At 59.4% G+C, this 180,424-nt stretch carries 185 protein-coding genes, 4 tRNA genes and 1 pseudogene; 126 read left to right on the top strand and 64 right to left on the bottom strand.

Annotation, left to right across the window (positions count from 1 at the left end):
• Nucleotides 1-181: 181 nt before the first annotated feature.
• The 49 genes from birA to bfr all read left to right on the top strand — a co-directional run bounded on the left by birA (nt 182) and on the right by bfr (nt 35,602).
• A complete protein-coding gene (birA, locus tag ACEN2T_RS19205) occupies nt 182-1,141 on the top strand; it encodes a bifunctional biotin--[acetyl-CoA-carboxylase] ligase/biotin operon repressor BirA (RefSeq protein WP_095186172.1) in 960 nt (319 codons plus the stop codon).
• Complete coding sequence (locus ACEN2T_RS19200) at nt 1,131-1,880, top strand: pantothenate kinase (protein WP_442117315.1); 750 nt, start codon at nt 1,131-1,133, stop codon at nt 1,878-1,880. The genes birA and ACEN2T_RS19200 overlap by 11 nt, the downstream gene beginning before the upstream one ends.
• Nucleotides 1,881-1,887: 7 nt before the next feature.
• Nucleotides 1,888-2,334, top strand: coding sequence for a hypothetical protein (locus ACEN2T_RS19195; RefSeq protein ID WP_095186174.1), 447 nt, complete (start codon nt 1,888-1,890; stop codon nt 2,332-2,334).
• A 142-nt stretch (nt 2,335-2,476) separates the two neighbouring features.
• Nucleotides 2,477-2,561 (top strand) — tRNA-Tyr (locus ACEN2T_RS19190).
• A gap of 24 nt (nt 2,562-2,585) precedes the next feature.
• Nucleotides 2,586-2,659 (top strand) — tRNA-Gly (locus ACEN2T_RS19185).
• Between the two features lie 25 nt (nt 2,660-2,684).
• A tRNA-Thr gene (locus ACEN2T_RS19180) sits at nt 2,685-2,760 on the top strand.
• Between the two features lie 161 nt (nt 2,761-2,921).
• Nucleotides 2,922-2,997, top strand: a tRNA-Trp gene (locus ACEN2T_RS19175).
• Between the two features lie 45 nt (nt 2,998-3,042).
• A complete protein-coding gene (gene secE, locus ACEN2T_RS19170) occupies nt 3,043-3,411 on the top strand; it encodes a preprotein translocase subunit SecE (RefSeq protein ID WP_032884531.1) in 369 nt (122 codons plus the stop codon).
• A gap of 9 nt (nt 3,412-3,420) precedes the next feature.
• Nucleotides 3,421-3,954 (top strand): transcription termination/antitermination protein NusG, encoded by a 534-nt coding sequence (nusG, locus tag ACEN2T_RS19165; protein ID WP_003176436.1) that lies wholly within the window; start codon nt 3,421-3,423, stop codon nt 3,952-3,954.
• A 117-nt stretch (nt 3,955-4,071) separates the two neighbouring features.
• Entirely contained in the window at nt 4,072-4,503 is a 432-nt protein-coding gene (gene rplK, locus ACEN2T_RS19160) for a 50S ribosomal protein L11 (protein WP_003176435.1), read from the top strand.
• The gene (gene rplA / locus ACEN2T_RS19155; protein WP_032884532.1) at nt 4,503-5,198 is read left to right on the top strand and encodes a 50S ribosomal protein L1; all 696 of its coding nucleotides are present in this window, start codon (nt 4,503-4,505) and stop codon (nt 5,196-5,198) included. The genes rplK and rplA overlap by 1 nt, the downstream gene beginning before the upstream one ends.
• A gap of 199 nt (nt 5,199-5,397) precedes the next feature.
• Nucleotides 5,398-5,898: a 50S ribosomal protein L10 gene (rplJ, locus tag ACEN2T_RS19150; RefSeq protein WP_003232405.1), complete on the top strand. Its 501-nt coding sequence runs from the start codon at nt 5,398-5,400 to the stop codon at nt 5,896-5,898.
• 78 nt (nt 5,899-5,976) lie between these two features.
• Entirely contained in the window at nt 5,977-6,342 is a 366-nt protein-coding gene (gene rplL / locus ACEN2T_RS19145) for a 50S ribosomal protein L7/L12 (protein WP_003176432.1), read from the top strand.
• A gap of 219 nt (nt 6,343-6,561) precedes the next feature.
• Nucleotides 6,562-10,635 (top strand): DNA-directed RNA polymerase subunit beta, encoded by a 4,074-nt coding sequence (gene rpoB, locus ACEN2T_RS19140; RefSeq protein ID WP_032884533.1) that lies wholly within the window; start codon nt 6,562-6,564, stop codon nt 10,633-10,635.
• 64 nt (nt 10,636-10,699) lie between these two features.
• Complete coding sequence (gene rpoC, locus ACEN2T_RS19135) at nt 10,700-14,899, top strand: DNA-directed RNA polymerase subunit beta' (protein WP_032884534.1); 4,200 nt, start codon at nt 10,700-10,702, stop codon at nt 14,897-14,899.
• A gap of 217 nt (nt 14,900-15,116) precedes the next feature.
• Nucleotides 15,117-15,488, top strand: coding sequence for a 30S ribosomal protein S12 (gene rpsL, locus ACEN2T_RS19130; protein ID WP_002555494.1), 372 nt, complete (start codon nt 15,117-15,119; stop codon nt 15,486-15,488).
• Nucleotides 15,489-15,606: 118 nt separating this feature from the next.
• The gene (gene rpsG, locus ACEN2T_RS19125; RefSeq protein ID WP_002555493.1) at nt 15,607-16,077 is read left to right on the top strand and encodes a 30S ribosomal protein S7; all 471 of its coding nucleotides are present in this window, start codon (nt 15,607-15,609) and stop codon (nt 16,075-16,077) included.
• Between the two features lie 30 nt (nt 16,078-16,107).
• Entirely contained in the window at nt 16,108-18,213 is a 2,106-nt protein-coding gene (fusA, locus tag ACEN2T_RS19120) for an elongation factor G (RefSeq protein ID WP_010206921.1), read from the top strand.
• Between the two features lie 30 nt (nt 18,214-18,243).
• Nucleotides 18,244-19,437 carry an elongation factor Tu gene (gene tuf, locus ACEN2T_RS19115; RefSeq protein ID WP_003176426.1) on the top strand — a complete coding sequence of 398 codons (1,194 nt, stop codon included), beginning with the start codon at nt 18,244-18,246 and terminating at the stop codon, nt 19,435-19,437.
• Nucleotides 19,438-19,596: 159 nt separating this feature from the next.
• A complete protein-coding gene (gene rpsJ / locus ACEN2T_RS19110) occupies nt 19,597-19,908 on the top strand; it encodes a 30S ribosomal protein S10 (protein ID WP_003186070.1) in 312 nt (103 codons plus the stop codon).
• An 81-nt stretch (nt 19,909-19,989) separates the two neighbouring features.
• Entirely contained in the window at nt 19,990-20,625 is a 636-nt protein-coding gene (gene rplC / locus ACEN2T_RS19105) for a 50S ribosomal protein L3 (protein WP_003194649.1), read from the top strand.
• A gap of 12 nt (nt 20,626-20,637) precedes the next feature.
• Nucleotides 20,638-21,240 (top strand): 50S ribosomal protein L4, encoded by a 603-nt coding sequence (rplD, locus tag ACEN2T_RS19100; protein WP_017135963.1) that lies wholly within the window; start codon nt 20,638-20,640, stop codon nt 21,238-21,240.
• Nucleotides 21,237-21,536 (top strand): 50S ribosomal protein L23, encoded by a 300-nt coding sequence (rplW, locus tag ACEN2T_RS19095; RefSeq protein WP_002555488.1) that lies wholly within the window; start codon nt 21,237-21,239, stop codon nt 21,534-21,536. Before rplD ends, rplW begins: the two co-directional genes overlap by 4 nt.
• Before the next feature lie 14 nt (nt 21,537-21,550).
• Complete coding sequence (rplB, locus tag ACEN2T_RS19090) at nt 21,551-22,375, top strand: 50S ribosomal protein L2 (RefSeq protein ID WP_442117314.1); 825 nt, start codon at nt 21,551-21,553, stop codon at nt 22,373-22,375.
• Nucleotides 22,376-22,391: 16 nt separating this feature from the next.
• Nucleotides 22,392-22,667: a 30S ribosomal protein S19 gene (rpsS, locus tag ACEN2T_RS19085; protein WP_003232420.1), complete on the top strand. Its 276-nt coding sequence runs from the start codon at nt 22,392-22,394 to the stop codon at nt 22,665-22,667.
• Between the two features lie 11 nt (nt 22,668-22,678).
• Nucleotides 22,679-23,011: a 50S ribosomal protein L22 gene (gene rplV, locus ACEN2T_RS19080; protein WP_003103908.1), complete on the top strand. Its 333-nt coding sequence runs from the start codon at nt 22,679-22,681 to the stop codon at nt 23,009-23,011.
• A 13-nt stretch (nt 23,012-23,024) separates the two neighbouring features.
• Nucleotides 23,025-23,711: a 30S ribosomal protein S3 gene (gene rpsC, locus ACEN2T_RS19075; protein WP_003176422.1), complete on the top strand. Its 687-nt coding sequence runs from the start codon at nt 23,025-23,027 to the stop codon at nt 23,709-23,711.
• Nucleotides 23,712-23,723: 12 nt separating this feature from the next.
• A complete protein-coding gene (gene rplP, locus ACEN2T_RS19070) occupies nt 23,724-24,137 on the top strand; it encodes a 50S ribosomal protein L16 (protein WP_003232424.1) in 414 nt (137 codons plus the stop codon).
• The gene (gene rpmC / locus ACEN2T_RS19065) at nt 24,137-24,328 is read left to right on the top strand and encodes a 50S ribosomal protein L29 (protein WP_002555481.1); all 192 of its coding nucleotides are present in this window, start codon (nt 24,137-24,139) and stop codon (nt 24,326-24,328) included. The genes rplP and rpmC overlap by 1 nt, the downstream gene beginning before the upstream one ends.
• Before the next feature lie 2 nt (nt 24,329-24,330).
• A complete protein-coding gene (gene rpsQ, locus ACEN2T_RS19060) occupies nt 24,331-24,597 on the top strand; it encodes a 30S ribosomal protein S17 (RefSeq protein ID WP_003176419.1) in 267 nt (88 codons plus the stop codon).
• A 23-nt stretch (nt 24,598-24,620) separates the two neighbouring features.
• Nucleotides 24,621-24,989: a 50S ribosomal protein L14 gene (gene rplN, locus ACEN2T_RS19055; RefSeq protein ID WP_002555479.1), complete on the top strand. Its 369-nt coding sequence runs from the start codon at nt 24,621-24,623 to the stop codon at nt 24,987-24,989.
• Between the two features lie 11 nt (nt 24,990-25,000).
• Nucleotides 25,001-25,315, top strand: a complete 315-nt coding sequence (gene rplX, locus ACEN2T_RS19050; protein ID WP_003176416.1) for a 50S ribosomal protein L24 — start codon at nt 25,001-25,003, stop codon at nt 25,313-25,315.
• A 20-nt stretch (nt 25,316-25,335) separates the two neighbouring features.
• The gene (gene rplE / locus ACEN2T_RS19045) at nt 25,336-25,875 is read left to right on the top strand and encodes a 50S ribosomal protein L5 (RefSeq protein ID WP_003176415.1); all 540 of its coding nucleotides are present in this window, start codon (nt 25,336-25,338) and stop codon (nt 25,873-25,875) included.
• A 13-nt stretch (nt 25,876-25,888) separates the two neighbouring features.
• The gene (gene rpsN, locus ACEN2T_RS19040) at nt 25,889-26,194 is read left to right on the top strand and encodes a 30S ribosomal protein S14 (RefSeq protein WP_003176414.1); all 306 of its coding nucleotides are present in this window, start codon (nt 25,889-25,891) and stop codon (nt 26,192-26,194) included.
• A gap of 208 nt (nt 26,195-26,402) precedes the next feature.
• On the top strand, nt 26,403-26,795 hold the full coding sequence (rpsH, locus tag ACEN2T_RS19035) for a 30S ribosomal protein S8 (protein ID WP_010566853.1): 393 nt from the start codon (nt 26,403-26,405) through the stop codon (nt 26,793-26,795).
• A gap of 12 nt (nt 26,796-26,807) precedes the next feature.
• The gene (gene rplF / locus ACEN2T_RS19030) at nt 26,808-27,341 is read left to right on the top strand and encodes a 50S ribosomal protein L6 (RefSeq protein WP_003176412.1); all 534 of its coding nucleotides are present in this window, start codon (nt 26,808-26,810) and stop codon (nt 27,339-27,341) included.
• Nucleotides 27,342-27,351: 10 nt separating this feature from the next.
• Nucleotides 27,352-27,702, top strand: a complete 351-nt coding sequence (rplR, locus tag ACEN2T_RS19025; protein WP_003176410.1) for a 50S ribosomal protein L18 — start codon at nt 27,352-27,354, stop codon at nt 27,700-27,702.
• Between the two features lie 3 nt (nt 27,703-27,705).
• Nucleotides 27,706-28,206 (top strand): 30S ribosomal protein S5, encoded by a 501-nt coding sequence (rpsE, locus tag ACEN2T_RS19020; RefSeq protein ID WP_003176409.1) that lies wholly within the window; start codon nt 27,706-27,708, stop codon nt 28,204-28,206.
• Nucleotides 28,207-28,208: 2 nt separating this feature from the next.
• Nucleotides 28,209-28,385, top strand: coding sequence for a 50S ribosomal protein L30 (rpmD, locus tag ACEN2T_RS19015; protein ID WP_003176408.1), 177 nt, complete (start codon nt 28,209-28,211; stop codon nt 28,383-28,385).
• A 3-nt stretch (nt 28,386-28,388) separates the two neighbouring features.
• A complete protein-coding gene (rplO, locus tag ACEN2T_RS19010) occupies nt 28,389-28,826 on the top strand; it encodes a 50S ribosomal protein L15 (RefSeq protein ID WP_003176407.1) in 438 nt (145 codons plus the stop codon).
• Complete coding sequence (gene secY / locus ACEN2T_RS19005) at nt 28,827-30,155, top strand: preprotein translocase subunit SecY (RefSeq protein ID WP_017736663.1); 1,329 nt, start codon at nt 28,827-28,829, stop codon at nt 30,153-30,155.
• A gap of 27 nt (nt 30,156-30,182) precedes the next feature.
• Nucleotides 30,183-30,299 carry a 50S ribosomal protein L36 gene (gene rpmJ, locus ACEN2T_RS19000; protein WP_002555468.1) on the top strand — a complete coding sequence of 39 codons (117 nt, stop codon included), beginning with the start codon at nt 30,183-30,185 and terminating at the stop codon, nt 30,297-30,299.
• 129 nt (nt 30,300-30,428) lie between these two features.
• Nucleotides 30,429-30,785, top strand: coding sequence for a 30S ribosomal protein S13 (rpsM, locus tag ACEN2T_RS18995; RefSeq protein ID WP_003210063.1), 357 nt, complete (start codon nt 30,429-30,431; stop codon nt 30,783-30,785).
• 30 nt (nt 30,786-30,815) lie between these two features.
• Nucleotides 30,816-31,205, top strand: coding sequence for a 30S ribosomal protein S11 (rpsK, locus tag ACEN2T_RS18990; RefSeq protein ID WP_002555466.1), 390 nt, complete (start codon nt 30,816-30,818; stop codon nt 31,203-31,205).
• 18 nt (nt 31,206-31,223) lie between these two features.
• Nucleotides 31,224-31,844 (top strand): 30S ribosomal protein S4, encoded by a 621-nt coding sequence (rpsD, locus tag ACEN2T_RS18985; protein ID WP_003176404.1) that lies wholly within the window; start codon nt 31,224-31,226, stop codon nt 31,842-31,844.
• A gap of 22 nt (nt 31,845-31,866) precedes the next feature.
• Nucleotides 31,867-32,868 carry a DNA-directed RNA polymerase subunit alpha gene (locus ACEN2T_RS18980; RefSeq protein ID WP_003176403.1) on the top strand — a complete coding sequence of 334 codons (1,002 nt, stop codon included), beginning with the start codon at nt 31,867-31,869 and terminating at the stop codon, nt 32,866-32,868.
• A gap of 41 nt (nt 32,869-32,909) precedes the next feature.
• Nucleotides 32,910-33,296 carry a 50S ribosomal protein L17 gene (gene rplQ / locus ACEN2T_RS18975; RefSeq protein ID WP_003176402.1) on the top strand — a complete coding sequence of 129 codons (387 nt, stop codon included), beginning with the start codon at nt 32,910-32,912 and terminating at the stop codon, nt 33,294-33,296.
• A 237-nt stretch (nt 33,297-33,533) separates the two neighbouring features.
• Nucleotides 33,534-34,982 (top strand): catalase, encoded by a 1,449-nt coding sequence (locus ACEN2T_RS18970; protein WP_442117313.1) that lies wholly within the window; start codon nt 33,534-33,536, stop codon nt 34,980-34,982.
• Between the two features lie 155 nt (nt 34,983-35,137).
• Nucleotides 35,138-35,602, top strand: coding sequence for a bacterioferritin (gene bfr, locus ACEN2T_RS18965; protein ID WP_032884537.1), 465 nt, complete (start codon nt 35,138-35,140; stop codon nt 35,600-35,602).
• A gap of 63 nt (nt 35,603-35,665) precedes the next feature.
• Here the strand turns inward: bfr and uvrA are convergent, their stop codons facing one another.
• Nucleotides 35,666-38,500, bottom strand: a complete 2,835-nt coding sequence (gene uvrA / locus ACEN2T_RS18960; RefSeq protein WP_032884538.1) for an excinuclease ABC subunit UvrA — start codon at nt 38,498-38,500, stop codon at nt 35,666-35,668.
• 178 nt (nt 38,501-38,678) lie between these two features.
• Between uvrA and ACEN2T_RS18955 the strand changes: the two genes are divergently transcribed.
• The 4 genes from ACEN2T_RS18955 to tam all read left to right on the top strand — a co-directional run bounded on the left by ACEN2T_RS18955 (nt 38,679) and on the right by tam (nt 42,378).
• A complete protein-coding gene (locus tag ACEN2T_RS18955; RefSeq protein WP_095186176.1) occupies nt 38,679-40,073 on the top strand; it encodes an MFS transporter in 1,395 nt (464 codons plus the stop codon).
• A gap of 9 nt (nt 40,074-40,082) precedes the next feature.
• On the top strand, nt 40,083-40,598 hold the full coding sequence (locus tag ACEN2T_RS18950) for a single-stranded DNA-binding protein (protein WP_003232445.1): 516 nt from the start codon (nt 40,083-40,085) through the stop codon (nt 40,596-40,598).
• A 122-nt stretch (nt 40,599-40,720) separates the two neighbouring features.
• Complete coding sequence (locus ACEN2T_RS18945; RefSeq protein WP_179179819.1) at nt 40,721-41,527, top strand: hypothetical protein; 807 nt, start codon at nt 40,721-40,723, stop codon at nt 41,525-41,527.
• A gap of 89 nt (nt 41,528-41,616) precedes the next feature.
• Entirely contained in the window at nt 41,617-42,378 is a 762-nt protein-coding gene (tam, locus tag ACEN2T_RS18940) for a trans-aconitate 2-methyltransferase (protein ID WP_442117312.1), read from the top strand.
• 20 nt (nt 42,379-42,398) lie between these two features.
• Here the strand turns inward: tam and ACEN2T_RS18935 are convergent, their stop codons facing one another.
• Nucleotides 42,399-42,962 carry a cysteine hydrolase family protein gene (locus ACEN2T_RS18935; RefSeq protein WP_032884542.1) on the bottom strand — a complete coding sequence of 188 codons (564 nt, stop codon included), beginning with the start codon at nt 42,960-42,962 and terminating at the stop codon, nt 42,399-42,401.
• A 96-nt stretch (nt 42,963-43,058) separates the two neighbouring features.
• On the opposite strand from ACEN2T_RS18935, the gene ACEN2T_RS18930 reads away from it, so the two are divergent.
• The 3 genes from ACEN2T_RS18930 (at nt 43,059) to ACEN2T_RS18920 (ending at nt 46,044) form a co-directional block, all read left to right on the top strand.
• Nucleotides 43,059-44,018: a GlxA family transcriptional regulator gene (locus ACEN2T_RS18930; protein ID WP_442117311.1), complete on the top strand. Its 960-nt coding sequence runs from the start codon at nt 43,059-43,061 to the stop codon at nt 44,016-44,018.
• 171 nt (nt 44,019-44,189) lie between these two features.
• Complete coding sequence (locus ACEN2T_RS18925; protein WP_442117310.1) at nt 44,190-45,299, top strand: DUF3182 family protein; 1,110 nt, start codon at nt 44,190-44,192, stop codon at nt 45,297-45,299.
• Complete coding sequence (locus ACEN2T_RS18920) at nt 45,289-46,044, top strand: alpha/beta hydrolase family protein (RefSeq protein WP_032884545.1); 756 nt, start codon at nt 45,289-45,291, stop codon at nt 46,042-46,044. Before ACEN2T_RS18925 ends, ACEN2T_RS18920 begins: the two co-directional genes overlap by 11 nt.
• Before the next feature lie 5 nt (nt 46,045-46,049).
• Here ACEN2T_RS18920 and ACEN2T_RS18915 read toward each other — a convergent pair whose 3' ends face one another.
• Genes ACEN2T_RS18915 through ACEN2T_RS18905 form a run of 3 tightly spaced genes read right to left on the bottom strand, consistent with a single transcriptional unit; the run spans nt 46,050 to nt 49,028 of the window.
• The gene (locus tag ACEN2T_RS18915) at nt 46,050-46,994 is read right to left on the bottom strand and encodes a lysylphosphatidylglycerol synthase domain-containing protein (RefSeq protein ID WP_442117309.1); all 945 of its coding nucleotides are present in this window, start codon (nt 46,992-46,994) and stop codon (nt 46,050-46,052) included.
• A complete protein-coding gene (gene clsB, locus ACEN2T_RS18910; protein ID WP_032884547.1) occupies nt 46,984-48,252 on the bottom strand; it encodes a cardiolipin synthase ClsB in 1,269 nt (422 codons plus the stop codon). Before clsB ends, ACEN2T_RS18915 begins: the two co-directional genes overlap by 11 nt.
• The gene (locus ACEN2T_RS18905) at nt 48,249-49,028 is read right to left on the bottom strand and encodes an endonuclease/exonuclease/phosphatase family protein (protein WP_339483886.1); all 780 of its coding nucleotides are present in this window, start codon (nt 49,026-49,028) and stop codon (nt 48,249-48,251) included. Before ACEN2T_RS18905 ends, clsB begins: the two co-directional genes overlap by 4 nt.
• A gap of 266 nt (nt 49,029-49,294) precedes the next feature.
• Here ACEN2T_RS18905 and ACEN2T_RS18900 point away from each other — a divergent pair, with 266 nt between their 5' ends.
• The 5 genes from ACEN2T_RS18900 to ACEN2T_RS18880 all read left to right on the top strand — a co-directional run bounded on the left by ACEN2T_RS18900 (nt 49,295) and on the right by ACEN2T_RS18880 (nt 56,295).
• Nucleotides 49,295-50,737 (top strand): OmpA family protein, encoded by a 1,443-nt coding sequence (locus ACEN2T_RS18900; RefSeq protein WP_032884764.1) that lies wholly within the window; start codon nt 49,295-49,297, stop codon nt 50,735-50,737.
• An 18-nt stretch (nt 50,738-50,755) separates the two neighbouring features.
• On the top strand, nt 50,756-52,324 hold the full coding sequence (locus tag ACEN2T_RS18895) for a hypothetical protein (protein ID WP_442117308.1): 1,569 nt from the start codon (nt 50,756-50,758) through the stop codon (nt 52,322-52,324).
• Nucleotides 52,325-53,155 (top strand): hypothetical protein, encoded by an 831-nt coding sequence (locus ACEN2T_RS18890; protein ID WP_442117307.1) that lies wholly within the window; start codon nt 52,325-52,327, stop codon nt 53,153-53,155.
• A gap of 58 nt (nt 53,156-53,213) precedes the next feature.
• On the top strand, nt 53,214-55,298 hold the full coding sequence (locus tag ACEN2T_RS18885) for a mechanosensitive ion channel family protein (RefSeq protein ID WP_122756015.1): 2,085 nt from the start codon (nt 53,214-53,216) through the stop codon (nt 55,296-55,298).
• 112 nt (nt 55,299-55,410) lie between these two features.
• A complete protein-coding gene (locus ACEN2T_RS18880; RefSeq protein WP_032884551.1) occupies nt 55,411-56,295 on the top strand; it encodes a sugar nucleotide-binding protein in 885 nt (294 codons plus the stop codon).
• A 126-nt stretch (nt 56,296-56,421) separates the two neighbouring features.
• Here ACEN2T_RS18880 and ACEN2T_RS18875 read toward each other — a convergent pair whose 3' ends face one another.
• From ACEN2T_RS18875 to ACEN2T_RS18855, 5 genes are all read right to left on the bottom strand, one after another.
• Nucleotides 56,422-57,120 carry an OmpW/AlkL family protein gene (locus ACEN2T_RS18875; RefSeq protein ID WP_095186186.1) on the bottom strand — a complete coding sequence of 233 codons (699 nt, stop codon included), beginning with the start codon at nt 57,118-57,120 and terminating at the stop codon, nt 56,422-56,424.
• Nucleotides 57,121-57,214: 94 nt separating this feature from the next.
• Nucleotides 57,215-57,736, bottom strand: coding sequence for a DUF3299 domain-containing protein (locus tag ACEN2T_RS18870; RefSeq protein WP_032884553.1), 522 nt, complete (start codon nt 57,734-57,736; stop codon nt 57,215-57,217).
• 11 nt (nt 57,737-57,747) lie between these two features.
• Complete coding sequence (locus tag ACEN2T_RS18865; RefSeq protein ID WP_027605183.1) at nt 57,748-59,013, bottom strand: ABC transporter permease; 1,266 nt, start codon at nt 59,011-59,013, stop codon at nt 57,748-57,750.
• Nucleotide 59,014: 1 nt separating this feature from the next.
• Nucleotides 59,015-59,725, bottom strand: coding sequence for an ABC transporter ATP-binding protein (locus ACEN2T_RS18860; RefSeq protein ID WP_442117306.1), 711 nt, complete (start codon nt 59,723-59,725; stop codon nt 59,015-59,017).
• 6 nt (nt 59,726-59,731) lie between these two features.
• On the bottom strand, nt 59,732-60,334 hold the full coding sequence (locus ACEN2T_RS18855; protein WP_442117305.1) for a DUF2796 domain-containing protein: 603 nt from the start codon (nt 60,332-60,334) through the stop codon (nt 59,732-59,734).
• A gap of 132 nt (nt 60,335-60,466) precedes the next feature.
• Here ACEN2T_RS18855 and ACEN2T_RS18850 point away from each other — a divergent pair, with 132 nt between their 5' ends.
• Nucleotides 60,467-60,820 (top strand): hypothetical protein, encoded by a 354-nt coding sequence (locus tag ACEN2T_RS18850; protein WP_442117304.1) that lies wholly within the window; start codon nt 60,467-60,469, stop codon nt 60,818-60,820.
• Here the strand turns inward: ACEN2T_RS18850 and trxA are convergent.
• The 3 genes from trxA to ACEN2T_RS18835 are packed head-to-tail and all read right to left on the bottom strand — an operon-like array spanning nt 60,817 to nt 62,836.
• Nucleotides 60,817-61,689 carry a thioredoxin gene (gene trxA, locus ACEN2T_RS18845; protein ID WP_442117303.1) on the bottom strand — a complete coding sequence of 291 codons (873 nt, stop codon included), beginning with the start codon at nt 61,687-61,689 and terminating at the stop codon, nt 60,817-60,819. The two genes, ACEN2T_RS18850 and trxA, sit on opposite strands and share 4 nt — an antisense overlap.
• 32 nt (nt 61,690-61,721) lie before the next feature.
• Nucleotides 61,722-62,384 carry a class I SAM-dependent methyltransferase gene (locus ACEN2T_RS18840; protein ID WP_181643750.1) on the bottom strand — a complete coding sequence of 221 codons (663 nt, stop codon included), beginning with the start codon at nt 62,382-62,384 and terminating at the stop codon, nt 61,722-61,724.
• A complete protein-coding gene (locus ACEN2T_RS18835) occupies nt 62,381-62,836 on the bottom strand; it encodes a YbaY family lipoprotein (RefSeq protein ID WP_032884559.1) in 456 nt (151 codons plus the stop codon). The genes ACEN2T_RS18840 and ACEN2T_RS18835 overlap by 4 nt, the downstream gene beginning before the upstream one ends.
• A 139-nt stretch (nt 62,837-62,975) precedes the next feature.
• Here ACEN2T_RS18835 and nrdR point away from each other — a divergent pair, with 139 nt between their 5' ends.
• From nrdR to ACEN2T_RS18780, 11 genes are all read left to right on the top strand, one after another.
• Nucleotides 62,976-63,446, top strand: coding sequence for a transcriptional regulator NrdR (nrdR, locus tag ACEN2T_RS18830; RefSeq protein ID WP_163033267.1), 471 nt, complete (start codon nt 62,976-62,978; stop codon nt 63,444-63,446).
• Nucleotides 63,443-64,579 (top strand): bifunctional diaminohydroxyphosphoribosylaminopyrimidine deaminase/5-amino-6-(5-phosphoribosylamino)uracil reductase RibD, encoded by a 1,137-nt coding sequence (gene ribD, locus ACEN2T_RS18825; RefSeq protein WP_032884561.1) that lies wholly within the window; start codon nt 63,443-63,445, stop codon nt 64,577-64,579. The genes nrdR and ribD overlap by 4 nt, the downstream gene beginning before the upstream one ends.
• A gap of 47 nt (nt 64,580-64,626) precedes the next feature.
• Entirely contained in the window at nt 64,627-65,289 is a 663-nt protein-coding gene (locus ACEN2T_RS18820) for a riboflavin synthase (RefSeq protein ID WP_442117302.1), read from the top strand.
• A gap of 15 nt (nt 65,290-65,304) precedes the next feature.
• On the top strand, nt 65,305-66,396 hold the full coding sequence (gene ribBA, locus ACEN2T_RS18815) for a bifunctional 3,4-dihydroxy-2-butanone-4-phosphate synthase/GTP cyclohydrolase II (protein WP_032884563.1): 1,092 nt from the start codon (nt 65,305-65,307) through the stop codon (nt 66,394-66,396).
• Nucleotides 66,397-66,484: 88 nt separating this feature from the next.
• The gene (gene ribH / locus ACEN2T_RS18810) at nt 66,485-66,961 is read left to right on the top strand and encodes a 6,7-dimethyl-8-ribityllumazine synthase (RefSeq protein WP_003176356.1); all 477 of its coding nucleotides are present in this window, start codon (nt 66,485-66,487) and stop codon (nt 66,959-66,961) included.
• Nucleotides 66,958-67,458 (top strand): transcription antitermination factor NusB, encoded by a 501-nt coding sequence (gene nusB, locus ACEN2T_RS18805; protein WP_032884564.1) that lies wholly within the window; start codon nt 66,958-66,960, stop codon nt 67,456-67,458. Before ribH ends, nusB begins: the two co-directional genes overlap by 4 nt.
• Nucleotides 67,459-67,476: 18 nt before the next feature.
• The gene (gene thiL / locus ACEN2T_RS18800; RefSeq protein ID WP_032884565.1) at nt 67,477-68,442 is read left to right on the top strand and encodes a thiamine-phosphate kinase; all 966 of its coding nucleotides are present in this window, start codon (nt 67,477-67,479) and stop codon (nt 68,440-68,442) included.
• A 66-nt stretch (nt 68,443-68,508) separates the two neighbouring features.
• Nucleotides 68,509-69,237, top strand: a complete 729-nt coding sequence (locus tag ACEN2T_RS18795; protein ID WP_181643749.1) for a substrate-binding periplasmic protein — start codon at nt 68,509-68,511, stop codon at nt 69,235-69,237.
• Between the two features lie 128 nt (nt 69,238-69,365).
• Entirely contained in the window at nt 69,366-69,983 is a 618-nt protein-coding gene (gene ribA, locus ACEN2T_RS18790) for a GTP cyclohydrolase II (RefSeq protein ID WP_032884567.1), read from the top strand.
• Nucleotides 69,980-70,396: a nuclear FMR1 interacting 1 family protein gene (locus ACEN2T_RS18785; RefSeq protein ID WP_095186193.1), complete on the top strand. Its 417-nt coding sequence runs from the start codon at nt 69,980-69,982 to the stop codon at nt 70,394-70,396. The genes ribA and ACEN2T_RS18785 overlap by 4 nt, the downstream gene beginning before the upstream one ends.
• Nucleotides 70,393-71,181: a cobalamin-binding protein gene (locus ACEN2T_RS18780; protein WP_442117301.1), complete on the top strand. Its 789-nt coding sequence runs from the start codon at nt 70,393-70,395 to the stop codon at nt 71,179-71,181. Before ACEN2T_RS18785 ends, ACEN2T_RS18780 begins: the two co-directional genes overlap by 4 nt.
• 19 nt (nt 71,182-71,200) lie before the next feature.
• Here ACEN2T_RS18780 and ACEN2T_RS18775 read toward each other — a convergent pair whose 3' ends face one another.
• The 14 genes from ACEN2T_RS18775 to exaC form a co-directional block, all read right to left on the bottom strand.
• A complete protein-coding gene (locus ACEN2T_RS18775) occupies nt 71,201-73,090 on the bottom strand; it encodes a TonB-dependent receptor domain-containing protein (protein ID WP_442117300.1) in 1,890 nt (629 codons plus the stop codon).
• 140 nt (nt 73,091-73,230) lie between these two features.
• Nucleotides 73,231-75,129 (bottom strand): 1-deoxy-D-xylulose-5-phosphate synthase, encoded by a 1,899-nt coding sequence (dxs, locus tag ACEN2T_RS18770; protein ID WP_095186196.1) that lies wholly within the window; start codon nt 75,127-75,129, stop codon nt 73,231-73,233.
• 111 nt (nt 75,130-75,240) lie between these two features.
• Nucleotides 75,241-76,128 carry a (2E,6E)-farnesyl diphosphate synthase gene (gene ispA / locus ACEN2T_RS18765; protein WP_032884572.1) on the bottom strand — a complete coding sequence of 296 codons (888 nt, stop codon included), beginning with the start codon at nt 76,126-76,128 and terminating at the stop codon, nt 75,241-75,243.
• Nucleotides 76,125-76,367: an exodeoxyribonuclease VII small subunit gene (locus ACEN2T_RS18760; RefSeq protein WP_003176346.1), complete on the bottom strand. Its 243-nt coding sequence runs from the start codon at nt 76,365-76,367 to the stop codon at nt 76,125-76,127. The genes ispA and ACEN2T_RS18760 overlap by 4 nt, the downstream gene beginning before the upstream one ends.
• A gap of 265 nt (nt 76,368-76,632) precedes the next feature.
• On the bottom strand, nt 76,633-77,265 hold the full coding sequence (gene ycaC, locus ACEN2T_RS18755; RefSeq protein ID WP_027605204.1) for an isochorismate family cysteine hydrolase YcaC: 633 nt from the start codon (nt 77,263-77,265) through the stop codon (nt 76,633-76,635).
• Nucleotides 77,266-77,687: 422 nt separating this feature from the next.
• Entirely contained in the window at nt 77,688-78,464 is a 777-nt protein-coding gene (locus ACEN2T_RS18750) for a LexA family transcriptional regulator (RefSeq protein WP_095186197.1), read from the bottom strand.
• Nucleotides 78,465-78,675: 211 nt separating this feature from the next.
• Nucleotides 78,676-79,203 carry an inorganic diphosphatase gene (ppa, locus tag ACEN2T_RS18745; RefSeq protein WP_003176323.1) on the bottom strand — a complete coding sequence of 176 codons (528 nt, stop codon included), beginning with the start codon at nt 79,201-79,203 and terminating at the stop codon, nt 78,676-78,678.
• A gap of 108 nt (nt 79,204-79,311) precedes the next feature.
• Nucleotides 79,312-80,127: a zinc-dependent peptidase gene (locus ACEN2T_RS18740; RefSeq protein ID WP_442117299.1), complete on the bottom strand. Its 816-nt coding sequence runs from the start codon at nt 80,125-80,127 to the stop codon at nt 79,312-79,314.
• Between the two features lie 6 nt (nt 80,128-80,133).
• On the bottom strand, nt 80,134-80,790 hold the full coding sequence (locus ACEN2T_RS18735) for a DedA family protein (RefSeq protein WP_032884575.1): 657 nt from the start codon (nt 80,788-80,790) through the stop codon (nt 80,134-80,136).
• A gap of 301 nt (nt 80,791-81,091) precedes the next feature.
• Nucleotides 81,092-81,550 carry a GNAT family N-acetyltransferase gene (locus ACEN2T_RS18730; protein WP_032884576.1) on the bottom strand — a complete coding sequence of 153 codons (459 nt, stop codon included), beginning with the start codon at nt 81,548-81,550 and terminating at the stop codon, nt 81,092-81,094.
• Between the two features lie 91 nt (nt 81,551-81,641).
• Nucleotides 81,642-82,475 (bottom strand): ethanolamine ammonia-lyase subunit EutC, encoded by an 834-nt coding sequence (eutC, locus tag ACEN2T_RS18725; RefSeq protein WP_032884577.1) that lies wholly within the window; start codon nt 82,473-82,475, stop codon nt 81,642-81,644.
• The gene (locus ACEN2T_RS18720) at nt 82,472-83,866 is read right to left on the bottom strand and encodes an ethanolamine ammonia-lyase subunit EutB (RefSeq protein ID WP_099603283.1); all 1,395 of its coding nucleotides are present in this window, start codon (nt 83,864-83,866) and stop codon (nt 82,472-82,474) included. The genes eutC and ACEN2T_RS18720 overlap by 4 nt, the downstream gene beginning before the upstream one ends.
• Nucleotides 83,867-83,918: 52 nt before the next feature.
• Nucleotides 83,919-85,352: an ethanolamine permease gene (gene eat / locus ACEN2T_RS18715; protein WP_181640283.1), complete on the bottom strand. Its 1,434-nt coding sequence runs from the start codon at nt 85,350-85,352 to the stop codon at nt 83,919-83,921.
• A gap of 145 nt (nt 85,353-85,497) precedes the next feature.
• Nucleotides 85,498-87,018: an acetaldehyde dehydrogenase ExaC gene (gene exaC, locus ACEN2T_RS18710; RefSeq protein WP_032884580.1), complete on the bottom strand. Its 1,521-nt coding sequence runs from the start codon at nt 87,016-87,018 to the stop codon at nt 85,498-85,500.
• Between the two features lie 272 nt (nt 87,019-87,290).
• Between exaC and ACEN2T_RS18705 the strand changes: the two genes are divergently transcribed.
• From ACEN2T_RS18705 to ACEN2T_RS18690, 4 genes are all read left to right on the top strand, one after another.
• Nucleotides 87,291-89,192: a sigma-54-dependent Fis family transcriptional regulator gene (locus ACEN2T_RS18705; protein WP_442117298.1), complete on the top strand. Its 1,902-nt coding sequence runs from the start codon at nt 87,291-87,293 to the stop codon at nt 89,190-89,192.
• 79 nt (nt 89,193-89,271) lie between these two features.
• Nucleotides 89,272-90,621 carry a UDP-N-acetylmuramate:L-alanyl-gamma-D-glutamyl-meso-diaminopimelate ligase gene (gene mpl, locus ACEN2T_RS18700; protein WP_442117297.1) on the top strand — a complete coding sequence of 450 codons (1,350 nt, stop codon included), beginning with the start codon at nt 89,272-89,274 and terminating at the stop codon, nt 90,619-90,621.
• Nucleotides 90,618-91,247, top strand: a complete 630-nt coding sequence (gene ubiX / locus ACEN2T_RS18695) for a flavin prenyltransferase UbiX (protein WP_032884583.1) — start codon at nt 90,618-90,620, stop codon at nt 91,245-91,247. The genes mpl and ubiX overlap by 4 nt, the downstream gene beginning before the upstream one ends.
• Nucleotides 91,240-91,524 (top strand): YceK/YidQ family lipoprotein, encoded by a 285-nt coding sequence (locus ACEN2T_RS18690; protein WP_032884584.1) that lies wholly within the window; start codon nt 91,240-91,242, stop codon nt 91,522-91,524. The genes ubiX and ACEN2T_RS18690 overlap by 8 nt, the downstream gene beginning before the upstream one ends.
• Before the next feature lie 137 nt (nt 91,525-91,661).
• On the opposite strand, the gene ACEN2T_RS18685 is transcribed toward ACEN2T_RS18690, so the two are convergent.
• From ACEN2T_RS18685 to ACEN2T_RS18675, 3 genes are all read right to left on the bottom strand, one after another.
• Nucleotides 91,662-92,303, bottom strand: coding sequence for an oxidoreductase (locus ACEN2T_RS18685; RefSeq protein WP_122681778.1), 642 nt, complete (start codon nt 92,301-92,303; stop codon nt 91,662-91,664).
• 29 nt (nt 92,304-92,332) lie between these two features.
• Nucleotides 92,333-94,051 (bottom strand): C13 family peptidase, encoded by a 1,719-nt coding sequence (locus ACEN2T_RS18680; RefSeq protein WP_442117296.1) that lies wholly within the window; start codon nt 94,049-94,051, stop codon nt 92,333-92,335.
• Between the two features lie 105 nt (nt 94,052-94,156).
• On the bottom strand, nt 94,157-94,612 hold the full coding sequence (locus ACEN2T_RS18675) for a MaoC family dehydratase (RefSeq protein WP_032884587.1): 456 nt from the start codon (nt 94,610-94,612) through the stop codon (nt 94,157-94,159).
• Between the two features lie 166 nt (nt 94,613-94,778).
• Between ACEN2T_RS18675 and ACEN2T_RS18670 the strand changes: the two genes are divergently transcribed.
• The 3 genes from ACEN2T_RS18670 to ACEN2T_RS18660 are packed head-to-tail and all read left to right on the top strand — an operon-like array spanning nt 94,779 to nt 96,460.
• Nucleotides 94,779-95,132: a CidA/LrgA family protein gene (locus ACEN2T_RS18670; RefSeq protein WP_032884588.1), complete on the top strand. Its 354-nt coding sequence runs from the start codon at nt 94,779-94,781 to the stop codon at nt 95,130-95,132.
• On the top strand, nt 95,129-95,845 hold the full coding sequence (locus ACEN2T_RS18665) for an LrgB family protein (protein WP_032884589.1): 717 nt from the start codon (nt 95,129-95,131) through the stop codon (nt 95,843-95,845). Before ACEN2T_RS18670 ends, ACEN2T_RS18665 begins: the two co-directional genes overlap by 4 nt.
• 21 nt (nt 95,846-95,866) lie before the next feature.
• Nucleotides 95,867-96,460 (top strand): LON peptidase substrate-binding domain-containing protein, encoded by a 594-nt coding sequence (locus tag ACEN2T_RS18660; protein WP_099603279.1) that lies wholly within the window; start codon nt 95,867-95,869, stop codon nt 96,458-96,460.
• Here ACEN2T_RS18660 and ACEN2T_RS18655 read toward each other — a convergent pair.
• Both ACEN2T_RS18655 and ACEN2T_RS18650 read right to left on the bottom strand, forming a co-directional pair.
• The gene (locus ACEN2T_RS18655; RefSeq protein WP_032884591.1) at nt 96,454-97,770 is read right to left on the bottom strand and encodes a bifunctional DedA family/phosphatase PAP2 family protein; all 1,317 of its coding nucleotides are present in this window, start codon (nt 97,768-97,770) and stop codon (nt 96,454-96,456) included. The two genes, ACEN2T_RS18660 and ACEN2T_RS18655, sit on opposite strands and share 7 nt — an antisense overlap.
• Nucleotides 97,771-97,795: 25 nt before the next feature.
• On the bottom strand, nt 97,796-98,479 hold the full coding sequence (locus ACEN2T_RS18650; protein ID WP_032884768.1) for a DNA-3-methyladenine glycosylase: 684 nt from the start codon (nt 98,477-98,479) through the stop codon (nt 97,796-97,798).
• 174 nt (nt 98,480-98,653) lie between these two features.
• On the opposite strand from ACEN2T_RS18650, the gene ACEN2T_RS18645 reads away from it, so the two are divergent.
• From ACEN2T_RS18645 to ACEN2T_RS18585, 13 genes are all read left to right on the top strand, one after another.
• Nucleotides 98,654-99,919: a glutamate-5-semialdehyde dehydrogenase gene (locus ACEN2T_RS18645; RefSeq protein WP_032884592.1), complete on the top strand. Its 1,266-nt coding sequence runs from the start codon at nt 98,654-98,656 to the stop codon at nt 99,917-99,919.
• Nucleotides 99,919-100,563, top strand: a complete 645-nt coding sequence (gene nadD, locus ACEN2T_RS18640; RefSeq protein WP_442117295.1) for a nicotinate-nucleotide adenylyltransferase — start codon at nt 99,919-99,921, stop codon at nt 100,561-100,563. The genes ACEN2T_RS18645 and nadD overlap by 1 nt, the downstream gene beginning before the upstream one ends.
• Nucleotides 100,564-100,632: 69 nt before the next feature.
• A complete protein-coding gene (rsfS, locus tag ACEN2T_RS18635) occupies nt 100,633-101,127 on the top strand; it encodes a ribosome silencing factor (RefSeq protein WP_003176298.1) in 495 nt (164 codons plus the stop codon).
• 9 nt (nt 101,128-101,136) lie between these two features.
• Nucleotides 101,137-101,604, top strand: a complete 468-nt coding sequence (rlmH, locus tag ACEN2T_RS18630) for a 23S rRNA (pseudouridine(1915)-N(3))-methyltransferase RlmH (protein WP_003176297.1) — start codon at nt 101,137-101,139, stop codon at nt 101,602-101,604.
• Nucleotides 101,605-101,619: 15 nt separating this feature from the next.
• The gene (mrdA, locus tag ACEN2T_RS18625; RefSeq protein WP_032884594.1) at nt 101,620-103,518 is read left to right on the top strand and encodes a penicillin-binding protein 2; all 1,899 of its coding nucleotides are present in this window, start codon (nt 101,620-101,622) and stop codon (nt 103,516-103,518) included.
• 31 nt (nt 103,519-103,549) lie between these two features.
• On the top strand, nt 103,550-104,653 hold the full coding sequence (gene rodA / locus ACEN2T_RS18620) for a rod shape-determining protein RodA (protein ID WP_050442794.1): 1,104 nt from the start codon (nt 103,550-103,552) through the stop codon (nt 104,651-104,653).
• A gap of 17 nt (nt 104,654-104,670) precedes the next feature.
• The gene (gene mltB, locus ACEN2T_RS18615) at nt 104,671-105,681 is read left to right on the top strand and encodes a lytic murein transglycosylase B (RefSeq protein ID WP_032884595.1); all 1,011 of its coding nucleotides are present in this window, start codon (nt 104,671-104,673) and stop codon (nt 105,679-105,681) included.
• A complete protein-coding gene (locus ACEN2T_RS18610; protein ID WP_032884596.1) occupies nt 105,681-106,682 on the top strand; it encodes a septal ring lytic transglycosylase RlpA family protein in 1,002 nt (333 codons plus the stop codon). Before mltB ends, ACEN2T_RS18610 begins: the two co-directional genes overlap by 1 nt.
• A 180-nt stretch (nt 106,683-106,862) precedes the next feature.
• Nucleotides 106,863-108,020, top strand: a complete 1,158-nt coding sequence (locus ACEN2T_RS18605; RefSeq protein WP_032884597.1) for a D-alanyl-D-alanine carboxypeptidase family protein — start codon at nt 106,863-106,865, stop codon at nt 108,018-108,020.
• Between the two features lie 84 nt (nt 108,021-108,104).
• The gene (locus ACEN2T_RS18600) at nt 108,105-108,380 is read left to right on the top strand and encodes a DUF493 domain-containing protein (protein ID WP_032884598.1); all 276 of its coding nucleotides are present in this window, start codon (nt 108,105-108,107) and stop codon (nt 108,378-108,380) included.
• A complete protein-coding gene (lipB, locus tag ACEN2T_RS18595; RefSeq protein ID WP_032884599.1) occupies nt 108,380-109,027 on the top strand; it encodes a lipoyl(octanoyl) transferase LipB in 648 nt (215 codons plus the stop codon). The genes ACEN2T_RS18600 and lipB overlap by 1 nt, the downstream gene beginning before the upstream one ends.
• 26 nt (nt 109,028-109,053) lie before the next feature.
• On the top strand, nt 109,054-110,055 hold the full coding sequence (gene lipA / locus ACEN2T_RS18590; RefSeq protein ID WP_162163623.1) for a lipoyl synthase: 1,002 nt from the start codon (nt 109,054-109,056) through the stop codon (nt 110,053-110,055).
• 139 nt (nt 110,056-110,194) lie between these two features.
• On the top strand, nt 110,195-111,115 hold the full coding sequence (locus ACEN2T_RS18585; protein ID WP_442117294.1) for a S66 peptidase family protein: 921 nt from the start codon (nt 110,195-110,197) through the stop codon (nt 111,113-111,115).
• Nucleotides 111,116-111,235: 120 nt separating this feature from the next.
• Here the strand turns inward: ACEN2T_RS18585 and ACEN2T_RS18580 are convergent, their stop codons facing one another.
• From ACEN2T_RS18580 to leuS, 5 genes are all read right to left on the bottom strand, one after another.
• Nucleotides 111,236-112,561: a lytic murein transglycosylase gene (locus tag ACEN2T_RS18580; protein ID WP_095186207.1), complete on the bottom strand. Its 1,326-nt coding sequence runs from the start codon at nt 112,559-112,561 to the stop codon at nt 111,236-111,238.
• Nucleotides 112,562-112,622: 61 nt separating this feature from the next.
• On the bottom strand, nt 112,623-112,787 hold the full coding sequence (gene arfA, locus ACEN2T_RS18575; RefSeq protein ID WP_065908951.1) for an alternative ribosome rescue factor ArfA: 165 nt from the start codon (nt 112,785-112,787) through the stop codon (nt 112,623-112,625).
• Nucleotides 112,788-113,015: 228 nt separating this feature from the next.
• Entirely contained in the window at nt 113,016-114,053 is a 1,038-nt protein-coding gene (gene holA, locus ACEN2T_RS18570; RefSeq protein ID WP_005791737.1) for a DNA polymerase III subunit delta, read from the bottom strand.
• A 39-nt stretch (nt 114,054-114,092) separates the two neighbouring features.
• Nucleotides 114,093-114,698: an LPS-assembly lipoprotein LptE gene (locus tag ACEN2T_RS18565; protein WP_032884603.1), complete on the bottom strand. Its 606-nt coding sequence runs from the start codon at nt 114,696-114,698 to the stop codon at nt 114,093-114,095.
• Nucleotides 114,699-114,786: 88 nt separating this feature from the next.
• Nucleotides 114,787-117,393: a leucine--tRNA ligase gene (leuS, locus tag ACEN2T_RS18560; protein WP_122752989.1), complete on the bottom strand. Its 2,607-nt coding sequence runs from the start codon at nt 117,391-117,393 to the stop codon at nt 114,787-114,789.
• A gap of 261 nt (nt 117,394-117,654) precedes the next feature.
• Here leuS and ACEN2T_RS18555 point away from each other — a divergent pair, with 261 nt between their 5' ends.
• Both ACEN2T_RS18555 and ACEN2T_RS18550 read left to right on the top strand, forming a co-directional pair.
• On the top strand, nt 117,655-117,972 hold the full coding sequence (locus tag ACEN2T_RS18555) for a hypothetical protein (protein ID WP_095186209.1): 318 nt from the start codon (nt 117,655-117,657) through the stop codon (nt 117,970-117,972).
• Between the two features lie 98 nt (nt 117,973-118,070).
• Nucleotides 118,071-118,832, top strand: a complete 762-nt coding sequence (locus tag ACEN2T_RS18550; RefSeq protein ID WP_442117293.1) for a YdcF family protein — start codon at nt 118,071-118,073, stop codon at nt 118,830-118,832.
• A gap of 74 nt (nt 118,833-118,906) precedes the next feature.
• On the opposite strand, the gene lnt is transcribed toward ACEN2T_RS18550, so the two are convergent.
• The 5 genes from lnt to miaB all read right to left on the bottom strand — a co-directional run bounded on the left by lnt (nt 118,907) and on the right by miaB (nt 124,287).
• Nucleotides 118,907-120,430: an apolipoprotein N-acyltransferase gene (gene lnt / locus ACEN2T_RS18545; protein ID WP_122756002.1), complete on the bottom strand. Its 1,524-nt coding sequence runs from the start codon at nt 120,428-120,430 to the stop codon at nt 118,907-118,909.
• 8 nt (nt 120,431-120,438) lie between these two features.
• Nucleotides 120,439-121,278, bottom strand: a complete 840-nt coding sequence (locus ACEN2T_RS18540) for an HlyC/CorC family transporter (RefSeq protein ID WP_005791724.1) — start codon at nt 121,276-121,278, stop codon at nt 120,439-120,441.
• Between the two features lie 31 nt (nt 121,279-121,309).
• Nucleotides 121,310-121,768 (bottom strand): rRNA maturation RNase YbeY, encoded by a 459-nt coding sequence (ybeY, locus tag ACEN2T_RS18535; protein ID WP_032884608.1) that lies wholly within the window; start codon nt 121,766-121,768, stop codon nt 121,310-121,312.
• Nucleotides 121,761-122,765, bottom strand: coding sequence for a PhoH family protein (locus tag ACEN2T_RS18530; RefSeq protein ID WP_032884609.1), 1,005 nt, complete (start codon nt 122,763-122,765; stop codon nt 121,761-121,763). Before ACEN2T_RS18530 ends, ybeY begins: the two co-directional genes overlap by 8 nt.
• Before the next feature lie 193 nt (nt 122,766-122,958).
• On the bottom strand, nt 122,959-124,287 hold the full coding sequence (gene miaB, locus ACEN2T_RS18525; RefSeq protein WP_032884610.1) for a tRNA (N6-isopentenyl adenosine(37)-C2)-methylthiotransferase MiaB: 1,329 nt from the start codon (nt 124,285-124,287) through the stop codon (nt 122,959-122,961).
• A gap of 131 nt (nt 124,288-124,418) precedes the next feature.
• Here miaB and ACEN2T_RS18520 point away from each other — a divergent pair, with 131 nt between their 5' ends.
• A complete protein-coding gene (locus tag ACEN2T_RS18520; protein WP_003236992.1) occupies nt 124,419-124,745 on the top strand; it encodes a DUF1820 family protein in 327 nt (108 codons plus the stop codon).
• 8 nt (nt 124,746-124,753) lie between these two features.
• On the opposite strand, the gene ACEN2T_RS18515 is transcribed toward ACEN2T_RS18520, so the two are convergent.
• From ACEN2T_RS18515 to ACEN2T_RS18500, 4 genes are all read right to left on the bottom strand, one after another.
• On the bottom strand, nt 124,754-125,308 hold the full coding sequence (locus ACEN2T_RS18515) for a tetratricopeptide repeat protein (protein ID WP_032884611.1): 555 nt from the start codon (nt 125,306-125,308) through the stop codon (nt 124,754-124,756).
• Between the two features lie 225 nt (nt 125,309-125,533).
• Complete coding sequence (hemL, locus tag ACEN2T_RS18510) at nt 125,534-126,817, bottom strand: glutamate-1-semialdehyde 2,1-aminomutase (protein WP_442117292.1); 1,284 nt, start codon at nt 126,815-126,817, stop codon at nt 125,534-125,536.
• 17 nt (nt 126,818-126,834) lie between these two features.
• Nucleotides 126,835-127,458, bottom strand: a complete 624-nt coding sequence (thiE, locus tag ACEN2T_RS18505; RefSeq protein WP_032884613.1) for a thiamine phosphate synthase — start codon at nt 127,456-127,458, stop codon at nt 126,835-126,837.
• Between the two features lie 31 nt (nt 127,459-127,489).
• Nucleotides 127,490-128,287, bottom strand: a complete 798-nt coding sequence (locus tag ACEN2T_RS18500; protein WP_032884614.1) for a hydroxymethylpyrimidine/phosphomethylpyrimidine kinase — start codon at nt 128,285-128,287, stop codon at nt 127,490-127,492.
• Between the two features lie 275 nt (nt 128,288-128,562).
• Between ACEN2T_RS18500 and ACEN2T_RS18495 the strand changes: the two genes are divergently transcribed.
• The 4 genes from ACEN2T_RS18495 to ACEN2T_RS18480 all read left to right on the top strand — a co-directional run bounded on the left by ACEN2T_RS18495 (nt 128,563) and on the right by ACEN2T_RS18480 (nt 135,053).
• Nucleotides 128,563-130,953 (top strand): hybrid sensor histidine kinase/response regulator, encoded by a 2,391-nt coding sequence (locus ACEN2T_RS18495; protein ID WP_442117291.1) that lies wholly within the window; start codon nt 128,563-128,565, stop codon nt 130,951-130,953.
• A gap of 68 nt (nt 130,954-131,021) precedes the next feature.
• Nucleotides 131,022-132,677, top strand: coding sequence for an acyl-CoA dehydrogenase family protein (locus ACEN2T_RS18490; protein ID WP_442117290.1), 1,656 nt, complete (start codon nt 131,022-131,024; stop codon nt 132,675-132,677).
• Nucleotides 132,678-132,872: 195 nt separating this feature from the next.
• Nucleotides 132,873-134,345, top strand: coding sequence for an AMP nucleosidase (amn, locus tag ACEN2T_RS18485; RefSeq protein ID WP_163033266.1), 1,473 nt, complete (start codon nt 132,873-132,875; stop codon nt 134,343-134,345).
• Nucleotides 134,346-134,417: 72 nt separating this feature from the next.
• Nucleotides 134,418-135,053 (top strand): pseudouridine synthase, encoded by a 636-nt coding sequence (locus ACEN2T_RS18480; protein ID WP_095186216.1) that lies wholly within the window; start codon nt 134,418-134,420, stop codon nt 135,051-135,053.
• On the opposite strand, the gene ACEN2T_RS18475 is transcribed toward ACEN2T_RS18480, so the two are convergent.
• Entirely contained in the window at nt 135,048-135,257 is a 210-nt protein-coding gene (locus ACEN2T_RS18475; RefSeq protein WP_032884769.1) for a DUF2788 domain-containing protein, read from the bottom strand. The two genes, ACEN2T_RS18480 and ACEN2T_RS18475, sit on opposite strands and share 6 nt — an antisense overlap.
• Before the next feature lie 196 nt (nt 135,258-135,453).
• Entirely contained in the window at nt 135,454-135,933 is a 480-nt protein-coding gene (locus ACEN2T_RS18470) for an Lrp/AsnC family transcriptional regulator (RefSeq protein ID WP_003176264.1), read from the bottom strand.
• Nucleotides 135,934-136,349: 416 nt separating this feature from the next.
• On the opposite strand from ACEN2T_RS18470, the gene ACEN2T_RS18465 reads away from it, so the two are divergent.
• Nucleotides 136,350-137,423 (top strand): DUF6515 family protein, encoded by a 1,074-nt coding sequence (locus ACEN2T_RS18465; RefSeq protein ID WP_181640289.1) that lies wholly within the window; start codon nt 136,350-136,352, stop codon nt 137,421-137,423.
• On the opposite strand, the gene ACEN2T_RS18460 is transcribed toward ACEN2T_RS18465, so the two are convergent.
• Together ACEN2T_RS18460 and ACEN2T_RS18455 are read right to left on the bottom strand one after the other, a co-directional pair.
• The gene (locus tag ACEN2T_RS18460; RefSeq protein ID WP_032884620.1) at nt 137,420-138,313 is read right to left on the bottom strand and encodes a cation diffusion facilitator family transporter; all 894 of its coding nucleotides are present in this window, start codon (nt 138,311-138,313) and stop codon (nt 137,420-137,422) included. The two genes, ACEN2T_RS18465 and ACEN2T_RS18460, sit on opposite strands and share 4 nt — an antisense overlap.
• A gap of 9 nt (nt 138,314-138,322) precedes the next feature.
• Nucleotides 138,323-138,742, bottom strand: coding sequence for a hypothetical protein (locus ACEN2T_RS18455; protein ID WP_032884621.1), 420 nt, complete (start codon nt 138,740-138,742; stop codon nt 138,323-138,325).
• 110 nt (nt 138,743-138,852) lie between these two features.
• On the opposite strand from ACEN2T_RS18455, the gene hrpB reads away from it, so the two are divergent.
• Entirely contained in the window at nt 138,853-141,360 is a 2,508-nt protein-coding gene (hrpB, locus tag ACEN2T_RS18450) for an ATP-dependent helicase HrpB (RefSeq protein ID WP_442117289.1), read from the top strand.
• Nucleotides 141,361-141,484: 124 nt separating this feature from the next.
• On the opposite strand, the gene ACEN2T_RS18445 is transcribed toward hrpB, so the two are convergent.
• Nucleotides 141,485-142,573, bottom strand: coding sequence for an endonuclease/exonuclease/phosphatase family protein (locus ACEN2T_RS18445; protein WP_032884623.1), 1,089 nt, complete (start codon nt 142,571-142,573; stop codon nt 141,485-141,487).
• Nucleotides 142,574-142,613: 40 nt separating this feature from the next.
• On the bottom strand, nt 142,614-143,273 hold the full coding sequence (locus tag ACEN2T_RS18440; RefSeq protein ID WP_032884770.1) for a YciC family protein: 660 nt from the start codon (nt 143,271-143,273) through the stop codon (nt 142,614-142,616).
• Nucleotides 143,274-143,453: 180 nt separating this feature from the next.
• Here ACEN2T_RS18440 and ACEN2T_RS18435 point away from each other — a divergent pair, with 180 nt between their 5' ends.
• From ACEN2T_RS18435 to ACEN2T_RS18425, 3 genes are all read left to right on the top strand, one after another.
• Nucleotides 143,454-144,203 carry a DUF2076 domain-containing protein gene (locus ACEN2T_RS18435; RefSeq protein ID WP_122681744.1) on the top strand — a complete coding sequence of 250 codons (750 nt, stop codon included), beginning with the start codon at nt 143,454-143,456 and terminating at the stop codon, nt 144,201-144,203.
• 117 nt (nt 144,204-144,320) lie between these two features.
• Complete coding sequence (locus tag ACEN2T_RS18430) at nt 144,321-144,797, top strand: LabA-like NYN domain-containing protein (RefSeq protein ID WP_032884625.1); 477 nt, start codon at nt 144,321-144,323, stop codon at nt 144,795-144,797.
• 42 nt (nt 144,798-144,839) lie between these two features.
• Nucleotides 144,840-145,451: a 3'-5' exonuclease gene (locus tag ACEN2T_RS18425; protein ID WP_032884626.1), complete on the top strand. Its 612-nt coding sequence runs from the start codon at nt 144,840-144,842 to the stop codon at nt 145,449-145,451.
• Between the two features lie 154 nt (nt 145,452-145,605).
• On the opposite strand, the pseudogene ACEN2T_RS18420 reads toward ACEN2T_RS18425, so the two are convergent.
• Nucleotides 145,606-145,847 (bottom strand): annotated as a pseudogene (locus tag ACEN2T_RS18420) (DUF6124 family protein).
• Between the two features lie 102 nt (nt 145,848-145,949).
• Between ACEN2T_RS18420 and ACEN2T_RS18415 the strand changes: the two are divergent.
• Together ACEN2T_RS18415 and ACEN2T_RS18410 are read left to right on the top strand one after the other, a co-directional pair.
• Nucleotides 145,950-146,516, top strand: a complete 567-nt coding sequence (locus ACEN2T_RS18415) for a hypothetical protein (protein WP_099603262.1) — start codon at nt 145,950-145,952, stop codon at nt 146,514-146,516.
• Nucleotides 146,494-146,778: an acyl carrier protein gene (locus ACEN2T_RS18410; protein ID WP_181640293.1), complete on the top strand. Its 285-nt coding sequence runs from the start codon at nt 146,494-146,496 to the stop codon at nt 146,776-146,778. The genes ACEN2T_RS18415 and ACEN2T_RS18410 overlap by 23 nt, the downstream gene beginning before the upstream one ends.
• Nucleotides 146,779-146,864: 86 nt before the next feature.
• On the opposite strand, the gene ACEN2T_RS18405 is transcribed toward ACEN2T_RS18410, so the two are convergent.
• Nucleotides 146,865-147,326, bottom strand: coding sequence for an Lrp/AsnC family transcriptional regulator (locus ACEN2T_RS18405; protein WP_095186224.1), 462 nt, complete (start codon nt 147,324-147,326; stop codon nt 146,865-146,867).
• A gap of 161 nt (nt 147,327-147,487) precedes the next feature.
• On the opposite strand from ACEN2T_RS18405, the gene yedA reads away from it, so the two are divergent.
• On the top strand, nt 147,488-148,384 hold the full coding sequence (yedA, locus tag ACEN2T_RS18400) for a drug/metabolite exporter YedA (RefSeq protein ID WP_122681740.1): 897 nt from the start codon (nt 147,488-147,490) through the stop codon (nt 148,382-148,384).
• Nucleotides 148,385-148,432: 48 nt separating this feature from the next.
• Nucleotides 148,433-149,770, top strand: a complete 1,338-nt coding sequence (locus ACEN2T_RS18395) for a DEAD/DEAH box helicase (protein ID WP_442117288.1) — start codon at nt 148,433-148,435, stop codon at nt 149,768-149,770.
• A gap of 119 nt (nt 149,771-149,889) precedes the next feature.
• Here the strand turns inward: ACEN2T_RS18395 and ACEN2T_RS18390 are convergent, their stop codons facing one another.
• Nucleotides 149,890-151,116, bottom strand: coding sequence for a TIGR03862 family flavoprotein (locus ACEN2T_RS18390; protein WP_442117287.1), 1,227 nt, complete (start codon nt 151,114-151,116; stop codon nt 149,890-149,892).
• A gap of 170 nt (nt 151,117-151,286) precedes the next feature.
• On the bottom strand, nt 151,287-152,207 hold the full coding sequence (locus tag ACEN2T_RS18385; protein ID WP_032884633.1) for a histone deacetylase family protein: 921 nt from the start codon (nt 152,205-152,207) through the stop codon (nt 151,287-151,289).
• A 76-nt stretch (nt 152,208-152,283) separates the two neighbouring features.
• Here ACEN2T_RS18385 and ACEN2T_RS18380 point away from each other — a divergent pair, with 76 nt between their 5' ends.
• Genes ACEN2T_RS18380 through ACEN2T_RS18370 form a run of 3 tightly spaced genes read left to right on the top strand, consistent with a single transcriptional unit; the run spans nt 152,284 to nt 154,344 of the window.
• Nucleotides 152,284-152,853: a GNAT family N-acetyltransferase gene (locus tag ACEN2T_RS18380; RefSeq protein WP_032884634.1), complete on the top strand. Its 570-nt coding sequence runs from the start codon at nt 152,284-152,286 to the stop codon at nt 152,851-152,853.
• 37 nt (nt 152,854-152,890) lie between these two features.
• Entirely contained in the window at nt 152,891-153,760 is an 870-nt protein-coding gene (gene tesB / locus ACEN2T_RS18375; protein WP_032884635.1) for an acyl-CoA thioesterase II, read from the top strand.
• Complete coding sequence (locus ACEN2T_RS18370) at nt 153,757-154,344, top strand: HAD family hydrolase (protein ID WP_442117286.1); 588 nt, start codon at nt 153,757-153,759, stop codon at nt 154,342-154,344. The genes tesB and ACEN2T_RS18370 overlap by 4 nt, the downstream gene beginning before the upstream one ends.
• A 132-nt stretch (nt 154,345-154,476) precedes the next feature.
• Here ACEN2T_RS18370 and ACEN2T_RS18365 read toward each other — a convergent pair whose 3' ends face one another.
• The 3 genes from ACEN2T_RS18365 to ACEN2T_RS18355 are packed head-to-tail and all read right to left on the bottom strand — an operon-like array spanning nt 154,477 to nt 156,810.
• Nucleotides 154,477-155,451: an alpha/beta hydrolase gene (locus ACEN2T_RS18365; RefSeq protein ID WP_442117285.1), complete on the bottom strand. Its 975-nt coding sequence runs from the start codon at nt 155,449-155,451 to the stop codon at nt 154,477-154,479.
• Nucleotides 155,452-156,339 (bottom strand): KPN_02809 family neutral zinc metallopeptidase, encoded by an 888-nt coding sequence (gene ypfJ / locus ACEN2T_RS18360; RefSeq protein WP_032884638.1) that lies wholly within the window; start codon nt 156,337-156,339, stop codon nt 155,452-155,454.
• Nucleotides 156,340-156,396: 57 nt separating this feature from the next.
• Complete coding sequence (locus tag ACEN2T_RS18355; RefSeq protein ID WP_095186226.1) at nt 156,397-156,810, bottom strand: membrane lipoprotein lipid attachment site-containing protein; 414 nt, start codon at nt 156,808-156,810, stop codon at nt 156,397-156,399.
• Between the two features lie 198 nt (nt 156,811-157,008).
• On the opposite strand from ACEN2T_RS18355, the gene ACEN2T_RS18350 reads away from it, so the two are divergent.
• Nucleotides 157,009-157,887: a DMT family transporter gene (locus tag ACEN2T_RS18350; RefSeq protein WP_099603256.1), complete on the top strand. Its 879-nt coding sequence runs from the start codon at nt 157,009-157,011 to the stop codon at nt 157,885-157,887.
• 1 nt (nt 157,888) lies between these two features.
• Here the strand turns inward: ACEN2T_RS18350 and ACEN2T_RS18345 are convergent, their stop codons facing one another.
• On the bottom strand, nt 157,889-159,223 hold the full coding sequence (locus ACEN2T_RS18345; RefSeq protein WP_442117284.1) for an MFS transporter: 1,335 nt from the start codon (nt 159,221-159,223) through the stop codon (nt 157,889-157,891).
• A gap of 232 nt (nt 159,224-159,455) precedes the next feature.
• On the opposite strand from ACEN2T_RS18345, the gene quiC reads away from it, so the two are divergent.
• Nucleotides 159,456-161,357: a 3-dehydroshikimate dehydratase QuiC gene (quiC, locus tag ACEN2T_RS18340; RefSeq protein ID WP_099603255.1), complete on the top strand. Its 1,902-nt coding sequence runs from the start codon at nt 159,456-159,458 to the stop codon at nt 161,355-161,357.
• Nucleotides 161,358-161,437: 80 nt separating this feature from the next.
• The gene (locus ACEN2T_RS18335) at nt 161,438-162,103 is read left to right on the top strand and encodes a TetR/AcrR family transcriptional regulator (protein ID WP_032884643.1); all 666 of its coding nucleotides are present in this window, start codon (nt 161,438-161,440) and stop codon (nt 162,101-162,103) included.
• A 47-nt stretch (nt 162,104-162,150) separates the two neighbouring features.
• Here the strand turns inward: ACEN2T_RS18335 and ACEN2T_RS18330 are convergent, their stop codons facing one another.
• Nucleotides 162,151-162,999, bottom strand: a complete 849-nt coding sequence (locus ACEN2T_RS18330) for a shikimate dehydrogenase (protein ID WP_122681736.1) — start codon at nt 162,997-162,999, stop codon at nt 162,151-162,153.
• Complete coding sequence (aroQ, locus tag ACEN2T_RS18325; RefSeq protein ID WP_032884645.1) at nt 162,996-163,445, bottom strand: type II 3-dehydroquinate dehydratase; 450 nt, start codon at nt 163,443-163,445, stop codon at nt 162,996-162,998. The genes ACEN2T_RS18330 and aroQ overlap by 4 nt, the downstream gene beginning before the upstream one ends.
• Before the next feature lie 207 nt (nt 163,446-163,652).
• Here aroQ and ACEN2T_RS18320 point away from each other — a divergent pair, with 207 nt between their 5' ends.
• The 7 genes from ACEN2T_RS18320 to ACEN2T_RS18290 all read left to right on the top strand — a co-directional run bounded on the left by ACEN2T_RS18320 (nt 163,653) and on the right by ACEN2T_RS18290 (nt 173,414).
• Nucleotides 163,653-164,174 carry an RNA polymerase sigma factor gene (locus ACEN2T_RS18320; protein WP_095186230.1) on the top strand — a complete coding sequence of 174 codons (522 nt, stop codon included), beginning with the start codon at nt 163,653-163,655 and terminating at the stop codon, nt 164,172-164,174.
• Nucleotides 164,175-164,238: 64 nt separating this feature from the next.
• A complete protein-coding gene (locus tag ACEN2T_RS18315; RefSeq protein WP_122681735.1) occupies nt 164,239-165,237 on the top strand; it encodes a FecR family protein in 999 nt (332 codons plus the stop codon).
• A gap of 151 nt (nt 165,238-165,388) precedes the next feature.
• The gene (locus ACEN2T_RS18310) at nt 165,389-168,139 is read left to right on the top strand and encodes a TonB-dependent hemoglobin/transferrin/lactoferrin family receptor (RefSeq protein ID WP_442117283.1); all 2,751 of its coding nucleotides are present in this window, start codon (nt 165,389-165,391) and stop codon (nt 168,137-168,139) included.
• Nucleotides 168,140-168,242: 103 nt separating this feature from the next.
• A complete protein-coding gene (locus tag ACEN2T_RS18305; protein ID WP_442117282.1) occupies nt 168,243-168,866 on the top strand; it encodes a heme acquisition protein HasA in 624 nt (207 codons plus the stop codon).
• Between the two features lie 176 nt (nt 168,867-169,042).
• Nucleotides 169,043-170,779, top strand: a complete 1,737-nt coding sequence (locus ACEN2T_RS18300) for a type I secretion system permease/ATPase (protein ID WP_442117281.1) — start codon at nt 169,043-169,045, stop codon at nt 170,777-170,779.
• The gene (locus ACEN2T_RS18295) at nt 170,776-172,101 is read left to right on the top strand and encodes an HlyD family type I secretion periplasmic adaptor subunit (RefSeq protein ID WP_407692691.1); all 1,326 of its coding nucleotides are present in this window, start codon (nt 170,776-170,778) and stop codon (nt 172,099-172,101) included. The genes ACEN2T_RS18300 and ACEN2T_RS18295 overlap by 4 nt, the downstream gene beginning before the upstream one ends.
• Nucleotides 172,098-173,414, top strand: a complete 1,317-nt coding sequence (locus ACEN2T_RS18290; RefSeq protein ID WP_032884652.1) for a TolC family outer membrane protein — start codon at nt 172,098-172,100, stop codon at nt 173,412-173,414. Before ACEN2T_RS18295 ends, ACEN2T_RS18290 begins: the two co-directional genes overlap by 4 nt.
• A 143-nt stretch (nt 173,415-173,557) precedes the next feature.
• On the opposite strand, the gene trmA is transcribed toward ACEN2T_RS18290, so the two are convergent.
• Both trmA and ACEN2T_RS18280 read right to left on the bottom strand, forming a co-directional pair.
• Nucleotides 173,558-174,637, bottom strand: a complete 1,080-nt coding sequence (gene trmA / locus ACEN2T_RS18285; protein WP_095186234.1) for a tRNA (uridine(54)-C5)-methyltransferase TrmA — start codon at nt 174,635-174,637, stop codon at nt 173,558-173,560.
• A complete protein-coding gene (locus ACEN2T_RS18280) occupies nt 174,634-175,929 on the bottom strand; it encodes an NCS2 family permease (protein WP_032884654.1) in 1,296 nt (431 codons plus the stop codon). The genes trmA and ACEN2T_RS18280 overlap by 4 nt, the downstream gene beginning before the upstream one ends.
• A 188-nt stretch (nt 175,930-176,117) precedes the next feature.
• On the opposite strand from ACEN2T_RS18280, the gene ACEN2T_RS18275 reads away from it, so the two are divergent.
• The 4 genes from ACEN2T_RS18275 to ACEN2T_RS18260 all read left to right on the top strand — a co-directional run bounded on the left by ACEN2T_RS18275 (nt 176,118) and on the right by ACEN2T_RS18260 (nt 180,333).
• Nucleotides 176,118-176,564 (top strand): DUF4879 domain-containing protein, encoded by a 447-nt coding sequence (locus ACEN2T_RS18275; protein WP_122753017.1) that lies wholly within the window; start codon nt 176,118-176,120, stop codon nt 176,562-176,564.
• A 96-nt stretch (nt 176,565-176,660) separates the two neighbouring features.
• Nucleotides 176,661-177,167 (top strand): (2Fe-2S)-binding protein, encoded by a 507-nt coding sequence (locus ACEN2T_RS18270; RefSeq protein WP_095186235.1) that lies wholly within the window; start codon nt 176,661-176,663, stop codon nt 177,165-177,167.
• The gene (locus tag ACEN2T_RS18265; RefSeq protein ID WP_032884656.1) at nt 177,164-178,153 is read left to right on the top strand and encodes an FAD binding domain-containing protein; all 990 of its coding nucleotides are present in this window, start codon (nt 177,164-177,166) and stop codon (nt 178,151-178,153) included. Before ACEN2T_RS18270 ends, ACEN2T_RS18265 begins: the two co-directional genes overlap by 4 nt.
• Complete coding sequence (locus ACEN2T_RS18260; protein ID WP_095186236.1) at nt 178,150-180,333, top strand: xanthine dehydrogenase family protein molybdopterin-binding subunit; 2,184 nt, start codon at nt 178,150-178,152, stop codon at nt 180,331-180,333. Before ACEN2T_RS18265 ends, ACEN2T_RS18260 begins: the two co-directional genes overlap by 4 nt.
• The last annotated feature ends 91 nt before the right edge of the window (nt 180,334-180,424 follow it).

Genomic DNA, 180,424 nt, shown 5'->3' with positions numbered 1-180,424 from the left:
GGTCATCGTCAAGATTAAATTCCGAAACCCCATTTGCGAAAGCAGATGGGGTTTTGTTTTGGGCGGGCGGAAAGTGCCGGCAGGTTTTCTCATGGACGCCTTCAGGGCTAAACGCCTGCCTTTCTATGCAATGGTCTTTCGCATGGCTATCATGCGTTCCTCATTGTGAGGCGATACTTGCATGCTGACGTTGTTAGAACTTCTGAAAGATGGCCGATTTCATTCCGGGGAAGCACTTGGCGCCGCCCTGGGCGTCAGTCGCAGTGCTGTCTGGAAGCAACTCCAGCACCTTGAGGCCGAATTGAATCTGCCTGTTCATAAGGTTCGTGGAAAGGGGTATCAATTAGCATCCCCATTGGTTTTCTTGAGTGCTGCGGAAATTGAGCAGCATGCCCCTGATTTAGCATGGCCTATCCATATCTACGATTCCATTGACTCAACAAATGCCGAAGCTTTGCGTCTTGCTGGGGTTGAGTGCGCGACGCCCTTTCTGGTGCTTGCGGAGCAGCAAACGGCGGGAAGAGGCAGGCGTGGTCGAAAGTGGGTCAGTCCATTTGCCCAGAATGTCTATTACAGCCTTGTATTGCGTATTGAGGATGGTCTTCGGCAGTTGGAAGGCTTAAGTCTTGTGGTTGGATTGGCGGTCATGCAAGCCCTGCGTGAGTCTGGAGTTCAGACTGCGACTTTAAAATGGCCAAACGACGTTCTCGTAGGGCAAAAGAAAATTGCCGGGATTTTGCTGGAGCTCGTAGGGGATCCTGCTGATATCTGTCACGTTGTCCTTGGAATAGGCATCAACGTCAATATGCAGAAGGCTGACGAGGTTGATCAGCAATGGACATCAGTGCAGTTAGAGACGGGTTTTCCTGTTGATCGAAACGCCCTGATTGCCCGGCTGGGTTTGCAGTTGCAAGGCTACTTGGGTCGACACCGGGTGCTAGGTTTTGCCGAGCTTCAGAATGAGTGGGAGAAAAATCACGCTTGGCAGGGGAGGGCTGTGTCGCTTATAGCCGGTGTCAACCAGGTCGATGGAGTGGTGCTGGGTGTTGATCGTCAAGGTGCTTTGCGTTTGAGTGTTGATGGTGTTGAGAAAATATACAGTGGTGGTGAGCTAAGCCTGAGGTTGCGTGATGATTCTTGAGCTCGACTGTGGGAATAGCTTTATCAAATGGCGTGTGCTTGATTCGAGCGGGGTGAACGCCTCGGCTGAAGGTGTTGCAGGTTCGGATGCTGCCTTGATTGATAGCCTGCTGGCGCTGCCTGAGTTGTTGCTGACGCGTTGCAGGTTGGTGAGCGTCCGTGCGCAGGAAGAGACGGAAAAACTGGTTGAAGCGCTTGTGGAGACATTTGGTGTTGCTGTTACCAGTGCTGCTTCAGCTCGTGAAGTGGCTGGGGTACGTAACGGCTACGAAGATTTTGAGCGCCTTGGTCTGGATCGCTGGTTGGCAATGCTCGGTGGATTTAAATTGGCCTCGGGTGCCTGCTTGGTGCTCGATTTTGGCACTGCGGCGACTGCAGATTTTATAGCTGAGGATGGCGAGCACCTGGGAGGCTTTATTTGTCCGGGCATGTCTCTCATGAGGAATCAGCTGCGTACACATACACGAAAGATAAGGTATGGCGATGCCGCTGCTGAAAGGGCTTTGGAGTGCCTCTCACCAGGTCGTACAACAGTCGAGGCAGTAGAGCGAGGCTGTGCGTTGATGCTTCGAGGATTTGTTCTGACCCAGCTAGAGCTCGCGCGCAGCTACTGGGGCGATGACTTCAGTATATTCCTGACTGGCGGAGATGCTGATTTGGTATTGGGCTCTGTGCCGCAGGCTCGACTCGTTCCTGATTTGGTTTTCGTTGGTCTGGCGATGGCGTGCCCGTTATCTTGAGGTGTTTATGCGTTGGCTGTTTTTGCTTTTACTGATCCTCAACGCCTTTTACTACATATGGCACCAGCAAGAGGCCCCGCTGCGCGCTAAAGACGTTACTCCTCTGAGTCTCTATCGAGGTGCTCAGCAGGATATTCGTCTGCTGAGTGAATCTTCGGATGCGGTGATCCGCAGGGAGCGGGCAAAGGTATCTGATTCGCAAAATACCTGTTTGTACATTGGTGGATTTACAGACCAGCGCCAAGCGCAATCTGTCGAGCAGCGTCTCACTAGCTTGGATATAAAGGTCAAGGTTCAACTGCTGAGTACGCCAGATGCTCAAGGTTACTGGCTCCGGGTGGCCCCGGAAAGCCGGCGCCTGGCTGAAGATCTGCCCTTTGAAAACCTTGTTAAGGAATTCAATGAGTTAAAACATAAAATAATGCTGTGCGAAGGCATTGCAACTGTCGAATAGTTTGCATAGAATGGCGCCCGCTTCGCAGTGAAGACCTTTAGGGGGATTTAATGAGATGCGGCGTCAATGCACCTAACCTCATAATTTAAATGAGAAAATGCTTGACAGAAGGTCGGCGTAATGTAAAATGCCGGCTCGCTTAGGAGGGGTTCCCGAGCGGCCAAAGGGATCAGACTGTAAATCTGACGTCTACGACTTCGAAGGTTCGAATCCTTCCCCCTCCACCATTTTTAGCGTGAGCTGCAAGCTCCGCGGGTATAGTTTAGTGGTAGAACCTCAGCCTTCCAAGCTGATGATGCGGGTTCGATTCCCGCTACCCGCTCCAAGTTTGCAGGTTGTGCATGTGTTTTGCTCTTGTAGCTCAGTTGGTAGAGCACACCCTTGGTAAGGGTGAGGTCAGCGGTTCAAATCCGCTCAAGAGCTCCATATAACAAGGCAGATATGAAAATATCTGCCTTTGTTTTAACAGCTGCCTCGGCTTGAGTGTTTTGTATCTGGTGGTTTTGCCAGGTTGTCTCAAGTCTGTTGGGGTTGGTTGTTGTAAAGTCTTTTTCAGGCCTGCATAATGGTCGGCCTGATTTTGTTTTAGGTCAGTAGCTCAATTGGCAGAGCGACGGTCTCCAAAACCGTAGGTTGGGGGTTCGATTCCCTCCTGACCTGCCAGATTCGCGTGGTGTGTCTGGCTTTCTTTTCACAGGATCTTCATAGATGACTCCTAAGGCTGAAGCTCAAAGCTCTCGTTTCGATCTCGTCAAGTGGCTAGTTGTTGTAGCGTTGGTGGTCGTAGGCGTAGTTGGCAATCAGTACTATTCTGCTTCGCCGATCCTGTACCGTGTGCTCGCTTTGCTTGTTATTGCTGCTGTGGCTGCCTTTGTGGGCTTGCAGACTGCTAAAGGCAAGTCTTTTGCGGTACTGGTAAAGGAAGCTCGCACCGAAATCCGTAAAGTCGTTTGGCCGACTCGCCAAGAAACCACGCAGACCACGTTGATTGTTGTGGCTGTTGTTCTGGTTATGGCGTTGCTGTTGTGGGGGCTTGATTCCCTGCTCGGTTGGCTTGTTTCCTTGATTGTTGGCTAAGGGTGTCCCGTGGCTAAGCGTTGGTACGTTGTTCATGCTTACTCGGGTTACGAGAAGCATGTTATGCGCTCTTTGCTAGAGCGCGTGAAGCTGGCAGGCATGGAAGATGGCTTCGGCGAAATTCTGGTTCCCACTGAAGAAGTGGTTGAAATGCGGAATGGTCAGAAGCGTAAAAGTGAGCGTAAGTTCTTCCCTGGCTATGTTTTGGTTCAGATGGACATGAATGAAGGTACTTGGCATTTGGTCAAGGATACGCCTCGTGTCATGGGTTTCATTGGCGGTACCGCTGATAAGCCTGCTCCGATCACTGATAAAGAGGCAGAAGCAATTCTGCGTCGCGTTGCTGATGGTAGTGACAAGCCTAAGCCGAAGACTTTGTTCGAGCCGGGTGAGGTTGTTCGTGTTACAGATGGTCCGTTTGCTGATTTTAACGGCACTGTCGAAGAGGTTAACTACGAGAAGAGCCGGATCCAAGTGGCAGTGCTCATTTTCGGTCGCTCTACTCCTGTAGAGTTGGAGTTCAGCCAGGTCGAGAAGGTCTAGCTGGCTAAGCATCCCAACCCCGCAGCCTTAGGCTGTGGGGTTTTGTCGTCACTGGGATAAACGCGCAAGTAACCGGGGAGCCTTTCGAGGCGTTTGAACCCGTAATTGGAGTGCCTCATGGCCAAGAAAATTACCGCTTACATCAAGCTGCAAGTGAAGGCCGCTCAGGCCAACCCAAGCCCACCTGTTGGTCCAGCTCTGGGTCAGCATGGCGTGAACATCATGGAATTCTGCAAGGCCTTCAACGCCCGTACTCAGGGTCTTGAACCAGGTCTGCCGACTCCAGTGATCATCACTGTATACAGCGACCGTAGCTTCACTTTCGAAACTAAGTCGACCCCGGCTTCGGTTCTGCTGAAGAAGGCTGCTGGTCTGACTAGCGGTTCCGCTCGTCCTAACACCGTTAAAGTCGGCACTGTAACTCGTGCTCAGCTGGAAGAAATCGCGAAAACCAAAAACGCGGATCTGACTGCAGCTGATATGGATGCAGCCGTGCGTACCATCGCCGGTTCTGCTCGTAGCATGGGCCTTAACGTGGAGGGTGTGTAATGGCTAAGCTGACCAAGCGCCAAAAGGCTATCGCCGGCAAAATCGAAGCAGGCAAGGCCTACAGCTTTGTAGACGCTGCAGCCCTGTTGACCGAGTTGTCGACTGTCAAATTCAGCGAGTCCGTTGACGTTGCTGTAAACCTGGGTGTGGACCCGCGTAAGTCCGACCAAGTCGTTCGTAGCGCTACTGTGCTGCCACACGGTACTGGCAAGACTGTACGTGTAGCCGTCTTCACCCAAGGCCCGGCAGCTGAAGCTGCTCTGGCCGCTGGCGCTGATCGCGTTGGCATGGACGACCTGGCTGCCGAAATGAAAGGCGGCGACCTGAACTACGACGTAGTTATTGCCTCCCCGGATGCAATGCGTGTTGTAGGTCAGTTGGGTCAGATCCTTGGTCCACGTGGCCTGATGCCTAACCCTAAAGTCGGCACTGTAACGCCAGACGTAGCTACCGCGGTTAAAAACGCCAAGGCTGGTCAGGTTCGTTATCGCACCGACAAAAACGGCATCATTCACACCTCCGTTGGCAAGGTCGGTTTCGACGCCGTCAAGCTGAAGGAAAACGTTGAAGCCCTGATCGCTGATCTTAAGCGTATCAAGCCAGCTTCTTCTAAAGGTATCTACGTCAAGCGCGTTACCCTGAGCACCACTATGGGCCCAGGTCTGGTCATCGACCAAGGCTCGCTGGACGTATAAGACACAGATTGACGCAAGCGATTGCGTCAATTGAAAAAATTGGGGTCCCTGCCTGGCGGGGGCTATCCAAGACCGTAGGCGACGCAAGTCTTAAACCAAAAGCCTACGCAGATGGTGCTCCCGGTTCCTTACCGAATCAGACACCAAAACGACATCCGGCCTAGGCCAGATGAAACGGTAACAAGCAGGAGTTAAACCCGTGGCAATTAATCTCGAAGACAAGAAGGCCATCGTCGCTGAAGTCAACGAGGCTGCCAAAGCTGCCCTGTCCGCTGTCGTGGCTGATGCCCGTGGTGTGACAGTAGGCGCTATGACCGGACTCCGTAAAGAGGCTCGTGAAGCTGGCGTATACGTACGTGTTGTACGTAACACCCTGCTCAAGCGCGCTGTTGCTGACACTGAATACAGTGTTCTCAATGACGTGTTCACCGGCCCGACTCTGATCGCGTTCTCCAAAGATCATCCAGGCGCTGCTGCCCGTTTGTTCAAGGAATTTGCCAAGAGTCAGGATAAGTTCGAGATCAAGGCAGCTGCGTTCGAGGGCAAGTTCCTCGCAGCTAACCAAATCGACGTACTGGCAACATTGCCGACCCGCGACGAAGCCATTTCGCAGCTGATGAGCGTGATTCAAGGCGCTACCAGCAAGCTGGCTCGTACTCTGGCTGCAGTTCGCGAGCAAAAAGAAGCTGCCGCAGCCTAAGGCTGAGCGACTTCTCTCGCGTATTTTTGTTTATTTCGATGGCCGCGTAGGCCGTCCCCCAATTCAGGAAATACAGCAATGTCTATCTCCCAAGACGATATCCTCAACGCCGTAGCTGAAATGTCGGTTCTGCAGGTTGTTGAGCTGATCAAAGCTTTCGAAGAAAAATTCGGCGTTTCCGCTGCCGCTGCTTCCGCTGGCCCAGCAGTTGCTGCTGTTGCTGCTGAAGAGCAAACCGAATTCAACGTCATGCTGCTGGAAGCTGGCGAGAAGAAAGTAAACGTGATCAAGGCAGTGCGTGAACTGACCGGTCTGGGCCTGAAAGAAGCCAAGGCTGTAGTTGACGGCGCTCCTGCCCAGGTTCTGGAAGCAGTGTCGAAAGACGCAGCTGACAAAGCCAAAGCTACTCTGGAAGAAGCAGGCGCTAAAGTCGAGCTGAAGTAAGCATCGACTTTGCGTCTCCAGCCCAAGCGTTAAGCTGAAGGCTGATGGCTGGTGGCTCTTGCCACCGGCCTTTTTCCGTTATTGGCTGTCGACTCGGTCGCCGCCATTAACGCGCTGTAGCCACCCGAAGCGGTGGTGCAAACCATGGGGTTTGCAAGATTTTCTGGCTGCTCCCGTCGGAGGGGCCAAACAAGCAGGTGACCAAGCTGGGGAACGCTGATGGCTTACTCATATACTGAGAAAAAACGTATCCGCAAGGACTTTAGCAAGTTGCCGGACGTCATGGATGTCCCGTACCTTCTGGCTATCCAGCTGGATTCGTATCGTGAATTCTTGCAGGCGGGAGCGACCAAAGATCAGTTCCGCGACGTGGGCCTGCATGCGGCCTTCAAATCCGTTTTCCCGATCATCAGCTACTCCGGCAATGCTGCGCTGGAGTACGTCGGTTATCGCCTGGGCGAACCGGCATTTGATGTCAAAGAATGCGTGTTGCGCGGTGTTACGTACGCCGTACCTTTGCGGGTAAAAGTCCGTCTGATCATTTTCGACAAAGAGTCGTCGAATAAAGCGATCAAGGACATCAAAGAGCAAGAAGTCTACATGGGTGAAATCCCACTGATGACTGAAAACGGTACCTTCGTTATCAACGGTACCGAGCGTGTTATCGTTTCTCAGCTGCATCGTTCACCGGGTGTGTTCTTCGATCACGACCGCGGCAAGACGCACAGCTCCGGCAAACTCCTGTACTCCGCGCGGATCATTCCGTACCGCGGTTCTTGGTTGGACTTCGAGTTCGATCCTAAAGACTGCGTGTTCGTGCGTATCGACCGTCGCCGCAAGCTGCCAGCTTCTGTGCTGCTGCGCGCGCTCGGCTATACCACCGAGCAGGTGCTGGACGCTTTCTACACCACCAACGTATTCAGCCTGAAGGATGAAACCCTCAGCCTGGAGCTCATCGCATCGCGTCTGCGTGGTGAAATTGCTGTCCTGGATATCCAGGATGAGAATGGCAAGGTAATCGTTGAGGCTGGCCGTCGTATTACTGCGCGCCACATCAACCAGATCGAAAAGGCCGGTATCAAGTCGCTGGAAGTGCCTCTGGACTACGTCCTGGGCCGCACTACCGCCAAGGTCATCGTTCACCCGGCTACAGGCGAAATCCTGGCTGAGTGCAATACCGAGCTGAACACTGAGATCCTGGCCAAAATCGCCAAGGCTCAGGTTGTTCGCATCGAGACCCTGTATACCAACGATATCGACTGCGGTCCGTTCGTCTCTGACACGTTGAAGATTGACTCCACCAGCAACCAACTGGAAGCGCTAGTCGAGATCTATCGCATGATGCGTCCTGGCGAGCCACCAACCAAAGACGCTGCTGAGACCCTGTTCAACAACCTGTTCTTCAGCCCTGAGCGTTACGACCTGTCTGCGGTCGGTCGGATGAAGTTCAACCGTCGTATCGGTCGTACCGAGATCGAAGGTTCGGGCGTGTTGTGCAAAGAAGACATCGTTGCGGTACTGAAGACTCTAGTCGACATCCGTAACGGTAAAGGCATCGTCGATGACATCGACCACCTGGGTAACCGTCGTGTTCGCTGCGTAGGCGAAATGGCCGAGAACCAGTTCCGCGTTGGTCTGGTGCGTGTTGAGCGTGCGGTCAAAGAGCGTCTGTCGATGGCTGAAAGCGAAGGCCTGATGCCGCAAGACCTGATCAACGCCAAGCCAGTGGCTGCGGCGGTGAAAGAGTTCTTCGGTTCCAGCCAGCTCTCGCAGTTCATGGACCAGAACAACCCTCTCTCCGAGATCACCCACAAACGCCGTGTTTCCGCACTGGGCCCGGGCGGTCTGACCCGTGAACGTGCTGGCTTTGAAGTTCGTGACGTACACCCGACGCACTACGGTCGCGTTTGCCCGATCGAAACACCGGAAGGTCCGAACATCGGTCTGATCAACTCCTTGGCGGCCTACGCGCGCACTAACCAATACGGTTTCCTCGAGAGCCCGTACCGTGTGGTGAAAGACGCTCTGGTCACTGACGAGATCGTGTTCCTGTCCGCCATCGAAGAAGCTGATCACGTGATCGCTCAGGCTTCGGCCACGATGAACGATAAGAAAGTCCTGATTGACGAGCTGGTAGCTGTTCGTCACCTGAATGAGTTCACCGTCAAGGCGCCGGAAGACGTCACTTTGATGGACGTTTCGCCGAAGCAGGTAGTTTCGGTTGCAGCGTCGCTGATCCCGTTCCTGGAGCACGATGACGCCAACCGTGCGTTGATGGGTTCCAACATGCAGCGTCAAGCTGTACCGACCCTGCGCGCTGACAAGCCGCTGGTAGGTACCGGCATGGAGCGTAACGTAGCGCGTGACTCCGGCGTTTGCGTCGTGGCTCGTCGTGGCGGCGTGATCGACTCTGTTGATGCCAGCCGTATCGTGGTTCGTGTTGCTGATGATGAAGTTGAAACTGGCGAAGCCGGTGTCGACATCTACAACCTGACCAAATACACCCGCTCGAACCAGAACACCTGCATCAATCAGCGTCCGCTGGTGAGCAAGGGTGATCGCGTCCAGCGTAGCGACATCATGGCCGACGGCCCGTCCACCGACATGGGTGAACTGGCACTGGGTCAGAACATGCGCATCGCGTTCATGGCGTGGAACGGCTTCAACTTCGAAGACTCCATCTGCCTGTCCGAGCGTGTTGTTCAAGAAGACCGCTTCACCACGATCCACATTCAGGAACTGACCTGTGTGGCACGTGACACCAAGCTTGGGCCGGAGGAGATCACTGCGGACATCCCGAACGTGGGTGAAGCTGCACTGAACAAGCTGGACGAAGCCGGTATCGTTTATGTAGGTGCTGAAGTTGGCGCAGGCGACATCCTGGTGGGTAAGGTCACTCCGAAAGGCGAGACCCAACTGACTCCAGAAGAGAAGCTGTTGCGTGCCATCTTCGGTGAAAAAGCCAGCGACGTTAAAGACACCTCCCTGCGTGTACCTACTGGTACCAAGGGCACTGTCATCGACGTACAGGTCTTCACCCGTGATGGCGTTGAGCGTGATGCTCGTGCGCTGTCCATCGAGAAGACTCAGCTCGACGAGATCCGCAAGGACCTGAACGAAGAGTTCCGTATCGTTGAAGGCGCTACCTTCGAACGTCTGCGTTCCGCTTTGGTAGGCCACAAGGCTGAAGGCGGCGCAGGTCTTAAGAAAGGTCAGGACATCACCGACGAAATCCTCGACGGTCTTGAGCACGGCCAGTGGTTCAAACTGCGCATGGCTGAAGATGCTCTGAACGAGCAGCTCGAGAAGGCCCAGGCGTACATCGTTGATCGCCGCCGTCTGCTGGACGACAAGTTCGAAGATAAGAAGCGCAAACTGCAGCAGGGCGATGACCTGGCTCCAGGCGTGCTGAAAATCGTCAAGGTTTACCTGGCAATCCGTCGTCGCATCCAGCCGGGCGACAAGATGGCCGGTCGTCACGGTAACAAAGGTGTGGTCTCCGTGATCATGCCCGTTGAAGACATGCCGCACGATGCCAATGGCACTCCGGTCGACGTGGTCCTCAACCCGCTGGGCGTACCTTCGCGTATGAACGTTGGTCAGATCCTTGAAACCCACCTGGGCCTCGCGGCCAAAGGTCTGGGCGAGAAGATCAACCGTATGATCGAAGAGCAGCGCAAGGTCGCAGACCTGCGTAAGTTCCTGCACGAGATCTACAACGAGATCGGCGGTCGCAACGAAGAGTTGGACACCTTCTCCGACCAGGAAATCCTGGATCTGGCGAAGAACCTGCGCGGTGGCGTTCCGATGGCTACCCCGGTGTTCGACGGTGCCAAGGAAAGCGAAATCAAGGCCATGCTGAAACTGGCAGACCTGCCAGAAAGCGGCCAGATGCAGCTGTTCGACGGCCGTACCGGCAACAAGTTTGAGCGCCCGGTTACTGTTGGCTACATGTACATGCTGAAGCTGAACCACTTGGTAGACGATAAGATGCACGCTCGTTCTACCGGTTCGTACAGCCTGGTTACCCAGCAGCCGCTGGGTGGTAAGGCTCAGTTCGGTGGTCAGCGTTTCGGGGAGATGGAGGTCTGGGCACTGGAAGCATACGGTGCTGCTTACACTCTGCAAGAAATGCTCACAGTGAAGTCGGACGATGTGAACGGTCGGACCAAGATGTACAAAAACATCGTGGACGGCGATCACCGTATGGAGCCGGGCATGCCCGAGTCTTTCAACGTGTTGATCAAAGAAATTCGTTCCCTCGGCATCGATATCGATCTGGAAACCGAATAACACGTGACGCGAATCGAGAGCGGGGCTGTTTAGCCCGCTCTCTGCTCCGCCAGGAGGAAAGGCCTTGAAAGACCTACTGAATTTGCTGAAAAACCAGGGTCAAGTCGAAGAGTTCGACGCCATCCGTATTGGGTTGGCATCGCCTGAGATGATCCGTTCGTGGTCGTTCGGTGAAGTTAAAAAACCGGAAACCATCAACTACCGTACGTTCAAACCTGAACGTGACGGCCTGTTCTGCGCCAAGATCTTTGGCCCGGTAAAGGATTACGAGTGCCTGTGCGGTAAGTACAAGCGCTTGAAACACCGTGGTGTGATCTGCGAGAAGTGTGGCGTTGAAGTTGCACTGGCCAAGGTTCGTCGTGAGCGCATGGCGCACATCGAACTGGCTTCGCCGGTTGCTCACATCTGGTTCCTGAAATCGCTGCCGTCCCGTATCGGTTTGCTGATGGACATGACCCTGCGTGATATCGAGCGCGTTCTCTACTTCGAGAGCTATGTCGTTATCGACCCAGGCATGACCACCCTTGAAAAGGGTCAGTTGCTGAACGACGAGCAGTACTTCGAAGCGCTGGAAGAGTTCGGCGACGATTTCGATGCCCGCATGGGTGCCGAAGCGGTCCGCGAACTGTTGCACGCTATCGACCTGGAACACGAGATTGGCCGTCTGCGTGAAGAAATTCCGCAAACCAACTCCGAAACCAAGATCAAGAAGCTGTCCAAGCGTCTGAAGTTGATGGAAGCCTTCCAGGGTTCCGGCAACTTGCCAGAGTGGATGGTGCTGACCGTTCTGCCGGTTCTGCCGCCAGACCTGCGTCCGCTGGTACCGTTGGACGGCGGTCGTTTTGCGACCTCCGACCTCAACGACCTATACCGTCGCGTGATCAACCGTAACAACCGCTTGAAGCGCCTGCTTGATCTGTCCGCTCCGGACATCATCGTGCGCAACGAAAAGCGTATGTTGCAAGAAGCGGTTGATGCCCTGCTTGACAACGGTCGTCGTGGTCGCGCTATCACGGGTTCCAACAAGCGTCCTCTGAAATCCCTGGCCGACATGATCAAGGGTAAGCAAGGTCGTTTCCGTCAGAACTTGCTCGGTAAGCGTGTTGACTACTCCGGTCGTTCGGTAATTACCGTAGGCCCGACCCTGCGCCTGCACCAGTGCGGTCTGCCTAAGAAGATGGCTCTCGAGCTGTTCAAGCCGTTCATCTTCGGCAAGCTGGAAATGCGCGGTCTCGCGACCACCATCAAAGCGGCCAAGAAAATGGTCGAGCGCGAACTGCCAGAGGTTTGGGACGTTCTTGCTGAAGTGATTCGCGAACACCCGGTCCTCCTCAACCGTGCACCGACCCTTCACCGTCTGGGTATCCAGGCGTTTGAACCGGTACTGATCGAAGGTAAGGCTATTCAGCTGCACCCTCTGGTCTGTGCTGCGTACAACGCCGACTTCGACGGCGACCAAATGGCCGTGCACGTACCGCTGACGCTGGAAGCCCAGCTGGAAGCGCGTGCGTTGATGATGTCGACCAACAACATCCTATCGCCAGCCAACGGTGAGCCAATCATCGTTCCGTCGCAGGACGTTGTATTGGGTCTGTACTACATGACGCGTGAAGCGATCAACGCCAAAGGCGAAGGTCGTGTATTTGCGGACTTGCAGGAAGTTGACCGTGTGTTCCGTGCCGGCGAAGCCGCATTGCACGCCAAGGTCAAGGTGCGGATCCACGAAACCGTCAACGATCGTGATGGCGGAAGCGTGAGCAACGTTCGTATCGTCGACACTACTGTTGGCCGTGCACTGTTGTATCAAGTTGTGCCAAAAGGTCTGTCGTACGATGTCGTCAACCTGCCGATGAAGAAAAAGGCGATCTCCAAATTGATCAACCAGTGCTACCGCGTGGTTGGTTTGAAAGAGACTGTTATCTTCGCTGACCAGTTGATGTACACCGGTTTTGCTTATTCGACCATTTCCGGCGTTTCCATCGGTGTTAACGACTTTGTTATCCCGGATGAAAAAGCCCGCATCATCAGTGCTGCTACTGACGAAGTGAAAGAGATCGAAAGCCAGTACGCCTCGGGCCTGGTAACACAGGGCGAGAAGTACAACAAAGTGATCGACCTTTGGTCCAAGGCGAACGATGAAGTTTCCAAGGCGATGATGGCCAACCTCTCGAAAGAGAAAGTCATCGACCGTCATGGCGTCGAAGTCGACCAGGAGTCCTTCAACTCGATGTACATGATGGCCGACTCGGGCGCACGGGGTTCTGCTGCGCAGATCCGTCAGCTCGCCGGTATGCGTGGCCTGATGGCCAAGCCGGACGGTTCCATCATCGAAACGCCGATTACTGCGAACTTCCGTGAAGGTTTGAGCGTACTTCAGTACTTCATCTCCACTCACGGCGCTCGTAAAGGTCTGGCGGATACCGCGTTGAAAACCGCTAACTCCGGTTACCTGACACGTCGTCTGGTAGACGTTGCACAAGATCTGGTTGTAACCGAGATCGATTGCGGCACCGAGCACGGCCTGCTCATGACTCCGCACATTGAAGGCGGTGACGTTGTAGAGCCGCTGGGTGAGCGCGTATTGGGTCGTGTTATTGCGCGTGACGTGTTCAAGCCAGGTACTGAGGAAATCATCGTTCCTGCCGGCACTCTGGTTGATGAGAAGTGGGTCGAGTTCATCGAACTCAACAGCATCGACGAAGTGATTGTTCGCTCGCCGATTAGCTGCGAAACCCGCTACGGTATTTGCGCCAAGTGCTATGGCCGTGACTTGGCTCGTGGTCACCAGGTGAATATCGGTGAAGCGGTCGGCGTTATCGCTGCCCAATCCATCGGTGAGCCGGGTACCCAGCTGACCATGCGTACGTTCCACATCGGTGGTGCGGCAAGCCGGACCTCCGCAGCTGACAGCGTTCAGGTGAAGAATGGCGGTACTGTCCGTCTGCACAACCTGAAGCACGTTGAGCGAGTGGATGGCTGTCTGGTTGCGGTATCCCGTTCCGGTGAGCTGGCAATCGCTGACGACTACGGTCGTGAGCGTGAGCGTTACAAGCTGCCGTATGGTGCTGTGATTTCGGTTAAAGAAGGTGACAAGGTCGACGCTGGCGCAATCGTGGCCAAGTGGGATCCGCACACTCACCCAATCGTTACCGAAATGAAAGGTACCGTGACCTACGTGGGCATGGAAGAAGGCATCACGATCAAGCGTCAGACTGACGAATTGACCGGTATGACCAACATTGAAGTACTCGACGCGAAAGATCGCCCAGCTGCCGGTAAAGACATCCGTCCTGCCGTTAAGATGGTCGATGACAACGGCAAGGACTTGTTGCTGCCAGGCACTGACGTAATCGCTCAGTACTTCCTGCCAGCTAACGCCCTGGTCGGTGTAGCGGATGGTGCGAAGATTGCGATCGGTGATGTTATCGCTCGTATCCCGCAAGAAACTTCGAAGACCCGTGACATCACCGGTGGTCTGCCGCGTGTTGCCGACTTGTTCGAAGCTCGTCGTCCGAAAGAAGCATCGATTCTGGCTGAAGTCAGCGGCACCATCGCGTTCGGTAAAGAGACCAAAGGCAAGCGCCGTCTGGTTATTACCCCGAACGACGGTAGCGATCCGTACGAAGAGCTGATTCCGAAGTGGCGTCACCTGAACGTCTTCGAAGGCGAACAGGTAAACCGCGGCGAAGTTATCTCCGACGGCCCGAGCGATCCACACGACATCCTGCGTCTGCTGGGTGTGAGTGCGCTGGCCAAGTACATCGTTAACGAGATCCAGGATGTTTATCGTCTGCAAGGCGTGAAGATCAACGATAAGCACATTGAGACCATCCTGCGTCAGATGCTGCGTAAAGTTGAAATCGCTGAATCCGGCGATTCCAGTTTCATCAAGGGCGACCAGATGGAACTGACTCACGTACTGGTAGAGAACGAGCGTCTGGCTGGCGACGAGAAATTCGTATCCAAGTTCACTCGTGTTCTGCTGGGTATCACCAAGGCGTCGTTGTCCACTGAGTCGTTCATCTCGGCGGCCTCCTTCCAGGAGACCACTCGCGTACTGACCGAAGCAGCGGTAACCGGCAAGCGCGATTACCTGCGCGGCCTGAAAGAAAACGTGGTCGTGGGTCGTCTGATCCCGGCTGGTACCGGTTTGGCTTACCACAGCGAGCGTAAGCGCCGCCGTGATGCTGACAAGCCGCTGCGCGTAAGCGCCAGTGAAGTGGAAGCTGCACTGACCGAAGCGCTGAACTCAAGCGGTAACTGAGTTCTGCAATAAATAAGTCTGGGCCCTGGCAGTCCCATTCGTCGGATCGAGGCAATTTTGCCCCGGTTCGACGAGAGGGGAGGTCGGGGCCTTGCCTTGACTGGGGGCAAGATCCTCTTTAGACTCTTGTACCCCTAAATTTGGCGGGAATTCGTTCCTGCCATTTTTGCTTTTCTTGCAAGACAATAGCGTCGCAAGACAACAGTGGAGCTAGTAGATGGCAACTATCAACCAGCTGGTACGTCAGCCGCGTAAGCGTATCGTCGAGAAATCCGACGTGCCTGCGCTGCAGAACTGCCCGCAACGTCGTGGCGTATGCACTCGCGTGTATACCACTACGCCGAAAAAACCTAACTCGGCACTGCGTAAAGTGTGCCGTGTGCGTCTGACCAACGGTTTCGAGGTTTCCTCGTACATCGGCGGTGAAGGCCACAACCTGCAAGAGCACAGTGTGGTGCTGATTCGTGGCGGTCGTGTAAAAGACTTGCCAGGTGTTCGTTATCACACCGTACGCGGCTCCTTGGATACTTCCGGCGTTAAAGGTCGTAACCAGGGTCGTTCGAAGTACGGTACCAAGAAGCCTAAGTAGTAGCGGCTTTTTGTAAAACTGAACCATCTTATTTTCTGAGTCGATAAGAGTAAGGTCGGAGGCGTCCCGAAAGGGCACTGATTCCGAGCGAACCTGAAGACCGTTTGAGGGCTTATCCATGCCAAGAAGACGCGTAGCAGCCAAGCGCGAAGTGCTTGACGATCCAAAATACGGAAGCCAAATTCTGGCCAAGTTCATGAACCACGTGATGGAAAGCGGCAAGAAAGCCGTTGCCGAGCGTATCGTTTATGGCGCGCTGGAAAAGGTTAAAGAACGCAAGAACAGCGACCCCCTGGAAATCTTCGAGAAAGCTCTCGACGCCATCGCTCCGCTGGTCGAAGTGAAGTCGCGCCGTGTAGGCGGCGCTACTTATCAGGTTCCGGTTGAAGTTCGTCCGTCCCGTCGTAACGCCCTGGCAATGCGCTGGTTGGTAGACTTCGCCCGTAAGCGTGGCGAGAAGTCTATGGCTCTGCGTTTGGCTGGCGAACTGTTGGACGCTGCTGAAGGTAAAGGTGCTGCTGTTAAGAAGCGTGAAGACGTGCACCGTATGGCTGAAGCTAACAAAGCTTTCTCGCACTACCGCTTCTAATCTTAGCTTCACTAATTTTGCGAGGGCTTTATGGCTCGTACTACTCCGATTAGCCGCTACCGTAACATCGGTATCGTTGCTCACGTGGATGCTGGTAAAACCACCACCACCGAGCGCGTACTGTTTTACACCGGCAAAAGTCACAAAATGGGCGAGGTGCATGATGGCGCCGCGACCACAGACTGGATGGTTCAGGAGCAGGAGCGTGGTATTACCATTACTTCTGCTGCTATTACCGCCTTCTGGAAAGGTTCTGAGAAGCAGTACAAAGACGAGCATCGCTTCAACGTAATCGATACCCCGGGCCACGTAGACTTCACCATTGAAGTTGAACGTTCCCTGCGCGTACTCGATGGCGCTGTCGTTGTGTTCTGTGGTACTTCGGGTGTTGAGCCTCAGTCGGAAACCGTATGGCGTCAAGCCAACAAATACGGCGTTCCACGTCTTGTTTACGTAAACAAGATGGACCGTGCTGGTGCCAACTTCCTGCGCGTGATCGGTCAGATCAAGCAGCGTCTGGGTCACACTCCGGTGCCAATCCAACTGGCTATCGGTTCCGAGGACAACTTCCAGGGTCAGATCGATCTGATCAACATGGAAGCGGTCTACTGGAATGATTCCGACAAAGGTATGGTTCCTGTTCGTAAGCCTATCCCTGCTGAACTGCAGGAACTGGCTGACGAGTGGCGCAACAACATGGTTGAGGCTGCTGCCGAAGCCAGCGAAGAGCTGATGAACAAGTACCTCGAAGGTGAAGAACTCACCAACGTGGAAATCAAGGCCGCTCTGCGTCAGCGTACTATCGCTGGTGAGATCGTCTTGGCTGTTTGCGGTTCCTCGTTCAAGAACAAGGGTGTTCCCCTGGTTCTCGATGCTGTGATCGACTACCTGCCTGCTCCAACCGACATTCCTGCTATCAAGGGTACCAACCCTGATAACGAGGAAGAGGAAATGGAGCGTCATGCAGACGACAGCGAGCCGTTCTCGGCCCTGGCGTTCAAGATCGCTACCGACCCATTCGTGGGTACCTTGACTTTCGTCCGCGTTTACTCGGGCGTGTTGGCGTCCGGCGACGGTGTGATCAACTCGGTTAAAGGTAAGAAAGAGCGCGTGGGTCGTATGGTGCAAATGCACGCAAACGCCCGTGAAGAGATCAAGGAAGTGCGCGCTGGTGACATCGCGGCCCTGATCGGCATGAAGGATGTCACCACTGGTGAGACTTTGTGCGACGCTGCTAAGCCAATCATCCTGGTTCGCATGGACTTCCCGGAGCCGGTTATTTCGGTTGCCGTAGAGCCTAAGACCAAGGATGACCAGGAAAAAATGGGTATCGCTTTGGGCAAGCTTGCTCAGGAAGATCCATCTTTCCGCGTTAAGACTGATGAAGAGACTGGTCAAACGATCATCTCTGGCATGGGCGAGCTGCACCTGGACATCCTGGTTGACCGGATGCGCCGTGAGTTTAACGTCGAAGCCAACATCGGTAAGCCTCAGGTTTCCTATCGTGAGCGCATCACGAAAAACTGTGAAATCGAAGGCAAGTTCGTTCGTCAGTCCGGCGGTCGTGGTCAGTTCGGTCACTGCTGGATCCGTTTTGCTCCTGCTGACGAAGGTCAGGAAGGTCTGCAATTCGTGAACGAAGTAGTGGGTGGTGTTGTTCCTAAGGAATACATCCCTGCTATCCAGAAGGGTATCGAAGAGCAGATGAAGAACGGTGTTGTTGCCGGCTATCCGCTGATCGGCCTGAAAGCAACCGTTTTTGACGGTTCTTACCACGACGTCGACTCCAACGAGATGGCGTTTAAGGTGGCTGCTTCCATGGCAACCAAGCAACTGGCCCAAAAGGGCGGTGGTGAGTTGCTTGAGCCAATCATGGCGGTAGAAGTTGTTACACCTGAAGACTATATGGGTGATGTCATGGGCGACCTTAACCGTCGTCGCGGCATGATCTTGGGTATGGAAGACACGGTTTCCGGCAAAGTGATTCGCGCCGAGGTTCCGTTGGGTGAGATGTTCGGTTATGCGACCGACGTTCGCTCCATGTCCCAGGGTCGCGCAAGCTACTCTATGGAATTCAAAAAATACAACACAGCTCCGGCGCACATCGCTGAAACTGTATCCAAAAAACAAGGCTGATTCAGTCCTTTAGGCAAGGAGTTAATTGTCGTGGCTAAAGAAAAATTTGATCGTTCCCTACCGCACGTCAACGTTGGCACCATCGGTCACGTTGACCATGGTAAAACCACTCTGACTGCTGCTCTGACTCGCGTTTGCTCCGAAGTGTTCGGTTCCGCAATCGTTGATTTCGATAAAATCGACAGCGCGCCAGAAGAAAAAGCTCGTGGTATCACCATCAACACTGCGCACGTTGAATACAACTCGCTGATCCGTCACTACGCTCACGTTGACTGCCCAGGTCACGCCGACTATGTGAAGAACATGATCACCGGTGCTGCTCAGATGGACGGCGCGATCCTGGTTTGCTCGGCCGCTGATGGTCCGATGCCACAAACCCGTGAGCACATCCTGCTGTCCCGCCAGGTTGGCGTTCCGTACATCGTGGTTTACCTGAACAAGGCTGACCTGGTAGACGACGCTGAGCTGCTGGAACTGGTTGAGATGGAAGTGCGCGATCTGCTGAGCACTTACGACTTCCCAGGTGACGACACTCCGATCATCATCGGTTCTGCTCGTATGGCTCTGGAAGGCAAAGACGACAACGAAATGGGCACCACGTCCGTTCGTAAACTGGTTGAGACTCTGGACAGCTACATCCCAGATCCAGTTCGTGTTATCGACAAGCCGTTCCTGATGCCAATCGAAGACGTATTCTCGATCTCCGGTCGTGGTACTGTTGTGACTGGTCGTATCGAGCGCGGTATCGTTAAGGTTCAAGATCCACTGGAAATCGTTGGTCTGCGTGACACTACCGTCACCACCTGCACCGGTGTTGAAATGTTCCGTAAGCTGCTCGACGAAGGTCGTGCGGGCGAGAACTGCGGCGTTCTGCTGCGTGGTACCAAGCGTGACGACGTTGAGCGTGGCCAGGTTCTGGTTAAGCCGGGTTCGGTTAAGCCGCACACCAAGTTCGAAGCTGAAGTGTACGTGCTGAGCAAAGAAGAAGGCGGTCGTCACACTCCGTTCTTCAAAGGCTACCGTCCACAGTTCTACTTCCGTACTACCGACGTTACTGGTAACTGCGAACTGCCGGAAGGCGTAGAAATGGTAATGCCAGGCGACAACATCAAAATGGTTGTCACCCTGATCAAAACCATCGCTATGGAAGACGGTCTGCGCTTCGCAATCCGTGAAGGCGGCCGTACCGTTGGTGCTGGCGTTGTAGCTAAAATCATCGAGTAATTATCTCTTCTGAGATAGCTCTGATGTTTTGAGGAGGCCCCCGCTTAGCGGGGGCCTTTTTTATTGGGTTGACACCCATCTGGGCCGTCTATAGAATTGCGCCTCCTTTTAACGGGCGTATTGCGCTCGGTGGGAATAGCAGCCGGAGTCTGAAATCCAATGCAAAATCAGCAAATCCGTATCAGGTTGAAGGCTTTTGACCATCGCCTGATCGACCAATCCACCCAGGAAATCGTGGAAACCGCGAAACGTACTGGTGCTCAAGTGCGTGGTCCAATTCCACTGCCTACCCGTAAAGAGCGGTTCACTGTTCTGGTCTCCCCGCACGTCAACAAAGACGCGCGTGACCAGTACGAGATCCGTACTCATAAGCGCGTACTGGACATCGTCCAGCCAACGGATAAAACCGTTGATGCACTTATGAAGCTTGATCTGGCGGCCGGTGTGGAAGTTCAGATCAGCCTCGGCTAAGACTTGGGTCTTAGTCGTGTAACGCTCTGAAATGGGCGGCCATAGCGGGTGAAAGCCCCGTACACTCATGAGGTTTACAACATGACTATTGGTGTAGTCGGTCGTAAATGCGGTATGACCCGTATTTTCACCGAAGAAGGTGTCTCCATTCCGGTTACGGTCATTGAGATCGAACCGAATCGCGTCACCCAGTTCAAAACTGAAGAGACCGATGGCTATCGTGCAGTGCAAGTCACTGTCGGCGAGCGTCGTGCTTCGCGCGTGACTGCTGCTCAAGCAGGTCACTTCGCTAAAGCAAACGTTGCAGCTGGTCGCACTGTTATGGAGTTCCGTCTTGAAGATGGCGACTACCAGGCTGGCGATCTGATCAACGCTGAAATCTTTGCCGCTGGTCAACTGGTTGATGTAACCGGTCAGTCCAAAGGTAAAGGCTTCCAGGGTACGATCAAGCGTTGGAATTTCCGTGGTCAAGATAACACTCACGGTAACTCCGTCTCCCACCGCGTCCCGGGCTCTATTGGCCAGTGCCAGACTCCTGGTCGTGTATTCAAGGGCAAAAAAATGTCCGGTCATATGGGCGCTGAGCGCGTGACCGTGCAGTCCCTCGAAGTAGTGCGCGTCGACGCTGAACGCAATCTGTTGTTGGTCAAGGGTGCTGTTCCTGGCGCTACTGGCGGCAACCTGGTTGTACGTCCAGCGGCCAAGGCTCGCGGTTAAGGGGAAGCTGACATGCAATTAAATGTAAATGACGCTCAAGCGATCGAAGTTTCCGAACTGACATTTGGCGGCGAATTCAACGAGACGCTCGTTCACCAAGCAGTCGTGGCCTACATGGCCGGCGGCCGTCAAGGTAGCAAGCAGCAAAAGACCCGTTCCGACGTTCGTGGTGGCGGTAAGCGCCCATGGCGTCAGAAAGGCACTGGCCGTGCTCGTGCCGGTACTATCCGTAGCCCAATCTGGCGTGGCGGCGGTACCACTTTCGCAGCTCGTCCACAGGATCACACTCAGAAGCTCAACAAGAAGATGTACCGCGCAGCTCTGCGCTCCATCCTTGCTGAACTCGTGCGTACTGATCGTCTGGTCGTGGTTCAGGACTTCGCTGTTGAAAGTCCAAAAACCAAAGATCTGCTGGGCAAACTGAACAACATGAGCCTGACCGATGTTTTGATCGTGTCTGAAGCTGTTGATCAGAACCTGTACCTGGCTGCTCGCAACCTGCCACACGTTGATGTACGTGACGTGCAAGGTTCCGATCCAGTTAGTCTGATCGCATACGACAAGGTGTTGATCACCGTGTCGGCCGTGAAGAAATTCGAGGAGCTGCTGGGATGAACCAGGAACGCGTATTTAAAGTTCTGCTTGGCCCGCACGTTTCCGAAAAGGCTACGGTTCTGGCTGACAAGAAAGGCCAGTTCGTTTTCAAGGTTGCAACTGACGCAACCAAGCTGGAAATCAAGAAGGCCGTCGAAAGCCTGTTCAGCGTGAAAGTAGAGCGTGTTACTACCCTGAATGTTCTGGGTAAGAGCAAGCGCACTGCTCGCGGTCTGGGCAAGCGTAATGACTGGAAGAAGGCAGTTATCTCCCTTCAGCCAGGCCAAGATCTCGATTTCAGCAGCAGTGCTGAGTAAGGAAGGGGTGCATCATGGCAATCGTTAAATGCAAACCGACTTCCCCTGGCCGCCGTTTTGTGGTCAAGGTGGTCAACCAGGAGCTGCATAAAGGCGCTCCTCACGCACCGCTGCTCGAGAAAAAATCGAAGACTGGTGGTCGTAACAACAATGGTCGTATTACCACTCGTCACATCGGTGGTGGCCATAAGCAGCATTATCGTTTGGTCGACTTCCGTCGCAACGACAAAGATGGCATCACTGCCACTGTTGAGCGTATCGAATACGATCCAAACCGTACTGCTCACATCGCTCTGCTGCTGTACGCAGATGGCGAGCGTCGCTACATCATCGCACCTAAAGGTGTGAGGGCTGGCGACCAGCTGATCGCAGGTGCCTTGGCGCCGATCAAGCCGGGCAATGCTCTGCAGCTGCGTAACATTCCAGTTGGTAGCACCGTACACGGCATCGAATTGAAGCCAGGTAAAGGCGCGCAAATCGCTCGTTCCGCTGGTGCTTCGGCTCAGCTGATCGCTCGTGAAGGTGTCTACGTGACCCTGCGTCTGCGTTCTGGTGAGATGCGTAAAGTTCTGGCTGAATGCCGCGCGACCCTAGGTGAAGTCTCGAACTCCGAGCACAGCCTGCGTTCGCTGGGTAAAGCTGGTGCCAAGCGCTGGCGTGGCGTTCGCCCAACCGTTCGTGGTGTTGCCATGAACCCGGTTGACCACCCACACGGTGGTGGTGAAGGTCGTACCTCTGGTGGTCGTCATCCGGTATCGCCATGGGGCTTCCCGACTAAGGGCGCGAAGACTCGTGGTAATAAGCGTACCGACAAAATGATCGTCCGTCGTCGCAAGTAAATAGAGGGATACGACAGTGCCACGTTCTCTGAAAAAAGGTCCTTTTATTGATCTTCACCTACTGAAGAAGATCGAAGTGGCGGCGGAAAAGAACGATCGCAAGCCGGTGAAAACCTGGTCGCGTCGTTCGATGATCCTGCCACAAATGGTCGGTCTGACCATCGCTGTACACAACGGTCGCTTGCACGTCCCAGTTCTCGTGAACGAAGACATGGTCGGCCACAAACTAGGCGAGTTTGCCGGTACCCGCACTTATCGTGGGCACGTGGCAGACAAGAAAGCCAAGCGTTAAGGGGTTAGGAAATGGAAGTAGCCGCTAAGTTGTCGGGCGCTCGAATCTCCGCCCAGAAAGCCCGCTTGGTCGCCGACCAGATCCGCGGGAAGAAGGTGGGCGAAGCGCTCAACCTGTTGGCTTTCAGCAGTAAGAAAGCCGCCGAGATCATGAAGAAAGTGCTGGAGTCGGCCGTAGCCAACGCCGAGCATAACGAAGGCGCAGACGTTGATGACCTGAAGGTCAGCACCGTTTTCGTCAACGAAGGGCGTTCGCTGAAGCGCATCATGCCACGTGCCAAAGGCCGTGCTGATCGCATCGTCAAGCGGTCTTGCCATATCACTGTCAAGGTTGCTGACAAGTAACGGAGTCGAAGAGATGGGTCAGAAAGTACATCCCATTGGCATTCGCCTGGGAATCGTCAAGGAGCACACCTCCGTCTGGTACGCAGACGGTCGGACTTATGCGGACTATTTGTTCGCTGATCTGAAGGTGCGTGAGTATCTCCAAGACAAACTAAAAAGCGCGTCCGTAAGCCGTATCGATATCCATCGTCCGGCACAAACTGCACGTATCACCATCCACACCGCTCGTCCAGGTATCGTTATCGGGAAGAAAGGTGAGGATGTTGAGAAACTGCGTCAGGACCTGACCAAGCAAATGGGTGTGCCTGTGCACATCAATATCGAAGAGATCCGTAAGCCGGAGCTCGACGGTATGCTGGTTGCGCAGAGCGTAGCTCAGCAGCTGGAGCGTCGCGTAATGTTCCGTCGCGCTATGAAGCGCGCCGTACAGAACGCCATGCGCATTGGTGCCAAAGGCATCAAAATCCAAGTGAGCGGTCGTCTCGGCGGTGCTGAAATCGCACGTACTGAATGGTATCGCGAAGGTCGTGTGCCACTGCACACCCTGCGTGCCGACATCGACTATGCCAACTACGAAGCTCACACCACTTATGGTGTGATCGGTGTAAAGGTTTGGATCTTCAAAGGCGAAGTAATTGGTGGTCGCCAAGAAGAACTGAAACCACAAGCACCAGCGCCTCGTAAAAAAGCTGCTAAGTAAGGGGTACGCCAAATGTTGCAACCAAAGCGTACGAAGTTCCGCAAGCAGATGACAGGCCACAACCGTGGTCTGGCTCAGCGCGGTAGCAAAGTCAGCTTCGGCGAGTTCGCGCTGAAGTCTGTAGCTCGTGGTCGTCTCACCGCTCGTCAGATCGAGTCAGCGCGTCGTGCACTGACCCGTCACGTTAAACGTGGCGGCAAGATCTGGATCCGTGTATTCCCGGACAAGCCGATCTCCAAAAAGCCCCTCGAAGTTCGGATGGGTAAAGGTAAGGGTAACGTGGAATACTGGGTAGCCCAGATTCAGCCAGGCAAAGTCCTGTATGAAATCGAGGGTGTAACTGAAGAGCTGGCGCGTGAGGCTTTTGCCCTGGCTGCTGCAAAGCTGCCGCTCGCCACCGCCTTTGTTAAACGGACGGTGATGTGATGAAAGCGAATGAACTTCGTGAAAAATCCGCACAGCAGCTGAACGAGCAACTGCTCGGCCTGCTGCGCGACCAGTTCAATCTGCGTATGCAGAAAGCAACTGGCCAGTTGGGGCAGTCTCATCTGCTCTCGCAAGTTAAGCGTGACATTGCTCGCGTGAAGACTGTGCTCAACCAGCAGGCAGGTAAGTGATCATGGCTGAAGCCGAAAAGACTGTCCGTACGCTGACTGGCCGTGTTGTCAGCGACAAGATGGACAAAACCATCACCGTTTTGATCGAGCGTCGCGTTAAGCACCCGATCTACGGTAAATATGTTAAGCGTTCGACTAAGCTGCACGCGCACGACGAAACCAATCAGTGCCACATCGGCGACAAGGTCACTATTCGTGAAACTCGTCCGCTGGCCAAGACCAAGTCTTGGGCGCTGGTTGATGTTCTCGAACGCGCTGTGGAAGTCTAAGGACTAGGGGTCGGAGAAATTATATGATTCAGACTCAATCCATGCTCGATGTGGCCGATAACAGCGGCGCTCGCCGTGTTATGTGCATCAAGGTGCTGGGTGGCTCCCATCGTCGTTACGCTGGTATCGGTGACATCATCAAAGTTACCGTGAAGGAAGCAATTCCTCGCGGTAAGGTGAAAAAAGGCCAAGTGATGACTGCTGTTGTAGTCCGCACTCGTCACGGTGTACGCCGTGCAGACGGCTCTATTATCCGCTTTGATGGCAACGCTGCTGTTCTTCTGAACAACAAGCAAGAGCCGATCGGCACCCGTATCTTTGGGCCAGTGACGCGTGAACTTCGTACTGAGAAGTTCATGAAGATCGTCTCGCTCGCCCCAGAAGTGCTGTAAGGAGATCCGACATGCAAAAGATTCGTCGTGACGACGAGATCATCGTGATCGCCGGCAAAGACAAAGGTAAGCGCGGTAAGGTTCTTAAGGTTCTCGCTAATAACCGTCTGGTTATTGGTGGTCTGAACCTGGTTAAGCGCCATACCAAGCCTAACCCTATGTCGGGCGTGCAGGGCGGTATCGTCGAAAAAGAAGCTCCTCTGGACGCTTCTAACGTCGCCATTTTCAACGGCGAAACCAACAAGGCTGACCGCGTTGGTTTTAAAGTAGAAGATGGCAAGAAAATTCGTGTCTTCAAGTCGACCCAAAAAGCGGTTGATGCTTGAACACTGCTAGGTAGAAGACCATGGCACGACTAAAAGAGATTTACTGGAAAGAAATCGCACCGAAGCTTAAGGAAGAACTTAAGCTCTCGAACGTGATGGAAGTTCCACGCGTTACCAAAATCACCCTGAACATGGGTTTGGGCGAAGCGGTCGGTGACAAAAAAGTCATCGAGCACGCTGTTGCTGACCTGGAAAAGATCACCGGTCAAAAAGTCGTTGTGACTTACGCTCGGAAATCCATCGCTGGCTTTAAAGTCCGTGAAGGTTGGCCGATCGGCGTCAAAGTGACTCTGCGCCGTGAGCGTATGTACGAATTCCTGGATCGTCTGCTGTCGATCTCCCTGCCTCGGGTTCGCGACTTCCGCGGCCTGAATGCCAAGTCCTTCGATGGTCGTGGTAACTACAGCATGGGCGTGAAAGAGCAGATCATCTTCCCGGAAATCGACTATGACAAGATCGATGCTCTCCGCGGTCTGGACATCACCCTGACCACCACTGCCAAGAACGATGATGAAGGTCGCGCTCTGTTGCGTGCTTTCAAATTCCCGTTCCGCAACTGATTGGAGTAGGACCATGGCCAAGATGAGCATGAAAAACCGCGAGCTGAAGCGTCAGCTCACGGTTGCCAAGTACGCCAAGAAGCGTGCAGCACTGAAAGCAATCATCGTTGATCTGAACGCAAGTCCAGAAGCGCGTTGGGAAGCTACAGTTGCTTTGCAGAAGCAGCCACGTGACGCAAGCGCTTCGCGCATGCGTAACCGCTGCCGCCTGACCGGTCGTCCACACGGCGTTTACCGCAAGTTCGGCCTCGGCCGTAACAAACTGCGTGAAGCGGCAATGCGTGGTGACGTACCAGGTCTGGTTAAAGCTAGCTGGTAAGTACTTTCAGCGTCTAGGGGGTCTGCATCGCAAGATACTGACCGCCGGTGACCTTGAATCTGGAACAAGCCCCTTTTGGGGCTTGTTTCATTTTCGGAGTGTGTCTAAAATACGCGGCTCGCCTGAGCCCGTGTTTTTTACGCTCGGAGATTCTCGGCGACATATGTAGCCGCAAGGCTAATTTTTTTGTATTAGGAGCGTCTAGCCCATGAGTATGCAGGACCCGTTAGCGGACATGCTAACTCGTATCCGTAATGCCCAGATGGCTGAAAAGTCCGTCGTAAGCATGCCATCTTCCAAGTTGAAGGTAGCTGTTGCCAAAGTCCTGAAAGACGAAGGCTACATTGCGGGTTATCAGATCAGCAGCGAAACCAAGCCACTGCTGTCCATCGAGCTGAAGTACTTCGAGGGCCGTTCGGTCATCGAGGAAGTGAAGCGCGTTAGCCGTCCAGGCCTGCGTCAGTACAAGTCCGCTGAAGATCTGCCGAAAGTTCGTGGCGGTCTTGGCGTGTCTATCGTCTCCACCAACAAAGGTGTGATGACGGATCGTGCTGCGCGCGCTGCCGGTGTCGGCGGCGAAGTTCTTTGCACTGTGTTCTAAGGGGGGATAAGCATGTCTCGCGTCGCTAAGAACCCCGTTAAGCTGCCAGCCGGTGTCGAAGTCAAATTCGCAGGCCAACAGCTTTCGGTGAAGGGTGCCAAGGGCACTCTTGAACTGAACATCCATTCGTCCGTTGAGATCGTTGAAGAAGCTGGTGAGCTGCGTTTCGCTGCTCGCAATGGCGATCAACAAACTCGCGCAATGGCCGGTACCACGCGTGCGTTGGTAAACAACATGGTCCAAGGCGTAAGCCAAGGCTTCGAGCGCAAGCTCCAGCTGGTCGGTGTTGGTTACAAAGCGCAAGCAAAAGGCACGGTTTTGAACCTTGCCCTTGGCTTCTCGCACCCAGTGGATTACGAACTGCCGGAAGGCATCACCGCTGAGACCCCTAGCCAAACCGATATCCTGATCAAGGGTATTGATAAGCAGCTGGTAGGTCAGGTGGCCGCTGAGATCCGCGACTTCCGTCCACCAGAGCCTTACAAAGGCAAAGGTGTGCGCTACGCGGACGAAGTCGTCCGTCGTAAAGAAGCCAAGAAGAAGTAGGGCATAGCAAATGACCGACAAAAAAGTTACTCGACTGCGTCGCGCTCGCAAAGCACGCCTGAAAATGCACGAACTCGAAGTCGTGCGTCTCTGCGTGTACCGCTCGTCGCAGCACATCTACGCCCAGGTCATCTCGGCCGACGGCAACCAAGTCCTGGCAAGCGCCTCGACTTTGGATAAAGAACTGCGTGATGGTGCCACTGGCAACATCGACGCGGCCACTAAGGTTGGCCAGCTGGTCGCTACGCGTGCTAAGGCCGCGGGCGTCTCGCAAGTGGCTTTCGACCGCTCTGGCTTCAAGTACCACGGCCGCGTGAAAGCGCTGGCTGATGCTGCTCGTGAAGCTGGGCTGGAGTTCTAAGTTATGTCAAATAACGACCAAAAGCGCGACGAAGGCTACATTGAGAAGCTGGTTCAAGTTAACCGCGTAGCTAAAACCGTTAAAGGCGGCCGTATCTTCACTTTCACTGCGTTGACCGTGGTAGGTGATGGTAAAGGGCGCGTTGGCTTCGGCCGTGGCAAGTCACGTGAAGTGCCTGCTGCGATCCAGAAGGCAATGGAAGCTGCTCGTCGCAACATGATCCAAGTTGATTTGAACGGTACCACTCTGCAGTACGCAATGAAGTCCGCCCATGGCGCTTCAAAGGTGTACATGCAGCCTGCCTCTGAAGGTACCGGTATCATCGCTGGCGGCGCTATGCGTGCTGTCCTCGAAGTTGCTGGTGTTCAGAACGTTCTGGCCAAGTGCTACGGCTCGACTAACCCTGTAAACGTGGTTCACGCCACTTTTAAAGGTTTGAAAGCCATGCAATCTCCTGAGTCCATCGCTGCTAAGCGTGGTCTGACTGTCAAGGAGATCTTCTGATCATGGCTACCGTTAAAGTAACGCTGATCAAAAGCATGACCGGCCGCATTCCTAACCACAAACTGTGTGTTAAAGGTTTGGGTCTGCGTCGCATCGGTCACACTGTAGAAGTCCAGGATACTCCCGAGAATCGCGGGATGATCAATAAGGCTTACTACATGCTGCGTGTAGAGGGTTAATCGATGAAACTCAATGATCTGAGTCCAGCGCCGGGTTCCCGTCGCGAAAAGCATCGTCCGGGCCGTGGTATCGGTAGCGGTTTGGGTAAGACTGGTGGCCGTGGTCACAAAGGTCAAACCTCCCGCTCCGGTGGCACCATTGCTCCAGGCTTTGAAGGCGGTCAACAGCCGCTGCATCGTCGCCTGCCTAAGTTCGGTTTCGTATCCCTGAAAGCTATGGATCGCGCAGAAGTGCGTCTGTCCGAGCTGGCTAAAGTGGAAGGCGACATCGTTACTGTGCAGACCCTGAAAGATGCCAACGTGATCAACGTCAACGTACAGCGTGTGAAAATCATGCTGTCCGGTGAAGTGACTCGCGCTGTCACTATCGGCAAGGGAATCGGCGCCACCAAAGGTGCGCGTTCGGCTATCGAAGCAGCTGGCGGCAAGTTCGAGGAATAAATGGCTAAGCAAGGTGCTCTCTCAGCGCTCGGCAAAGGCGGTATGTCTGAACTTTGGGCTCGTCTGCGTTTTCTGTTCCTGGCGATTATCGTCTACCGAATAGGCGCACACATCCCGGTTCCAGGTATCAACCCGGACCGACTCGCAGACCTGTTTCGACAGAATGAGGGGACCATTCTTAGCTTGTTCAATATGTTTTCCGGCGGCGCGCTGGAACGGATGAGCATCTTTGCACTGGGGATCATGCCGTATATCTCGGCATCGATCATCATGCAGTTGATGACTGCCGTCAGCCCGCAGCTGGAGCAGTTGAAGAAGGAAGGTGAAGCTGGCCGTCGCAAGATTAGCCAGTACACCCGCTACGGCACTGTTGCCCTCGCTCTGGTTCAGGCTATCGGCATGTCCGTTGGCCTGGCTGGGCAGGGCGTTGCGTTCACTGGTGACTTTGGCTTCCATTTCGTCGCGGTATCCACTTTTGTGGCTGGTGCGATGTTCATGATGTGGCTGGGTGAGCAGATTACTGAGCGCGGTGTTGGTAACGGTATCTCGATGTTGATTTTCGCAGGTATCGTCGCCGGTCTTCCGAGAGCGATTGGGCAGTCTTTCGAGTCTGCACGTCAGGGTGATATCAATATCTTCGCCCTAGTTGCTATCGGTTTGCTGGCAGTAGCGATTATCGGTTTTGTGGTGTTCATAGAGCGTGGCCAGCGTCGTATTGCTGTTCACTACGCCAAGCGTCAGCAGGGCCGTAAGGTCTTTGCTGCGCAGACTAGCCACTTGCCGCTGAAAGTGAATATGGCCGGTGTTATTCCGGCAATTTTCGCGAGCAGCATTTTGCTGTTTCCGGCTTCGTTGGGTACCTGGTTTGGCCAGTCTGAAAATATGGGCTGGCTGCAGGACCTCTCTCAGTCGATCGCTCCTGGTCAGCCGTTGAATATTCTGCTGTTTAGTGCAGGGATTATTTTCTTCTGCTTCTTCTATACGGCGTTGATGTTCAATCCGAAAGACGTAGCGGAAAACCTGAAGAAGTCCGGTGCCTTTATTCCGGGTATCCGTCCAGGTGAGCAGTCTGCGCGCTACATTGATGGCGTTCTGACTCGTTTGACCCTGTTCGGTGCTCTATATATGACGGCCGTCTGCCTGTTGCCCCAGTTTCTTGTGGTTGCAGCAAACGTTCCGTTCTACCTTGGCGGGACCTCGTTGCTGATCGTGGTCGTGGTTGTGATGGACTTCATGTCCCAAGTACAATCGCACCTCGTTTCGCACCAGTACGAATCCCTGATGAAGAAAGCCAACCTGAAGGGTTACGGCAGCGGCATGTTGCGCTGAGTACCCATAAGGTTCGAGGAGTTGGTGATGAAAGTTCGTGCATCGGTGAAAAAGCTGTGCCGTAACTGCAAGATTATTCGCCGCGAAGGTGTTGTTCGAGTAATTTGCAGCGCGGAACCGCGTCACAAACAGCGCCAAGGCTGAGTGTGATCCGCTTGAAGCCCGGCAGCTAGTGCGCTGCCGGGTTGATTATTTGTTATTACAGCGATATTATCTCGCGCCCTATTTCTTGGCTTCCGGGGCGTAGGTAGCTGTCAATTGGAGTCCCACTGAATGGCCCGTATTGCAGGCGTTAACATTCCAGATAACAAGCACACTGTTATCTCGCTGACCTACATCTATGGTGTTGGTCGCACTACTGCGCAGAAAATTTGCGCAGACACTGGGGTAAACCCAGCCGCTAAGATCAAGGATCTGAGCGACGAGCAGATTGAGCTGTTGCGTGGCGAAGTGGCGAAGTTCACCACTGAAGGTGACCTGCGTCGCGAAATCAACATGAAAATCAAGCGTTTGATGGACCTCGGTTGCTACCGTGGTCTGCGTCATCGTCGTGGTCTTCCAGTACGCGGTCAGCGTACCAAGACTAACGCGCGTACCCGTAAAGGTCCGCGTAAGCCGATCCGCAAGTAATCGCCCACGCGAATCGACAGGAAATTAATCATGGCAAAACCTGCTGCTCGTCCTCGTAAAAAAGTTAAAAAGACAGTGGTTGATGGCATCGCCCACATCCATGCATCTTTTAACAACACAATCGTGACCATCACCGACCGTCAAGGTAACGCGCTTTCTTGGGCTACCTCCGGTGGTTCGGGTTTCCGCGGTTCCCGCAAGTCCACCCCGTTTGCTGCTCAAGTAGCTGCTGAACGTGCTGGTCAAGCTGCGCTGGAATATGGCCTGAAAAACCTCGACGTTAACGTCAAAGGTCCAGGTCCAGGTCGTGAGTCTGCTGTCCGTGCTTTGAACGGCTGTGGCTATAAGATCGCCAGCATCACCGACGTGACGCCAATCCCGCACAACGGGTGCCGTCCGCCGAAGAAGCGCCGCGTGTAATCCAGGAGATTGTAAAGAATGGCTCGTTACATTGGTCCAAAATGCAAACTCGCTCGTCGCGAAGGCACCGATCTCTTCCTGAAGAGCGGCGTGCGCGCGATCGAATCGAAGTGCAACATTGAAGCAGCACCTGGTATCCACGGCCAACGCCGCGGTCGCCAGTCCGATTACGGCACCCAACTGCGTGAAAAGCAGAAGGTTCGTCGTATCTACGGCGTTCTCGAGCGTCAGTTCAGCGGCTACTACAAAGAAGCTGCTGGCAAGAAAGGTGCAACTGGTGAAAACCTGCTGCAACTGCTCGAATGCCGTCTGGACAACGTTGTATACCGTATGGGCTTTGGTTCGACTCGTGCCGAATCCCGTCAGCTGGTATCGCACAAGTCGATCAGCGTTAACGGTCAGACCGTAAACGTTCCGTCTTATCAGGTTCGTGCTGGTGACGTGGTCGCAGTTCGCGAGAAAGCAAAAAACCAACTTCGCATTGTCCAAGCTCTCGATCTGTGTGCCCAACGTGGCCGCGTAGAATGGGTAGAAGTAGACACTGAGAAGAAGTCGGGCGTTTTCAAGAACGTTCCTGCTCGCAGTGATCTGTCCGCCGACATCAACGAAAGCCTGATTGTCGAGCTCTACTCCAAGTAAGGGCTAGAAAATAGGTGCATCCATGCAGATTTCGGTAAATGAGTTCCTGACACCCCGCCACATTGATGTGCAGGTTGTCAGTCCAACCCGCGCCAAGATCACACTCGAGCCTCTCGAGCGTGGTTTTGGCCACACCCTGGGCAACGCGCTGCGCCGCATCCTGTTGTCCTCAATGCCCGGCTGTGCAGTAGTCGAGGCCGAGATTGACGGTGTGCTCCACGAGTACAGCGCCATCGAAGGTGTACAGGAAGACGTAATTGAAATCCTGTTGAACCTTAAAGGTCTGGCTATCAAGCTGCACGGCCGTGACGAAGTTACGCTGACCTTGTCGAAGAAGGGTTCGGGGGTGGTTACCGCTGCCGATATTCAGCTGGATCATGATGTCGAGATCGTTAATCCCGATCACGTAATCGCTAACCTGGCGTCTAACGGCGCCCTGAACATGAAGCTCACTGTAGCTCGTGGTCGTGGTTATGAACCGGCCGACTCGCGTCAGAGCGATGAAGACGAAAGCCGCAGCATTGGTCGCTTGCAGCTCGACTCTTCGTTCAGCCCGGTTCGCCGTATCGCATACGTGGTGGAAAACGCCCGTGTCGAACAGCGTACTAACCTGGACAAGCTGGTTATTGATCTGGAAACCAACGGTACTCTGGATCCTGAAGAGGCTATCCGCCGCGCTGCAACCATTCTGCAACAGCAGTTGGCTGCGTTCGTCGACCTCAAAGGTGACAGCGAACCAGTGGTAATCGAGCAGGAAGACGAGATCGATCCGATCCTGCTTCGCCCGGTTGACGATCTGGAACTGACTGTACGTTCGGCTAACTGCCTTAAGGCGGAAAACATTTACTACATCGGCGACCTGATTCAGCGTACCGAAGTAGAACTGTTGAAGACTCCGAACCTGGGCAAGAAATCCTTGACTGAAATCAAGGACGTTCTGGCCTCCCGCGGTCTGTCCCTCGGCATGCGCCTCGACAACTGGCCGCCTGCAAGTCTTAAGAAGGACGACAAGGCGACTGCCTGATCGTCGTAATCACCGAACGTGAGTTTGGTAAGGAATGAACCATGCGTCATCGTAAAAGTGGTCGTCACCTGAGCCGTACCAGCTCGCACCGCAAGGCCATGTTTCAAAACATGGCGGTGTCGCTGTTCGAGCACGAGCTGATCAAAACTACACTGCCGAAAGCTAAAGAACTGCGTCGCGTTGCTGAGCCGCTGATTACTTTGGCTAAGACAGACAGCCTGGCTAACCGCCGTCTGGCTTTCGACCGTACTCGTTCGAAAGCTATCGTTGGTAAGCTCTTCAACGACCTGGGCAAGCGTTACGCTACCCGTGAGGGTGGCTACCTGCGCATCCTCAAGTGCGGTTTCCGCGCTGGTGACAACGCGCCTATGGCGTACGTTGAGTTGGTTGATCGTGCTACTGCCGGCGAAGCTGTAAGCGCCGAGTAAGACGACAAGCTGTAACAAAGAACCGGGCCTAGTGCCCGGTTTTTTGTGCGCGTAACGAAAGCGCGATTTGTACAAGTTTTCGGGGTAGGGGCTTGGCACTATGCGGTTGAGGTTGTTGGTAGTAATTTTCTATTGATGCGTGAAATTTAATGAATTTGTACGTGTCATGTTGCTGATCAATAATCCTCCCAAGCCGATTAGCCGGCAGTTCTAAGTCCGACCTGAGGAAAATTGAGCATGAGCCAGAATAAAATCCTTACTACCGCCAGCGGTGCTCCCGTTGCAGATAACCAGAATTCCCGTTCTGCTGGCCCGCGTGGCCCGCTGTTGCTCGACGATTTCCATCTGATCGAGAAGCTCGCTCACTTCAACCGTGAAAACATTCCTGAGCGCCGCGTACACGCCAAAGGGTCGGGTGCCTACGGAACGTTTACAGTCACCCAAGACATCACTCAGTACACAAGCGCCAAGCTGTTTGAATCTGTGGGTAAGCAGACCCCGACCTTCCTGCGCTTCTCAACTGTGGGCGGTGAGCGTGGTTCTGCTGATACTGAGCGCGACCCACGTGGTTTTGCCTTGAAGTTCTACACTGAGGAAGGCAACTGGGACATCGTGGGGAACAACACTCCGGTGTTCTTCATTCGCGACCCGCTGAAATTCCCTGACTTCATTCACACTCAGAAGCGTCTGCCGCAAAGCAATCTCAAAAGCGCACAGATGATGTGGGACTTTTGGTCGCACTCCCCTGAGGCGCTGCACCAAGTGACCATCTTGTTTTCGGACCGTGGCATTCCAGACGGCTACCGTCACATGCACGGCTTTGGCAGCCACACTTACAGCCTGATCAATGCTAATGGTGAGCGTCACTGGGTGAAATGGCACTACAAAACCAAGCAGGGGATCAAGAATCTGGCTCCAGCCGATGCTGCACGCTTGGCCGGTACCGACCCCGATTACGCCCAGCGTGATCTCTTCGGTGCGATCGAGCGCGGTGATTTCCCGAAATGGCGCGTCTGCATCCAGATCATGACTGAAGCCCAGGCTAACGCTCACTACGAGAATCCTTTCGACGTGACCAAAACCTGGTCGCAGAAGGAATTTCCGTTGATCGAAGTTGGTGAGCTTGAGCTCAATCGCAACCCGCAAAACTACTTTGCTGAAGTTGAGCAGGCAGCATTCGGCCCGAGCAATATGGTCCCAGGTGTTGGCCTGTCCCCAGACCGCATGCTGCAAGGTCGGGTTTTTGCCTACGCTGATGCCCACCGCTACCGTGTTGGCACCAATCACCAGCAGTTGCCGGTAAATGCGCCGCGCAACCCGGTAAATAGCTACCAGCGTGACGGGTCGATGGCTTTCGGCAGCAACGGTGGTGCCGCCCCTAACTACGAGCCAAACAGCTACGCCGATGCACCTAAGCAAGCTCCGCAGTACGCCGAGCCAGCCTTGGCCCTGAGCGGTGCCGCTGATCGTTACGATCATCGGGAAGACACTGACTACTACAGCCACGCCGGGGCGCTGTTCCGCCTGATGAACGATGATCAGAAAGCCCTGCTCACCAATAACATCGCGGGTGCAATGGCTGGGGTTTCCAATGATGTGGTTCAGCGTCAATTGGCGCACTTCTACAAAGCGGACCCTGCATATGGAGAAGCAATCGCAAAGGCATTGGGTGTATCGCTTAACTGACTCTAAACGATAAGCAGAACCGCCCTCATTTGGGCGGTTTTTGCGTTATTTCCGCTACTTTTCTCCGGAAATCTTCACTTTTATGCCGTTAGTCCCGTGACCTCCGAGTCATCATGGTTCAAACTACAGACTTTCAAGCAGGGAGATGTAGGGCGATGCAAGGTCACCCCGACGTAATCGATTACCTCAACACGTTGCTGACGGGCGAACTGGCAGCTCGTGACCAATATTTCATCCACTCGCGTATGTACGAAGACTGGGGTTTTACCGAACTCTATGAGCGTATCAACCACGAGATGGAAGAAGAGGCACAGCACGCTGACGCGCTGATGCGTCGTATCCTGATGCTCGAAGGCACGCCGCGCATGCGTCCCGATGATCTGGACGTGGGCACCAGCGTACCTGACATGCTCGCAGCCGATCTTCGCCTTGAGTACAAGGTGCGTGCTGCGCTCTGCAAGGGCATCGAGCTCTGCGAGCAGCACAGCGACTTCGTCACGCGGGAAATCCTGCGTGTGCAGTTAAACGACACCGAAGAAGATCACACCTACTGGCTGGAAAAGCAGTTGGGCCTGATCAAGTTGGTAGGGCTGGAGAATTATCTGCAATCACAGTTCTGATTTCCGGCTACTAAAAAGCCCCTGTCACCGCAAAGTGACAGGGGCTTTTTTATGGGGCATACATCAGGCCCGATCACGCTCCAACAGCGGCTTCAAGTAGTAACCGGTGTGAGACTGCGGCATTTCGGAGACTTGCTCCGGTGTACCTACCGCGATGATCTGGCCACCCTTGGAACCGCCTTCCGGCCCCAGGTCCACCAACCAGTCAGCAGTCTTGATCACATCAAGGTTGTGCTCAATCACGACCACAGTGTTGCCGTGGTCGCGCAATCGGTGAAGCACGTCCAGCAGTTGCTGGATATCTGCGAAGTGAAGGCCCGTGGTCGGCTCATCGAGGATATACAGAGTCTTGCCCGTATCGCGCTTGGAGAGCTCGCGAGAGAGCTTCACCCGCTGCGCCTCACCCCCGGACAGCGTGGTCGCCGACTGTCCCAGCTTGATATACGACAGGCCTACATCCATCAGCGTTTGCAGCTTGCGCGCCAATGCTGGAACCGCGTCGAAGAACACGCGAGCTTCCTCGATGGTCATCTCCAGGGTTTCGTGGATGTTCTTGCCCTTGTACTTGATCTCTAAGGTTTCGCGGTTATAGCGCTTGCTCTTGCATACGTCGCACGGCACATAAATATCCGGCAGGAAGTGCATCTCCACCTTAATCAGACCATCGCCTTGGCACGCCTCACAGCGCCCGCCCTTGACGTTGAACGAGAACCGGCCAGGACCATATCCACGCGAGCGTGACTCCGGAACACCGGCGAACAGCTCGCGAATCGGTGTAAACAGCCCAGTGTAGGTCGCTGGGTTAGAACGCGGCGTGCGGCCAATCGGGCTTTGGTCGATGTCGACGACCTTGTCTAAATGCTCCAGGCCTTTGATGCTGTCATGTGCCGCCGCTTCCAGGGTGGTTGCACCGTTCAGGGCGGTTGCGCTCAGTGGGAACAGGGTGTTGTTGATCAGTGTCGACTTGCCCGATCCGGAAACACCGGTCACGCAGGTCAGCAAGCCCAGAGGAATTTCAAGATCGACATTACGCAGGTTGTTCCCGCGTGCGCCTTTGAGGTGTAGCGCCATCTTCTTGTTGCGCGGCGTGCGTTTAGCCGGTACTTCAATCTTCACGCGGCCAGACAAGTACTTGCCGGTCAACGAGTCCGGGTGAGCCATGACTTCGGCCGGCGTACCCTCGGCAACAATATGCCCACCATGTACGCCGGCACCTGGGCCAATATCGACCACATAATCCGCCAGGCGAATCGCGTCTTCGTCGTGCTCGACTACGATTACCGTGTTGCCGATATCCCGCAGGTGTTTCAGCGTACCCAGCAGTCGGTCGTTATCTCGTTGGTGCAAACCAATGGACGGCTCATCAAGGATGTACAAAACGCCTACCAGCCCGGCACCAATCTGGCTGGCCAGGCGAATACGCTGCGCTTCACCGCCCGACAGAGTATCGGCACTGCGATCCAGCGAAAGATAATCCAGGCCCACGTTAACCAGGAACTGCAACCGCTCACGGATTTCCTTGAGGATTTTGTCGGCAATCTCCCCACGGCGTCCTGTCAGCTTGAGGACACCGAAGTATTCACAGGCATCGCCAATCGGCAGATTGGTCACTGCCGGCAGCGTCTTCTCACCCACCCATACATGCCGCGCCTCACGACGCAGGCGAGTGCCACGGCAATCCGGGCAAGGTTGAGTGCTGAGGAATTTCGCCAACTCTTCGCGCACGCTCGCCGATTCGGTCTCGCGGTAGCGCCGCTCCAAGTTCGGCACGATGCCTTCGAACGGGTGGGAGCGCTTGACGATGTCGCCACGGTCGTTCAGGTATTTAAAGTCGACGTTCTGCGAGCCACTGCCATTAAGGATGACCTTCTGCTGATCTGCCGGCAGTTGGTTGAATGGCACTTCAAGGCTGAATTTATAGTGAGACGCCAGTGAACCCAGCATCTGGAAGTAGTAGACATTACGCCTGTCCCAGCCGCGTATTGCCCCCTCCGCCAACGTCAGCTCGCCGTTGACCAGGCGTTTGATGTCGAAGAATTGCTTTACCCCAAGACCATCGCAGGTCGGGCAAGCGCCGGCCGGGTTGTTGAAGGAAAAAAGCTTGGGTTCCAGCTCGCTGATGGCGTGGCCACAGATCGGGCAGGCAAAGCGTGCGGAGAAGATGATCTCTTCACCCGGCTCGTCATCCATCGGCGCCACCAGGGCAATACCGTCCGCCAGTTTCAGCGCGGTTTCGAATGACTCGGCAAGACGCTGCTGCAGGTCGGCGCGCACTTTGAAACGGTCGACCACTACATCGATCGAATGCTTCTTCTGCTTGTCGAGCTTTGGCGCTTCATCCAGCTCATACAGCTTGCCGTTGATGCGTGCGCGTACAAAACCCTGGGCACGCAGCTCTTCGAAAACAGAAAGGTGCTCGCCCTTACGCTCGCGAATCACCGGGGCCAGCAGCATCAGCTTGGCGCCTTCCGGCTGGGCCAGTACCAAGTCGACCATCTGGCTGACGGTCTGGGCTTCCAGCGGAATGTCGTGGTCCGGGCAGCGGGGAATACCTACCCGCGCGTACAGAAGGCGCAGGTAGTCGTAGATTTCGGTGATGGTGCCCACGGTGGAGCGTGGGTTGTGGGATGTCGACTTCTGTTCGATGGAAATCGCCGGCGACAGACCTTCGATGGTGTCGACGTCAGGCTTTTCCATCATCGACAGGAACTGCCGGGCATAGGCCGACAGCGATTCCACATAGCGGCGCTGACCTTCGGCATACAGCGTGTCGAACGCCAGGGACGACTTGCCCGAGCCGGACAAGCCGGTGATGACAATCAGTTTGTCCCGGGGCAGGGTCAGGTCGATGTTCTTCAGGTTGTGGGTTCTAGCCCCACGAATCAGGATCTTGTCCAAGATGGCCTCGCACGGCGGGCGTAAATAATGCCGGAGTATACGGCTAAAGACTGGATGAATATACACTGTCAAAGTGCCGGGTGCAGCCTTACATGAAAGCTGCGCGGCAAAGCGCCGCATATACCCTCTCAATCGATGGGACTGGTAGAATCGCCGCCGGTTCACACGAGGTTTTTCCATGCACGATCCCCACAGCGAACGCATGAGTAGCGGCGAGACCCGAGCAGCAAGCGGTCTGGCCCTGGTGTTCGCGTTCCGTATGCTTGGCATGTTCATGGTGTTGCCGGTACTGGCGACCTATGGAATGGATCTGGCAGGCGCGACCCCCGCACTGATCGGCCTGGCGATTGGCGCCTACGGCCTGACCCAGGCGATTTTTCAGATCCCTTTTGGGATCATTTCCGACCGCATTGGCCGTCGTCCGGTGATTTACCTCGGGCTGATCGTCTTCGCCCTCGGCAGTGTGCTCGCGGCGCAGTCCGATTCCATCTGGGGTGTGATCGCCGGGCGTATCCTGCAGGGTGCTGGGGCGATTTCCGCTGCGGTGATGGCGCTCCTCTCTGACCTGACCCGCGAACAACACCGCACCAAGGCCATGGCCATGATCGGCATGACCATTGGCCTGTCGTTTGCGGTGGCCATGGTGGTCGGCCCCTTGCTGACTCGTGCTTTTGGCCTGCACGGCTTATTCCTGGCCACCGGCGGCATGGCGTTGTTCGGGATTGTGATCGTGGCCTTTATGGTGCCGCGCTCCACCGGCACGTTGCAGCACCGGGAGTCGGGTGTCGCACGCAAGGCGTTGTTGCCGACGCTCAAGCACCCAGACCTGCTGCGCCTGGATTTAGGTATCTTCGTATTACACGCAATGCTGATGTGCAGCTTCGTCGCCTTGCCCCTGGCCCTGGTGGAAAAAGCCGGGCTGCCCAAGGAGCAGCACTGGTGGGTCTACCTCACTGCTCTGCTGATTTCTTTCTTCGCCATGATTCCGTTCATCATCTACGGCGAGAAGAAACGCAAAATGAAACGAGTTCTCCTGGGCGCCGTAGCGACATTGATGCTCACTGAACTATTCTTCTGGCAGTTCGGCGACAGCCTTCGGGCGCTTGTGATCGGGACGGTGGTGTTTTTTACCGCGTTCAACCTGCTGGAGGCTTCATTGCCTTCGCTGATCAGTAAAGTTTCACCGGCGGGTGGCAAAGGCACGGCCATGGGGGTGTATTCCACCAGCCAGTTCCTTGGCTCGGCGTTGGGCGGCATCATGGGCGGCTGGATGTTCCAGCATGGCGGTTTGTCGGTTGTGTTCCTCGGATGCGCCGGGCTTGCTGCACTTTGGCTGGTCTTTGCTGTTACCATGCGCGAACCTCCCTACGTCACAAGTCTGCGTTTGCCGCTATCGCCTGAGGCGATCCGTGAAAGCGGTCTGGTAGAGCGCCTGAAGGCAGTCGTAGGGGTAACAGATGCAGTCGTGGTCGCTGAAGAGGCGGCCATTTACATCAAATTGGACACCGAATTATTGGATCGCGCGACGCTTGAGCAACTGGTCAATCCAGTGCCGACAGCGCGCCCAGCTTAGGAGAACGTTATGGCCCGTGGGGTTAACAAAGTCATATTGGTCGGTACATGCGGCCAGGATCCCGAAGTTCGCTACTTGCCTAACGGTAACGCCGTGACCAACCTGAGTCTGGCGACCAGCGAACAGTGGACCGACAAGCAAACCGGCCAGAAGGTCGAGAAAACCGAGTGGCACCGTGTGTCGATGTTTGGCAAGGTTGCAGAGATCGCCGGCGAATACCTGCGCAAAGGTTCGCAGGTCTACATCGAAGGCAAACTGCAGACCCGCGAGTGGGAAAAAGACGGCATCAAGCGTTACACCACTGAAATCGTGGTCGACATGCAAGGCACCATGCAACTGCTGGGCGGTCGTCCACAAGGCGATCAACAGGGCCAGGGCGGCATGTCCAACTCGGCACCGCGTCCACAGCAGTCGCGTCCACAGCCAAGCCAGCAGCCACAGCGTGAGTCGCGTCCGGCGCCACAACAGGCCGCTCCGCAACCGGCTCCGGATTTCGATAGCTTTGATGACGATATTCCTTTCTAGGATATCGCTCGGAGCAATCCGTAAAGCTTTCCCGAAAAGCCCCATGAGCCCTGCTCTTGGGGCTTTTTTGTTTGTAGGTTCGCATTGAGAACCGCCGACCCACACAGTCATGGATGAACATCGTGTCGAACACACTGCTGCGCTACGTATTGGCCGTCGTTTTGGCGGCCGGCTGCACCGCGTTACACGCTGAGCCAAAGGCTTCTAAAAACCTGATTGTCGGCCTCTGGGCCATGCAGGCATTGAACGAAGGTCAAACGACCGTGGCTGAGTTCAGGTCCGATGGCCAATTGTTGATGCACGCTTTCGACTGCGTGAAATCAACTCGGGAACCGACGAACGTGGTCGCTTATTCCGTGGCTGACAATGGGGAGGTAATCAACATGATATTACCGACCAAAACCATTGAGCTGAAGGTGCTGACCTTTTCTCCCGAGGCCATGCAGTTCACTTCCCGAACGGATGGCATGGAAATCAGGTACGACCTTGAAAAAGTCGACAGCATCGATTCTGTGTGCGAACGCTACCCTCAGCTCAAGGCCGAGCAGGCCCGGAGTACGCCTTACACTGACAGTGATTTCGTCGCTGCCCCAGCCATTCCCGACCATCCGGGTATGGACCGCTACGTCGGCAAATGGAGCTCCAGTAATTTTGTGATGTATGAAATTACCCGAGATGTGAACGGGGTTTTTTACCTGAGTACGCCCAGTGACAAAAACTGGCATTACCTCTACAACGACGTCCACTGGATAGGCAATGCACTGCATTTCCAACGGTATACCTACTCGGACCATGAACAGGCGTTTCGTCTCCCAAAGCACAAATTACTCACCCCTACCAGTCTTGAACCCATGCTTGACGGCCGGATGCGCGAAGACTTCATCCTCAATGGCGATCCGTACATGAGTTTTCTGAAGCGGATGAAATGACGGCATAGAAGATCTCCGGCCCTGGCATTTGTCCTCATGGGTCACACGATTTAGGCTGTAGCCCCTTCCAAAGAACAAGGAAAGCCGCGATGACCTGGTCTGCCAAGCAGTACACGATGTTCGAGCAACAACGCACCCGTCCGGTCCGTGACTTGGTTGCAGCCATTCCAAATAGTGACGTGAAAACCGCCGTTGACCTGGGGTGCGGCCCTGGCAACTCCACTGAAGTGCTGGCCGAGCGCTTCCCTCAAGCACATGTCATCGGCATGGACAGCTCCGACGATATGTTGATCGACGCCCGCAAACGCCTGCCGGAATTGAGCTTTGAACTGGCCGATATCGGCGCCTGGAGTCCCGCGCAAAAATTCGACGTGATCCTGGCCAACGCTTCGCTGCAATGGGTGCCCAACCACAGCACGCTTTACCCTCATCTGGTCAACCAACTGACGCCCGGCGGCACGCTGGCAGTGCAAACCCCGGACAACCTCGATGAGCCTGCACACCGGCTTGCGCGTGAAGTCGCGGCTGAGGGCCAGTGGTCTGCAAAGCTTGGTACGGTCAAACACAATGAGCGGTACGCGGCGAGCTACTACTACGAGTTGCTGAGCAAGCACTGCGCTGCCGTTGACGTATGGCGCACGACCTACCTGCACCCGTTGGCAGATCACGGGGCTGTGGTGGAGTGGTTCAAGGGCACGGGATTGCGTCCATTCCTTGCGCCTTTGACCGATGGTGAAAAAGCCGCCTTTCTACAGGAATATCAGGCGCGGATTGCCCAGGCGTATCCAGCCCTGGCCGATGGCACCGTGTTACTGCCGTTCCCGCGCCTCTTTATTATCGCGACCCGCTAAAACACTCAGGCAAGCAGCGTTTACGCCGCCGCTGCTTGCGCCTTCAAATACTCCTCCGCCGACACCACGCCCGCATACCCAAACGCCAACGAGGCCATGTACGCGCCATGCACCTGCGCGGCCGGAATCACCTGCCCGTTGAACTCCTGATCGCGGGTGGCGCAGGCATCATGAATGACCGTGACCTTGTAGCCCAGATCCGCTGCGGCCCGCACCACGGCATCGACGCACATATGGCTCATGCTGCCGACCACCACCAGTTCGGTGATGCTGCGTTGTTCCAGCAAGGCGCGCAGATTGGTTTCACGAAACGAGTTCACGAAATGTTTAAGCACCACAGGCTCATTGCTTTCGTTCAGTACCTTTGGATGCAACTGCGCGCCTTGTGACCCAGGCGTGAAGAACGGTGCATCTTCGGACGTGAATTCATGGCGCACATGAATCACCGCATCACCTGCCTGGCGGAACGCCTTGAGCACCTGCGCAGCCTTGTCCGCCGCAGCTTCCACACCATCAAGCGGCCACTTGCCCTGGGGGAAGTAGTCGTTCTGGATATCGATTAGGATGAGTGCTTGCTTGGCCATGGGTATTGCCTCGTGATGGGTTGATGGGCCCAGTATCTTAGCTGGCGCCGGCGCCGGGGATTGGCTGCACCGACAATAACAGGGGGAAAACTGACAATGGCTGTTGTTGAGCTGGGCGTGTTGATCTACGAAGGGGCGCAATTGGCCGCCGTGCATGGCCTGACCGACCTGTTCGGCGTGGCCAACCGGATTGCGGCCGAGCATCAGTCTGCACAACTGCCGCTGTTGCGTATCAGCCATTGGCAGGTAAGTGCCGATGGCTCGCCGAAAAGGGTATTCGACAGCCACCCAGGCCCCTACCAGCCGATGATGGCCGTACTGGTGCCCCCGTCGATCGGTGAGTTCACCGAAGAACAAGCGCCGCCTGCGCTGTTGGAGTGGCTTCGTCAGCAGCACGCGACGGGGACCGTACTCGGTGGCGTCTGTATCGGCTCGATCATGCTGGCGCGCAGTGGCTTGCTGGATGGGCGCAGCGCTACTACCCATTGGTCTTCCGCCAAGTCTTTTGCCGCACGCTACCCCTCCGTGCGCCTGGAGGCGGACAAACCTATTGTCGATGACGGCGACCTGATTACTACGGCCGGGCTGATGGCGTGGTCCGAACTGGGCCTGCGTCTGGTTGACCGTCTCATGGGGCCGAGCATCGCTGCCGACACCGCGCGGTTCTTGGTCATCGAACACAGCGACAGCGCCAGCCAGTGCGGCAGTAACTTTGCGCCGATCCTTGGTCATGGCGACGCGGCCATTCTCAAGGTTCAACATTGGTTGCAAGCCAGCGGGGCTGTAGATGTGTCCGTCGCGACCATGGCGCAAGAGGCGGGGTTGGAAGAACGTACTTTCCTGCGGCGCTTTCGCGGCGCCACTGGCTTGAAACCCACCGAATACTGCCAGCACTTGCGTGTGGGCAAGGCGCGGCAGATGTTGGAGTTCACCAACGGCACCATCGACCATATCGCCTGGACCGTGGGCTATCAGGATCCCAGCGCCTTTCGCGCCATTTTCAAGAAAATCACAGGTCTGGCGCCCAGTGATTATCGCAGCCGTTTTGGCGTGTGAATCGTGCAGAACGCCGCGCACTTGACGCCTTGTCGTGCAGAATAAAACAGGCCAAATGCCATCGGTTTTTCAGTAACTGATTGATTTCAAACCGGTCCCGCCCCTCCATGTTTTGGCCTGATCCCTGCAGCCTTCTTGATACACACATGGCCGGACGGCCAAGGGGGACGCATGACCCCGACACAACGCAAAAAATGGGTGGTCGCTTACTCCACACGAGAGGGCGCACCTCAGCATGAAGTCGACACAAACCTCGCCCTGGCCCGCTGGCTGGCGCAAATTCTGGGGCTTAAATTCGGTGGCAGCTACGATCCGCAAAAACATGCTGGCCGTGAGCTGTATTTACTGCCCACGCAAACCCTTGTGGGCCCGGCGCAGGCCCGCGCCCTTAACGTCAAAGGCCCCGAAGATCTGTGGGGCGGCTATGTCGATCACGACTTCATCTGCACCAAAGCCATCAGTCATGGCTTGCTAAGCCCTGAGGCCAAGGCGCCAGAGGGATGGTCGCCGTTGTTCTGCGAGCGGGTAAAAAAAGTCGTGTTGGAAGGCCTCAGTGTATTCGCGCTCGAAGATGCACTGCCCGCTGCCGCCCGTTTGCTCAACGACGGGCCCATTCGCCTGAAACCAGTGCACGCCTGCGCTGGACGCGGCCAGGAAGTTATCCACAGCCTCGATGCCTTCAAAGACGTGCTGGCGCGGCCTGAGGCTATGCAGTTGTTCGACGAAGGCGTGGTGTTGGAGCAGGACCTGCATGATGTGGTCACCCATAGCGTGGGCCAGAGTTTTATAGGCGATCACGTGTTCAGTTACTGCGGCGAGCAATACCTGACCGAAGACGGGGAGGGCGAAGGTGTCTATGGCGGATCCGACCTGCTGGTCGTACCCGGTTATTACGAAGACTTGCTTAAGCTCGATCTGCCCGAGGACGTACGCCTGGCCATCGAGCAAGCGCAGGTCTTCGACACGGCAGCTGATGAAGCCTACCCCGGCTTCTATGCCTCACGGCGCAACTACGACATCGCTCAAGGCTTGGATAGCCACGGCCAGCGTCGCAGTGGCGTGCTCGAACAATCCTGGCGCATGGGCGGCGCCAGCAGCGCGGAAGTCGCGGCGCTGCAGAGCTTCATCAACCACCCGGGCCTTAAAGCCATTCATGTGTCCTCGGTAGAAACCTACGTGGACCAAGCGCTACCGGCGGATGCCATTGAGGTGTACCGCGGCCCCGCGGAAAACAGCGACTTTCTTCTCAAGTACGTGACGGTTAAATCTTATGACGGCTAGAAGTGAAACCATTTCCATCGATATCGACGACGAACAAATGAGCGGCACGTTTCTGAGCCCTAAATCCAAAGTGCCGGGCGTGTTGTTTGTGCACGGCTGGGGCGGTAGCCAAGAGCGGGATCTGGAGCGGGCCAAAGGCATCGCCGGCCTTGGGTGTGTGTGCCTGACCTTCGACCTGCGCGGTCATGCTGGCAACGGTATTCCATTGAACCGCGTCACCCGCGAAGACAACCTGCGCGACCTGCTTGCGGCGTACGACCGGCTGCTCGCCCATCCTGCCATCGACACCTCGGCGGTGGCGGTCGTGGGCACCAGTTATGGCGGCTACCTGGCTGCAATCCTCACTTCGCTGCGCCCGGTACGCTGGCTGGCGCTGCGTGTGCCGGCGTTGTACCGCGATCAGGAATGGCTCAAGCCCAAGCGCGATCTGGATAAGGTCGATTTGATGGATTACCGCAGCACCCTGGTGCATGCCGAGACCAACCGCGCCTTACATGCTTGTGCGGCGTTTACCGGTGATGTGCTGATTGTCGAATCGGAAACCGATGACCATGTGCCCCACGCCACCATCATGAGTTACCGCGCCGCGTGCCAGCAGACCCATTCCCTGACTCACCGCATCATCGATGGCGCTGACCACTCCCTCAGCGATCCGGTGTCCCAACAGGCCTACACCTCGATCCTGGTGGACTGGATCACCGAGATGGTGGTCGGCGAGCGGTTGAGCATCATCCAATCCCAGTAGTGCGTTCAGGCGGGTGTTTTCTTCACCCGCAACGCCTTGGCCTTGGCTTCCACGGCCAAGTACATCACCAGTGCAATCAGCAGCGGGCAGATGAAGTAGATCGCCCGATACGCAATCAACCCCGCCAGCAAACTGCCCCGCGACGCCTCATGCTGTAACAGCCCGATAAACACCGCTTCCAGCACCCCAAGCCCGGCTGGGATATGGGTGACTACGCCGGCAATCGCGCTGATCAACAACACACCCAGTACCAGCGGATAGTCCAACTTGGCGGGCAGCAGGGTAAAAATCACTGCCGCCATCAGCGACCAGTTCAACGCGCCCAACGCCAGTTGCAAGCAGGCCATGCGCAGCGATGGGAGGTTGATCTCGATGCCTCGGATCGACCACGCGCGTTTTTTCGAAAATTGGCAGGCCGCCAGGTAGCCTAGGCTGGCCAACACCAGCAATACACCCACCCCTTGCAGCGCGCCGCTGCTCAGCTTCCAGCCCGGCGGCATGGTCACCAGCCCGCTGCTGAAAACCGCGCCGGCCAGCGCCATATAGCCAAACCAATTGGTGGCCAGGCTCAGGCCCAGAATCTTGGCGATATTGCCGGTGCTCACGCCCAACCGCGAATACAGCCGATAGCGCATGGCTATGCCGCCGACCCACGCGCTGAGGTTGAGGTTGAACGCGTAGCTGATGATCCCCACCGGCAGAATCTGCTTCCAGCGCAATGGCTGGCGGATGTAGGTGCGGCCGATCAGGTCGAAGCAGGCGTAGACGATAAAGCTGCACAGGGTCAACGCGCCTGCTATCAGCAAGGTACGCAGTTTGAAATCACCCAGCGTCTGGACCACCTCGCTCCAGTCGATCCTGCGGGCGAGCAGGGTGAACAGCACGATCAGCAGCAGGAAGAAGGCGATGGTCAGGGGCTTCTTCCAACGCTTGAAACGCTCAGCTTTCATGGCGCTGTTCCTCATGCACGAAGGGTTTCAAGCGCGGTTTGTGCGCAGGCAGCCAACCGGTCAGCGCGGGGAAATGGCGCATCACATGGAACACCAGGAAGCCGACGGTCAATCGCCACAACCACAGGCGTGGCTTGCGGTTTTCCGGCATTGTCTGGCAGTGATTTTTACTGAGCACTTCGAGGCGCTCGTACAGTTGCTGATTAAACGCGCGGTCGCGAATCAACACGTTGGCTTCCAGGTTCAGTGCCAGGCTCAATGGGTCCAAGTTGCTCGAACCTACAGTGCTCCACTCGTCATCCACCAATGCGACTTTGCCGTGCAGCGGTCGCTGGCAGTATTCGTGAATCACTACACCGTCTTTGAGCAGGTAGTCGTAGAGCATGCGTGCTGCCAGTTTGGCCAGCAGCACGTCGGGTTGGCCCTGCATGATCAACTGCACATGCACGCCGCGGCGCGCGGCGTTGCGGATTTCCCGCAGCAGGCGGTAGCCGGGGAAGAAATACGCATTGGCGATCACCGCTCGGTGTTGGGCCTTGCTCAGGGCGTGGATATACGCTTCTTCGATATCGTCGCGGTGTTGCAGGTTGTCACGGTAAATCAACCGTACCAGACCGTCGCCATGCTCGCTCGACCACGCTGAAGGCCGCTGCTGGCGCCGTCGCCACCCGCGCCGCGTGCGCACCTGGCGGCCACTTTGCGCCAAGGCAAAGTGATGCAAGTCTGCCACCGCCGGGCCAATTACCTGCACCGCGTAATCCTGTTTGGCCTCGGGGCCGAAATCCCCCAAGTGATCAGCAGAGAAGTTGATCCCGCCGATAAACCCCACGGTGGCGTCCACCACCACAATCTTGCGGTGCAGGCGGCGGAACCAGTTTGTGCGAATCCCCAGCGTCTTGGACGCCGGATCGAACATCTGCACCGTCACGCCGGCCTCGGCCAGCTCACCGAGAAACCCCGCGCTCAGCTCGCCACAGCCAAAGCCATCCAGGCTGACCACGACCTTGACCCCACGCTGCGCCGCCTCGATCAGGATACGTTGCAGCTCATGGCCAACCTTGTCTTCGAAAAGGATAAAGGTCTCCAGCAGGATCTCGCGCCGGGCTTGGCGCAGCGCCTCGAATACTTTGGGAAAGTACGCTTCGCCGTTCTCCAGCAACTCGACCTGATTACCGCTCTGCCAGCCGTAATCCAGGTCGCGTGCCTTGGTTTCGTCCGGCGGCTGGTCGGTAGAGATGTGCTCGACCGCAACGTTCATAGCTCAATCTCCACCGACAGCGGCACATGGTCTGAAAGATGGGACCACGGCCGTGTGGTCAGCACCTGTGGGTTGTGAACCTTCACGTTGCGCACATAAATGCGGTCCAGCGGCAGCAACGGCAGGCGTGCCGGGAAGGTGCGCGCCGGTTTGCCAAGGGTGTGCACGAACACCTCGGTGAGGCCGCTTTGGCTCAAATCGGCCCGCTGGCGCCAGTCGTTGAAATCGCCGGCGACCACCAACGGCGCACCGGCGGGAATCTCGCGGATGCGCTGCTCCAGCAAACGCAATTGCTGCTGGCGATGCACCTCGCGCAAGCCCAGGTGGATACAGATTGCGTGCACTTCCTGCCCGCTGCCCGGCAAGCGCAACACGCAATGCAGCAGGCCACGGTTTTCATGGCCGCTTTGGGAGATGTCGAGGTTGTCGTAGCTCACGATCTGGAATTTCGACAGCAGCGCATTGCCGTGGTCGCCATGGGGATAAACCGCGTTACGCCCGTAAGCGAACTGCGGCCAGATACTGTCGGCCAGAAACTCGTACTGCGGCATGTTCGGCCAGTCGCTGTAGCGCTGCGGATGGCGCTCGTGGGTGCCATGGATTTCCTGCAGGAACACCATGTCTGCGCCCACGCTGCGCACCGCTTCTCGCAGCTCGGGCAGGATGAAGCGTCGGTTCAGGGCGGTGAAGCCCTTGTGGATATTGACCGTCAGCACTGTAAAGCGCGTGATGGCGACGCTGGGGGTAACGGGCACCCAGTCGGGGATCGCAGTCATGTGTATTCCTGTGAAGAGTGGGGCTTGGCTTCATGTAATGGCTGACTGCTGGCGGCTGGAGAAAGTTTCGAGCGTCCTACGGACGGTTCTGAAGGACGCATGGAGTTACAAATGCTGTTGAATTGCCATCACTGACGTGATCCAATCCCGCGCTATTTACCCCATTCAACGATTGTGCAGGGCCTGTTCATGGATGATGCAGTTGGCGCGTATTCGGCGTTGGCAGTGGGTCGGCGGCTCTTTTCATGAAGGCCGGAACCCATCAAGTGAATACCTCCTTTACCCGAAAAATCAGCCTGCTTGCTGGCGCCGTGGCGCTCAGCGGCTGCGCGACGCTTAACGACGCCGGCAAAAACTACGGCACGGCCATCGGTTGCGCCGGTGGTGCATTGCTCGGTGCAGGCCTGACGTATGCGATCACGGGCGATGCCAAAAAGGCGATCGTCGGCGGTGGTGTGGGCGCGGCGGCCGGTTGTGTGGCGGGTAACTTGTGGCAGAACCGTTTGCAGGAACTGGAGCGGATCGCCAAGGAAGAGAACCTGAATATCCAGGTGCAAACCCTGCAAAGCCAGGAGGTCGCCAGCGGAAACGCCCGCGCGCCGGCACCGACTGAAGCGGGCATCGTTGCCCAAGTGCAGGATGAAGGCATGTTCGCCACCGGCAGCGCGCAGTTGAGCGCCAATGGTCAGCGCCAGGTCCGCAAATTGGCCGCCGCGTTTGCGCCCAAGCAGGGCCAGAACAGCCAAGCGGCTATTCTGGTCGTCGGCCACACCGACGCTACCGGCAGCGCCGCCACCAACCAGCGGTTGTCCGAGCAACGTGCCCGCGCCGTGGCGTCGATCCTGGCCGAGCAAGGCATCGCCCCGCAGCGTATGTTTTTCCAGGGGGCGGGGGCTTCGCGGCCAATCGCCGACAACAGCGATGTGCAGCAACGCGGCAAGAACCGTCGGGTTGAGATCGTTGAAGTGACCGACCGCAACATGCTGGTCAAACGGGTCAACGCCGAACAGAACAACTCCAAATACCTGGCGCACGGCACCTCGACCGAGCCTGCGCGCACCGTCGCCCGCGCGCCGAAAAACAAGCCTGCTGCCACCACCAAACCGGCTGCCGAGAGCAAGCCCGCCGATGCCGGTACCGCCCTGGTCGACTTTGGCGGCCAGCCGGCCAGCGACACGCGTTGGACCCTGGCCCAAGGCATCGCGCCGAAAAAGGCCGGGTTCGCTCTGGTCAGCAGCGCGCAAGCCAACGATCTGCCCAACAGCAGTTGCGAAGCCGACCGCCCGCGAGAAACCGGCAAGGTGTTCAACCTCGCCAGCGGCAAGGCGCTCGACACCCAAGTCACCACCGAGTACCTGCCGGGCTACAACAACCGCGTGTGGGCGAATGTGGTCAATGGCCACCTGGTGACGCTGTCGCCGGTTTCGATCCTGCGTGACGGCGCCAGCGTCGACCGCCAACCCTTCATCGAAGTGGTCCAGGGCTACAAGGACGGCAACCGCAAGTCGATCAAAAGCAAAGCCGTGGCCAACACCTACGAAGGTGAGGACCTGGTGCTCTATCGCGTTTTCATCCAAGACCCCAAGGCACCGGTGTCGTGTATCGACGTGGTGTTCAGCAAGAAAAACTCCGAAGCCACGGACGGTGCGTTGTTCTACCCGCGCAGCCGTGAAGCTTTCACTACCCGTTTCGTGCCGATTCGCGCGTAAGACTCAAGGACATACACCATGGAAGACTTCAGCTTTAATGCGCTGACGGCCCTGCTCTGGGCAAACAAGCTAATCACCGGCCTGGTGATTTCCACGCTGCTGGCGGCGATCCTGATTCAAGCGTATTGGGAAAAAGTGGGTTATTTCGTCATGCGTGTTTGGCACGGCGTGCCCGTGATCGGCAAGGTAGCGCGCCTGTCCAAGCAGAGCCTGATGCTCGACGCTTATGGCTGGCCGAAATCCGAGAGCGAGCTGTGCGACGCGTACTACTCGCGCTATGAAAAAATCGGCGCGGAAGACGTCGATTTCTTTAATAAAAGCGAATCCTACCTGCGCACCATCGGCGAGCGTGGCCGCCGGGAGCGACCGTTCTGGGTGTTTGCCCTGATTTTTATGCTGATCATGTTCGAGGCCGTGGGTTTCGCCTACGTACTGGTGCCATTCATCAACCAGAACCTGTCGGCCAATGACCAAAGCTGGATGGGCTGGTTGTTCGCCTTCCTGCTGGCGGTCGCCTCGGCGATCCTGGCCGAAGTCACCGGCCGTGCTGCGCACAAGAACGCGCTGATCAGCAAGGCTCGCCACTGGTGGGAAAACGACAGCGACAGCGACCGCCCGAATCAGCTCAAGGAGTTGCCGGGCATCGGGATCAAAGACACCGAAAGCGATAAAGACGGCAAGGACTACAACCGCATCCTGGCGCGCATCAACACCAACCACACCGTGACACCAAGCCGTGGCTGGATGATCACCACCGGTATCTGGATCGCGATTATCGCGATTGCGGCGTTCGGTATCCGCACCATGCAGCTCAAAAGCATCGAGACCGAAATGGTCGGCAGCCCGCATGCCTTTGCCCAGCAGAATTACGACTCGGCCAGCCCGTTCGAACTGCCGGCCGATTCGGCGGCGATCAACGATCAGGCAGACAAGCAAACCCTGACCGACAAGATGGACGCGATCCGCAAAGCCTCGCTGATCACCTTCATCGTGCTGTCGGTGATCTACATCGCGATTCAGATCACCAGTATCTGGCTGGCGTCGATCTTCGGTTTTGCCGGGGTTGAGTCCAAGACTGCCTGGGAGCACACCCACAAGTTCTCCAGCGGCGAAGCCCTGGAAAACTGGATGCAGAGCCAGCGCGTGGAAATTGCCTCCCATGCCGATCACAAATTGAGCAAATTGCAGCTCAAGCTCGCCGGGCGCACCACTACCAATGCCCAGCAGCAGGCGGCGTTGACCACTGCACACAATCGCAGTTTCGAGACCTTCGTGGCGCGCAAACAGGCGTTGCCAGGGAATCCGCAACCGGCGGCCAAACCCGTCAATGTTCCGGTTGCACCTGCCGCACCGGCGGTAGCAGAAGTCGCTGCACCAGCACCAGCACCAGCACCAGCCCCGGTGCAGGCGCCAGTGGCGGTGGCTGCCTCGGAAGGTCTCGACGCCCTGCGCGGCAAAGACCTGACGGTCTACACCGAAGAGCAATTGGCAACGATCAGCCGTGCCAAAGGCCACGCCTTGGAAGATGTGCTGGCGCTGCGTGCCGAACAGCAGTTGGTTAAAGACTTTGACGCAACAGGTGCCTGAATGATGATCCCGCGCTTTTTCTGTGCCCTGTTGCTGGCGCCCTTGATGGCGGTGGCCGGTGAGCGCAACGACATTCCGGATTGCTATCCGTACGCCAAGGTCGCTGAGTTTCGGCCCGTGTCTGCGGGGCGCGAGTTGACGGTGATCATTGATCAAACGATCCCGATGCCTGAGGTCATTCAGAAGGCCACTTGGGCCCAGGTGCAGCGCTTTGTTCAGCCGGGCGATAAGGTCCGACTGTACAGCTTCTCGGCGTTTCTGCCGGGGCAGTTCATGCAATTGCGCTTTGCCGGTGAACTCAACCAGGGCATCGACGAGAAAGTCCGTGAGCGCGTGGGCATGCAATCGCTGCGCACCTTTGATACGTGCCTGGCCGAGCAACGCAGCTTCTTCAACAAGACCTTTGGCAAGGTGTTTGTGACCACGCTGCGTGAAGCGTCCGAAGATATTGCGCGCAGTGAGATCTTCCAGTCGTTGCGTGATATCGGCAAAGACCTGGGCCAGCAACCGGCTCAGGAACGGGTGGTGTTGTTGATTTCCGACATGCTGGAAAACAGCGACTTCGGCAGCTTCTACGCCAACAACCGGATTCGTGATCTGCAACCCGACGCCGAGCTGAAGCGGGTGGCCGACAAAGGCCTGTTCGCCGACCTGCAGGGCGCACGTGTCTATGTGGCCGGTGCGGCGTTGGTGACTAAGGACGTCAAGGAGGCTTATCGCTCCGGCAAGACCATCCAAGCGTTGGAAGGCTTCTGGAAAGGCTATTTCGCCGGCTCTAACGCGCAGTTGGTAGCGTTTGGCGCGCCAAGCCTGAATGTCGACCTGAAGTGAACCATCCCTGCTGAAACCCGTCAGTTCCTTACAGACCCTTCTGAAGGAACTCGGTGTTTTGCTGAATCTCAAGACTGCATTACTGCTCGGTGCGCTGCTGTTTTGCGGCAGTGGCGCACTGCACGCCGCGGCGGTTGCGCCCGAACCCGAGACGCCGGCCAAGCCAGAGTTGCTGGTGGAAGGCGGACTGCTCGGTGCCATCAGTTCCAGCATCGACGACGTGCAGGACAAGCTCGATCTCAATCAGAGCCTGATCGACGCCTGGCGCCTGCGTGCGGACAGGGCGGCGGATGAAGTAGGGCGGTTGGTCGACCAAACGTCAGAACGTTCGCCGTGGAGTGTGGCCGGGAATTTTCTGCTGCTGTCAGGTGTGTGGGTCGGCGCATTTACCGTGCTGACGTTGTTGGGGCGTTTTATTGTGCAGCGCTTGGGCCGACGGTCATTCGTCGCACAGCGCAAACGCCTGCATGCGGTGCTCGGGTATGTGGTGCCCTACACGATCCCGGCGCTGATCTGCCTGCCGCTGACCCTTTATGTCAGTCACTTCCTGCCCACTTCGGTGGGGCGCGCGTTGGCACTGTGTTTTGCCTATGCCACCAGCAGCGGGATCTTTTCCACCTCGATGCTGTTGTGCGTGATTGTCATGTTCAATTTCGGCCACAAGCGGCCGGCGGTGCAGATTATTCGCGATTACTGCCCCAAGCCGCTGTTCCTGATTGGCTTCCTCGCCGCCCTCAGCGATGCCTTGACCAGCCCGCAAATCGCCCGCCAGCTTGGCGGCAATATCACCAGCAGTATTGCGGTATTTACCGGCCTGTTCGCGGCGGTGATTTTCGGCGTGCTGGTGGTGCGCTTGCGTCGGCCGGTCGCCCATCTGATCCGCAATCGGCCACTGGCCCAGCGCCTTAAACATCCGGCGTTGCAGCAGTCTTTGCGGGTGTTTTCCGGCCTTTGGTACTGGCCGATTCTATTGATGGTGCTGGTCTCGGCAATCAACCTCATCGGTGCCGGTGACGATAACCAGAAAGCCCTGCGTTGCGCGCTGTTCACCACGATTCTGCTGATTGGCACCGTGTTCTTGAGCACCGTGTTGCAACACCTGTTCAAGTCCCGCAGCCAGGTAGCGATCCAGCGCAGTAGCGCCTATAAAGATCGCTTCTTGAGCCTGTTGCACGCGATCCTGCGCATTGTCATGGCGATCGCCTTTATCGAAATCCTTGGGCGGATCTGGGGCGTGTCCCTGTTCGAGTTTGCCCAGCGCAACTCGGTAGGTCGGGCGATCAGCGACTCTTTGAGCAGCATCGGCCTGATCCTGCTGATGACATGGTTGTTCTGGGTGGTGCTCGACACGGCGATCCAGGAAGCGCTGAAACCGCCGGTAAACAAGCGCTCCAGTCGCCAGCCGAGCACGCGGGTGAAAACCATACTGCCGCTGTTGCGTAATGCGGTGAAGATCATCCTGGTGGTCATCTGCGCGATCACCACCATGGCCAACCTTGGCATCAATGTCGCGCCGCTACTGGCGGGTGCTGGTGTGGTCGGCCTGGCCATTGGTTTTGGTTCTCAGCAACTGGTGCAGGATGTGATCACCGGGCTGTTCATCATCATTGAAGACACGCTGTCCATCGGCGACTGGGTGGTGCTTGACTCCGGCCACGCCGGCACCGTCGAGGGCCTGACTATCCGCACCCTGCGTCTGCGTGACGGCAAGGGCTTTGTGCATTCGGTGCCGTTCGGGCAGATCAAGGCGGTCACCAACCAGTCGCGGCAATTTGCCTATGCGTTCTTCTCGGTGCAGTTCACCTACGACACCGATGTGGACAAGGCCGTGGAGTTGATTCGTGAAGCCGGTCAGTCGATCCGCGACGATGTCTTCCTCAAGTACAACCTGCAAGGGCCGCTGGAAGTGTTTGGTGTCGACAAGATGGACCTCAATGGTGTGGTGCTCACAGCGCAGTTCCGCACGGTATCGGGTGGGCAATATGCTGTCAGTCGCGCGTTTAACCAGCGTCTGAAAAAGCTTGTGGATAACTGCCCCGAGGTGCACTTCGCGCAGACTTATCCACAGCAGGTCATGGTGCCCCAGCGTGCGGCGTTGGAGCATGAGCCCGCAGAGCCAGGCGTCAAGACACTTAATCCGTGACGGTTGCGCTACAAACCCGCAAAATGCAACGATTCTGGCAAATGCCAGCGGCAAGGCCCACGGGCCTGCCGACCATAGCCAACGTTCCAAACAGACCGGGCCTGCTCAATCTATGCGAATGCGCCTTATGTTATTGGGCGGCGGGAATGCCCTCGGGCAGGCGCTGATTCGCCTCGGTGCAGAGGAAGACATCGGTTTCCTCGCACCCAAACCGCCCCAAGACGGCTGGGATGCCGCGAGCCTTACCCAATTGCTCGACGACACCCGTCCCGATGCCTTGATCAATCTCGCCTACTACTTCGACTGGTTCCAGGCCGAAGCCGTCAGCGAAACCCGTTTGGCTTCGCAGGAGTTCGCTATCGAGCGCCTGGCCGAACTGTGCCAACACCACAACATCACCTTGCTGCAACCGTCCAGCTACCGCGTATTCGATGGCTCCCGTGCCACCGCCTACAGCGAAAAGGACGAGCCGGTGCCCCTGGGCCTGCGTGGCCAGGCGTTGTGGCGTATCGAACAGAGTGTGCGCGCCACGTGCCCGCAGCATGTGTTGCTGCGCTTTGGCTGGCTGCTGGATGACAGTGTGGATGGCACCCTCGGGCGCTTCCTGGCCCGGGCCGAGAAACCGGATGAATTGCTGATGGCGGATGACCGCCGCGGCAACCCGACGCCGGTGGATGATGCGGCGCGGGTGATCATTTCGGTGCTCAAGCAACTCGATTGCGCGGCGCCGCTGTGGGGCACTTACCATTACGCCGGCCAGGAGGCGACTACGCCGCTTGCGCTGGGTCAGGCGATCCTCACCGAAGCGCGCACTTTCCATCCGTTGGCCATTGAATCGCCCACCGCCCAAGCCCACGCGGCCCGGCCGGATGCGACGGACGAGCCGCAGCACGCGGTGTTAGCCTGCAAGAAAATCCTGCATACCTTTGGCATCAAGCCGCGGGCCTGGCGGGCGGGGCTTCCGGCGCTATTGGATCGGTTTTACCGCCACAGCTGAACCCAACGCACAACCAAATGTGGGAGGGGGCTTGCTCCCGATAGCGGTGTACCAGTCACTGGTTTGTTGACTGATCCACCGTCATCGGGAGCAAGCCCCCTCCCACAGTTGTTTATGCAGTTTTGCTTAGAACTTGTAGCCGATACCCACCATGTAAACCATTGGGTCCACGTCCACATTGACCTTGGCGCGGGTGCCCGGCGCCACGGCGTTGTTTTCCACGGTAGCCTTGGTGCTGATGTCGATGTAACGCGCCTGGGCGTTGATCATCCACTTGTCGTTGATCATGTAGTCCGCGCCGATCTGCGCAGCCCAACCCCATGAGTTCTCGGCTTTGAAGTTGCTGAAGCCTGCGCCCTGGGCACGGCTGCCGACGTGTTCGTCGTAGATCCAAGTGTAGTTGATACCGGCGCCTACGTACGGTTGGAACGGGGATTTGTTGTCCAGCGGGTAGTACACGACGCTCAGGGTTGGCGGCAGGTGTTTCAGCGTACCCAGCTTGCCGTTGGCGCCGCCGAGGGCGGTGCCCTTGATCTTCACGTCATGCTCGAACGGCGTGGCGGCCAGCAGTTCGATACCCACGTGGTTGGTCAGCATGTAGGCGAAGTTGAGGCCCAGTTGGGTGTCGCTGCTCATGGTCGCCTTGCCGCCCAGGTTGGTACCGGCCAGCGGGCCCTGGTCAACCTTGACGGTGCTGCTGTCGGCCTTCGGGTTCACGGTGATAGCACCGGCGCGAACCAGAATGTCGCCCGCTTCGTGAGCATGGGCAATGGGGGCGACGAGGGCGAGCGCGAAGAGGGACGCGCCGAGCAGAGACTTGTTCATGGGAGCTCCAAAGGACGTTTAAAAGTTGTACGTCCAATGGTAAAGATCGTTCCGTTCGGTCTGTTGACTCAGCTCAATGAAAGGACGATCAGCGTTATTCCTGCAGTTCATACATGTAAATCTTCTCGGCATCCATCTGGTAACCGGCGTCCGCCAGTTCGCTGGTAGACGGCTTGACCTGCATCGCGCCTTCGATCCAATACGGCTGGTAGAGCTCATCGAGCTTCACGCCGACTTCACTTTTCACATGCACGATCTGGTTTGACGGCGGCGGCGGTACGTGGATGCACGCGCCGAAATACGGCACCAGCAGGAACTCGGTGGTACGGCCTTCTTCGCTGACTTCCAGCGGCACGATATAACCCGGCAGGCGGATGTGCTGGCCATTGAGGCTCTGCACCACCGGCGCGTTGGGCAGGTCCTGCTTGGCCGCCGGCGCGGCTTCGACGGACAATGCATCGGCCATGTTCGACAGGTCGTGCAGCGGTTTCATATTGGGGACTTCTGGCGGCGCGTCCGGTGGGATCATCTCCTGCCAGGACAAATCCTTGGGCTGCTCATCGGCCCAGGCGGGTACCGCCACCAGCAACAACAGTGCAAACAGGGCACGACGCATCGAGTCCTTCCTCATAAACGTATGGACAGGCCATCGGCCAAGGATTGTCGGTAGGCGCGCCAGGCCGGCACGCTGCCCATCAACAGCGCAGCAGCCAGGATACCGGCGAGCAAGGTCCATTCATATTCGCTCGGCCAGGACATCGGCAGGTCCAGCCCGTAATTGGCCTGCAAATACCCACGCGACGCGGCAATGCATACATACAGCAAGCCCACGCCTGCGATCACGCCGGACAGGGCCAGGGCGAAGGCTTCGAAGATCAGCAACGTTGCGATATGCCACGGCCGTGCACCCACCGAACGCAGGATCGCCATTTCGCGGCGGCGTTCGTTGAGGCTGGTAAGGATGGCGGTGAGCATGCCGATCAAGCCGGTCAGCACCACAAACAGCGAGATCACGAACAGCGCTTTTTCGGCGGTGCCCATCATGCTCCACAGCTCTTGCAGCGCCACGCCGGGCAGGATCGCCAGCATCGGCTCGCCACGGAATTCATTGATCTCGCGCTGCAGGGCGAAGGTGGAAATCTTGTTGTTCAGGCCGAGCATGAAGGCGGTAATGGCCTGCGGGGTCAGGTCCATATTGCGCGCCTGATCGGCGCTGATGCGGCCTTTGCCCTGGGCCGGCACACCGTTGTGCCAGTCGATATGGATAGCTTCCATGCCGCCCAGGCTGATGTGCAACGTGCGATCCACCGGCGTGCCGGTGCGCTTGAGGATACCGACCACGGTGAACGGCTTGTCATCGTGCTTGACCAGGCTGACCACCGCCACGCCGTGGGCCAGTACCAGCTTGTCGCCGAGCTTGTAGTGCAGGGCATCAGCGACCTCGGCACCGAGCACCACTTCGAACGGGTCGGTGGCAAAGGCACGGCCGCTGGCCAGTTCGAGGTTTTGCTTGCGGCCGTACTGGTAATGCTCGAAGTACGACTCGTTGGTACCCATCACCCGGTAGCCGCGATGGGAGTCGCCGAGGGAAATCGGGATCGCCCATTTCACCTGGGGGCTGGCGGCGAAGTGCTCGTAGCTGTCCCAGCGGATGTTGTTGGTGGCGTTGCCTATGCGAAATACCGAATACAGCAGCAGGTTGACCGAACCGGAGCGGGCGCCGACGATCAGGTCGGTGCCGCTGATGGTACTGGCGAAACTGTTGCGCGCCTCAACGCGAACCCGTTCCACTGCGAGCAACAAGCAGACTGAAAGCGCGATGGCAAACGCGGTGAGGATCGCGGTAAAGCGACGGTTAGCCAGGCTGGCCATGGCTAGACGAAACAAATACATCTCAAACCTCTGCGGGCGTGGCGGCGCGATTGAGTTCGGCCAGCGACAGGTTGCGGTCGAACAGCGGCGCCAGGCTCTGATCATGGCTGACAAACAACAGGCTGGCGCCGGCGTCGCGGCATTCAGCGAACAGCAGCTGAAGGAAAGCTTCGCGGGCGTCGTAGTCCAGGGCTGAGGTGGGTTCGTCGGCGATAACCAATTCCGGTTGGCCGATCAGCGCGCGTGCGGCAGCCACCCGTTGTTGCTGGCCGATGGACAGCGAATCGGCGCGGCGCTCCAGCAGGTCTTTATCCTTCAAGCCCAAATGCGCGAGCAATGTAGCTGCGGCCTGGTCGACACTGCCGTGGCGCTGCTTTGCCCGCTGCGCACGCAGTTTGGAAAAGTGGCAAGGCAACTCAACGTTTTCGCGCACCGACAGGAACGGCAGCAGGTTGAACTGCTGGAAGACGTAGCCCGTATGGTCGACGCGGAAACGATCACGGGCGCCGGCCGAGAGTTCGGTCAGCTCCTGGCCGAGCAAGCGAATGCTACCTCGGCTGGGTTTCTGCACGCCGCCCAACAGACCAAGCAGCGTAGTTTTTCCGCTGCCGCTCGGGCCCTTGAGAAACAGGGTTTCACCCGCTTCCAGGCGGAAGACGGGGATGTCCAGCAACTGTGGGTGACCGGGCCAGTTGAAGCCCAGGTCAGACAGTTCGATCAGTGCTTGGGTCATGTGAACTCAGAACTTCAGGGTGACTGCTGTGGCGGTGGCATCAACACCTTGCTGGCCGCTCGGGCCGATCAGTTGTACCTGAATTTTCTGAGTGGCGGGGAAGGTCTTGAATACCTGGGTCAGGTCCAGATTGCTCAACGCAGTCGGCGTGGCGCAGGTGAATTGGTAGTGGGCGTGGATTTCGCTGTGGTCGTGATGATGTTCGTGGGCGCCGTCTTTGGCGTCGTGATCGTGGTCATCGTCGTCGTGGTCGGCTTCCGGCTTGTCACCGAACAGCGGGCTGTTGAGCTCCTGGGAGCTGATCACGCAACCGGCGGCCTTGGGCAGGTTGAACAGGGCCGATGGGTTTTCCAGCTGTTTGCGTGCAGCGGCGACTTTGGCCTTATCGGCAGCCGTGGTGGCGACGTGCTCAAAACCCACCAGATTCATTGCCGGGCTGTCCAGCTCAAGCTCCAGGGTCTGCCCGTCGAGTACGGCGTTGAGACGCCCGACGCCGTGCTCGTGCGCGCCGAGGCTGCCGTGTTCGTGGTCGTGATCATGGTCCTCAGCCGCATGGGCAATGGCCAGTGGCAGCAGGGCAAACGGCAAAGCGAGCAGCAGACGGCGCATGAGAGGGCTCCAGAACATGAAAGTTATGTTATGTGATCTTATAACAATAAGGCCGAGAGTTTGACCGTCTGCTTGGCGTTGCGCAAGCCGCATGGGAGCATGCCCGTCAGAAAAACTGCAGGAGTCAGGACGATGTTGCGAATTCGTGGAACCATCGGCGACCTGCCGGTGGACTTAACCCTGGAACTGGACGACGGCGATTGGGCAAAGTTGGGCGCGCAATTGCAGGCGACGCCGGCAGCCAGCGCCGCCGCGCCGGTAGCGCCGGTAGCGCCGGTCAAACACAATGATGACCTGTGGCAGAACGCCCAGGACTTGTTGCGCAACGCCGGACAACTCAGCGGCCTGGAGTTGCTTGATCGATTGGAAGGTTTGGCGGGGGATGCTGCGGCGGGCAAGCGACTATTGGTGCGCCTGCGCCACAGCGCTAAGGTCAAGGTGAGCAGCGGCGGGGATACGCCGCTGTACAGTTGGATCGGTGATTAGTACAGCGCGGCAAACAACTTGCGGCGGTACACGGTGACCAGCGGGTGGTCATTGCCCAGCAGTTCGAACACTTGCAACAGGGTCTTGTGCGGCAGGCCTTCGCTGTAGCCGCGGTTGCGGATAAACAACTTGAGCAAGCCTTCCAGCGCGGCGTCGTACTGCTGACGCGCCAGTTGCTGGATGCTCAACTGATACGCAGCTTCATCGTCCTGCGGGTTTTGCGCCAGACGGCTTTTCAAGTCGGCGGCGTCCGGCAGGTCGGCGGCTTGGCGCAGGAAAGTGATTTGCGCCTTGGCCCCGGCGAGCGCGGCTTTGTGGTCGTCGCTTTTCACTGCGTCGAGCACGGTTTGGGCTTCACCCAGCTCACCGCGTTCGGCCAGGCAGCGTGCGTACAGAATCAGCGCGGCGGCGTTGGTGTTGTCCTCGCCCAGCAGCGCGACGAGTACGGCTTCGGCGTCGCTGATGCGCCCTTCGGCAAACAACGTTTGTGCCTGTACCAATGGATCCGCCTCCTTCGGCGCGGGCATCTGCACATGCGGCGCCAACAGCGCTCGCACAGCCGACTCCGGCTGGGCTCCGGCGAACCCGTCTACCGGCTGGCCATCCTTGAACAGCACCACCGTCGGCAGGCTTTGAATACCAAAGCGCGCAACGATGTCTTGCTCGGCTTCGCAATCGACCTTCGCCAACAGCAACTCGCCCTGATAACTCTCGGCAATCTGCGCCAGCATCGGCATCAAGGCCTTGCAGGGCGCGCACCACTCGGCCCAGAAATCCACCAATACGGGTTTTTCGAAGGAGTTCTGAATCACGGCCTGGTCGAAGTTGGCGGCGGTGACGTCGAAGATGTACGGCGTGGGCTCACTCATGGGGCGTCTCGAATAAAGCGGGAATGGGGCAACTATAAGGGCTGGCGCCGCGAATGGTACAGGCTCACCTTGCGAAACTCCCAAGGCTCGGCCAAGTCCGGCAACGTCAGCGCATCGAGGATTTCCAGGCGCTGATAAGCCGGGTGTTGGAAGTCGCGCACCCGTGAGTCCGCCACCAGTGCTTCGCGGCCGCGGCTGAGGAAATGATCCAGCAGTGGCAGGTTGGCGCGATCGTAAAGCACATCGGCTACCAGGATCAGGTCGAAGCGATCGGCTTCGGCGAAGAAGTCCGGCGAATAGGTTAATTCCACGTTATTGAGCTCGGCATTGGCGCGGCAAGATGCCAACGCCAGCGGATCCAGGTCGCAGGCAACTACTTCCACCGCACCTGCCTTAACCGCCGCAATCGCGGCCACGCCGGAACCGGCGCCGAAGTCCAGCACGCGCTTGCCCGCGACCCACTCGGGGTTCGCCGTCAAATACCGCGCCAATGCCAGGCCGCTGGCCCAGCAAAAACTCCAGTAGGGCGGCTCATGCAGAATGCGCCGGGTTTCTTCGGGACTGAAGGCGCGGTCCATGTTGTCCGCATCCAACAGCCACAACGAGAGTTCGGTGCCCGGCAGCGGGCAGGGCACCAGTTGAGCGTCGCCGATCAGCTCGCTCAGGGCGCGCTGCAAGTCCAACGGTGGCGTCATGGTGCCTTGACGAGTTCCAGGGGGCCGGTGGTCTGGGTGATTGCCTGGGTGATGCGTACGGCGGGCAGGTGCAGGATCAACTGACCGGACTGGCTGGCGCGGCCACGCAGCTCAACCCGTGCACCGGCCGGGAAAGCCTCTGGGTTAAAACGCAGGCGGAAGGCCACGGGCTTGCCGTTGCCGGTCAGTACGCTGCTGGCGAGCAGTTGTTGCGGGCGCGAACGGTCGTCGATCACCAGCAGGGCCATCTCGACTTCGGCGCCGGCGGGGACGTTGGTCAGGCTGCCGTTGATTTCACGTTGGTAGGCGGGTAGGGGGCCCAGGTCTTCAATGCCAGGGACTTTTTTCTCCTGCGCAGGCACCGGTTGGGGCGCAGACGGCTTGGGGGCTTCGCTGCTGCAGGCGACCAGGACACTGAACAGGGTGAGCAAAACAAGTGGTCGTAACTGCATGTACGGCTCCAGAAAGGACAAAATCCGTGGCTTGAAATGTAAGAAACATAATAGCCCGCCTGTATACCGTAAAGGCTATGGCTTGTCTTGCCACAGGGATGCGCTACCATGGCCCTCCCTTTTTTTGTTGCCTGCCACCATGCACTGTCCCTTCTGCGGTGCCAACGACACCAAGGTCATTGACTCGCGTCTGGTCGCCGAGGGCGATCAAGTACGTCGCCGGCGCGAATGCCTGGCCTCTGGCTGCGGTGAACGTTTCACCACCTTCGAAACTGCCGAACTGGTATTGCCACGTCTGATCAAGTCCGACGGCAGCCGCCAGCCTTTCGACGAAGAAAAACTGCGCGCCGGTATGCAGCGCGCGCTGGAAAAACGCCCGGTGAGTGTCGAGCGGCTGGAGGCGGCGCTGGCGCATATCAAGCACAAGCTGCGAGCGACTGGCGAGCGCGAGGTCAAGAGCCTGGTGGTGGGAGAGTTGGTGATGGGCGAGCTGCAAAAGCTCGACGAAGTCGCCTATATCCGTTTCGCTTCGGTGTATCGACGCTTCCAGGACCTCAATGAGTTCCGCGAAGAGATCGACCGCCTGGCCCGTGAGCCGGTCAAACCATGATTCCTCCTTCTGCTGAACAAACTGTCCTCGACGCCCATTACATGGCCCGCGCCCTTGAACTGGCGCGCAACGGCCTGTACACCACCCACCCTAATCCGCGTGTTGGCTGCGTGATTGTGCGCGATGGGCAGGTTGTCGGCGAAGGCTGGCATGTGCGCACGGGCGAGCCCCATGCGGAAGTGCATGCCTTGCGGGCTGCCGGCGATAAGGCCCGAGGCGCCACGGCATACGTCACCCTCGAACCGTGCAGCCACTATGGTCACACCCCGCCGTGCGCCGATGCGCTGGTGAGCGCCGGGCTGGCGCGGGTGGTTGCGGCGATGCAGGACCCTAACCCGGAAGTTGCCGGGCGCGGTATGCAGCGCTTGGCCCAGGCCGGGATCGAGGTGCGCAGTGGCGTACTGGAAGGTGAGGCGCGGGCGCTCAACAAAGGCTTTCTCAAACGCATGGAACACGGGTTGCCGTTCGTGCGAATCAAAATGGCGATGAGTCTGGACGGTCGTACCGCGATGGCCAGCGGCGAAAGCCAATGGATCACCGGTCCCGCCGCCCGCGCCGCCGTGCAGCGCCTGCGCGCCGAGGCCAGCGTGGTGCTGACTGGCGCCGACACGGTGTTGGCCGACGGTGCGCGGCTTACCGTCCGCGCGGCCGAGCTGGGACTGGATGAAGAAACCACCGCCCTGGCCATGTCGCGCCCGCCGTTGCGTGTGTTGATCGACGGCCGCCTGCGGGTGCCGCTCAACGCACCCTTCTTTAAGGCGGGCCCGGCATTGGTCATCACCTGTGTCACCCCGGAAAACCAGTTCCCCCGAGGCCCCGAGTGTCTGGTGGTGCCAGGTGTAGAAGGCCAGGTCGACCTGCGCTCGGCGCTGGTGGCGCTGGCCGCCCGTGGCGTCAACGAAGTCTTGGTGGAAGCTGGCCCAAGCCTGGCAGGGGCGTTTGCCCAGCAAGGTCTGGTGGACGAATACGTGATTTTCGTCGCCGGCAAGTTCCTCGGCTCCGCTGCCCGGCCTTTGCTGGACTGGCCGCTTGAGAAACTGGCCGACGCCCCCCAACTCAAGATCACTGAAATGCGCGCTGTAGGCGACGACTGGCGAGTCACTGCCATCCCTGTGCCAGCAGCGAGCGTATAATTCTGACCGGGCGCTCAAGTGCCCGCCCCGTTTTCCAGGAGAAGGCCATGTTCACCGGCATTATCGAATCCATCGGCAGCATTCGCGCCATGACCCCCAAGGGCGGCGACGTGCGCCTGCTGGTTGAAACCGGCAAGCTCGACCTCGGCGACGTCAAGCTGGGCGACAGCATCGCCGTCAGCGGCGTGTGCCTGACCGTCATCGAACTGCCGGGCAACGGCTTTGCCGCCGACGTCAGCCGGGAAACCCTGGACTGCACCGCGATGAATGACCTCAAGGCCGGCAGCCCGGTCAACCTCGAAAAAGCCCTGACGCCCACCACCCGTCTCGGTGGTCACCTGGTCAGCGGCCACGTCGACGGTGTCGGCGAAGTCGTTGCCCGCAGCGAAAATGCCCGCGCCGTGGAATTCCGCATCCGCGCGCCCAAAGAGCTGGCCAAATACATTGCCCACAAAGGTTCGATCACTGTCGACGGCACCAGCCTGACCGTGAACGCCGTGAATGGCGCCGAATTTGAACTGACCATCATTCCCCACACCCTGAGCGAAACCATCATGGCGTCGTACCAGCCTGGTCGCCGGGTGAACCTGGAAGTCGACTTGCTTGCCCGTTACCTGGAGCGCCTGCTGATGTGCGATAAGGCCGCAGAGCCTGCAACTGGGAACATCACTGAGAGTTTTTTGGCCGCTAACGGCTACCTGAAATCCTGACCAAGGGGGTGCCGCGTGGCGCTCAATAACATCGAAGAACTGGTTGAAGACATCCGCCAAGGCAAGATGGTCATCCTGATGGATGACGAAGACCGCGAAAACGAAGGCGACATCATCATGGCCGCCGAGGCCTGCAAGCCTGAGCACATCAACTTCATGGCCAAGCACGCTCGCGGGCTGATCTGCATGCCCATGAGCCGCGAGCGCTGCGAGCTGCTCAAGCTGCCGCTGATGGCGCCGCGTAACGGCTCGGGTTTTGGTACCAAGTTCACCGTGTCGATTGAAGCGACCACAGGCGTGACCACCGGCATTTCCGCCGCTGACCGCGCCCGCACCGTTCAAGCCGCTGCCGCCAAAGACGCCAAGGCCGAAGACATCGTCAGCCCAGGCCACATCTTCCCGCTGATGGCTCAACCGGGTGGCACCCTGGCCCGTGCCGGCCACACAGAAGCAGCCTGCGACCTGGCGCGCATGGCCGGTTTCGAGCCGAGCGGTGTGATCTGCGAAGTGATGAACGACGACGGCACCATGGCTCGTCGCGCCGAACTCGAAGCATTTGCCGCCGAGCACAACATCAAGATAGGCACCATTGCCGACTTGATTCACTACCGGATGATCCACGAACGTACCGTTCAGCGGATTGCCGAGCAGCCACTGGACAGCGAATTGGGCCAATTCAATTTGGTGACCTACCGTGATTCAGTGGAGGGCGATGTGCACATGGCCCTGACCCTGGGCACCATCAGCGCAGACGAACCGACCCTGGTGCGTGTGCACAACATGGACCCGCTGCGCGACCTGTTGATGGTCAAGCAACCGGGCCGTTGGAGCCTGCGCGCCGCGATGGCTGCGGTGTCCGAGGCGGGCAGCGGTGTGGTGCTGCTGCTGGGTAACCCGGTGGACGGCGATGTATTGCTTGCCCATATCCGCGAAACCGCCGAGCAGACTCAGGTTAAAACACCGACCACCTACAGCATCGTCGGTGCCGGTTCGCAGATCCTGCGTGACCTCGGTGTGCGCAAAATGCGCCTCATGAGCGCACCGATGAAATTTAATGCGATATCCGGATTCGATCTGGAAGTTGTAGAATACGTGCCCTCCGAATAAAGGCTGGCGTCTATTGCCCCTTGTTCGCGGTTAAATCATCACTGAGGGACGCACTTTTCGCGTCCCGGCTCTTTAAGAGATTTGTCGAATGACCCTGAAGACCATCGAAGGTACCTTCATCGCCCCCAAAGGCCGCTATGCCCTGGTGGTTGGCCGCTTCAACAGCTTCGTGGTTGAAAGCCTGGTAAGCGGTGCCGTGGATGCCCTGGTTCGCCACGGTGTGAGCGAAAGCGATATCACGATTATCCGTGCCCCTGGCGCCTTCGAAATTCCACTGGTTGCGCAAAAAGTTGCTCAGCAGGGTGAATACGCAGCAATCATCGCCCTGGGCGCTGTGATTCGTGGCGGTACCCCGCACTTCGAATACGTGGCCGGCGAATGCACCAAGGGCCTGGCCCAGGTGTCCATGGAGTTCGGCGTGCCAGTCGCTTTCGGCGTACTGACCGTTGATTCCATCGAGCAAGCCATCGAGCGTTCCGGCACCAAGGCTGGCAACAAAGGCGCTGAAGCTGCTCTGTCCGCCCTGGAAATGGTCAGCCTGCTGTCGCAGTTGGAGGCCAAGTGATTTCCGACGAGAGCGATCGTTTCAACCCGCGCGACGAGCGTCCAGCGGACGCCGGCAAACCTTCGAAGAGCGAAAAGCGCCGTGCTGCCCGTCAGCTCGCCACCCAGGCGTTGTACCAGCGCCATATGGCCGGTACTTCGCTGAACGAAATCGAAGCGCAATTTCGCGTCGACAATGACTTCACCTTTGCCGACCAGAGCTATTTCCACGACATCCTGCACGGCGTTCCGGCCAACCTGACCGAGATCGACGCTGCACTGACGCCGTGCCTGGACCTGACCCTTGAAGAGCTGGACCCGGTTGAACTGGCAGTACTGCGCCTGTCCACCTGGGAGCTGCTCAAGCGCGTCGACGTGCCGTACCGCGTGGTGATCAACGAAGGTATCGAACTGGCGAAAGTCTACGGTTCGACCGACGGTCACAAGTTTGTCAACGGCGTGCTCGACAAGCTGGCTCCGCGCCTGCGTGAAGCCGAAGTGAAGGAACACAAGCGCTAAGTTGCGCTTGAGTTCTCGATGGGCGAGTTTGAGCTGATCCACAAGTACTTTGCCGCCGCGCCCTGTGCGCAGGGCGGCGAGGGCATTGCCTTGGGGATCGGCGACGACTGCGCCCTGCTGGCGCTCCCTGCCGGGGAGCAACTGGCAATCTCCACCGATACCTTAGTGGCCGGCGTGCACTTTGCCGACCCTTGCGATCCGTTCCTGCTCGGCCAGCGTTCGCTGGCGGTGGCGGTGAGCGATCTGGCTGCCATGGGCGCCAACCCCCTCGCGTTTACCCTTGCACTCACTACGCCCACCGTCGATGCCGACTGGTTGCAACGCTATGCCCAGGGTTTGAACGCCATGGCGCTAAGCTGCGGCGTGGGCTTGGTGGGCGGCGACACCACGCGGGGGCCGCTCAGTTTGACCCTGACGGTGTTCGGCCGTGTGCCAGCGGGCCAAGCGTTGACGCGCAGCGGTGCGCAGCCGGGGGACCTGCTGTGCGTGGGCGGTGAGTTGGGCAATGCCGCTGGCGCCTTGCCACTCGTGCTGGGCCAGCGCAACGCCGATGCGGCCATCGCTGATCCTCTGCTGGCCCATTACTGGTCACCGCAGCCGCAGTTGGCTTTAGGGCTGGCGCTGCGGGGCAAGGCGACGGCTGCGATGGATATCTCCGACGGGCTGTTGGCCGATTGCGGGCATATCGCCAAGGCGTCGGCCGTCAGCCTGTTGATCGAGCGTCAGAAGCTTCCGCTGTCCAGCGCCTTGCTGGCGTTTGTCGGTGATGACCAGGCGCGGGTGGCTGCATTGAGCGGTGGCGACGACTACGTGCTGGCCTTCACCTTGCCGTCCGTCGAGTTGGCACCGCTGCTGGCCGCGGGTTGGCCGGTGCACGTTATTGGCCGTGTCCAGGCGGGGCAGGGTGTGACGCTCCTCGACGCCAACGGGCAGGACATCACTCCGGCCATCCGGGGTTATCAGCACTTTCGCGAGACGCCCTGAGTCGGCGTGCTGCGCTACCCTCTACTACGTCATTACACAAGCAAGGCATTGCAGGAGGTCGTACCCATGGATGTGCGCCACTGGCTGCTGACACTGCTGTGTGTCATTCCGGCGTGGGTCCTGGCGCAGGATGAGTCTGTTGTACCAGGCAAGATCATGCTTGCCAGTGAGGCTTGGGACGACTACACCAATGCGGACGGCAGCGGTCTGGCCTGGGATGTGCTGCGGCAGGTCTTCGAGCCGGTCGGGATCACTCTGCACACCCGCATCGAGCCCTATACCCGCTCGGTGGGCCTGGCCCAGCGCGGTGAGGTAGATGGTTGGGTCGGCTCTTACCGTGACGAGGTCACGGGCGTCCTTTACCCGCACTGGAAGTTGGACTCCGACGCTATCTACGCCCTTGGGCTGGCAACCTCCCCGACTCCGAGCGTCGCAACGCTGGGTGAATACCGCCTGGCCTGGGTACGCGGCTATCGGTACGAGGCGTACTTGCCCAATGTGCGACGTTTCAACCAGATCCAGCGGCGCGATGGGATTTTACCGATGCTCCAGCATGGTCGGGCCGATTTCTACATCGATGCCCTCAGCGAAACGCAATACGTCCTCAAACAGGCGCGAGACCCTTCCACGTTCAGGCTTACCCACATCATCGACCTGCCGCTATACGTTGGCTTTGCCGATACCGAGCGCGGCCGTTCGTTACGCACCGTGTACGATCAGCGCATGGCCGTGCTGGTCAAAAGCGGCGTGCTGAAGCCGATCTTCCAGCGCTGGAACCTGCCGTATCCCTTCTAACTGCATAGAACCGAGATGAAGGCCAATCGAACCGATTGATCTTTATCAGCGATCATTCAGCTTAAGCGTGTGCAGGAACCTGCTGTTACAATGCCCGCCTCTGTAAAATCTGAAATCAGGAGCACACGGTGCCCGTCGTTTTCGTCGCCGCTTCCAAGCTGCCTACCCCTTTTGCCACGTTCACCATGAACGGCTTTCTCGAAGAAGCCACCGGGCGTGAGCACGTTGTGCTCAGCCTCGGCGATATCGCGGATGGCGCGCCAGTACTGGGTCGTGTGCATTCCGAGTGCCTGACCGGCGATGCGTTGTTCAGCCAGCGCTGTGACTGCGGCTCGCAACTGGAGGCGGCCATGCGCGCCATCGCCCGTGAAGGCCGTGGCGTGCTGCTGTATCTGCGCCAGGAAGGCCGCGGTATTGGCCTGCTGAACAAAATCCGCGCCTACGAGCTGCAAGACGGCGGCGCTGATACCGTTGAGGCCAACGAGCGCCTGGGCTTCGCTGCAGACCAGCGTGACTACGCGATCTGCCTGCCAATGCTTGAGCACCTGGGCGTGAAATCCCTGCGTCTGATGACCAACAACCCGCGCAAGGTCAAAGCCTTGACCGAGATGGGCATCACCGTGGCCGAGCGTGTGCCGCTGCATACCGGGCAAAACCCCCACAACAAGCTCTATCTGGCGACCAAAGCCAGCAAGCTCGACCATATGATGGGCAACGAGCATCAGGGCGAGGTCGACCGCGCGTGACCCGTGGCCAGGTAAAGCGGCGACTGTCCTTCAACTGGTGGCAGTACCTGGCCCTGGCGCTGCTTCCGTTGTTCGTGCTCAACCTGGTGTTTGGCCAGGTAGCGCTGCTGCCCGTGCTGGCGATGCCGTTCTTCATCGCTGGCGTGGCCTCGATGTTCCTAAGCCTGCGTTACTTCCACGGCTATAAACACGCGCTGATCGCCACCTCAAAAGCTCTCGATACTCCCGAAGAACCGGCTGCCTGGATCACCCTCGCGGCCCGCCGGCGCACGGCTTTGCTGGTGGCGGCGATTCCCGCGTGGGTGGGCGCGCTGGCGGTGTTCGTTGGCCTGGAAGCGGTGCCGCTGTTCCTGCTGGCGCTGTCGACGATGGTGCTGTTTTACCTCTACCGCATTCCCCGTCAACTCGGATGATGCGCCGCTGGCTGGCGCTTCTGCTGCTGACACTGAGTGCACAAGCCTTGGCCGCCGAGCGGGTGGTGAGCCTGGTGCCATCCCTGTCTGAAATCGTGGTCGAACTGGGTGCTGCCGATCTGCTGGTAGGCGTGCTTGATGGCGGCGAACGGCCGGCCGAGTTGGTGAAGGTGCCATCGGTGGGGCATTACGGCCAGTTAGACATGGAGCGCTTGCTCAGCCTCAATCCCGACCTGATTCTGCTGTGGCCCGGCAGTGTTGGCCCGGCCCAGCGCGAGCAGCTGCAACGCCTGAATATTCCGGTGTACGTCGCCGAACCCCATAGCCTCGAACAGTTGACCACCCAAGTCCAGGCCATAGCCGAGCAATTAGGCCGTGCCGACGCCGGCCGGCAATTGGCAGCGCAACTGCGCGAGCGCCTGGCCGGGTTGCGCCAGCGTTATCAACGTGTCGAACCGTTGCGGGTGTTCTATCAGGTGTGGAACCAGCCGCTGTACACCGTGGGCGGTGGCCAGATCATCAGCGACGCGCTGAGCGTGTGCGGTGCGCGCAACGTGTTTGACGACCTGAAGCTACCCGCACCGCAGGTCAGCATCGAGTCGGTGTTGCAACGTAATCCCGAGATGATTCTGGTGGGCGATCAGGCTCAGAAGGACGCCTGGAAGGCCTGGCCAAGCATGGCGGCGCGGGTACAGTTGGTTCCGGACAAAGGCCTGGAACGGCCCAGCGGGCAGATGCTGGAAGCGCTGGCGCGGCTGTGTCAGGTAATTGCCCCGAGCCGATGAAGCCAGTACCAGGCGACAATCAGATTTCAGGTGTCCAGGTCACACCAAACATCCACGCCCGGCCCTCTTCACGGTAATCCTGATTGTTCAGAAATGCCGGCTCGTTGTAGCTATAACGTGCCCGCGAATAGGATTTATCCAGCACGTTATCAACCTTCAGCGACAGCGCTACTTCTCGGCTAACCGCCCAACTGCTGCGCAACCCGAGCAATCCGTAGCCGCCCAGGCGCTGCGTGTTGTCTTCATTGTCGTAGCTATTGCTGATGGCCTGCCAACTGGCGCCCACGCCTACCTGATCGAATTGCCGATCCATATCCAGGCTCAATGTGCGGCGTGCACGACGGGCCAACGTGTGGCCGCTGTCCCGGTCGCGCGGGTCGATGATCGAAACACCCAGGTTGCCCTGCCAGCCGAACAGTTCCTGTTTCAGCGCCGCTTCAAAGCCATCAATGCGCGCCGATGCCACATTCTGGGGCTTGTCGGTACGGTCGAGGATGATCGCATTGCTCAGGTCGGTGCGGTACACCGAGGCTTCCAGGCGCGTGCTGTCACTCAGTTGGCTGCGCCATTGCAGTTCGTAGCTTTTCGAGGTTTCGGGTTGCAGGTTGGGGTTGCTGTATTGCGTTTGCGGGTAATACAGGTCGTTGAAGCTCGGCGCACGGAATCCTTCGCTGTAACTCAGTAACAGGTCATTGTCGGGATTGACCGGCACGGTGAGCGTACCGCTCCAGCTGTTCTGGCCGCCGAACTGCTGGTTCTCGTCGTGGCGCAAACCCAGCTCTGTGGAGAACCGTTCGCTGCGGAAGCGGTGCTGCACAAAGGCGGCGCGGTTCCAGCGGCTGTTTTCGGTGAAAGTGGTGGAACCGTGGAAGCGGTCTTCGTACCAGTCACCTCCCAAGATCAGGCTGTTCTGTTCATCCAGGGTCAGGTCGTTCTGCCAGTTAACGGAGTCGCGGTAGGTGTTGAATGCGCTGAAATAATCACTGAGGGTGTCGCGTTTGGTGTCACGGTTCTCGCTGTGGCCCAGTTCCGCGCGCGATTGCCAGCGCTCACTGAACGTGGCGTCGATATAACCGCTGGCGCTGCTCACGGCGTAGTCGGTGTAGGGTTTTTGCCCAACAGTCTGCTTGGTGACGATGTCGTAGCGGCCGAAGCTGTTGTCGTACTCCGACTTGCCACGGTTATCCAGCAGGTTGAAACCCACCTCCAGCGCATCGCTGAACGAATGGCTGAGGTTCAGGCTCACCGATTGGTTGCGATAGGCATCATGGTCGCCGTCGCTGGGGAAGGATTCGTGGGTCGAATTGATCCCGGCAGTTTCATCCAGGCTCGCCCCAAGGTTGAAGCGCGTATGTTCATCGCCACCCGAGAGACCGAGGCTGCGCTCCCAAGTGTTATTGCCGCCAAAACCCAGTTTCACGCGCGGTTGCAGGCCTTGCTCGGCGTTGCGCCGGGTAAACACTTGGATCACACCGCCGATGGCATCGCTGCCGTAGATCACCGAGCGCGAGCCGCGCAGGACTTCCACGCGCTCAATCTGGTCGATATTCAGGTATTGCAGGCCGCTGTCGCCGGACGTGGTGTTGGCGATGCGCTGGCCGTCCACCAGCACCAGGCTCTGGGCGGATTTAGTGCCGCGTAGGTAGATCCCCGGCAAACTGCCGCGCCCGCCGGTTCGCGCGACTTGCGCGCCGGGCACTCGGCTGAGCAGGTCAGTGAGGCTGGTGGGTTGCAGGCGATCGATGTCATCGCGGGTGAAGACGGAGTTGGCGGCGCTGCTGTCGTTGCGCGCCTGGACCTGACGGTTTGCGCTGATAACCACTTCGGGGAGCTTCAGGGCCTCGTCGCGGGTTTCGGCGAGCAATTCAGGGGAGGGCAGTAGCAGCAGGGTAAGGTACAGGCGATTCATAGACTGTTCACAGCTTTTGAAGGTGACACAAATCAAATGTGGGAGGGCGCTTGCCCCCGATGGCGGCTGTCAGTCAGCATAGTTGTTGACTGAACTGCCGCTATCGGGGGCAAGCCCCCTCCCACATGTTGATCCGGTTTCTACAGGTCCAGCAGCGCCATTCGTGCGCGCACCGAAGCCTCGATCCCTGCTTCGTCCAAGCCGCACTCCGCCAGCATCTGCGCTGGCTTGGCGTGCTCGACGTACACATCCGGCAAGCCCAGGTGCAGCACCGACTTGAGGATATTCTCCCGTGCCAGGAACTCACTGACTGCCGCGCCGGCGCCGCCCATGATGGCGTTCTCTTCAACGGTCACCAGCAACTCATGGCTACCGGCGATCTCGCGTACCAAGGCTTCATCCAGCGGTTTGACGAAGCGCATATCGACCACGGTCGCGTCGATCTTTTCGGCGACTTTCAGTGCTTCGGCCAATTGCACGCCGAACACCAGGAACGCGACCTGGCTGCCCTGGCGACGCACGATGCCTTTGCCGATCTCGATCGGCTCCAGATCTTTTTCGATCACTGCATTCGGGCCATTACCACGCGGGTAACGCACGGCGGCCGGGCCGTTATACAGGTGGCCAGTGCTGAGCATCTTGCGCAGTTCGTTCTCGTCGCTCGGCGTCATTACCAGCATGCCGGGGATGCAACGCAGGTACGACAGGTCGAAGCTGCCGGCGTGAGTTGGGCCGTCTTCGCCTACAAGACCCGCGCGGTCGATGGCGAACAGCACGTCAAGGTTCTGCACCGCCACATCGTGAATGAGCTGGTCATAACCGCGTTGCAGGAAAGTGGAGTAAATCGCTACTACTGGCTTGGCGCCTTCACAGGCCATGCCGGCGGCGAAAGTCACCGCGTGCTGCTCGGCAATCGCCACGTCGAAATAGCGCAGCGGGAAACGCTCGCTGAACGCCACCAGGTCGGAGCCTTCCTTCATCGCCGGGGTAATGCCCACCAGGCGCGAGTCGGCAGCGGCCATGTCGCACAACCATTCGCCAAACACACCGGAATACTTCGGCCCGCTAGCCTTTTTCGGCGCAGCGGCTGGGGCGTCCACAGGTTCCAGCTTGGTGATCGCGTGGTAACCAATCGGGTCGACTTCCGCCGGGGCGAAGCCTTTACCTTTCTTGGTGACGATATGCAGGAACTGCGGGCCTTTGAGGTCGCGCATGTTACGCAGCGTGGCGATCAGAGTGGGCAGGTCGTGGCCGTCGATAGGGCCGATGTAGTTCCAGCCCAGCTCTTCGAACAGGGTACCGGGGACAAGCATGCCCTTGGCATATTCTTCGGTGCGTCGGGCAATTTCCCACGCGCCGGGCAGACGCGAGAGCACCTTCTTGCTGCCTTCGCGCATGCTGGCGTAGGTACGGCTGGAGAGGATTTTTGCCAGGTAATTGGACAGGCCACCGACATTGCGAGAGATCGACATGTCGTTGTCATTGAGGATCACCAACATGTTGGCGTTCACTTCAGGCGCATGGTTCAGCGCTTCGAAGGCCATGCCGGCGGTCAACGCGCCATCACCGATCACCGCAATCGCCTTGCGATCACTGTTTTGCAGGCGGGCGGCAATCGCCATGCCCAGCGCTGCACTGATAGAGGTGCTGGAGTGACCGACGCCAAAGGTGTCGTACTCGCTCTCGGCGCGACGCGGGAAGGCGGCAACACCGTCCTTTTGGCGCAGGGTACTCATGCGCTCGCGTCGGCCGGTGAGGATTTTATGCGGATACGCCTGATGGCCCACGTCCCACACCAGCCGGTCGTCCGGGGTATCGAACACGTAATGCAACGCGATGGTCAGCTCGATGACGCCCAGGCCTGCACCAAAATGCCCACCGGTCTGACCGACCGTGTAGAGCAATTCCAGGCGCAGTTCATCGGCCAGGGTTTCCAGCTCGGCTTCACCCAGACGACGCAGGCCGTCCGGCGTGACAGCACGGTCGAGCAGGGGCGTGGACGGGCGCTTGCGGGGAATCTCTTGAAACGTCGTGGGCATCAGGCGAATCGTTATAGGTATAAGAAGAGGCGGCAGTTTACCTCAAGCATCGCAAACTGCCCACGCAGAGCGCCGAACTTGGCCGATATGCGGCTGCAATGGCCGCTGTTATCAGTGGCGGCGTTCGACGATATACCGCGCCAGGTCACGCAGTGGCGCGGCTGCCGCGTCGAAAGGTCGCAGGGCGTCCAGGGCCTGGTCGCGCAGTTCCAGGGCATATGCCTTGGCAGCGTCGAGACCAAGCAGCGCAGGATAAGTCGGTTTGTCCCGTGCGATATCGGCACCTTGGCGCTTGCCCAAGGTGGCCGTGTCACTTTCCACGTCGAGAATGTCGTCCTGCACTTGGAAAGCCAGGCCGATGGCGCGGGAATACGTCTGCAAGGCCGCCAACTGCGCAGCTTCGGCACGGCCACTGGCCAGGGCACCGAGGTGCACGGCAGCCTCGATGAGCGCGCCGGTCTTGTGGCGATGCATATGTTCCAGAGCTTTTTGATCCAGCTTGAGACTGACCGAACCCATGTCGATCGCCTGCCCACCGACCATACCGGCCGGGCCCGCAGCGTGGGCGAGGGCGGTGACCATGCGCAGGCGAGTCTCGGCGTTGACGCTGCTCAAGCCCGGGTCCAGCAATGCGCTGAACGCCAGGCTTTGCAGGCCGTCACCGGCCAGAATCGCATAGGCTTCATCAAAGGCTTTATGAGTGGTTGGCTGGCCGCGACGCAGATCGTCGTCGTCCATTGCCGGCAAATCGTCGTGTACCAGGGAATAAGCGTGGATCAGCTCCACCGCACACGCCGCGCCGTTGGCCTGCTCGGCAGGCGCACCGAGGGCTTCACACGCCGCATACGCCAGCAACGGGCGCACACGCTTGCCGCCATTCATCACGCTATAGCGCATGGCTGCATAGAGACGGTTCATTTCTGGGCTGGGCGCAACAAACAAGGGCTCCAGCGCCGCATTCACCCGGGCTTGGCTACTGGCCTGATACGCGTCGATCATTCCGGCTGTTCCGCATCGAAAGGTTCTTCGGCCAACTCCCCGTCACGCTCCAGCAACACCTGCACCTTCTGCTCCGCCTGCGCCAGCGCGCTCTGGCAGTCGCGAGTCAGGCCGATGCCTTGCTCAAACGCCGTCAGCGAGTCCTCCAGCGACAACTCGCCATTCTCCAGACGCTCGACCAAGGTTTGCAGGTCGGCGAGGGATTGTTCGAAATCGAGTGCAACTTTTTTGCGGGCCATGGCGGCTATTCCGGTAGACGGTAAACCGGCGGGACACTAGCAGACATGGGGGAGTGGGGCAAATGAGTGGTGGGAGTTACGAGGTGGTAAATCGCACCGTCGATTGAACACAGGTGGTCCCGCAACACGCGGGATGGGGAGGTTGCCGGCAGTTGCAAAACAGTTGCCAAGCCTCGAGCAAGTTGAGCGTGAACTGGCGGGTTACGCTCATGTGAACACCGAAAGCCTGCTTTTCAAGGCAGGCTTATCGGGAATTTCGGCTGACTTATTTCTGATGGGCTGTCAGCGCCGCATAACCATTCATCAGGTTGCGATAGTTGGGAATACGCTGGGACAACAGATTGCCCAGGCCTTCGATATCGTTGCGCCAGTCGCGATGCAGCTCACACGCCACCGAGAACCAGTTCATCAACTGTGCACCGGCTTGCGTCATCCGGCTCCATGCCGCTTGTTGCACGGTGGTATTGAACGTGCCGGACGCATCGGTCACCACAAACACCTCAAACCCTTCTGCCAGCGCCGACAAGGTCGGGAATGCTACGCACACATCCGTCACTACGCCGGCAATGATGATCTGCTTACGGCCGGTAGCCTTGATCGCCTTGACGAAGTCTTCGTTGTCCCACGCATTGATCTGGCCAGGACGAGCGATGTACGGCGCGTCCGGGAACATCTCCTTCAGCTCAGGCACCAGAGGGCCGTTGGGGCCTTGCTCAAAGCTGGTGGTGAGGATGGTCGGCAGGTTGAAAAATTTGGCCAGGTCGGCCAGTGCCAGCACGTTGTTCTTGAACTCGTTGGGCGAGAAGTCTTGCACCAAGGAAATCAAGCCGGTCTGGTGGTCGACCAGCAGGACTACGGCGTCGTCTTTGTTCAAGCGGTTGTAGGTCGGAGTGCTCATGGTTGAATCCTTTTTTGTTTAAGTGGGTTTGGCGTTGCGTTCAACATGGGCACAGATTAATGGGTCGTGATTGGAGGATAAATCGGGCGAGGGGAGTCTTACTGTCAACTAAAAAGGGACAAAGGATGGAGGCTGGGCATGGCGTTGGGAGCGAGCGGAGGCAAAGAGGATGGGTGCACGTTGGCTTGATTTGCAGGGGGGGAGATTATTAGAGGCATTAAAAAGCCGGCTTGTGGCCGGCTTCTCGGGGACTGCCTCAGCTTGTTTTTGACAAACCTCACCAGCCTTCAAATCGCTCAGCCCACATTGCGTCGGGCTGAATAGTAGGGGCATCCGCGGGAACTCCTCCGCTTCGCCGAGCAGGGTGGTTAGCCTTAAGCCACCCCCTGCCAAATGTGCGGCGCATGATACCCACATTCACCTTAAATGCCCACCTCCGGTTCCGATTTAGAGCCTTCCCAGCCTAATAGGTGCTCATCCAGCGGAACGGGCGGGCGGCGGTTGTTGAGGGTGGACCACCAGAATATCCAGCCGACGATTTTGAAGTTCTGCTCGAAGCGTTCTTCATGGTTGAGGTATTCGTCCGGGTGTTCGCTGGCGTTGTGGCTTCGCATGCGCAACCCTCCCCCTGGACGGTTGTAGAGATATTTGATGCGCAGCATGCCGTCGTGTTCGACGGCGTAGATTTCGCCATCAATGATTTGGGTGCGGCCTTTGTCGATGGCGAGGGTGGCGCCCTGTTGGATGATGTCGATCATGCTGTTGTCGACCATGTAGGCGCCTACCGCGCGGTCAGGGTTGACGGTAAGGGTTTCGAGGGTATGCAGGGAGACGCGTATGCGCTCGGTTGAGGTGAATGTGGGGTGGAGGGGAATCTCCACATCGAGTGGTTCCGGAGGGCAGGTTGGGCCTGTGAGGTATTTTCCGCCTCCTTCTCGGGTGCTGGGCAGTCCTTTCCGGGCGTCTGGGCCTTCCAGCAGGAAGTTGGCCGGTGGGTGTTTGGGGCCTTCGCCGGTGCGCAGCCAACGGCTGGAGACGCAGAGAAGTTCTGCAAACTCGTTGAGTCGGCCCATGGGTACACCGCGTTTGAACCAGTTGTTCACGTGTTGAGGCGTGACACCACGGTTTTTGGCGAAGTCGGATGCGGAAAGATGAACTTCCTGCAATAGCACTTTTAAACGATCACCTGATGTATTCATAAACGCAGAGTTTACTGGCCAAGAAAACCAATCAAATAAACCATGCGTTGAATTGCGCCTGTAGGTTTTTGCTTAGTTGTGGCTTGATCTTTCAGTTGTATCGCTTAGTTGAACGGCATGTACTAATTTTTGAACTTGTTGTTTAGTTTTCCCACAAAAAAGCCCCGAATAATCGGGGCTTTTTAATTGCCGGGGCAATGAAGAGCGGGTATCAGCCTTTGTAGGCTGCAACCGACTTCATGATCTCGGCGCGGGCGGCGTCTGCGTTGCCCCAACCGTCGATCTTCACCCACTTGCCTTTTTCGAGGTCTTTGTAGTTCTCGAAGAAGTGCTTGATCTGTTCCAGCAGCAGTGGTGGCAGGTCGGTGTATTCCTTCACGTCCACATACAGCTGGGACAGCTTGTCGTGTGGGACTGCGATAACTTTGGCATCGCCGCCGCCGTCGTCGGTCATGTTCAGGATGCCGACCGGACGTGCGCGGATGACCGAACCAGGGGTGACCGGGTAAGGCGTTACGACCAGCACGTCGAGGGGATCACCGTCGTCAGCCAGGGTGTTCGGGATGAAACCGTAGTTGGCCGGATAGAACATTGGGGTGGCCATGAAACGGTCAACGAACAGGCAGTCGCTGTCTTTGTCGATTTCGTATTTGATCGGCGCGTGGTTGGCCGGAATCTCGATGGCGACGTAGATGTCGTTCGGCAGGTCTTTGCCAGCCGGAATCTTGCTGTAGCTCATTGGGCGTTGCCCCCGTAGTTGGCCATATGACATGGCCGGATTGGCCTAAAAGTGGCGGCGATTATAGGCATATTCTGACGGCGATGCCATGCGCCAGACGTCGTACGGTCATTCGTCTTGTGGCTGATAACGCGGGTCGTGGGCTTGCAGATGGGTCAGGCGGGCCAAGGGGTCTTGGCGATAAAAGCGACTGAGTTGGGCATACACCTGTGGATAAGTGCGGACCAGTAAATCCGGGGCGCTGAAAAAATATTCGCTGGTGACTGCGAAGAATTCCGCCGGGTTTTCTGCGGCGTAGGGGTCGATCTCGGTGTCGGCGTCCGGGTTGGCGTCCAACTGGCGATTGAGATCGTCATAAGCGCTTTGCATCACGCTGGCCCACTCCTGCACGCGCATGTCGTGGTGCAGCGGCGGTAGGCCGTTGGCGTCGCCGTTGAGCATGTCGAGTTTGTGGGCCAGTTCGTGGATCACCAGGTTGTAGCCCTCCCACTGGCCGCTGGCGAGTACGCCCGGCCAGGCGAGGATCACCGGGCCTTGCTGCCAGGCTTCACCGCTGTGTTCGCCGTCCCACTCGTGTTCGATGCCGCTGCTGTCTCGATGGCGCTGGGGGCTCAGGAAGTCGTCGGGGTACAACACGATTTCGTGGAAGCCCTGATACCAGTCGAGGTCGCCGAGGTTCATCAGTGGCAATTGCGCCTGAGCGGCGAGCAGCAGGCGTTGTTCCTGGTGCAGCTCGACGCCCGGCAGGGCGGTGAGGTGTTTTTCGGCGAGAAACACCACGCAGGCTTCGCGCAACCACTGGTCCTGCTCGGCGCTGATACCGTCGAGGAAGGTCAGGTGGTGGCGCACCCGTTGCCAGGTTTCATCGGCAATCGGGTGCTTGGTCAGCAGGCGCCGGCGACGCCAGGCGCTGAGGGACCACATCGCAGGTTACTGCTGCTTGGCTTCGGAGGAAGTGCGGCCAAAACGGCTGCGGAACACACCAATGATCATCGGCACCAGGGACAGCAGGATGATGAACACCACCAGCAGCGACAGGTTTTTCTTGATAAAGGGCACGTTGCCGAAGAAGTAGCCCAGGGTCACCAGGCCGCCGACCCAGAGGATAGTGCCCAGCACGCTGAATCCGAAGAACCGTGGGTAGGGCATTCTCGCGATGCCGGCCACGAACGGCGCAAAGGTGCGCAGAATCGGCAGGAAGCGCGCCAGGGTCACGGTTTTGCCGCCGTGCTTGTCGTAGAAATCGTGGGTTTTTTGCAGATAGTCGCGGCGGAAAATCTTCGAGTTCGGGTTACTGAACAGGCGTTCTCCAGCTGTTCGTCCGATTACGTAGTTGGTGCTGTCGCCGAGGATTGCCGCCAACATCAACAGGCCGCCCAGCAATACCGGGTCCATGCCGCCACCTGCGGCGATGGCTCCGGCGATAAACAGCAAAGAGTCGCCTGGCAGGAACGGCATGACCACCAGACCGGTTTCGCAAAAGATGACCAGAAACAGAATGGCGTAGATCCACGGACCGTAATTGGTTACCAGCAGGTCGAGGTAGACGTCGAGATGCAGGATAAGGTCGAGCGGGTTGAAATCCATGGATGGCACCTGTGTGAACGGCCCGGCTCAGCGGGCCTGTGCGGAAGCTCGGGTAATAAGGCTACAAGTGTATGCCGCATTTCTTACAACCCTGAAAGGTCCGCATTATACGGATTGAGAGGTGAAAAGCGTGTTGGTTTTGTAGCGGGGGATGTCGTGGCGTGAGGTCTGAAGATCGCCAGAAATCAATGTGGGAGCGGGCTTGCTCGCGAAAGCGGTGGGTCAGTTATAAATAGTCTGACTGACAAACCGCTATCGGGGGCAATCCCCCCTCCCACAAGGTGTCCACGGTGTCCGGGAGTCAGTCTTCGCTGATCGGCAAGGTGTAGTTCTTGAACTCGGTGTCTTCACGAAACCCGATTGACTCGTACGTCTTCTGCGCCACTTGGTTGTCACTGCTGGTCGACACCCGCAGCCGCACTGCGTGCGTCTCTTTGGCCATCTTTTTCGCGGTGCGCATCAGGTTATCCGCCACCAGCTGCCGACGTGCGTCTTCGGCTACGTAGATGTCATTGAGGATCCACACCCGCTTGAGCGAAAGCGACGAAAAGCTCGGATACAACTGACAAAAACCAAGCAACTTCTTGTCGTCATCATCGGCCAAGGCCAGGTAAATCACCGACTCCTTGCGGCGCAGGCGCTTTTCCAAAAAAGCCCGCGATGAGTCCGGGAACGGCAGGGCCCCATAAAACTCGCGGTATTTGACGAACAGCGGGGTCAACAGGTCCAGGTGTTCCAGGGTCGCTTGAGTAATCCGCATGCCAGGCCTCAACTTCCAGATGGGTATGACCACACGTGCGGCCGTGAATTGATGCTGCCTAAAGACGCCAAAAAGCGCAATCGTGCCGGGATCAGTCCTGCGGTGGGCTGAGCAGGAAATTACCTTTCATCAGGTTCGGATCGTCGGACTCGATGGTCTGCAGCTGCGCCTCATCCTTGAGGTTTACCCCCGAGAGCTGCCGGCGACACGCCTCTTTCATCAAATACAGCAAACGATGGGCCGCCATCCCGTAACTCAAGCCTTCCAAGCGCACGTTGGAGATGCAATTGCGATAGGCATCGGTGAGACCGATCTTGGGGTTGTAAGTGAAATACAGCCCCAGACTGTCCGGCGAACTGAGCCCCGGCCGTTCGCCGATGAGGATCACCACCATTTTGGCGCCGAGCAGTTGCCCGATTTCGTCGGCAACCGCCACGCGCCCCTGTTCCACCAGGATCACCGGCGACAAGGACCACCCTTCGGCGTGGGTTTGTTCTTCCATGCGCGTAAGAAACGGCAACGTATGTTTATGCACTGCCAGCGCCGACAGACCATCAGCCACCACGACCGCCAGGTCCACGCCGCCGGGATGCGCTGCTGCGTAATCCCGCAGGCTCTGGGCCGATTCGTCGCTCAAGCGCCGCCCCAAATCCGGACGTTGCAAGTAGCTATGCCGGTCGGTTGCGGCGCTGTGCAGCAACAGGCTGTCACGCCCACGTTCGGCCAGTTGACTGCTAAGGCCAGCATGGTCGAAAGGCAGATGCACCGCGTCCCGCGCCTGGGCGTGGGCAAATTGGAAATCAAGCTGGGCGTTGGTAGGAATGCTGGTACCGGTACGGCCCAAGGCAATACGCGCCGGGGTCAGGCGCCGCAGTTCCAACCACGGGTTTTCAGGCAGGTCGAGTTGCACAGGCGGCTCCTTCATCCCAATTGCGCCAGGGCGTGGCGAAACGCCGGTGGCAGGCTGTTGCCGAAGCGCACCTTGCCGTCGGCTTGCGTAAAAATGCCCATTTTTGCCAGCCACTGTTCAAACTCCGGTGCCGGCTTTAAACCCAACGTCTGGCGAGCGTACAAGGCGTCGTGGAACGAGGTGGTCTGGTAGTTAAGCATGATGTCGTCGGAGCCGGGGATACCCATGATGAAGTTGATCCCGGCCACGCCCAGCAGGGTCAGCAGGGTGTCCATGTCGTCCTGGTCGGCTTCGGCGTGGTTGGTGTAACAGATGTCGCAACCCATCGGTACACCCAGCAATTTGCCGCAGAAGTGGTCTTCCAGGCCGGCACGGATGATCTGCTTGCCGTTGTACAGGTACTCGGGGCCGATAAACCCGACCACCGTGTTTACCAGAAACGGTTTGAAATGCCGTGCCACGGCATAGGCGCGGGTTTCGCAGGTTTGCTGGTCGACGCCAAAATGCGCATTGGCCGACAAGGCGCTGCCCTGGCCGGTTTCGAAATACATCAGGTTTTGGCCCAGAGTGCCCCGGTTCAAGCTCAAGCCCGCGTCGTAGCCTTCCTGCAGCACATTCAGGTTGATGCCGAAACTGGCGTTGGCCGCTTCGGTGCCGGCAATCGACTGGAACACCAGATCCAGTGGCACGCCGCGGTTGATGGCTTCGATGGAGGTGGTGACGTGGGTCAGCACACAGGCCTGGGTGGGGATTTCGTAGCGCTGGATAATGGCGTCGAGCATCTCCAGCATCGCGCAGATCGAGGCGATGCTGTCGGTGGCCGGGTTGATGCCGATCATGGCGTCGCCGTTACCGTACAACAGGCCGTCGAGAATGCTCGCAGCGATGCCCGCCGGCTCGTCGGTCGGGTGGTTAGGTTGCAGGCGGGTCGACAGGCGACCGCGCAGGCCCATGGTGCCGCGAAACTGGGTCACGACGCGGATCTTCTGCGCCACGAGTACCAAGTCCTGCACGCGCATGATCTTGGACACCGCAGCAGCCATTTCCGGTGTCAGACCCGGCGCCAAGGCGCGTAGGGAATGTTCATCGGCGGCGTCGCTGAGCAGCCAGTCGCGCAGGCCACCGACGGTCAGGTGACTGACAACGGCGAAAGCCTGCTTGTCGTGGGTGTCGATGATCAGTCGGGTGACTTCATCGCTTTCATAGGGGATCAGCGCTTCTTCAAGAAAGTGTTTCAACGGGATATTTGCCAGCGCCATTTGCGCCGCCACCCGCTCACCGTCGTTCTGCGCGGCGACGCCGGCGAGAAAGTCTCCGGAGCGCGCGGGACTGGCCTTGGCCATCACGTCCTTGAGGCTGTCGAAGCGGTAGGTTTGTGCACCCACCGCGTGGGAAAAGCTTGCCATACAGTGTCTCCTTGACGACGCGGGCAGCAGCCCGCGTCGAGGTTTACGGCAGTTAGTGCAAGGCGGCCTCTGCGGCCTGGATCGCCGCGAATTCCTCTTCGGGCGTGCCTGCTACCAAGTGATGCCGGCTGTAGAAAGCAAAGTAAGCAATTAATACTCCATAGATGATCGCGGCGCCAATCACCACCCGTGGATCCACCAGAAAGCCCGCAACGACGGCCACGCAGGCGAGTACCAAGGCAACCCCTGAAGTGAAAATGCCACCCGGCGTGCGGTAAGGACGGTCCATTTTGGGGCGACGGATGCGTAGGGTGATGTGCGCGGCCATCATCAGTACGTAGGAAATGGTCGCGCCAAACACCGCCACCAGGATCAGCAAATCCCCCTGGCCGGTCAGCGACAGGCCGAAACCGATAATGCCGGGGATCACCAGCGCCAGTACCGGTGCCTTGCTCTTGTTGGTCTCAGACAGCTTGCGCGGCAGGTAGCCGGCACGGGACAAGGCGAAGATCTGCCGCGAATAGGCATAGATAATCGAGAAAAAGCTGGCGATCAGTCCGGCCAAGCCAACCAGGTTGACGAAGCTGCCCATCCAGGTCGAACCGCCGTAGGACAACGCCAGCGCTTCCACCAGCGGGTTCCCGGATTTGATTAACGCGTAAGTGCCCGCGCCGCCCGGTGCAATCACCAGGATCAACAAGGCAAAGCTGGTCAGCACCACAATGGCGCCGATCAGGCCACGAGGCAGGTCGCGCTTGGGGTTCTTGGTTTCTTCGGCGGCCAGCGGCACGCCTTCTACGGCGAGGAAAAACCAGATCGCGTAGGGAATTGCCGCCCACACGCCGACGTAGCCAAACGGCAGGAAGGTGCTGGCGCCCTTGGCCTCGGTCACCGGAATATCCAGCAAGTTGGCGACGTTGAAGTGCGGCACCATCGACACCAGGAACACGCCCAGTGCAATCGCGGCTATGGCAGTGATGACAAACATCAGCTTCAAGGCTTCGCCAACGCCAAAGATGTGGATGCCGATAAAGATGATGTAGAACGCCAAGTAGATCATCCAACCGCCAATGCCGAACAGCGACTCGCAGTAAGCGCCGATAAACACCGCGATGGCGGCGGGGGCTATGGCGTATTCGATCAGAATGGCCGTGCCCGTGAGAAAACCGCCCCAAGGCCCGAAGGCACTGCGGGCAAAGCCGTAGCCACCGCCAGCGGTAGGGATCATCGAAGACAGTTCGGCCAGGGAGAAACACATGCACAGGTACATGGTGGCCATCAGCAATGTGGCGAGGAACATACCGCCCCAGCCACCCTGGGCGAGGCCAAAGTTCCAGCCGGCGTAGTCGCCGGAAATAACGTAGGCAACGCCGAGCCCAACTAACAGCACCCAGCCGGCGGCGCCTTTTTTAAGTTCGCGTTGTTGGAAGTATTGGGAGTCGACTTTTTCGAAGTCGACAGAAGATCCAGTCGGTTCGCTAGGCATGAAGAAGTACCTTTCGTTGTTATTGTTTTTAACTCGGCCTCTGTGTGCCGAATGCTATTCGCAAGTACTTGTGACGATCTAAGTGTGGGAGGGGAAAACCCCCTCCCATCATTGACCTTGTTTCAAAAGTGGGAGGGGATGTTAGTTAGAAGAAGCCCAGTGGATTAATGTCGTAACTCACCAGCAAGTTCTTGGTCTGCTGGTAGTGGTCTAACATCATCTTGTGTGTCTCGCGGCCCACACCGGACTTCTTGTAGCCACCGAACGCGGCATGCGCCGGGTACAAGTGGTAGCAGTTGGTCCACACTCGGCCCGCCTTGATCGCCCGGCCCATGCGGTAGGCGCGGTTGATGTCGCGGGTCCACACGCCGGCGCCCAGGCCGAACTCGGTGTCGTTGGCAATGGCCAAGGCTTCGGCTTCGTCCTTAAAGGTGGTGATGCTCACCACTGGGCCGAAGATTTCCTCCTGGAACACACGCATTTCGTTGGTGCCTTTGAGCAGCGTCGGCTGGATGTAATAACCGCCGGCCATGTCGCCGGTAAGCTGCTCCACCTTGCCGCCGGTGAGCAACTGCGCGCCTTCGCCCTTGGCGATTTCCAGGTAAGACAGGATCTTGTCGAACTGCTGCTCGGACGCCTGGGCGCCGACCATGGTGTCGGTGTCCAGCGGGTCACCGCGTTTGATCTGCTCGATTTTCTTCATCACCACTTTCATGAAGTCGTCGTAGATCGACTCTTCCACCAGCGCACGGGATGGGCAGGTGCACACCTCGCCCTGGTTGAAGAACGCCAGCACCAGGCCTTCGGCGGCTTTCTCGATGAAGGACGGTTCGGCTTTCATGATGTCGGCGAAGAAGATGTTCGGCGACTTGCCGCCCAGCTCAACGGTGGACGGAATAATGTTCTCCGCCGCCGCATGCATGATGTGCGAACCCACCGGGGTGGAGCCGGTGAAGGCGATCTTGGCGATGCGTTTGCTGGTGGCCAGGGCTTCGCCGGCTTCTTTGCCGAAACCGTGTACTACGTTCAGCACGCCCGGTGGCAGCAGGTCGCCGATGACTTCCATCAGCACGTTGATGCCCAGCGGGGTTTGTTCGGCGGGCTTGAGCACCACGCAGTTACCGGCGGCCAGGGCCGGGGCGAGTTTCCAGGCGGCCATCAGCAGCGGGAAGTTCCACGGGATGATCTGACCAACCACACCCAGAGGCTCGTGGAAGTGATAGGACGCGGTGTGTTCGTTGATCTCGGCGCTGGTGCCTTCTTGGGCGCGGATGCAGCCGGCAAAGTAGCGGAAGTGGTCGGCGGCCAGCGGTATATCGGCGTTGAGGGTTTCACGCACGGCTTTGCCGTTGTCCCAGGTTTCGGTAATGGCCAGCAGTTCAAGGTTCTGTTCGATGCGGTCGGCGATTTTCAGCAGCACCAGCGAGCGGTCCTGGGCCGAGGTCTTGCCCCAGGCGTCAGCGGCGGCGTGGGCGGCGTCGAGGGCCTTGTCGATGTCTTTGGCAGTGGAGCGCGGGAATTCGGCGATGGGCTTGCCGTTGACCGGCGAGGTGTTGGTGAAATAGTTGCCGTCGACCGGCGCAACGAATTCGCCACCAATGTAGTTGCCGTACTTGGCCTTGAACGAAACGATCGCGCCTTCAGTACCGGGGTGTGCGTAACGCATGGTGGGTATCTCCTGGCTTTTATGTTTATTGGAGTGCAGCGCTCAAGCGCTTGGTAAAGCGTAGAGCAAAGGTCGGGCCACTGCCTTGAGGGCCATGTAAATCAAGGGGTTGAGGTTTGTTGAAAGGCATTGCTGTCACACGCCTGGCACAGCCTGGGTGACACTTTGTGCCATAAACGGTACAGCCTGTGACCGGTGGGTCTGCACGGGATTGCATCTCTTGCAGGGCTGGGGGATGCTGGACGCTCTCACGCAGGGAGAATAATAAGAACATGCACAACGATCATTTCAGTCGCCATGCCCAGCAAGTCCTCACCGTGGCACGTGGCCGTGACCCCTCCAGCGATCCGTCCATCGCCCGTTCCTGGCTGCGGTGCCTGGAGGATTACCACCTGGATCCCGCGCAGACCATCGCACCCACCGTGCTTGAACACGGGCGCCTGTTGGAAAGCCGCGAGCGTCTGCAGCAAGTGCTGCACATCGCCGGCAGTGAGATGAATAGCCTGCACCAGCAGCTCTCCGGTGCCGGCCACGCGGTACTGCTGACCGATGCGCGCGGAGTGATCCTCAACTGTGTCACTGCGCCGTCCGAGCGCAAGATTTTCGAGCGCGCCGGTCTGTGGCTCGGTGCCGATTGGAGTGAAGCCTGCGAAGGGACCAATGGCATCGGCACCTGCCTGGTGGAGCGTCAGTCCCTGACCATTCATCGCGATGAACACTTCCGTGGCCGCCACACCGGGCTGACCTGCTCGGCGAGCCCGGTGTTCGACCCCCATGGTGAATTGCTGGCGGTGCTGGACGTGTCGTCAGCCCGGGAAGCGGTATCGCGCCAGAGTCAGTTTCACACCATGGCGCTGGTGAACCTGTCAGCGAAGATGATCGAGAGCTGCTACTTCCTGCGCCATTTCGAGCACCACTGGCTGTTGCGCTTTCATCTGCAGGCCGAGTCCGTGGGCCTGTTCAGCGAAGGGTTGCTGGCGTTCGATGGCGAAGGGCGCATTTGCGCGATGAACCAGAGCGCGCTGAATCTGCTAGGGCAGGTTCGAGGCAACCTGCTGGGTCAGCCGGTGGAGGCGTTCTTCGACTGTTCTCTGGATCAATTACTCGGTCGCGCCAGTGCCAATGCGACCGCCAGTTGGCCACTGCGCACCCGCGATGGGCGGCGCTTGTTTGCCGCACTGCGTGGTCAGCCACGCAGTGTGTCTTTACCCAGCGCGAAGGCTGAGCCCGCCCGCCTGGCTGGCATCTGCCTGGGTGATCCGGCGTTGCAAAATGATTTTCGCAAGGCGCTGCGGGTATTCGAGCGAGATGTGCCGCTACTGATTAATGGGGAAACCGGCAGCGGTAAAGAAGCCTTCGCTAAGGCCGTGCACCATGCCAGCCAGCGTGCCGACAAAGCCTTCGTCGCCCTCAACTGTGCCGCCATCCCGGAAAGCCTGATCGAAAGCGAGCTGTTCGGTTATCGCGGCGGCAGTTTCACTGGCGCGCGGAAGGAGGGCATGCAAGGTAAGTTGCAACAGGCCGACGGCGGCACTCTGTTCCTCGATGAAATCGGTGATATGCCTCTGGCTCTGCAAACCCGCTTATTAAGGGTTCTGGAGGACCGCATGGTGGTGCCTATCGGCGGTGAGCCTCAGGCGGTTAACGTCAGAATTATCAGCGCGACGCACCGCAACTTGCTGGGGCGTGTCCAGGACGGCAGTTTCCGTGAGGACTTGTATTACCGGCTCAACGGGCTGGAAGTTGGGTTGCCACCGCTGCGTGAGCGCAGCGATAAATCTCAGTTGCTGGATTTTCTGCTGGCTGAAGAGGCGGGCGGGCAGACTGTACAACTCGACCCGGCGGCGCGTTCGGCGCTGTTGACCTTTGCCTGGCCCGGTAACGTCCGACAACTGCGCACGGTGCTGCGTACGTTGGCGGCGCTGTGTGACGACGGGCGCGTGGGCCTTGAAGATTTGCCCGCGTCGATCCGCCAGGCCCGACCGCAACCGGTGGTTGAGGCTAAGACCGCCGAGTCGCCCCTGGAAGACGCCGAGCGACTTGCCTTGCTAACGGCCTTGGAACAACAGCGCTGGCATATGTCCCATACGGCGGAGCAACTGGGTGTCAGCCGCAATACGTTGTATAGAAAGCTGCGCCGGCACGGTATCGCACGCGCGTCCCTGCCCGGGTGATCGTGGTTTGGTCCTACAGCTAAAGAGTGCGATTTTCGCCCCCCTGCGCTAACCTGCCTCGATGTTTACGAGGTCGACTATGCACATTCATATTCTTGGTATTTGCGGCACCTTCATGGGTTCGATGGCGGTTCTGGCTAAAGAACTGGGCCATCACGTGACAGGCTCCGATGCCAATGTTTACCCGCCCATGAGCACGCAACTCGAAGCGCAGGGCATTGAACTGACCCAGGGTTACGATCCGGCGCAATTCGACCCGGTGCCGGATCTGGTGGTGATCGGCAATGCCATGTCCCGTGGCAACCCGGCCGTCGAGTACGTGCTCAACAAAGGTTTACCGTACGTCTCCGGCCCGCAATGGCTGGCCGATCATGTGCTGCAAGGCCGCTGGGTACTGGCCGTTGCCGGTACCCACGGCAAGACCACTACCAGCAGCATGCTGGCGTGGGTGCTGGAGCATGCGGGCATGAGTCCTGGCTTCCTGATCGGCGGCGTGCCACAAAACTTCTCGGTCTCCGCGCGCCTGGGCGACACGCCGTTCTTTGTGATCGAGGCTGACGAATACGACAGCGCCTTCTTCGACAAGCGCTCCAAGTTTGTCCACTACCGTCCGCGCACGGCGATCCTCAATAACCTTGAGTTTGATCATGCGGACATCTTCCCCGATCTGCCCGCTATCGAGCGGCAGTTCCACCATTTGGTGCGCACTATCCCAAGCGAAGGCCTGGTCATCTACCCGACTACCGAGCCGGCTTTGCAGCGCGTGATCGAGATGGGCTGTTGGACACCGGTGCAAACCACCGGGGCGGGAGGGCAATGGCAGTTCAAGTTGCTCAGTGAAGACGGTTCCAGGTTTGAAGTGCTGTTTGAGGGTGAGGCCCAAGGCATCGTCGAGTGGGACATGACTGGTCAGCACAACGTTGCCAATGCCTTGGTCACTCTGGCTGCCGCACGGCATGTGGGCGTGGTGCCTTCCATGGGCATTGCTGCGCTGAGCGCATTCAAAAGCGTAAAACGCCGCATGGAAAAAGTCGCCGACGTGAATGGGATTACCATCTACGACGACTTTGCCCACCACCCAACCGCCATTGCCACCACCCTTGACGGACTGCGCAAGCGCGTTGGCGATGCCCCGATCATTGCTATTGTCGAGCCGCGCTCAAACTCCATGAAGCTTGGTGCACACCGCGACGGCCTGCCGGAAAGCGTCAACGATGCCGACCAGGTGGTGTGGTACGCCCCGACCAATCTTGGCTGGGACTTACCGGCGATTGCGGCCCAGTGCACGGTGCCGTCGAAAGTCTGTGATTCCATCGAGGGCATCATTGAGTTCGTCAAGCAGCAGGCCAAGCCTGGCACCCATGTGGTGGTCATGAGCAACGGCGGCTTCGGCGGCTTGCACGGCAAACTGGCCGAGGCGCTGAAATGAGCGGGCCGGAACGCGTCACCCTGGCGATGACCGGTGCCTCGGGCGCGCCCTACGGCCTGCGCCTGCTTGACTGCCTGGTGCGTGAAGATCGCGAGGTGCACTTCCTGATCTCCAAGGCCGCGCAGTTGGTGATGGCGACCGAGACCGACGTGGCACTGCCTCCCAAGGTGCAGATGATGCAGGCCTTCCTCACCGAGTACACCGGTGCGGCGCCGGGGCAGATCAAGGTTTACGGCAAAGAAGATTGGATGTCGCCGGTGGCCTCGGGCTCCGGTGCACCGGCGGCAATGGTTGTTGTGCCGTGCTCCACCGGCACCTTGTCGGCGATTGCCACCGGGGCCTGCAATAACCTGATCGAGCGCGCGGCAGATGTGACATTGAAGGAGCGCCGCCAGTTGATCCTGGTGCCGCGCGAGGCGCCGTATTCGAGCATTCATCTGGAACACATGCTCAAGTTGTCGAACATGGGCGTGACCATCCTGCCTGCGTCGCCGGGCTTTTATCATCAGCCGCAGACCATCGATGACCTGGTGGATTTTGTGGTGGCGCGGATTCTCAACCTGCTGAATATTCCACAGGACATGCTGCCGCGTTGGGGCGAACACCATTTGAGCAGCGATGAATAAGGCACTGTTGGTGATACTGGCGTTGCAATTGGGCGGCTGCGCCACCGCGCGTACGCTGGACGCTGCGCAGCCCGGCGCGCCGGTGGTGTATGCCGGCACGCGGTTGGACTTGTACGCAATGAATGGAGGTTGCTGCGCCAAGGACCGGTTTGGTGCTGAGGCGCCGAGCTACCCCGGTGTCGACCTGCCGGCCAGTGCGTTGCTCGACACTTTGCTGTTGCCGCTGTCGGTGTTGACGGTGCTCGGAGTGGGATTTAACGCCACGGGCGGGCTCTAGCGCTGACCCGAAGGCAATACAAAACCAATGTGGGAGGGGGCTTGCCCCCGATAGCGGTGTATCAGTCACCCAATATGTTGACTGACCCTCCGCCATCGGGAGCAAGCCCCCTCCCACATTTTGCTTTGTGTTCGGCTTTATTTGCCGAGCTTGCGCAGTTCGTCCGACTCTACGATCCGCACCCCATTCTGCTCTTCCAGCGCCAGGCGCCACATGGCCCGGGCCAGTTCACACACTTCGATGCCTCGGTACTTGCCTGGAATCAGTCGTGACAGCGGCCCTGCCAGTTGTTCGGCCAAACGGGGTTCCAGCCGCTCCCCCAACAACAGCGACGGTCGCACGATGGTCAGTTGCGGCCAGTCTTGGGCCTTGAGTGCCTGCTCCATTTCCCCTTTGACTCGGTTGTAGAAAATCGAAGATTTCGGATCGGCGCCAATCGCGCTGATCACGATCAGGTGCCGTGCGCCCATTTCCCGTGCGCGCTTGGCGAAGGCGACGACCATCTCCAGGTCAACCGCACGGAAAGCCTCTTCCGAGCCCGCTTTTTTGATTGTGGTGCCCAGGCAGCAGAAGGCGATATCCACCCGGCCGCTCAGTTGCGGCAGGAACACCGCTGGGTCGCCCACCGGGTTTTCCAGGTGTGGATGTTCGGCCAATGGCTTGCGGCTCGGCGCGAGCACGCGGGTCACGGTGGGTTCGTTGAGCAGGCGGTCGAGCAGGTGTTCGCCAGTGAGGCCGGAGGCCCCTGCGAGCAAGATATGCTGAGGTGTCAGGTACATAGTGTTTCCCCCTTGTTACACGTTGCAGCTTAGTTGCCTTTGGCTTCCTTGCTATTCATTGAGACGCTTTCGAGCGCCTTTCGTGCCTGCTGTTTACGTAAAAGTTGCCAGTGGGCAATCACGCCTTTGGGGGCCCAGATCTGCGGTTCGGACGCTTCGAAATTGTCGGCCTGTTCGCGCTCGCTCACATGCAGCTGTGCCAGCTTGAAGGCTTGCTGCAAGTCGTCGGTCTGGTTGAAGGCTTGGGCGAAGAGGGCGTCGCCGAAGTAGGTGAAGTCGGCTTCTTCGGAGCAACCGAAGGACACGCGGTCGGCGCGGGAGGCGGTCATGATCAGCGTACGGTCGTCTTTGAGTGCCGGGATAAAGCCGCCGGAATAGCAGGCGGAAATTACGATGATCTTGTCGCGGTTTTTCAGCGGTGTCAGCACGGCGGCCAGCTCATCGGCGGGCAAATCGGCCAGCTCCATGCGCGGCTGATCCAGCACCAGTTCGTGTTCGTGGGTGCCGTGGCTGGTCATGTAGATAAACACCAGGTCTTCCGGGCCTGTGCGCTCGGCCAGGGTTTGCACGGCACGGCGCAAGCTTTCGCGGGTGGCCAGGGGGCGGTCGGCGATATGGTCGCGGTGGTTGACCAAACGGATCTGCCCACGTGCGCCGAAGCGGGTTGCGAGCATGTTGCTGACGTAATCGGCTTCGCGCAGGAACACGCTTTGTTTGCCGTCGCCGGCCACCGCCAGGGTGTACAACTCCACGGCAGGGGTGGAGGCGGGCACGGCGGCAAAGGCAGCATCGAGCAAATGCCCTTGGGCCAGCACGCCGATCTCCAGTGGGTCAGGCAACAATGTGCCGTCCGCGTCACGCACGCGCATGCCGTTGACCCAGGTACCGGCCTGCACCGTGCCGTCGGTGAGGACCAGCGTGCCGCGGCCCTGATAGTTGTCGCTGTCGAAGCCGCCGATGTAGAAGCTGCCGTCGGTCAGGTTCAGGCGGCCTTCGCCGGTAAAGCGCCAATCGCTGAAATAGCCGACGTAATGGCTGCCATCCACGCCGATCAGTTCGCCCTTACCGCTGAGCGCGCCTTCCTTGAACTGGCCGATCCACACGTCGCCGTCAGCGTTTTCATAGCGGCCCTTGCCGTTGAGTTGGTTCTGCTTGAACTGACCGACATAGATGTCGCCGTCGGCGCTGTTGAAGGTGCCGTTGCCCTCCAACTGGCCATCGACGAAGCGACCACTGAACTGATTACCGCTGTCGTCGTTGCGCTGGCCTTCGCCATTCGGCTTGCCGTGGGCGAACTGGCCCTGGTATTGGCTGCCGTCGGCCAGCTCCAGGCGGCCTAGACCGGAATACTGATCGTCTTTGAATTCGCCGCGATAGGTCATTTGCCCCTCTTTGAGGGTGCCTTCGCCGTTGCGCCGACCCTTGCGAAACCCGCCGACATACTGGCTGGCTGCGGTGGTCAGGCTGCCCTGTCCATCGAACAGACCTTGCTGGAACTGGCCTTTATAGACTTCGCCGTTGCTGCCATGCCACTCGCCCTGGCCGTGCCACTGGCCTTTGTCGAACGCGCCGGCGTACCAACTGCCGTTGGGGTAGTCCACACGGCCCTGGCCTTGCAGCAGGCCGTTGACCACATCGCCCCGATAGCGGCCGCCGTCGGGCAGGCGCGCATCGGGCGGCAACAGCGATTCGCCGTCTCCGCAAGCGGTGAGCAACAGGGCAAGGGCAAGGGGGGCGAGTGGGCGCATAGCGGGATCCGGATATTTGAGCGCCGAGTATGCCGCAGCTGCGAGTTTCATACATAAATTTACATACCCCGTGGTGAGTTTCAGCCTCTCACCACAGGGATGGCCTTACACGAAACAGAGTGAAAGCGACTCGGCAATGTAGGCCGGTTTTTCCTGGCCTTCGATCTCCAGCGTGGCAGTGGCCTTTAACAGCCACTGGCCGGGCTTTTTCTCGGTGACGTCAGTGAGGATCACGTTCAAGCGCACCTTGGAGTTGACCTTGACCGGCTGGATAAAGCGCACGGTGTCCAAGCCATAGTTGACCGCCATCTTCAGGCCTTCGGGCATGATCAGGATGTCTTCCATCAGCTTGGGTATCAGCGACAGCGACAGGAAACCGTGGGCAATGGTGCTGCCGAACGGCGTTTGCGCAGCCTTGACCGGGTCGACGTGGATGAACTGATGGTCGCCAGTGGCTTCTGCGAACAGGTTGATACGCGCCTGGTCGATGGTGAGCCATTCGGAACGTCCCAGTTCCTTGCCGACATAATCTTTGAGCTGCGCTACAGGTACATAGGGCATTGCGTCTCTCCTTGGTTCATCGATGCTGTTTTTATGGATTACAGAGAACCAATGTAGATCATCACGGGCAACCAGCCCGGTCAACCCACCATGCTTTTGGCGAATGCCGATGCATAGGGCCGGCATGCTTATAATGCGGGCGAGTTCAGAGGGGGGGAGAAAGCGGATGCTGTTACGTGGTCTGACATGGCTGGTGTTGTTTCAGTTGATCGGTACGGCGATCAATCATTTGCTGTTGCCGGTTCTGCCGGGGCCAATCATTGGCCTGCTGCTGATGCTGGGTTTCCTGATCTGGCGTGGCGAGGTGGGCGAGCCGTTGAGCCTGGCCGCTGGCAGCCTGTTGCGGTATCTGCCACTGCTGCTGGTGCCGCCGGCAGTCGGCGTGATGGTGTACGCCAAGGACATCGCGGCTGACTTTTGGGCCATCGTCGGCGCGCTGGTGTTGTCACTGGTGATCGCCATGGCATTCGTTGGCGTACTGATGCAGCAGATGGTCAAGCGCAAGGAGAAGGATCAATGATCTTCGACTGGCATGGCGCGTGGACGTCCGTGATTCATCACCCGCTGTTCGGTATCGGTATTACCCTGGGCGCCTATCAACTGGTGCTGGCGGGGTTCGAGAAAACCCGCTGGATCTTCCTGCAACCGGTGCTGGTCTCCATGCTGCTGGTGATCGGCGTGTTGCTCACCTGCGGCCTGAGCTATGCCGAGTACCGCAAGAGCACCGAGATCATGGGCATTCTGCTGGGGCCTGCCACGGTGGCGCTGGCGGTGCCGCTTTATCTGAATCTGCGGCGCATTCGCCAATTATTTTGGCCAATTTTTACTACGCTGGTGATAGGCGGTGTATTGGCTACCGGCCTGTGTGTGCTGCTCGGCTGGTGGTTCGGCGCTGAACACATGATGCTGATGACCATGGCGCCCAAGTCGGTGACCTCGCCGATCGCCATGCTGGTGGCCGAGCAGATCGGCGGCGTGGCGGCACTGGCCGCGGTGTTTGTGCTGATCACTGGGGTGGTGGGGGCGATGGTGGGGCCGGCGTTACTTTCGCGCCTGGGTGTGCACAGTCCCGAGGCGCGTGGCATGGCGTTGGGCATGACCGCCCACGCGGTCGGCACCTCGGTGGCCCTGCAGGAGAGCGAAGAGTGTGGCGCCTTTGCGGCGCTGGCCATGAGTCTGATGGGCGTGGCCACGGCGGTGTTCCTGCCGTTGGCTGTGTCAGTGATTGTTTAAACCAGGTTTAAGGAAACCTTTATGAGTCTGGCGCTGTTCCCGCTCAATACCGTGCTGTTCCCTGGCTGCACCCTCGACCTGCAATTGTTCGAGGCGCGCTACCTGGACATGATCAGCCGTTGCATGAAAAAGGGCGAAAGCTTCGGCGTGGTGTGCATCCTTGACGGCAAGGAAGTAGGCATGGCTCCGGACGGTTACGCGCTGATCGGCTGTGAAGCGCTGATTCGCGACTTCAAGCAGCAGGACAATGGTCTGCTGGGGATTCGTGTCGAAGGCGGGCGGCGCTTTCGTGTGCTCGATACGGGCGTGCAAAAAGACCAGTTGCTGGTGGCCGAGGTGCAATGGCTGGATGAGCAGCCGGACCAGCCGTTAGAAGAAGAGGACGCTGATCTGCTGGCATTGCTCCAGGCCCTGGCCGAGCATCCGATGGTCTCTTCGCTGGACATGGACGCCCATGCCGAGGGCCAGCAAGCCTTGGGCAATCAGCTTGCTTATCTCTTGCCCTTTACCGAGGCCGACAAGATCGACCTGCTGCAACTCGACGACCCGCAGCAGCGCCTGGATGCGATCCAGATGCTGCTTGATGAGCTACAGGAAGAGCTTTTCACTCAGTAGGCGTAGCGCAGCAGTGCGTGGGATGTGCCGGTGAGTGCAATAAAGCTCAAGACTGCCACTATGGCAGGCAGCAGCAGCCACCATGTTTTTTTGCGCAAGGGTGGCAGTGGGCTGCGGTGCTGGATGGCTGTCAGGCTGAACGCACACACCGTCATCGCCAGGAGCGTGCCGGCCAGGATGTCCGAGGGCCAATGGGCGCCCAGGTAAACCCGGGACAAGGCGATAAAGGCGGCGGGAATGCAGCCCAGCAGTATCCACGTCAGTCGCAGCCGTGTCGGTTGGCCGCAACCTGCCAGCACCGCCAGCGCCAGGAAAAACGCGAAGGCGCCGGAGGCATGGCCGCTGGGCATGCTGAAACTGGTCAGGGGGTCGGTAAGGATTTCCGGGCGGCCACGGGCGAAAAACAATTTGCTCCCGGTGTTGATTACCGCCGATCCGGCCAGTGTGGCGCCCACAAAGATGGCGTGGCGCCACTGTCGAGCCAGTAGCAAAAGCCCGGTGAAGACGGCGCTGGCGACAAACATCTTCTTGAACTCACCCAATTGGGTGACCATCACCATGGCTTCATCCAGCCAGGCGCTGCGATGCTCCTGCACCAGTGCGCTAAGACCCTGATCGAAATCATTCAGGTGTGGATAACCGATAAACAGTGCGATCAACAACGTCAGGCTGGCGCAACCTATCCACAAGGTGGTGCGCCGGTGGTCGCGCAGGCTGCTGTTCAAACCCAGCCCCAGCAGTACCGCCAGGCACGCCGTGACAACGCCGGCCTCAGGCCAGAAGCCTTCCGGTAATGGCAGGCGGAACGCGGCGCCGGTGGCCCAGCCCGGCAGCAAGTAGGCCACCGACCAGCCGGCTGCGGCGAGGACGCTCACTGCCGCAAAGCGTGGGAACGGCATATCGCACATGCCGGCCACCATCGGCAGCATCGGGCGCAAGGGGCCGATGAAGCGTCCGACCAGCAGGCTGGCGATGCCGTACTTGTGGAAGTAGGTCTCTGCACCGTTCATCCATTCGGGGTGGTGGCGCAGACCGGGCAGGCGGCGGATGTTCTGGTGGAAATGTCTGCCCAGGAAGTAGGAAACCCCATCGCCCAGCAAACCGCCGAGAAAGCCCAGCAACAGCGTTTCACTCAACGACAGCGCGCCGCTGCCGGCCAATGCGGCAATGGCAAACAGCAATACCGTGCCCGGTACGATTAAACCGGCAATCGCCAGGCATTCCACGCACGCGACGATAAACACCGCCACCGCCAGCCATTGTGGGTTCAGGGTCAGCCAGCCGGTAATGCTATCGAGCCATTGGCCCATAAACGTCACTCCATCACCACAAAATTCAAATCAGAAAATAGTCGCGGCCTTCGACCTGGCCTCGGCGCAGCGGGTTCCGTGTGCAGTACGGTGCATAGCTTGCATCGACAAATCGGTACATCAGGTGTTCATCGCGGCCACTGGGGATGCCCAGGCGGGTCGTCTGGATGATTTGCGTCGGTACCTGGCCGACATCTTCCACATACAGCCTTTCCTGGTCGAAGCGCTTGGCGTCCCACATCGGCACTTTGAGCCCCAGCGCTTTGCACAACAACGTTTGGCCGGCGCACAGCTTCTGCGAGGTGCGCGGGCTGCCATCGGCATTCGGGTTGTTCAACTGCATCTGCGCGAGGCTCGCCTGGCCGGAAAGGTCATCGACCCACGGATAGGCCGATTTGATCAATACGGCATTGCCCGGTCCATGTGCGCTGAAGTTCAGGGAGTCGCCGCCACGGGCGTAGTACATGTAGATATGGCCGCCATCCAGAAACAAAGCCTTACGCTTTTCTGTGTAGCCGAGTGAAGCGTGGCTACCTTTTTCGGCCACGTAATAGGCTTCCGTTTCAATAATTCGAGCCGAAAGCCAGATTTCGCCGACGCGATGGCGTACAACTTTGCCGAGCAGTTCCCGCGCAAGAATTTGCGCGTCACGGTCGAAGAAGCCGTCGGGCAGGGCGCTGGCGGGGCGTTGGGGCGATGAGCTGGGCATGGCGGTCAGGGGAAATGCGGCTAAATATGACGGAATCATAACAACTCCCACCTTAATTACCGCTGAACCCCAGGTTTTTACAGTTCATTTCGACCATCCGCCCCTCACCGCTGTCAGTCGGGCGGCGTCACAGCTATAATCTGCCGCTTTCCTCTTTGCCAAGACTCCCTGACCATGACTGAGTCCGTTCTTGACTACATGACCCGCCTGGGTCGCGCTGCCCGTCAGGCCTCGCGGTTGATCGCCCGTGCGAGCACCGCGCAGAAGAACCGTGCCTTGCTGGCCGCCGCTGATGCTCTGGATGCTTCGCGCTCCGAACTCGCCGCGGCCAACGAACTGGACCTGGCCAACGGCCGCGCCAATGGCCTGGAACCGGCCCTGCTGGACCGTCTGGCGCTGACCCCGGCACGTATCGACGACATGATCGAAGGCCTGCGTCAGGTGGCCAAGCTGCCTGACCCCATCGGTGAAATCCGCGATATGCGTTACCTGCCGTCCGGTATTCAGGTCGGCAAGATGCGCGTGCCCCTGGGCGTGATCGGCATCATCTATGAGTCGCGACCTAACGTGACCATTGACGCCGCGAGCCTGTGCCTCAAGTCCGGCAATGCCACCATCCTGCGTGGCGGTTCCGAGGCGATCAATTCCAATCGCGCAATTGCCGCCTGCATCCAGCAAGGCCTGGCCGTGGCCGAACTGCCGGCCGAAGTGGTGCAAGTGGTGGAAACCACCGATCGCGCGGCCGTTGGCGCGCTGATCACCATGCCGGAATTCGTCGACGTGATCGTGCCGCGCGGTGGCAAGAGCCTGATCGAACGCGTCAGCCGTGATGCCAAGGTTCCGGTCATCAAGCACCTGGACGGTGTATGCCATGTGTTCATCGACATCGCCGCCGATATCGACAAGGCCATCCGCATCGCCGACAACGCCAAGACCCATCGCTACGCCCCGTGCAACACCATGGAGACTCTGCTGGTGCACGTCGGCATTGCCGATCGCGTGCTGCCGCCGCTGGCTGCCATCTATCGCGACAAGGGCGTGGAACTGCGCGGCTGCGAACGCACCCGCGCGCTGCTGGGCGCGGACGTGATCGAAGCGACTGAACAGGACTGGTACACCGAATACACGGCGCCGATCCTGTCAATCCGCATCGTTGATGACCTGGATCAGGCCATCGAACACATCAACACATACGGCTCCAAGCACACCGACGCGATTGTCTCCGAGCACTTCAGCGATGCGCGTCGTTTCCTCAACGAAGTGGATTCCGCTTCGGTGATGGTCAACGCCTCGACGCGCTTTGCCGACGGCTTTGAATACGGGCTGGGCGCCGAGATCGGCATCTCCACCGACAAGCTTCACGCACGCGGCCCGGTTGGCCTGGAAGGTCTGACCAGCGAGAAGTACGTGGTGTTCGGCGACGGTCATGTGCGCACTTGATGGCTAAACGCATCGGGCTGCTCGGCGGTACTTTCGACCCCGTGCACATCGGCCATTTGCGCAGCGCTCTCGAAGTCGCAGATGCCCTTGCACTGGACGAGTTGCGCGTGATGCCCAACGCGCGGCCGCCCCATCGCGATACGCCGCAGGTGTCACCGCAACAACGTCTGGAAATGGTGTGCCTTGCCGTAGAAGGCATACCGCCGCTGGTGGTGGACGACCGCGAACTCAAACGCGATAAACCGTCCTACACTGTCGACACCCTGGAGCTGATACGCGCCGAGTTGGCCGTAGATGACCAGTTGTTTCTGCTTTTGGGCTGGGACGCATTTTGCGGCCTGCCCTCTTGGCATCGCTGGGAGGAACTCCTCCAGCATTGCCACATCCTGGTTTTGCAACGCCCGGATGCCGACAGCGAACCGCCGGATGCCTTGCGCAACCTGCTGGCCGCGCGGTCGGTAAGTGACCCCTTGGCCCTGACCGGGCCGAACGGGAATATTGCATTCGTCTGGCAGACCCCGCTTGCGGTGTCTGCCACCCAGATCCGTCAACTGCTGGCCAGCGGGAAGTCGGTACGTTTCCTGGTGCCTGACGCGGTCCTGGCCTACATCGATGCGCACGGGCTTTACCGTGCGTCGAACTGAAAAGGCGCGCTTGAACGCACGAACAGTCGTGCAGCGAGCGCCCGAACATATGAGCAAAACGAGTTTTTTATGACGAACAAAGACGTAAGCAAAGTAAAACGCAAAGGCACGTTCAAAAGCGCCCCGCTGCCGGTTGAAGCCCACGTTGGTCCGGAACTGGCTGGCGAAGAGCTGGTAAAAGTCGCCGTTGCCGCCCTGGAAGACGTGAAGGCCCAGGACATTCAGGTTCTGGACGTACGCGACAAGCAGAGCATCACCGACTTCATGATCATCGCCACTGGTACTTCCAACCGCCAGATCGGCGCGATGCTGGACAAGGTCCGCGAAGCCGTCAAAGCCCAAGGCGTCAAGCCACTGGGTGAAGAAGGTAAGGGCGACAGCGACTGGGTGCTGCTGGACATGGACGACGTGATCGTTCACATGATGACCTCCAACGCCCGTCAGTTCTACGACCTGGAGCGTCTGTGGAAAGGCGCCGAGCAGAGCCGTGCCGCTGATGGCAAGCACCACAGCCCGGAAGTGGGCCACGCGCACTTCGACAAGCTCAACAAAGACCAGGAATAAGGAACGGCTGTGCGCCTGCGTCTGATCGCTGTCGGTTCACGCATGCCCAAGTGGGTGGAAGAAGGCTGGCACGAGTATGCCAAGCGTCTGCCCGCTGAGCTGTCGCTGGAACTGGTGGAAATACCGCTCAACACCCGGGGCAAGAATGCCGACGTAGCGCGCTTTATCCGTCAGGAAGGCGAAGCCATGTTGGCCAAGGTCGGCCCCAACGAGCGCATCGTCACCCTCGAAGTGCACGGCAAACCCTGGAGCACCGAGCAACTGGCGGTGGAACTGGATCGCTGGCGCCTGGACTCGCGCACCGTCAACTTCATGGTCGGTGGCCCGGAAGGGCTGGCGCCAGAAGTCTGCGCGCGAGCCGACCAGCGTTGGTCGCTGTCGGCACTGACGTTGCCGCACCCGTTGGTAAGGATTCTGATCGGTGAACAGCTGTATCGCGCCTGGACAGTTCTGTCCGGGCACCCTTACCACAAATAGTCTGCGCCCCTCCCGATGACCCAGCCGATCCGCATCAAGGACCACGAGAAAGACGCACGTCTTGTACGCGCTCGGGTCGTGTTTGGTGCGATTCTGGTCGTCGGGCTGATGTGTGTGCTGATCGCCCGCCTGTATTTCCTGCAGGTGATCCAGTACGAGTACCACTCCACGCTGTCGGAAAACAACCGGGTGCATGTGCAGCCGATTCCGCCGACCCGTGGGCTTATTTTCGACCGCAACGGTGTGGTGGTCGCGGATAACCGGCCCAGCTTCAGCCTGAGCATGACCCGCGAGCGTTCCGGCGATTGGCAGCAAGTCCTTGATGTCATCGTCGAGGTGCTGCAACTGACGCCGGAAGACCGAGTGATCTTCGAAAAGCGCATGAAGCAGGGGCGTCGGCCCTTTGAGCCGGTGCCGATCCTGTTTGAGCTGACCGAAGAGCAGATCGCCCGCATCGCGGTGAACCAGTTCCGGTTGCCGGGGGTGGAAGTGGTGGCACAGTTGGTACGTCATTACCCGCAGGGTGCGCATTTTGCGCACTCGGTCGGCTACATGGGGCGGATCAACGAAAAAGAGCTCAAGAGCCTCGACCCGGTCAATTACAGCGGTACCCACCATATCGGCAAGACCGGCATCGAGCGTTTCTACGAGCCGGAACTGCACGGCCAGGTGGGTTACGAAGAAGTAGAGACCAATGCCCGTGGCCGCGTATTGCGCGTGCTCAAGCGCACCGACCCGATTCCCGGCAAGGACATTGTGCTGAGCCTGGACATCAAGCTGCAGGAAGCGGCGGAGATGGCCTTGGGTGGGCGGCGTGGCGCGGTGGTGGCACTGGACCCGAAAACGGGCGAAGTCCTGGCCATGGTCAGCCAGCCAAGTTTCGACCCTAACCTGTTTGTGACCGGGATCAGCTTCAAGGCCTACGCCGAGTTGCGCGATTCCATCGACCGACCGCTGTTCAACCGCGTGCTGCGCGGCCTGTATCCGCCCGGTTCGACCATCAAGCCCGCGGTGGCGATTGCTGGCCTGGATGCAGGCGTGGTCACTGCTTCCAGTCGCGTGTACGACCCGGGCTACTACATGCTGCCCAACTACGATCACAAATACCGTAACTGGAACCGCACCGGTGACGGCTACGTCGACTTGGACACCGCGATCATGCGGTCCAACGACACCTATTTCTATGACCTGGCCCATAAGCTGGGGATCGACCGGCTGTCTGCCTACATGGGCAAGTTCGGCCTCGGTCAGAAAGTTTCCCTGGATATGTTCGAAGAATCTCCTGGCCTGATGCCGTCCCGGGAGTGGAAGCGTGCGACCCGTCGTCAGGCGTGGTTCCCGGGTGAAACCCTGATCCTCGGCATTGGCCAGGGCTATATGCAGGCCACCCCGTTGCAGCTGGCCCAGGCTACCGCGCTGGTGGCCAACAAAGGTATCTGGAATCGCCCGCACCTGGCCAAGACCATCGAGGGCGAGAAACCGGTGGATGACAACCCGATCCCGGACATCGTGCTGCGCGACTCGTCCGACTGGACCAAGGTCAACCACGGTATGCAGCAAGTGATGCACGGCGCCCGTGGCACCGCGCGAAAAGCCGCAATCGGTGCTCAGTACCGCATTGCCGGCAAGAGCGGTACGGCCCAGGTGGTCGCGATCAAGCAGGGCGAGAAATACGACCGCACCAAGGTCCAGGAGCGCCACCGCGACCACGCCTTGTTCGTCGGTTTTGCTCCGGCAGACGACCCGAAAATCGTCGTGGCCGTCATGGTGGAGAACGGCGAGTCCGGCTCCGGTGTTGCCGCTCCCGTGGTGCGCCAGGTGATGGATGCCTGGTTGTTGGCCGACGACGGCAGGCTCAAGCCCGAATATGGCGGCCCCCCTTCAAACCCCGAGGTTACGGCCAGTGAAGAGTAATTTTGACCGCATCCTCTCCAGCGAGGATGTGATGCGTCGCCGCGCGACGTTGCTGCAGCGCATGCACATTGATGGCCCGTTACTGATCCTGTTGCTGACCCTGGCCGCCGGGAGCCTGTTTGTGCTGTATTCGGCCAGCGGCAAGAACTGGGACCTTCTGATCAAGCAAGCGTCGTCTTTTGGCCTGGGCCTGCTGTCCATGGTGGTGATTGCCCAGTTGGAGCCGCGTTTCATGGCGCGGTGGGTGCCGCTTGGCTACGTCGCCGGTGTATTGCTGCTGGTGGTGGTGGACGTGATGGGCCACAACGCCATGGGCGCAACCCGCTGGATCAACATTCCGGGGGTGATTCGCTTCCAGCCGTCGGAATTCATGAAGATCCTGATGCCGGCCACCATTGCCTGGTACCTGTCCAAGCGCACCTTGCCGCCGCAGCTTAAACACGTAGGCATCAGCCTGATTCTGATTGGCGTACCGTTCATCCTGATCGTTCGTCAGCCGGACCTCGGCACCTCGCTGCTGATTCTCGCCGGTGGTGCGTTCGTGCTGTTCATGGGTGGCTTGCGCTGGCGCTGGATCCTCAGTGTGCTGGCTGCGGCCGTACCGGTGGCCGTGGCCATGTGGTTCTTCTTTATGCACGACTACCAGAAGCAACGCATCCTCACGTTTCTCGATCCGGAAAGCGACCCGCTCGGCACCGGCTGGAACATCATCCAGTCCAAGGCAGCCATCGGTTCCGGCGGCGTGTTTGGCAAGGGTTGGCTGCTGGGCACCCAGTCGCACCTGGACTTTTTGCCAGAGAGCCACACCGACTTCATTATCGCGGTGATGGGCGAAGAGTTCGGCTTGGTAGGCATCTGCGCACTGTTGCTGATCTATTTGCTGCTGATCGGGCGCGGCCTGGTAATTACCGCACAGGCACAGACGCTGTTCGGCAAATTGCTCGCAGGCAGCCTGACCATGACTTTTTTTGTTTACGTTTTCGTCAACATCGGTATGGTCAGTGGCCTGTTGCCGGTGGTTGGGGTGCCGTTGCCGTTCATTAGCTACGGCGGAACTTCGCTGGTGACATTGCTGTCAGCGTTTGGGGTTTTGATGTCGATTCATACGCATCGCAAGTGGATCGCACAGGTTTGAATAAGGTGAAGATGTCAATGCAAGTAATGCGCGGCTGGGCCACTCGGCATGCGTCCTGGATGGGCCTGATTGGGCTACTGGGCGCAACGCAAGAGGCGCAGGCCGGTGACTACGATGGTTCACCCCAGGTCGCCGAATTTGTCGGTGAGATGACCCGCGACTACGGTTTCGCAGGTGAGCAGCTGATGGGCGTGTTCCGCGAAGCCCAGAAAAAGCAGGCGATCCTCGACGCCATCTCCCGCCCCGCCGAACGCGTGAAGCAGTGGAAGGAATATCGCCCGATGTTTCTCACCGACGCCCGCGTGGCGCGCGGTGTGGACTTCTGGCGCCAGCATGAAGCCGTGCTGGCCCGCGCCGAGCAGGAATACGGCGTGCCGGCCCAGGTAATTGTTGCGATCATCGGCATTGAAACCTTTTACGGACGCAATACCGGCAGCTATCGGGTGATCGATGCCTTGTCGACCCTGGGCTTCGATTACCCGCCTCGCGCCGACTTCTTCCGCAAGGAGCTGCGCGAATTCCTGCTGTTGGCCCGCGAAGAGCAGGTCGACCCGCTGACCCTCAAAGGCTCCTACGCCGGGGCGATGGGCTTGCCGCAATTCATGCCGAGCAGCTTTCGCGCCTATGCCGTGGATTTTGACGGTGACGGCCACATCAACATCTGGAGTAATCCCGACGACGCCATTGGCAGCGTGGCCAGCTACTTCAAGCGCCATGGCTGGGTGGGCGGCGAGCCCGTAGTGATTCGCGCCGACGTCAGCGGGGAACGTGCCGATGAAGGCCTGACCCAGGGCATCGAGCCGGCCAAGACGGTCGGGGAGTTGCGGGCGCTGGGCTGGTCGAGTCAGAATGCGCCACGCGATGATATGCCGGTCACGGCGTTCCGCCTGGAAGGCGAAAATGGCCCTGAATATTGGATGGGCCTGAAGAATTTCTACGCAATCACGCGTTATAACCGCAGTGTGATGTACGCCATGGCCGTGCATCAGCTGTCAGACATGCTGGTCCAAGCACGGGGCAACAAGTAATGCGGGCATCGCCGTTCAATCAACCGCTCAAGCTGGTGGCGTTCGCCGCGTTGTCCCTGCTGGTCGTCAGTTGTTCCACAAGCCGTGGCCCGGCACCACAGAAGTCCGGCGGTACCGCCGTACGTTCCCAGCCAGGCCTGGACATCAACCGCGCGCACAAAGACGGCGCGCCGTGGTGGGATGTCGACGTGTCGAAAATCCCGGATGCCACGCCCACCTTGCACACCGGCCCTTACAAGGCCAACCCCTATACCGTGCTGGGTAAATCCTACTTTCCGTTGCAGGAATCCAAGACCTACGTGCAATCGGGCACGGCGTCCTGGTACGGCACCAAGTTCCATGGTCAGAACACTGCCAACGGCGAGGTCTATGACCTGTATGGCATGAGCGCAGCGCATAAAACCTTGCCGCTGCCCAGCTATGTGCGGGTGACCAACCTGGACAATAACCGCACGGTGATCCTGCGGGTCAACGACCGTGGGCCGTTCTATTCGGACCGGATCATCGATTTGTCCTACGCCGCCGCGAAGAAGCTCGGCTATGCCGAAACCGGTACGGCACGGGTCAAGGTCGAAGGTATCGACCCGGCGCAGTACTGGGCCCAGCGTGGCAAGCCCGCCCCGCTGATGCTCAATGAACCGCAGAGTGCGCAGCCGCAAGTGACAGCATCCACCGGCAAGATCGAACAGTGGACACCGCCACCGCAGCAACACGCACCGGACACGGTGGTCGTGCCCCACGCAGCGCCGGGTGCTTCGGTCGCTGGCGGGCAATACCTGCAAGTGGGCGCTTTCGCCAACCCGGATGCGGCAGAACTGTTAAGGTCCAAGCTCAGCGGCATGGTCAACGCGCCGGTCTTTATCAGCTCCATCGTGCGTAACCAGCAAACCCTGCACCGCGTGCGCATGGGCCCTATCGGCTCGCCGAGCGAAGTGGCGCAAGTACAGAACAGCGTGCGCATGGCCAACCTGGGACAACCCAGCGTGGTCACCGCCGAATAACAAAGAATTGATGGTTCAGGCCCGTGCGCGGGTTTGAGCTGTGGTTGTTGGCTCGTTGAACAATAAAAACCCAGGGGCAAGGGGTGAGCGGGCAACCGAACACGTGACAGTCTGGTAGCGGGCTGTCTGAATAAGTTTTGCCCGCGAGGGCAAGTTTCCATAAGCAATTTCGAGAGACGGATGAACATCACCACCTTAGCCAAACGCACGTGCCTGCTTATCTCGCTGATCATCACCCCGGCCGCCTGGGCGGTTGAAATGGTGCCGGCTTCACCGCAACTGGCCGCTAAGGCGTGGGTCCTGATGGACGCCGCCAGCGGCAACGTGCTGGTAGAGAGCAACGGTGACCAACGCCTGCCGCCAGCCAGCCTGACCAAGCTGATGACCGCCTACATCGCGACCCTGGAAATCCGTCGCGGCCAGATCGGCGAGAACGACCCGGTGACCGTCAGCGAAAACGCCTGGCGTACCGGCGGTTCGCGCATGTTCATCAAGGTGGGCTCGCAAGTCACCGTAAGTGACCTGCTGCACGGCATCATCATCCAGTCCGGTAACGACGCCAGCGTCGCGCTGGCCGAGCACATCGCCGGCAGCGAAGATGCATTCGCCGACATGATGAACAAAACCGTCGCCGACCTGGGCATGACCAACAGCCACTTCATGAATCCGACTGGTTTGCCAAACCCTGAGCACTACTCGTCGGCTCACGACATGGCGATCCTGGCCCGCGCGATCATTCGTGTTGACCCGGTGCACTACGCGATTTACTCCCAGAAGGAGTTCTTCTGGAACAACATCAAGCAGCCTAACCGCAACCTGTTGTTGTGGCGCGACAAGACCGTTGATGGTCTGAAAACCGGCCACACCGAAGAGGCTGGCTATTGCATGGTGTCGTCCGCTGTTCGTGACGGCCAGCGCCTGATTGCAGTGGTATTCGGCACAAACAGCGAGCAGGCCCGTGCGGCCGAAACGCAAAAGCTGCTGACCTATGGTTTCCGCTTCTTCGAAACCCAGACCTTCTATCAGAAGGGTGCTGAACTGGCGACCGCGCCGGTATGGAAGGGCGCAACCTCTCAAGTCAAGGCCGGCCTGGCTGAAGACCTGACCCTGACCATGCCTAAAGGCCAGCTGAAAAAGCTCGCTGCCAGCATGACTATGAACCCGCAATTGGTTGCTCCAATCGCCAAGGGTGACGTGATCGGCAAAGTCGAAGTGAAACTGGACGACAAGGTGGTGCACAGCGCTGACCTGATCGCGCTGGACGCTGTCGACGAAGGTGGTATCTTCCGCCGCGTGTGGGATAGCATCCGTCTATTCTTCTACGGCTTGTTCAACTGATAGTGTGCACCTGCAAAGCCCCGCGTTGATCCGACGCGGGGCTTTGCCGTCGCCACGGCTTACCGCTTACGAGGCCGTTACGCCATGACCGATACCGAAGTAAAGGCACCCAAGATCGAATTCCCGGTGGTTGATTACCCGATCAAGGTGATCAGCGACACGGGTGTTGGCCGCAAGGACACGATTCTTGAGATCGTGCGTAAACACGCGACGATCAACGATAACCGAGTGGATGAGCGATCCAGCACCACCGGTAAATACACGACTATCCAGTTGCACATCGTTGCGACCGGCCAGGACCAGCTCTACGACATCAACAGCGAACTGCGGGCCACCGGCTTCGTGCACATGGTGCTGTGATGCCAGAGGTCCTGGGCTTTCGCGAGCTCGGCCAGATGGCCTACGAGCCTGTCTGGCACGCCATGCAACGGTTCACCAACGAGCGTGGCACCTCGGCCCCCGATGAGATCTGGCTGGTGGAACACCCGCCGGTGTTCACCCAGGGCCAGGCTGGCAAGGCTGAGCATTTGCTGCTGCCGGGGGATATTCCGGTGGTGCAGGTCGACCGAGGTGGCCAAGTGACTTACCATGGCCCCGGCCAGTTGGTCGCTTATCTGTTGCTGGACGTGCGCAAGCTGGGATTCGGCGTGCGCGATCTGGTCAGCCGGATAGAGGCTTGCCTGGTCGAGTTGCTGGCCAGTTATGGCGTGACCGCCGCGGCCAAGCCTGATGCTCCCGGTGTGTATGTGGATGGCGCGAAAATCGCCTCCCTGGGGCTTCGGATTCGTCACGGATGTTCCTTTCATGGCCTGGCCCTGAACGTGGACATGGACTTGGCCCCGTTTCGGCGGATCAACCCGTGCGGCTATGCCGGGTTGGCGATGACCCAACTGAGCGAACACGCTACACCGATTAAATTTGCCGAGGTAAGTGCCCGGCTGCGCGCGCAGCTCGTCAAACACCTCGACTATGCTGAGCAGACGACCCTAACGGGCGGAATCGACTGATTATGACTACTGATGCAGTGCAAACCATGATCCCGACGCTGGACGTTACCGAGCGTCCGGCCCCGGCCCCGCGTGCCAAGGTGGAAGCCGGCGTCAAGCTGCGCGGCGCCGAGAAGGTTGCACGCATCCCGGTGAAGATCATTCCGACCACCGAACTTCCGAAGAAACCCGACTGGATTCGCGTACGTATCCCGGTTTCGCCGGAAGTCGACCGTATCAAGGCCCTGCTGCGCAAACACAAGCTGCACAGCGTATGCGAAGAGGCCTCTTGCCCGAACCTGGGCGAATGCTTCTCCGGCGGCACCGCCACGTTCATGATCATGGGTGACATCTGCACCCGTCGTTGCCCGTTCTGCGACGTTGGCCATGGCCGGCCGAAGCCACTGGACGTGAACGAGCCGGAAAGCCTGGCCATCGCCATCGCCGACCTGAAACTCAAATATGTAGTGATCACCTCGGTGGACCGCGACGACTTGCGTGACGGCGGTGCACAGCACTTTGCCGACTGCATCCGCGAAATCCGCAAACTGTCGCCGAACGTGATGCTCGAAACCCTGGTCCCGGACTACCGTGGCCGTATGGACGTGGCGCTGGAAATCACCGCCGCCGAGCCACCGGATGTGTTCAACCACAACCTGGAAACCGTGCCACGCCTGTACAAGGCTGCGCGTCCGGGTTCGGACTACCAGTGGTCGCTGACCCTGCTGCAGAAATTCAAGCAGATGATGCCGCACATTCCGACCAAATCCGGCCTGATGCTGGGCCTGGGCGAAACCGACGAAGAAGTCATCGAAGTCATGAAACGCATGCGCGAACACGACATCGACATGCTGACCCTGGGCCAGTACCTGCAACCGTCGCGCAGCCACTTGCCGGTGCAGCGTTTCGTGCACCCGGACACCTTCGCCTGGTTCGCCGAGGAAGGCTACAAGATGGGCTTCAAGAACGTCGCCTCGGGCCCGTTGGTACGCTCTTCGTACCACGCTGACGAACAAGCCAAGTTGGTCAAGGCAAGCCTGGTTTCCTGATAGGGGTTTAGATCCAGTGTGGGAGGGGGCTTGCCCTCGATTGCGGTATGTCAGTCGCTACATGTGCTGGCTGATCCACCGCAATCGGGGGCACGCCCCCTCCCACATTTCGTTCCGCGCTAGTTAGGGAGAGTTGTGTATGACAGCAGCCGTTCCAGCCCTTCGTTCTGAAGGCACCATCGCCCTGATCGCCCCTGCCGGCCCCGCCGTGCTGGACGTTGAAAGGGCTGGCCAATGGATGCGTACGCGCGGCTACGATCTGCGGATTTTCCCCGGTGTCTATGAACGCGACGGCTACCTCGCCGGCAGCGATGCAGTGCGCCTGCGTGACCTGCACGCCGCCTTCGCCGATCCGGACATCGACGCTATCTTTTGCCTGCGCGGCGGCTATGGAACACCGCGTCTGCTCGATAGCCTGGATTTCGAACTGCTACGCGCCAACCCCAAGCCATTCGTGGGCTACAGCGACATCACCGCCCTGCACTTGGCGATCAGCCGCTACGCCGGCTTCGTGACCTTCCACGGGCCGATGCTCAATGCCGATCTGCTGGGCGACAAGCAGCAGCCTACCGAGTCCTCACTGTTCAGCCTTCTGCGCGGACAAATAGGCGCCAGCAGTGTGCTGTCGCACCCGGTGGCGTACCCGCTGACCACGATCGAGCCTGGCATTGCCTGTGGGCGCTTACTGGGAGGTAACCTGTCGATGATTGCGGCGGTCATGGGGACGCCTTACGAAATCGACGCTGAAGGCATCATCCTGTTTATCGAAGACGTCAACGAGCCGATCTACCGCATTGACCGGTTGCTGACGCACTTGCGCCTGGCCGGTAAATTGGCCCAGGTTGCGGGTGTGCTGGTGGGGGATGTGGCGGGGGTGGATAACGCTGCGCTGGAGCGCCTGCTGAAGCAGACGTTCGAGCCTTTGTGCATGCCGGTGTTGGCCGGCTGGCGCAGTGGGCATTGCGATCCGAACCTGACGCTGCCAATGGGCGCGTTGGTGCGTTTGGATGCAGGGGAGAAGCGGGTGGTGTTGGAGCAGGATGTGGTGTTCAAACCCTGAATCTGTTGGTGCCTGCCAAACCGCCATCGGGGGCAAGCCCCCTCCCACACTTGAATGTATTCACAAATCAAAATGTGGGAGGGGGCTTGCCCCCGATAGCGATAGTCGCCATAAGCAGATCTAACGGTTCTGCAGCGACTCCAGCAATTTCACCGTCGGATACCCATCCGCCGGCCAGCCCAGCGCCTGCTGCGCCGCACGAATCGCCTTACGGGTGTTGGCGCCGATAATCCCATCCGGGTTGCCCGCGTCATAGCCATTGGCACTCAACGCCGTCTGCAAATCAATGCGCTGGGATCGGCTCAGTGGCAGCTCATCTTTCGGCCACTCGCCACGAATCACGCCACCGCCACCAAACCGCTCCGACAACAGGCCAACCGCCAGCGCGTAGGACGATGAGTTGTTGTACTTGAGGATGGCGCGGAAGTTATCCAGCACCAGGAACGCCGGGCCGCGATAGCCCGCAGGCAGCAGCAGGGCGGCGGAGAGTTGGTCGACATTGCTTGGCATGCTGGCGCCCGGCGGCAGCTGCACGCCCAGTTTCAGCCACTCAGCGACGGTTTTGCGGGTGCCGCCATCGGCCAGGGCGTAATCGAAGTTCGCTGGCAGTTGTTTCACCTCGAACCCCCAAGGCTGGCCTTTCTGCCAGCCGGAGCTTTGCAGGTAGTGCGCAGTGGAGGCGAGGGCGTCGGCCGGGCTATTCCAGATATCGCGGCGACCGTCGCCGTCGAAGTCCACTGCGTGGGTGTTGTAGGTGGTCGGGATAAATTGGGTCTGGCCCATAGCGCCTGCCCAGGAGCCTTTCATCTGGTCGGCCTGGATATCGCCGTGTTGGATGATCTGCAGTGCCGCCAGCAATTGCGCCTGTGCAAAGGCTGGGCGTCGGCCTTCATAGGCCAGGGTCGCCAGGGAGCGGATTACCGAATTGTTGCCCTGGAACTGGCCGAAGTTACTCTCCATGCCCCACACCGACACCAACGCTTGGCGGTCGACGCCATAACGTTGCTCGATGCTTTGCAGGATGTCGGCATATTTGATTAGCAGTGCCTGGCCATTACGCACACGCAACGGCGATAGGGCACCGTCGAGGTATTCCCACACCGGGCGGGAAAACTCCGGCTGGCTGCGGTCGGCGCGGATCACCGCCATGTCGGGGGTGACATTGGCGAAGGCATTGTCGAACACGGCGGCGGTAATGCCGGCCTGCAGGGCTTGCGCGCGGAAACCCGCCTGCCATTCGGCGAAGGTTTGGGTCGGTTGGATATCGAGATTGTCCACGGCCAGCGGGGCCACGACGGCGGGCGCTACAACGGGTGCGGTTTGGAGCTTTGGCAACGGTTGGGCGTCGGCGGCGGTAGGTTTTTCCGCACAGGCGACAAGCAGAATGAGGCTGGAGGCAGCGATCAGTTGGCGAAGGTGCCAATGACGGGAAAGACGAGAGGGCATGCACAGGTCCAGGGATTACAAATCAGACGCTGACCTTATCATGCCAGAGGGGCGCTTGCCTTCAGGCAGCCAGAAAGTAAGAAGCCTCCCAGCTATTAGACTGGAAGGCTTCGCGGCGGTAGCTGCCCTTGCCCTTGCCGGCGCGTTCCTGACGGCTGCGGAACAGTGGCTGGGCGATGATGGATTTGGCCTTGTTGGGGCCATGCCTGGATGGCTTTTTGCTCATGGTCGATGCTCTCCTAAGATGTGATGCAGCGGTGCAAATCATCTGCCGAAGTTGGACAGCTGTAAAGCCCGGCGGCAGGTAGGAGATTTCATTGCTTACGCGATAGGACATGTGGGAGGGGGCTTGCCCTCGATGGTGGTGTTTCAGTCAATACATGTGTCGACTTCAGCGCCGCCATCGGGAGCAAGCCCCCTCCCACATTGGTTCTGTGGTGTTTGGAAACTAGGATTATTCGGCTGGAAGTGTCAGGCGCTGACCGGCCATCAACAACGACAAACGGCTGAGGCTCATCCACGGTGAACCCGCCGCCTGGCCCTTGATCTGTGCATCAATGCGCTGCGCCTCCAGCAACAGTTGTGCCCAGCGTTGCGCCGAGTGCCGTTGAAGGGCTTTGCTCATCAGGGGTTTGCGCTTGTCCCACACCGGTGGCCGAGCCTGGCTGAAGCACTTGTCCAGCGGCGTGCCTTGGCTGTACTGCAGGGCAATATTGGCCAATACCCGAAGCTCTCGGGCCAGGGCCCAGAGAATCACTGGTGGCTCGACCCCTTCGCCACGCAGGCCTTCGAGCATGCGCAGGGCGTGGGCGGGTTCGCCGTTGAGGATTGCATCCACCAGCCCGAATACATCAAAACGTGCACTGTCTGCCACGGCGCCTTGTACCGTTTCGACGGTAATCTGCCCGTCTTCGGCCATCAGCTTGAGCTTTTCGATCTCCTGAGCGGCGGCAAGCAAGTTGCCCTCGACCCGGGCGGCGATCAGCTCAACGGCGTCTTGCGTTGCGGCCAGCCCCGATTGGGACAGGCGCTGGCGAATCCACTGCGGCAGCTGATTGCTGTCCACCGGCCATATCTGGATGAACTGGGTCTGCGCCCCTTCTACCAAGGCCTTGCCCCACTTGGTCTTCTGCGCGCTGCCGTCGAGTTTGGGCAGGCTGATCAGCAAGACCGTATCTTCAGCGGGACGTGAGCAGTATTCCATCAGTGCCGCCGCGCCTTTATCTCCAGGCTTGCCCGATGGCAGACGCAGCTCAAGCAGGCGTTTTTCGGCGAATAGCGACATGCTCGCGCCGGCTTGCAGCAGCGTGCCCCAGTCGAAACTGGCGTCGGCGCTGAATACCTGGCGTTCATCGAAGCCCTGCTGGCGTGCGGCGGTACGGATGGCGTCGGCGGCTTCCTGGCACAGCAGCGGGTCATCACCGCTGACGATGTAGACAGGCGCGAGGCCACCTTGCAGGTGTTTGGCGAGTTGGGCGGGGGCGAGTTTCATAGGCAGGTAGAGCGGGGCGCCTGGGGCGCCCCGTCTGGCTTACTCGACAGGTACTTCAACAGGCGATTGTTTCGGCGTGTTGTCTTCGTACTCTTTCGCAGCTTTCAGCGCATCGGCGTCAGCCTTGGCCTTGTTGTCAGCGGCTTGCTGCAAGGTTTCCAGCTTCTCCGGGGTCAGCATCGACAGGCGCAAGACTACGCGTTGCACCAGATCACGACGCATTTCCTTGCGGACCTGGATGATTTCGGCATCCGAGCCCACCAGGTTGTTGCCATCGTGGCTGACGATTTTCTGCACCTGGATGTTGTCACCCATCAATGGCAGGTGGTCGCGGCCCTGGATTTCAAAGCTGAGCACAGTGCTCAGTTCGATATCCGAGGCGCGCCCTGCGCTGGCGTAGCTCAGGTTGCGCTGGGTTTCTTTTTCGTTCGCCAGGAACAGCTTGTAGGTTGCGCCGGTGTAGACGTGTACCCCGTTGTTTTCCAGGACCTGGCGCAACTGGGTCACGGTTTCGCTGTAGGCGTCGCGCGCGCTGACATCCAGTTCCTTGATCGTCAGGTCATTGGTGCCGGTGCCGCGCAGCTGGAAGCCGCAAGCGCTCAGTAGCACGGCAAGGCCCATAACCAGCAGATTGCGTTTGATCATTTTGTTGCTCCCCTTGAAACCATGTGGGCCTTATCGAGGCCTTGAAGGCTTTGTTCGGCGCAGGGCTCAAGCCCTGCGCCCGATGCGATTAGCTAGCGACGATATTGACCAGTTTGCCGGGCACCACGATCACTTTGCGGATCGTCAGGCCTTCGGTAAAGCGCAGCACGTTCTCGTTGACGCGTGCGGCCGCTTCGACTTCTTCACGGCTGGCACTGGCCGGCATGTCGATCTGGCCACGCAGCTTACCGTTGACCTGGATCACCAGTTGCAGCGTGTCCTGTACCAGGGCGCTGTCATCCTGCACCGGCCAGCGCGCATCGATGACTGCGTCGCTATGGCCCAGACGGCTCCACAGGTCGTGGCTGATGTGCGGCGTAATCGGTGCCAGCAGCAGGGTGACCGTTTCCAGGCCTTCCTGTACCAGTGCGCGGTCCTGTTCGGTCGCTTGCGGGGCTTTTTCCAGCACGTTCATCAATGTCATCACCTGGGCGATGGCGGTGTTGAACTTGTGGTTTTGGCCTACATCCTGGCTGGCTTGCTTGATGGCCAGGTGGGTGCTGCGGCGAATAAGTTTCTGCTCGTCGCTCAGGGACGCCACGTCCAGCTTGGCCGGCAGGCCCTGGCTGACATGGGCGTGAGCCAGGCGCCAGACGCGCTTGAGGAAGCGGTGCGAGCCTTCGACGCCGGAGTCGGACCATTCGGCGCTCATGTCAGGTGGCGAGGCGAACATCATGAACAGACGGCAAGTGTCGGCACCGAACTGGTCGATCATCGACTGTGGGTCGACGCCATTGTTCTTCGACTTGGCCATTTTCTCGGTACCGCCGATCTCCACCGGCAGGCCGTCGGCGATCAGCTTGGCGCTGATGACCTTGGCTTTGCTGTCGCGCTCAAGTTCGACGTCCGCCGGGTTGAACCAGGTGTAGGCGCCATTGGCTTCGCGGCGATAGTAGGTCTCGGCGATCACCATGCCTTGGGTCAGCAGGTTCTTGAACGGCTCGTTGGAACTCACCAGGCCTTCGTCGCGCATCAGCTTATGGAAGAAACGCGCGTACAGCAGGTGAAGAATGGCGTGTTCGATGCCACCAATGTACTGATCTACCGGCAACCAATGGTCAGCCGCGGATTTTTCCACCAGGCCACCCTCGTAGTGAGGCGAGGCGTAGCGGGCGTAGTACCACGAGGACTCCACGAAGGTGTCCATGGTGTCGGTTTCACGCTTGGCAGGCTGGCCGCATTTAGGGCAACTGCACTCGTAGAACTCAGGCATGCGTGCCAATGGCGAACCGGCGCCGTCCGGCACCACGTCTTCCGGGAGCACGACCGGCAGTTGGTCTTCCGGTACGGGCACGTCACCGCAGGTTTCGCAGTGGATAATCGGGATCGGGCAGCCCCAGTAGCGCTGGCGGCTGATGCCCCAGTCGCGCAGGCGGAACTGGGTGCGCGAGGCGCCGAGGTTCTTCTTGATAAGCGCGACTTCGATGGCGTCGAAGGCGCCGGCGAAGTCCAGACCGTCGAACTCTCCGGAGTTGATCAGGGTGCCGTGCTCGCCGTAGGCGTCTTGCCATGGGGCCGGGTTGGTGTCGCCCGAACTGGTACGTACCACCGACTTGATCGGCAGGTTGTATTTGGTGGCGAATTCGAAATCACGCTCGTCGTGGGCCGGCACAGCCATTACTGCGCCATCGCCGTAGTGCATCAACACGTAATTGGCGACCCAAACCGGCAACTTCTCGCCGGTCAGTGGGTGCTCGACGAACAGGCCGGTCGGCAGGCCTTTTTTCTCTTGGGTGGCGACGTCGGCTTCAGCCACGCTGCCGCCTTTGCATTCGGCGATGAACGCCTGCAGCTCCGGGTTGTTCTGTGCGGCCTGGGTGGCGAGCGGGTGCTCGGCGGCCACGGCGACGTAGGTCGCGCCCATCAGGGTGTCGGGACGGGTGGTGAAGACTTTGAGTGCGCCCGCTTCGCCGATGGAGTCGACGTTGTATGGGAACTGCACTTCCATGCCCTTGGACTTGCCGATCCAGTTGCGCTGCATGGTCTTGACCTGTTCAGGCCAGCCCGGCAAATCGTCGAGGCTCGACAAGAGTTCATCCGCGTAGGCGGTGATCTTGAAGTAGTACATCGGGATTTCGCGCTTTTCGATCAGCGCGCCGGAACGCCAGCCGCGCCCGTCGATCACCTGCTCGTTGGCCAGCACGGTCTGGTCGATCGGGTCCCAGTTCACGGTGCCGCTTTTTTTGTAGATCACGCCTTTTTCGAACAGGCGAGTGAACAGCCATTGTTCCCAGCGGTAGTAATCCGGCTTGCAGGTGGTCACCTCGCGGGACCAGTCCACCGCCAGGCCCAGGCTGCGCAGCTGGGTCTTCATGTAGGCGATGTTTTCGTAGGTCCACTTGGCGGGAGCCACGTTGTTTTTCATCGCAGCGTTTTCCGCCGGCATGCCGAAGGCGTCCCAACCCATGGGTTGCAGGACGTTCTTGCCTTGCATGCGCTGGTAGCGGGAAATCACGTCGCCGATGGTGTAGTTACGCACGTGCCCCATGTGTAGCTTGCCGCTGGGGTAAGGGAACATCGATAGGCAATAGAAAGTCTCCTTGCCTGGCTGTTCACTGACTTCAAAGGACTTTTGCTCGTCCCAGAAGGTTTGGGCGGCATTTTCTATTTCACGGGGCTGATATTGTTCGTGCATGGCTACTTTTGAACTGGATAGGGGTGGCCTAATCCTCTTCGGTGCAACGTTCAGGTTGTTCGACACCAAAAAGCGGCGCGTCCGTGCCCAAACCCTGCGGGAAGTGGAGTTACAGGAAGCGCCGTAGCATACATGACCCCACTCTATCGAGGGAAACCCTGATTGCGTAGCCGAGGCCGTCTGTCGCGGCGCCGGGCAGGCGCAGCAACGAGGGCTACGCTGTTCAGTGGGGAGCAAGTCTTTCTTCAATGAGGTGAGGGGATGGTTGAATCGCAGCGAATCGCAACTAAACCGGACGTCTACGAGGGACTGATCGACCGATTGGGTCGTGCATTGGATGCAGCGAGGACAGCGGGCCGATTGCGTGATGAACGGCCTGTCGAGTTGGAACTGCGTGGATTGAGTCGCGCGGAGTTGGAACTGATCAAGGCTTACCTGGAACGCAACAAGCGCAGTGCGCCCCCTTGGGTGGCAACCCCGCCAGCCCAAGAGCCTACGCACTCTGCCAAGGTGGTGTGGCTCAAGGACTTGCCGGCCGGTCGTGGCCCGGAAACATTCCGGTCCGCCCGCTACAAGTAGTTGACCCCCGCTGAACAACACCATTGCGCTATTTCACTGTAGAGATTGTCGCTAAACCCCGTTACACCTTAGGCTTCGGGCATCTTTGGAGATGCCCGATGCCTATTCGTTATTTCATTAAACAACTGCTCCTGCCGCCCGGCATTCTCTTGCTGCTGCTGGCCCTTGCCTGGTGGTTTAGACGCACTCGCCCACGTTTGGCCGGTTGCTGCTTTGCCCTGGGGTTTGGCGGCATGTGGTTGATCAGCTTGCCGGTGGCCGTGGAGTGGGGCGCGCGGGCCCTGGAGACCGAGTCTCCGTTGGCGCTAGAAGACTGGTCGACCCTGGCCCAGCGCGCCGACGCCATTGTGGTGCTGGGTTCGGGGCGCGAGCGCGGCGACCCGGCATGGGGTTCTGATCAGCCTACCGGTATTGGCCTGGAGCGCCAGCGGTATGCCGCCCGACTGGCCAAGGCGTCCGGCCTGCCGGTGCTTACCACCGGGGGATTGCACTACGGCACGCCGCCCAGTGAAGCTGAGCTGATGGCGGTGTCGATGCAGGACGATTTCGGCGTTACGGTGCGCTGGAAGGAAGAGCGCAGCCGTACCACCTGGGAAAACGCACAGATGAGTGCCGAGATTCTATTGCCCGAGGGCATCAAGCGTGTGGTGGTCGTGACCCAGGCCTGGCACATGCCGCGTTCGGTGTGGAGTTTTGAAAAGGCCGGCTTCACCGTAGTGCCGGCGCCGGTGGGGTTTCTAGGCGTGGACAATGCACGGCCGCTGGGTGGATGGATGCCCGAGTTCAAGTCGGTGTGGCAGAGCGGGCAGTTGATCAACGAGGCGGTAGGGCAGGTGGGGTATCGTTTGTTCTATCGATAACCCTGCTGATTAAAATGCAGATCAAGATGTAGGAGGGGGCAAGTCCTCTCCCACATTTTGATTCGCGTTGGCTGTTAGACGGTTTTTGACATCCGGCCTGCCAGCAGCGCCCAACCAAACAACCCCAGGCACACGATGATCAGCGGCCACGAGCGCCATTGCAGGTATGGCGTCAGGTTATGCATCGGCACCACTTCGCCATAGAGGATTCCGCGCTCGAATTGCGGGATCTGCGCAGTGATCTGGCCAAACGGGTTGATCAACCCAGTCACGCCATTATTGGTCGCACGGATCATCCAGCGCCCAGCCTCCAACGCACGCATCTGCGCCATTTGCAGGTGCTGCAGCGGGCCAATGGAGCGGCCGAACCAGGTGTCATTGCTGATGGTCAGCAGCAGGTCGCTCTGGGCCGACAGTCCGGCGGCGAATTCCGGGTAGACCACTTCGTAGCAAATGAAGGGCGCGATCTGATAGCCCTTCGCCTGCAACATCGCCTGGTCGGCGGGGCCTCGGGCGAAGTCCGACATCGGCAGGTCGAAGAAGGCAATCAGTCCGCGCAGCATGTCCTGCAGCGGCACGTATTCGCCAAACGGCACGAGCTTCTGCTTCAGGTAAGTGCCGTCGCCTTCGCCTACCACGGTGATGCCATTGAAGTAGCGCTTCTGGTGGTGCACTTCCTGGCGTATTGGCACGCCGGTGATCAGCGCGGTGTGTCGGTCGGCGGCAAACTTGCCCATCATCCCCAGGTAGCCCTCGACGGACTCCTTGAGCACCGGCACCGCCGTTTCCGGCCACACCAACAGGTCGACAGGCTTGGAGCTGAAACTCATGTCGCGGTACAGCGCGAGCTGCGCATTGAGCTGCTCGGGGTCCCACTTCATGCTTTGTTCGACGTTGCCCTGGATGGCCGCTACGGTCAGCGGAGCGCCGGACGGGGACGTCCAAGCGTGATGCTTGAGCGCCAGGCCGATGGCCCAGGGTGCGACCAGCAACACCAGACCTGCGCCGATAAACCCATTGCGTTTACTGGCCAGCAGGCGCGGCAGGTTGCACAGCAGGGCCGCCGTCAGTGCCAGGGCAAAGGAAATCAGCCACATGCCACCCACTGGCGCCAGGCCGGTGAGGGGGCCGTCGAGCTGGCTGTAACCGGAGTACAGCCACGGGAATCCGGTGAGGAACCAGCCGCGAAAGGCTTCCTGGCCGACCCACAATGCGGCAAACGTCAGCGCATCTGCCAACGGTGCTTCATTGCGACGCAACCAGCGCGCCCACAGCCAAGCCGGCAGGGCGAAGAACCAGGCAATGGCGGCGGTGAACAACAGCATCAGGAACCCCGCCAGCAGCACCGAAGCGCCGCCGAAGTGGTGGATGCTGTAGTAAATCCAGCTGGTGCCAGCACCAAACAGGCCGAAACCGAAACACCAGCCACGGCCCAGGGCCTGACGGGGTGTCAGCTGTCGCAGGCCGACATAGAACACTCCCACCGCGATCAGTGCAAACGGCCACAGATCGAATGGCGCCAGCGCCAGTGTGGTGATGGCGCCGGCCGCCACGGCCAGCAAGTTACCGGGCCAGCCGGGTGCGATCATGCGGCGCATTTCAGTCCTTAACGGGCAATAGGGGTCAAGCGGATCAAGTGGATACGACGGCTATCGGCATTCAGGATGCGGAAGCGATACGCGCCGATCTCGGTGGTTTCGTTACGCTTGGGCAGATGCCCGAACGCACTCATTACCAGGCCGCCAACGGTGTCGAACTCGTCGTCGGAGAATTCGCTGTCGAAAAACTCGTTGAAGTTCTCGATCGGCGTCAGCGCCTTGACCAGGAAGTCACCGCTCGGCAGCGGCTTGATGTAGCTGTCTTCTTCGACGTCGTGCTCATCTTCGATGTCGCCGACGATCTGTTCCAGCACGTCTTCGATGGTCACGAGGCCGGCCACGCCGCCGTATTCGTCGATCACAATGGCCATGTGATTGTGGTTGGCGCGGAATTCGCGCAGCAGCACATTCAGGCGCTTGGATTCGGGTACGAAGGTGGCGGGACGCAGCAGGTCCTTGATGTTGAAGCTGTCGCCGTTCTCCTTGAGGATCAGCGGCAGCAGGTCCTTGGCCAGCAGGACGCCCATGACGTCGTCATGGCTTTCACCGATCACCGGGTAGCGCGAGTGCGCGGAGTCGATCACGGCCGGGAGGAATTCCCGCGGGGTCTGGGTCGCCTTGATGCTGATCATCTGCGAGCGCGGGACCATGATGTCCCGTACTTGCAGGTCAGCGACCTGGATGGCGCCTTCGACGATGGCCAGCGCTTCGCTGTCCAGCAACTTGTTCTGGTGGGCCTCGCGCAGCAGCTCCAGCAGCTCCTGGCGGTTTTTCGGCTCGTGGGCAAAAGCCTGGGTCAGTTTACCCAGCCATGACTTTTGCCCGTTGCTCGATCGGTCTTCGCTCATAGCGATTACTCTAAATCCTTTGTTGTGTCAGTTATGTTTCGTCGTCTGCATACGGATCAGGGTGACCCAGTTCGGCAAGCAACGTTTGTTCCAGTGTTTCCATTTCCTCGGCTTCGTCATCGTCTATATGGTCGTAACCCAAGAGATGCAAGCAGCCGTGGATGACTAGATGAGCCCAATGGGCTTCCAGCGTCTTGCCTTGTTCCTTCGCCTCGCGCTCCACCACTTCGACGCAGATCACCAGATCGCCCAGCAACGGGATATCCAGCAGCTCATCGGGTACGTCGGCGGGGAACGACAGCACGTTGGTCGCGTAGTCTTTCTGGCGCCAGGTGTGGTTCAACTCGCGGCCTTCGGGCTCGTCCACCAGACGGATGGTCAATTCCGAGTCGGCGGTGCGCTGGCGCAGGGCCAGTGCGCACCATTGGCGGAATTGTTCTTCGCTGGGGGCGGGCGCCTCGGTGGCCAGTTGCAGGTCAAGCTCAAGCATCGCGGCGAACGTCCTTTGACAGTCCGTCGTCGCGGTGTTCGAAGCGCTCGTAGGCTTCGACGATGCGTTGCACCAGCGGGTGGCGCACTACGTCCTTGGGTGAGAAATGCGTGAAACTGATACCCGGCACGTCCTTGAGCACTTCAATCACATGGCTCAAGCCCGACTTGGTGCCCTTGGGCAGGTCAACCTGGGTAATGTCGCCGGTGATGATGGCCGTCGAGCCGAACCCGATGCGGGTCAGGAACATCTTCATCTGCTCGACCGTAGTGTTCTGGCTTTCGTCGAGGATGATGAAACTGTTGCTCAAGGTGCGGCCGCGCATGTAGGCCAGCGGGGCGATTTCAATCACCTGGCGTTCGATCAGCTTGGCCACGTATTCAAAGCCAAGCATCTCGTACAGCGCGTCGTAGAGTGGGCGCAGGTACGGGTCGATCTTCTGTGCGAGGTCGCCGGGCAGGAAACCGAGCTTTTCGCCCGCTTCGACCGCCGGGCGCACCAGCAGGATGCGGCGCACTTGCTCGCGCTCAAGGGCATCCACTGCACAGGCCACGGCGAGGTAGGTCTTGCCGGTACCGGCGGGGCCGATGCCGAAATTGATATCGTTGCCGAGGATTGCCTTGACGTACTTCTGCTGATTCAAGCCCTTTGGGCGAATCATGCCTTTCTTGGTACGCAATGCCACGCTGGCTTCAGCGACGGGGTTGTTAGCCAAGTCTTCCACAGCCGACTCCTGCAAATACAGGTGCACGGTTTCTGGCGACAGCTCGCTACCCTTGGTTTCGCGGTAGAGACGGCGCAGCAGATTTTCTGCAGATTTAGTGGGCTGGGCTTCACCAATAAGCTCGAACTGATTGCCGCGATTGCGGATCTCGATGCCCAGGCGTTGTTCGATCAGGCGCAGGTGCTCGTCGAACTGTCCGCACAGATTGGCGAAACGGCGAGCCTCAAAGGGCTCAAGGATAAAACGATGGGGTTCTACTGTGGGTGCGTTCAAGGTCGCTTTTAGCCGCCCTTTGGCTGTTTAGGTGAAAGAGAGGATAACGCCAGTGACGCGGGTACGAAAGCACTTACGTCATTGGAATGTTGCACGGCTCCTATGTGGGAGGGGGCTTGCCCCCGATAGCGGTGTGCCAGCAATAAATGAGTGGTCTGATTCACCGCCATCGGGAGCAAGCCCCCTCCCACATTTATTGCACCAGAGAGCCGCGCAGCGAGTGTGGTTGCGCCGCATCGATGTGCACATCGGCAAATTGGCCGATCAGGGTTGGATTGTCGCAACGGAAGTTGACGATCCGATTGTTCTCGGTGCGGCCCTGCAATTCGCCGGGATCTTTCTTCGAGTAGTCGGTGACCAGGATGCGCTGGACTGAACCGACCATTTGTCGGCTGATCTCGAAGCCCTGCTGGTTAAGTCGGTGTTGTAGCGCGTTCAAGCGCTCTTTTTTCAGCGCTTCCGGGGTTTCGTCCACCAGATCGGCGGCGGGTGTGCCGGGGCGTTGGCTGTAGACGAACGAATAGGAGAAGTCGAAACCGACGTCTTCAATCAGCTTCATGGTCTGCTGGAAGTCTTTTTCGGTCTCGCCTGGGAAGCCGACGATAAAGTCTGAGCTGATGCAGATGCCCGGCACTGCTGCACGCAATTTGCGCAATTTGGATTTGTATTCCAGGGCGGTGTGATTGCGCTTCATTGCCGACAGGATGCGATCCGAACCCGACTGCACCGGCAAATGCAGGTGCTTAACCAGCTCAGGCACGTCGGCGTGGGCCTGGATCAGGCTGTCGGAGAACTCCAGCGGGTGCGAAGTGGTGTAACGGATGCGCTCGATACCGTCCACTGCTGCCACTACGCGGATCAACTCTGCCAAATCCGCCAGGCGACCGTCCTCGGTCAAGCCGCGATAGCCGTTGACGTTCTGGCCCAACAGGGTCACTTCGCGCACGCCGTTTTCGGCCAGGTGGATGATCTCTGCCAGCACGTCGTCAAAGGGCCGGCTGACCTCTTCGCCACGGGTGTAGGGCACCACGCAGAAGGTGCAGTACTTGCTGCAGCCTTCCATCACCGATACATAGGCGCTTGGCCCGTCGATACGCGGCTCAGGTAAATGGTCGAATTTTTCGATTTCCGGGAACGAGACGTCTACCTGAGGCAGCTTGGTGATACGGGCCGCGTCGATCATTTCCGGCAAGCGGTGCAGGGTTTGCGGGCCGAAGACCACGTCGACATAGGGGGCGCGGTCGCGGATCGCGGCGCCTTCCTGGCTGGCCACGCAACCGCCGACGGCGATTACCATCTCTGGATTGGCCAGTTTCAATTCACGCCAGCGGCCCAACTGCGAGTACACACGGTCCTGGGCACGCTCGCGGATCGAGCAAGTATTGAGCAGGATAACGTCGGCATCTTCGGCGCGGGCGGTGACTTCCAGGGCCTGGTGTTCGCCCAGCAGATCGACCATGCGCGAGCTGTCGTACTCGTTCATCTGGCAACCGTGGGTTTCGATATAAAGCTTCTTGGCCATGGGAATCGTCAACTGGTGGTAAAGAACCGCGCATTATAGGGGGCATGCCCATTGGTTCCTAGCGTTGTGCATCGGGTGCCATGCTATAGTTCGCGCCCTCTTTTATATCCCCGATGTGTTATCCGCCCACCATGACCAAACGCGAAGCTCCAATCTACAAGGTGATTTTCCTCAACCAGGGCCAGGTGTTCGAAATGTACGCCAAGCAGATCTATCAAAGTGATCTGTGGGGCTTCCTGGAAGTGGAAGAGTTCGTCTTTGGCGAGCGCACCCAATTGGTCGTCGACCCGGGCGAAGAAAAGCTCAAGGCGCAGTTCGAAGGCGTGGTGCGCAGTTTTGTGCCGATGCATTCAATTGTGCGTATCGATGAAGTCGAGCGGCTGGGCACGCCGAAGATCAGCGAGGCACGGGGCGTGAGCAATGTCATGCCGTTTCCGATGCCAATGCCTGAGAAGTAAGACGGCTGTCAGGGCAGGGGTGAGAAGGGCGAACGCCCATCAGCACTCTGCAGTTCCTGCAAGTAGTTGCGGAAAATCTGGCCCAAGACCTGGGTGGCCACTTCCAGTTCATCGCGCTGCATGTGCTCGGCGACTTCGTCGGCCGTGTCCAGCGCGTCTTCGGCGCCGTTGACGGCGGCCATTTTCAGCACGATATACGCCTGAACGTTATTGGCCGGCACGCCTTCGCCTTTGAAGAACATGGTGCCTAGCTGGAATTGTGCCTGCGCGTGGCCCTGCAACGAGGCTTTCTCGAAGTAGCTCAAGGCTTTGTTGAGGTCGAGGGCGGGATTTTTGCTGTCGTGGTAGTACTCGCCCAACTCATATTGCGCCTGCGCATCACCTTCGTCGGCCTGTTTCTGGCACGCGCTCAGGGATTCGGCCTGGCTGTCTGGCTGGGTATTGAGGGTGCAACGACCCATCGCTGGGATTAACAACGAGTTGCCGCCTGCTTGGGCATTTGCCAGCAGCGGCTGAAGGAGCAACAGGCAGCCCAGTACCAGGGTGCGGCCGGTGCGTTTCATGGGAATCGACTTACCTCTGACGGGGCGCGCGGACCCTCACGGGATCCAATAAGCGCGCATTATGAAATAAGCAGGCCTCTGCTTACAAAGTCTTTACTCGTTTTTCTGCTGCTTGGGCAAGTTATCTGCCGGATTGCAGGTGAATTCTCGAAAAAATAAGGAAATCTCTGTAAGCAAAGTAGCAAATCTGGCGCCACCCACAGCGACGCCAGATGTTGCGACCGTTTATTTCAGGGCTGCGAATGCGCGTTCGGCGGCGTCCAGGGTCAGTTGCAACTCGGTTTCGCCATGGGCAATCGATGTGAAGCCCGCTTCAAAGGCACTCGGCGCCAGGTACACGCCGCCTTCCAGCATCAGGTGGAAGAAGCGTTTGAACAGGTCGGCGTCGCTGCTCATCACGTCATCAAAGGTGACGATATCGTCCGCACCGCTGAAGTACAGGCCGAACATACCCCCCGCCTGCGTGGTGACAAACGGGATGCCGGCCGCATCGGCGCGCTGTTGCAGGCCGTCCAGCAGGCGAGTGGTGTAGTCGGTCAGCTCAGCATGAAAGCCCGGGCGGCTGATCAAACGCAGCGTGGTCAGGCCGGCAGCCATAGCCAGCGGGTTACCCGACAGCGTGCCTGCCTGGTAGACCGGACCCAGTGGCGCGATGTGCTGCATGATTTCGCGTTTGCCGCCGAAGCAGCCTACCGGCATGCCGCCGCCGATGATCTTGCCGAAGGTGCTCAGGTCAGGCGTGACGCCATAGTGCGCCTGGGCACCACCAAGGGCGACACGGAAGCCGGTCATCACTTCATCAAAAATCAATACCACGCCATGCTTGTCGCACTGCTCGCGCAGGCCTTCGAGGAAACCCGGTGCAGGTGGTACGCAGTTCATGTTGCCGGCCACCGGCTCAACAATGATGCACGCCACGTCTTGGCCGACTTCGTTGAGCATCCGCTCGACGGCGGCTATGTCGTTGAACGGCAGCGTCAGAGTGTGCTTTGCAAATGCCGCTGGCACACCGGCCGAGCTGGGCACGCCTTGGGTCAAAAGGCCGGAGCCGGCTTTTACCAGCAGGCTGTCGGAGTGGCCGTGGTAGCAGCCTTCGAACTTGATGATGCTGTCGCGGCCGGTGAAACCACGGGCCAGACGAATCGCGCTCATGGTGGCTTCGGTGCCGGAGCTGACCATGCGCACCATTTCCATTGACGGCACGATTGAGCACACCAGGTCAGCCATCTCGGTTTCCATGGCGGTAGGGGCGCCGTAGGACAAGCCGTGCTCCAGCTGTTTACGCACTGCATCCAGCACGTCCGGGTGGCTGTGGCCCAGGATCATCGGGCCCCAGGAACCGACGTAATCTACATAGCGTTTATCATCTTCGTCGGTGACGTAGGCACCTTCGGCATGCTTGAAGAACAACGGCGTGCCGCCCACGCTCTTGAACGCACGCACGGGGGAGTTCACACCGCCGGGGATGTGTTTCTGGGCATTGGCAAACAGGGTTTCGGAACGAGACATGGTGGGGCTCTCTGAATTCAGGATTTGATTAAGGCGTTGAAAGCGCGGGCGCGGCGCGTGACTTCCTGGGTGCTGTCGGCACCGAACAGGCCGTGGACCACGGCCAGTAAGTCGGCACCGTGGGCCACCAAGGGCTCGGCGTTTTCCAGGGTGACGCCCCCGATCACGCAGATCGGCAGGTGCAGGCGCTTGCGGGCCTCAGCCAGCATTTCAAGGGTGGCGGCAGGTGCACCAGGCTTGGTATTGGAATTGAAGAAGCGACCGAAGGCGACGTAACTGGCGCCTTCGCGCGCGGCCTGTTCGGCCAGTTCAATCTGGCTGTGGCAGGTGGCGCCGATGATGGCTTTGGAGCCCAGCAGCGCACGGGCCGGTGTCAGTGGGCCGTCGGTCTGGCCCAGGTGCACGCCGACGCCCAGGCGCGCGGCCAACTCAGCGTCATCGTTGATGATCAGTTGGGTCTTGTAGCGCGAGCACAGTTCACGCAGCTTTTCGGCTTCACGCAGGCGCCGAGCTTCGTCGCTGCTTTTGTCGCGGTACTGCAACAGGGTCACGCCACCGTCCAACGCCGCTTCCACATAGGCGAGGAATTTGCCGGCCAACAGTTGGCTGTCGGTGATGGCGTAAAGGCCACGTAGTTTCATCGGGCAGGCCTCTTGATGTTCGAGCAGGAAGTTACGAGCAGAAATCCAGCGGCAGCCGGCGCGGTACAAACTGGCCCTGGCCGAGCTGTTCAGCGTCACGCAGGGTGCGCCAGGTGTAGTTGAGCGCCGATTGCACCGCGCTCACCAGACCTTCGCCCTGAGCGATCCGCCCGGCCAGTGCGCTGGCCAGGGTGCAGCCAGAACCGTGATAGCTGCCGGGCAGGCGCTGGCAGGTAAAGGTCTGGTGCGTGCCGTCGCGGCTGTAGAGGCGGTTGTGCACTTCATGCTCGTCGCCATGTCCGCCGGTGATCAACAGATGCTTTATAAATGGCAGCAGTTTTTCGGCGCATTCGTCCGCGGTGCCTTCGGGCAGTTCGGCGAGAATGCGCGCTTCGGGCAGGTTCGGTGTGGCAATCAGCGACAACGGCAGCAGCCGCTCGCGCATGGCGTAGCCCACTTCGTCCTTGCCCAGGCTCCCGCCGCCGCCGGCACGCAGCACCGGGTCGCACACCACCGGCAGGTGCGGATGCGCCTGCAGCAGTTCGACCACGGTGTCGACCATTGCGGTGGAACCGAGCATGCCCAACTTGACCGCCGCTACTTCGGAATCGCCGAGCACGGCATTGGCCTGGGCCAGTACCCACTCGCGGTCGAGCACGCGAAAATCGCTGACATTGACGGTGTTCTGCACGGTCAGGGCAGTAACGGCCGGAGCCGCATGGCACCCTTGGGCGAGCAGGGCTTCGATATCTGCCTGCAAGCCGGCGCCACCACTGGGATCATGGCCGGAGAGACAGAGGACAACAGGGCGAGAGCTGTAGATATTCATGGTGCGCGAGCTTACCACCAAACGCTTTTGGCGTGGCCTTCGCCCGATGGTTGAATTTTGTCCAGGAGGCGACGCTTTTTTGGCACTTTTCTTCTCGCAAAAGTGTGCTGAAAGCCTTGTCCTAGAGCCTTCAGGAAAATTATTTCAATGGTGTCCAATGGCCTTTAGCGGCTATGCTAAAGTGGATCCAAACAACTTAACTGTATCGCCGGTGTACGTCTTCTCAAAAGGAATGGGGGCTTTTGACATAACCGGACAGGCCACGCTGGGGCTCTATGCGCTATTTGCTGATCTTATTGTTGTGCGGGCTGCCGATGCTCGCCAACGCCATCGAGTTCCACCAGGACACCCGCAGCCTGGCACTGGGCCGAGCCATGCAAGTGCTCGAAGACCCGACCGATGCCCTCACGATTGCCGATGTCAGCGCGCCTTCCGCCGCCCGACAATTCAAACCCCACGATAAAGACACCCTCAATGCCGGCTATTCACGCTCGGTGTTCTGGCTCAAGGTCAACCTGCATTACCTGCCCCACAGCCCCGAGGCCCAACGCACTTGGTTGCTGGAGTTGGCCTACCCGCCGCTGGACCACCTTGACCTGTACCTGCCCGATAGCACCGGCAACTATCGCCTGGCCGGGCGCACCGGGGATGCGTTGCCGTTTTCCGCCCGTGAGATTCGCCAGAACAACTACCTGTTCAAGATCGATTTCACCCCCGGTGAGGCGAAAACCGTGTACCTGCGCCTGCAAAGCGAAGGCTCGATCCAGGCCCCGCTGACCCTTTGGTCCAGCACCGCCTACCTGGAACAGCAGCCGCTGCGCTTGTATGTATTGGGCCTGATCTACGGCGTGTTGTTGGGGATGCTGGTGTACAACCTGTTTATCTACCTCAGCGTGCGCGACACCAGCTACCTCTATTACATCTTCTATATCGCCTCGTTCGGCATGTACCAGTTGTCGGTCAACGGCGCGGCAGTGGAGTATTTCTGGCCGAACAACCCCTGGTGGGCGAATGCCGCGACGCCGTTCCTGATCGGTGCGGCAGCGTTGTTTGGCAGCTTGTTCGCGCGCAGCTTCCTGCATACGGCGCAGCACAGTCGCTGGATCAACCGCTTACTGCTGGCGTTGGTGGCCTGCGGTGCCGTGGTGATGTTGTTATCGCTGATGACCAGCTACGCCCTGGCGCTGCGCCTGGCTACCGGCTTGGCGTTGGTGTTTACCGTGACTATCTTTGTCGCCGCCATCAAGGCCTGGTACTGCGGGCAGCGGGTGGCGCGCTATTTCATCATTGCTTGGTCGGCCTTCCTGCTGGGCGGAGTGGTGAATACGCTGATGGTGCTGGGCTACCTGCCCAATGTGTTCCTTACGATGTACGCCAGCCAGATCGGCTCGGCGATTGAAGTGGCGCTGTTGTCCCTGGCGTTGGCTGATCGCATCAATGCCATGCGTGAGCAACAGGCGCAGATTCTGCTCGACGCCAGCCAGAAGCTCGAAGTGCTCAACCAGCAACTCGCCCGCAGCAACCGGCTCAAGGATGAGTTCCTCGCCACCCTGACCCACGAACTGCGCACCCCTATGAACGGCGTGATCGGCTCCCTTGAGTTGATGCAAACCGTGCCACTGGACGACGACCTCGCGCAATACCAGCAAACCGCCGCCGGCTCGGCGCGGGACATGATGCGCATGGTCAACGGCATTCTGACCCTCACCGAACTGCAGGCCGGGCGCCTCAGTGCACAGCTTCAGGTGTTCAGCCTGCGCGGCGTGCTCGACACCTTGCGCCAGCAATTCAGCGCCAGCGCCCAAGCCAAAGGCTTGGCGTTTTCCATCGATGTGGCCGATGAACTGCCGGACCGCGTGGTGGGCGACGCGGACAAACTTATCCAGTGCCTGGATTGCCTGCTGGACAACGCATTCAAGTTCACCCACGAAGGCGCCGTGCGCCTGCGGGTGGTGGGCGTGCCCCACAGCGACGGTGGCTTGCGCCTGAGCTTTATTGTGACCGACACCGGTATTGGCTTCGCCTTCCTCGACGAGGCCACCCTGTACCAGCGGTTTTTCCAGCTCGATGGCTCCATGACTCGTGAATACGGCGGCATGGGTATCGGCCTGGCTATCTGCCGGCAATTGATCGAGCTGTTGGGCGGGCGCCTCACGCACCATTCCGAGCCAAGCAAGGGCAGTCGTTTTCAACTGGAAGTGGAAGTCAGCCCGGTGGCGCCTGAAGCAAAACCGGCGGCGGATCGGCAGCGCGCGCCTCAGGATTGCGCGGTGCTGCTGGTGGATGACAACAGCATCGGCCAACTGGTGGTGCGCGGCATGTTGCTCAAGCTCGGTTACCGAGTGAAAAACGTGGACAGCGGCCCGAGCGCATTAGCGGCCTTGCAGAGGGGCAATTTCGACGCGGTGGTGTTGGATATACCTGAGGGCGGCTTCTCATTGTGCTGTCAGATCCGTGCACTGCCGGGCTGTGCAGAGTTGCCGGTGATTGCCTTGAGCACGTCGCTGAATGTGTCTGAGCGCGAGCACTGTCATGGCATCGGTGTGTCCGACCGCCTCGCCAAGCCTGTGCGCTTTGAGGCCTTGCGGGCCGTGTTGGAGCGCCGGGTGCTGTGTCCGCAAGAGGGTGAAAGCGCCGGGCATTCGGCGGGTATGTCACTTTTTTAAGGCGGGTGACGGTGCTTAACTGAAATTCAGGCCTCAACTCAACGGGGCTTTTTCCATGAGGCCCCGTCATGAACCTGCACCCGTTCGCCGAAACCCACGACGTCACTAACCAGCCCCCATCCCTGGATGGCACCAACCTTTACCGCATCGATCTGCCGTTGCAAGAGTGGTCGCGCCGCTTTGGTGCCGGCTGGGCGCAAGCGCGCCTCGATGCCTATGGCGCGCTGGCCGGAGGGCCGTTGATGGCGGCCGGTTTCCTGGCGAACCAGAACAAGCCCGTGTTCAACAGCCATGACCGTTATGGTCATCGCATCGACCTGGTGGAATTTCATCCTGCTTACCACGAACTGATGCGTATCGCCGTCGAACACGGCCTGCCGTCGTTGCCGTGGGCACACCCGCAGTCCGGCGCTCATGTGGCGCGGGCCGCGATGACTTATCTCCACAGCCAGGCCGAAGCCGGCACTGGCTGCCCGCTGACCATGACCTTCGCCTGCGTCCCGGCCCTGCGCCTGCAATCGGACCTGGCGAAGACGTGGTTGCCGAAAATCCTCAGCACCGAATATGACCCGCGCAATGTCGGTATCGCCCATAAGACCGGCGCCACCATCGGCATGGCCATGACCGAAAAACAGGGCGGCACCGATGTGCGGGCCAATACCACTCGCGCGTATCCGGTAGGCGCCGGCGGTCCAGGGCAAGCTTATGAGCTGGTGGGGCATAAGTGGTTCTGCTCGGCACCGATGTGCGATGCGTTCCTGACGCTGGCTCAGACCGACAAGGGCCTGACCTGTTTCCTACTGCCTCGGCACCGCCCGGATGACACGCGCAACGAGTTCTATATCCAGCGCCTTAAAAACAAGCTCGGTAACTGCTCCAACGCCTCTAGCGAAGTGGAGTTTCGCGGTGCCCTGGCCTGGATGATCGGCGAAGAAGGTCGTGGCGTGCCGACCATCATCGAGATGGTCGCCATGACCCGCTTTGACTGCATGGTCGGCTCCAGCGCCTTGATGCGCCAGGCGTTGACCCAGGCCAGTCATCATTGCGCCCATCGTTTGGTAGGTGGCCGTGTACTCAGTGAGCAACCGCTGATGCAAAACGTGCTGGCCGACCTGGCCCTGGAAAGCGAAGCCTCGCTGGCCTTGAGCATGCGCATGGGCTGCGCCCTGGATAATCTGGGTGATGAGCGGGAGGCCAAATTCGCCCGGCTGGTGACAGCGGTGGGCAAATATTGGATCTGCAAGCGCGCCCCGGCGATGATCAACGAAGCCGCCGAGTGCATGGGCGGCGCGGGTTATGTCGAGGACAGTATCCTGCCGCGCTTGTACCGTGAGGCACCGGTAAATTCGACGTGGGAAGGTTCCGGCAATGTGCAGTGCCTGGACGTGCTGCGCGCTCTGTCCAAAGAGCCCGGCGTGCTGGAAGCGCTGTTTGTCGAACTCGGTGACGGGCATGGCGATAAGCAGCTGGCGCGGCACATCGAACAACTGAAGTCGGCGTTCATGGACACCCAGGACATTCAGTATCGCGCGCGGCAGTTGACTGAGGACATCGCCGTGGCACTGCAGGCCAAGTTATTGCTGGAGGCCGGTCATGGGGCGGTCAGCGATGGGTTTATCGCCAGTCGTTTGGGCGAGTCGTCTGGCCGCGTCTACGGCACCTTGCCGCGTGGCGTCGATGTCGGGGCCATCGTCGCGCGCTCAAGCCCCAATGTCTCTGAATAGACACGGTCCAAATGTGGGAGGGGGCTTGCTCCCGATGGCTGAGTGTCCGTCAGCCTATCTATAAACTGACCCACCGCTATCGGGAGCAAGCCCCCTCCCACAGGGATTGCAGCCATCTTGGGAGGGCACTCCAATTCAAGGTTTGCGTCTGACAGGGATACAGGCAAGATAAAGGCCTGCAAGTCAGAACACAGGATGCTTACCGTGACCGAAGCTTTTGTTGTCGTTCAAACCGCCGAAGAGGCCGTGGATCGGCTGGCGGCCCTGCATGAGCGGGCTACCGGCGCGCTCAATCAAGCCCTCAAGCAATACCTCAAGGACCGCGTCGAACCCGACGCCGCACAACGCGCGTTGTTTCGTTATCCAGAATTGCGCCTGACCTACCATTGCCACGGCGAAGTCCCACAGACTACCCGGGCGTATGCCAAGGTCCAGCTACCAGGGACCTACAGCGTTACCGTCACCCATCCGGCGGCGTTTCGTAAGTATTTGCTGGAACAATTGGTGCCGCTGATGCACGACTTCACCGTGACGGTGGAAGTGGGCGTCAGCCAGCAGAACATTCCGTACCCGTACGTGGTAGAGCAGGGCGACGAACTGGCCGGCTCTGGCGTAACCGCGGCCACCCTGGCCCGTGTGTTCCCCAGCACGGATCTGTCGGCCGCCACCGATGGGATCGCCGACGGCCTCTACGACTGGGAAAACACCGACCCGCTACCCCTTGCACTGTTCGATGCAGCGCGTGTGGACTTCTCCCTGCGCCGCCTGGTGCATTACACCGGCAGCGACTGGCGCCATGTGCAGCCATGGATCCTGCTCACCAACTACCACCGTTATGTCGACCAGTTCATCCTGCATGGCCTGGAGCAACTGCGCAGCGACCCGCGCTTTATCCGCATGGTGCTGCCGGGCAACGTGGTGATCGATAAGAGCATGGACCACGGCGAAGCATCGGCCATTGCCGCGGGCGTGGTCTGGCATCGCTATCAGATGCCGGCCTATCACCTGCAGGCCAGCGATGGTCACGGCGTAACGCTGGTGAACATCGGCGTCGGCCCGTCCAACGCCAAGAACATCACTGACCACCTGGCCGTGCTGCGTCCGCATTGCTGGCTGATGATTGGCCACTGCGGCGGCCTGCGCCAATCCCAGACCATTGGCGACTACGTACTGGCCCACGCCTATATGCGCCGCGACGGGATTCTCGACCGCGTGGTGCCGCCGAACATTCCGATCCCGGCCCTGGCCGAAGTGCAGATGGCCTTGCAGCAAGCCGCCGCCAACGTCACCGGCGAAAAAGGCGAAGAGCTGAAAAAGCGCCTGCGCACCGGCACCGTGCTGACCTACGACGATCGCAACTGGGAACTGCGCTGGGCCCAGGAACGGCCATTGATCAACTTGTCCCGCGCCGTGGCGGTGGACATGGAAAGCGGCACCATCGCCGCCCAGGGCTACCGCTTGCGCGTACCGTACGGCACGTTGTTGTGTGTGTCGGACAAGCCGCTGCACAGTGAGATCAAATTGCCGGGTTCGGCCAACGCGTTCTACGAACGTGCGGTCAGCCAGCACTTGAAGATTGGCATCGAGGCGGTGGACCTGTTGCGCACCGAACTCAACTCGCTGCACTCGCGCAAGCTGCGCAGCTTCGACGAGCCGCCGTTCCGCTAAGCGGTTGGGATGGTCATTTAGCGGTCAGGCCACTAGCATTGTCGGTCCTGACCGTTAGATGTTCCTTTTGCCATGTCCCGTCCTACTCGCCCCGATTCGCGCCGCCCTGGCGTGAAACCTCCGTATTCTGCTGCGCGCCGTGTTGCCAAGGCGCCACCTGCCGAGCCGAAGTTGGTCCTGTTCAATAAACCCTTCGATGTGCTGACCCAGTTCAGCGACGAAGGCGGGCGCGCGACGCTCAAGGACTTTATCGACATCCCCGGCATTTACCCGGCAGGCCGCCTGGACCGTGACAGCGAAGGCCTCTTGCTGCTGACCAACGATGGCCAGTTGCAGGCGCGTATTGCCGATCCCAAGCACAAACTGGCGAAAACGTACTGGGTGCAGGTGGAAGGCGAACCCACCGAAGCATTACTGCAACGCCTGCGCGACGGAGTAGAACTCAACGACGGCAAAACCTTGCCCGCCGAGGCCCGGCGTTTGGACGAGCCTGAGTTATGGCCACGCAACCCGCCGGTACGCTTTCGCAAAAACCTACCGACTTACTGGCTTGAACTGGTGATTCGAGAGGGGCGTAACCGCCAGGTGCGACGCATGACCGCCGCCGTGGGCCTGCCGACCTTGCGTCTGGTACGGGTGCGTATTGGCGATTGGACAATCGACGGCCTGGACCAAGGCCAATGGAAGGAAGTACCCGCGCGTTTATAAAGCGCCGGACTCGATGAGGCCGATCACCACGCTCTTGATGATGAACGCGGCCACGCCCAGGCCCAGCACGAAAAACAGGATGAACGAACCAAAGCGCCCGGCCTTGGATTTCTTCGCCAGGTCCCAGACGATAAAGCCCATGAAAATGATCAGGACGGTGACCAGGCCGGTCATCATCCATTCTTCGAAGAGTGCGGGGTCGATGTTATTCATGGGGGCTTCCGACGGGGCAGGCGGCAAGTATACGGCAGTGCTACAGACGCAACATTGACCTGGATCGAAGTGCGTTCCAAATGTGGGAGGGGGCTTGCTCCGGATGGCGGTGTGTCAGTCAGCTAATCTGTGGCTGACACACCGTCATCGGGAGCAAGCCCCCTCCCACAGTTGACCTTCACCGATCTTAAGTACGCAGGTGGGTCAGCGGCAATTCGGTGCTGTTGAGCACCTGGTTCAGCACAAAGCTCGACCGGACGCTGGTCACGCCTTCAATGCGAGTGAGGTGGCCCAGCAGCAGCTTCTGGTAGTGATCCATGTCCGGCACCACCACTTTCAACTGATAGTCAGCATCCATCCCCGTCACCAAACTGCACTCCAGCACCTGGGGCAAGGTGCGGATGGCTGCTTCGAAATTCTCGAAGCGCTCCGGTGTATGCCGGTCCATACCGATCAGTACATAGGCGGTGAGGCTCAGGCCGAGCATCTTGCGGTCGAGCAGGGCGACCTGGCGGGAGATGTAGCCGTCGTCCTCCAACTGCTTGACCCGGCGCGAGCACGGCGACGGCGACAAGCCGATGCGCTCGGCCAACTCCTGGTTGGAGATCCTCGCGTCGCGCTGCAATTCCGCCAAAATACTCAGGTCGTATCGGTCAAGCTTGCTCATTGGGTTGGCCTTTGTCGTAACTATTGCGGCGAATTATCCATGAAGGGTTAAAAATTGCGCAAGCACTGTTTATTGACGCAATCTTCGCAATCATCTGTCGGGCGCTGGCGGGTATCTTTATCAACAGAATCACCGCCTGGACAACAGTCCACAGCAGCTCGCCCAATCAGGCCTGCTGCGGCCGCCACCCCAGCAGGGTTGAGCCGGCCTCCAGGCTGCACACTGTCCACAAGACGGCGTGAGGTGAGCCAACGTCAAAAGCGTTGAGCATGGACGAAGTTCTCAAGGGGTGGCCGACGGGTCACCCCTTTTCTTTTGCCTTAAGAAAATTGTTCTCGTGACTGATAACCTGTCTCAGAACCGGGCGAGGCTTTTCCAGTCTCATGTTCAAGCCCTAATCCGCAGTGAGGAATAGCATGAAGCGCATCTGGCGTATGGCAGGTGTTGGTTTGCTGGTGGTCACCGTCGGCACGCAAGTGATGGCTGAAGAGCAACGCCCTGAAGCGGGCGGCCAGCATGAAAGAGGGGCGGAGCGTGGTCGGCAGGGTAACGAACAGCCGCGCCCGCAAAATAACCAGCCGCGCCCGCAGCCTCAGAACAATCAACCACGGCCCGAAAACAATCAGCCGCGTCCACAGAACCCGCATTTTGATCGCGCCGAGCAACAACAGCACGGTGGCGGACAGGGACAAGCTCGCCCGCAAGGTGCCGAACAGCCTCGGCCAGCACCGCAGCCTGCGAATAACCTGCCGATCCAGAGCCGCCCCGATACCGTGCGCCAGACCCAGGAGCCACGCCAGGGTTACTACCGTGACATCCCGCGTCGTAACGACGGCAACCAGCATTGGGAGGCCGGTGGTCCCGGTTCACGTCCGGGCAACAACGGCGGCGGTTACAACAACGGCCATCCTGGCGATAACCGTTGGCCAGGCCGTCCCGATGGGCATGGCAACGGCTGGGGCCCTGGCCCGCAATATCGTCCCGGTTATATCGTCGACCGCTTCCCCGACCGCAATTACCGCGTGCCGTACCGTGGCCAGGATTACTTCTTCTCCGGCGGCTACTGGTACCGCCCTCAAGGCCCGCGCTATGTAGTCGTGGCGCCGCCGTATGGGATTCGGGTGCATTACTTGCCGGACTATGCGCGCGAAGTCTGGGTCGGTGGCTCGCTGTTGTTCCTCGCCGCTGGCGCTTACTACGCCTACGAACAAAGCACCCAGCAATACGTGGTGGTGCAACCGCCGGCGCAAGTGCCGGCGCCGCAGCCAGCACCGCAAGGCAATGGCTATGACGTGGTGGCCTATCCCGCCAACGGGCAGTCACCGGCGCAAGTCCAGCAGGACGGTTACGACTGTTATCGCTGGGCGGTGCAACAAAGCGGCTTCGACCCGCAGGCGGCCACCTACGCCCCTGACCCAGCGGTGGTGCAAACCTACCGCCAGGCCCAGGGCAACTGCCTGAGCAGTCGCGGGTATCAGGTGCAGTACTAGGCCTTGGCGCCCGTGACCACTTCTCGTGGGTCGGCGTGCACCAGCACTTCGGCACGCGGGTAGGCGGCGTGAATGGCATCGGCGGCCTGGTCGCTGATGCCGTGGGCCACTGACAGCGTCAACTCCCCTGGCAGCTCCAGGTGCAACTGCACAAACCAATGGTTGCCGGAGATGCGCGTGCGCAAGTCATGGGCACCCAGCACCCCCGGCACGCCGCGCGCCAGTTCCAGCATGTGCTGGCTGACGTCCGGCGGCAGTTCCTCGTCCATCAACACCGCAAAGCTTTCCTTGGCGATCTGGATCGCGCTCCACAAAATGTAGGCGGCGATGCCCAGGCCGAACCAAGCGTCGAACTGATGAAAACCCATGCCCGCCAGCACCAGCGCCACGAGGATGCTGCCGTTGAGCAGCAAGTCCGAGCGATAGTGCAACGAGTCCGCCCGCACGGCATTGGAGCCGGTTTCGCGCACAACTCGGTGTTGCAGCATCAGCAGTGCCACGGTCAGCGCCAGGGAAAACACGATCACCCCAATGCTCAGCCACGGCGCGCCGACCGGTTCCGGATGCTGCAAACGCTCGTAGGCCTGCAAGGCGATCAGCACCGCACTACCACCGATAAACAACGCCTGGGCCATGCCCGCCAGCGACTCCGCCTTGCCGTGGCCGTAACGGTGATCGTCATCGGCTGGGCGCAGGGCGTAATGGACCGCCAGCAGGTTCAGCAGCGAGGTCACGCCATCGAGCAGTGAGTCAGTCAACCCGGCGAGCATGCTCACCGAGCCGCTGAGCCACCAGGCGATGGCCTTTGTGACGATCAGCGCACAGGCCACGCCCACCGAGGCGCGGGTGGCCAGGCGTAACAGCCGGGCGTGTTCGGGACTGCTGGTCATAAACGTTCCTTAGGCGGCGGGTTGCAGGCCCAGGGACGCAAGTTGTTGCACGCTGCCCTTGAACTGGATCATGCGTGGGTCGTCGAGCGGCAGGGTGCGGCCGGTTTCTTTCTGGATGATGCTTTGCAGCTTGGCGTTGTCGACCTTGCCGTCGGCGCCGATAGCTTCCTGGAGTTTTTCCGGGGCGACCTGGGCCGTCTTGCCGGGTTCGAAATAGATCGCGCCCGTGGCGAAGTCGACGCCGAACGCGATCAAGCCAGGGATCACGTAGAACAACAGGCCTACGGCATCGAGCACGGCGATGGCCGGGTCGATCTTGCCGTCGATCTGGCCACGACGGTCCGGGTAGAAAATCGAACCGCAGGCCGTCAGTTGGCTCAGCAGGGTGACGGCGAGGACACCGCCGATGACACGGGAAGCGATACGCATGAAGACTCTCCTGAACACGGTTGATAGGGGACTATATAGCACTGCCATTGAGACCATCGTCGGCATCCGGCAGTTCGCCGTTATACTCGCCGCTCTGCTTTGGAGCCAGTATGAATTCGTTGCCGATCGATGATGTTTTACCCGCCCTGCGTGACGCCTTGGCGAATCGCCATGAAGCCGTGCTGGAAGCGCCACCCGGCGCCGGTAAAACCACCCGTGTGCCCTTGGCCCTATTGAATGAACCCTGGCTGGCCGGGCAGACCATCCTGATGCTCGAACCCCGGCGTTTGGCCGCTCGCGCCGCCGCCGAACGTCTGGCCAGCGAGCTGGGCGAAAAGGTCGGTGAAACCGTCGGCTACCGCATCCGCCTCGACAGCAAAGTCGGCCCCAACACCCGCATCGAAGTCGTCACCGAAGGCATCCTCACGCGCCGCCTGCAGGACGACCCGGCGCTGGACGGCGTGGGCCTGCTGATCTTTGACGAGTTTCACGAACGCAGCCTCGACGCCGACCTGGCGCTGGCCTTGAGCCTCAACGGCCGCGAGTTGTTTCGCGACGAGCAACCGCTGAAAATCCTGCTGATGTCTGCGACCCTTGAAGGCGAGCGCCTGGCCAGCCTGTTGGATGACGCGCCGATCCTGCGCAGTGAAGGGCGCATGTTCCCGGTGCAGATGCGCTGGGGCCGGCCGTACCAGGCCGGTGAATTTATCGAGCCGCGTGTGGTGCAGACTATCCTCGAAGCCGTGCATGACGAGACCGGCAGCGTGTTGGTGTTTCTGCCGGGGCAAGCCGAGATTCGGCGGGTCCACCAGCAACTGGTCGACGCGCTGGGTGATCGCCCTGATGTGCTGTTGTGCCCCCTGCATGGCGAGCTGGACCTGAATGCCCAACGCGCCGCCATCGACCCGGCACCCGCTGGTAAACGCAAAGTCGTACTGGCTACCAACATCGCCGAGACCAGCCTGACCATCAACGGCGTACGCGTGGTGATCGACGCCGGGTTGGCGCGCGTGCCGCGTTTCGACCCCGGCAGCGGCATGACCCGCCTCGACACCCAGCGTATCTCCCGCGCCAGCGCCACCCAGCGCGCCGGTCGGGCAGGGCGCTTGGAACCGGGGGTGTGTTATCGGTTGTGGTCCGAAGACCAGCATGAAGGGCTGGCCGCGTATGGCAGTGCGGAAATCCTTGCGGCCGACCTCGCCGGCCTCGCCTTGCAGCTGGCGCGCTGGGGCGTCACTCCCACGCAACTGGTGTGGCTGGATCTGCCGCCGACCGCCGCGTATGCCCAGGCCCAGGATTTGTTGCAACGCCTCGGTGCATTAAACGAAGACACACTCACCGCCCACGGCCAGAAAATGGCCGAGCTGCCGGCCCATCCGCGCATTGCCCACTTGCTGTTGCGCGGGCAGGACTTGGGGTTGGCGGCCACCGCCTGTGATGTCGCCGCCTTGCTGGGTGAGCGCGATATCTTGCGCGGTGGCGGCGCGGATTTGCACAGTCGTCTGGCCCTGCTGTCCGGCGAAGAGCGGGCGCGCGGAACCCAAGGCGGTGTGCAGCGGGCCAAGCAATTGGCGCGGCAATATCGCAGCTATTTAAGAGGCCAGGCGACCCAACCGGTGCCCGACCCCGATCACCCGCGCTGGCTCGGTGCGTTGCTGGCGCTGGCCTACCCGGACCGTGTCGCCCAGCAACGTCGCCCCGGCGGTGCCGAATACCGCCTGGCCAACGGCCGCGCGGCGCTGTTCGCCGAAGCCGACAGCCTGATGAAACAACCCTGGCTGGTCATCGCCGACCTTGGCAGCCGCCAGGGCCAGCGCGAAGAACGCATCTACTTGGCGGCGGATTTTGATCCGGCACTGTTCGACTCGGTACTCTCCGAGCAAGTGCGCAACGTCGACCAGTTGGATTGGGACGAACGCGAAGGCGTGCTGCGTGCCGAGCGCCAGCGCAAAGTCGGCGAACTGGTGCTCAGCCGCGAACCTCTCACCGGTCTCGACGAAAACGCACGCAGCCAGGCGCTGGTCAATCTGGTGCGGCGCAAAGGCCTGGAGTTGTTGCCGTGGACGCCTGAGCTGCGCCAATGGCAGTCCCGCGTCATGCTGCTGCGCCAACTGGACGTCGGCAAAATCAGCGACTGGCCCGACATCAGCGACAGCGCCTTGCTCGCCGACCTGGAACACTGGCTGATGCCCTACTTGGGCAAGGTCTCGCGCCTGAGCCATTTCGCCAACCTGGATATCTCCAGCTACCTGCACAACCTCTTACCCTGGCCGCTGCCCCAGCGCCTGGACGAGCTGGCGCCGCAGCATGTGAAGGTGCCATCGGGGTCATCGGTGCGGTTGGATTACAGCGAACAACCGCCGATCCTGGCGGTGCGCTTGCAGGAATTGTTCGGGCTGGCGGATACGCCAAGGATTGCGGGCGGGCGTCAGGTGGTGAAGTTGCACCTATTGTCCCCGGCGCGGCGGCCGGTGCAGGTAACGCAGGATCTGGCGAACTTCTGGCGCAGTACGTACGCCGAGGTGAAGAAGGATTTGAAGGGCCGGTACCCCAAGCACTATTGGCCGGATGATCCGTTGATCGCAGAGCCGACCGCGAGGATCAAACCCCGAAAGTAAGCGTGATAGAGATCCAAATGTGGGAGGGGGCTTGCCCTCGATGACTGTGGGCCAGTTACAGATGAGTTGACTGACACACCGCTATCGGGGGCAAGCCCCCTCCCACATTAGTTTTGTGTGTCAGTTATTGCGCAGCGGGCAGCAGGAAGCGCGCAATCACCGGCAAATGGTTGGAAATACGCAACGTATCCTCCTGCCGTACCTTGGCCTCCACTCGCTTGATCCTTGGGCTGTAGAACAGGTAATCCAGGGTGCGATCCGGGCCATCGATGCTCGGGTCATTGGGAAAATGCGTCAGCCATTTCTCACGATCAATCCCGCTGGATTGGCTGTTGCTCGGGATCATCGGGTACTTATCCCACAACAGATGCAGCTCACTGTCCGGCGAATACTGCCCGCGCTTACCCGCATCCAAACGCAGGAATTGCCCCAGTGGCAGCAGGTTGAAATCACCGCCGATCAGCCAGGGCGTGCCACGGCCTTCGAATTTATCCAGTAACTTTACGGTGGCTTGCACTTGCTCCTGTACGGCGCTGCGTCCCGGCGCGTCGCCGTCCAGGCGGGTGTTGAGGACGGCCAGTTGGCCGCCGTCGCTCAGTGGCAGGTAGGTCAACAGCAACGCTGGCTTGGGCTGGAATTGGCGACTGATGAAGTTGGCGTCCGGCACCGGCAATTGCAGGCGCTCGGCGTGTTCGATCTGGTAGCGGCTGAGGGTCGCGAGTTTTCGGCCGACGCTGCCGAAGATATGCAGGTCGGGCACAAAGTCGGCCTTCCAGTCGAAGGCCTGGGCGCTGCATGGATAGAGGTCGACCAGGCGCTCCTGCAACAAGGCAAGTTGGTCCTGGTAATGGGAGGGCTTGGCGTTTTCGTCGAGTTCCTGCAACAGCAGGATGTCGGGCTGTTCGTCGCGAATCACCCGCGCCACTTCATCCAGGCTCACAGCCATGTCTTCCACGGTGGGGCGGTCGTCCGGGCCGCTGCCGTCGGGGGTGTCATACCAGAACACGTAGTTCTTGCCGGCCAGGTATTGCACGTTCCACGTCATAACCTTGAGCGCCTGCCCTGGCAGCAGCGTCGGCGCGCGGGGCGCAACGCAGCTCACCGGCAAGGTTTCCTTAGGCGCGGGGCGCCAGGTCAGGCTGTAGATCAGGGCGGTGAGCACGCCTGCGATGATCAGCAGGCCCAGCAAGGTGATGCGCAATAAACGGGTCATCGGCTCGGCTTATAGCGTTTCAGGAATGGCACGGAGCATATCACCGCGCGTCGGCATCGCCACCGATCAGCATGAATAAACGGAACAGCACCACGCTGGTGAACAACTGCAGGAAGCTGTGGGCACTGTCCATCAACAGCCCCAGCAGCGGCGCCGGGTTGGGATACGCCGCGAGGCTGGCGCCTTTAAGCAGCCACAGCGGGGTCATGACGCACAGCAGGCACACCAGGATCCGCCAGAAATGCCCACGGGTCAGACGGAAACTTTCCTTCATCGCCTCCAGCGCCGGCATGCCGCGCAGCACCAGCAGGTACTCGGCAAACGCCAGCACCACCATCAGCCACAGGCCAGGCAGGAAATACAGCGACAGGCCCAGCAGGATCAACAGGGTGCTCATGGCCGTCAGCAGGGCGAAGCGCGGCCACAGAGCCAGCGACATGGCCCAGACATCTTTGGTGCGCGGCGACTCACCACGGGTGCGCGCGTCGAGGAACAGAATCAAGGCGCCGGTGTACAGCGGGTACACCAATAAGCCCACCACTACGCTGTAACCGGGAAACGCATCCGCGCCCAGCGTGTGGTCCAGTATCTGTTGCAGCAAGGCTTCGAGAATCACCAGCGGCAGGCATAACTGGACGATCGCGCCCAGGTTGCTGCGGGTAAAACGGAGGGAGTCGCGCAATACGTCTAACGGATTCATCAGGTTCATCGCAGGCCTGGAAACAAGGGCGACACTTTAACCGATCACGGTCAGAGGGTCACAAACGTAAACCTTGAGTAAAGACCATTGAAACAACTCGTAACACCCCCATAATTGGAAGGCACCTGACCTGATCACAGGCGGGACCAGAATTTCTACCGGCAATCTAACGAGGTCGCCATGAACAGCGAAGAGCAAACCCTGATCGATGGACTGTTTTCACGGTTGCAGCAAGCCGAAACGGACTCAGCCCCCCGCGACGCCCAGGCCGAAGCGCGGATCAAGGAGCATATGACTCGCCAACCGGCCGCCGGGTACTACATGACGCAGTCGATCCTGGTGCAGGAACACGCGCTCAAGAGTCTCGACGCGCAGAATAAGCAACAGGCGCAGCAGATCCAGCAATTGCAGGATGAGTTGCAGCGGGCCAAGTCTGCGCAACCAGCCCCGGCGAGCAGCGGTGGTTTCCTGTCGAGCATCTTTGGCGGCGGCGGTTCCCGTGACGCGCAACCGGCGTCGAGCGCTCCGGGCAATTCGGGCGGTGGCTGGCGCGAGCCAGCGCGGCCTTCGTTCGGCGGCCAGTCCGCGCCGCAGCAAAACTATCAACAACCACAACAACCACCCGCCGCCGCGCCCATGGGCAGCGGCTTTCTCGGTGGCGCGATGAAAACCGCCGCTGGCGTGGCCGGTGGTGTGTTGCTGGCAGAAGGCATCAGCAGCCTGTTCAATCACAATTCGCAACAGCCGCAGGTCGTGGAAGAAATAATCCGTGAAGAGCCGGCGCCCGCCAGTGACAACGGCAACTGGGGCAATGACGACCAGAAGTTCGCCGGCAATGACAACTGGGGCGGCAATAACTCGGACAGCTTCGCCGACAGCGATTATTCCGACGATTCCTCCTCCTTTGGCGACGACGACTCCTTCGTCTGACACTCCCGGTCCGGGGCGCTGCGGCGTCCCGGTCTGATTTTTTCCGGAAACTTTCTCGCGGCTGGCATACTGGCACCCTTTCCGGGCCCAGGCGCCTGGCTGTCATGAGGAAGTGCGGTGAAGAAAATTGCAGTGTTCGCCGATGTACAAAACCTCTACTACACCGTCCGCCAGGCGTATGGCTGCCACTTCAACTATGCCGCCCTGTGGGCAGACATCAGCTCCCGCGGGCAGATCGTCGAGGCGTACGCCTATGCCATCGACCGTGGCGACAGCAAGCAGCAGCAATTCCAGCAGATCCTGCGCAACCTGGGGTTTACGGTAAAACTCAAACCGTACATCCAACGCAGTGACGGCTCGGCCAAGGGCGACTGGGACGTGGGCATCACCCTCGACATCATGGACGCCGCCGACCACGTCGACGAAGTGGTACTGGCCTCCGGTGACGGGGACTTCGACATGCTGCTCGAACGCATCATTCAAAAGCATGGGGTTGAAGCCGTGGCCTACGGCGTGCCCGGGCTGACGGCCAACTCACTGATACGCGCCGCCAGCCGCTATGTGCCGATCGAAGGCGCGCTGCTGCTCAAATAAGCGCTGCGGCTCAATCAATTGTTAGACGGAGTTGGAACAGGTTTGGAACGTATAGCGGTCATCGACTTTGAAACCACCGGCATCACCCCGAGCAGCCACTGCCGGGCCACGGAAATCGCGGTGGTTATCCTCGAACGCGGCCAGATCGTGGACCGCTACCAGAGCCTGATGAACGCAGGTGTGCGCGTACCGGGCTTTATCGAACAACTCACCGGCATCAGCAACGCCATGCTGCGCAGCGCCCCGCCGGCCGAGCGGGTGATGAATGAGGTCAACGAATTCGTCGGCACCACGCCCTTGATGGCGCATAACGCCGCGTTCGACCAGAAGTTCTGGGATTACGAGCTGGGGTTGATTCGCCGGACGCGTTTGCAGAAATTCGCCTGCTCGCTGTTGCTGGCACGTCGTCTGATGCCATCGGCACCAAACCACAAGCTCGGCACCCTCAACACCTACGCGAAACTGCCCCACACCGGCCAGGCTCACCGAGCGCTGGCGGATGCGGAAATGGCGGCCAACCTCACGGCGCACCTGGCCCAGGAACTGCGGCGTACCCACGGCTTGCGCGAACTGTCCCACGACCTGCTGTGCACTTTGCAGAAAGTGCCGGCGGCGAAGATCAATGAGCATTTGAAGAAGCATCGCGGGTTCTGACACAACAACGCCGTTCAACATGTGGGAGGGGCGGTGCGACGGTTCGACTTGCTCCCGATTGCGGCGGGTCAGCCACACATAAGCTGACTGATCCACTGCTATCGGGAGCAAGTCGAACCGTCGCACCGCCCCTCCCACATTGGTTATCGGTCGTTCATCGAGGCTGCACACACTCCAACGCCCGATCCACCACCCCTTCGCCATCTCCACCAAATGCATCACCGCCCGCTGCTGCACATCCATCGCCTCACCCGACGAGTGCGCAGTGCCCACCGCGCAATGCAGCAAATCCGCCGCCTGGGCGAGGGCATCTTCGAGGCTCAGGTTGTCGTTCAGGATGAAGGGCGGGGCATCTTGAGGGCGTTTATCTGCTTTCTGAATGGTCAGTAGGCTCAGCCCTAGTGTTTCGTCAGACCGTTCTGGATTTTCCTTCTCCCACCTATCGCTCTTCGCCGCAACCTAACATCCCGCCTGTCATTTACGTAAAAGGACTACGTTATGCAGGAAAGCGATCTTCACACAGCAATCATGCGAAGCCAGCTTGAACTCCAACGGGACGGCATCGATTTCGGCTCAACTTCAAGCATGGCGTTTCATTTGGGTAATGCGATGACAAGCTGCCCGGCAGTCATAGTGTTGCCTCATTCACCAGGCTGGACCCATGGCGCCAGGTACCAGTTACTCAAGCCCATTCAGGCTGACTCCTCAGTGCCGAGCACCCCGTTTGACGAGCTCTGGACACCTACACAGCAACACCACGCCTTGACCGACGCGACGGTTCTGGCCGGTGCTGAGGGCATAGCTGTCAGCAAAATTGCCGTGGGCACCTGGGGCCGTGTCGGCGCCAGCAAAACGACTAGCCCGCTGAGTCTCACCGGGATGTGCTTTTTCCCTCGTACATTGATCAGGCAACCCACCTCGGCCAGAGTGGCAAAGGCAAATTTTGGCACCGTCCGGGTGTTTGGCATTGTTGGACGGGGTATTCCTTTCGTCGCTGGGGGGTTGGCTGTCTTTAATCTGGTCAGTGCCGGTAAGTGCGCCTATGAAACAAGCAACGGAAGGTAGCGCGACCAGAACCGAGATCAGCGAAAAGGTGATTCAGCTCTTCGTCGACATCATCGGTTTCATCGACCGAAGCCAGGTCACGGAGCAAACGGACTTCATCCATGACTTCACGATTATTGATGATGATTTGACCTGCTTTGTCATGCAGAACAAGTGGCAATTCAACTTGCAAGCGACCCAGGAAGATTGGGATCACATCACTACCATCCAGCAGATAGTCGATTTGATTGTTGAACGCTCGAATTTGCAGTGCGGCCACTGACGCCATCGGGAGCAAGCCCCCTCCCACATTTTGAATGTATTCACAAATCAAACTGTGGGAGGGGGCTTGCTGCCGATGGCGGTAGATCAGCCACCATTTTTGCCATTGGTTTCCAACTGCCCCAACGGCACCCGCCGCTCTATCGCGCTCGACAAGATGATTGAGGTCTTGCTGAACCCGAACTTCGCCAGCCGATTGATCAAACGCTCCAACTCCGGCATCGACCCTACCGCCGCTTGCATGATCACGCACGGATCCCCTGTCACCCGATGGCATTCAGTCAGTTCGGGGATTTCGGCGAGTGCGTCATAAACCTTCTGGCTGCCATGGTTAGTCAGCCGCAGTTCGATCACGCACTGAATCGGCAAGCCCACCTTCGAAAAATCCACCTTGGCCTGGTATCCGGTGATCACCCCGCTGGCCTCCAGCTTGGCCACGCGCTCGGCTACGGCGGGGGCGGAAAGGTTTACCTTGCGGGCCAGTTGCGCGTAGGAGGCGCGGCCGTCTTCGAGCAGGGCGCTGAGGAGCATGCGGTCGTATTTGTCCATGATAAGGCTCCAATTGCACGTGGCTTTCGAAAGCACGGGTTATAGCCTTCATAACCATGATTTGAAAAGTGTATGGGCGGTTTAAACAGGTTTTGTAACTTATGTTTAACGACCTGCTTTTTTAGAATAAGCCTCTCTTATATCTGCCTTCGAGCCGCCCAATGCCTGGCACACGTCGCTTTCCCTTACCGTTGATCGCCGCCTTTTTTGCTTTGTATGTGATTTGGGGGTCTACCTACTTGGTGATCCGCATCGGCGTGGACTACTGGCCGCCGTTGTTGCTGGCGGGGATTCGATTCTGCACGGCGGGTGTGCTGATGTATGGCTACCTCAGATGGCGCGGCGTGCCAGCGCCGACGTGGCCACAATGGAAGGCCGCCGGGATGATCGGCATTTTGCTGCTCACCTTCGGTAATGGCGGCGTCACGTTGGCCGAACATGCGGGCGTGTCGTCTGGCGTCGCTGCCCTGGCGGTAGCGACCGTGCCGCTGTTCACCTTGCTGTGCGGGTATTTCTGGGGCGCGCGCAATACGCGGCTGGAATGGGCCGGGGTGATCCTGGGGATTGTCGGCATCGCCATGCTCAACATGGGCAGCACGCTGCAATCGAGCCCGGTGGGCGCCGCCTTGTTGTTGTTCGCGGCGGCATCGTGGGCATTCGGGTCCGTGTGGAGTCGGCAGTTGTCGCTGCCCCAGGGCGCCATGGCCAGCGCTGCGGAGATGCTGGTGGCGGGCGTGGCATTGTTGATCGGCAGTGCGCTGTCCGGTGAGCACCTGCAGGCCATGCCGCCGCTGGAGGGTTGGCTGGCGTTGGCCTACCTGACGGTGTTCGGCTCAATCATCGCCTTCAACGCCTATATGTACCTGCTCAAGCACGTACGCCCGGCGGCGGCCACCAGCTATGCCTATGTGAACCCGGCGGTGGCGGTGTTGCTGGGGATTGTGTTCGTGGGTGAATCCATCGGCCTGGAAGAGGGCTTGGCCATGCTGGTGATTATCAGCGCCGTGCTGTTGATCAGTCTGCCCCAGTGGCGAAAGCCCAAGCCGGAAATAAGGTAAACTGCCGCGCAATTGCGACCTTGCGCTGAATTTTCCTACGGTAACTACATGACTTTCGCCACACTTGGCCTGATCGAACCCTTGCTGCGCGCCCTTGAGACGCTTGGCTACCAGACCCCGACGCCGGTGCAGGCGCAAGCCATTCCGGCGGTGCTGGCCGGTCGTGACCTCATGGCTGCGGCCCAGACTGGTACTGGCAAGACCGCAGGTTTTGCCTTGCCGTTGCTGCAACTGCTGACCATGGAAGGGCCGAAAGTCGCCGCCAACTCGGCGCGCGCGCTGATTCTGTGCCCGACCCGCGAACTGGCCGAGCAAGTTCATACCAGCGTTGCCGAATATGCCCAAAACCTGCCGCTGACCACCTACGCGGTCTATGGCGGCGTGAGCATCAACCCGCAGATGATGAAGCTGCGCAAGGGCGTCGACATCCTGGTTGCCACCCCTGGCCGCCTGATTGACCTGTTCCGCCAGAACGCACTGAAGCTTAATCAGCTGCAGACCCTGGTGCTGGACGAAGCCGACCGCATGCTCGACTTGGGCTTCTCCGAGGAACTGGCGAATATCTATCGCATGCTGCCGAAAAAGCGCCAGACCCTTCTGTTCTCCGCGACCTTCTCCGATGAGATTCGCACGCTGGCCGGGCAGATGCTCAACGACCCGCTGAGCATCGAAGTCAGTCCGCGCAACGTGGCCGCCAACACCGTTAAGCAATGGGTGGTGCCGGTGGACAAGAAGCGCAAGGCGGAGCTGTTTGTGCACCTGATGCGCAAAGGCCGCTGGAAGCAGGTGCTGGTGTTCGCCAAGACCCGTAACGGCGTGGATGCGCTGGTGGATAAGTTGCAGGGCCTGGGCATCAATGCCGACGGCATCCATGGCGACAAACCCCAGGCAACCCGCCAGCGTGCGCTGGATCGCTTCAAGAGCAGCGAAGTGCAGATCCTGGTGGCCACCGACGTGGCGGCCCGTGGCCTGGATATCGAAGACCTGCCGATGGTCGTCAACTTCGACCTGCCGATCGTGGCCGAAGATTACATTCACCGTATCGGCCGTACCGGGCGTGCGGGCAACACCGGTGAGGCGATTTCCCTGGTGTGCGCCGATGAAGTGAACATGCTGTCGGCCATCGAGATGCTGACCCGTCAGACCTTGACCCGCAAAATAGAGCAGGACTTCGAGCCGGACCACCGCGTGCCGGATACCGATGCCAGTGGGCAAGTGGTGAAGAAGCCGAAAAAGCCGAAGAAGCCTAAGGCGTCCGGTGGTGGCGGTGGTAAGCGCAACCTGGGTAAGTGGGTGGACAGTGGTGAAGTGGCACCGTCGGAACCGTCGATTAAGCCGGTGCGTAAGGTGCCGGTGTTTAACACTGGGCCGCGTAAGAAGAAGTGATTTTGCGGGGTTGCTGATTGCCTCATCGGGAGCAAGCCCCCTCCCACATTTGAAGGTGTTCACAATTCAAATGTGGGAGGGGGCTTGCTCCCGATAGCGGACTTGAGCTCACCGCAATCTCAAGCGTTCAACCACTCCAACACCCCCCGCCCAGCCGCTCTGCCACTGGCAAAACACCCCGTCAGCAAATACCCGCCGGTCGGCGCTTCCCAGTCCAGCATCTCCCCCGCACAAAACACCCCAGGCAATTGCTTGAGCATCAAGCGCTCATCCAACGCTTCAAACGGCACGCCGCCTGCCGTACTGATCGCCTCGTCTATTGGCCGCGTCTTCACCAGCGTCAACGGCAGGGCCTTGATATCCACCGCCAGTTGCGCCGGATCATTGAAGTGATTGGCTGGCGCCAACTCACGCAACAGCGCCGCCTTGACCCCGTCCAGCCCCAACTGACTGTGCAGATGCTTGCTCATCGAGCGTGAACCGCGCGGTTTGGCCAGCGCAGCTTGCACCTTGTCCAGCGGCTTGCTCGGCAGCAAGTCGATATGCACGGTGGCCGCGCCGTCGCGGTTGATCGCCTCACGAATCGGTGCCGACAGCGCATAGATCAGGCTGCCTTCAATACCGGTGGCGGTGACCACACATTCGCCGAGCCGAGGTTTGTCGTCACCCAAACCGATGGCGACATTTTTCAACGGAGCGCCGGCGAATTTGCTCACCATCAATTCGCTCCAGGCCGACACTTCGAAGCCGCAGTTGCTCGGTTGCAGTGCCACGTATGGCACGCCTTTGTCCTCCAGCAGCGTGAGCCACGCACCATCTGAGCCCAGCCGTGACCAACTGCCGCCGCCCAGTGCCAGCAGCACGGCATCGCTGCGCACGGCTTTCTCGCCTTCAGGGCTGTGGATAAGTAAATCACCTTCGGCATTCCAGCCGGTCCAACGATGCCGGGTGTGGATAACCACGCCTTGGTCACGCAGGCGCTTGAGCCAGGCGCGCAGCAGCGGGGCTGCTTTCATGTCCGTAGGAAACACTCGGCCGGAGGTGCCGACAAAGGTCTCGATACCCAACCCATGTATCCATTCGCACAACGCTTCGGCACCAAACCCACGCAGCAACGGCGCCATCTGCGGCGCGCGCTCGGCGTAGCGCGAGAGGAAGGCCGGGTAAGCCTCGGAGTGGGTGATGTTCATGCCGCCCACACCCGCCAGCAGGAATTTTCGCCCCACTGATGGCATGCCGTCATACAGATCTACGCGCACCCCGGCCTGGCTCAAGACTTCGGCGGCCATCAGCCCGGTAGGGCCGCCGCCGATAATAGTGACGTGGTGAGGTGCGGTCTGAGGCATGGGTAGGGCTACGGTGGCGTGAATAGGCCGAGCATTCTACCCGACGTCAGCCAGGCTGCCTGATCAAAAAACGTACACTTTCCTACAGGTCCTATGCCTGCTGGCTTTCAGCCGCTTACGCTCAAGTTATCCACAGGCCGTTCCACAGCCATTGTGGGTAAGCGCACAACTCAATGACAACCTGATGACGTCCACACCCGTTGCGCACTGTGGTGCAGGATGCCGTGGCGACGGGCCAAGGCTGGGCGGTCTTTGCTGTAGCCGCCGCCAATCACGCCCATCACCGGAATGTCGCGGCCCAGACAGTGGCGCATGACGCTCTCATCGCGGGCGGCCACGCCTTCGTCTGTCAGCTTGAGGTACCCGAGGGCGTCGTCTTTATGCACATCCACGCCTGCGTCGTACAGCACCAGGTCGGGTTGGTAGAGCGGCAGCAGGTAGTTGAGGGCGTCATCGACCACGCGCAGGTAATCTGCATCGCCCATGCCCATGGGCAGTGGGATGTCCCAATCGCTTTGGGCCTTGCGCGCCGGGAAGTTCTTTTCGCAGTGCAGCGACACGGTGATGGCATCCGGCGTGTCGTGGAGGATGCGCGCGGTGCCATCGCCCTGATGCACGTCACAGTCGAAGATCAACACGCGGCTGACCCGGCCGCTGGCCAGCAGGTAATGGCTGATCACCGCCAGGTCATTAAAGATACAAAAGCCCGCCGGGTAATCGTAATGCGCGTGATGCGTGCCGCCCGCCAGGTGACAGGCCAGACCGTGCTCAAGCGCTTGCTCCGCCGCCAGGATCGAGCCGCCGACCGCGCGCACGGTGCGCCGGGCCAGGGCTTCGCTCCAGGGCAGGCCAAGGCGGCGCTGGTCTTCGCGGGACAACTCGCCGCTCATGTAGCGTTCGATATACCCAGGCTCGTGGGCCAGGGCCAGGATGTCGGCAGGGCACAGCTGCGGGCGCAGCAGTTGGCTGTCTTCGGTCAGGCCGGTGGCCACCAAGTGGTCGCGCAACAGGCGGAACTTGTCCATGGGGAATCGGTGGTCCGCCGGGAACTCGGGGCTGTAGTCATCGTGGTAGATCAATGGCAAAGGCATGGGATTTTCTGACGGGAACCTGCGAAGGATCTTACCAGCGCTGTACACTCACGCACATGGCAAGGGGAGGGGACCCGTGGAGTCGATACTCGAATTGGAAAGTGCTCGCCTGGTGCTGCGCCAATGGCGCGACAGCGACCTGACGGCCTTCGCAAGCATGTGCGCCGACCCACACGTGATGCGTTATTTTCCGGCCAAGCTGAGCCACCTGGAAAGCGCCGCACTGATCGGGCGGATACGCGGCCACTTCGCCGAATATGGCTTTGGCCTCTGGGCGCTGCAGCGCAAGGACAGCGGCGAGTTCATCGGCCTGACCGGGTTGCAGCATGTCAGCTTTGACGCGGACTTTACCCCCGCGGTGGAAATTGGCTGGCGCCTGGCCCGCGAGCATTGGGGGCTGGGCTATGCCAGCGAGGCGGCGTGGACTGCATTGCGTTGTGGTTTCGACCGTTTGCAGCTGGATGAAATCGTTGCCTTCACCACCGAAGCCAATCTGCCATCACAAAAAGTCATGCAGGCCATAGGTATGCATTACGATCCCCTGGCAGATTTTGAACACCCCAAGGTCGCAGCCGATGACCCGCTGCGCCCACATGTTTTGTACCGCATCACCCGCGCCCAATGGTTGGACACGCTGCACGGATAGCAGCCCGGAATGCCCCATAGATTGTAGGAGTTGCTCTATGAGCCAAGTATTGGAAGATCTGGTGGACCTGCTGACCCTGGAGCCGATCGAGGAAAACCTCTTTCGCGGCCGCAGCCAGGACCTGGGTTTTCGCCAACTGTTCGGCGGTCAGGTGCTCGGCCAGTCGCTGTCGGCGGCCAGCCAGACCGTTGAAGAAGCGCGCCACGTGCATTCCCTGCACGGTTATTTCCTGCGCCCCGGCGATGCCGCGTTGCCGGTGGTTTATTCGGTTGACCGTGTGCGTGATGGCGGCAGTTTCAGCACGCGCCGCGTGACCGCGATTCAGAAGGGCCACCCGATCTTCACCTGCACCACGTCGTTCCAGTACGACGAAGAAGGCTTCGAGCACCAGACCACCATGCCCGTGGTGGTCGGCCCGGAAAACCTGCCGTCCGAGCTGGAATTGACCCAGCAGCGCGCGCACCTGATCCCCGAGCACATGCGTGACAAGCTGCTGTGCCCGAAGCCGATTGAAGTGCGACCGGTCACCGAAAAAGACCCTTTCAACCCGCAGCCGTCCGACCCGGTCAAGTACGTGTGGTTTCGTGCCGACGGCGCGTTGGCCGACACACCGGCGCTGCATAAATACCTGCTGGCCTACGCTTCGGACTTTGGCCTGCTGACCACCTCGTTGCTGCCCCACGGCAAGACCGTGTGGCAGAAAGACATGCAGGTCGCCAGCCTTGACCACGCGTTGTGGTTCCACGCGGATCTGCGTGCCGATGACTGGTTGCTCTACGCCATGGACAGCCCGTGGGCCGGCAATTCCCGTGGGTTCTCCCGTGGCAGCGTGTACAACCGCGCCGGGCAACTGGTGGCCTCGGTCACCCAGGAAGGCTTGATTCGCCATCGCAAGGATTGGGCATGAGCCTGAGGGAGATTAAGCACTGGGTGTTCGACATGGACGGCACCCTCACGGTGGCCGTGCATGACTTCGCGGCGATTCGCGTGGCGTTGGACATTCCCCCCGAGGACGACATCCTCACTCACCTCAGCGCATTGCCGGCGGACATCGCGGCGGCCAAGCATGCCTGGTTGTTGGAGCACGAGCGCGAGTTGGCACTCGGTTCTGTTGCGGCTGAAGGCGCGGTGCAATTGGTACGCGAATTGGCCGGGCGCGGTTATCGCCTGGGCATCCTGACTCGCAATGCGCGGGAGCTGGCCCACGTGACGCTGGAAGCAATTGGCCTGGCTGACTGCTTTGCGATCGAGGATGTGCTGGGCCGAGATGACGCGCCACCCAAGCCCGATCCGAGTGGGTTATTGAAATTGGCGGCGGCGTGGGATGTATCGCCGAGCGAGATGGTGATGGTCGGCGATTACCGTTTTGACCTGGACTGCGGCCGGGCGGCGGGGGCCAGGACGGTATTGGTCAACCTGCCGGAGAATCCGTGGCCGGAGCTGGCGGATTGGCATGCTGAAGATTGTGCTGCATTGCGCCGGATGATTTAACCCAAGCAACAGAGATCAAATGTGGGAGGGGGCTTGCCCCCGATAGCGGTCTGTCAGTTAAAAAATTGCTGACTGACACACTGCTATCGGGGGCAAGCCCCCTCCCACATGTTGAGACTGTTTCTTCAGGTATTACTGAGTGAACAGCACCTTCTGCCCTTCGGGCGAAGTAAACATCTCATCCCCGTTATGCCCCACCCCTGGCACCTCAACCAGCGTCTGGCTCAACTGCGGATGCCGGTGTTTGAGGTAGTCAAAATAGTTATGCCCACGCATCAGCCGATAGGCGCCCTGTGTCTCTGCCTCACAGCTTTTATCCAACGCAGGATGGTTCGGATCAGTGTCTTGCTGGCCCAGCAGGTAGGTGATGTCCCGTGACACGTAGGCCTGCTCCAACTGTTCGACGCTTTGGCCTTTGGCGTAGGCCGGCAGGTGTTGCAGGCCGTACTTCCAATCGTTGAAGCCTGGGCAACTGGCGGTATCGAACTGCACCGGTCGCTGTCGGCTGAAGTAGGCATAGGACGACGGGTTGGCCACCACATAGCGCAGGCGGATGCCTTCGTTTTTCAGGGTTGGGTGATCATGGCCGGTGAGGGCGAAGCGCTGCACTACCTGGCCACCGCCGGAATGGCCGGCGACGACGATTTCCTTTAAAGCCGGAAACAGTGTGCGGTTGCCCAGGTGCTTGATGATCTGGTCAAGGGCGCCGTAGGAGCTGATCTGGCCTGGGCCGGTGGAAGGCTCGCCGGCCATCCAGTCGTTGCCGATCCAGCGCAGTACTTGGCCGTCCAGATGGTTGCGCTTGATGTCGGACGCATTCAGAAACTGCGGCGCGATGACTAGCGTATTCGCGCTAACGCCTGCGTGCTCGGCGGCATCGATACCGCTTTGCAGGTAGGTCTGCGCATTGCGTAGGCGACCATGCACAAGAATCAGGGCGCGGGTGACGTTAGGCAGCGGCTGGCGCCAGTCCTGGCTCACGCCGAGGCTGAGGTCGCCGGCGTCCAGGTGAAAACGATCGGGGCTGACGACTTTGACGCCGTGTTCAGCCGCCAGGGTTGAACACGACACTAATAAAACCAGCAGCAAGCCCCATCGCTTATTCATTTAAAGACTCTTGGCCGTGAAGGTGTCGCATTGGGTGATCTGGCCCTGGGCGAAACCGGTCTTGAACCAGCGAACCCGCTGTGCCGAGGTGCCGTGGGTAAACGAGTCCGGCACCACGCGCCCTTGACCCTGTTGCTGCAAGCGATCATCGCCGATGGCGTTGGCTGCGTTCAGGGCTTCTTCAATGTCGCCGGCTTCCAGCCAGTTCAGGCGTTTTTGCGCACGGTTGGCCCACACGCCGGCAAAACAGTCGGCTTGCAGCTCCTGGCGTACCAGTAGACCGCCGTCGCCTTGCATCTGCCGACCCTGTTGGCGCGCATTCTGGATCTTCGAGGAAATACCGAGCAACGTCTGCACATGGTGCCCAACTTCGTGGGCGATCACGTAGGCCTGGGCAAAATCGCCGGAGGCCTGGAAGCGTTGGGACATTTCCCGGAAGAAATCCAGGTCCAGGTAGACCTGCTGGTCAGCCGGGCAATAGAACGGACCGCTGGCCGAGGTGGCGCCACCACAGGCGGAATTGACCCGGCCACGGAACAGGATCAGTTTCGGGTTCTTGTACGTCAGGCCGTTTTCCTGAAACACCTGAGCCCAGGTGTCTTCGGTATCGCCGAGCACTGCGCGGACGAAATCGGCGTGTTCATCATTGGCCGGCGGCGCTTGGCGCGACTGAGTGCTGACGGACGGCGCCTGTTCCATTTGGCCGGTCAATTGGCCGAGGATCTGCATCGGGTCTTGGCCGGTCAGCCATCCAATGCCGACGATCAGCACAATCGCCGTCAGGCTCAAACCCTTGCCACCGCCAAAACGCATGCCGCCACCGCCGCCGCCACTGTCCTCGCGGGCATCCACCACGTTGTCGCTGCGTCGGCCTTTTTTCCATAGCATGGGGGCAATCCTCTTGATGAACGGTCCTACAACAATGTGGTTTGAGTATGGCCGGTATTAGCGGCAATACCCTTCTCCGGTGGCGACGATCAGGCAGTCTTTTTTATCGGCCAGCCATTTCAGCCCAGTGGCTTCGCCGTCGCCGGCACGCAGCAATTGCGGGCCGTCCGGGCGAGTGAAGGCGATACCGTCTTCAGCTGCTTCGCCCTTGAAGGTGCCAGAATCGTCCGCATCAAGGCCGTATTGCATGGTGAGAACGTAGTGGCCACGGCCGATGGTGTCGTCCTTGGCGATAGTCAGGTTCAGGCCTTCGACGCCGATCCACTTACCGACCCATTTATCGGTGGGTGGGGTTTCGGGCACCAGGGTGGCCTGCACAGAGGCGGGCGCGGGTTTGGGCGTTTCCTTGGCCTCCTGGTTGCAGGCGCTGAGCAGGGCAAGGGTAGACAGAACAAAGAGGGTTTTTTTCATAGCAGCAGGCCTTGGTTAAAAAGTGTGCAGCACGGGGGCGAACGTGCAGGGTTGGACTCGGTTCCCGTGATTTAGTGCGCTGTTCGCCCGGTGTTTGGTTATGCTCTTTGGGCAGACTTCGGCCCGGCTGCTAGATTACCGGGTTGAGTGCTTCTTCGTTCAGCGCTCAGCGTTCCGCTCGCCACGCAAGAGAATTCAATGACCCTTAGTACCCCGTTGTCCGGCGTCAACCATCCCTTCAAAGGCATTTTGCTGATTGTGGCGGCGACGTTCCTGTTCTCCAGCCACGACGCCTTGTCCAAATACTTGGCCGGTTTTTACCCGATTGTGATGGTGGTATGGGCGCGCTACCTGGTGCACACCTTGTTGATGGCCGGTATTTTCCTGCCGCAATCCGGCTTGCGCGTGCTGCGCAGCAAACGGCCAGGCATGCAGGTGGTGCGGGCGTTGTGCCTGTTGGGCACCAGCCTGTTTTTTACCTCGGCCCTGCATTACATCCCGCTGGCGGAGGCCACGGCGGTGAACTTCCTGGCGCCGATCCTGGTGACCGCGCTGTCGGTGCCGCTGCTGGGTGAGCACGTCACGCGTGGCCAATGGCTGGCGGTGATCTGCGGGTTTGTCGGCGTGCTGGTGATCATCCATCCCGGCGGTGAACTCTTCACCCCGGCGGTGTTGCTGCCGCTGTGCTCGGCGCTGTTCTTCTGCTTCTACCAGTTGCTCACACGCATCCTCAGCCAGTACGACACGCCTACCACGAGCAATTTCTTCGCCGGGTTGTGCAATACCCTGGTGATGAGCGCGATGGTGCCGTTCTTCTGGCAGATCCCCACGCTGTGGCATGGGGTGATGATGCTGGCGCTGGGCACGTGCGGGATGACCGCGCACTTGATGCTGACCCAGGCGTTCCGCTTTGCGGCGCCGGCCTTGCTGGCGCCGTTCGGCTATTGCCAGATTGTGTTTGCGGGGTTGTTGGGTTGGCTGGTGTTCAGCCATACCCCCGATATGACCACGGTGGTGGGTATCGGGGTGATCTGCATGAGCGGGTTGGCCGCTGCCTGGCAGCAGCGGCGTCGGTAAATCAGGCGTCGACGGTAGGAATCTTGCGCGGCGCCATGAAGTACATCCACGTCAGCGCTATGAAGTACATCGCCGGGATCAGGGTGAACAACACGGTGTAGTTGTTGTTGGTCACGGTGAGGATATGGCCGACGCTCTGGGTCATGAACATGCCGCCGATGGCTGCGCACATGCCGCCGAAGCCGAACACGGTGCTCATCATGTGCTTGGGCGTGTAGTCCATTACCAGGCTCCAGATGTTGGCGGTCCAGGCCTGATGCGCGCCGATGGCCAGGGAGATGGCAAATACCGCGACCCACAGTTGGCTGGAACCGGCCGCCATGATCACGCCGACGATGCAGCAGGCAAACAGCAGCATCGACAACAGCCGCGCCTTGATCGAGTTCATCCCACGGCCGATCAGGAATGACGACAGGATGCCCCCACCCACGCTGCCGAAGTCGGCGGTCAGGTAGATGATGATCAATGGGATACCCATCTGGGTCACGTTGATGCCCAGGTTGTATTGCTGGTTCAGGAACGGCGGCAGCCAATACAGGTAAAACCAGAACACCGGCGCGGTCAGTGCGTAGGCAATCGCAAAGGCCCAAGTGCCGCGCATACGCAGGATTCGGCTGAACGGTACGCCAGGCTGTTCCGGCTCGACTTCCCGTTGCACGTAATCCAATTCTGATTGTTTAACGTTCGGATGATCTTCCGGGTTGTAGTACTTCAACCCCCAGAACACCAGCCAGATCGCGCCCAGCGATGCCATGCACAGGAAGGCAGCCTGCCAGCCCCACACATGCAGGATCAGCGGCAGCAGCATTGGCGTCATCATCGCGCCAACGTTGGTACCGGCGTTGAAAATCCCGGTTGCCACGGCGCGTTCACCGGCGGGGAACCACAGGCGCGTGGTCTTGACGCAGGCCGGGTAGTTGGCGGCTTCGGTCAGCCCAAGGATAAAGCGACAGACCATAAAGCCGACGGCCGAAGTGGCCAGGCCGTGGGCGCCGGTGGCCAGGCTCCACAGCAGCACCGCGCAGAAGAACACGCGTTTCACGCCGACCTTGTCGATCAATCGGCCTTGCAGCACAAAGCCAATCGCGTAGCCCACCTGGAACCAGAAGTTGATGTTGGCGTAGTCCATCGCCGTCCAGCTCATCTCTTTGGCGAGGATCGGTTGCATCACGCCCAAGGCAGCGCGGTCGATGTAGTTGAGGGTGGTGGCGAAGAACACCAGGGCCAACATGCCCCAGCGAGTTTTACCGACGGCCATGGCGCCGCGGATCTTGTCGCCGATGCCGGCGTGCGGGGTGCCGGGGCGCGAAGCCAGGGCGGAGTTTTGCGAAGGCATGTGGTTGTACCCGTTTTTTGAAATTTTTATGGTGTGTTCTGGGTCTTTTCTAAACGTTGGTGCGGGATCGATGGTGCGCAGCGGCTAAAAAATCGTCAATTCGCCAAAGAGGCTTAGTGTTCGATAATCGCACCAAAAACTAACCGGTTCGTACATTTTAATTGCTGTGAGTAGTTTAGCGGCCAATAATTTGCCGTAAATAAGACGAGCCTTAAATGCCGGGAGTCGCGCTATGCAACGTTCCATTGCCACTGTTTCCTTGAGCGGCACCCTGCCGGAAAAGCTTGAAGCCATCGCCGCCGCCGGGTTTGACGGGGTTGAGATCTTCGAGAACGACCTGTTGTATTACGACGGCAGCCCACGGGAAGTTAGGCAGATGTGCGCCGACCTCGGCATCGCCATTACCTTGTTCCAGCCATTTCGCGACTTTGAAGGCTGCCGACGCGACCGTCTGGCGCGCAACCTGGAACGGGCCGAGCGCAAATTCGACCTGATGCAGGAACTGGGCACGGACCTGGTGCTGGTGTGCAGCAACGCCTCGGCCGATTGCGTCGGCGATGAACGTATTCTCCTCGATGACTTGAGCCTGCTGGCCGAACATGCCGGGCGCCGTGGCTTGCGCATCGGTTATGAAGCACTGGCCTGGGGCAAGCACGTGAACACCTGGCAACAGGTGTGGAATCTGGTGCGTCAGGTTGATCACCCAAGCCTCGGCGTGCTGCTCGACAGCTTCCATACCCTGTCGCTCAAGGGCGACCCAACTGCCATCGCCGAGATCCCAGGCGACAAGATCTTCTTTGTACAAATGGCCGACGCGCCGATCCTGGCCATGGATGTGCTGGAGTGGAGCCGCCATTTCCGCTGCTTCCCCGGTCAGGGCGAATTCGATCTGGCGGGCTTTTTGGCGCCGATCATCAAGAGCGGCTACACCGGGCCGTTGTCCCTGGAAATATTCAACGATGGTTTCCGTGCGGCGCCGACTCGGGCCAATGCCGCCGATGGCCTGCGTTCTCTGCTGTACCTGGAGGAGAAAACCCGCCAGCGTCTGGCCGAAGAGGCGCCTGCCACGCCGGTCGATATCCTGTTTGAAACCCCGGCGGCCAGCGAATACGACGGCATTGAATTCCTTGAGTTTGCGGTCGATGAAAACCTCGGTGCCAAGCTGACGAACTGGCTGGAACGCCTGGGTTTCGTCAAGGCCGGGCAGCACCGCTCCAAGAGCGTGAGCCTGCTGCGCCAGGGCGATATCAACCTGATCCTCAACTGCGAACCCTATTCCTTCGCCCATAACTTTTTCGAAGCCCATGGACCGTCGTTGTGCGCCACGGCGATCCGGGTCAAGGACAGCGCCAAAGCTCTGGAGCGAGCGGTCGCCTATAAAGGCCAACCCTATCGCGGACTGGTCGGGCCTAACGAGCTGGAGTTGGCGGCCGTGCGCGCGCCGGACGGCAGCTTGATTTACCTGGTGGATCAGAGCGAGGGTGGTTTGTACGACACCGATTTCAATCTGCAATCCGCTGCGACCGACGCCGGTGGTTTGCTGCGTATCGACCATATGGCCATGGCCTTGCCGGCCGACAGCCTCGACAGTTGGGTGCTGTTCTATAAGAGCTTGCTGGACTTTGAAGCTGATGACGAAGTGGTGTTGCCCGACCCCTACGGCCTGGTGAAAAGCCGCGCATTGCGCAGCCGTTGCAGCTCGATTCGCCTGCCGCTGAACATCTCCGAAAACCGCAACACTGCCATTTCCCACGCGCTATCGAGCTATCGCGGTTCGGGCGTGCACCACATTGCTTTCGATTGCGCGGACATTTTCGCCGAGGTGCGCCGCGCGAAGGAGGCCGGCGTGCCGCTGTTGGATATCCCGCTCAACTATTACGACGACCTGGCTGCACGCTTTGATTTTGACGATGAGTTCCTCAGCGAGTTGGCGTACTACAACGTGTTGTACGACCGCGACGCCCAGGGCGGTGAGTTGTTTCATGTGTACACCGAACCGTTTGAAGGGCGGTTCTTCTTCGAGATCATCCAGCGCAAGAACGGTTACGCCGGCTACGGCGCGGCCAACGTGGCGGTGCGTCTGGCGGCGATGGCCAAATCCCGCAGCGGTGCAGTGCGTCAGGCACGTTTATAAGAGGGTGTCGGGTGCTTCCTTCGGGGAGCACCGGGCCCCATAATCGCGGCCTGCAAAATAAAAATGGCCGTGAGCGCACCATGACCTCAAGTCCCGAACTCCCCGAGGTGCCAGACGCACCGCGCAAGAGTCGTAAGAACAATCCGGAAAAGACCCGCGAGAACATCCTCCAGGAAGCCATTGTGGAGTTTGTCCAACAGGGCCTGTCCGGCGCTCGCGTGGACGCCATTGCCGAGCGCATCCACACCTCCAAACGCATGATCTATTACTACTTCGGCAGTAAAGAGCAGTTGTACGTTGAGGTTTTGGAGAAACTCTACGGCGATATCCGCAACACCGAAGCACGCATGAACCTTACGGCGCTGGAGCCGCGTGAGGCGATTCGGCGGCTGGTGGAATTCACCTTTGATCACCACGATCAGAACGTGGATTTTGTGCGGATCGTCAGCATCGAAAATATCCACAATGCCGAGTATGTGAAACGCACCGACACGATCAAGGCGATGAACAGCAAGATCCTTGAAGGGCTGGGCGCGACATTGCGCCGGGGCGCCGAGATGGGGGTGTTCCGTGAAGGGCTGGAGCCGCTGGATGTGCACTTGCTGATCAACTCATTCAGCTTTTACCGCGTGTCCAACCGCCATACGTTCAGTGAGCTTTTTCAGATCGAGCTGTCGGATGAAGTGGTTAAACAGCGGCATCGCGAGATGATCTGCGAGTCGGTGTTGCGTTACCTGCAGGCCTGAATACAGCGCCTAACCCAATGTGGGAGGGGGCTTGCCCCCTCCACATTTCAGGCATTCATACTCTTGAAGTGCGCCAACATCCGCTGCGCATCCGCCACTTGACCACTAAACAACTCAAACGCCTTTACCGCCTGAAACACCGCCATATTGCCGCCATCCAACGTGCGGCAACCCAAGGCGCGGGCGTTGCGCAGCAGTTCGGTTTCCAGCGGGAAATACACGATTTCCGCGACCCACAATTGCGCCCGCAACAGAGTCGCCGGCACCGGCATACCCGGCAGTTTGGCCATGCCCATTGGCGTGGTGTTGACCAGACCATCGGCCTCGGCCATCGCGTTGTCTAAATCAAGACCCACTTGCGCACGACCGCTGCCGAAGCGCTGGGCGAGGTTATCCACAAGGTCGCGGGCGCGGCTGGCGTCCACGTCGAAAATGCTCAAGTGCTCCACACCCTCAGCCAACAGCGCATGGGCCACCGCCGCGCCCGCACCACCGGCGCCCATCTGCACCACGCGCTGACGTGGCACATCATTAAGGTTGCGCCGGAAACCTTCGGCGAACCCCAGGCAGTCGGTGTTGTGGCCGATGCGTTTGCCGTCTTTGAACACCACCGTATTCACCGCGCCGATACCCCGTGCTTCATCGGACAGTTCATCGAGCAGCGGTAGGATGGCCTGTTTGCACGGGTAGGTAATGTTCAGTCCGGTGAAGTGCATCTGCTCGGCTGCACGCAGGAGGTCGGGCAGGGCGTTGGTGTCCAGGTGCAGCGGCTCCAGATCAATCAGGCGATACAGGTAACGCAAACCTTGGGCGTCGCCTTCCTGTTCATGCAGAGCGGGGGTACGGGAAGCCTGGATACCGGCGCCGATCAGGCCGGCGAGGATGCGCTGTTTCATTGAGCCGATCCCTTCAGCAATTGGCTGAAGTGTTCCAGGGCCAGGTGGTAGCCGTGGCTGCCAAAACCGGCGAGCACCGCTTTGGCGATGGGCGATACAAAGGAGTGATGACGAAATGCTTCGCGGGCATGCACGTTGGATAAATGCACTTCGATCACCGGCACTTCACTGGCCACCAGAGCGTCACGAATCGCCACCGAGGTGTGCGTCCAGGCCGCCGGATTGATCACGATACCGGCGCAACGGCCACGGGCGCCGTGGATCCAGTCCAGCAGTTCGCCTTCGTTATTGGTCTGGCGAAATTCGATTTTCAGCCCGAGCTTATCGGCACTGCGCCCGCACAGGGCGGCGACGTCGGCCAGGGTTTCATGGCCGTAGGTGGCGGGCTCGCGGGTGCCGAGCAGGTTGAGGTTGGGGCCGTTGAGCACCAGCACGATAGGCGGCATTGGGGGGTATCTCCACAGTTCTTGTTCGTTGTGCAGATAAAATGTACTGGTTAGTTAATTTGGTCAATTGATGGCGGCGGATGTGTTCGATTACCGAACTTTTAATCAGGTGTGCCCCTAGCTGAATCAGATTAGATATCAATTGAAAATCATTCTCGACAACGCTTAATATGCCCGCCTGTTTCCTTTTCATTCCAGGGAGTCGGTTTGTCGGACGTGGATCTCAAGGGCCTGTTTCTCAAGCACGCTGATACCCTGCGCGGGTATCTGGCTCGCAAGGTACGGGACCCGCAGTTGGCGGCCGACCTGGTTCAGGAGAGCTTCCTGCGCCTGGCGGAAAAACCACCCGGCGAGCGCATCGACAATTCCCAGGGCTATCTCTATCGAACGGCGAGCAATCTGCTGATCGACCATATCCGCCAGGAAGCACGGCGCAAGACCGATTCCGTGCCTAATGAGGCGCTGGCCGAGATTGAAGATGAAGTGGCCGGGTTGGAGGCTCAGGCAATGGCGCAGCAACAGCGGCAGGCATTGAAGCAGGCATTGGCGGAGTTGCCGGAACGAACCCAGCAGATCTTCCGTCTGAATCGGATAGAGGGCATGACTCATGCCCAGGTTGCGCGGCACTTGGATATATCAGACAGCTCCGTACAAAAGCACCTGGCCAAGGCGTTGGCGTATGTCATGCAGCGCTTGCAGGACGGTCAGGTGGCGCCATCCGACGAGTGAGTTACGGAAAAACCTCCGCTCAGACGTCACAGCTTTACATAACGAAAAAATTCGAGATTCACACGTGAATAGCCAGGGTCCACAACAGCACAGCATTACCGAGGCGGCCGCCGATTGGGCGGTGCGCCTGCACGCCGGTGCCCTGACCGACCAGGAGCAGGCCGAGCTGCGCCAATGGATTGCCTGCGACAGCCGCCATGAAGCGGCGCTGCGCTTTGCCGAGCAGACCTGGGCAGCGTTGGGCGAGGTGCATAAGGACGAGCCAGTGCACCGTCAGCGTCCGGCGGCGGCGACGCTACCGGTGCGCCGAACCCCGCGACGCAGGCCGTGGCAACGTGCGGCGGCGGTGGCGCTGGTGGTGGTGGTCGCCGGCGTGGGTTGGGTGCGCGGGCCGGAGGCCTGGCTGCGCATGCAGGCCGATTACGTGACGCAGAAGGGCGAAGTGCGCACCGTGCACTTGGCCGATGGCAGCACGGTAGAACTGGATTCCGCCAGTGCCATCCGGCTGGACTACGACGGCGTGCAGCGGCGCATCAGCCTGATCCAGGGCTCGGCGATTTTTGACGTGGCGCCGATGGTGGGTAAGGAAACCCGGCCATTCGTGGTGCAGAGCGCCGGCGGGCAGACGCGGGCGCTGGGCACGCGGTTTGTGGTGCAGCGTGAGGACGACCGCCAGGGCTGGGTCGGCGTGTTGCAGCACAGCGTCGAAGTCTCCCTGCACGCTACACCGAAAAAAGGCCCGAGCGACCACGTGCTCAAGGAAGGCCAGGCCGCCCGCTACAGCCCCGCGCAGGGCATCGAGCCCTTGGATCAGTTTGATGTAGAGCGTGCCACCAGTTGGCGGCGTGGCGTGTTGATTTTTGATCGTCAGCCCTTGGCCAAAGTGATTGAGCAGCTCAACCGCTATCGTCCCGGTCAGGTGGTGTTGACCCATTCCGACCTGGGTGAACGTGAAGTCAGCGGCGTGTTCCGCCTAGACATGCTCGACACGGCGCTCGGCACCCTGACTCAGGAACTCCAGGTGCAACGCTTGGACTTGGCAGGCCTCAGCCTGATCTATTAATGACCTGGCGGGAGGTCTGCTCCCGCCCGCTTAAAACCCCCCGCACGAAAAACTTTTAAAAAGTCTTACTGACTTCCTGCGCCTCGTACGTCTTGCTAGGTGAGAAGCATTCGCATAAACAAAAATACGATCAGCGCAGGGAAAACCAGAAATGTCAGCACTCACCAAGGGGCGTATCACCGGTAGCCGGTTAGCCTTGGCCATTCACTTGGGCCTGTTCGCCGCAGCGGCTCCCGTGTACGCGGCGCAGCCTCAAGCGGGAGCGGCCCAGCCCGTCGTGCTGACGTTCGATATCCCTGCGCAATCCTTGGGCAGTGCCGTGTTGGCGTTCGCCGACCAAGCCGGTCTGCAAGTGTTGTTTGACAGCCAGCGCCTGCAAGGCTTGAACAGCACTGCGCTCAAAGGCAGCTTCAGCGTGCAGGAAGGCCTGGGCCGTTTGCTCGGCGCTGCGCCGGTGGAGTATCGCTTCACCAGTGAACGCCAAGTGACCCTCAACCGCGTCAGCGATGATCACGCGGGCGCCATGACCGTAGGCACCACCACCATCACCGCCAACACCAATGGCCAGGCCAGTGATTGGGTGTACCAGACCCCAAAGTCCGTGGCGGTGATCAGCCGTGACATGATCGATAAACGCCCGCCCCGTCACGCCGCCGACATGCTCGAAGAAACCGCAGGCGTCTACACCGCCGTCAACCAGCGCGATCCTGGTTTGTCGGTGAACATTCGCGGGGTGCAAGACTACGGCCGCGTGAACATGAACATCGACGGCATGCGCCAGAACTTCAACGTCAACGGCCACCAGCAACGCAACGGCACCCTGCTGATCGACCCGGAGTTCATCTCCAGTATCGAGATCGACAAGGGTAGCCAGTCGGGGCAGGGCGGCGCAGCAGTGTTGGGCGGGATTGCCTCGTTCAAGACGTTGGATGCCAGTGAGTTCTTGAAAGACGGCAAGGAATACGGCGGACGCATCCGCGCTGGCCACGGCATTGGTGAGCTGGGCAATGGCACCAATTTTAATGGCAGCGGTGTGTTTGCCTTTGGTGATGAGCGCGGCGATGTGTTGGTGGGGTACAGCGAACGGCATTTCGGCGATTACCGCTCGGGTAACCACAACGACCAGAAATTGGGCACCAACCTGCGCGCCCGCAAGGCCATGCCGGGTGCGTTCGATGATTGGTTGAACAGCGAAGTCGGTGACATGGGCAGCGTGACCCGATCACAGATCGTCAAGCTGGGCCTTAACTTGCCCAATGACCAGCGCGTGCAACTGAGCTACCTGGAAAGTGACAGCGACAGCAACGATGCCTGGGCTTACACCAGCGACGATAACCAGAGTGTGTTTTACCAACGAGTCAGCAAAAACAACCTCAACGCCAAGAATTTTGCGTTGGACTACAGCTATACCCCGGACAACCCACTGATCGATCTGAAGGCCAAGGCGTACTACGTCACCACCCAGCTTGATCGCACCAATGCGCCGAACGGCGCGACGGTAGGCACCGGAAACTACGTGGGGACCTACACTGACCACTTCCAGACGGACACCTGGGGACTACAAGGCGACAACACCTCGCGCTTTGATTTCGGTCAGTTGGGCCATGTGAGCTGGAACTACGGTGGAGAGCTGTACCAGGACGAGTTCAAACCACGCACCAACAAGGTCGAAGCCACCAACGACCTCGCCTTGCTGCCCTACGCCGAGGGTGGAACGCCGGGCGGCAAACGCACCATCGCGAGCCTGTTTAATAACCTGCAATACGAGTATGGCGATTGGCTGACCCTGGATGGCGGTTTGCGTTACGACCGTTATCGGCTCGAAGGCGAAACGGGCATGACGCTGTACCGCCGTGATCGCTTCTACAGCAGCCTGGTGGGGGCCAAGCGGGTCGTGGAAGTCTACGATGTCGATCGCGAGGAGGGGCAGTTCTCCCCCACCTTCGGCATCGCCGTCAAACCTGGCCTGGACTGGCTGCAGCTTTATACGCACTGGGGCAAAGGCTGGCGCCCGCCGGCAGTGACCGAAACCTTCATGACGGGCCGCCCCCATGGCGGCGGCTCGGGTGAGCGCGTGTTCCCCAACCCCTATCTCAAGCCCGAGGAGTCGAAGGATTGGGAGGTGGGCGTGAACGTGTTCAAGGAAGGGCTGTTGTTCGGTGATGATCGCTTGGGCATCAAGGTGGCCTACTTTGATACCAAGATCGAAAACTTCTCCTTTCTCAACACCAGCGTCAGCCTTCCGGAAACCACATCGGGTGGTTTTCTCGGGACCATGGCCTACGTCAACAACACCAATCCCACGCGTTTCCGTGGGCTTGAGTACCAGCTCAACTACGACATGGGCCGCGTCTACGCCAACCTGAGCTTCACCCACATGATCGGCAGTAACGAGTTCTGTTCGAAGAACTATTACATGGGCGGCGCGAAGAAAAACGGGCCAAGCACAACGCGTATCGAGCGCTATGTGGATGCAAACGGCGTTTCACGAATCCGCCTCGTGACCCGCTATGAAGTACTCGACGATGACGTTGCCAACAATCGGGAAAGCTGTGGCCGGATCATGGGCAACGCCACCTACATGCCCGCCGACCGTGGCTCCGTGACCCTGGGTGCGCGCTTCCTGGACAAGCGCCTGGATACCGGTGTGCGTGTGCGCTACAGCGCGGGAAATGGGGAAAACCTCAATCAGCAGGGTTACGACCTGATCGACCAGGCGCTCTGGCCTCAATACACCCTGTATGACCTGTACGGCAGTTACTGGATGACTGACCACCTGAACATTTCGCTGGCATTGGAAAACGCCACCAATGAAGCCTATTTCGTCGCCATGGGCGACGCCAACAACTTGAGCCTGGCGCGCGGCCGGACGTTGAGCGGGATGTTGGAATACAAGTTCTGATCTACGTGCAGCGGCACGTGATCAATGGTTTTACCCAACAGTGGGTAAAAAAGTGCGCCGCTTGTGCGTACTCATCAATAGCGTTGTTTAACGAGGTTTAGTGATGACTATTTCTGTTAGCTACGATTCGATCCTGAGTGATGTAACCGTCTCGGAATACCTGAGCGCTTGGGCCCTGGGCTTCAATACAGCCGGTCACGGCAGCAGCAACACCGGTGGCTTCAGCAACGGCTCACTCGCCGGTGACCAGTACGCTACCCACGGCGCCAACAGCTCCGACTACGCCTTCATTGCCGACAGCGACACCAGCAATGGCCTGCACTATGTATTCAATCCACTGCTGCCAGCGAGCAGCAACCAAAACCACTTCCTGTGGGGTGAGCTGGATAACGTTCAACTGGGCACTGGTCTGGGCGGCGGTAGCGGCAGCGACTTCAGCCTGACCGACTTCAAGGTCGCCTTCAACGGCCTCGACCTGAGCGCAGCGTCGGATGCCGGTCGCGTCGGTAACGAGGTCCAGAGCGTGATCTACGGCCTGATGCAGGGCAACACGTCCGCGTTGGAAACCGTTCTCGCTGACCTGCTGGGCGCAATCGGCGAAGACCTCAACAGCACCTTCGACGAGATCAGCGCCGCTGTCGCCAGCCATGCCGCATCCTCGGCCACCACCGACATTGCGCTGGTGGGTGTGCAAGACGTGGCACAGGACTGGGCACTCGCCGCCTAACGCCTTCGCTGCATGAAAAAAGCGAATGGAAGATCGCTCTCCCATTCGCCGCATGACACACCGCCGTCGCCCAAGCCTTCTAACTCTTCCGGCGACGGCGGTGCCAAATTCTGCGCAGCGTCGTATCGCCTGTCAACGCGGCGACGTCGCACGCTTAACCCCACGAGAACCTCCAGATGCGCCACGCCGGCAACGAAACCCTGGCCGCCCTCACGGCCTATAAAAGTGGCTTCTTCAACATCGGCCTGTTCTCGGCGGTGATCAACCTGCTGATGCTGGCCCCGGCGCTTTACATGTTGCAGGTGTACGACCGAGTGCTGGCTTCGGGCAATCAGATGACCCTGTTGATGCTAACGCTGATGATCCTCGGCCTGTTCGGCCTGATGGGCGCATTGGAGTGGGTGCGCAGCCAAGTGGTGATCCGCCTCGGCACGCAGATGGACATGCGCCTGAACCAGCGGGTGTACGACGCCGCGTTCGAGGCGCAACTCAAGGGCGGCACCCAGGCGGCGGGGCAGGCACTGAATGACCTGACGACGCTGCGCCAGTTCGCTACCGGACAGGCGTTGTTCGCGTTCTTTGATGCGCCGTGGTTTCCGGTGTACCTACTGGTGATCTTCCTCTTCCATCCTTGGCTCGGAATGCTGGCGCTGGGCGGCGCGGTGATTTTGATCGCGCTGGCGTGGATCAACCATCATGTGAGCCAGGCGCCGATGGCCCAGGCCAGCCAACTGTCTATCAGCGCGAGCCAGCAAGCCACCGCCAACCTGCGCAATGCCGACACCATCGAAGCCATGGGCATGCTTGCCACGTTGCGCGGGCGTTGGTTCAACCAGCACCAGGCATTTCTCGCGCAGCAGAACCTAGCGAGTGAAAAGACCGCCGCTGTCAGTGCCTGGTCCAAGGGCGTGCGCCTGGCGTTGCAGTCGCTGGTGCTTGGCCTGGGCGCGTTGCTGGCGGTGCAGGGCGACATCACGCCGGGGATGATGATTGCCGGTTCCATTCTGATGGGCCGGGTGCTCACCCCCATCGACCAACTGATCGGCGTGTGGAAGCAATGGGGCTCGGCGCGCCTGGCCTTTGATCGGCTATCGAAGATGTTGGCGGACAACCCCGCGCGCCCGGCGCGCATGAGCCTGCCGGCGCCCAAGGGGCAATTGAGCGTCGAGCAACTCAGCGCCTGCGCCCCCGGCAGCCGTCGGCCAGCGTTGGCTAATCTGGGCTTCAACCTGCCAGCGGGTGACGTGCTGGGGGTGATCGGGCCGTCAGGCTGCGGCAAGTCAACCCTGGCGCGGGTGCTGGTGGGCGCCTGGGCTCCACTGGCCGGCAAGGTGCGCCTGGACGGCGCCGACCTGACCCAATGGGACAAGCAGCAACTCGGCCCGCACATCGGCTATCTGCCCCAGGACATCCAACTGTTTGCCGGCAGCATCGCCGACAACATCGCGAGGTTTACCGAGCTGGATGCCGACAAGGTCCTCGCCGCCGCGCAAATGGCCGGCGTACACGACCTGATCCTGCAACTGCCCCAAGGCTATGACACGCAGTTGGGGGAGGGCGGCGCAGGCTTGTCCGGCGGCCAGAAACAACGGGTGGCCCTGGCGCGTGCGCTGTACGGTTTGCCCGCGCTGATCGTGCTGGATGAACCCAACGCCAACCTCGATGAAGTGGGCGAGCAGGCCCTGCTCCAGGCCATCGCCCAGCTCAAGCAGCAGCGTCGCACCGTGATCCTGATTACCCACAAAGCCAATGTGCTGAGCCTCACTGACCAATTGCTGATCCTCAAGGACGGCCAGTTGCAGGCCTTCGGTCCAACGGCGCGGGTGTTGGAGGCGCGGCAGAAACCGGCAGTCAGCAAACCGGTGTCGACCATGAGCATGAGTTACCGCCTCAGCGAAGGAAAACAGGCATGAGCATGAGCAAACCGATGCTGGTCAGCGACGCATCCCATAACGTGCTGGCGCTGGATGACAAAAAATATTCACGCCTGGGCTGGCTGCTGGTGCTTGGCGGATTTGTCGGGTTTATCGGCTGGGCCGCGCTGGCCCCTCTGGACAAGGGCGTCGCGGTGTCGGGCAAGGTGATGGTTTCGGGCCATCGAAAAACCGTTCAGCACCCTACCGGCGGCATCGTCGAGCGTATCGAAGTGCGCGACGGTGAGGTGGTCAACGCCGGCCAAGTGTTGCTGCGCTTGAAAGAAACCCCGTTGCGCGGGCAGATGCAGTCGCTGCGCAGCCAGTACCTGGCGTCCTTGGCCACCGAGGCGCGGTTGAATGCCGAAAGCGAAGGGTTGCCTGCGATCACCTTCGGCCCTGAACTGCTGAATGAGCCGCAGGCGACCAACACCCTGAATCTGCAACGGCAACTGTTCAACAGCCGCGCCCAGTCGCTGGCCACCGAGCAACAAGGCCTGCGCGAAACCATCGCCGGGGCCGAAGCGCAGTTGCGCGGCACGCGGGATTCCCAAGCGAGCAAACTGCAGCAACGGGCGGCGCTCAATGAGCAACTGCAAGGCCTGCGCGAACTGGCGCGGGACGGTTATATCCCGCGCAATCGCCTGCTCGACAGCGAGCGCCTTTACTCGCAGATCGACGGCACCATCGCCGAGGACTATGGCCGCATCGGCCAGTTGCAGCGTCAGGTTTTGGAGCTGCGCCTGCGTATCCGCCAGCTCGGCGAAGACTTCCAGAAAGACCTGCGCAGCCAGTTGGCCGAAACCCGCACCCGCAGCGACGACCTGCGTAATCGCCTGGCGTCGGCCGAGTTCGAACTGGCCAACAGCCTGGTCCGCGCCCCGGCGTCCGGCGTGGTGGTGGGGTTGGACGTGTACACCGAAGGCGGCGTGATCAAGCCCGGTCAGGCGCTGATGGACATCGTGCCCCAGGGCGAGCCGCTGTTGGTGGAAGCGCGGGTGCCGGTGCAGATGGTCGACAAAGTGCACCCCGGTTTACCGGTGGAACTGCTGTTCTCGGCCTTCAACCAGGCCACCACGCCGCGGGTGGCGGGTGAGGTGACATTGGTATCCGCCGACCGCCAGGTCGATGAACGCACCGACGAGCCTTATTACACGTTGCGTGCCCAAGTCAGCACGGCGGGTATGCAGCAACTCGCCGGCGCACAGATCCGTCCCGGCATGCCGGTGGAAACGTTCATAAAGACCGGTGAACGGTCGATGCTCAACTACCTGTTCAAACCTTTGCTGGACCGCACCCATATGGCCTTGGTGGAAGAATGAAGGCGCTGCTGTTTACCTTGTGCGTGAGCTTTACACCGGCTGCGCAAGCCCTGGGGTTGTTGGATGCGTACGACCTGGCGCTGCGCAATGACCCGACTTTTCAGGCCGCCATCCAGGCGCGTGAGGCCGGTGAAGAGAATCGCGTGATAGGTCGGGCGGCGTTGCTGCCGAATCTGTCGTGGAGCTACAACAATTCGCGCAACGAGTCGCAGGTGACTGCAGGTGATGTCACCAGCGACCGCGACTACCGCAGCTATGCCTCGACCCTGACCTTGCAGCAACCACTGCTGGACTACGAAGCCTACGCGCGGTTTCGCCAAGGCACGGCCCAGGCGCTGATGGCCGATGAGCGCTTTCGCGGCAAAAGCCAGGAACTTGCGGTGCGGGTACTCAGCGCTTATAGCCAGGCGTTGCTGGCCCAGGAACGCATCGAGTTGAGCCGCGCGCAGAAACGCGCATTTGCCGAACGCCTGCAACTCAACGATCGCCTGCTCAAAGGTGGCGAGGGGACACGTACCGATGTGCTGGAAACCCAAGCGCGCCTGAGCCTGGCCCAGGCTGAAGAAATCGAATCCCTGGATGCCCAGGACAGCGCCCTGCGAGAGTTGGAAGCCATCGTCGGCCAACCGCTGCAGATCGAAGAGCTGGCGCCGCTGACCCGTCAATTCGATATCCCGCCCCTGGAGCCGAACCGTTTCGAGACCTGGCGGGAAATGGCCATGGCCAACAATCCGGAGCTTAAATCCCAGCATCACGCGTTGGACGTGGCGTCCTACGAAGTGGAGCGCAAACGCGCCGGGCACATGCCCAAGGTCAGCCTGTACGCCAGCAGCCGCCAGACCCGTTCCGATTCGGAAAGCAGCTACAACCAGCAGTACGACACCAACAGCGTCGGCATTCAGGTCAGCTTGCCATTGTTTGCCGGCGGTTCGGTGTCGGCTTCTACTCGTCAGGCGGGCAATCAATTGAGCCAGGCCCAGTACGAACTGGACGCGCAAACCTCGGCCACGCTGGTGGAGTTGCGCAAGCAGTTCAACCTCAATACCAGCGGCGCGGCAAAAGTGCGGGCTTATGAAATGGCCGTCAGCTCCGCCACGGCACTGGTCACCGCGACGAAGAAAAGCGTCAGCGGAGGCGAGCGCGTTAACCTCGACGTGCTCGACGCCGAACAGCAACTGTTCACCGCCCGCCGCGACCTGGCGAACGCTCGACATGCGTATTTGCTGGCCAGGATTCAGTTGAAGTATTACGCGGGACTGCTCAGCGAGCAGGACTTGCGGGCGTTGGCGGGGTATTTCCAACCGTCGGCCTGACAACGCTATTTGCCAATACACCAAGCCAATGTGGGAGGGGGCTTGCCCCCGATAGCAGTGCGTCAATCAGCAAACCTTCAACTGACCCACCGCCATCGGGAGCAAGCCCCCTCCCACATGTTGAACTGCTACCAGACTTGGAATTACCGACGAGTCAGCAACACCCCGGATTCCATATGGTGCGTCCACGGGAACTGGTCAAACATCGCGCATTGCGTAATGCGGTGCGTGTCATGCAATTGCGCAATGTTCGCCGCCAACGTCTCCGGGTTGCAGGAGATGTAGAGAATGTTGTCGAAGCGACGGGTCAATTCGCAAGTGTCCGGGTCCATGCCGGCGCGGGGCGGGTCGACGAAGACGCTGCCGAATTCGTAGCTCTTCAGATCGATGCCCTGCAGGCGACGGAACGGGCGCACTTCATTCAGCGCTTGGGTGAGTTCTTCGGCAGAGAGTCGCACCAGCGTGACGTTATCTACCGCGTTTTCATCGAGGTTGCTCAGGGCCGCATTCACCGAGGTCTTGCTGATTTCGGTGGCCAGCACTTTGCGTACGCGGGTGGCGAGCGGCAGGGTGAAGTTGCCGTTGCCGCAGTAAAGCTCCAGCAAGTCATCCGGGCGATCGCCCAAGGCTTCGTATGCCCAGTTGAGCATCTTCTGGTTCACCGTGCCGTTGGGCTGGGTGAACGCGCCTTCGGGTTGGCGGTAGCTGAAGGTGCGCCCGCCCACGTCGAGTTTTTCCACCACGTAGTCGTGGCCGATCACATCGCGCTTGCCCTTGGAGCGGCCGATGATGCTGACATTCAAATCAGCTGCCAGCTTGTTCGCCGCCGTGTGCCAATGCTCGTCCAGCGGGCGGTGATAACACAGGGTAATCATCGCATCGCCGGCCAGGGTGGTGAGGAACTCCACTTGGAACAGCTTGTGGCTCAGGGCGGCGCTGGCTTGCCAGGCGGCCTTGAGTTGCGGCATCAACTGATTGATGCGTTGGCTGGCAATCGGGAATTCTTCGATCAGGATCGGCGTGCGCTTGTCGTCCTGGGAGAACATGGCGTAGTGGCGATCTCCGCCTTCGCGCCACAGGCGGAACTCCGCCCGCAGGCGGAAGTTCTGCAGCGGTGAGTCGAATACCTGTGGCTCGGGCGCGTCGAACGGCGCCAGCAGGTCACGCAAGCGCGTGACCTTGTCTTGCAGTTGAACGGTGTAGCTTGCGGCGTCAAAAGTCATGCGTTGAACCAGCCCAGCTTGATCACGAACAGAATCGACAGAATCACCAGCGCTGGGTTCAGCTCACGGTAGCGGCCCGAAAGCAGCTTGATGGCGGTCCAGGCGATGAAACCGAAGGCGATGCCGTTGGCAATGGAGTATGTGAAGGGCATCGCCAGGGCGGTGACCACCACCGGCGCTGCAACAGTAATGTCATCCCAGTCGATTTCTGCCAGGCCCTGGGTCATCAGCACCGCCACGAACAGCAGTGCCGGCGCCGTGGCAAACGCCGGTACGCTGGCGGCCAGTGGCGAGAAGAACAGCGCCAGCAGGAACAGGATCGCCACCACGATGGCGGTCAAACCGGTACGGCCACCGGCGCTCACGCCCGCGGCGGATTCGATGTAGCTGGTGGTGGTCGAAGTGCCCAGCAGCGAACCGGCCATGGCGGCGGTGCTGTCGGCGATCAGGGCGCGGCCCATTTTCGGCATGTGGCCGTCCTTGCTCATCAGGCCGGCGCGCTTGGCGACGCCGATCAGGGTGCCGGAGTTGTCGAACAGGTCAACGAACAGGAACGCGAAGATCACGCTGACCAGGCCGATGTCCAGTGCGCCTTTGATATCCAGCTGCAGGAAGGTCGGGGCCAGCGAAGGGGGCATCGAGGTCACGCCGCCAAACGGGGTCACGCCCAGGACGATGGAAGCGATAGTGACCGCAAGAATGCCGATCAGCACCGCGCCGCGTACGGCCAGGGCTTCCAGTGCGACGATCAGCACAAAACCGAGGGTGGCGAGGATCGGGGCCGCTTTTGTCAGGTCGCCCAGGCCTACCATGGTGGCCGGGTTGCTCACCACGATTCCGGCGTTGTGCAGGGCGATCAACGCCAGGAACAGGCCGATACCGGCGGCAATCGCCGAACGCAGGGGAAGCGGGATGGCGTTGATGATCCACTCACGGATGCGGAAGATCGACAGCAGGAAGAACAGCACCGCCGAAATAAACACCGCACCCAGCGCCACTTGCCAGGTGTGGCCCATGTGCAGGACCACGGTGTAGGTAAAGAAGGCGTTGAGGCCCATGCCCGGCGCGAGTGCGATCGGGTAGTTGGCGATCAGGCCCATCACGGTCGAGCCGATGGCCGCCGCGAGGCAGGTCGCGACAAATACCGCGCCCTTATCCATGCCGGTTTCGCCGAGGATGCTCGGGTTCACGAACAGGATGTAGGCCATGGCCAGGAATGTCGTGATGCCCGCGAGAATCTCGGTGCGCACGTTCGTGTTGTGTGCCTTGAGTTGAAACAGCTTTTCCAGCATGCCTGCTCCCTGTGACGCTATCTTGCGTCGTGATTTGTTGACCTCTAAGTCAAAGCACAAACTGCGCCAAACGCCTGTGGTTTCAGAGAGGATCGGAAAAAGCGGCGCATCATACCAGCAGCCGAGGCTGTATGGCGCATGGCCTTGAGGCATACTGCGCCGACGTTCAATACCGGGTCATCGACAGCATGAAAAAAGCCAACGCGTGGAGTCTAGCCCTGATCCCTTGTCTCGGCCTGTGGCTGGGAGCGGCACCGGTCTGGGGCGCGACTGCACCGGCCTTGAGCGAAGTGCGCGTGTTCAAGGTCGAATCGGCCAACTGCACCGAAACCATTCCAGAGCGCACCAGCACCACGCAGATGTGCACGCACCGAGGGCCGACCAAGGTGTCGGTGATGGAAGTAGGCTTGGGTAACAACCCGGTCGGCCTCTTCAACGGCGCGGTGCTCAACGGTCAGCGCACGCCGGTGTGTCAGGTCGGCAACGTCAGCCAGGCCTGCGCTGGCGGGGGCACTTTGATGGGCTACATCTATGTGTTTGACCTGAATGTCGAAGCCCAAGGCTGGTTCGAATACAGCAACTCATCGATCAATCCCCCGCGAAACACCTTGAAGACCCTGCTCAATATCCGCTGATCAATCATCTTGAACGCTCAAAACCCCGGGAAGTCGTACCCCTGAGACGGCGACTTTCCTGAACGCCGCGGATGTACACCAACCCGTGAGGTGTTTATGAGCGCGACCCCCAATGGCGCGGCGGCCCAACCGTTCGTCGCCCACTCCATACGCTTGACCCTCAATGGCCAGGATCGTCAGTTGGACGTATTGCCCTGGACCACGTTGTTGGACTTGCTACGGGAACAACTCGACCTGGTCGGCAGTAAAAAAGGCTGCGACCACGGCCAATGTGGTGCCTGCACCGTCCTGCGCGATGGCAAGCGCATAAACGCCTGCCTGACCCTGGCCGTGATGTGCGATGGCGCCGAGCTGACCACCATCGAAGGCTTGGCCAGCGGCGATCAGTTGCACCCGATGCAGCAAGCCTTTATCAAACACGACGCCTTCCAGTGCGGCTACTGCACGCCGGGCCAGATTTGCTCCGCCGTCGGCCTGGCCAATGAAGGCCGTGCCCACGACACTGCACAAATCCAGGAATTGATGAGCGGCAACCTGTGCCGCTGCGGTGCCTATACCAATATCCGCGATGCCATCAAAGACGGCCTGGGAGGTGAGCAATGAATCCCTTCCACTACAGCAAACCTGTCGACGTACAGGAGGCCGTGCACCTGACCAGCGGCGCATCGCGTTTTATTGCCGGTGGTACGAACCTGTTGGACCTGATGAAAGAAAACATCAGCCGTCCCGAACACCTGATCGATATCACCGGCCTGCCACTGCATGGTATTGAAGAAACCGCCGATGGCGGCCTGCGGATCGGCGCGCTGGTGAGCAACGCCGACCTGGCCTGGCACCCGTTGATTGAAGAGCGTTACCCGCTGCTGTCCCAAGCCATCCTCGCAGGTGCTTCGCCGCAACTGCGCAACATGGCCAGTACCGGCGGTAACTTGCTGCAGCGCACCCGTTGCTACTACTTCTACGACGCCACGGTGCCGTGCAATAAACGCGAACCCGGCAGTGGTTGCCCGGCCCGCAGCGGGTTGAACCGTATCCATGCGATTCTTGGCGCCAGCGCGCAGTGCGTGGCCACTCATCCGTCGGACATGTGCGTCGCCTTGGCTGCGTTGGAGGCGCGGGTGCATGTGGAGGGACGTGGCGGCGCACGGGTTATCGAGTTCGCCGACTTCCATCGTCTTCCTGGCGATACGCCGCAGCGCGACAACCTGCTGGCCGACGATGAGCTGATCACTGCAATTGAATTGCCCGCCGACCATCTGGCACGTCACAGCCACTATTTGAAGATTCGCGATCGCGCGTCTTACGCGTTTGCCTTGGTGTCAGTCGCCGCCGCCCTTGAACTGGACGGCGACACTATCGTTGACGCTCGCCTGGCCCTCGGCGGCGTGGCCCACAAACCTTGGCGTGACCGCGCGGTAGAAGCCGCGCTGATCGGTCAGACCGTCAGCCGCGAAACCTTCAGCAACGCCGCCGACGTGCTGCTGCAAGACGCCGAGCCGCTGGAACATAACGGCTTCAAGATCAAGCTCGCGCGCCGCGCAATTATCCGCGCGCTGAGCGACGCCGCCGTTGCAGGAGAACAGCCATGACCGCTATCGGTAAACCCTTGAACCGTGTCGACGGTCTGCTCAAGGTCACAGGCCAGGCGCGGTACGCCGGTGAGTTTCCTGAGGCTGGCCTGCTTCATGGCAGCGTGGTGTCCAGCACCATCGCCAAAGGCCGTGTTATCAACATCGACGCGTCCAAAGCGTTAGCGCTGCCGGGTGTGGTGGATGTTATCCATCATCTCAACCGCCCGAAAATCGCCAGCTATGACGACGCCTTCGCCGATGACGATGCGGCGGATGGCTCGCCGTTTCGCCCGCTGTACAACGACCGCGTGCTCTACAGCGGCCAGCCCCTGGCATTGGTCATCGCCGATAACCTGGAGTTGGCGCGACACGCCGGCTCGCTGGTGCATATCGACTATGAGTGCGAGGACTTCGAGACCGATCTGCTCGCCCAGCAGGAACTGGCCTATCCCTCGCCGCAAACCCCGCCCAAGCCGCGCGGTAACTTCCAGGCTGAATGGTCCGGCGCGGCCATCAGCCTCGATCTGCACTACAGCACGCCCATCGAACACCACAACCCCATGGAACCCCACGCCAGCACCGTGCTGTATCAGCCGGATGGCACCCTGCACATCCACGACAAGACTCAGGGCCCGCAGAACTGCCAGGCCTATGTGCAAAAAGTCTTCGGCCTGGATAAAAGTCAGGTGCGCATCTTTGCTGCGTTCGTCGGGGGCGCCTTCGGCTCTGGTCTGCGCCCGCAGTACCAATTGCCTTTGGCGGTGATGGCGTCTCTAGCGCTCAAGCGTTCGGTGCGGGTCACCCTGACGCGCCAGCAGATGTTCACCTTTGGCTACCGCCCGCGCACCCTGCAGCGTTTGCAGATGGGCGCCGCCGCCAACGGCCGTTTGCTGGCGCTGGGGCATACCGCGATTGGTCAGACCTCGCGCTTTGAGGACTTCAGTGAACACGTGGTGGAATGGAGCGGCATGCTCTATCACTGCGACAACGTGCAGCTTACTTATAAGTTGGTGCCGCTGGATGTCTTCACGCCCCTGGACATGCGCGCGCCAGGCGCCGCGTTGGGCGTGATTGGCCTGGAATGCGCCATGGATGAACTGGCCTGCGCCCTGGGCATGGACCCGGTGCAACTGCGGCTGATCAACTACGCCGAACGCAACCAGAACGAAGATAAACCCTGGTCGAGCAAAGCCCTGCGCGAGTGTTACCGCGAAGGCGCCGAGCGTTTCGGCTGGAAGCAGCGCAACCCGGAGCCGCGCAGCATGCGCGACGGCCGCCAGTTGATCGGTTGGGGCATGGCCGGCGGGGTGTGGGAGGCCATGCAAATGAAGGCCAGCGCCAAGGCGCGCATCGATTCGCTGGGCAAATTGACGGTCAGTAGCGCCACCACCGACATCGGCACCGGTACGTACACGGTGATGACCCAGATCGCGGCCCAGGCCAGTGGCGTGGCTGTCGACGATGTCAATTTTCTACTCGGTGACTCGTCTTTACCCACCGCGCCGTTGCAGGGTGGATCGTTTACCGTGTCCTCAGTGGGCACTGCCGTGCAGCAAGCCTGCGAAGCGTTGACGGCCAAACTGCTGAGCATTGCCCGCCAGACTTACCCGGTGTTCAAGGACGCCGAGTCCGTTCGCTTTGAAGACGGCCAACTGCACACCGGTGACGTGAGTGTGTCGCTGGCGCAGTTGGTCAAGGACAGTGGCGAAGACGCATTGGAAGTGCAGGTCGACAGCGAGCCGGACAAAAAACGCGAGGGTTACGCCACCGCCACCCACTCGGCGGTGTTCGTCGAGGTCCAGGTGGACGAAGACCTGGGAACAATCAAAGTGCGACGTGTGGTCAGCGCGATTGCGGCCGGGCGTGTGGTCAATCCGAAGATGGCCCGCAGCCAGATTCTCGGCGGGGTGGTGTGGGGAATCGGCATGGCATTGCATGAAGAAACCCAGATCGACCATCAACTGGGGCGCTACATGAACCACAGCCTGGCCGAGTACCACATCCCGGTGAATGCCGATATCGGCGAGATTGACGTGGTATTTGTCGAAGAGCACGACGAGATCGTCAATGCACTGGGTTCCAAGGGTGTTGGCGAGATCGGCATTGTCGGGGTAGCGGCGGCGGTAGCCAACGCGATTTACCATGCCACCGGCAAGCGGGTGCGGGAGTTTCCGATCACCCTGGATAAGGTGCTCTGACGCGGTCCAGCAAACATTGAAGATCCAAACGTGGGAGGGGGCTTGCTCCCGATGGCGGAGTTTCAGTCCAAGCATAAGTTGGCTGATCCAC

Source organism: Pseudomonas sp. W22_MBD1_FP4, from assembly GCF_052113765.1.
In the GTDB taxonomy this organism is placed as follows: domain Bacteria; phylum Pseudomonadota; class Gammaproteobacteria; order Pseudomonadales; family Pseudomonadaceae; genus Aquipseudomonas; species Aquipseudomonas sivasensis.
This window is presented reverse-complemented; position numbering and strand designations above follow the sequence as displayed.

Coding starts and splice junctions, on each gene's coding strand:
- birA (WP_095186172.1), top strand. CDS start 182: ATGCTGACGTTGTTAGAACTTCTGAAAGATGGCCGATTTCATTCCGGG.
- ACEN2T_RS19200 (WP_442117315.1), top strand. CDS start 1,131: ATGATTCTTGAGCTCGACTGTGGGAATAGCTTTATCAAATGGCGTGTG.
- ACEN2T_RS19195 (WP_095186174.1), top strand. CDS start 1,888: ATGCGTTGGCTGTTTTTGCTTTTACTGATCCTCAACGCCTTTTACTAC.
- secE (WP_032884531.1), top strand. CDS start 3,043: ATGACTCCTAAGGCTGAAGCTCAAAGCTCTCGTTTCGATCTCGTCAAG.
- rplK (WP_003176435.1), top strand. CDS start 4,072: ATGGCCAAGAAAATTACCGCTTACATCAAGCTGCAAGTGAAGGCCGCT.
- rplA (WP_032884532.1), top strand. CDS start 4,503: ATGGCTAAGCTGACCAAGCGCCAAAAGGCTATCGCCGGCAAAATCGAA.
- rplL (WP_003176432.1), top strand. CDS start 5,977: ATGTCTATCTCCCAAGACGATATCCTCAACGCCGTAGCTGAAATGTCG.
- rpoB (WP_032884533.1), top strand. CDS start 6,562: ATGGCTTACTCATATACTGAGAAAAAACGTATCCGCAAGGACTTTAGC.
- rpsL (WP_002555494.1), top strand. CDS start 15,117: ATGGCAACTATCAACCAGCTGGTACGTCAGCCGCGTAAGCGTATCGTC.
- rpsG (WP_002555493.1), top strand. CDS start 15,607: ATGCCAAGAAGACGCGTAGCAGCCAAGCGCGAAGTGCTTGACGATCCA.
- fusA (WP_010206921.1), top strand. CDS start 16,108: ATGGCTCGTACTACTCCGATTAGCCGCTACCGTAACATCGGTATCGTT.
- rpsJ (WP_003186070.1), top strand. CDS start 19,597: ATGCAAAATCAGCAAATCCGTATCAGGTTGAAGGCTTTTGACCATCGC.
- rplC (WP_003194649.1), top strand. CDS start 19,990: ATGACTATTGGTGTAGTCGGTCGTAAATGCGGTATGACCCGTATTTTC.
- rplD (WP_017135963.1), top strand. CDS start 20,638: ATGCAATTAAATGTAAATGACGCTCAAGCGATCGAAGTTTCCGAACTG.
- rplW (WP_002555488.1), top strand. CDS start 21,237: ATGAACCAGGAACGCGTATTTAAAGTTCTGCTTGGCCCGCACGTTTCC.
- rplB (WP_442117314.1), top strand. CDS start 21,551: ATGGCAATCGTTAAATGCAAACCGACTTCCCCTGGCCGCCGTTTTGTG.
- rplV (WP_003103908.1), top strand. CDS start 22,679: ATGGAAGTAGCCGCTAAGTTGTCGGGCGCTCGAATCTCCGCCCAGAAA.
- rpsC (WP_003176422.1), top strand. CDS start 23,025: ATGGGTCAGAAAGTACATCCCATTGGCATTCGCCTGGGAATCGTCAAG.
- rplP (WP_003232424.1), top strand. CDS start 23,724: ATGTTGCAACCAAAGCGTACGAAGTTCCGCAAGCAGATGACAGGCCAC.
- rpmC (WP_002555481.1), top strand. CDS start 24,137: ATGAAAGCGAATGAACTTCGTGAAAAATCCGCACAGCAGCTGAACGAG.
- rpsQ (WP_003176419.1), top strand. CDS start 24,331: ATGGCTGAAGCCGAAAAGACTGTCCGTACGCTGACTGGCCGTGTTGTC.
- rplN (WP_002555479.1), top strand. CDS start 24,621: ATGATTCAGACTCAATCCATGCTCGATGTGGCCGATAACAGCGGCGCT.
- rplX (WP_003176416.1), top strand. CDS start 25,001: ATGCAAAAGATTCGTCGTGACGACGAGATCATCGTGATCGCCGGCAAA.
- rplE (WP_003176415.1), top strand. CDS start 25,336: ATGGCACGACTAAAAGAGATTTACTGGAAAGAAATCGCACCGAAGCTT.
- rpsN (WP_003176414.1), top strand. CDS start 25,889: ATGGCCAAGATGAGCATGAAAAACCGCGAGCTGAAGCGTCAGCTCACG.
- rpsH (WP_010566853.1), top strand. CDS start 26,403: ATGAGTATGCAGGACCCGTTAGCGGACATGCTAACTCGTATCCGTAAT.
- rplF (WP_003176412.1), top strand. CDS start 26,808: ATGTCTCGCGTCGCTAAGAACCCCGTTAAGCTGCCAGCCGGTGTCGAA.
- rplR (WP_003176410.1), top strand. CDS start 27,352: ATGACCGACAAAAAAGTTACTCGACTGCGTCGCGCTCGCAAAGCACGC.
- rpsE (WP_003176409.1), top strand. CDS start 27,706: ATGTCAAATAACGACCAAAAGCGCGACGAAGGCTACATTGAGAAGCTG.
- rpmD (WP_003176408.1), top strand. CDS start 28,209: ATGGCTACCGTTAAAGTAACGCTGATCAAAAGCATGACCGGCCGCATT.
- rplO (WP_003176407.1), top strand. CDS start 28,389: ATGAAACTCAATGATCTGAGTCCAGCGCCGGGTTCCCGTCGCGAAAAG.
- secY (WP_017736663.1), top strand. CDS start 28,827: ATGGCTAAGCAAGGTGCTCTCTCAGCGCTCGGCAAAGGCGGTATGTCT.
- rpmJ (WP_002555468.1), top strand. CDS start 30,183: ATGAAAGTTCGTGCATCGGTGAAAAAGCTGTGCCGTAACTGCAAGATT.
- rpsM (WP_003210063.1), top strand. CDS start 30,429: ATGGCCCGTATTGCAGGCGTTAACATTCCAGATAACAAGCACACTGTT.
- rpsK (WP_002555466.1), top strand. CDS start 30,816: ATGGCAAAACCTGCTGCTCGTCCTCGTAAAAAAGTTAAAAAGACAGTG.
- rpsD (WP_003176404.1), top strand. CDS start 31,224: ATGGCTCGTTACATTGGTCCAAAATGCAAACTCGCTCGTCGCGAAGGC.
- ACEN2T_RS18980 (WP_003176403.1), top strand. CDS start 31,867: ATGCAGATTTCGGTAAATGAGTTCCTGACACCCCGCCACATTGATGTG.
- rplQ (WP_003176402.1), top strand. CDS start 32,910: ATGCGTCATCGTAAAAGTGGTCGTCACCTGAGCCGTACCAGCTCGCAC.
- ACEN2T_RS18970 (WP_442117313.1), top strand. CDS start 33,534: ATGAGCCAGAATAAAATCCTTACTACCGCCAGCGGTGCTCCCGTTGCA.
- bfr (WP_032884537.1), top strand. CDS start 35,138: ATGCAAGGTCACCCCGACGTAATCGATTACCTCAACACGTTGCTGACG.
- ACEN2T_RS18955 (WP_095186176.1), top strand. CDS start 38,679: ATGCACGATCCCCACAGCGAACGCATGAGTAGCGGCGAGACCCGAGCA.
- ACEN2T_RS18950 (WP_003232445.1), top strand. CDS start 40,083: ATGGCCCGTGGGGTTAACAAAGTCATATTGGTCGGTACATGCGGCCAG.
- tam (WP_442117312.1), top strand. CDS start 41,617: ATGACCTGGTCTGCCAAGCAGTACACGATGTTCGAGCAACAACGCACC.
- ACEN2T_RS18935 (WP_032884542.1), bottom strand. CDS start 42,962: ATGGCCAAGCAAGCACTCATCCTAATCGATATCCAGAACGACTACTTC.
- ACEN2T_RS18930 (WP_442117311.1), top strand. CDS start 43,059: ATGGCTGTTGTTGAGCTGGGCGTGTTGATCTACGAAGGGGCGCAATTG.
- ACEN2T_RS18925 (WP_442117310.1), top strand. CDS start 44,190: ATGACCCCGACACAACGCAAAAAATGGGTGGTCGCTTACTCCACACGA.
- ACEN2T_RS18920 (WP_032884545.1), top strand. CDS start 45,289: ATGACGGCTAGAAGTGAAACCATTTCCATCGATATCGACGACGAACAA.
- ACEN2T_RS18915 (WP_442117309.1), bottom strand. CDS start 46,994: ATGAAAGCTGAGCGTTTCAAGCGTTGGAAGAAGCCCCTGACCATCGCC.
- clsB (WP_032884547.1), bottom strand. CDS start 48,252: ATGAACGTTGCGGTCGAGCACATCTCTACCGACCAGCCGCCGGACGAA.
- ACEN2T_RS18905 (WP_339483886.1), bottom strand. CDS start 49,028: ATGACTGCGATCCCCGACTGGGTGCCCGTTACCCCCAGCGTCGCCATC.
- ACEN2T_RS18895 (WP_442117308.1), top strand. CDS start 50,756: ATGGAAGACTTCAGCTTTAATGCGCTGACGGCCCTGCTCTGGGCAAAC.
- ACEN2T_RS18890 (WP_442117307.1), top strand. CDS start 52,325: ATGATGATCCCGCGCTTTTTCTGTGCCCTGTTGCTGGCGCCCTTGATG.
- ACEN2T_RS18880 (WP_032884551.1), top strand. CDS start 55,411: ATGCGAATGCGCCTTATGTTATTGGGCGGCGGGAATGCCCTCGGGCAG.
- ACEN2T_RS18875 (WP_095186186.1), bottom strand. CDS start 57,120: ATGAACAAGTCTCTGCTCGGCGCGTCCCTCTTCGCGCTCGCCCTCGTC.
- ACEN2T_RS18870 (WP_032884553.1), bottom strand. CDS start 57,736: ATGCGTCGTGCCCTGTTTGCACTGTTGTTGCTGGTGGCGGTACCCGCC.
- ACEN2T_RS18865 (WP_027605183.1), bottom strand. CDS start 59,013: ATGTATTTGTTTCGTCTAGCCATGGCCAGCCTGGCTAACCGTCGCTTT.
- ACEN2T_RS18860 (WP_442117306.1), bottom strand. CDS start 59,725: ATGACCCAAGCACTGATCGAACTGTCTGACCTGGGCTTCAACTGGCCC.
- ACEN2T_RS18855 (WP_442117305.1), bottom strand. CDS start 60,334: ATGCGCCGTCTGCTGCTCGCTTTGCCGTTTGCCCTGCTGCCACTGGCC.
- ACEN2T_RS18850 (WP_442117304.1), top strand. CDS start 60,467: ATGTTGCGAATTCGTGGAACCATCGGCGACCTGCCGGTGGACTTAACC.
- trxA (WP_442117303.1), bottom strand. CDS start 61,689: ATGAGTGAGCCCACGCCGTACATCTTCGACGTCACCGCCGCCAACTTC.
- ACEN2T_RS18840 (WP_181643750.1), bottom strand. CDS start 62,384: ATGACGCCACCGTTGGACTTGCAGCGCGCCCTGAGCGAGCTGATCGGC.
- ACEN2T_RS18835 (WP_032884559.1), bottom strand. CDS start 62,836: ATGCAGTTACGACCACTTGTTTTGCTCACCCTGTTCAGTGTCCTGGTC.
- nrdR (WP_163033267.1), top strand. CDS start 62,976: ATGCACTGTCCCTTCTGCGGTGCCAACGACACCAAGGTCATTGACTCG.
- ribD (WP_032884561.1), top strand. CDS start 63,443: ATGATTCCTCCTTCTGCTGAACAAACTGTCCTCGACGCCCATTACATG.
- ACEN2T_RS18820 (WP_442117302.1), top strand. CDS start 64,627: ATGTTCACCGGCATTATCGAATCCATCGGCAGCATTCGCGCCATGACC.
- ribH (WP_003176356.1), top strand. CDS start 66,485: ATGACCCTGAAGACCATCGAAGGTACCTTCATCGCCCCCAAAGGCCGC.
- thiL (WP_032884565.1), top strand. CDS start 67,477: ATGGGCGAGTTTGAGCTGATCCACAAGTACTTTGCCGCCGCGCCCTGT.
- ACEN2T_RS18795 (WP_181643749.1), top strand. CDS start 68,509: ATGGATGTGCGCCACTGGCTGCTGACACTGCTGTGTGTCATTCCGGCG.
- ACEN2T_RS18780 (WP_442117301.1), top strand. CDS start 70,393: ATGATGCGCCGCTGGCTGGCGCTTCTGCTGCTGACACTGAGTGCACAA.
- ACEN2T_RS18775 (WP_442117300.1), bottom strand. CDS start 73,090: ATGAATCGCCTGTACCTTACCCTGCTGCTACTGCCCTCCCCTGAATTG.
- dxs (WP_095186196.1), bottom strand. CDS start 75,129: ATGCCCACGACGTTTCAAGAGATTCCCCGCAAGCGCCCGTCCACGCCC.
- ispA (WP_032884572.1), bottom strand. CDS start 76,128: ATGATCGACGCGTATCAGGCCAGTAGCCAAGCCCGGGTGAATGCGGCG.
- ACEN2T_RS18760 (WP_003176346.1), bottom strand. CDS start 76,367: ATGGCCCGCAAAAAAGTTGCACTCGATTTCGAACAATCCCTCGCCGAC.
- ycaC (WP_027605204.1), bottom strand. CDS start 77,265: ATGAGCACTCCGACCTACAACCGCTTGAACAAAGACGACGCCGTAGTC.
- ACEN2T_RS18750 (WP_095186197.1), bottom strand. CDS start 78,464: ATGAATACATCAGGTGATCGTTTAAAAGTGCTATTGCAGGAAGTTCAT.
- ppa (WP_003176323.1), bottom strand. CDS start 79,203: ATGAGCTACAGCAAGATTCCGGCTGGCAAAGACCTGCCGAACGACATC.
- ACEN2T_RS18740 (WP_442117299.1), bottom strand. CDS start 80,127: ATGTGGTCCCTCAGCGCCTGGCGTCGCCGGCGCCTGCTGACCAAGCAC.
- ACEN2T_RS18735 (WP_032884575.1), bottom strand. CDS start 80,790: ATGGATTTCAACCCGCTCGACCTTATCCTGCATCTCGACGTCTACCTC.
- ACEN2T_RS18730 (WP_032884576.1), bottom strand. CDS start 81,550: ATGCGGATTACTCAAGCGACCCTGGAACACCTGGACCTGTTGACCCCG.
- eutC (WP_032884577.1), bottom strand. CDS start 82,475: ATGAAGGAGCCGCCTGTGCAACTCGACCTGCCTGAAAACCCGTGGTTG.
- ACEN2T_RS18720 (WP_099603283.1), bottom strand. CDS start 83,866: ATGGCAAGCTTTTCCCACGCGGTGGGTGCACAAACCTACCGCTTCGAC.
- eat (WP_181640283.1), bottom strand. CDS start 85,352: ATGCCTAGCGAACCGACTGGATCTTCTGTCGACTTCGAAAAAGTCGAC.
- exaC (WP_032884580.1), bottom strand. CDS start 87,018: ATGCGTTACGCACACCCCGGTACTGAAGGCGCGATCGTTTCGTTCAAG.
- ACEN2T_RS18705 (WP_442117298.1), top strand. CDS start 87,291: ATGCACAACGATCATTTCAGTCGCCATGCCCAGCAAGTCCTCACCGTG.
- mpl (WP_442117297.1), top strand. CDS start 89,272: ATGCACATTCATATTCTTGGTATTTGCGGCACCTTCATGGGTTCGATG.
- ubiX (WP_032884583.1), top strand. CDS start 90,618: ATGAGCGGGCCGGAACGCGTCACCCTGGCGATGACCGGTGCCTCGGGC.
- ACEN2T_RS18690 (WP_032884584.1), top strand. CDS start 91,240: ATGAATAAGGCACTGTTGGTGATACTGGCGTTGCAATTGGGCGGCTGC.
- ACEN2T_RS18685 (WP_122681778.1), bottom strand. CDS start 92,303: ATGTACCTGACACCTCAGCATATCTTGCTCGCAGGGGCCTCCGGCCTC.
- ACEN2T_RS18680 (WP_442117296.1), bottom strand. CDS start 94,051: ATGCGCCCACTCGCCCCCCTTGCCCTTGCCCTGTTGCTCACCGCTTGC.
- ACEN2T_RS18675 (WP_032884587.1), bottom strand. CDS start 94,612: ATGCCCTATGTACCTGTAGCGCAGCTCAAAGATTATGTCGGCAAGGAA.
- ACEN2T_RS18670 (WP_032884588.1), top strand. CDS start 94,779: ATGCTGTTACGTGGTCTGACATGGCTGGTGTTGTTTCAGTTGATCGGT.
- ACEN2T_RS18665 (WP_032884589.1), top strand. CDS start 95,129: ATGATCTTCGACTGGCATGGCGCGTGGACGTCCGTGATTCATCACCCG.
- ACEN2T_RS18660 (WP_099603279.1), top strand. CDS start 95,867: ATGAGTCTGGCGCTGTTCCCGCTCAATACCGTGCTGTTCCCTGGCTGC.
- ACEN2T_RS18655 (WP_032884591.1), bottom strand. CDS start 97,770: ATGGGCCAATGGCTCGATAGCATTACCGGCTGGCTGACCCTGAACCCA.
- ACEN2T_RS18650 (WP_032884768.1), bottom strand. CDS start 98,479: ATGCCCAGCTCATCGCCCCAACGCCCCGCCAGCGCCCTGCCCGACGGC.
- ACEN2T_RS18645 (WP_032884592.1), top strand. CDS start 98,654: ATGACTGAGTCCGTTCTTGACTACATGACCCGCCTGGGTCGCGCTGCC.
- nadD (WP_442117295.1), top strand. CDS start 99,919: ATGGCTAAACGCATCGGGCTGCTCGGCGGTACTTTCGACCCCGTGCAC.
- rsfS (WP_003176298.1), top strand. CDS start 100,633: ATGACGAACAAAGACGTAAGCAAAGTAAAACGCAAAGGCACGTTCAAA.
- mrdA (WP_032884594.1), top strand. CDS start 101,620: ATGACCCAGCCGATCCGCATCAAGGACCACGAGAAAGACGCACGTCTT.
- rodA (WP_050442794.1), top strand. CDS start 103,550: ATGCGTCGCCGCGCGACGTTGCTGCAGCGCATGCACATTGATGGCCCG.
- mltB (WP_032884595.1), top strand. CDS start 104,671: ATGCAAGTAATGCGCGGCTGGGCCACTCGGCATGCGTCCTGGATGGGC.
- ACEN2T_RS18610 (WP_032884596.1), top strand. CDS start 105,681: ATGCGGGCATCGCCGTTCAATCAACCGCTCAAGCTGGTGGCGTTCGCC.
- ACEN2T_RS18605 (WP_032884597.1), top strand. CDS start 106,863: ATGAACATCACCACCTTAGCCAAACGCACGTGCCTGCTTATCTCGCTG.
- ACEN2T_RS18600 (WP_032884598.1), top strand. CDS start 108,105: ATGACCGATACCGAAGTAAAGGCACCCAAGATCGAATTCCCGGTGGTT.
- lipB (WP_032884599.1), top strand. CDS start 108,380: ATGCCAGAGGTCCTGGGCTTTCGCGAGCTCGGCCAGATGGCCTACGAG.
- lipA (WP_162163623.1), top strand. CDS start 109,054: ATGATCCCGACGCTGGACGTTACCGAGCGTCCGGCCCCGGCCCCGCGT.
- ACEN2T_RS18585 (WP_442117294.1), top strand. CDS start 110,195: ATGACAGCAGCCGTTCCAGCCCTTCGTTCTGAAGGCACCATCGCCCTG.
- ACEN2T_RS18580 (WP_095186207.1), bottom strand. CDS start 112,561: ATGCCCTCTCGTCTTTCCCGTCATTGGCACCTTCGCCAACTGATCGCT.
- arfA (WP_065908951.1), bottom strand. CDS start 112,787: ATGAGCAAAAAGCCATCCAGGCATGGCCCCAACAAGGCCAAATCCATC.
- holA (WP_005791737.1), bottom strand. CDS start 114,053: ATGAAACTCGCCCCCGCCCAACTCGCCAAACACCTGCAAGGTGGCCTC.
- ACEN2T_RS18565 (WP_032884603.1), bottom strand. CDS start 114,698: ATGATCAAACGCAATCTGCTGGTTATGGGCCTTGCCGTGCTACTGAGC.
- leuS (WP_122752989.1), bottom strand. CDS start 117,393: ATGCACGAACAATATCAGCCCCGTGAAATAGAAAATGCCGCCCAAACC.
- ACEN2T_RS18555 (WP_095186209.1), top strand. CDS start 117,655: ATGGTTGAATCGCAGCGAATCGCAACTAAACCGGACGTCTACGAGGGA.
- ACEN2T_RS18550 (WP_442117293.1), top strand. CDS start 118,071: ATGCCTATTCGTTATTTCATTAAACAACTGCTCCTGCCGCCCGGCATT.
- lnt (WP_122756002.1), bottom strand. CDS start 120,430: ATGCGCCGCATGATCGCACCCGGCTGGCCCGGTAACTTGCTGGCCGTG.
- ACEN2T_RS18540 (WP_005791724.1), bottom strand. CDS start 121,278: ATGAGCGAAGACCGATCGAGCAACGGGCAAAAGTCATGGCTGGGTAAA.
- ybeY (WP_032884608.1), bottom strand. CDS start 121,768: ATGCTTGAGCTTGACCTGCAACTGGCCACCGAGGCGCCCGCCCCCAGC.
- miaB (WP_032884610.1), bottom strand. CDS start 124,287: ATGGCCAAGAAGCTTTATATCGAAACCCACGGTTGCCAGATGAACGAG.
- ACEN2T_RS18520 (WP_003236992.1), top strand. CDS start 124,419: ATGACCAAACGCGAAGCTCCAATCTACAAGGTGATTTTCCTCAACCAG.
- ACEN2T_RS18515 (WP_032884611.1), bottom strand. CDS start 125,308: ATGAAACGCACCGGCCGCACCCTGGTACTGGGCTGCCTGTTGCTCCTT.
- hemL (WP_442117292.1), bottom strand. CDS start 126,817: ATGTCTCGTTCCGAAACCCTGTTTGCCAATGCCCAGAAACACATCCCC.
- thiE (WP_032884613.1), bottom strand. CDS start 127,458: ATGAAACTACGTGGCCTTTACGCCATCACCGACAGCCAACTGTTGGCC.
- ACEN2T_RS18500 (WP_032884614.1), bottom strand. CDS start 128,287: ATGAATATCTACAGCTCTCGCCCTGTTGTCCTCTGTCTCTCCGGCCAT.
- ACEN2T_RS18495 (WP_442117291.1), top strand. CDS start 128,563: ATGCGCTATTTGCTGATCTTATTGTTGTGCGGGCTGCCGATGCTCGCC.
- ACEN2T_RS18490 (WP_442117290.1), top strand. CDS start 131,022: ATGAACCTGCACCCGTTCGCCGAAACCCACGACGTCACTAACCAGCCC.
- amn (WP_163033266.1), top strand. CDS start 132,873: ATGCTTACCGTGACCGAAGCTTTTGTTGTCGTTCAAACCGCCGAAGAG.
- ACEN2T_RS18480 (WP_095186216.1), top strand. CDS start 134,418: ATGTCCCGTCCTACTCGCCCCGATTCGCGCCGCCCTGGCGTGAAACCT.
- ACEN2T_RS18470 (WP_003176264.1), bottom strand. CDS start 135,933: ATGAGCAAGCTTGACCGATACGACCTGAGTATTTTGGCGGAATTGCAG.
- ACEN2T_RS18465 (WP_181640289.1), top strand. CDS start 136,350: ATGAAGCGCATCTGGCGTATGGCAGGTGTTGGTTTGCTGGTGGTCACC.
- ACEN2T_RS18460 (WP_032884620.1), bottom strand. CDS start 138,313: ATGACCAGCAGTCCCGAACACGCCCGGCTGTTACGCCTGGCCACCCGC.
- ACEN2T_RS18455 (WP_032884621.1), bottom strand. CDS start 138,742: ATGCGTATCGCTTCCCGTGTCATCGGCGGTGTCCTCGCCGTCACCCTG.
- hrpB (WP_442117289.1), top strand. CDS start 138,853: ATGAATTCGTTGCCGATCGATGATGTTTTACCCGCCCTGCGTGACGCC.
- ACEN2T_RS18445 (WP_032884623.1), bottom strand. CDS start 142,573: ATGACCCGTTTATTGCGCATCACCTTGCTGGGCCTGCTGATCATCGCA.
- ACEN2T_RS18440 (WP_032884770.1), bottom strand. CDS start 143,273: ATGAATCCGTTAGACGTATTGCGCGACTCCCTCCGTTTTACCCGCAGC.
- ACEN2T_RS18435 (WP_122681744.1), top strand. CDS start 143,454: ATGAACAGCGAAGAGCAAACCCTGATCGATGGACTGTTTTCACGGTTG.
- ACEN2T_RS18415 (WP_099603262.1), top strand. CDS start 145,950: ATGCAGGAAAGCGATCTTCACACAGCAATCATGCGAAGCCAGCTTGAA.
- ACEN2T_RS18410 (WP_181640293.1), top strand. CDS start 146,494: ATGAAACAAGCAACGGAAGGTAGCGCGACCAGAACCGAGATCAGCGAA.
- ACEN2T_RS18405 (WP_095186224.1), bottom strand. CDS start 147,326: ATGGACAAATACGACCGCATGCTCCTCAGCGCCCTGCTCGAAGACGGC.
- yedA (WP_122681740.1), top strand. CDS start 147,488: ATGCCTGGCACACGTCGCTTTCCCTTACCGTTGATCGCCGCCTTTTTT.
- ACEN2T_RS18395 (WP_442117288.1), top strand. CDS start 148,433: ATGACTTTCGCCACACTTGGCCTGATCGAACCCTTGCTGCGCGCCCTT.
- ACEN2T_RS18390 (WP_442117287.1), bottom strand. CDS start 151,116: ATGCCTCAGACCGCACCTCACCACGTCACTATTATCGGCGGCGGCCCT.
- ACEN2T_RS18385 (WP_032884633.1), bottom strand. CDS start 152,207: ATGCCTTTGCCATTGATCTACCACGATGACTACAGCCCCGAGTTCCCG.
- tesB (WP_032884635.1), top strand. CDS start 152,891: ATGAGCCAAGTATTGGAAGATCTGGTGGACCTGCTGACCCTGGAGCCG.
- ACEN2T_RS18370 (WP_442117286.1), top strand. CDS start 153,757: ATGAGCCTGAGGGAGATTAAGCACTGGGTGTTCGACATGGACGGCACC.
- ACEN2T_RS18365 (WP_442117285.1), bottom strand. CDS start 155,451: ATGAATAAGCGATGGGGCTTGCTGCTGGTTTTATTAGTGTCGTGTTCA.
- ypfJ (WP_032884638.1), bottom strand. CDS start 156,339: ATGCTATGGAAAAAAGGCCGACGCAGCGACAACGTGGTGGATGCCCGC.
- ACEN2T_RS18355 (WP_095186226.1), bottom strand. CDS start 156,810: ATGAAAAAAACCCTCTTTGTTCTGTCTACCCTTGCCCTGCTCAGCGCC.
- ACEN2T_RS18350 (WP_099603256.1), top strand. CDS start 157,009: ATGACCCTTAGTACCCCGTTGTCCGGCGTCAACCATCCCTTCAAAGGC.
- ACEN2T_RS18345 (WP_442117284.1), bottom strand. CDS start 159,223: ATGCCTTCGCAAAACTCCGCCCTGGCTTCGCGCCCCGGCACCCCGCAC.
- quiC (WP_099603255.1), top strand. CDS start 159,456: ATGCAACGTTCCATTGCCACTGTTTCCTTGAGCGGCACCCTGCCGGAA.
- ACEN2T_RS18335 (WP_032884643.1), top strand. CDS start 161,438: ATGACCTCAAGTCCCGAACTCCCCGAGGTGCCAGACGCACCGCGCAAG.
- ACEN2T_RS18330 (WP_122681736.1), bottom strand. CDS start 162,999: ATGAAACAGCGCATCCTCGCCGGCCTGATCGGCGCCGGTATCCAGGCT.
- aroQ (WP_032884645.1), bottom strand. CDS start 163,445: ATGCCGCCTATCGTGCTGGTGCTCAACGGCCCCAACCTCAACCTGCTC.
- ACEN2T_RS18310 (WP_442117283.1), top strand. CDS start 165,389: ATGTCAGCACTCACCAAGGGGCGTATCACCGGTAGCCGGTTAGCCTTG.
- ACEN2T_RS18305 (WP_442117282.1), top strand. CDS start 168,243: ATGACTATTTCTGTTAGCTACGATTCGATCCTGAGTGATGTAACCGTC.
- ACEN2T_RS18300 (WP_442117281.1), top strand. CDS start 169,043: ATGCGCCACGCCGGCAACGAAACCCTGGCCGCCCTCACGGCCTATAAA.
- ACEN2T_RS18295 (WP_407692691.1), top strand. CDS start 170,776: ATGAGCATGAGCAAACCGATGCTGGTCAGCGACGCATCCCATAACGTG.
- ACEN2T_RS18290 (WP_032884652.1), top strand. CDS start 172,098: ATGAAGGCGCTGCTGTTTACCTTGTGCGTGAGCTTTACACCGGCTGCG.
- trmA (WP_095186234.1), bottom strand. CDS start 174,637: ATGACTTTTGACGCCGCAAGCTACACCGTTCAACTGCAAGACAAGGTC.
- ACEN2T_RS18280 (WP_032884654.1), bottom strand. CDS start 175,929: ATGCTGGAAAAGCTGTTTCAACTCAAGGCACACAACACGAACGTGCGC.
- ACEN2T_RS18275 (WP_122753017.1), top strand. CDS start 176,118: ATGAAAAAAGCCAACGCGTGGAGTCTAGCCCTGATCCCTTGTCTCGGC.
- ACEN2T_RS18270 (WP_095186235.1), top strand. CDS start 176,661: ATGAGCGCGACCCCCAATGGCGCGGCGGCCCAACCGTTCGTCGCCCAC.
- ACEN2T_RS18265 (WP_032884656.1), top strand. CDS start 177,164: ATGAATCCCTTCCACTACAGCAAACCTGTCGACGTACAGGAGGCCGTG.
- ACEN2T_RS18260 (WP_095186236.1), top strand. CDS start 178,150: ATGACCGCTATCGGTAAACCCTTGAACCGTGTCGACGGTCTGCTCAAG.